Below are 230686 nucleotides of genomic sequence, written 5' to 3'. Positions count from 1 at the left end.
CTTTTCCTTTAATGGCCGTAAAAAAATCAAGTTTCCCACCTTCCTTACTTTCTTTTAGGACTATAATTTTTAGGTCTTCTTTTGAAAGTACTTTGAGGTTTGAAATATCGCCACCAGTTAAGTTTCGTTTTTCAATCAGGTCCAAGATACTGCCCATAATATCTCGATTTGAGATTACTTTTAGATTTCGTCCGTTGAAATATAAGTTGTCACCTTCAAGTTTTGCCTTAGGATCGTAATTTTCTTTGATAATTTCTTTGGCTCTATTTTCTGTTAGGTCTCCCTCTAGCGAACACTCAAATTCAGTTTGATTTCTATTGTTAGGGTCTATTACAATAAATTTTCTTGATGGTTTATTGATAATAATTACCATGTTGATCATATTTTGGCCCTTAGTTATAAGAAAAAAATCTGAGGGTAAAACAGTAGCAAAGTTTAGAATCTGGTCGAGTGTAGGAGTAGTTGAAATGTAAACCGATGAGCCACTATTTTCGATGTTGTTTTTTATAGTGTAATAATTAGAATGGATTTTAAAATCTTTTAAGGTTACGTCTCCTGTCGATATTGAATTAAAGATAGGATTTCCATTCTTATCGGTTTGTGAAAAACATGGTATGGTAAATAGTAAAAAAAATAGTGTAGTGATTCTTTTCATTTCGCTTTTTTTAAAATAAATTAATTATTAGCAAATATTAATGATGAGTAAACTAGTGCTTCCTTCCATTTCTCCATATCCAAATTCAACATTTCGCCTTTACTTTCCAAAAAACTGATCAGGTCTTCGGTAGCCAAATTGCCGGTTAAATCGTCTGCTGCCATTGGGCAACCTCCAAAACCTTTTAACGCACTATCAAACCGGGTACATCCTGCATTGTAAGCTGCTTCGATTTTTTCGAAACGCGTAGAAGGTGTGCTGTGCAAATGAATCCCTATTTCGGTGGAATTAAATTTCTTAATTAGGGGAGGAAGAATGCTGCTTATTTTTTCTGGGGTTGAAACGCCAGTTGTATCGGCTAGAGAAAGAATTTTTACTCCACGACTAATTAAAGCATCAGCCCATTGTTCTACTATTTCAACATTCCATTCATCCCCATAGGGATTTCCAAAACCCATTGATAGGTAAACTACCGCTGTTTTTTGATGCTGATCGCATAAATTTAACATATCTTCAACGGTGTTGAGCGATTGCGCAATGCTTGAATTGGTATTTCTTTGCTGGAAAGTTTCAGAGATCGAAAATGGAAAACCAAGGTACCTTATGGGTTTATGGATTACAGCCTCCTGAACCCCCCTTAAATTAGCTACAATGGCGAGTAATTTCGTATTCGTCCCGTCGAGGTTAAGTTGAGCTAACACTTCGCCAGTATCACGCAATTGGGGAATTGCCTTAGGCGACACAAAACTTCCGAAATCTAAGGTATCAAAACCAACCTTTAATAATAAATTAATGTAAGTTGCTTTCACATCAGTTGGCACAAAGTGATGTAAGCCTTGCATGGCATCTCGAGGGCATTCGGTTAAGTGATAGTGGGTTTGATTGTTGGAATTTGGCATGGGGTTAAATTTAATGAAAAATTATTTCATTAGAATAACCACATAGAAACATAGCATAACCTGCTGGAGGAAAAGGCTGTTGAGGTTAATTTGCAACATCCTAACTAAGGCCGGGACCATGAACCAAACTGAACTGTGAACTGAAAACTTTTTCACCATCCCTGCCGGCAGGTTAGACATCTTAGAACGGCTAAGTCCTTTTAGTAATCCCAAGACCGTGAACGCCCCGAAAAATTTTAACTGTCTTTGCGTTCTCTGCGTAATCTTTGCGGCCTTTGCGTTCAACTTGAAAAAGCTAACTGTGCCAAAGGCACCACTTCGGGAAAAATTGTAACGGCTTAAACTTCGGTTCCCTTAAACTCTTCCGTTAGCTCTGGAGGAGCTGAGACTTTTAGAAAGGGTCTAATGATCAATCGTGTTCCTCTATCGTAACTAAAATAGCTCCATACCCAGTTTACAAATACAACTAATTTATTTCTGAATCCTACTAAAGTCATGAGATGGACAAACATCCAGGTAAACCAGGCAAAAATCCCTTGAAAATGGATTTTATTGATATCAACAACGGCTCTATTCCTACCTACTGTTGCCATTGATCCTTTGTCAAAATACCTGAAATCTTTGGTAGGTTTGCCAGTGATAATATTAATCAGGTTTTCGGCCAACAATTTCCCTTGTTGTATGGCAGCAGGAGCAACCCCAGGATGACCATTTGGCGTTTCCTCCGTAATCATTGCCGCGACATCGCCAATGGCATAAATGTTATCATAACACTCAACCCTGTTTATTTTATTCACTTTTAGTCTATTACCTCTTACCGTACATTCTGGTTCTAAACCCTCCAATACCACGCCTTTCACCCCCGCGCTCCAAATCACTGTTGAAGACCTGATGGTTCTTCCATCGCCAAGCGACAATAATTTTCCATCATAAGATTTCACCCGTGTTTCTGTATAAATGGTTACACCTAGTTCTTCCAAAAATTGTTGTGATTTTTGTTGCGATTGTTTAGACATTGGTCCTAATAGTTCAGGCGATCCTTCGATTAAGTAGATATTCATTTTATGGATATCTAATTCTGGATAATCGTTTTTGAGCACATGCTTTTTGAGCTCGGCAATCGCTCCAGCGGTTTCCACTCCGGTTGGACCGCCCCCTACAATTACAAAATTTAAAAGTTCGGCTGTACTTTCGGGATCTCTAGCAATTAAAGCGGCTTCCAGGTTCTGTAAAATCAAACTTCTTAAATTCAAAGCCTCTGGGATAGATTTCATAGGCATTGCATTTTTCTCAATAGCAGTGTCGCCAAAGAAGTTGCTTGTTGAACCTGTAGCAATAATCAGGTAATCATAAGAAATCTCGCCAATGGTTGTTATTAATTTATTTTCTTCTGGAATAACCTTTTCAACTTCTGTGACCCTAAACGTAAGATTTTTTTGTCCTTTGAATATTTTCCTGATAGGGAATGCAATGGAATCAGCTTCTAAGCCACCTGTTGCCACTTGATAAAGTAGGGGCTGGAAGGTATGATAATTGTGTTTATCTAAGATAACTACATCTACCTCTTCATTTTTCAATTTTTTAGCTAACTCTATCCCACCAAAACCACCTCCAACAATAACAATTTTTCGTTTTTGATTATCCATATATGGTAAACTAAATAATAATGTATTTAGTTTTTCAAATATAGGTGTTCAATGGCTAATCGAGGTTAAACTGGTTTAAATTCAATGCTCATTTGATGATTCACCGGGTGACTCATCGGATGAGCACAATTAAAAAAAGGCATCCAATACTGAATGCCTTATGTTATGTCATAGTTCGTGAGGACACGAACCAAGGCACCTAAATAGTTACTTTTTTAAATTTTTCTTTTTCTCCAGATAAATCGATTACGATTGGCGTAGAGATACACAATGATGAGTAGGTACCAATGATACGACCAATTAGCAAAGCGAAAATAAATCCTCTAATGCTATCTCCACCAAAGATGAAAATTACAATTAGTACAAAGAATACGGTCAATGAAGTTAAAATAGTACGACTTAAAGTACTGTTTAAAGCAAAGTTAATTAATGTATTACGCTCTTCACCGTAAACATCAGTTTTACCTGCTTCGCCTAATTTCTCACGAATACGGTCAAACACAACTACAGTTTCTGTCATTGTATAACCCATAACCGTTAAGATAGCAGCGATAAAATCTTGTCCAATTTCTAATGGGAAAGGCAATACACCATCTAAAATGGTATAAAATGACAATACCAAAAGTACATCATGGAACAGGGCGATAACCGCACCTAAACCATACTGCCATTTTCTGAAACGGATCAGAATGTAAAGGAACATAAACACACATGAGATCAAAATCGCATAATAGGCTTTTACAATAATATCACTAGCTATTGTAGGGGTAACTTTCTGAGAACCATCTATAATATATTTAGTTCCCATTGCATCTAAACCTTTTTTCAACGCAGTTTCAACCACTTTATCAGCAGATGCATCTTGATCCTCGATATGGTAAGAAGTTGTGATTTTTAAGGTATTATCGGTTCCTGCAGTTTTAACCAGGGCTTCTTTGCCTTCAAAACTGGCAGTTAACTTATGGCTAACTTCCTCGGTGTTCATTTTCTTATCAAACTTCACCAAATAGGTTCTGCCACCTTTAAAATCTACACCTAGGTTAAGTCCACCATTTTTGAAATAAAATCCGATACCCACAATAATAATCAACGAAGAAATGATATAATATAATTTTCTTCTACCTACAAAGTTAAAACCTATATGTTTAAAGGCATTTCTGGTAACCGAGTTATCAAATGGAATATTTGTTTTTCTGTTCAGCATTCCTTCAAAAATCACTCGTGAGATTAATACCGCGGCGAAGAATGAGGTAAGTACGCCTATACATAAAGTAACCGCAAAACCTTTTACCGGACCAACTCCGAAAATCGCCAGGATAATACCTAAGATCAATAGGGTAGCATTTGAGTCGATGATAGATGACATGGCATGTTTGAAACCTTCTTTGATGGCAACTCCAGTATTCTTGCCCTGTGCTAATTCTTCTCGGACCCTTTCAAAGATAAGGATGTTTGCATCCACAGATAAACCAATGGTTAATATAATACCAGCAATGCCCGGAAGTGTTAACACGGCATGGAACGCGGCAAGAACACCAAGGATAAAGAATAGGTTTATAACCAAAGCTAAATTAGCAACCCATCCAGCTTTGCTGTAGTACATTGCCATAAATGCCAAGATCACGGCAAAGGCGAGTACAAATGAAAACAGACCACTATTAATTGCCTGTTGCCCTAATGATGGACCTACAATGAAATCTGAAACAATTTTTGCAGGAGCAGGAAGTTTACCAGCTTTTAAGATGTTGGCCAAATCTTTGGTATCCTCTTGGGTAAAGCTTCCAGAAATTACGGAGTTACCACCTGGAATTTCACCACTTACTACTGGAGCGGTATATACTGTATTGTCTAAAACGATAGCAATAGCTTTATCATCAGAAGCATCACCGGGTCTGCCTGCAGCTTCAGCGGTAATTTTTCTCCATTTTGCCGCACCATCGCTGTTCATGCTCATTGTTACCTGAGGCTTATTGCCTTCGCCGAAATCATCCCTAGCATTTGCAATTGCATCACCACTTAATGCAGGTTTTCCATCTGGAGAGGTAACCTTGATTGCATAAAGTTGAAATCTTTTGGTTTTTTCAATGGGTTTTAAGCTCCACATAAATTTAAGGGAAGCAGGAATAAGAGGCTTAACTTCTGGTCTGTTAAGCAATGCCATAACCTTAGCTGTATCTTTTTGCATGGCCGATCCAACAATTGATCCCGGCATTAATGCAGGTTGACCATTCTGTCCAGCGCCAACAGATGGAGGCAAGAGGGCAAATAATGGATCTGTTTTAGCAACATCAGCCGTTTTAGCTTTAGCTGAAGTATCTTTCGCAACAGTTTTATTAGTTAAACCAGCTAATTTACCTCCTTTATTCGCTGTATCAGCAGCTTTAGAAGTGCTAGTGGTATCTTTAATAGAAACCGCTAAGGTTTTGTTAATATTTTGAAGAATTGGATATACTTCTTGATTTTCGTATACCTGCCAAAATTGTAGCTCTGCAGATCCTTGTAATAATTTGCGAACACGTTCTTTATCCTGAACTCCTGGCATTTCAATAAAGATCCGATTGGTACCTTCTTGTTTTTGCATGTTTGGACTTACCATTCCGAAACCGTCTATACGGCTACGTAAGATGATAAATGAACGATCTATCGCGCTAGTAGCCTCTTTAGAAAGGAAACTTTTAACCTCACTATTGCTTGCATTAGGTTTTAACTGGCTAGAATTATCTTGATTTGAGAAAAAATCAGCCAATTTACCATTAGGCGAAAGTTTCTCATATTCGTTAACAAATAGCGAAATAAAATCTTTTCCACCTGCGTTAAGCTGGGCTTGTGCAGTACGCAATGCCTGATTAAAGTTAGCGTCAGAAGTATTGTTGGCCAAAGATTTGGTTAACTCTGCTAATGAAATCTCCATGGTAACATTCATCCCACCTTTTAAGTCGAGACCAAGATTGATCTCATTACCTTTTACTTTTTGGTAGGTTAAGCCTAAAAATACCGGCTGGGTGGCCATTGAATCCAGATAAGCTTTTTCTTTAATCGTATCGCCTTTGGCAAAAGCTTTGGCGTCTTTTTCTACATTATATGTAACTAGATTAAACGAGAGTGAATACAGACAGACAACACCTAATAGTATTGCCATAAATTTAATAAAACCTTTACCTTGCATTTTTTGTTATTATGTTATTTTTCTATAGCGTACTTGTTTTTTAAACAAGTCGGCAAATCTAACTATTTTTTTAAATAATAGGACTGCTAATTGTAATTTTATTCTTGAGCTTCTTTATTTACGCTCCAATATGGAAAAAGTGTAAGCTACACTATTTTTTTCATCGGCTGGGTGATATTCTTGAGAGATTGTTTCCCATTCCTCATTGGATAGGGCGGGAAAAAAAGCATCTGCTTCATATTCTTGATGAACTGTAGTTAAATATATCCGATTAGTGAACGCAATGGCACTTTTGTAGATTTCCGCACCGCCGATAATAAATACTTCATTCTCTGTTTTGCAAAGAGATAACGCATCAGCTACGCTATGTACCACTTCTGCTCCTTCTAGCCTTAAATCCTGTTGATGCGTAATAATTATATTTCTGCGATTTGGAAGAGCCTTACCGATAGAATCGAAGGTTTTGCGGCCCATAATAATAGGGTGCCCTGTAGTAACGGCTTTAAAGTGCTTTAAATCAGCGGGTAGGTGCCATAGTAATTGATTGTTTTTACCAATGGCATTGTTGGAGGAGACCGCTACGATGATAGATATGTTCATTAATATCATTGGTTCATTAGTATTAGTCATTAGTTCATTTGTGCCATTATTGTCATTAGTTCATTAGTCGTTGGTATCATTGGTTCATTAGTCATAATTTACATTTATAGTTTAAAGACCTCTTTTACCAATGTATTTAATGTAAGAGTTTAACTTTAAATGTATCATTTCTAGTTTTTCGAAAAGTTTTAAATATTCTTGTTCGTTCACTAATTTTCTATGTCTAGTTTTTCTTAAAAATGACTTTACTTCTAAAATTGATCCTCTACTATAATAACAAAAATTCTTATTCTCTTTGAAATGGTATCTGCCATAACCCTCTGCAATATTTGCGCCTATTGAGTCTGCGGCCTTACATATTTGTTTGCCCACTGTATCTTTCGCAAAGAAGTCCCACTTCGTCACTATGTCCCAGATTTCATTGGAAAAATCTTCAGCCAGGTTATAAACTTCTAAATCCTCTATTCTGTTGTAACTCATAATAAATTTGTTTAATGGTTATCAACAGGGATGTTGTAATATGGTAAAATACTAGGTCTGGGTCTAGATAGGGCCTTATGTCCTAATGAACAAATGAACCAGTTGCCAACACTGGTTATACCGCCACTACCCCCTTAATATGAGGATGCGGATCGTAATTTTCTAAGGTAAAATCTTCGAACTTGAAATCGAAAATATTTTTCACTTCGGGATTAATGTGCATTTTCGGCAATACCTTTGTATCTCTGCTCAACTGAAGGCGGGCCTGCTCGATGTGGTTGTTGTATAAATGAGCATCTCCTAAGGTATGCACAAAATCGCCATAGTCTAAGTCGCACACCTGCGCAACCATCATTGTAAGTAAAGCATAAGATGCGATGTTGAATGGAACACCTAAAAATATATCCGCGCTTCGTTGGTACAATTGGCAGCTTAAACGCCCCCTTCCGGCCTCCCCAGGTTGGGCAGGAGAAACATAAAACTGAAAAAATGCGTGACATGGCGGTAAAGCCATGTTTTCTATTTCGGCCACGTTCCAAGCAGAGACGATAATCCGCCTTGAATCAGGATTGTTTTTAATGGTATTAATGATTTGGGTAATCTGATCGATACTATTTCCGTCAGGTTTTGGCCAAGAGCGCCATTGCGAACCATATACCGGCCCTAGATTTCCCTCTTCGTCTGCCCACTCATCCCATATCTTAACTCCATTTTCTTTTAGATATTTGATATTGGTATCCCCACTTAAAAACCAGATTAACTCATGGATAATAGATTTAAGATGCAACTTTTTTGTAGTTACCATCGGAAAACCCTCTTGAAGGTTAAATCTCATCTGATAACCAAACACACTAATGGTTCCCGTGCCAGTACGGTCGTGCTTTTGTGCGCCGTGGTCAAGCACGTGCTGCATTAAATCTAAATATTGTTTCATATCACTGCCCTAAAAGCTTTTAATCGAATTCTATACAAAACTAAAAATTTTACCGTCGTCATGCTTTAGGTTTTTTCCACATTGTGACTTTTTCCAATCCGCGAAAATTAAATTATCTTTGAGAGGAGAAAATTAACCTATCCAATGCCCTATGGAAAAAAAAATAGTAACGTTTCTAATCTTATGGTTGGTGTGCATAAGTTCATTCGCTCAGTCGCCAGCCATCAAGTTATCCGACGCAGCAATTAATTTAACCAAACAGAAAGTAGTATATGATCCTGCCTATTTTAAAATCCCTTATCCAAATGGGGATATACCATCAGGAAAGGGGGTTTGTACGGATGTATTGATTAGAGCTTTTCGTGTTTTAGGTATTGATCTTCAGAAAGATGTTCACGAAGATATGGCCCGCAATTTCAACTTATATCCCAAAGATTGGGGAAGGAAAACACCTGACGCCAACATAGATCATCGACGGGTATACAATCTCATGGTTTTCTTTGCACGAAAAGGAAGGGAGAAAACGAAAAGTACAAATGCAGCCGATTATCAACCCGGAGATATTGTGTGCTGGAATTTGAGTGGCAATATTTCGCACATTGGCTTAGTGATTAACCAACGATCTGCAGATAATAAACGTTATTTAATTGTGCATAACATTGGCAGGGGACAAGAAATATCCGATTGCTTATTTGCCTATAAGATAATTGGTCACTACCAATACAAAGTTTAGTTATAAATTGCACCAGAATATAAACTTTCTTGATCGCTATCGGAGTAAATCGTATATCGTGTACCGATGGTTCCATAGGCACTCCTTTGGAGCTATCAAGACCAAAATCGTAAATCAACATGCTTGCCTTTGCAAATGCTAAGATCAATTTAGGACTATTCCTTACCGAGAAGCGGCCAGATGGCTATCACAATTTGCAAACGATTTTCTATCCAGTGAAACTATTTGATGTGATAGAGATTAATGATGCGAAGGTAACGGAATGTAAAATAGAAGGACTTGAAATCCCTGGAAATATCCATGAAAATACCTGTTTAAGTGCTTTTGAGCGCCTTCAAGCCGATTTTGATTTACCGAATCAACAGCTCACCTTGTTAAAAAATATCCCAATTGGTGCAGGATTAGGGGGAGGGTCGTCAGATGCAGCTTTCTTAATCAAACTTGTTAATGCAAAGTTTAACTTGCAATTAACAAACGATAAAATGGAAGACTATGCCCGTGGGCTTGGCGCAGATTGTGCTTTTTTTATTCAAAACAAGCCAGTATATGCCTTTGCCAAGGGCGATGAATTTGAAGACCTTAATCTTGATTTATCAGCTTACTTTCTGGTGCTCGTTAAATCACCTATACATGTATCTACGGCCGAAGCCTATCAAAAGGTGAAAGTGGCCCAACCGAATAGATCGTTAAAGGAATTAATAAACTTACCTTTAACTGATTGGAAAGCAACTATTTTTAATGATTTTGAAGAATCGATTTTTCCGGCACATCCACAACTTGACGAAATAAAAACAAAGCTTTATGCCGCAGGTGCTACATTTGCATTGATGAGTGGAAGCGGTTCTTCGGTATATGCCATCTTCGAAAAACCAGTTACCTTACCAGAACTCGAAAAGGATAATTTGGTTTTTTATGATATATAATTGAACTTATTTAAAATGCCTATCGCTTACCGCCCATCTCGTTAAACCAAACGCTTATCGCCTCACGCCAAACGCCATGCATATACAACTTAAACGCAAAAACGAGAAATTTAACTTCGAAGCCACAAATGAAGATGGCCAAGTAGTTGAAATTGATGCCAATCCAGCCATTGGAGGCGAAGGAAAGGGTTTTAGACCAATGGAAATGCTGTTGGTAGGACTGGGCGGCTGTAGTGGTATCGACATGGTGAATATATTAACTAAACAAAAGGTAGAACTAACCGACATCCAAATAGACATCAATGCCACAAGAAGATCAGAAGAACCCCCAATATTTGAAATTATTGATATAAATTTCAATCTTTATGGCAAGTTAAACGAACAAAAAATACAAAGAGCACTGGCTCTTACCTTTGATAAATACTGCTCTGTAGCGAATATTTTAAGTCGCTCGGCTAAAATAAATTTTACATACACGATAAATAAGTAGCCCTTACGCCAAACGCTTATCGCCAAACGCAATACCCACCATGTCCGAAAATTTTGAAACCATTGCCATCCGTCTCCAAGCCGAAAGAAGTGCCTTTAAAGAGCATTCAGTGCCCTTGTATTTAACATCTAGTTACAAATTTGATGACGCAGAAGAAATGCGAGCCCTTTTTGCAAACGAAAAGGAAGGTAATGTGTACAGTAGATATGCCAACCCTAACACTACAGAGCTAATCGATAAAATGGCTGCTCTAGAAGGTTCGGAAGCAGGTTGGGTAACAGCAACGGGAATGGCGGCTATTTTTACCACTTTTGGTGCCTTCCTTAAAAGTGGCGACCATGTTCTTTCGAGCAGATCAGTTTTTGGCTCGACACACCAATTGCTCACCAACGTTTTTTCTAAATGGGGAATTACGTATACCTATGCAGATTTAGACAAGCCTGATACGTGGGAAGAACTCATCCAGCCCAATACAAAATTGATTTTTATCGAGACACCATCAAATCCTGGGATTGATATTATTGATCTGGAATTTATTGCAAAAATTGCCAAAAAACATGGGGTACTTTTTGTAGTAGACAACTGTTTTGCTACCCCATATCTGCAACAGCCAATTAAATTAGGCGCGGATATCTCCATTCACTCTGCTACAAAATATATAGATGGACAAGGGAGGACATTAGGAGGGATCATTTTAGGATCAAAACAACACATGTTAGAAATTGAAGGATTTGCACGCCACAGCGGACCTTCTTTGTCGCCATTTAATGCGTGGATTTTATCCAAAAGTTTAGAAACATTAGCCGTGAGAATGGATAGGCATTGTGAGAACGCTCTCAAAGTGGCTGAATTTTTAGAAGGCCATCCACAAGTAAAACTAGTAAAATATCCTTTCTTGAAATCCCATCCTCAATATGAAATTGCCAAAAAGCAGATGAAACAGGGGGGCGGAATTGTTACCGTTGTGGTTAAAAATGGGGTAGAGGGGGCAAGTAAATTTATGGACGGCCTTAAAATGTTCTCTATCTCGGCAAACTTGGCCGACACCCGATCTATCGCTACACATCCGGCTACGAGCACGCACAGCAAATTAACCGAAGAGCAACGCTTAGAGGTAGGAATTGAGCAGGGAACCGTGCGCCTGTCAATTGGATTAGAGCATATTGATGATATTTTGAAGGATATTGAAGAAGCATTAGGTAATTAGTCACAAAGTGATTGCCTTTGGCACTATTTTCCATTCGTAATTTGCTAATTATGAACGATCTCGAATTTGTAATAAATGAATTAAAATCCTTAGCCCAGCCCGCATATCAACAAAAAATGCAGCATTTTGGAATTGATAACCAAAAAGCACTGGGAGTAAGTTTACCCAAAATTAGAACACTAGCTAAACAGATTGGCAAAAACCAAACACTTTCCCTAGAATTATGGGAAACCGAAATTCATGAGGCCCGGATTTTAGCAACGATTATTGGCGATTATAAAGAGGTAAGAGAGGCACAGATAGACAAGTGGACCAACGATTTCAGTTCATGGGATATATGCGATCAAGCCTGTGGCAATCTGTTTGTAAAGACTCCCTTTTTTATTCCTAAAGTATTACAGTACACTAAAGAAGAATCAGAATTTGTAAAACGATGTGGTTTCGTGTTAATGGCTGAGGCTGCGGTGCATCTCAAAAAAGAACGAGACCAAACGTTTATTGATTTCTTACCAATTATAGAAAGGGAAGCTGCAGATCAAAGAAATTTTGTAAAAAAAGCCATTAATTGGGCATTAAGGCAGATTGGTAAAAGAAACCTTACGCTACATCAAAAAGCTATAGAAACAGCCAATGCTATTTTAGCCAAAGGGAATAAAAAGGCAAATTGGGTTGCGCTTGACGCACTAAGGGAATTGCGAGGGGAAAAAGTGCTTAAGAAATTAGCCAATTAGCTAATCATTGAATTAACTAATATAATCCCTATCCTCGTCGCTCAGTGTAGATTTGCTGTCGGAAGAATTTACACCCCGTTCAATCTCATCATCATAGCTGCTTAGGGTTTTTCTTGGTCGGCCGGCAATAAAGCCTAAAATAAAACCAACCAATACACAAATTCCAATAACAATCAATTTAGAAACGGCAACAGGTTCTCCAATAATAAAGTCAAAATCAACAGGATCACTGTTAACTGTTAAAAATATCGTTAAAAGAGCGGTTAGAATGATGATGATTATCGTTTTTGTTTTCATGATTAATAAGATTAATATAAACGCAAGTTCTTTTTAGGGGTTAGAAGCTATAGTTAAACGTAAATTCAACAATTGGGTTTTGATTATAAATCCGGTTTACAAAGATCAGCCTTGCGCCCAAATCTACCACTGGTTGATAACGTAACAGGTTCATACTACTACGTAATTCGAGCCCAAATGTTTTAGGTTGGAAAAACATTGTTTCGCCAATATTCTCATAGTGACTAAAAAATCCGCCTCTAATATTCCTAACATAGGCAAAGCTACCAAGCTCTAAGTCTGGAAAGGCAATCGGAAAACGGTAGTTTAACAACAAGGTGTTTTTTAATAAATTGATATCTCTAATCTGGTTATATCCCCAAACCGTATTAATTTCGTTATTAAAACTTAACACACCACTACTTCGTTGATAGTTAAAACTTGCTACAAACGAATGGTTTCTAGCTATTCCTGGAAAGTAAAAGGCACTTTCGAAGGCTAACAGATCTCCGTTTAAATTTTTATCAAAAGGTTGATTGAAATAACTAAAACTTATTGACTGGGCCCATTTTGGAGCTACATCACGCTCTGCGGCACGGATACTGTGCCCGAAAGCAATTTTATAGCTCATAGGAAATCGTAAGGTGTTGGTAAAAAAGACAGCTTCTTTGGGCGCGAAATTCCGTTGTGTATAACTGGTGCCCACTTCTGCCAATGCGCTATAATTATCGTTAAAACGATTAATGCTCAATGGCAAGCTTGCTTTAATGTTTACATAATTCTCTCGCCAATCTGCTTGTTCAACCGCTGTTCCTATTCGATAAAATGCCCTTTTTGGTCTATTTTTAAACGTAGCACTGAGCACGGGGTATAAACTTTTAAAAACAAAACCAGCGTTGTACTCTATTTTTCTGAGCTCATTATCATAATTTATGCCTCCATAGAGATCAAAAGTATTGAGCAGGTTGTTAGACTTGAGTTGGATCCCTACTTTTTCGTCCTCATCTTCTGCAAAGCTAATGCTATGGAAATTGATAAGGTGCGACAATTGACTATACTTTTTACTCTGATAAACACTATCGGGAATCTTCTCAAAGATATTTCCAGTATTCTCCTGTTTTTCGGTAGCTGCTCCGAAGTAAACAAACTTATTTTCTTGAACGGGCTGAGGGTCAATTTCAGTTCTGGCAATTTCATAACCCATCAATTGGTAATTATTAAATACCATTCCTTTTCTATCGCTAGTGGGTGCCGCATTAAAAGCGCCGTACTTAGAGGCCGTGAGAGCCATTATTTTCTTGGATGAAGGGTTGACACCGTAAATATTATCAACTCCGTTAAAATGTGCGTTAAAAGCAATAAGCTCATTGATAAATATCGGCTTACTTAATTGCTGATTAGTTTCTGGAATTAACTGCAGATTTCTTCCGGTTCTATCTTGGAGCCAAAGTGCTTTTCCCCTTTCGCTTACACTTATCCAAGTTAATCTTTCAGCCTTCTCATCAAGAGCAGGCATTTGGAGGATTAAATTTCCAGGATTTTCAAAGGTTTTTAAAAGCTCCCCACTATTAAGATCAATTTCTACAAGATTACAGGTATTGCTTAGATCAATCTGTACCGCAACTAGTTTTTTTCCATCGCCAGAAATGGCAGGAGAGAAGAGCCTGGTTTTAAACGTAAGCTGACGTTTTCTTTTACTTGCAAAATCATAAACGCAGATTACGCTATAACTTCTTTGTTTGTACCTGGGATCGGTTCTTATTTCGTCCCATACCAATGTATTATTGCCGTAACTGAACCATACATTTTCTTGAAAGCCGATCTTAAACAAAGGTTCTTCGGTTTTATCTTCGTTGAGAAGGATAAATTGGGAGGCTTCCCCCTTCGTTTGCTTTAAGGTTAAGATCTGCGTGCTATTTATCGGGGTTGGTAAAAAATAGTTACTCGCGTATTTGGCCCGTCGATTTAAACTTGGATAATTTACGCTGTTAGTGGATGCGTCTTGTTTTTGCCACTCACTCTTAACCTGCTCAACTGTTTTTAAATAATAATCTTTTGTTCCTATGCCTGTAATTTTTTTTAAACTATTAGAAAAAGGGTAAAAGCGAATAGGCCTTTTATGAATATCGGTGAGTAAACTATCCATAATGCTTTTACCGAACGATGTTCTCAGGTTAGAAGCCATTAAGTAGCCCAACTGATAATAGCCTGGGGTTTGATCTTTGTTGGATCCAAAATAGGACTTAGAGTACGAAAAAGTTTTGCCGTTTAACAGCGATGTCCTGAATGGCATGATCCACGATGGCTGTCTTCCGCGACCGGCATTGGTAAGGCAAGTTTCTATGCTTACCGCATCACCTTCGAAGAACCAGGTAGGGATGCTAAGGCCAAGATAGGCGAAGTAGATCTCTTCGGTTAAAAAGTACTTTTCATGGCCTGTAATTTTACCGAATTGAGCTACGTGTCTTAACTCATGAACAGCAAGATTATTTAACCAATCCTGACTATCAAATTGCTGAGGAGGGGTGGTATAAAATTGCGACTTTTTCGGGGCCAGTTGTACAAAGCCATTGGCGGTGGTTCCTCTGTTTTGGAGAACAATTGGCAAGGTTGTTTTGTTACGGTTTAAGCTTCGACCAACATAAGGGTAAATGAATGGGATGGTGTTGGCCATTCGTTGTGCTTCTTTCTCGAGCTCGGTAGGGTAGAGGAGGGTAAAGCCATTGGTGTAAATTTGCTTCCATTTTACACTAAGTGGATTTTGTTCGCTATCAAAAATCTGCCCAAAACCCTTGAGAAAAGATATACTTAATATGAATATCATTAAAATTCTGATTATCAATTTTTTATAGGTCATATTAAGTAGTGTAAAAATGGTTTGCTAAATTTATTAGTTTTTTAAAATTATAAAACTTCGTTTTATTTTCACTATTACATTAAGTTAAAACAGTTAATATAATGATTTTCAATATTATAAGATAGTAGTTTAATTGGAAGTTTATTCGCATTTTTAGTTGTTTTTTTGATTAAAATCCGCCTTTTAAACCTATTTTGGCTCCCTTTTAGAATACCTCAAAATCTGCACTTAAGATACACTATTTAAGTTGAATTTTTAGCAAATTGTTGCGCCATACTTTTGAGATGTATACGAATTGTACGAAAGTTTACTCCTGATTTTTTGAATAAATTATTTTTGAACAAGGTATTTATGGGCGGATATCGAGTCTTATTTATCCTCTAATTCGGGTAAATACAGGAGCAGTTAATCGGAGAATATGAATAAATTAGCTTTCATTTTAGGAAAGATCTGATAGGTAGTTAACCGCTGCAAACTAAAACCGCTAACTGAAAATTGCAAGCTAAAAACTGCAGATTAATAGGTATCCCCTACCCCATGGGGGATGACGAAAATTAGCTTTTATTCTTCCGTTTTTTATAAACTTTATCCACAAGAAATGGCCAAATAAACACCCTTATTTTTACCTTAATAATTGTAGGTTATTTTACAATTTTGTTCTACCACATAGGAACATAGAGCACATATATATTCATTTTGTTCCTTTAAAGTTAACTCCTTTTACCTTCTCTAAACACAATTTGCTATATAAGATAATTGTAAAAAATCCTCTTAATTCTTTCTTTTATTGTTATATATTGATCCTGTCATTCCTTTAAAATAGGGGAAATATGGTTACAAAAAAGTATCTAGATGAACTTACATTTAGAGTTATTGGTGCGGCAATAAAGGTCCACAAAGCTCTAGGTCCAGGGTTAATTGAAAGTGTTTACCACAAGTGTCTTGTTTATGAATTATCAGAGCAAGGAATAGCGTTTATATCTCAAAAGACTGTGCCTGTTTATTATGGTAATATTAAAATTGAAACTGGTTTGAGATGCGATCTATTGGTAGAAGATTGTTTGGTTGTAGAATTAAAGTCGGTAGAAGAAGTAAAGCCTATATTTAAAGCTCAACTGTTAACGTATATGAAATTATTGGAGGCACCTAAAGGCGTTTTAATAAATTTTAATTGTGTTAATATATTTAGCGATGGTCAAAAGACTTTCGTTAATGATTTATTTAGATTTTTACTAGATGAATAAAACCACTATGTGAGCTATGTTTAAATGTGATGCTTAAAGTTGGTTTTAATTTTTTTTACCACATAGAAACATAGTACACATAGTATTTTAATTTATAACAATCTATGTGCTCTATGTTCCTATGTGGTGTTTTAGAGTAGTAGAGAAGCAAAATTAGCTTTTATTCTTACGTTTTTTATAGATTGGATACACGAAAACGGCGGCTAAAATTAACAGCGATCCGAGGTAAAATCCGCCCGTCATCTGCTCTTTATTTCCAAACAAAATAAAGGCAAGTATGATACCGTACACAGGTTCGAGATTGGTAATTAGTGCAACCCTAAAAGCGGATAAGGTTCGCATTACACCCACACCTGCGACGTAGGCAAGTGCTGTACAAATTGTCCCTAAAACCCCTAAATAAAACCAATCAGATAAGCTTAGGTTAAACGTTTCAGTTAGCAGGCTATTATCAGCCAATCTATAAATGGTAATCCAAAAAAAGGCACCAGTAAGCTCATAAAAGCCAATTATGCTCGGATTGTTTTTCTGAACCAATGTAGAATTAATGGTCGAAAAAAAACTTGCTGCAACCGCCGAAAGTAATCCGAAAATAATGCCTGTAGTATATTTTGTTTCGAACTTGAAAATGAGATAAATCCCTAAAATGATAATCAGGCCTATAAAAATATCTCCTTTTGAGATCTTTTGTTTTTTGATCAAAGGTTCTAAAATGGAAATAAAGAGGGTTACAGACGATAAACAGATTAAGCTTACCGATACATTAGCGACCTTAATGGCATGAAAAAAGAAAATCCAATGAAGAGCAACAATACTTCCTGTAAAGAAAAATTTAATGAACTGTAAGCGGGTAATCTTAATATTGGTTTTGCTCAGCATAAAATAAGCAAATAAGGTGATAGAGGCAATTAAGACCCTATACCAGACCAATTGTACTGCGCTAATAGAAATGAGTGCACCTAGAATGCCAGTAAAACCCCATACGAAAACAGTGAGATGTAAAATCAACAGGTTTCTGTTTACATTGGGTTTTTGATCAGCGATCATCCTATTTTGGGGCTTTTTTGATTAGATAGAGGCCCAAAATACCAAAAAATAATGTGGGCAGCAATACAGCCATTAACGGCGGTAGCCCTCCTTTGGTAGAAAACATTTTGGCAAATTGGTTAAATACAATGTAAGCAAAGCTTAAAATGATTCCCATTCCTAAGGGAAGGCCTACACCTCCGCGCACTTTGCGTGATGAGAGCGCAACTCCTATCAGGGTTAAGATAAAAGCTGATAAGGGCTGGAACCATCGTTTATATTGCTCAAAGAGCAGATCATTCATTACTCCCGATCCGCGAACATTTTCTTTTTTGATTTTGTCTGAAAGTTCCCTTCCGCTCAAACTTTCAACAACATTTTGATAGGCCGAAAAATCATCAGGCTTCATATCCAAAACCGTATCTTTTTGTAAGGTATTTCCGTATACCATTTTCTCTTTTAGTCCGTCGATATCCCTTACCGAATAATTGATCAGTTTCCATACCCTTTTTACAGAATCCCATTTGATCTGATCGGCAATCAATTTTTTCTTCAGCTCGTCGCCCTTAAATTTATCTAGGGAGAAACGAATGCCAATATTTGTTTTATTATCAAACTGATCGATATAGATGTAGGTATTGCTATCCACTTTCATGTGGATATTTGTTTTGATAAATGGATCGCCTTTATTTACAACTTCATTCTCGAACTTATTTTTGATCCGGTTGGTATAAGGTAGAATGTAAAGATTAGAGGCCAAATTGGCAGAAAAAATGATAAAAGCAGAGATAAAATATGGTCTTAAAAATCGATTAAAACTTACGCCTCCACTTAAAATCGGCACAATTTCGGTTTGATCGGCCATTTTTGCCGTAAAGAAGATAACCGCAATGAAATTGATGAGCGGCGAAAGCATATTCACGTAATAGGGGATAGATCCGGCATAATATTTAGTGATAATCTGCCAAATGCTCAGATCATTTTCCAAAAAATCATCTAATTTTTCGGATAAATCGAAAATGATAATAATAACTACAAATAACACCAAGGTATACACAAATGTGCCCAGGTATTTACCTATTATAAAACTGTCTACAATCTTTAAGCGGCGCTTGATGTAATTCATCTGTAGATTTTATTTTTTTAGTGTTCAGATGGGGCTTACCATCTTAAAATAATCATATTATATGCATGTCTGATTATTTTAACATGGACAGCTCATTTACAATTTATTGCCTAATATAGTTACCATTTTGTTTTTCCAAGCGTAAAATTCTCCAGAGATAATTTTTTCTCTCGCTTCATTTACCAGCCATAGATAAAAATGAAGATTGTGTAAGGTGGCTATTTGTGCTCCGAGCATTTCTTTGGAGTGTGTAAGGTGCCTCAAATATGCCTTAGAATAAACCTGATCGGCGTGTAGATCGCTTTCGGCATCAATTGGAGAAAAATCATTTTCCCATTTCTTGTTTCCAATATTTATAATCCCGTTTCGGGTAAAGAGCATTCCGTTTCTAGCATTTCTGGTGGGCATTACACAATCAAACATATCTATTCCTAACGCAATATTCTCTAAAATATTTATCGGTGTACCTACACCCATTAAATAGCGGGGTTTATCAGAAGGTAAAATATCGCACACAATTTCGGTCATTGCATACATCTCTTCTGCAGGCTCACCAACAGATAATCCACCAATTGCGTTGCCATCTCTGCCCATTGAAGCAATAAATTCGGCCGATTTTACCCTTAGATCTTTGTAAACAGATCCTTGCACGATAGGGAAAAGTGTTTGCTCAAAACCATATTTTGGTTCGGTTGTATCTACTCGCTCGCAGCAGCGTTTTAGCCAGCGGTGCGTCATGTTGATAGAATTGGCCGCGTAATTATAATCGCAAGGGTAGGGCGTACACTCATCAAAAGCCATAATGATATCCGCGCCAATGGTCCGTTGAATATCCATCGCATATTCTGGAGTAAAAAGGTGCTTCGAACCATCTATATGTGATCTAAAAGTAACCCCTTCCTCTTTAATTTTACGGACCTTACTTAAAGAATAAACCTGATATCCACCACTATCAGTTAAAATAGGCTTATCCCATCCTATAAATTTATGCAGGCCTCCAGCAGGTTCTATGATGTCAAGTCCAGGTCTGAGGTATAAATGATAGGTATTGCCTAAAATAATCTGTGCCTTAACATCGTCCTTTAACTCTCTTTGATGTACCGCTTTAACTGTTCCGGCAGTACCAACAGGCATAAATATTGGGGTTTGGATATCGCCATGCGCAGTTGTAACCGTTCCTGCCCTAGCTTTAGATAGTGCATCATTTGCCTGTAAAGTAAATTTCATATGTATTTATCGCTTCGAAAGAATCTGTCAAAAATAGCCAAAATATATTGGTTTTTGGGAATTGGGACGGGAAATGGGGAAATTGCTGCCGGGCGATGGAAAATAGGAATAGGGAATAGGAATAGTGAATGTGGAATAGGGCATATGATACGTGGATTAGTATATCCTTATTGTTACCTTTTTGCTTCTATCCATTTCCCCTTCCCTGTCCTTTATTTTTTCTGAATTATTTTTTTATCAACATAAAGCCTCTTTTACAGATTAAAAATGAGAGATTTGCATGCTTTTAAACTACCACTGTGGAATTAAATTTAGTAGAAATCTGCCTCTTGGGCGCCTTTGTTTTTTGTTTGTTAATCCAGCTATATTTTAGCCTGTTTGTGCATTTAAAATTAGCTTTAATTAAAATTGATGAACTCCCGGTACAAGCAGAAAATCCTATCAGTGTGATTATCTGTGCTAGAAATGAACAAGAAAACCTTAGAAAGTACCTTCCTGAAGTGCTTAACCAACAGTATCCAACTTTTGAGGTAATTGTGGTAAACGATAGATCATGGGATGGAACAGCAGACTTGCTTGAAGAGTGGGATGCCCTATACCCACACCTAAAAGTTGTTACTGTTACCGAGGGCGATAAATTTATCGCTGGAAAAAAATTCGCGGTCACCATGGGAATCAAGGCGGCAAGTTACGAGTGGTTGGTGTTTACAGATGCCGATTGCCAACCGGCATCAAATCAGTGGTTAATGGGGATGCAAAAGCCCCAGGATGAAAGGACCGAAATTATTTTAGGCTACTCTCCCTATTTTAAGAAAACAGGGTTGTTAAATAGTCTGATCCGTTTCGAAACTTTTTTCACAGCTGTAAATTATCTTTCATTTGCGTTAAAAGGCAATCCCTATATGGGCGTAGGAAGAAACATGGCCTACCAAAAATCCTTATTTTTCAAGTCAAAAGGATTTGCCGCCCACATGCATATCCCCTCGGGAGATGATGATCTTTTTATCAATGCTAATGCGACTAAGCACAATACCCAGATCAGAATTAATAAGGATACGCACGTTTGGAGCGAACCCAAAACCTCTTTTATCGCTTATTTGCGGCAAAAGAAAAGACATTTCGGCGCTGGTAGATTATATAAGTCAAAACACCAGTTTGTTTTAACCATGCAGATAATCGTCCAGTTCTTATTTTATGGTTTTGGCATTGCCTTATTGTGCATGCCCGCCACATTATATGTAGCAGCGGCAATCTTTTTAGGAAGCATCCTAATCCGGAGCTTTGTGTACCCTAGATTATTAAAGCGACTAAATTATGGCGAATTAAGGTGGTGGTTTCCTATATTGGATCTCATTTTGTTTATATTTTTAGTGGTTAATGCCATTCTCTCTATATTTGTTAAAAAAGTGCAGTGGAAGTAAAGACAGTCGGAAGTCCGGAGAACTAAGACAGGTTCTTACCCCATGCCCTAAACGCCAAACCCCATTATGCCTGAAGTTAAACCTGATCTTATTTTAAAATACTTTGAAGATTTAAATGAGCTGCAGTTGAAGCAGTTTGCCCAATTGTACGAATTATATAGCTTTTGGAACGCTCAGATCAATGTAATATCGAGAAAAGATATTGATGAGCTCTATGAACGCCACATTTTGCATTCATTAGGAATTGCTAAATTTTGCAGCTTTAAAGCTGGAGAGCGGGTACTAGATGTAGGTACAGGCGGTGGCTTTCCCGGAATTCCTTTAGCTATACTGTTCCCCGAAACCCACTTTCATTTGGTTGATTCGATCGGGAAAAAAATAAAAGTGGTTACAGAAGTAGCTAATGCCTTAGCTTTAACCAATGTAACCGCCACCCATGCCCGAGCCGAACAGCTTACAGATAAGTATAATTTTATTGTATCTAGGGCAGTAACAAAGTTGATTGATTTTTATCCTTGGATTAAAGGAAAATTTGCCAAAGAAAATAAAAACGCCATTCCAAATGGTATCCTTTATTTAAAAGGAGGGGACTTGACAGAAGAAATTAAGGAATCAAAACTGAAAGCGGAACTATATCCGCTCTCAGCTTATTTTGATGAAGAATTTTTTGAAACAAAATATGTAGTCTATATTCCACAGTAAAAGGTTAGTTATAGGACTTTAGCCCCATAATTACTGTTTGATCTCTTTTTTGGGACCAGTATCCTTTTTTATCTCTACCTGGGTAGCTTTTCGTACATTAATTCTTACCACAGAATCTACTGTTCGAGTAACCTGTCTGTTTACCGCTCGATTAGCGGATCTGTTCAGGTTCACTCGGTTTAAATTCAATGACGAATCACGTTTTATTTGAAGATTACGTGTTCTTTCTGGTTTAACTTTAACTTCATTGTATAAAGTTAATTTAACCGTATCCATCTTACGTGTAACGGGATTAAGTTTAAGCGATGTAATCGGCTTTACCTTTACAGCGGTTAACTGGACTTCGCTTACTACGTTTAATTTAAGTTGGGTTTCTGGTATTAATTTAACTGATTTAATCGGCTTAACATCTACAGGTGCAATAGCATTTAATTTTAGTGGTTTAACCTGTTTAAGTTCAATGGTATTAAGCGGTTTTAACTTAATGTTTATGACTTCTGGGGTATCATTTAATGCTTTTATATTAACTATTCGGATTGAATCCTTTTTCACGGGCCCTACTTTAGGGGGGCGGCTTGCTTTTTTTACATTTTTAACTTTTACGGGATCCTGTTTTTTTATGTTTTCTGCTTTTACAGGGGCCAGCTTTTTAACATCTTGTGCTTTTACAGGGTCTTGGATCATCGAAAGTGTAGGGATGCTTTTCTCCGGAAGCAAATCTACATAGCCATAATCCTTGGTAAATGCCATTGTAGACATACAGAGCATTCCGCCAGTAAGTGGAAGTGCCACCAGCAACTTGAGCCTAGCCCAACCTACCGTTCTTTTTTTGTTTAACATGTTGATTCTCTTTTTTAATATTGATTGATTGAAGATTTGATTTGTAAGATTGGTAGGCGTTAATCCAAAAGAGTTTTCTATCAGGAACATGGCGTATTCGTGCTTTTGCATGCCAGAGGTGGTGCTCAATTCGTCTGCAATGTATTCGTGTAAGAGCTTAATATCTTTCTTGATAAAGTAAATGATGGGGTTAAACCAACAAACGATCTGTAAGAGTTCGAAAAATAGAATATCGAAACTGTGTTTTTGCTTAATATGTACCATTTCATGATTCAGTACAGTTTGTTTTTCGGCCAAATGAGGATGAATAAACAACAGATTAAAAAATGAAAAAGCAGTCTGATCCTGGAGCTCTACCAAGGTAATTGCTCCGGTACGTAATTTTTTTGCTTTCAGCCATAAACGGACAATCTTTGATAAATCGATACTAAGCTTTATGCCAAAGCCCAAAGCAATGTACAAGTAAAGAGGATAGAGATACGCCATAAAATTAAAAGCTTCGGGAACGGCCGCTACCAAAACCTCCTCCTGAACTTGAGCAAGAGGCAATTCCAGAGCAAGATGATCTGGTATCAGTGCTGGTTTTAGCAGCCCCAATTGCAAGATGGGCAATAAAAAAGCGATTAAACTGGCAACTAATAGATAATATCGATTGCTGTTATAGAATGTTTCGTTCTGTAAAAACAAGCGATAAAAACCATAAAAAATAAGCAAATAGAGATTTGCCTCGAGCAAATAATATAACCACTCCATTATTTCTTGTTTTTAAGTTTTTCTGCCAAAGCAATCAATTCGTCAAGTTCTTCCATATCCATGTTCTTTTCCTTAACCAAAAAAGAAACCAAACTCTGATAGTTATTTTCAAAGTAATTGTTCATCACTTTATCAAAGGCAAAATGCTTGTATTGCTCTTCACTTACCAGTGGAAAATAGATGTGCGTGTTGCCAATTGCCTTGTGGGATAGAAAACCCTTTCCCTCAAGTACTCTTATTACTGTTGAGACGGTATTATAGGCCGGTTTGGGAGATTCCATTTTATCGATCACGTCTTTTACCAGTCCTTCTTTCATTTCCCATAAAATCAACATGACCTGTTCTTCTGCTTTTGTTAACTCTCTCATAAAGTTCCTTTCTTGATTGTAAAATAAATTTACTACTATTTTTATAGTTAGCAAACTATTTTTATAGTTTATATTTTAAATCCCTGATTATTAGTTGATTAAAATTTTATAAAATCTATAAATACGGCTTTTCCCTACTTTTGTCCCATGAGTTTAGTGCATAAAATAGCTTTAACTTTGATTAAAGGAGTGGGTCCAATGCTCTCAAAAAACCTATTAATCCACTTTGGAAGTGCCGAAGCAGTTTTCGCCGCAAGTAAGAGTAGAATATTAATGATTGAGGGAATTGGAGAGAAAACTGCCAATGCGGTTTTACATACGGATGCGATTGGACAGGCAACATTGCATCTCGAGTTTATAAAAAAGCACAAGATCAATGTATTGTTCTATACGGACGACGCTTATCCAAAACGTTTGAGGAATTGCTATGATGCACCATTGATACTCTATTATAAAGGTACCGCAGATTTAAATCATCGTAGGATTGTAAGTGTTGTTGGTACCCGAAATGCTACCTCTTATGGAAAACAGCTCTGCAAACAGCTTGCGGCCGAACTACAATCTTTTGATGTGCTTGTATTAAGTGGTTTAGCACATGGAATTGATGCGGCCATACATAAAGAGAGTTTAAACTATAATGTTCCTACGGTGGGAGTGCTCGGGCATGGTTTGGATCGGATATATCCTGCCATACATCGAGAATTGACCCAAAAAATGGTTCAACATGGTGGATTATTAACAGAATTCTTGCCTGGCACCAATCCAGATAAAGAGAACTTCCCGAAAAGAAACCGAATTATAGCTGGCATAGCCGATGTTACTGTTGTTGTTGAGGCATCGCTGAAGGGAGGGGCATTAATTACGGCCGAAATTGCGAATTCGTACAGTAGAGATGTGTATGCTTTCCCAGGAAGAACAACGGATGAATTTTCTGAGGGATGTAACTTTTTAATTAAAACCAATAGGGCAGGGTTAATTAACCACGCAAAAGACCTCATCTACTATTTAGGCTGGAATGAAGAAAAGCCAAAAAAAATTGAAATTCAATCGGCCTTGCCACTCCAATTATCCAGTACTGAACAACTTATTCTAACAGCTATAGGAAACCAATCTATCAGTATAGATGATTTGGGCTTGCACACCAATTTATCACAGAGTAAGCTAGCTGTCTCTTTACTAACCTTAGAAATGCAGGGAATCCTTATTTCATTACCGGGCAAAATGTTTAAGCTTGCCTAATTTAAAGTATATAATGTATACTAATTCTGTAGTTTATGGAATTATATTTTTAATTATTTATCTATTCGGAATTTTGTTTCGAATTTATTTTAATCTATAAAATACTATTGTCATTTTGTATTTTTGTTACATGTGGTATAACAATATTTTAGAAACAATTGGCAACACGCCGCTGGTTAAATTAAACACTATAACTAAGGATATCGAGGCAACGGTTTTGGCCAAAATTGAAACTACCAACCCCGGTAATTCGATTAAAGACCGTATGGCCGTTAAAATGATCGAAGACGCAGAGAAGAGTGGTAAATTACAGCCAGGAGGTACAATTGTAGAAGGTACATCCGGTAACACCGGCATGGGTTTGGCAATGGCTGCGATTGTTAAGGGCTATAAATGTATATTTACTACAACCGATAAGCAATCAAAAGAAAAGGCTGATGCCCTTCGTGCTTTTGGCGCTGAAGTTATTGTTTGTCCAACAAATGTAGATCCAGAAGATCCAAGATCCTATTATTCTGTATCCTCGCGTTTAGAGCGCGAAGTTCCGAATTCATGGAAACCTAACCAATATGATAACTTATCCAATAGTCAGGCCCATTATGAACAAACAGGACCTGAAATATGGGCACAAACTGAAGGTAAAATTACTCATTTGGTTGTAGGGGTAGGCACAGGTGGTACCATCTCAGGAGCTGGAAAATACCTAAAGGAGCAAAATCCAAATATTAAGGTATGGGGAATCGATACCTATGGTTCGGTATTTAAAAAATATAAGGAAACTGGGATTTTGGATAAGGACGAAATTTATCCTTACATCACCGAAGGTATCGGAGAGGATTTTTTGCCTCAAAATGTAAACTTTGATGTTATTGATCTTTTTGAAAAGGTTACAGACAAGGATGCTGCGTTAATGACACGCGAAATAGCTCGTAAAGAAGGAATTTTTGCTGGCAATTCTGCGGGTTCTGCCATTGCCGGATTGTTGCAGCTTAAAGATAAATTAAAGCCTGAAGATGTGGTTGTTGTAATATTCCATGATCACGGAAGTAGATACATGGGCAAGATGTATAACGAAGATTGGTTGCGCGAACGAGGATTCTTAAAGGATGAAAAATTAACTGCTAGCTCTATTTTAGCTAAACGCTCTAATCAGGAAGTAGTAACATTAGATTGTGAGAAAACTATTATTGAGGCAATTAATGTGATGAAAACATTGAGCATTTCTCAGCTTCCTGTTACCCAGCAGGGGATGGTAATCGGAAAAGTAACAGAAAGCAATGTGCTGGATTCGTTGTTGGAGAACCCATCTTTAAAGTCGAGCCCTGTAAAAGAAATCATGACGGCTTCTCTTCCTTTCGTAGATCTTAACACTTCTATCGATAAAATTTCGGCAATGATAAACAAAGATAACAGTGCCGTTTTGGTTGAGGATGAGCATGGTAAATTTAAAATCATCACGCAGTACGATATCATAGAGGCTATATCGGGATAAGCGCTTAGCGCGTGGCGTTTGGCGATAGGCGTTCAGCACGCTTAGCGCTCAGCGCCAAACGCTATTCATCAGTGGCTTGGCCCACTGCCTTCTACGCGTTTGATCTGTGCGCCTAACGCTCTTAATCGGGTGTCAATATCCTGATATCCACGTTCAATTTGCTCAATATTATATATCGTTGAAGTTCCTTCAGCGGATAAAGCCGCAATTAACAGCGAAACACCTGCCCTAATATCGGGAGAGGTCATGCTGATACCTCGAAGCTTATATTTTTTATCAATTCCGTTTACAGTAGCACGATGTGGATCACATAGAATGATTTGCGCTCCCATTTCAATCAATTTATCAACAAAAAACAATCTGCTTTCGAACATTTTTTGGTGGATAAGCACCGAACCTCTTGCTTGGGTAGCAATAACCAGTACGATACTTAATAGATCCGGGGTAAATCCTGGCCATGGCGCATCGGCTACGGTTAAAATTGAACCATCGATAAATGTATCTATCGTATAATTTTTTTGGGAAGGGATATAAATATCGTCGCCTCTTCTTTCTAAGTTAATACCTAATTTCTTAAATACCTCTGGAATAATACCTAACTCGTCGTAACACACATTTTTAATGGTGATTTCGGACTCGGTCATGGCAGCTAAGCCAATAAATGAGCCAATTTCAATCATATCAGGTAACATTCTATGCTCGGTACCACCTAATTTTTTAACTCCTTCAATAGTTAATAGATTGGAACCGATCCCAGTGATATTGGCTCCCATTCTGTTTAACATTTTGCACAGTTGTTGTAAGTACGGCTCGCAAGCTGCATTGTATATGGTTGTAGTTCCCTTTGCCAATACGGCGGCCATCACAATATTAGCCGTTCCGGTAACGGATGCTTCATCCAATAAAATATATGCACCTTTTAAATCGGTAGCGTCTACATTAAAGAAAGCCTTTTTCGAGTCGTAAATAAATTTTGCGCCTAGTTTTTCGAAACCCAAAAAGTGGGTGTCCAAGCGTCTTCTGCCAATCTTATCACCCCCTGGTTTAGGGATTGCTGCCTTGCCAAAACGGGCCAACAACGGACCAACAATCATAATAGAGCCACGCAGGCTTCCGCCTTTGGCTTTAAAAACGTCTGATTGGAAAAATTCTAAGTTAATATTTTTAGCTTCGAACGTATATGTGTCTTTGTTAATTCTCCCCACTTTAACCCCCAGATCTCCTAAAAGTTCGATGAGCTTATTTACATCTTTTATGTCTGGAATATTACTGATGGTTATTTTTTGATCGGTCAATAAGACAGCCGATAAAATCTGTAAAGCTTCATTTTTAGCCCCTTGCGGAGTTATTTCGCCTTTTAATTTCTTGCCACCTATAATTTCGAATGCGTTCATTTGGTTGTGTTTATAATCGTCATATCGGAGACTGAGGCTCCGAATGATTATTTAATGTCTTTGTTTAGGATTGTTATTTCGCTGGCGCCCGTTATTATTGTTGTTATTGTTATTTTGGCGGCCTTTATTGTTATTATTTCTACCTCGATTGTTGTTGTTATTTGGGCGGTTAACTGGCGGTCTGAATTCTACCTTTTGTAGGTTTACATTTTCTTCGAGCATTAGATTACCCCCAGAAAGTTCCCTTAGGTTTTTGAGAATCGTTTCATCGGCAACATTGTCTTTATTCCATTGCACATAGGCCATTTTCATAAAGTTTGCAATACCTTGAACCATTCCTGCTTTACGTTCGGGGTTTTCCTCCTCCATTGTTTTTGCAATCAGTTTCTCCACCGTTTTACCATAATGTTTATAGGTAATTTTTTGTTGGGGATAGCCGATATGATCAGGCTTAAACTGGGCTGCCTCGGGCAAAGGTTTTGGATAAGGGCTATCTACATCAATCTTATAATCAGAAATAATATGTAAATGATCCCATAATTTATGCTTAAAATCAGCAACATCGCGCAGGTGCGGATTTAAAAATCCCATCAGGTCTATTACTGCTTGTGCATACTTATTGCGCTCTTCTTTGGTTGGCAAATCAATAATGTACTTCACCATGTTCTGTACATTACGGCCATATTCTGCCAAAATTAAATCGCTACGCGTGGTATTATAATCGAAATTCATTATGGTTTGCTTATATAAAACTAAAAAATTTATTGCAAAAGCCTTATGAAATAACCGAAAATAGAAAAATAAATTTCATGGAATTGAAATTAGGTTTTTCCGAGAATTTTACGATTATGAGTTCATCGAAATGAACAATTGCATCCAAATATAGAGAATTTATCATTAGTGAGCAAATGGATAAGCGATTAGCGTTTGGTGCACCCGCACGCTTATCGCTCAGCGCCTATCGCACAATTCGCAGTTTAGCAAATTTTAGTAACAACTGTTTATTACCCAAGCCAGTGAAAAATACGGTTGCTTTCACATCGGGTAACGATCCTTCGAGATTTACAATTTTTCCAAAACCAAATTTTTCATGTTCAACATCCATTCCGGTTTGGAATTCGTTTGCCATATTGGGCGTAAAACCTACCGTAGGAATATGTGCTTTTGGTAAAATTGAGGTGGTTTTTGGTCTAATAGTGGTGGTACTAGTGCTTGGTTTTGGTGTAAATTCGCGCTGTTGGCTCCAAGTTTTTCGCTCTTGATCAAAGCTATTGTCTCCAAAACTACTTTTTGCATGTTTTACTACTTCAAGCTCCAAATAAGAAGGATTAATTTCATTGATAAACCTGCTCGGCTCACAAGATGTTAATGTGCCCCAGCGATATCGGGAAGTGGCATAGGTAATAGTTAATTTCTTTTCGGCTCTGGTAATGGCTACATAAAATAAACGGCGTTCCTCTTCGAGATCTATTCTTGAAGTAAGGGACATTTGCGATGGGAAGAGATTTTCTTCTAAGCCCACAATAAACACATTTTTAAATTCCAGACCTTTAGCAGAGTGGATTGTCATTAGTGAAACCGTATCTCTGTTTTTATCGTCAGAACGGTCATCATTTGTTAAAAGCGCAATATCCTGCATAAAAATTGCCAAACTCCGATCTTCAATGTCTTCGCGTTCGGCAAATTCCTTAATCCCGTTCATCAGCTCTTGGATATTTTCATATCTACTTCTTCCTTCAACACTATCATCGGTATGCAGTTCTTTTAAAATTCCTGAATGTTGGGCAATGAATAAGGCCGTTTCATAAGCATCTAATTTTTTAGATTCAGCAGCAAAACTTTGGATCATTACTGCAAAATCATTCAACTGATTAGGTACACGTCCTTCTAGGTAATGTTGTGCATTGCAAATTACTTCCCACATGGTGATGTTATGCTTGTCTGCAGCGACCGAGATCTTTTCGATAGTTGTATCGCCTAAACCTCTTCTGGGGTAATTAATTACACGTTTTATGGCCTCTTCATCTGCGGGATTGAAGGTTAACCTAAAATAAGCGATCAAATCTTTTATCTCTTTGCGTTGATAAAAAGAAAGACCTCCATAAATTTTATAGGGAACATTCAGTTTCCGGAGTGCCTCTTCCATTGCTCTACTCTGGGCATTGGTACGGTACAAAATGGCGAAATCTTTATAGCTTAAACCAGCATTTGCCCGATCCTGAACAATAGCTTCGGCAACGAGCTTACCTTCTTCATTATCAGAAAAAGCTCTCGAAACCTTAATTCGATCGCCTTTTTCGTTATCAGAGAAGACATTTTTTTCGAGCTGGTGCTTATTATTGGCGATGATACTATTAGCAACCTCTACAATATTTTGCGTAGAACGATAATTTTGCTCCAGTTTATAAACTTTCAGGTCGGGATAATCACGTTCGAAATTTAAGATATTCTGAATATTGGCCCCACGAAAGGCATAGATACTCTGCGCATCATCGCCAACAACACAGATATTCTGATGGGCTGCCGCCAATTTTTTAACGATTGTGTATTGAGAAAAATTAGTATCCTGATACTCATCAACCATAATGTATTTAAACTTATGCTGATATTTATTTAGAACATCAGGATGGTCTTTAAGCAAAACATTAGTCTTAAATAAAAGATCATCAAAATCCATCGCGCCAGCTTTATAACATCGTTTTGCATAAGCTTCGTAGATCAAACCAAGGAAAGGACGTTTATTACCTGCATCTTCGGCCTGATAAATATCGTTCTCTAAATATTCGGTATAGGATATAAGGTTATTTTTTGCCGCAGAAATACGGTTAAATACGATATTGGCGGCATATAGCTTATCATCTAACTGCATCTCTCGTACAATGGTTCTGATCAAACTTTTGCTATCATCAGTATCATATATCGTGAAATTAGAAGGATAACCGATTTTATCCGCTTCATAACGCAGAATTTTAGCAAAAACCGAGTGGAAAGTGCCCATCCAAATATTTTTTGCCTCGCCACCAACTACTTTGGCGATCCGTTCTCGCATATCCTTGCTGGCTTTATTGGTAAAAGTAAGTACTAGAATATTGAATGCGTCGACCCCTTTTTCTACCAAATAAGCAACCCTGTAGGTAATTACCCTCGTTTTGCCCGACCCTGCGCCAGCAACTATCATTACCGGCCCTTGGGTGTTTTCTACTGCTGCTCTTTGCTGTGGGTTTAATCCTGCTAAATAATCCAAATCTGTCCTCTCTTTTGAGGTTCAAAAATAACAAATTATGTCTTGGTATAGAACTGTGTTAGTAAAAAATTAAAGTGCTTGGTGTAGAGCGCTCGTTAGTTGATACCACACGCTTATCGCTATGCGCTTATCGCCCAACGCCTACCGCTCAACGCCTAACGCCCAACGCCTAACGCCGTGCGCTCACATCCATTCCTCACTACCGCTTTCGATCTGATAAAGCCAATAGTTTACCAAATGTTTGATCTCTGTATAATTGCCATATTTGAAATGGATTATCCCCGCTGCAGTATGTAAATTTACGTGTCCAACATCAACGCCTTTATGCCACGGGTATTGGAAAGTGGTAATTGCCTGGATCTTGTGGGGCAAAATGATTTCATGTGTGATGTCCCAAATCCCACTCCGTTTTACAATAAAATCCTGATCAACGCTGATGCGATGTTTCTTATAGCTCAGGTAAATAAATGTAACTGCCAATACAAAATAGGCAATTGCTAGGGGATAAAAAGCTTTAAAATCAGGAATATTGATCCAGAAAATAAGGAAGATAGCAACCGGTAAAACGCCCTTAAAAAAAATGGGAAGGTTCAGAAATCGCCAATTTGGGTAAAAACTGCCGCTTTTTGGGGGAACGGATTCAAGGATCATTTTCACTAGTTGATCTCGTTCCGAGGGATTGCAACCAGGTACCAATAAATTTGAACTTTGTAACTCCTCTCCATGATGAGAGTGGCCCGAAGTAGCCTGCTTCAGTTCCATATTGAGCAGATTCATTTTCTTCTGAAAGTAATTCTGGCTGTAGGCAGTAATCTGTACTTTATTTGGACTTAGCAAGGTGTTTTTGCGAGCAAACAAACCTGCCGAAATTAAAAGGGAGTGTTTGTGCTTGCTGATGGTAAAGTCGAAATACTTTACAAAGGTTCTGACAATATTTATGACAAGAATGAGGAAGAGAATTATCCCAATAAAAATACTGATCGAAAAGAAAGTAAAAGCAGCTTCGAAAACTTTTTCAACCTGCCCTTCATCCATATTAAAAGCAGCTAATAATTCTTTTGCATTGTGATACAAAGGATAGATAAAAGCGAGCAATAGGGCAATGCTGCTTCCATAATTAGAGGTTAAACCAACCTTAAATAAAGTGCTGGCGCTCACCTTTAAAAAAGGTATATCTTGGCCATCAGTGCTCTTTGTAGCAATACTTTGATGCGAGATACTTTTTCTGCTTAATAAGTGCTCCCTTAAACTTACCGCAAGAGGTTCGCTTATTGCTTTAATGCTCACTTCTTGCCCATCACTGCCTGGGGTATCTATTTTTAGTCCGTAGATGCCTATAATTTTCTGAAGCAGGTTTTGATTGATGTTTACCTGTTGAATTTTATCCAATTGCACCGTAAGTTGTGTTTTATTGAAAATTCCTTTATTGATTACAAATTCCTGTTTTTCATCATCCAAAAAGAAGGTAAATTTAAGGTAGCTGAAGTACGAAAAAACAAGAATACCAGTTAGCAGTATGGCCACTCCCAGGCCACTATAGGCGAGCGCTGTCTTATCAGCCTTTGCTACGAATATAATTATAGGAATTGCCAATGCCTTTACGAAATGACGTAAGTTATTAAACGCCATAATTACGATCCCTACAATGGATTGCCTTTGAGGCTTGCTGAAATCGTAATTCATGATTGGTCTTCGGTTTGAGTATCTATTTGAACCAATTTCTTCAACAATAGCTCTTTTATATTTTTGGCTTTTTCTATTTCGATCCCGGATACTTTTAAATGTCCTGTTTGTCCGCCGGCAGTATAAATTTGGAGTTTTCCAAGTTTAAAGATCCTCGAAAACACTCCTTCATCAAGTGCAACATGTTGGATTCGGTTTAAAGGTACAATGGTTGTAGTTTCAGCGATAATACCACTTTTATAGATAATATCTTTTTCTCTTAATGCATAACCTCTCTTTTTAAAGCTCGCACTATAGATAACAAAAAGTAGTACCGAAAAAACTAAATACCCTCCAGTAATTAAATAAGCTTGTGCCTTAAATTCGGGCACATTAAAAATTAATGCGGCTAGCGCGCCACCCAATAGAAGTAGTAAAATAACGATATTGATGATAATTACTTTCCAATAACTAGGATGGGGCTTAAATAGCTGAACCGATTGATAGGTGGGAAGTTGGTTAAGATCAATGGGCTCATTGGTGAAGTGTTGCATAGTAGATTATTTATTGTCCTAAGATAATAATGATGATTGATTTTTGGTGCTGATTTCAGAATTTTTAGTCGGCTTTTACCGAAAAGTCTATATTTGTTTAAAATCTATACCTTATGCAAGAAATCAAAAAATATGTAGAAGAAAATAAACAGCGCTTTTTAGATGAGCTGTTTGAACTGTTGCGTTTTCCATCGGTTAGTGCCGATCCAAAATATAAGAATGACGTATTAAAAACTGCCGATTTTGTAGCCCAAAAACTAAAAGATGCAGGTGCTGAAAATGTGGAGATCTGTGAAACCGCGGGCTATCCCATTGTGTATGGAGAAAAAATTATTGATGCTAACCTACCAACGGTTTTGATCTACGGCCATTATGATGTACAGCCAGCTGATCCGCTCGAACTTTGGAAAACCCCTCCATTTGAGCCCACTGTACGTGATGGGAAAATTTATGCAAGAGGAGCTTGTGACGATAAAGGGCAATTCTATATGCATGTGAAAGCGTTTGAACTAATGATGAAAACGGATACATTGGCTTGTAATGTTAAATTTATGATCGAGGGCGAGGAAGAAGTAGGCTCTGCAAACCTTGGTATTTTTGTTAATGCCAACGCAGAGCGATTAAAAGCCGATGTGGTATTAATTTCTGATACTTCTATGATCAGCATGGAAAACCCTTCTATCGAAACCGGATTGCGAGGATTGGCTTATATGGAAGTTGAGGTTGTTGGTCCAAACCGAGATTTACATTCGGGGGTTTACGGAGGCGCTGTGGCCAATCCGGCTACGATTTTATGCAAAATGATTGCTTCACTACATGATGAGAATAATCATATCACTATACCTGAGTTTTACGATAAAGTGATCGAGCTAACAGATTCAGAAAAGAAAGCCCTAAATGAAGCTCCATTTGATTTGAGCGAATACAAAGAAGATCTAGCAATTGATGAAGATTGGGGAGAAAAAGGCTATAGTACTTTAGAACGTACCGGTACCCGACCAACACTTGAAGTAAATGGGATTTGGAGCGGATATACTGGTGAAGGCGCAAAAACCGTATTGCCGAGCAAAGCGAATGCTAAGATTTCGATGCGCTTGGTGCCTAATCAAACTTCTGATGAAATTGCTGAAATCTTTACCAAACATTTCAAAAGTATTGCTCCTAAAAATGTAAAGGTTAAGGTAACAACGCATCATGGGGGCGAACCAGTGGTTACGCCAACTGATAGCGTAGCCTATCGCGCTGCAGAACAAGCGATTATCGAAAGTTTTGGTAAAAAACCGATTCCTACACGTGGTGGAGGTAGTATTCCTATCGTGGCCCTATTTGAAAGCGCACTTGGGATCAAGTCAGTGTTATTTGGTTTCGGACTGGATAGTGATGCACTGCATTCGCCCAACGAGAAGTACGATATCTATAATTACTATAAAGGGATCGAGACTTTGCCCTTGTTTCATAAATATTACGCAGAATTGAGTAAAGATTAATTATTTCACCACCTTAGACACCTCAGATGCCTAAGATAATTTGCCAAATTATCTATAGGATATGCTCCTTAGGGGTCTAAGGCGCCTTAGGTGGTAAAAAAATATGCCAACCCGAAAACGTAAAACTTCCCGCAGAAAAACAAAAAAGCTTCCCTTACAGCTAAAATTCGCAATTGTAGTTGTCCTGCTTATTGTATTGTCGCCTTTCTATTATGGCTATATTTTAAAATTTGCAGCTTCTACGTGGTTTTGGATCAGGCACCCCAATGAGGATAAAAACTATCGAACCTACGAAAGCTTTAACATCAAGATCCCAAAAAAATATACCATCCATGGGATTGATGTATCCTATTATCAAGGGAAAATAGATTGGCAACAGGTAAAATCAATGAAAGATGACGATGTTCAGGTCAGTTTTGCATTTATCAAGGCTACCGAAGGACTTTTAGTAGTTGATCCCTACTTTCAGCGAAATTGGCGCGAAGCTCCTAAAGCGGGAATAAAAGTGGGCGCCTACCATTTTTTTAGGCCAAAAAGATCTGGATTATGGCAAGCCAATTTCTTTCTTCAGACCATCAGCGTAGAAAAAGGGGATCTTCCACCCGTAGTTGATATTGAAAGTTTAGATGGTGTTTCGCCAGAACAAATGCGAAAAGAACTCAATGCGTTTATTGTTCAGGTGGAAGAGAAAACAAAGGTCAAACCTATTATTTACTCAGGATTAAAGTTTTATAAATCCTATCTGATGGGATTTTATAACGATTATCCTTTTTGGGTTGCACATTACCATCAGCCTAAGCTTAATTTAGAAAGCAAAAACTATAAATTTTGGCAACATTCTGACAAGGCTAAAATTAATGGGATTAACCATAATGTAGATTTTAACGCCTTTAATGGTGATAGTGTTCAGTTTGCTAAAATCCTAATTCCATAAAAAAACCTCTCGTGTGTGTGCGACAGGTTTTTATAACTAATTGTGGGCGCTCCCTGCGCCATGCTCCATGCTATCTTCTGGCAGCAACATAAACATCTGATGCGCTCATGTCGGTTTTTTTAGATAGGAAACTGTCTAAGGTAATTTTTGATGATTTATCCATTTCAATTTGATAGGAATCTGTAGCGCCTTTTAGCGTTAATGCTGAAGTTTTTTGAATGGTTGTATATAAACTTTCAGTTTTTGTGTTCAATTCAACTTTAGCATTGTCTTTCAAAAATACTTGAAGATATTTTAAAGTTAAAACAGCATTAGTTTGTACGATTGCATTTCCAGATGCTTCAATTCTATAGATGTCATCTACAAAAATGGTGATTTTACCGCCACTTGTGTACGATTTTGCATTTACATATAAGGCATTGCCCACTTTTTTTACGGATACATCCCCGCTGCCTTCATTGGTATATAATACTTTTGATTTGGGAGATTGTGAAATAATTACTTCAACATTTCCGGTGATAACCAACCTTTTAATTGAGGATACATTTACTTCATTTGCTGATACAGTTTTAACTGTTTCGTTAGCATAAACTGTTGATGTTGAGATAGCTAATGCCATAAGACCAGTAGCTACTAATGTTTTGATTGAGGTTTTCATAATGTTTTTAATTTGTGTGATTTTGATAATAAGACGACATCGCATAAAAAAGGTTGCAGGCACTTTATCTTTTTTATACGAGATTATCGTAATTATCGACGAACGGGAGATTTGACTAGACGAAAGAGGAAGTGCGAAAGTCGGTAAGTCTGAGAGTCCGATATTTTAGCCTTATAATAAACTATTTATGATTCCTGTAGGAAGACTTGGTTGTCTTCGGCTCGCTAAGACTGACAATTTGAAATAATTTTACTCCTATGTGTGCTATCTTTTTATGTTGTTGATTCTGTTTTACAGCAAGGCGATTGCCCCAAAGGGGCTCCTGTAGAGCTTCGAGAAAAGCTCGCAATGACGATAGCAGAATCTCTAGGGTTTAAGACCAGAAACTTAGCTGTTCTTAGACGTCTAACCTGCCTGCCCGCAGGGATGGTGAAAATATGTAATAGTAGATGTTTAGTTTCAGAAACTAAAGAGCCTGAGGCGTCTTAGGTGGTTACGCAATTAAATTACCCAGCTTTCGCAATTCTTCAGGAACACTGGATCGGCATCTGCGCCAATGCCCGGGGTTTCGGGTACATCTAGAAAATATCCATCATAGGATAGTCCACCAACTACCGGATCAACCAAATGACCAAGTAAGCAGGTATCAAGGTCGAAAAAGGTCACATTCGGACTAGCCAATGCAAAATGGAGATTTGCACTTAGGGCAATCCTGCTTTCCAGCATACTCCCGATCATACACTTTACGCCATGCTGCAATGCCTCTTCATGTATTTTTTGAGCTTCTAAAATGCCCCCTGATTTGGCAAACTTGATATTTAAATATTCGCATGCCTGGGTATTAATCAGCTTTCGGGCATCGTGATGGTTGTAGCAACTTTCGTCGGCCATGATTTTAATCGGAGAGTTTAGTGCAAGTTCAGGTAATTTATCATCGTACCATGTGCGCATCGGCTGTTCGCAAAACTCAATATCTTGCGATTCCAGCGCCCCTAATGCAAACAATGCGTCATCAAAGCTCCATCCTTGGTTGGCATCTAAGCGGAAGGTCATTTCATCGCCTACGGCTGCCCTAATCTGTTTTACTCTTTCAATATCTTCATTGACTTTTTTACCTAGTTTGATTTTTATGATCCTGCAGCCATTTTGTTGATATTTCCTTGCGGTTAATGCCATTCCCTCTGGAGTATCAATGCCTATTGTCATATCGGTTTCGATAGTTCGTTTATGCCCACCTAAAAATAAATAAAGAGGTAATTTGGCATTTTTGGCAGCAATATCAAACAAAGCCATATCAAATGCACTTTTTATCGTAGCATTATGATCTGCATAGGCCAATAAGTCTTGCATCCTTTCTGGAATTTCTAATGGATCTTTGCCCTTCCAAATTTTCGCAAAATCTTTTGCCATGGCTAAACAGGTGTCTTGGGTTTCGCCAACAATCATTGGGAATGCCGAACATTCGCCCACCCCATAGATTCCCCGATCAGTAAAAACTCTCACCAATACATTCTGTGCAAAATGCATCGTGCCTGTTGCAATTACAAATGGTTCCATTGGGATGCTAAAGCGGTAGATTTCGGTATGGGTGATCGTCATGTTCGTTAAGCGTAGGGCGATTAGCGTTAAGCGTTAGTTCTTATCTGTAAAGTTAATTATAAAATGCAAAAACTAAATTTAAATAGGTTTGTATATTTATAGCTTTCCATATTCCATATTCCGTCTTCCAAGCCTGACCGGCAGGCATGCATCTTACATTTTTCAATATGACCGAACCCAACTCCCTCATTCACGCCTCATCTCCCTACCTCTTGCAACATGCCTATAATCCAGTTCATTGGCATGAGTGGGGGCCAGCGGCGCTTGAAAAGGCTAAACTAGAAAATAAACTGATTTTGGTAAGTATTGGCTATTCTGCCTGCCATTGGTGCCATGTGATGGAACACGAAAGTTTTGAAAATTATGAAGTTGCCGAAGTGATGAACCATAATTTCGTTTGTATTAAGGTTGATCGGGAGGAGAGACCGGATATAGACCAGATTTACATGTTGGCCGTACAGTTGATGAATGGAAACGGAGGTTGGCCACTTAATGCCATTTGTTTGCCTGATCAGCGCCCAGTGTATGGCGGGACTTATTTTAGAAAAAACGACTGGATCAATATTTTGCAAAATGTAGCTGATTTATGGGAAAATGAGCCAGAAAAGGCCAAAAATTATGCAGAGCGATTAACACAGGGAATCAACGAGGCAGAACTAATTTCAGCACCAACTAATGATGTTGAATTTACTTTAGCACAGCTTGATGAGATTATCGAACCTTGGAAACGACATTTCGACATAGATCAGGGTGGTTACAATAGATCGCCCAAATTTCCTTTGCCCAATAATTGGATGTTCTTGCTACGCTACAGTTTTTTGAAACCGGATGAAGCCTCTTTTGCAGCAGTTTGTGGTACTTTGGAGGCAATGGCCATGGGTGGGATTTACGACCAAATAGGAGGGGGATTTTCCCGTTACTCAGTCGATGATAAATGGCACGTGCCCCATTTTGAAAAGATGTTGTATGACAATGCCCAACTGATTGGATTATACGCCGAAGCATATCAATGTCTCAAATATGAACCCTTAATGCAGATTGTAGTTGATACCATCGATTGGGTATTTAGAGAAATGAGCGACGAAAACGGTTTGTTTTATGCTGCGTTGGATGCGGATAGTGAAGGCGTAGAAGGTAAATTTTATGTGTGGGACAGAAAAACATTTGATCGGGTTGTAGAGGATGATGCGGCCTTGATGGCTGAATATTTTAATGTAACTGAAGAAGGTAATTGGGAAGAGGAAAAAACGAATATTTTAAGGAAACTGGTGGGCGATGCCGAGTTTGCCGAAAAACATAAAATCAGCGAGGGCGAACTATACGATAAGGTATGTTTAGCAAAAGCGAAACTTTTAGATGAACGTAGCCATAGAATAAGACCGGGCTTGGATGACAAATGTTTAACTGCCTGGAACGCCATGATGATTAAAGCCTTAGCCGATACATCTCAAATTGTAGGATCTAAAATCTACTACGAAAGGGCAAAGGATGCGGCCAGTTTTATTTTAAATCATATGGTTACACCAGATGGAGGTTTATACCGTAATTATAAAAATGGAAAAGCAAGTATTGTTGGGTTTTTGGATGATTATGCCTTTATGATCGAAGCATTAATTGCTTTATATGAGGCAGATTTTGATGAAAATTGGTTGGAGGAAGCTCAAGCTTTAACCAACTATGTTCTTCACAATTTCCAAGATCCTTCTAGTGAAATGTTGTTCTATACTGCCAGAAATGGAGAAGCGCTCATTGCCCGCAAACACGAAGTGATGGATAATGTAATTCCGGCTGCCAATTCGGTAATGGCACAAAACCTTCAAAAACTTGGGTTATTTTTTGACTTGGAACATTACAGAGATAAATCTTCGGCAATGCTAAAATCCGTGCTGCCTAGAATCAAAGCGTATGGATCTGCCTACTCTAACTGGTGCATACAGTTATTAAATGAAGTTTATGGCATAAATGAGATCGCAATGGTGGGTTCTAACCTAGTTGAAGTAAAAAAAGGGCTCAGTAATTTCTACATTCCCAATAAAATTACATTAGGCGGAACAAAAAGTGAACTCCCTTTGTTAAAAGATAAGCAAAGCGAAGAAACAAAAATTTATATTTGCCGAAATAAAACCTGCCAGCTGCCCGTAAATACGGTTGGCGAAGCAATAAAAATTATAAAACTAAATAGGAATGAACATTAATTCGAACACAGTGGTGTCTATCACTTATGAACTCCACACCACCACTCCAGAAGGTCAGCAAGTTTTTGTTGAGAAAGCAAACGAAGAACAACCCTTAGTGTTCTTGTATGGCGTAGGCATGATGCTACCTAAATTTGAAGAACATTTACAAGGCTTACAAGCCGGGGATGAATATAGTTTCGAACTTTCTCCAGCAGACGGTTACGGAGAAATTGATGCAACTGCACATGTAGATTTGCCTTTGGATATGTTTAAAGAGGCTGGTGGCGAACTGCCTCAAGTAGGTGATGTTATTCCATTACAAGATAACCAGGGAAACCAATTTCGTGCTGGAGTTACCGGTGTTCACGAAGCTCATATTTCGGTCGATTTAAATCATCCAATGGCTGGTAAAAATCTAATTTTTGCCGGTAAAGTGCTAACGGTTCGTGAAGCAACGGCTGATGAGTTAAATCATGGTCACGCACATGGTGCTGATGGACATTCAGGACATTAACATAAGTCTCTAATAACATTACCAAAATCCTCATTGCTTACACGATGGGGATTTTTTGTTATGGAATTTCAGATGAGAACATTTGGCAGGGTGAGCTATAGAAGCAAATTTTGCCGGCATGACGCTTTAATTAGCCATCTCGCACAGTAATGAAAACTTAGGTGATCTTACAACGTGTTCAAGACCTGATTACGATTCTCTATCAAAAACTGTGTTTAATTGAATATTAAACCCGGGTAAAATGGTGGAGGTAACTATACCATCAATTCCTATTGGATCAAAGCCTTCAAATTTACCATTATCATTTAAAAGATATTTTAAACATTCTTTTTTATCTGGGTTAATGATCCAATATTCTTTTATTCTTTTTTCTTCATAAACATCAAACTTAAATATCCTGTCTTTTTTACTGTTGCCAGGCGATAAAATTTCAACTATCAAGTCTGGTGCACCAATACAGCCACGGGCATCTAATTTTTTCGGATCACAAACTACCACAATATCGGGCTGAACAACTGTAAAGATATCCTTGTCCTTTTTGCTGTTTATAGGAAGCCTTACGTCAAATGGTGCGCCATATACTTCACACTTATGACCTTCAAGAAAGTTGTAGAATCGATTAAAGATTTTGCCAAATATTTTTTGGTGCACCCTAAATGGCGCATCCATCAAAAAGATTTTGCCTTTAATGATTTCTAAGCGGTCTTCAAACTTGAAGCGTAGGTAATCTGCATAGCTATAAGTAGCAGAGTAATCTATTTCCTTTACTGTACTGGGTATCGATAGCTCTTCTGCGGTTGGATAGGGTTTCGGTTTTTTCATATGCCTTTGTTTATGTAAACCTAACGAGATTAAGGCGAAAAAACGAAAAAATTTTCAATTAACTATCAGTAAATCAATTACTTAAATAATTAAATTTATTTCTTAATTGTATAAGATTTTAATGGGATATTTAAACCTAACCAAATCATTACGTATTAAAAAAGCCTTTCAAAATAATTGAAAGGCTTTATATGATATATTATGTACACTCTCAACCCCCAACTCAAGCTCTCCGCTCCATGCGCTCCACCTACTTGTACATCTCCGCCCTTAGCTTTGCTACATCTTCATTATTGATGTAATCATCATAGCTCATCATTCTGTCTATGCTGCCTTTTGGGGTTAATTCGATAATCCTTGTGGCTACCGTTTCGGTTAGTGCATGATCTCGGGAAGTAAACAAGATTGTTCCTTTAAAATCTTTCATCCCGTTGTTTAATGCGGTAATTGATTCGAGGTCGAGGTGATTAGTAGGCTCGTCAAACATCAGTAAATTAGCCAATTGAAGCATCATCCTTGAGAACATACAACGCATTTTTTCGCCTCCAGAAAGTACTTTAACATTTTTAAGCACTTCATCGCCCGAGAAAAGCATTCTGCCCAAAAAACTTCTCACAAATTGTTCATCAGCGTCTGTTCCCGAATATTCGCGCAACCAATCTACCAGGTTCTCGTCCTTTCCTTCAAAGTAAGCTGAATTATCATTCGGGATATCAGCTGTGCTAATGGTTACGCCAAACTTAAACTCGCCTTTATAGCTTTGATCTCTTCCCGAAAGGATATCATAAAATGCAGTAGTTGCTAAACTATTTTGTGAAAGGATGGCAATCTTATCGCCTTTGTTAACCATGAAGTTTACATTAGTAAATAGGGTTTCGCCATTGGAAACCTTACTTAATCCTTCTACCTGTAAGATCTGATCTCCCGCTTCGCGACCTAAATTATTGAACAGAATTGCAGGATATTTTCTGCTTGAAGCTTTAATTTCCGATATATCGATCTTATCTAAGGCTTTTTTACGTGAAGTTGCCTGTTTTGATTTTGAGGCATTTGCACTAAAACGCTGGATAAATTCTTGGAGTTCCTTTACTTTTTCTTCCAGTTTTTTATTTTGATCGCTTCGTTGTTTTAGCGCCAGCTGACTAGATTCGTACCAGAAGGTGTAGTTTCCGGTATAGATATTCATCTTGCTGAAATCGATATCTACAATATGTGTACAAACCGCATCCAAAAAGTGCCTATCGTGTGATACAACCAATACAATGCTTTGATAATCGGCCAAGAAATTTTCTAACCAGGCAATGGTGTCTATATCCAAATCGTTTGTAGGCTCATCCAATAATAAAATATCAGGATTACCAAATAAGGCCTGAGCTAATAATACCCTAACTTTCTGGTTACCATCTAATTCTTTTAATTGTTTATAGTGATGCTCTTCCTTAATACCAAGATTACTTAATAAGGTTGCTGCGTTGCTTTCCATATTCCAACCATCTTTTTCTGCGAATATATTTTCTAGCTCGCCTGCTCTTTCACCATCTTTATCGGTAAAATCTTCTTTAAGGTAAATGGCATCTTTTTCTTTCATGATGTCGTACAATTCCTTATGGCCGATCATTACCGTTTCTAGCACAGAAAATTCATCAAATTCGTAGTGGTTCTGCTTTAGCACGGCCATCCGCTCGCCAGGAGTAAATGCCACCGAACCAGAGGTCTGGTTTACTTCGCCGCTTAAAATTTTTAAAAAGGTAGATTTTCCTGCGCCATTGGCACCAATTACCCCATAGCAATTTCCTGGCGTAAATTTAAGGTTAACATCTTCAAATAGGGTTCGTTTGCCGTAACGGAGGGAAAGATTAGAAACTGAAATCATGTTTTTGAAATAAAATGCAAAGGTACGAAAAAAGTCGGGATTTATGAGTGTCAAGTATGGATTCTGGATGTCTATCGCGAATTTTTTTCCATATTTTTACGGTATGAAATCCGGTAGTTTACTTAGCGATATTTCCCAAAAATTGCATAAAACGAAAATTCTTGCTTTGGCGAATATTGCTTCAAAAAGTAACTATTCGGTAAAAGAGCTTATTGATCTTACCTTTTATCACGATCACAAAATTGGATTTCGTGCATCATGGATCCTAGAATATATCTACACCCTTGATATAGAAAGATTTTTACCTTTTGCTCCTTATTTTTTGCAGCAATTTTGTTTACAAGAAAACCCCTCTTGCAGACGCCATTTTAGCAAGATTCTGGCATTAATGACAGATAAAAAAGCCCATTCCCAAATCAAATCCCTTATTCATAGCTATAATAGCGATGAGATTATTGAAACTTTATTTAGCTGGTTAATTACAGAAAATCAACCCGTGGCCATTAAGGTACACAGTTTAACCGCCTTATCTAATTTTTGTGAAAAACACGATTGGGTAAGGGACGAACTCATCCAAACCATAAATTTCTTGTCTGATAAAGAAAGCATAGCCTTTTATAGTAGAGCAAAACAGATTAAGAAGAAGTTGAGTCCGTAGTCCGTAGTCAAAGAAATTTATCCAGTCAGGTTACGTAAAAATCCCTTCCTGCTTGGCAGGCAGGGGGTGTAATCTTTTCATCTGTGTAATCATCCGCGAAGCGCATTTAGCTTATCATCCTAAAAATCGGTGTAATCATCTTCAATCTGTGAAATCATATTCCTACTTTTACAAGATGAGTAATTACGACATTTTAACTACAATCATTAAACAAAGACGAAGCGTTTTTCCAGCTAGTTATATCCAAAAGCCCATTCCAACAGCGGTAATACATCAACTATTAGACAATGCGAATTATGCCCCAACACATAAACTCACACAGCCGTGGCGCTTTGTGGTGATGGCCAATGAAGCTAAAGCACGATTAGGGGAAGAGTTAGGTAGGATTTACCAGCAAAGCGTTCCGCCAGAAAAATTCCTGCCAAAAAAATATGCTAGTTTTGCCGAAAAAACTGCCCAGGCGGCTTGTATCTTAGCAGTAAATATCCAATTTCATCCGGATCAGTTACCAGCCTGGGAAGAAATTGCTGCTACTGCCTGTGCCGTACAAAACATTGCCCTTACGGCCCAATCATTAAATATTGGGGCCTATTGGAGTTCGCCTCCACTAATTGAGTCGCTAGATGAGTTTCTGGGATTGGCAGAAAACGAAAAGTGCTATGGTCTATTCTATATGGGTTATCACAACGAACAACCAAGAGAAGCAAATAGGACGCCGATGACAGATAAGGTTAGGTGGTTATAAGTAGCTAATCAGCTAATTCACCAAATTCACTAATTTTTCTTTATATTTAAATTAGTTCAACCCAGTCTTTATGCAAGAAATCAAATCCGCATTATACCAACTTTGTTTAGATTTTATTGAGGAGCGCATCCAAACGGCCGAAACGGCGCTTAGTCGTGCCCGTGAAGCAAGTAGCGAAGATACCAAAAGTAGCGCTGGAGATAAATATGAAACAAGCCGAGAAATGATGCAGCAAGATATCGATCGCAACAAAAGATTGCTCATAGATGCTGAAGAAAACCACAGAGTTCTAGGTTCACTAAAAGACGCTCCCTTCTCAGAAACTGCCCGTAACGGCAGTTTAGTACATACCAACCAAGGTAATTTTTACCTCAGTATCAGTGCAGGGCAACTTCATGTAGGCAAAGAAACCATATTTGCCATTTCAGCGGTTTCGCCTATCGGTAAACTCCTTTTGGGTAAGAAAGAAGGGGATAAGTTTGATTTTAACGGGAAAAAGTACGAGATAAAACTCATCGGATAAAACTCATCGGATGACTCGAAGTCATCCGATGAGTTATCTAAAAACTATTCCTAATACTATTACTCAATGTTTTTGGCGACCAATAGCCGCTAGCTATAATCCTTCTAATGGTAAATAGCGGATCTTTTTCATCACGTTTGGTTGATAATTGGAAAGCCATTTTAAATCCACGTTTTTTCAATTCTGGAATTCCTTCGGCGTTCCATAAACCAAATGGATAGGCAAACTCGGTCATTTTCTTGCCTGTAATATCTTCTAATTTCTTGGTTGGTTTATCTAATTGCTCTTCCCAATCTTTACCGGCATATTTTTTAAAGTTTTTATGATCGTAGGTATGGCTTCCAATTATATTTCCCTCATCAGAAAGTTGTTTAATCTGCGCAGAGGACATATAGTCTACAAATTTCCCTTTTCTGCCTATCGATACCGTCATGATAAAATAAACGGCCTTGTAGCCTAGTTTTTTTAAGGCCGGGTTTACAATGGTAAACTGATCTAAATCTGTATCATCAAAGGTTAACATAATTGGCTTTGAAGGTAATTTGGCCCCATTATTTAGGTAGGCATAGAGTTGGTCCGGTAAAATGGTATGATAACCACTATCGGCCAGCATTTTCATCTGATCTTTAAAGTTCTGGATTTCAACAATATAATCCTTGCCCACTTTTCCATCGCTAGCCTTCCAATTACGTACTTGATGGTAACATAAAATGGGTACTTGTTTACGGGCTAAAATCGTTTTGGCATCTGCTACTTTGATTTTGGAGATGTCAACTTTTTCAGTTGAAGTGCCATCTGCATTTGCTACCTGTGAGGTACTGTCATTAGAAGAAGCGTCAGTTGATTGTGATTTGGATTGACAACTAGCCATTAAAATTAGGCCTGCTGCTAGTAAGGATAGAAAATTTTTGTTCATGGATAAATATTTTGCCACAAAACTATAAAAAGTTTTCAAATGTCTTGCGTTTGGCGTAAAGCGTTTTGCGACGTTTATCGCTCAACGCTTTACGCCTGCCTATCTAACTTCATTATTACAAATTAAAATACCGATACGTTAACATTTTAAATAAATTAGACTTTTATTTATCATTTAATCACCATCAATGAAGAAACTTTACTTTCTCTTATCAATTATTTGTTTGCTGGTAGCTAATGCAATTGCCCAAACTAAAACAATTTCTTTAACTGAAACTACAACAAGTACCGAAAAAGCAAATTATCAGGCAGCCGCCCGGTTTTCGCCAACAAAATTAAGAAAGATTATTTTTTCAACTGCTGTTGATCCACATTGGCTAAAATTATCGAACCGGTTTTGGTACCAATATGAAACCCCAAACGGAAAACAATGGTGGATAGTTGAACCAGCCCTAAAAACCAAAAGATTATTATTCGATACCGATAAACTGGCTGCAGAAATTACTTTGGTAATTCTTGATCCCTTTGATGCGCAACATCTGCCCATCGAAAACCTTAAATTCGCGAAAGACGAAAAAAGCATCAATTTCGAAATCAAAAGCACAATTGATGAACTTAAAAAAGACAGAAAGGATAAGAAAGCTGCAGATTCGATGCAAAAAAAGATTTTCTTCTTCAATTATGAGCTTGCTACCAACAAATTAACAGAGGTAAAGAACTACGATAAACCAAAAGCCAAACCATCTTGGGGATCTGTTGCACCAGATTCATCAGCTGTAATTTTTGCCAGAAATTATAACTTATATTGGATGGATAAGGCGAACTATAAAAAAGCGGTTAAAAATGAAGATGACAGCACGATTGTAGAACATCAGTTAACTAAGGATGGGGTAAAGTTTTATTCTTACGGAAATGATGGTGATGGCGAAAATAATGAAGAAGTAGTTAAAAATGATAAGAAAAGGAGAGGGGCCTATGTGCTCTGGTCGCCTGATTCGAAGCATTTTGTGCTCGATAGAACAGATTCTAGAAAGGTTAAGGATCTATGGGTAATTAATAGTGTAACTGCCGGCAGGCCCACATTAGAAACCTACAAATATCAAATGCCCGGCGAAAAGGAAGCACCAATAGATGAGTTTGTGCTTTTTAATTTTGCGGCAAAAACTCAAAAAACAATAAATACTACTGCGTTTAAAGATCAAAGTATCTCTTCATGGGGGAAGGAGCAATTAAATAAGGATAGGGACAACGAATTTAGACCTTCGATCTGGTTGGGCGATAATGATAAGTTCTATTTTTCTAGAACTAGCAGAGATCTAAAACGAATAGATATCTGTACTATAGATATCAATACGGGGGTTGTTAAACAACTTATAGACGAGCGTTTTAATACCTATGTAGAAGTACAGCGCCCAGGACTAATTAATGGGGGAAAAGAAATTATCCACTGGAGCGAACGCGATGGTTGGGGACATTTTTACCTGTTCGACGAAAATGGGAAACTTAAAAATCAGATTACTTCAGGATCCTTCCATTGTGAAGGAATCGTAAATATCGATCAAAAAAACAGGGTGCTTTATTTTACGGCAAATGGACGTGAAGCTAAAGAAGACCCTTATTTCTTGCATTTGTACCGAATTAATTTCGACGGAACAGGAATGAAACTGCTTAATAACGGAGATTTTGATCATGCCATTAACATGAATGATGAATCGCAATTTTTTATCGATAATTTCTCGAGAGTTAATACGGTTCCCAAATCAGTTTTACTGGATAATCTTGGTAATAAGGTGATGGATTTGGAAACTGCAGATTTATCGCTCTTAATGACTACAGGTTATAAATTTCCTGAGCCTTTTAAAGTCAAAGCAGATGATGGAGTTACCGATATTTATGGTGTAATGTACAAGCCGTTTAACTTTGACCCGAATAAGAAATATCCCATCATTGAGTATGTTTACCCAGGACCACAAACCGAAGCGGTAAATAAGTCATTTGGCAGAAGCATGGATAGAACTGATCGGTTAGCCCAATTTGGCTATATCGTAATTACAGTTGGCAATAGGGGTGGAAACCCTGCCCGCTCTAAATGGTATCACACCTATGGCTATGGGAATTTACGAGATTATGGGTTGGCCGACAAAAAAGCAGCAATAGAACAACTAGCAGATAGATATAGTTATATTGATGCAAATAGAGTAGGTATTACGGGTCACTCGGGTGGCGGATTTATGTCTACTGCCGCATTATTAGTTTATCCAGATTTCTTTAAAGTTGCCGTTTCGGCAGCAGGAAACCACGATAATAGCATATATAACCGTTGGTGGAGCGAAAAACATCATGGCGTAAAAGAAATCGTTTCGGCAAAGGGCGATACCACTTTTAAATATGCAATTGATAAAAACCCTGATCTAGCAAAAAATTTAAAAGGACATCTATTGTTGATGCATGGTGATGTAGATAATAACGTAAACCCAGCAAACTCTATTCGGGTTGCAAATGCATTGATTAAAGCGGGTAAACGATTTGATTATATGATTGTTCCTGGTCAACGCCATGGTTTTGGAGATATGACAGAATATATGTTCTGGCGTTTGGCCGATTACTTTAACAATTATCTCCTGGGCGATTTTTCTCAATCCGGCAACGTCAATATCATGGAAATGGATCGGGAAATCGAACGAAAGCAGTGATGAGGTTAGTCTTGAGTCGGAAGTCCTGAGTCATGGTCGGTTTAACGTAATTAGTTTAACTTAGGGAAAGAAATGAGAGCTGGCGTGTAGCGGTTTGTTGTCTTAGCTGTTCTAAGAGGTCTGAGATGGTGAAAAAACGTTATGCGTTCCAGGAAAGAGCCAGGATGCAACTTAGGTCTCTAAGGTGTCTTAGGTGGTGAAAAGAAAAGCGCTAGGCGTATGGCGCACAGCGATTGGTTTAACTTAGGTCCCTAAGGTGTCTTAGGTGGTGAAAAAAATAATAAACATGAAAAAACGATTTCTACTGTTCGCGGTTGCCGCTATAAGTTTAGCCGCCTGCCAGTCTAATAAAAGCGATGATTCTGCGCAAACAGATTCTGTATCGTTAAAAGCAATTAATGCTAGCGTTTTAGCTAAGCATATTGCAGTTTTGGCCTCTGATGAATATGAAGGACGGAAGCCCTTTACCATTGGAGAAACCAAGACCATCGCTTACCTTAAAGGAGAGTTTGAGAAATTAGGACTAAAACCAGGTAATGGGGATAGTTATTTTCAAGAAGTGCCTATGGTTGATATCAAATCAACCCCAACAGCATTAACCATCAAGACTGCTGCAGGCAATGTAGGTACAACACTAACCTATTTGGATGATTTTGTGGCGGCAACCCGTCATGTTATTGATAAGGTTGAAATAAAAAATTGCGATATGGTTTTTGCGGGCTACGGGATTGTAGCACCGGAGTATAAATGGAATGATTATGCTGGGTTGGATGTAAAAGGTAAAACTGTTGTAGTAATGGTAAACGATCCTGGATTTCTGGATTCGACTTTATTTAAGGGAAAAACAATGACCTATTATGGCCGTTGGACCTACAAGTTCGAGGAAGCTGCCCGTCAAGGCGCAAGTGGGGTAATTATTATCCATGATACGGATGCAGCAAGTTACCCTTGGGCTGTCGTTAGAAGCGGATGGTCTAAATCGAAACTGTATCTCGCAGCGGCGGATAATAACAGTTCTAGAGCTTTTATGGAAGGTTGGATAACCCAAGATGCAGCTAAGGCGATGTTTAAAATGGCCGGAAAGAGCGCTGATTTAATGAAACAAGCGGGCAGACCAGGATTTAGGCCTGTTGATCTAGGTTTACAGTTATCCACTACAATTACCAATACCATCAAAAAATCCAATTCGAATAATGTGGTTGCTGTATTACCCGGGACCAAAAGAGCAAATGAATATATTATCTATTCTGGACATTGGGATCACTTGGGTACAGGCGAAGCTATCAATGGTGATTCCATTTACAACGGTGCTGTAGATAATGCAACAGGAACAGCCGCTCTATTGGCATTGGCCGATGCATTTAAAAAGGCCAAACATCAGCCAGAACGTTCGGTCATGTTTATAGCCTTAACCGGAGAGGAACAAGGCTTATTGGGTTCAGAATATTATGCTACACATCCATTGGTGCCCGTAAACAAAACCGTTGCAAATATTAATATTGATGCCATGCAACCTATTGGAAAGACAAAGGATATTGTGGCGGTTGGATATGGCCAATCAGAATTGGAAGATTACTTAACCGAAGCCGCCAAAAAACAGGGAAGGGTGGTAGTAAAAGATCAAAATCCATCTGCGGGGTATTATTTTAGATCAGATCATTTTAATTTTGCAAAGGTGGGAATCCCATCACTATATACCGAAACCGGTGAAGAAATTATTGGCAATGAAACCTTAAATGCAGGAAAAATGCTAAAAGAAGACTATACCAAAAATCGGTACCATGCTCCTGGAGATAATTTTGAACCTAATAAATGGAATTTTGAAGGTATAGTTACCGATCTAAGATTGTTATTTGATGTTGGTTACCGATTAAGTAACGAAAGTACTTTCCCAGGCTGGAAAACAGGATCAGAATTTAAAGCGATACGCGATAAGTCGATGAAGTAATTAAAATTAGCTAATTAGCAAATGCGCTAATTAGCTAACCTATCTTTTACTAAAAGTGGAAATTAACTCCAACAACTGGCCTGAAAGAATTTAAACCAAAGTTAACCTTCTGGATGCGCTCGTTAGAAGCATCTTTATAATCGGCTGTACTGTTTGTATAAGAAACCACATTAAATCCTAGCTCAACTGAAATCCTCTTGGTAGGGTAGTAGGCAAGCCCTGCATTTAGGGCCGCAGTATAATTGGTGTAATTTCCCGAATAGGTTTTTCTGTTAGGTGAGATGTATTCGTTACTCTGTGTGCCCAAACCAATGTTAGCGGTAAATTCACTATAAAATTTAAATTTGTTCGAAATGTCAATGTAGTATCGTAAGTAAGGGCCTAAGGCTATGTACTTGGTTTTTGTATCTGAATAAGCATGACTGAGGGCATAAAAAGTAACCAGGTCAAGGAGGTAATCGGATTGGATAAAAGTCTTTTTAGAATTATAACTAGCAGTTATGCCCAAGGCTAAATTTTTATGGATAAAGTGCCCATAATTAATGCTGATTTGGGTCTCTGTCTTTTTGTCGAGGGCAAGGAGTGTATTTGTCCTCTCCCAAGTATGTAAGCCAGATATACCAATTAAATTTTGCCCCTTTTCAGTTTGGGCGTTTGCGTTAAAAGCTACTGCTACTAACACCAATAGGCATGATAATTTTAATTTCATTTAATGATTAGTTTTAAGTTTAGCCGAAATTAGAGAGAAAAAAATACTCAGAAATACCGGTTTAGTTAAAGTTTGTGAAAAGATGTGAAGGGATGTTAAAGGTGAATCGGCAATTAACCAATTAGTCAGTTAACCAACTAACCAGTTAACCAATTAACTAATGGCTAACCTAAAACAATAGGTAGATCTTAAAACCTAAATTATTAATAAAGCCCTCTGTTTTAAGGTTAAAGGAAGTATCCTTGTTCGAAGTAAAAAATCCACTTGAATTATTAGTTGCCCTCGCGGTACTGTAGTTCATATTTGCAGATAGTAGTTTAGTCTCCAGTGCAAATCTCTTTGATGGGAACCAGGTAACACCGCCATAAGCGCCTAATGAATAGTTATTTCCGAGATAGGTAACTTCATCTGTATACAAAGTGGAAGTTTGTTTACTATGAAAATAACCTCCCGTTCCACCCGCATAAGCAAATAGTTTTTTCACAATTGGATAGTATTTTTGATAGTCCAGATTCCCTCCATAGCCACTTATCTCTGATTGGTTGCTTACATAATCCTTTTGATTAGAAATCATATAGGATAAATCCAATCCAATCTTTGTATTGTCAGTAATAAAATGGCCATAACCTAATGAAAAAGAATTCTGTTTGGTTTTTACTACTTCGCCATTATTTGACGTAGTTGTGTTTTCGCTTACATTCAGACCAAAGCCGATAACATTTGTTCCTTTTGTTTGTGCAAACCCGCTCAGGGATAAGCAAACTGCAATAGCAGTTAAAATTAATTTTGATTTCATTTATGTGTTTTTTGATGTGTTTATTCAATATTAAAAAGAAAAAATGAAATTATAACTATTTTTTTAGTTAAACAACTGATTTTGCAGTTAATGAATTGATTTTCAGGAAAAAAAAATTGAATAGAAGATATGAGAAGTGGGAACACTCCAACCTTCCAACAAGTAAAACTTCCAACAACTCAACTTTCCAACATCTCCATTCTTCAACCTTTGAACAAATTTGTTAACTTCAAAAAAATTAAAATTATATTCAGATTATTTGACCAACAATGCAAAAAAATATCTTTTCCTGCTATAAACTATTCTTAACGGCCTCATTACTATTAATTTCTTTTGGATGTAAAATGTCGTCTTATAGAACTTCTAATCCAGATGCTAATTATGGGGTAGAGGCGGGTGATGAATATTTTTCTATAGCCGTACTTCCGGATACACAATATTATACAGCCATTAAAAATGGGGGCAACATGCAAATGTTCGATAATCAAATCGAATGGATTAGGAGTAACCGTAAAGACCAGCATATTGAGTACGTGATCCATTTGGGTGATATTACTGATCATAATGCTTCGATAGAATGGGATAGGGCCAAAAGTGTGCTTTACAAGTTGGATGCAGACAATATTGCCTATGGATTAAGCGTGGGCAACCATGACGAAACGCCCAATGGAAATCCTTCAAAGGGAGACCAATCAACAGATTATACCAAGTACTTCGGAAAAAGTCATTTCAAGGATAAAAAATGGTACGGCGGGGGTATGGGCGGAAACGACAATAGTGATAATCATTTTGACATTTTTACAGCCAATGGCGAAAAGTTCATAGCCATATATTTTGTATACAATGAGCCGGGCAATAAAAGCTATAGCGAAGAATACGAAACCAAGACATTAAAGTGGGCAGACAGTGTGTTATCTGCAAATGCCGATCGCAGGGCGATTTTGGTAACACATAGCATGCTCGGAAAACCCAAAGGAAGCGAAAGCAACCAAAAAGATGGAACTGGCAATAACAATGTACCCTCTGAATATACGAAACAGGGAAAGCAGATCTACAACATGGCGAAGCACCATAAAAATGTATTTTTAACCCTTGGCGGACATATTTCTGGCGAAGGATTTAGACGTGATGTATATCAGGGATCAACCATAAAAGGGTATCTAACTGACTATCAGTTTAGGGAAAACGCTCCCTATGGCGGCATACCAGACAGAAACGGGGGCAATGGCCTATTAAGGCTGATGAAGTTCAATAAAACGAAGCAAACTTTGAGTGTTACTACTTTTAGTCCGAAAACAAATGGACAAGTAGTTTACGAGACCGACGGTGATAGCCAATTTACGGAACCTTTGTATCAGTAAGCATGGAGCAAAGAGCATGGAGCAAGGAGCATGGAGCATGGAGCATGAAGTAAAGAGCATGGAGTAAGAGCTTAACGTTCTTACTCCATGCTCTTCGCTTAATTGTTCAAGAATACAAACTGATGATCAAACATATCCAACTTGATGTTGCTGTCTTTATCTACTTTTCCAGCTAAAATAGACTTAGAAAGTTCATTTAAAATTCGTTTTTGGATCACTCTTTTTAACGGTCTTGCTCCAAATTGAGGATCATAACCCAGTTCTGCCAGCCAATCTAGCGCTTCCGGACTGGCCTCCATGGTAATACCCATTTCGGCCAAGGTTTGCTGTACCTGTTTAAATTGCAGACTAACAATATCACGAATTTCATTTCTGTTAAGAGGGGTAAACATGATCAGTTCGTCAATTCTATTCAAAAACTCTGGACGGATCGTTTGTTTTAATAGTTCAAACAGTTCATTTTTTGTTTTGGCAATCAGTTCATCACGGTTTTCATCGTCTAAATTTTTAAAATTATCCTGGATCAAATGCGATCCAATATTTGAAGTCATGATGATGATGGTATTTTTAAAGTTTACCATTCTGCCTTTATTGTCGGTTAATCGACCATCATCCAGTACCTGCAATAAAATGTTAAACACATCAGGATGGGCTTTTTCGATTTCATCCAATAGCACTACCGAATAGGGTTTACGCCTCACCGCTTCTGTTAATTGTCCACCCTCATCGTAACCCACGTATCCTGGAGGCGCACCGATTAATCTAGAAACCGCATGCCGTTCCTGGTATTCGCTCATATCTATCCTGGTCATGGCGTTCTCATCATTGAATAAAAATTCGGCCAATGCTTTTGCCAATTCCGTTTTTCCCACCCCTGTGGTACCTAAAAAGATAAAAGAGCCAATTGGTTTACGCTTGTCTTGCAAGCCTGCACGAGACCTACGGATGGCATCTGAAATCGCTTCGATAGCTTCATCTTGTCCCGCTACGCGTTGATGCAGTTCATCTTCCAGGTGTAACAGTTTTTCGCGTTCGCTGGCGATAAGTTTGGTAACCGGAATACCCGTCCACCTGCCCACTACTCCGGCAATATCATCAGCGGTTACTTCCTCTTTGAGCATTCTGCTTTCGCTCTGCTGACTTTCGAGGTCGGTTTTAAGTTTAGCGACTTTATCTTGTGCTTCTTTGATTTTGCCATAGCGGATTTCGGCCACTTTTCCATAATCGCCCGCACGTTCGGCCTGTTCGGCTTCCAATTTATATTGTTCTATCTGTTCAAGTTGATTGTTAACCGAGTCGACCAGGTCTTTTTCTCCCTGCCATTTTGCTTTCAGTTCATCACGCTCTGCGGATAAATTGGCTATTTCTTCAGAAAGTTCTTTTACTTTTTTATCGTCTTTTTCGCGTTTGATTGCCTCACGCTCGATTTCGAGACGCATAATTTCACGATCAAGGGCATCTACATTTTCGGGAACGCTATCCATCTCCATACGTAATTTCGAGGCGGCTTCATCCATTAAATCGATGGCCTTATCCGGTAAAAACCGATCAGCAATATAGCGCTGGCTCATTTCTACTGCGGCGATAATAGCTTCGTCCTTGATCGTAACTTTATGGTGGGTTTCGTATCGCTCTTTTAAACCGCGTAAGATCGAGATAGCGTCTTGAGTGTCGGGTTCATTAACCATAACCTTTTGAAATCGGCGTTCTAAGGCTTTGTCTTTTTCGAGGTACTTTTGATATTCATCTAATGTTGTAGCTCCAATTGCACGCAATTCGCCTCTGGCCAATGCTGGTTTTAAGATATTCGCCGCATCCATGGCACCTTCGCCACCACCTGCACCTACCAAGGTATGAATCTCATCAATAAACAGAATAATATCTCCATCGCTTTGCGTAACCTCTTTTACTACAGCTTTTAAGCGTTCCTCAAATTCTCCTTTGTATTTGGCACCTGCAATTAGTGCTCCCATATCCAAAGAAAATACCGTTTTGGTTTTAAGGTTTTCAGGCACGTCGCCTTTAATGATCCTAAAGGCAATTCCCTCAGCGATAGCTGTTTTTCCTACCCCAGGTTCACCAATTAGAATGGGATTGTTCTTCGTTCTACGCGATAAAATCTGGATTACCCTACGGATTTCTTCATCACGACCGATTACTGGGTCTAATTTTCCGCTTTCCGCATATTCATTGAGGTTGCGAGCATATTTGCTTAAGGCCTGATAGGTAGCTTCAGCATTTTGATCGGTTACATGATTATCTCCACGGAGGGAAACAATGGCTTTTTTTAGGTCTTTTTCGTTAACGCCCTGTTCTTTCAATAATTTGGAGGTAGCATCATTTACAGCCAATATACCTAATAACAGATGCTCTACAGAAACGAAATCATCCTTAAATTCTTTAAGATAAGACTGTGCTTTTTGGATCGCAGAATTTGCGCTCGACGATAAATAAACATCGCCTCCGGTAACTTTTGGTAATTTATCTATCGCTGCGGTTAAATGTTGTTCAACCGAGTTTAAGTTTACATTTAGTTTCTTTAGCACATAAGAAACTACATTTTCATCAACGGTAAGCAGACCTTTTAAAAGGTGAGCGGTTTCGATAGCCTGTTGTTGGTTGCCCTGTGCTATTTCAGAAGCCTTTTGAATTGCTTCTTGGGCTTTAATTGTAAAGTTGTTGAAGTTCATATTTCCTTTAAATCAAAACAAATGCCACCTTAATTTGCTTCATGTAATCGGAAATTTTGTCGGTAAGATATAAATCTGACAGACTAAATGTCTGTAAAAGAGGAGGTTGAACTGAAATTTTGTCTGTAGTTTGATAAATATATGTTCCAAAAATTTAAACAACTCGCATAAATTAACTAATCTGGATACAAAAGGTACTTTGCTCTTATTGTCTTAAATTTTTGTAATCCAGGCTCCCAGCTTTTTCTGATTTCAGCTTCAGAAACTCCGGCAATGATCTGCTTTCTCAATTGATCCGTGCCTATACGCAAGTCGAAAGGAGATACACCTGTACTAGCTCTTTCCTGCCCAAAGAAATGCGCCTTATCTGGATAGGAATTATAGAGCTCGACTACCCAAGAAAGATTGATCTGACGGCTCTTGCGTAATTGATTGATATCATAGTTGCGAAGGTCGAGACCATAACAAACAGAATCCTTTTGGTTTGGCCGCTCACTCATCCCAGGAATACTTACTGGTTTGTACGAAAATGAATACTTACCTTTTAATGCGGGCGCACCCAAAATAGTAAATGGCATGTAGGTTCCCCGGCCTTCATTGATAGCTGTTCCTTCAAACATACATAAGCTCGGAAAAAGCATCACAGCTTGCTGCGTATTTAAATTAGGTGAAGGGTTGATCGGTAATACATAGGACATGTCATGATCGTAGTTGGCAACTTTTATTATCCTAATTTTACATTGCTCCTTAAGGTAACCTTCGCCGTTAAGGTATTGTGCAAATTCTCCAATTGTCATGCCATGGGTCATGGGTGTATAATGGATTCCGATGCCCGATTTAAATTTATCATCCGTCATTACAGGTCCGTCTACTACGTATGCATTTGGATTTGGCCTGTCTAGAATCAGCAGTTCTTTGTTGTTTGCTGCGCAGGCTTCCATCACATACTGCAGCGTATTGATATTGGTATAGTAGCGACAACCTACATCCTGTATGTCAAAAACCATAAGATCGATATCTGCTAGCTGTTCTTTTGTTGGTTTCTCATTTTTACCATATAAAGAAATGATCGGAATGCCGGTTTTAGCATCTATCTCATTGCCAACCACCGCGCCATTGCTCGCATTGCCCCTAAAGCCATGCTCAGGTCCAAACACTTTTACAATTTTAATTCCGAGGCTAAGCAAACTGTCTACGCTGCTTTTCTTGCCTATTATTGAACTCTGATTAGCAACTAGGCCAACCCGTTTTCCTTTTAGATAAGGCAAGTATTTTTCGGTCTGGTCTGCACCGGTAATAATACCCCGCTTGCTCGTTGCAGTTTGGCTTGAGGAGGCAAGCTGTGCGGTACAATTGATGTTGCTGATCGCCAGAAGCATTAAAAAAAGGATAGCAGTTGATCTCATTAGTTATAACTTTTATATTTTTTTCCATTCATCGCTATGTGGGATGTTCCCGAAGCAACAATAGCTAAATTAGTAAATTTGACTAAAGTATCAGGTATATTATAGGTTTTATCAAATACAAAAGATTTGCAATATGAAGGATGCCCAGGTTACCACCAACGTTCTGGATCTATTGCTACGAATATCCAGAGTTAATTTACTAAGATTTTAATCAAAGAAGAGGCTCCACCAATTTAGAAACCCTGTGAGGGGAAGGGTGCTACCATTGTTGAATCACAATTCCGAGTTGTTTATCCATCAAGGCAAATTCTTTGGCGCCCCAAGGACGAAGTGTAATTTGTTTAAGATTTGGATGAAGAAATTCAGGATACGACCCGGCAACTTTTGTATAAACTTCTTCGATATTCTTAGTTACTAATCTAAACTCGGGATGATGTTCTTTTGCAAGTTTTGCATTCTCAAATAGATTAATTCGTAGCCCATCCTTCTCCACAACACAAAACGGTTCTCGTGAGTTTAATTCTTCGTGTCCAATCGTAAATTCAAGGCAGTCAACAAACAGTTTCAAACCCTGCCTAATGTCTCTATAAAAAATATTTGGGACTAGCTTTTCAAAATTCATCGGTCGTGGTTTATTCGTTTCTTAGACGATATTATTACTTCATTTAAGTTCTGAAAGTATTAACTTTTTCTGTTTAAATGTATTTTTCATGGCCTTTTCTCTAACTTTAGGATCATCGCTATGAATAAGGTCAAAATATTCAACGGGAACAACCTGCCACGATAAACCATATTTGTCTTTACACCACCCACACGATCCTTCCTGTCCGCCGTTTGCTGTCAAAGCCTCCCAATAATAATCTACTTCTGCTTGGTCTTTGCAATTAATAACAAATGAAACAGATTCATTAAACTTGAAGTATGGGCCTGCAGCTAAAATACTAAATTCTATATCACCAATTTCCATAACTGCTGTTTCGAAGGTGTCTTGGCCACCTTGCTCTTTTCCTTGTGGTGGGTTCTTATATTGGCGATAATCTTTCATTTTACCATTTTTGAAAATAGAAAGGTAATAATCTACTACTGCTTTTGCATCTTTATCAACCCAAAGGCAAGGTGTTATTTTTTGAGTAATCATATCGGTCTTTTTTGTTAAAGTTTGAATGGAAATGGTATCGGTGTTATTGTTTTTGTGAGTATTCTGCTGAGAATCTCCACAACCCATTAGACTACCTATCACCAAGGCGGTCAACAATTTAAAATTATACTTTTTCATTTGAAAATAATTTGTTTTTTAATGGTAATGAAGCTATCATGTACCGCCAGATTTTAGTAGTCAGGGTTTGTACTGGGCACATGATGGTTTCATTACCTTAGTTATTTAATGTTGATAATAAATTTTCTAACTCGTTTAATGTCATGATGACGCCTTCTTTGAAGCCCATTTTGATAATCATTTCAATATCGGCAAGTGTTTTGTTTTTTATGGCAATACTTACTTTCGTACCCCGATGCCTATCGGGATGTTCACTAAAATTCAATTCCCATTCTGAAGTTGGCAATTCGCGATTTATGTTTTCGTCTTTATCGGTAAAGGAAGACAACCATTTTATGGTGATTTTGGGATTTATTAACGTGTATTTTTTCAGTCCCCAATGTTCTTGTCCGTTAGGCCACACCATAGCATAAAATCTTCGACCACCTACTTCAAAGTTCATTACTTTGGTTTTCGAAACCAAGGGTTTGGGTGCCCACCATTGGTCTAGAATCTCTGGTTTGGTAAACGCATTCCAAACTAATGAAAGCTCTGCATCAAATTCTCTCGTTATTAAAACCGAGTTTGTTGATTTATCCACCGTAAAGTCATTCCGATAGCTATCGGAAAGCAAATTGTTCATTTTTGATGCTTTTTTAGTGTTGATAGGACCTGGTCTAATTGATTAAACCGGGTTTCCCAAATCTTTCGGTATTGTTCTAACCATTTGTCTATTTCTTTCATCTTTTCAATTTCAAGAGAGTAGTAAATCTCTCTGCCTTGATGTTCTTGCTTTACCAGTTCGCATTCTGTTAAAATGCGTAAGTGTTTTGAAACCGCTTGCCGTGTTGTGTTAAAGTTATCGGCAATAGCGTTAGGTGTCATTGCTTGCAACGCAATTAAGGCTATTATGGCTCGTCTTGTTGGATCCGCAATTGCTTGAAAAATGTCTCTTCTCATTTGTTTGTTGGTGTAATCGTGAAACCAATCAGTTGCTAATATATGTGCAACTTTTCGGTTTCGCAAATTTTTTTTAGCATTTTTTCTTTAGCTTGTTTTAAATTCAGGGAGAAGCAAGTTTTTCATAGATTATTCCTGTGCAATTGTCACCGTCGCCAATGGTAATTTGTATAGCTAATTTTCCATTTTTGGTATTTAAAGGTTCAACGCCAATTCCTTCTAATTCTAGCAAACATGCATAGGAGGGATTACAACTAACAGACCATCTTCCTGTTTTAACGTTGCTGGCATTAATAAAGGTGTAATAGCCGTCATTAGTTAATTCCAATTTTAAGGGCCATTCGGTATAGATTTCATTTATAAATTCTTTAGACTTATTGTTAAGTTGGTAAAAGCCAACTATATTACTTCTTGCTGGTTCTTTATCAAGTTGTTTATACCCTAGATTCCATCCACAAAAAACAGGATGACAACTTGAAAATAATAAAATTAGGATCACATAAACTAGTCTTTTCATAACATAATTTCTTTCGCCTTTGCGAGGCTGTCCTTCACAGCTGAAGCTCCGCAGGAGTGCCTTTGGCACAATCGCCTGGCCGCAAGGGGATTGCTTCGCCCCGATGAAGAATCGGGACTCGCAAGCCGACCTGCATAAACCCCACTCTCATCCCAATAGTTATCGGCATCCAACTCCCCACTCCATTCACCTTTGCTCAATAACATAATGTCCAGCTTCAAGATTAATCTTACCAGATGCACTTGTTTTACCATTGATAAATGTTTGTTGATCACGAACTATAGCCAAATTAACAGTGGCACTAGAATTGGCCGGAATGGTAATTTCATATCTAATGCCATGCGCTAATTTCTTCCAAGCTGATTTGATCTTACCGTAAGGACCATCGTGCTCTGCCTCGAAATAATCAAGTCCATCAACTAGTTGTGGATCTAGGATAATGTGCTTAAATCCGGGCTGTTTTTCATCCGGCTTGATGCCGCCTAAAGCTTTATAAAACCAGGCGCCAATTTCTCCAAACATGATATGGTTCATCGAAATATCTGATTTAGCATCAATTGGCCAGTTTTCGTACAGGGTTGTAGCGCCGTTAGCAATCCACCAGCCCCAACTGGGAAAGGTTTTTTGGGAAGCTACTTTGTAGGCCACGTCAGCATATCCATTGCTGCTCAATGCATTTAAAATGGCTTTGGTACCCAATAAACCTACGTCCAAGTGAAACCCATCGGCCTCAACTCGCTTCGCTAAATTTTCTGCTACCCTGTTCTGATAAGCTTCGGGCACGATGCCCCAAAATAAGGGTACACTTAATTCGGTCTGAATACCAGTGTTATAAATGGCAGTCGTTTTATTTAAATACTTATCGTTAAACGCATTTTTTATTTTTATCGCCAAAGCATTATATTTTTGATAATCATCGGTTTTACCTAAAATTTTAGCTGCTTTGGCCAATATTACTGCATCTGCGTAGTAATAACATGTGGAGGTAAGTTCTACTGGAGTGGTTGATTTTACCGGAACCCAATCACCCAAACCCCAGGTGGTTAATCCGGTAGGGTAGGTGTCGTCGATATGGTTTATATACCTTCGGATATTATCATAACAATCTTCAAGCAATTTTTTATCGCCATAAAAAAGATAGATGTTCCATGGGATGATGGCGATCGTGCTTGTCCAATCTGGGCCATTTCCCCACTCGTATCCCCATCCATCCGTAGGAATAATTGAAGGCAATACTCCATTTGGCTGTTGTTCATCACGGTGATCGGCTAACCACTTTTCGTAAACGGTAATCCCGTCAAAGCTGTATAGGCCGGTTTCAACGGCTATTTGCGCATCACCGGTCCATCCATTTTTTTCGCGCTGCGGACAATCGGTTGGATAGCCAAATAAGTTCGATAGATAGGAGTTATTGGTAGCATACCAAATTTTATTAATCAATGGGTCTGACGCATTGACCTTTCCTGCCACAGGCACATCGCTATGCATAAAAAAGCCAACAAGATCTTCCTTCTTTAATTGAATCGGATTACTACTGCTCACTTCCACATATTGAAAGCCTTTGTAATTGAAATGGGGCATAAAACTTTCTTCGCCCTTGCCACTTAAAATAACAATGTCTGTTTGAAAGGGATCTGTATCATCAGTTGGCCTATAATGTACATCGATATTTGAAAGATCAGCATGCCCATTAGGATAGAGCCTTTCGGCGTGTTTTATCTTTACCACTGTTCCCGCAGGACCTTTTAACCCTATTTTGCTCACTCCTGAGATATTTCGGCCAAGATCAAAGATGTAAGAGGTGTCGTTAAATTTTTTAATGTTTTTGGCTGCAATTTCCTCAACGTTGCGAACGGGGTGCATTGCCTGGGCAACTATATGTGTTGAAGGTGCAGTGCGTAAAATTACCATTTTCCATTTGCTATCGTCAAATTCTTTGGTGTTCCAACCCATTTGCTCCAATCGGGCATCATAATGCTCGGCAGTGTAGATACTGTTAAAAATAATTGGACTGAGAGATGTTTTCCAATCTTTACCAGAGGTGATGGTTGTGCTCGTACCATCCGTATAGGTAATCTTAAGATCTAAGCAAAACGTAGGACGGTTTCTCCAAGGTGCTCTTTCGAAGTTCCAAACAGCGGTTGATTGATGATTGTACCATCCATTGCCCAATAAAATTCCGATTGCATTCTTTCCTGATCTAAGCAGATTGGTTACATCATAAGTAACATAGAGGGTTCGCCTATCAAAGCGGGTGTACATGGGGTCGAGCCTATGGTTTCCCACTTTTTCTCCGTTCAAATAAAGCTCATATAAACCCGCAGCAGCGATATATGCTCTCGCTGATTTGATTTTCTTCGGAGTTTCAAATGTCTTTCTAAAATAGGGTGCAGGCTTTAGCTTAATATTTTCGCTATCGGAAATCCACGAACCCTGCCAATTTTTTATATCCATCATGCCCATTTCAAAACTGGAGATGTTGATCTTCGTCGACTTTATATTTGCTTGATTGGTGAGGTCTACCCTCCAAAAGTATTTGGTAAACGGTTTTAGGGCTTCTCCATTGTAGGTCTTGAGTGACGAACTCATTTTTACCCATCCCGTGTTCCATTGTTTGGCTTTCCCTTGCGCCAAGCTTATCGAATCGGTACTTACCATTAATCTAAAGGCAATTTGTTTAGCACCCATTCTCGAATCGTCCATTTGCCAAGTAAACCTGGGGTTTGGGTTATCCAATCCTATAGGATTTACTAGATATTCTGTCTTAAGTTGTACTGGCGATTGTCCTAAAACATTAGAAAAAGCAAAAAAAGAAAGGATCAACAAATAAGTTTTAGGCCACTTAAAAAGTATCATTTTTGATAGGTTTATATTGTACTAAGGTATAAAAATGTGGCGAGAGGCAAAAAGAACGAATGCATTGTAAAATTATGGCTTTTTGATGTTTTTCTGGGGGAAATTTAATTTAAGATGGCAAAGTTTTTGATGCTTTCGAAAAATTAATTAATACTGTTAAATTTTTATTAATAGTTAAACTTTCATCCCTAACTACAATCTAAATTCCATGTTTAAAGCACTAACTCTCATTTTTCAAAGCCTGGTGGCGATGTTTATTTTTGTGTTTTTATTTTTGGGTTCCTTTACAAAAGAAGATAGCCCAGACTAAATTCCCAAGTATTGTTATGCCGGCCTTTTGGTTAGCATAACAATACTTTTTTTGGTATATTGGTATATATTTTATTCCTATGAAAAAATATACCTCTCTCATTGTGATTGCACTACTTATTGGTGTATCCACAGCTTTTGTCATAGACGATAACAATCTGGACAATTTTTTAGAAAAGTTTGAAAAGTACACCGCCGAGCGCCCCCAAGAGAAACTCCATCTCCACTTTGATAAACCTTATTACAGCATAGGTGATGATATTTGGTTTAAATCCTATCTAGTAAATGCCGAAGAAAATAAACTCTCTCTTTTAAGCAAAGTTTTATACGTTGACTTAATCGATGATAGAGATTCGATCAAAACGTTTATCCTCCCTATAGAAAATGGCTTGGCATCTGGGAATATAAAGTTAATAGATTCTTTATTCGCCCCTGGTAACTACCAGCTAAGAGCCTATACAAAATGGATGGAAAATTACGACCCAGATTATTTTTTTACCAAAACCATCGCTATTGGTGATGCACTAAATGGAACGGTTGCTGCAAATGCTAATTTTGGAGTTCAAGAAAACAGCGAGGGCACATTACTCAGCGCCGGAATAACCTATAAGAATTTTGAAGGAAATCCAGAAAGCCTAAAACAGGTAAATTATCAATTCCTTTATAAGGATAAAAGCCTGTTTGAAGGGAAAGCGAAAACAGATCAAAATGGGATCGTAAAGATTTCCTACCAATTAAAAAAGGGGTATTTTCCCCAGCAGATTATCCTTAAAACACAACTTGTCAAAAGCGAAAGCAACTACATTTTCAGACAGTTCAAAGTCGAAACCCAGGAAGATAAAACTGACCTTCAATTTTTTCCGGAAGGAGGGAGCTTGGTTGTAGGATTGCGGTCTAAAATTGCTTTTAAGGCTATAGGAGGGGATGGACGAGGGGTTGATGTTAAGGGGTACATCGAAGATCAACAAAAAACAAAAATTGCCGAATTAAACACAGAACATGCGGGAATGGGGTTATTTGCGCTTACACCAACCAACGGGAAGGTTTACACTGCAGTAATCAGTTTAAAAAACGGACTGGAAAAAAGATTTAGCTTGCCCGTTGCTCTCGAACAAGGTATGGTTTTGGGCCTAAATCATTTGGATGATAGCGAACTACTAATGAAGATAGAATCGTCAGACAAAAACCTTGCAAAGGAAGTGATCTTAGTAGCGCAAAATAATGGGGTAGTAGTTTATACCACAAGGATTAAAATGGATAAGCCCTCACTATTAAGCAAGCTTTCTAAAAATTTATTGGCAGAAGGAATTGTACAAATTACCCTGTTTTCAGCAGATCTAATGCCGCTTGCAGAGCGATTGATCTTTGTACAACCTAAAATGAAATTAACGCATGCCACGATTGAAACAAAAGAAAGGTATACCAAACGAGAAAAAGTGAATGTGAACATCAACGTATCCGACCAAAATGCCCATGGACAGATTGGAAGCTATTCTATTGCGGTTATCAATCAGGATAAGGTAAACGCTAAGGAGGAGAAAGAAACTTCCATTGCCTCCAATTTATTGCTTACTTCAGACTTAAAGGGCTATATCGAGAATCCTAATTATTATTTCACGTCAGTTAATCCCGAAAAAATAAGGGCCTTAGACCTTTTGATGCTAACCCAAGGTTGGAGAAGGTTTAAATGGGAGGATGTAAAAGAGGCCAAAAAAACAGAATTTAAATTTTTGCCAGAAAAAGGGTTAAAAATTAGTGGAATGCTAACAACGATAGGTAATAAACCTATCCCATTTGGAAAAGTAAATCTTTTAGTACCTTCTATGATGACATTGATCGATACTGTGGCTGATGCCAATGGGCGATTTGTGTTTGATGAACTGAGTTTTACCGATAGTACGAAGTTTATTGTTCGCGCTAAAAATGCAAAAGACCGCAACAATGTAAAAATTATTTTGGATGAAAATAAGCCCATTCCGTTTAAAACTCCCTGGATCCGCAGCACTGATCAAACTTCATTTGTAAATTACTTGGCTGCCACAGAGAAGATGTATAACGAACTCAATAAATATGGGCTGGTTAACAAAGGCACTACACTTAAAACTGTAGAGATTAGGCAAAGCAAAAGTAAACAGCCCGAAATCTATAAATCGGAAATTCCTCCTTTGGTAAGGGCTGATCATACGCTTACTCCCGATAAACTTCAATCAGCCGGACACCTTACCAACTTATTAAGGGGACTAATAAATGTTTATATCCGTGACAATGTTATTATAGGACATTGTAAGGGTAAAGAAGGTCCGATGTTGATTTTGCTAGATGGTATGCCCTTAGATGATATAGATGGCATAAATCCTATGGCTTTAGCAGGAGTTCAAATTATTACGGGCGGCGATTATGCCGCTGGCGTGGGTGTGGGCTTAAACAGTTTTGGGGTTAAGGGCAGCCCTTGTTTCGGGATAGTGTTTCTTACCACAGAAACCCGTGCCACTAAATACAATACCTATACTCCAACAGGGTTGAGTAGGATTGGACCAGTGGGATATGCCGTAACCAAAGAATTTTACTCGCCCGCTTACGATGTGGTGAATAAAAATGATAAAATGACTGATCTTAGATCGACACTCTATTGGAACCCTAATTTAATTACTGATAAGGATGGAAATGTGAACGTTAGTTTTTTTACGGCTGATGAACCTGGAAAGTACTTGATAACGGTAGAAGGAGTATCCCTAAATGGGCTATTAACAAGGAAAACCCAGGAGTTTAGGGTGAGGTGATCTCTTCGGCTTTTCGAGCGCAGCAATCTCCTTGTTGCTAAGATGTGATTTATAACCGGAAAGGGGATTGTACCATCGGCACTCCTTTGGAGCTTCGGCCATGAAGAATGGCCTCGCAAAGGTGGCAGCCTAAGACAAAACCTCTTTCAGCTTTGCGGTCTGGTAATCAGCTAACTTTTGAAGCGGACCAGAGGCCAACATTTTCATCATCATATTTAAATCAGCAGAAATAATGTGTTTAGCTATGGTTCCTCCATTTTCTGATGGCGTAACTGTCCATTTTAATTCAACATCAAATGGCGGCTTTTCTGTAGGAATGGCAATAATTTCACTATTAGGAACCCTGCTCGAAATTTTAATAGCCAATTTTGCCATGTTCTGTATGGTAAAACTCGCTTCATCCTGTGTTGATGACCAATTGTAAATATTTTCGGGCATTAAATGTTGATGATTATTAAGATCTTCAAGGTAATTATAAACTTTATCTATAGGTAAATTAAGTTCAACAGCACTTTCTATAATGGTCATATTAGCGTTATTAAATGGTAGGATAATGAGATTAAATGTAAGTTAGCTTTTATTTTGCACTTACAGCTACACTTTCGCCCCATGCGGCAGGGTTTTCACGCCACTTGTTCAATAAATTAATGTCATTTTGGGCAATAAAACTATGTTCTGCAGCATAATTAATTAGTGCAGGATAATTAGATAACGTAGAATAGCGACATTTAGCGCTTGCGAAATTTTCTTCGGCTTGATCAAATCCGTAAGTGAAGATGGCTACTAGGCCTGCCACAGATAAACCTGCCGCACGTAGCGCCTCAACTGCCTGTAAACTGCTTTTGCCAGTAGAAATTAGATCTTCGATTACAACAACACGTTGACCTTCAATTAGCTCCCCCTCGATTAAACTTCCTGTACCATGCTCTTTAGCCTTAGATCTTACATAAATAAAAGGTAAGCCAAGTTCCTGGGCTACTAATACGCCCTGTGGAATTCCAGCTGTAGCGACGCCAGCAATTACATCAACTGCTCCAAATTCTTCTTGGATAAGCTGGGCTAATTTTTGACGGATATAGGTTCTAACTGGAGGATGCGACAACGTAATGCGATTATCGCAATAGATTGGAGATTTCCAGCCTGATGCCCAAGTAAATGGATTGTTAGGTTGTAGTTTAACGGCCTTAATCTGTAATAAAAACTCTGCTACCTTTAATTCAATATCACTTTTATTGTACATGCTCCAAAATTAATGATTTATATTTAGGAAAGTGGCTTCTTTGTAGGTTTAAGCACATTAAAAAAATCTCCAAGTTTCAACCTATTGATAATGAACAGATTGATTTGCTAACATTTTACCAAAACAGTTTAAATCTATTATAAAGGTATTATAAACCTAATTTTATAACCAGTTGAGGTATGGATTTCATGTTTTTTTTGATACTTTTAAAATCTATGGTTGAAAAAAAAACCAAACAAAAAAGATAGCGGACTTATTTTACTAATGCCAGCTATTTGCAACCAACCTAATATGAAAAACTATCGAATTTATATCCATAACCAAACCTTGCTCATAACCAAAAGTTTACCCAAGCAAACTGATAAGGTATATCAGCTGGATTCTGCTGATTTCGATTTTCTTGAATTTTATAAAAACTTAAAGAAAGGAAACAAAAAAGAATATGTATTAACCACAAAAACACCTAAAGAGCTGTTTAAAGCAATTAAAAAGAAGTTAACCATAATTAAAGCGGCAGGTGGATTGGTGGAGAATGCCAGGGGCGAGTTTCTGTTTATTTTTAGGAATAAAAAATGGGATCTACCAAAAGGAAAAGTAGAAAAAGATGAGCGCTTAAAAGATACTGCGATAAGAGAAGTGGAAGAGGAGTGTGGCGTTAAAATTGAAAAACGAGATAAATGCCTTTGCAAGACCTATCATATTTACGAGCTTAATGGAAAGATTATCCTTAAAAAAACCAACTGGTATAAGATGTTTGTAAAAGGTGTTCCAAAACTCATCCCTCAGAAGGAAGAGGGCATTACCACCGCATCATGGGTTGGCCCATCGAGGATTAAAGCCAAAATCAAAAATACCTATCCCTTGATTTTAGATGTGTTGGAGGCTGAAGAGTTGATGTGATAATCAGGGAATTAGCTAGTTACAGAAACTGAATCACTTCTTTCGGTACAAACGGACTAACATCTCCATTATTTCTTAAAATATCACGAACAATAGTAGAACTGATGGCCGAATATTCTGGTTTGCTTAACAATAGAATGGTTTCTACATCGGGCATCATGGTTTGATTAATCTGTGCGATTGCCCTTTCATACTCAAAATCCGACGCAGAGCGGATGCCGCGAACCATATACTTTGCATTTATCTTTCTACAAAAATCCACTGTCAACCCTTCATATAATTGAACATCAACGTTTGAAAATGACGCAAAAATGGTTTGTACAATTTCTTCTCTTTTATCGGCAGAAAGAAAATTTTGCTTCGAACTGTTTAACCCAATTCCTACTATAACCTGATCAAATAAAGGTAATGCCCGTTTCAAAATATCAACGTGGGCAATGGTGATCGGATCAAATGAACCAGGAAATAGAGCAATCTTCATAGTCAAATGTAGTTAATTTATATTTTACCACCTAAGAGTGCTAAGAAACCTAAGTCTCTGCTTTAGGTGTGTTCCTTAGATGCCTTAGCAATCTAAGGTGGTTAAACCTTCTCGAAGAAACTAAAAGACGAGTTCCCATACTTTCGCACCTCGGTAAATCCTGGCAATTGATTTAGCTTTAACATGGGTGGATGTTCTACAATTAAAGTTCCATTATCACTTAAGAGGTTATTTTGCATCACCAGTTGGGGAATTAACGGAATATTAGGCAAATCATAGGGCGGATCTGCAAAAATGAGCTGATACTGATTGGTATCTTGGGCCAAAAACTTAAAAGTATCTGCTTTCTGAGGATCAATTTGGGTTAAATCGTACTGTTCTACTACAGATTTAAGCCAAAAAACGCAGCCTGCATGTTTATCAACCGAAGTAACGTGTTTAATTCCGCGTGATGCAAATTCGATGCTAATGCTTCCAGTTCCACTGAAAAGATCTAGAACGTTGCAATTTTCAAAATCGTAGGTATTGTAAAGAATGTTAAACAACGCTTCTTTCGCCATATCAGTTGTGGGTCTGACCGGTAGGCGGGCAGGTGCATTAAATACTTTTCCCTTTAATTTTCCGCCGATTATACGCATTGATTAAGTGCTAGTAAGCTGCTATAATAATGCGCGGGCATATCATTTAAAACTTCTTGGTTAAGTTTATCATCGATAACGGTGAATGTGATTTCGTTAAAATACTTCTTCAGGCACTGGTATTTTTCATCACCTTCGTGAATAATTCCGCTCAAAAACACCTTCGTTTCGTTTGAGTTTATGTCTAATTGGCTTATGGCCAACAAAATGTAATAATTAAATTCTTCAGTAGTTGTAATTTCAAAGACCTGTTGAAATTGAATTTTATTGCTTTTTACATAAAGGATATTCAAGGCGCTAACCGTAAGATCTAAAATCAGTGCATCTCCTTTAGTATTTTCTGCAAAAGAAAGTAGCCCCGCTAATTCTTGATATTTTTTGCTCTCTGGTAGTTGGGCTTCAAGAATTTCTTCAGTTGATTTTGGCAAAGAAAATACAGTTGTAAAACCAAAATGGTCTTGTACTTGGGCATATACATTCTCATTTTCTAAGGCCGTAAAATATTGGGCATGGGCCGATAAATCATTCTCGCTGTAGAAATCATTAGGGATAGCGATGGTATTTGAGGTATTTAAAGCAATTTTTACTTCCCGATAGGGTAGGTTAAGATAAGGATCAAATTTTAATCTTTCGGCAAATTTTTGGGCAACATCTTTGCATTCCTGCTCATCAAAAACAGCGGTTACTTTTTTTGCTTCATGATTAATAATGGCGTATGATAAACTATCCAGACCAACTTTGATCAATAAATTACAAGAGAATGCGGTATCTGGATCAAATGTAGGATCTATAAGTAAAATAGCGTTGCTGTTGTTCATGTGTTAGCAAAAATAACTTTTTTCTATAACATTACCATCGCATCTTTGCTAAATGGATAAAACCAACCTGATTGCCCAATCCTATCCCTTCGAACCTACAGCAGAACAACTGGTTTTTTGCAAGCAAGCAACAACCTTTTTACGACAGCAGGATACCAAAAAATGTTTCGTTTTAAGAGGATATGCGGGTACCGGTAAAACTACATCCATAGCAGCTCTGGTTAAAGCGCTTCCCCACTTTAGGTTAAGAGTTGCTTTGTTAGCACCAACAGGAAGAGCGGCAAAGGTGATCAGTAACTATACCAATAAAAGAGCACTAACTATCCACAAGAAAATTTATAGAAGAAAAAGTGCGGTGGCTACAGAGATGGCTTTTCAATTGGCGCCCAACCTGGCAGAACATACCTTATTTATCGTTGATGAGGCCTCGATGATAGCCGATGAATGGAATCCCCAGAGTGGCTCTTCTTTTTTAAAAGATCTGATCGAATTTGTATATCAGCTTGCACCAAATGGAATGGACAAAAATTGTTCCTTATTGTTTGTTGGGGATACCGCTCAATTGCCCCCGGTTGGCAGTACGGAAAGTCCGGCGCTGAACGAAAAATACTTAACAGACAACTTCGGATTAAAAGTAACAGCCGTTGAGTTAAAAGAAGTAGTCAGGCAAGAAAAAAAATCAGGAATTTTAGCTAATGCAACGATATTGCGGAACTTGATTAATACCTACGAAGACCAACAAAAGGTGATGCCAAAGTTTATCACCAAAAGCTACAAAGATATTTTTAGCATGACGGGCGTTAAATTGGTTGAGGGGCTGGAATATGCCTATAGTAAATTTGGAATAGAGAATGCGTTGGTAGTTTGTAGGTCTAATAAATCAGCCAATGTGTACAACAATCAAATCAGGGCTAGATTACTGTATCGGGATGAAGAGTTGAGTGGCGGAGATCAGATCATGGTGGTTCGGAACAATTATTTTTGGTTGCCTGATCATCCGGAGGCAGCATTTATAGCCAATGGCGATATGGCAAAGGTGGTGCGCGTGCGTAAAGAAGAAGAAAGATACGGACTGCGATTTGCAGAAGTTCAACTTGAGTTTCTAGATTTTTTAGATGCGGGAACGATTTCTTGTAAAATTATATTGGATACCTTGCAGGCCGAAACACCAAATCTCTCCTATGAAAAAAATAAACAGCTTTTCGATGGGTTAATGGAAGATTATAATCACCTGCCCAGTAAGCGCGAAAAAATGCAGGCGATAAAAGAAGACCCTTATTACAATGCACTTCAAATCAAATTTGCATATGCTGTAACCTGCCATAAAGCACAAGGTGGACAATGGGATGCTGTTTTTGTAGATCAGGGCTATTTAACCGATGATATGGTGGATCTTGATTTTTTAAGATGGCTATATACCGCATTAACCAGGGCCAAAAAAGTGTTATTTCTAGTTAACTTTTCTCAAAATTTGTTTGCTACGCAGCAAGACTTAACCTAAACTTACGAAGTCTTAACACGCAAAAAAAAAATGTCTCAACAACTGTCGAGACATTTTCTGCATCAAATAAATAAATAAAAAAAATACTTACTTATCCAACAACTCTTACGTTTTCCGCTTCTGGACCTTTTTTTCCTTCTTTCACTTCATACTCAACTGTTTGTCCTTCTTGCAAAGATCTTACAGAACCACCCAATGCTGAGTGATGGCAGAATATATCTTTACCGCCTTCTTCCGGGGTTATAAAACCAAATCCTTTAGAATCATTGAACCATTTTACTGTACCTGTCATAACTTCTTTTTTATTAAATTAAAAAGTGAAGATAACAATTTCAATACAAAAGCTTAAATTATTTTTATACAATTACAAATTTTAACCAAAAAACCCGCAATAAAGTATGCTTTGGGCATTTATCGAGAAGAAATTTTTTACATTTAGCTTATAAAAACGCAAAAAGGTGTAGCCCTTACAAGCTACACCTCACAAAAAAACTCCCTTAAGTAGATTCTACTCATCTATAAATACGTTTGAAAAGACAAAAGGTTTGCTAAATTTTAAAATATTTTTACACTATTAATTAATCCGCTAAGTGATCAACAACAATTTTAATGTCCTGATGCCCAATGGTAATAGCGCGTTCTTTGTAAAGGCCGCCGATTGCTTTTTTGAAAGCGCTCTTGCTGATCTGGAAGCGCTCATAAATTTCTTCTGGTGTACTTTTGTCGCCAAGTGAAATTTGCCCCCCATTTTCTCTAAGTTCTTTTAAGATCACCTCTTTGGTATCCAAGATATGGCTGTATCCCAATGGCTGTAAACTCAAATCGATTTTACCTTCTATTCGTACTTTTTTAATCCATCCCTTTCTCTTTTCGCCGGCCTGTAAATTAGAAAATAGCTCATTATGGTAAAGTAAGCCGATATATCTATTGTTAATGATAGCGTTAAAACCAAGATCTGTTTTTTCACTGATCAATAAACCCACTTCATCGCCCTCATCAAAATCAAAATCATCTTCTTCTATGAATCTATCCAGTCTGGATGAAGCCAACATCCGTTGATTGCTTTCGTCTAAATAAACATAAACCACATAGCTTTCTCCCTTGTGCATTGGTCTTTTTTGCTCGCGAGTGGGTACGTAAACGTCCTTTCCAATCCCAAGATCCAGATAGGCACCATCATCTGTAGCATCAACTACTGTTAAAAATGCAAAATCACCTACTTCGGCACGGGCATGTTGCGTGGTTGCAATGGTGTTTCCATCCTTATTAACAAAAACGAAAACACGAATATCATCACCTAGTTCAAGGCCCTGTGGAACATCCATATAAGGCAATAAAATCTCTCTATCCCCATCTGATAAACTTAAACCATCACTGTTTTTAGCCGCAACCCTCAGCTCGTTATATTTTCCTACTGTTATCATTTTTTTTTAGCTACAAGCTAAAAGCCGAGAGACCAAAGCTGCTTTAAGCTTTAATCTTTAACCTTTAGTTTAATACGTTAAGCTATTTTCTCCAATAGCTGTTATTGGTGCAAAGATAGGTATAAGTTTGGAGTTTGGAGTTTTGAGTAAACCCAACTCCCAACTCCTAACTCCGTCCCGGTTCGTAATGTAGTCCTGGAGAAAGCCAATACAATAAAACTATTCTCGAATAACGATAATTGAAAGGAGAAAACAATAAGCTGGCCCCAAATAAGATGCTCACAAAATACCATAGGTTCTCGTATTCCAATGTAAGCCCACAAATATAGGCTGCTATACTTACGGCAATCATTTCCACTATATTCATAGCATAGCTAACAAACATGGCAACGTAAAAATAGCCAGGTTCACGTTCAAATTTAAGATTGCAATGTGGACAATATTCGTTCATTTTCTGGATTTTAAGTCCGTAGGTGGCACCGACAAATACTTTTCCTACTCGGCAACGTGGGCATTTGGCATTGGTAAACGCATGCCACTGCGAAATATGTAAGGCGTTATTCTCTTTAGTTGATTGCATGTGTATTAGTGTTTAATTTTCTGAATTTTTCTGGTGTTACCCCTGCATATTTTTTAAAGAATTTGATAAAATAAGATTGATCATCAAAGTTTAATTGAGCACCAATTTCGGATACTAGTAAATCTACATTGATCAGCAGGCGTTTGGCTTCTAAAATTACCCTATCTCTAATTAAAGAACCCGCAGAGGCACCCAAAAAATCATTGCAAAGTGCATTTAAATGGTTTGGGGTAATGTACAATAACTCCGCATACTGTTTTGGTAACCTTAAATGCATGTAATTTGTTTCTATTAAATTTTGAAAACTCCTTAACAGGGTACGGTTGTATGAATTTTTGATAGGGATTTGGGCTTCGTCTGAAATCCTACTTATTTCTATGAACAATTTTAACAATAAGGTTTTAACCAGATCATCATTGATCAATGGATTGCGTTGGCCCTCATGAAGCATTTCTTCGAAAATTGCACTAATTTTTTGCTGCAAGGAAGATGGAAGGTCAATCACTTGTTGGTCTGGTTGCCCACTAAAAAAACTGAAACGCTCCAGATAGTCGGCCTTCAATAGAAAGGAATGTAAATAATCTATAGAAAAGTTGATCAGATAACCATCTGGCTCAGTAGTAAAGTTCCAACTATGTACCTGGCCAGGCACCATGAAATAAATGAGCCCCGGTTTAACCTCAAATTTTTTAAAATCGATGTGCTGGTTTCCACTACCGGCCGTAAAAAACACCAAATGGTAAAAAGAATGCCTATGTGCCGAATGTAAGTGGTGATGTTGTTGTGCATAAGACCCAAATCTGCTTACCAAAATACCTTCATTTTTATAAGAAGCAAGGTTTTCTATGGCATAAACGGGAATGTTCGTTTTCATATTACAAAGGTACAGGAAAGCTTCCTAATCCAATGGTATTATGTTGGGATTAAATGGTACTTTTTACTGATGTTCTGGTCCCGATAGCTATCGGGATTTAATCTGGCCCAAGAGATCCTGGCCAGGAGATCCTGTACCCAAGGAAGATAATATGTAAGACAAGATTACATCCCGATTTTATCGGAACTCGACTAACCATTAAATAGCAATCATTTTTTGCGGAAATTGATTACTGTGCGATAAAATCATGTTCATGATATAATCGTTAGAAGGATAGGGGGTAATGGTAGATTTTAAGGTTTCCAAATCGTTGATATCCGTATAGTGAGAAATATATCCCATGCCATAAAATTTACCTTTTTCTACCCATAGACAACTTTTTTCATCATCGACCCTGCCATTATCTAATAAAGCAAATGATGGCAATAAACTTTCTAGTTGTTTAATCGCTTGGTGTACACGATAATTATAATCTTCGGCACTTTCCTCGCCAATGCAGGCCCCAAGGCAACTTGAGGATTCATGGCCTGTGCAAGCTGCTGGTGTTGACTGGATAAAACATAATTTTTCGCACAGCTGATGTTGGGCTATAAGATCCCTCAATAGTTGATGCCCATCCAACAAATGATTGAAACTATAAAGAACTGCACCATTTTTCCGGTATTTATCAATTCCCAATCGGATATAGCCTTTCTGGTCTTCAAAATGGTATAGGGAATATTTCTGTTCAAAGCGTTTCATGGCCCTATTGTTTTCTGGCCAAAGTTTTTTAATTTCTGTGGCTTCCAAAATAAAGGCCATCAACTCTGTTCCGCACAGCTCGAAATCTATACTATGGATACTTTTTAAGAAATTTTGACGCTGTTGGCTAACGTTATGTCCACTAAAGTGAGTGCTTACCCTTTTTTTAAGCTCTTTAGCTTTGCCTACATAAATTACCTTTCCTTTTTCGTTCTTAAAGTAGTAAACACCGGTTGAATTGGGTAACTTATCTATTTCTGAGCGATGTAAATTGGGCGGCAAGGTCTGTTCTTTCGAAGTTTTTTGAAAGGTACCCGGAATTAAACCATCTGTATCTTTCTCGATTAATAGACCCAAAATAACGGCAGTTGCGGCAGCATCGCCTCCGGCCCGGTGCCTATTGTTTATTGGGACAGACAATGCCGTACAAAGTTTACCTAAGCTGTAGGAAGCCAAACCTGGGAACAATTTTCTGCTCAAACGCACGGTACATAGTTTTTTGCAGGATAAGGAATAGCCACAGGCTTCTAAATGATGCCTGATAAAAGAATGGTCGAAATTAACATTATGAGCTACAAATACCTTATCGTGTAACAACTGGTAGATTTTATCGGCAACCTCATTAAAAGAAGGGGCTCCGGCTACAAGCTCATCGTTTATACCAGTTAAAGCCTGAATATGAAAAGGGATAGGTTGTTGAGGATTAATTAATGTTTCATACCGCTCAATCACGTTCACTCCATCATGAACATGAATGGCTACTTCTGTAATACCATGCGCAGCGGCATAGCCTCCAGTGGTTTCGATATCAACAACAGCATATAACATAAGCAAATATATACTAAAAAAATTAGTAAAGAAAAAAAGTTTAGCGATAAGCGTTTTGCGATAAGCGAACCCACCGCTTTACGCTTAACCCCAAACGCTCCACTTAAAAAATATTTCTTCGAATGTAATAAACATACCATTCTAACGTCTATATATATGAGAGCGTTAATTTAGATGACGGGGATAGGGCTTAGGCTTTATCCCCGTCTCTTTTTTAAGGGGATTACACAGATTATGTAGATTACACAGATCTAGGCGATAAGCGAACCAAACCGCCTTTGCCACCTGCTATTCGCAAAACGCCAAAATGCTCCAGGCCCTTAGCTAAGCCTTCTTTCTAAAATAGAAATAGCAAAGTGCCATTAAGCAGCAAACACCCAATAGAAATCCTCCTAGCGTATCTGTAAACCAATGTGCCCCTAGATAAATTCTGGAGAATGGAATGGTAACGATATAAAATGCAGAAATGTAAGTTACTATATTTTTGGTGCGTTTTGGAATGCCTTTTATTGTTTGCATCAACACAATCATAAACCCAAAAAATAGGATATAGGATAGCACATGCCCACTGGGAAAGCTATTGTATCTATTGATTTCTACTAACCGTACATAAAATTGTGTAGGTCGGGGCCTATTAATCATGTTTTTAATGGCCAGAATAAGTAGTCCGGACAATAAGATGGAGGTAATAAAATACGCTTCACGTTTTAATTTATACTTAAAGAATATAAATGCAACTATAACTACCATGAGCAGCGAGTAGGGCAGTTCGCCGAAAAAGCTGATCCCCAACATGATCTTATCCAAAAAATCTGAATGGTAGGTCTGCACCAACAATGAAATTTTATGGTCGAGTACCGGAATAGGATGATAAACTACAAAAATGCCAAGGGCTAAAAAGCAGATTGCAAACGCAATGAAAATAAGGACGAGGAATTGATTTCTTTTGAGCATTTATCTTTATATTCATCGGATGACGTATATTCATCTGATGACTTATAGTCATCAGATGAATAAAGATAAACAATTTTAAAACGTTCCTACATGACAAAAAAATTATACCCCATTTTAAGTTTATTAGCTATCATCATCTTATTCTTGTCTTGTTCTCCTAAAATGAGTAGTACTGATGTTGCTAGCAGCGGTTTAAAAGTGATGACGTATAATATTCATCATGCCAACCCACCTTCAAAGCCAGGTCTTATTGATTTGGATGCCGTAGCCGAAGTAATCAAGAAACAACATCCCGACCTGGTTGGACTTCAGGAAGTGGATCGTTTTACGAAAAGATCTGGAAATATCGATGAAGCAAAGCTCTTAGCAGAAAAAACGGGCATGCATTTCGAGTTTTTTAAAGCCATAGACTATGATGGGGGCGATTATGGTGTAGCGATCTTAAGTAAATACCCAATTTCGAAGGCCACCCATTTGGCATTGCCCCAAGTAGCTAAAGGAGAGCCGAGAGTGCTTTCTTATGCTAGCATCCTACTCCCAAACAAAAGAACCATACTTTTTGCCAACACACATTTGGATGCCACAAGGCCAGATAGCAATCGCGTGGCGCAGATGCAAGCCATCCTTAGGGAATTGGAAACTACTACACAACCCATACTCTTAGTAGGCGATTTAAACTGCGAATCTAAGTCGAAACCTATTGATTTATTGGATAAGGAATTTAAACGTAGCTGTACAGCAAGTTGTGCCTATACCATCCCGCAAGATTTCCCAAAAAAGACTATCGACTATATCGCCCTAAAAAATGCAAACTGGAGGGTAACCGCCCATAATGTGATTGAAGAGACCTATGCGTCAGATCACAGGCCTGTGGTATCTACGTACCAATATAAGTAGGACTATCGGTTGATAATTTTCCGATTAACAAAAAATTGTTAGATTTAGTTAACCGTATCTAAAAAATTAAAACAACATATCAATAAGTATTAAAACAGTATTATGAACCGTAGAAGTCTGATCAAAAATTTAGGGGTTACTTTGGGTGCAGCAATTCTTGCACCAGAAGCCATTGCAAAGATTAGCGATGACACCTTTAGTTATAGCATTCCATCCAACCCAAAACACCTGCCATTTGCTAAAGCCGTAACTGCTATTACCTGTGGTGCGGGTAACAGGGGAAATGTGTATGGAGGTTTTGCTGCGGCAAATCCAGATCAGTTGGATATTATAGGAGTTGCAGAACCCATCCCTTTTCGGAACGATAAATACAGTAAAATACACAACATCCCTACAGAAAATCGATTTAATACTTGGGAAGATGTGTTTAAACGTCCAAAATTCGCAGATGCCGTAATCATTTCTATGCCAGATAACCTGCATTATCTGCCCTGCATGAAAGCGCTAGAAATGGGATACGATGTGTTATTAGAAAAACCTATTGCGCCAACCGAGAAAGAATGTCGAGCTATTTTAGCCATGGCAAAAAAGACAGGCCGAATAGTTGCCGTATGCCACGTATTGAGGTATGCCCCATATTTTGTTAAGATGAAACAATTGATAGCTGCAGGCGCAATTGGTCCGGTAATGAGCGTGCAGCATCTAGAGCCAATAGAGCATACCCATATGGCACATTCATATGTGAGAGGTAATTGGCATAATTCTAAAGAAACTACTCCCATACTTTTAGCTAAATCATGTCATGATCTGGATATTATCAAATGGGTAATTGATAAACCTAGCGAAGAAATAATTGCCATGGGCGATTTAAAATGGTTTAAGTTGGCGAATGCACCCGAAGGAAGCACAAATCGTTGCACCGATGGATGTAAAGTGGAAAGAGAATGTCCTTATTCGGCAATTAAAGAATATGTAGAACGAGGAAATAGAAATTCCGTTCTCGACATTCCTGCAGATGCGCCTGATAAGAAAGCCGTAATTATGGATCGCCTTAAAACCACTAATTATGGCCGGTGTGTGTATCGCATGGATAACGACCAACCTGATCATTACATTACGAGCATCCGTTTTAAAGATGGCATTACCGCAAATTTTTCAATGGAAGCCTTTGCTTCTTATGCCGGTAGGCGAACTCGGGTATTTGGTGCCATGGGCGATATGGTTGGTGATATGACCGAACTGGTGGTAAATAATTTTAAAACGGGTAAATCTGTGACGCTAAAACCCATTGCTGAAGATGTAGATGGTTATAAAAATAGTGGGCACGGAGGTGGAGATTGGTTATTGGCTAAAGATTTTGTTCAGGCGGTTGCACATCAGGATGCAAAAATGCTCACTTCTACAATCGATGAATCTATAGAAAGCCATTTGATGGGTTTTATGGCCGAGAAAAGTAGGAAGACCAAAAAAGTTACATCCATTATTGTATAATTTAGATATGTTTATAACCTTGAACAAGTTTAATCTAATTATCCCGTATTAAATGAATCTACAACCCGAAACTTTCCACAATAAATATATCATTGGAATTTCTTTTATATCAGCATTGGGTGGGTATCTGTTCGGGTTCGACTTTGCCGTAATTTCTGGGGCCCTCCCTTTTTTAAAAACTGCCTATCAGTTAACTGCAATTGGAGAAGGCTTTTTAACAGCCTCATTGGCCTTAGGCTGTATTATAGGTTGTTTAATGGCAGGACGATTAACGGATAAATATGGCAGAAGGCCCGGATTGATGTTAGCGGCAATTATCTTTGCCATATCTTCTCTTGGGATTGCCTTGTCGCCAAATTTTAGTTTCTTTATTGTGATGCGCCTGGCTGCTGGTATCGGTGTTGGCATGGCCTCCATGGTGTGTCCGATGTATATTGCCGAAATCTCTCCATCAAAAGTAAGAGGGCGTAATGTTGCCATTAACCAGCTAACCGTTGTAATTGGAATTTTGGTTACCAATTTGGTTAATTATTCATTAGCTGATCATGGGCCCGAAGCATGGCGATGGATGTTTGGTTTAGGCACTATCCCTTCCCTTGTATTTTTAATTGGAGTAGTTTTTTTGCCAGAAAGTCCGCGGTGGTTATTAAAAGAAGGAAAAACAGAGAAAGCCCAGGCTGTTTTAACCAAAATTGGTTCTATAACATTTGTAGAAAATACGATGTCGGCCATCAATAAATCTTTGGTCGGCATTCAAAAGCAAAGCTATAAAGCAGTATTTGCCAAGGGCGTAAGGCCAGCAGTAGTGGTAGGCATTACATTAGCTGTATTTCAGCAGTTCTGTGGGATGAATGTGATTTTTAATTATACCTCCAGTATCTTCGAATCGGTTGGAGCAAACTTGGATCGCCAGTTGTTCGAAACCGTTTCAATTGGGATAGTTAATTTATTTTTTACCATCCTGGCTATGTTTATCGTTGATAAACTAGGCCGTCGCCCATTAATGCTTATTGGATCTTTGGGTTTGGCCATATTGCATATCACGTTGGCATTTATGTTGCAAAAAAGTTATCCAGCAGAGCTGATTTCTATTTGTGTATTGTTGGCAATTAGTGTTTATGCACTATCATTAGCACCTGTAACATGGGTATTGATCTCAGAAATTTTTCCCAACAAAATTCGTGGGGCCGCTTCTTCAGTAGCAGTGGTTTCGCTATGGATAGCCTATGCGATCCTTACCTTCACTTTCCCCATTTTAAAAGGAATGATGGGAACTTTTGGTCCGTTTTATCTATACTCGGGCATTTGCTTTTTAGGCTTCCTGTTTGTGTTAATGAAAGTAAAAGAAACAAAGGGCCAAACCTTAGAAGAATTAGAAGATAATTTAATCAGACACTAATCGTCAATAAAAAAAAATAAGCATTTCGAATGGAAAAGTCGTACGTAAACGTTTGGGAAGAACAGGTAATGATTCCTACCTATCAGATTGGTAAACCGGATCAAAATCCGATGTTCTTCGAGAAACGTATTTATCAGGGAAGTAGTGGTGCGGTTTATCCAAATCCAATTGTCGAAAAAATAGCAGATGAAAAGGAAGACAAAGCGTATAAAGGACTTTTCTTAGAAAACGAATACCTTAAAATTATGATCCTTCCCGAGCTTGGAGGCAGGGTTCAAATGGCTTATGATAAGATAAAGCAACGTCATTTTATCTATTACAACCAGGTGATCAAGCCTGCATTAGTAGGCTTAACCGGACCCTGGATTTCTGGAGGAATAGAATTTAATTGGCCCCAACACCATAGACCAAGTACTTTTAATGCGATCGATTATAAGATCGAGGAAAATGCAGATGGAAGTAAAACCGTATGGGTAAATGAGATAGAACAAATGTTTCATACTAAAGGGATGGCGGGTTTTACGCTGCATCCAGGAAAGGCCTACCTAGAAATTAAGGCTAAATTATACAACAGATCATTACTGCCACAAACCTTTTTGTGGTGGGCAAATCCGGCAGTTAAAGTAAACGATCATTACCAATCTGTATTTCCACCAGATGTTAATGCCGTTTTTGATCACGGGAAACGCGATGTCTCTACATTCCCCATCGCCACTGGCACCTATTATAAAGTTGATTATGCGCCTGGAACCGATATTTCTTGGTACAAAAATATCCCCGTTCCAACCTCTTATATGGCCATTAATTCTGAATATGATTTTGTTGGTGGATATGAGCATGATACACAGGGTGGAGTGCTGCATGTGGCCAATCACCATGTGTCGCCAGGTAAAAAGCAGTGGACTTGGGGGCATAGTGATTTCGGACAGGCCTGGGATCGCAATCTTACAGACGAAGATGGCCCTTATATTGAACTGATGACCGGTATGTTCACCGATAATCAGCCAGATTTTACGTGGTTATTGCCGAACGAGGAAAAATCTTTCACGCAATATTTTTTACCTTACAAAGAACTTGGGGTAGTAAAAAATGCCACAAAAGATATCTTATTAACCATTAATAAAATTGGCAACCAGATTATCCTTAAAATTTACGGAACATCTATCCAGTCAGACGTTAAAATTGAACTGAGCCATCAGGGAAAATTAATATTTAGTGATGTTGTTGAACTGGATCCTAAAGTAGTGTACGATAAAAATATAGCCGTAGACCTATCTTTAACTGAGGAAGAATTAGTGTTAACATTAAAGGATTCTAAGGGTAAAGAACTGATCAGCTATGCTCCGGCCTTAAATAAAAAGAATGCAATTCCAGAAGCTGCGAAACCGGCATTATCGCCCTCGGCAATTAAAAATAACGAACAATTATTTCTTACTGGGCAACATTTAGAACAATATCGTCATGCTACCTATAATCCTGTGCCTTATTATGAGCAGGCGTTGATAAATGATCCTGGCGATTTTCGTTGTAATAATGCATTAGGATTATGGTATTTAAGACGAGGACAATTTGCTAAGAGCGAGGCTTATTTTAGAACGGCGATCACTACAGGAACAGGTAGAAATCCAAATCCCTACGATACAGAACCTTATTATAATCTGGGTCTTTGCTGCAAATTTTTGGCTAAGGATGATGAGGCATATCAGGCCTTTTATAAGGCAACCTGGGGGAAGAGTTGGCAGGATAGTGGTTTTTTAGCAATTGCAGAAATAGACCTGTCGCGAGGCGATAACCAACTTGCCTTAGAACATTTAAATTTATCATTGGATAGGAACGCCAATAATAGCAAGGCCCACGCTCTAAAAGTTATTGCGCTCTATAAATTGGGCGAAGGTGAACAGGCTATAGAAGCTGCAAAGTTAGCTTTAACGAAAGATCCATTTAACTTGGGTGTACTTTTTGCATTGGCAAATTGCTATCGCCTACTGGGGGAAGAAAAATTAAGCGAAACTTCCCTTAAAGAAATGTTGGATCTATCTAGGGGCGACGCACAAAATTTTATTGCTTATGCGATAGATTTTGCCAACGCTGGATTGTACGAAGAGGCTATAGACCTGTTAAGTTGGGCCGTACAGCCCAAGGGCACAAATCCTATCGTATTTTATTGCTTAGCATCATTTTATGATAAATTGGGAGATAAAGACCAAGCCAAATCACAACTAAGCAACGCACAATTTGCCGATCCCTATCTGTGTTTTCCAAATCGACTAGAAGAAATTAATATATTGAAATGGGCAATTAGTGCAAATCCCACAGATGCGAAAGCACCCTATTATTTAGGGAATCTGTTTTACGATAAGCGCCAATATGAGGATGCCATTCAGTATTGGGAGCAGTCGGCCAATTTAGATAGTAATTTCCCAACATCTTTAAGAAACTTGGGCATTGCCTATTTTAATAAGTTAAATGAGCCACAAAAAGCATTGAAACACTTTGAGAATGCCTTTAGATTAGACCCAAGTGATGCACGGGTGTTGATGGAGCTGCACCAACTTTACAAACGATTAAACAAAACCCCCGAAGAGCGAAATCAGTTTCTTTTAAAGTATCTAAAAACGGCCTATCAGAGGGATGACGTGTACTTAGAGCACGTATCCATTGTCAATTTTTTGGGCAATTATGAAGATGCATTGGCTTTATTAACCAATCGCCAGTTTCACCCCTGGGAGGGAGGCGAAGGTAAGGCCTCCGGACAGTATGTGTACAGTTTGGTTCAATTGGCCAAACAGGCCATCAAACGCGGTGATTTTATGAAAGCCATTTATATCCTAGAAAGAGCCCAGCAATATCCACACAATCTTGGAGAAGGAAAACTATATGGCGCCCAAGAAAATGATATCTTTTATTGGCTAGGATGCGCCTATGAAGGCCTTAAGGACGAAGCAAATAAGCAATCCTACTTTGAAAAAGCTACGATCGGGTCGAGCGAGCCCTCAGCCGCTATGTTCTATAATGACCAACAGCCTGATCAGATTTTTTATCAAGGATTGGCCTGGAAAAAGCTGAACGAAAGCGAAAGAGCAAAAGAGATTTTCAATAATTTGCTTCAATATGGCAATGAGCACTTAAACGATGATATCAAGGTTGATTATTTTGCTGTTTCCCTACCCAATCTTTTGATATTTGAAGATGATCTAAACATTAGAAACCAGATCCACTGTTACTTTATGCAAGGATTGGGCTATTTGGGTTTAGAAAAAACCGAGAAAGCGAAAGAAGCGTTTCAACAGGTGCTAGCCTTAGATGCCGAACATCAAGGGGCGAAAAGCCACTTGGAGATGGTAACTGACTAGGATGCTAGGATCGACTAGAATTATCAGGATTATAGGATTGCCAGGATTATTGGGTTTTGATAAGCTAAAATTGAAACATATAAGAAATATAAGAGCATATAAGTTAACACGGCACTTTCTTATATGTCCTTATATGTCTTATATGTTTAAAAATAGCCACCATATAAGACTTATAAGTTAGGGCGGGCACCCTTACGTGTTAAAAAAATAGCTACCACTAAAATGATTAAAAAATATTGTGTTATACTGATACTTTTATTGTTGGTTAATGTTTCTAAACTTCAGGCACAATCAACTGTTGCTGCGAAGTTCGACACGGTTAGCATGCAATTTAAGGGAACCAAATATCAACAGGCCACCTATCTGTTGCGCTACGTTAAAAAATATGCCAATTTAGGAGATAGCTTAACTTCATTACCACCATTTTTGGATTCATTGTTAACGGGAAAAGTTAAACTCTTTCGTAAAAAGAAATTGCAAAGATATTTAAGCAAGGAGCATATCATGGATGAAGAAATCGGAGGGTCCATCGATTCTCCATTATCTGCAGTGGCTGATAAAAGAGCGAGTTATTTTGTAATACATGATACGAGTAATTTCTTAACGGGTGCTACCGATTTCCCAAACAACATTGATTCGGTTTCGTGGACGGGAAACAGACTTGATAACAAAAAGGATTTCAAATACACGCACATCTTCATTAACAGACTGGGTGCATCCATCACTTCCAATAATTTGAGCAAGCCTGTTCATGCTACCAAGTTCGAAAGCCCAGTTAAAAATCTATTGATCACAACAAATATAGTGGGCAGCTTTATTCATGTTGAGGTAATCCAGCCTCGGATTGCCGATCCGGGCAAGAAAAACGATGCCATATCTATTATTCCAGGGTTTAGCGAAGCACAGTATAAAAGATTAGCATTAATCTACATGATCGCAAGCTTTAGAAAAGGCGATTGGTTGGTTCCTACATTTCATGCTGTAATTGATAATGGCATTCCTGATGGACATGATGACCCGCAGAATTTTGAAATCGAAAGGTTTGATCGATTTTTACGATTAATCTATCAGGATATTAATAAATAGGAATTCTTGAGGTGTAAGTGTGAGCCTGTGGAAAGCCGAATTGAATTTATGTTGTGCTTCGACAGGCATCACATTTTTAGATTACTGTTTTACCCATTGTTGTCACACTGAGCGTAGTCGAAGTGCAAAAAATGCATTTTAATGGTAACCATGGCTTCGACTACGCTCAGCCTGACAATGTGGGACTCACTTGATATATCTTTTGAGTGTTCGACCCCCACTATACACGCAAGGCTCAGCGCTTTAACGCTCTACGCCCCAAGCCCCATGACTTACTCTTTATCCAGGCTCGAGCTCGCCTTTGTATCTTTCATCAATACATAAACGCAGAGTGAAATAAAAATACACCCAGTGATATACCAATAATAATATTCTTCATGGTGGATACCTTTTAACCATAAAGCAATATATTCTGCAGTGCCCCCAAAAATTGCTACAGTTAGTGCATACGGTAAACTCACCCCTAGGGCTCTAATTTGGGCAGGAAAAAGCTCAGCTTTAACGATGGCATTGATGCTCGTATATCCGCTAACAATAATTAATGCGATCATTAATAATATAAAGGCCTGCCATTGAGAAGTAGTTTCGCTCAACAGGGTGAGAAGGGGTACAGTGCAGATCGTGCCCAGAATACCAAAGCCAACCAACAAGGGTTTTCGGCCTATCTTATCCGATAAAGCGCCAAATAGAGGCTGTAAGCAAGCGAAAAGGAATAGGGTTGAGAAAGAGATTAGTGTAGCCTGTTCCTTATCTAGATGCATGGTATTGATCAAAAATTTTTGCATGTAAGTGGTATAGGTGTAAAAAGCCAGGGTTCCTCCCATGGTTAAACCTATTACCTTAATGATTGCAGAGGGATGCTTTAGTAATTCTTTGATCGTCCCTTTTTTGCTTGAGGTATGATTTTTCTGACTTTCAAAAGCTTGTGTTTCTGATAAACTCTTTCTTAAATAAAGTGCTACCAATGATAGGATGGCACCGAAAACAAAAGGAATTCTCCATCCCCAATCTAATAACTGAGCTTCATTTAAAAACACTTTTTGCAATACCAATTGGATACCTAGGGCCAATAATTGTCCGCCAATTAAGGTTACATATTGAAAACTTGAATAAAATCCACGTCTATTCTTTGTTGCCATTTCGCTCAGATAGGTAGCTGAAACGCCATACTCGCCTCCTACACTTAATCCTTGGATCAAGCGGGCGGTTAATAAAAGAATAGGAGCAACGATTCCAATGGTTTTATAAGTTGGGGTTAAAGCGATTAACATGGAACCAAAGGACATTAATAATACTGAAAGTGTCATGGAGCGTTTGCGACCAATTCTATCTGCAAGGCGACCGAAGATGTATCCCCCCAGCGGACGCATCAGAAATCCTAAAGCAAAAATTCCAGCTGTATTTAGGAGCTGAGCAGTTACATCGCCCTTTGGGAAAAAAGAAGCAGAAAAGTAAATGGCAAAAGCCGAGTAGGCATACCAATCATACCATTCTACCAGATTACCGATAGAGCCGCCGAAGATTGCCCTTAAACGTTTGGCAGAGATGTTATTGGTCTCTTGAATTAGATTTTTAACCATAATTTACGGGCAGGGGGCAAAGGGCATGGAGCAAGCTTATGCTAAAATTACGTTATTTTATGGTAATCATATTATCTTAAATTCTAACAGTTTTCATATCCGCCAGTTCAAAAGTAAGATTAACAGATCTATCGCCTTTTGGTCGTGTGCAATGCCTCACGTTAGCTGGTATGGTAAATAATTGTCCGGGTGATAATTCTACCGTTTGATCTTCAAGTTCGATGAACAAAATTCCCTCAACCCCTAGAAATGTTTCATCGCTATTAGGGTGATAATGCCAGTAGAAGGGCTCGGTCATTATGCCAAGCCTCACCACATGATCATTTATTAGAGATAGGGGAACGTTTTTATACCTTTCGGTTGTTAGTGCCTCTTTTTGGAGATCGATTAGACTGAGAGGAGAGATCATGATGAATTTATTTAAGATGCATTAACAACCTATCATTTAGTTTATCAAACATGCTGAACCAGCTTTGGTAAGCTCCGGTTTTTTTGGCTTCCAGTTCATCCACAGTTTGGTGCAAGGTAACTTTTGTTTGATTGCCGATAGGAGCGAAAGTAACCGTTGTGAGGATCGCCTCTGGCCATTCATCTGATTTTCCGGCAGCATTGGCACTAACCATATCTCCTTGTTCATTAGATAGGATCATCGAAAAAACCAGTTTTTCTGGAACGATCACTTCCTGATAAGTGCCTATAATCCAGCACTCGCCATGCACAGGATCTTTTATTACTGAATGAAATTGTCCTCCTTCTTTTACCTCAATAGATTTAAATTCAATACTGCATCCGGCAGGGGCATACCAGTGTTTTAATTGCTCCGGGTCTGTCCAAGCATTAAACACAAGTTCGGGTGAGGCATCAAAAAGATGCGAGATGAAGAGTTCTTTGCTATTTTCCATTTTTTTTTGTTTTTAAGTCTACTAAATAGTGATCTAATTTTTCAAATCGTTTGGCCCAGTGTTGCTTAGATTGTGTAACCCAAGAGGCTACTTCATCCAGTTGATCTAATTTGGCTTCACAATACCTATCTCTTCCGGATTGTTTTATGGTGATAAGCCCACATTCTGCTAAAATGCCAACATGAAGGGAAATGGCCTGCCTGCTCATGTCAAATCGTTGCGCAATCGAGTTTACGTTATGTGTTTCGGTTGCCACTAAATCTATAATGGCTCTTCTCGTTGGATCGGCTATGGCCTGGTATACATCTCTTCTGGCTTTCATTTTATGCAAGTAAGTGCTTGCAAATATAAATGCAAGTATTTACTTGCGCAAATTTATTTTCGTCATTGCGAGCTTTTAGCGAAGCTCCGCGGGAGCCCCTTTGGGGCAATCTCCTTGCAGCAAAACAGAATTAACCACATAGAAACATAGCACGCATAGGAGCAAATCATTTTCACCATCCCTGCCTGCCGGCAGGCAGTAAGGCGCCTAAGAACAGCTAAGTTATTAGAGACTCCGCTGCCCCTTTTAATGGAAGGCCTAACTCTATTTTTAGTTTTTATAGAAAAAAGGTTAACTTTAGTTGATATCCAATATTGTAATCGGATTGCTAAACAAATTAGAAAGAAGTTAAAATGAAAAGATCCATTGTAATTTGCTGTTTGATCTTGCTGGTGCTCTCAGCATGCAAAGTAAAAAGATTAAAAGCAACTTATCCGATTCAGGGTAAGGATATGCCACGCCCAGGTAATGTTCCGCCTCCTAGGGGGCTATAAATTAGATTCCCCTTTCTGCAAAACAGAATTAACCACATAGAAACATAGTACACATAGATTTATCATCCCTGCCTACCGACAGGTCAGACATTTAAGAACCGAAAGTTTCTTCTGCTGGCACAATGAACCTCAACGTTTCAACCTTCAAACTTATAGCTCAAAGCGCAGTATGCCTCTGGGTTTTAAAAATCCGCTTTTACTTTTTTGTCTACACGTAATACAGACTGTTGCTGAAACATGGTCTTATACCAAGACCTGAGGCTATCAATCTGTTGTGATAGTTGAGGGGATTTTTTGTGAAAATATACTACAACATAGGAGGGTTCAGTTATGAGCTTATGACTTACAGGATCATACCAGTTCCCTTGGGCATTAATTACTGTACTCCCTTCTTTATAAATTTTTTTGATCTGATTTTCCTTGAAATTTTTCCACTCCGCTTCTGTAATCATGCTCCCATCAGGTCTTGTTTGTCCAAAATATAAATCAGTTTCTACCATTCGAGGAGCCGAACAGGAACAAAGAAAAAAACAAGCAAGCAAAATTTTGTAAGACATAATCATGGATGTAATTATGAGAACTAATTGACTAGCAATTAAATATACGAAAGGATTTTATTTTGTCAAATTCAAAATGGTCTCTTAGACTTTAAAGCAATAGTATCTAGGCATGGGCCGCAGATTCGCAGATTAAAATCTATTAACAAATACCCATAACGGCATAAATTTTGTATATTTGTAACCTCAATAGCAGCCAACTGAAAACTGTTAACTGCAAACTGAGACCTTACAAATGGGGCCGTTTTGGATTTGACAGGGTGGAGCTAAGTATGTTAGCATGCAGTGCGTTGTACGGAGAGCACTTAAAAGAGAACGTTCACACTATATCTGGCGAAAATACTTACGCCTTAGCTGCCTAGTTTAGAACTTCGTAAGCTTTTGTCTCGCTAACTGCTGCAATGTTAGGTTAGTACTAGAGGCATCATAATAACACTGCTAGCTGTTGTAAAGGTATGGTACAATAGCGAAACAAAATACCTAAGGTGAAAGTTAAGGTCGGTTTCCAGCCCGACTGATCCCGAAAACTAATTGGAAAATAAGCATGAAGAAGGCATAATTTATCACACAACTGGACAAGGGTTCGAACCCCTTCGGCTCCACTCACAAAAGCAGAAATGCCCATTCCTAAAGGATGGGCATTTCGCTTTGTGATTAGTGGAGCCGACCCACAGCGATGGAGGAACGACATCTGCTGTAAAGCAATCTTAATAAATTAGAATACATTTCGTAAGAAAACCTAATTGCTCGTGTCGCATTCATCTCATAATTTTTTTGAATGAATCAACCATTACCATTCTGCACCTATGTACTTTTTAGCGAAAAAGATAAAATGCTTTATGTTGGCTATTCTTCGAATCTGTCTAATCGTATCATAAAACATAATTCTGGAGGAGTAAAAAGCACAGCTTATCGAAGACCATTGAAATTGATTTTCTGCGAGTTTTATCTATTTGAAAAAGACGCCAGAAATCGTGAAAATTATTTCAAGACTACTGCTGGAAAAAAGGCGATTAAATTGATGTTACGATCAACTCTTCATACCTTAGGATACGCAGAAAAAGTTGTATTCATTTTTGCTGACAACGATGAAGAAAATTAGCTAAAAAGCAAGCAATCTTTCGGTTTTAAAATATTAAACTCATTAATAAGTTCAATTATTGGACTGATCTGGGTTGTATTGATAGCTCCTCAAATAAATAACTATTCGGATATACTTGCTGTTTTGATTTATTTTCTTCCATTCTTCTTTGCGTTCTTTGCGAAATTCTTTGCGACCTTTGCGTTTAAATATATTTAATTCCTAATAAACCAACTTATACCCACGCCCTCTAATATTGATGATAAAAACAGAAGCATCCTCTTTTAGGTATTTTCTTAGTTTGGCAATAAACACGTCGAGGCTTCGTCCAGAAAAATAATCATTATTGTTCCACAGGGTATTTAAGATGATGTTGCGATCTAACATATTCCCTTTATTTAATAACAAAAGCTGCAAGATTTCTGCTTCGCGATGGGTAAGCATTCTGTGTTGACCTGCATGCACCAATCTTCCCTCTGGGTAATAGAATTGATAACTCCCAATATTGATACATTGCTTTTGTTGATCATCTGTTTTTACTACCAATCGGTTCTGGCTTAGGAGGGCCCTGATTCTGATTACCAGTTCTTCTATACTGAAAGGTTTTTTAAGGTAATCGTTACCACCACTTTCGAAACCAGTTACCACATCATTGGGTAGAGATTTTGAGGTGAGGAACAGGATAGGAGTTGAGGTATCCATCTCCCTGATTTGTTTGGCAATAGAAAAGCCATCCCCATCTGGGAGCATCACATCCAAAACCATAATGTCGGGCTTTAGCGCATGATACTGATCTATGGTCTGCCTTGCACTAATGGCGTGGAAAACATCAAATCCTTTCATAATCAGCGTTTCCTTCACGATTTCGGCCAATGCAGGCTCGTCTTCGGTAAAAAGAATTTTGGTTAAATTGGCCATCCGAGGGTGATTGTTGTTCCTATAGTTAATTTACTTTCGATCTTGTACCAGCCGTGATGCTGCTCCATAATCTGTTTCACATAATTTAATCCTAATCCGTAGCCTTTTACAGGGTGACTGTTCCCCGTACCAACGCGATAAAATTTCTCAACTACCATATTCACATCCTTTTCGGCAATCCCAATCCCGTTATCCTCGATTTTTATCACCAAAAAACCATCCTTCCGCTGTGCGGTAATAGTAATAATGGATTCGTCTCCCGAATATTTGATGGCATTATCGATGATATTACTTAAGGCATGCCTAAATTGGGTGGGATCTGCTTTGATTGTGGTTAGATTACTAGTGTTCTGATAGTTGATTCGTACTTTTTTCTCGGCAGAGAGCTGATGTAGCACTATTAATTCTTCGATCTTTTCATCAAAAGACATCACTTCCTTTAATAGCTTAGACTTGCCGTTTTCGTAAATAGCAATATTTAATACTTTATCAACCAAGAGATTTAGCCGCTCGATTTCGTTTTTTGCATGTTGGAGATAGCGTAGCTGTTTCTCGTTATCGTGTCTAATTTCTGGATTGCTTAAGGTTTCTATCGCAACAGCAACAGTGGCAATTGGCGTTTTAAATTCATGGGTGATGTTACTGATAAAATCGTTCTTGATGAGCGATAATCTTTTTTCTTTAAAGAGACTTTTTAAAATAAAGATCATACATCCCGAAACGATGATCATCATTGATAACGATGACAAAAGCATTAACCACATGCGTGATAGCACATAGGGGAAAGGACTTTGAAATGATGCCCTCACGTATCGCTGATCATCGGTAAATCGATAGGTAGAGAAAGCCTTGGTTACAATAGCTTGGCTTTTTCCTATTGGCCTATGGTTGAGTGTGCTATCTTTTTTCTTTACAATGAAACTATAGGGAACATGGATATTTCTTTGGTTAAGATAGCTATTGAAAGCTGGCCTGAGCCGGACCGTATCAAACTGGTACTTTTTGGTCTGGTCGCTCATAAATGTGCCGAGTAGTTGCGTTCTGTAATAAATAACATGCGATTCGAGATCTTCATCCCTCATTAACAATGCAAGTGCGGCTGCAATATGGCGGCGAACACTGGTATCTGACTTATCTTTTGGTATCGCTTTATTGTAATCGCTCAGCGAAAAAGAGGAAGAAAATTTATCCTTCGCATTTCCTTTTGCGCTAATGGTGTACACGTACTTTTTGTCTTTTTTATCAAAACGTGCGCTAATCACAAAGGAATTGGTATCGAGGATCTTTTTCTCGATAATTTGCTGAATAGTATCACAGCGCAGGCTTAACTCCTTTTTAATCCCATCTTCGAAAGCGAGATTTACTTCCTTCTCAAAATTTGCAGCTGTACTCTTGTAATATTTCACTATCCAGTACACCTGCAACATCAACAGCCCAGCCATTGCTACAAAACAGATCAGAACAAGCAGATTAGTACTTTTTCTCATATTCAAATGTATACTAAATCCCTCAACCAAAAATTGGCATTAACATAATATAACCTAAAATAACAAAGTTGATAACGGATTTTAATATTCTGGTTTCCCAATTTTGAAGAAACAAACAACAAATATGAAAACTATTATCATCAATCTTTTTTTAGCGTTTATAGCTCTAGGAGTTGCTGCTCAGGGGCTGCAAATTAAAACTGGCGACCAATTTCCCTCTATTCCAATTCAAAATGTGATCAACGCACCACTTAAGTCGTTCGAGCTTGAAAAGCAAAAAGACAAGAAATTTTATATCTTAAATTTTTGGGGAACCTGGTGCAGCCCCTGTATCCCTGAAATGGACAACCTAGCCAAATTACAGGTGCATAATCCCACAACTATCCAAGTAATTGCCATTTCTAATGAAGAACCTGGCAGGTTAATTAATTATTTAAAAAAGAAACCCTCAAAGGTGTGGCTAGCAAGCGATACGGCGGCGATTTTCTATCAACTTTTCAATCTTTCTTATGTTGGACAAAGCGCTCTAGTAAATGCTAAGGGAAAGGTGGTAGCCTTGGTAAGGACTGACTCTATTAATCAGAAGATGATCGATAGGCTGATTAAAGGACAATTAATCCCATCCAATGCTCAGTTCAAGGAAAAACCTGTAAACACAGATAACGACATTTTTGGGGTAGATACTACACTTATGGAAAGTTTCACCGTAAGAGGTTATATGATTGGACAACGAAGTATGGGTAAGCGATATGGCGGAAAAAGTGTTTACAAAGACAGAAGGATATCATATGTGAATAGTAGTGCGGCAACGATGTATAAAGATGCCTATGGAATTGTTTCTCTTCAACAGCTTATTTATGAAATCCCAGAGAAAGAAGTTTCTAATTTCGAGGATAAACAGAGCCTATATTGTTTGGATCTGTTAGTTAAACCTAGTCAGAAAGACAGTTTGTATACCATTCTCCAACAAAAACTACAGCAGGTGATGCGGGTGAAAGCAAGGGTCGAATTTCGCAAAATGCCTGTATATGCGTTGGTTAATAAAGGCTTCACTCAAAAAGAGTCGAATAAAGCCGCGCTAAGTTATGGCTTTAGCGGAACGGGTTATGATGGTGAGGGCGCTACTCTGGCTAATTTTGCCAATGATTATTTGAGCAATGAGTTTGAATTGCCTGTTATTGATGAAACGGGCCTGAGCAAAAGATATGACATTAAAACAAACGTAGAGATGCGAACCCGGGCGGGTGTGCTAAAATCAATAAATGATATCGGACTGGATTTGGTGAAGAAGGATATGATGATGAAAGTGATTGTTTTTTATAAATAAGTTAAGATTTGCCGAACAGTTTCACCTTGAGCATAGTTGAAGGGCGATGGTTGAGTTATACTGGCTTCGACTACGCTCAGCCTGACAATTTATTAGATCATTGTTTTTCAAGAATGTCACCCTGAGCATAGTCGAAGGGTTATGGTTAAGCTTATACTGGCTTCGACTACGCTCAGCCTGACAATTTATTAGATCATTGTTTTCAAGAATGTCACCCTGAGCGTAGTCGAAGGGTTGTGGTTAAGCTTATACTGGCTTCGACTACGCTCAGCCTGACAATTTATTAGATCATTGTTTTCAAGAATGTCACCCTGAGCGTAGTCGACGGGTTGTGGTTAAGCTTATACTGGCTTCAACTACGCTCAGCCTGACAATTTATTAGATCATTGTTTTTCAAGAATGTCACCCTGAGCGTAGTCGAAGGGTTATGGTTAAGCTTATATTGGCTTCGACTACGCTCAGCCTGACAATTTATTAGATCATTGTTTTTCAAGAATGTCACCCTGAGCGTAGTCGAAGGGTTATGGTTAAGCTTATACTGGCTTCGACTACGCTCAGCCTGACAATTTATTAGATCATTGTTTTCAAGAATGTCACCCTGAGCGTAGTCGAAGGGTTGTGGTTAAGCTTATACTGGCTTCGACTACGCTCAGCCTGACAATTTATTAGATCATTGTTTTCAAGAATGTCACCCTGAGCGTAGTCGACGGGTTGTGGTTAAGCTTATATTGGCTTCGACTACGCTCAGCCTGACAATTTATTAGATCATTGTTTTTCAAGAATGTCACCCTGAGCGTAGTCGAAGGGTTATGGTTAAGCTTATATTGGCTTCGACTACGCTCAGCCTGACAATTTATTAGATCATTGTTTTTCAAGAATGTCACCCTGAGCGTAGTCGAAGGGTTGTGGTTAAGCTTATACTGGCTTCGACTACGCTCAGCCTGACAATTTATTAGATCATTGTTTTTCAAGAATGTCACCCTGAGCGTAGTCGAAGGGTTATGGTTAAGCTTATATTGGCTTCGACTACGCTCAGCCTGACAATTTATTAGATCATTGTTTTTCAAGAATGTCACCCTGAGCGTAGTCGAAGGGTTGTGGTTAAGCTTATACTGGCTTCGACTACGCTCAGCCTGACAACCTATTAGCTATCATTGGTTCTCCAGAGTGTCACCCTGAGCGTAGTGGAAGGGTTGTGGTTAAGCTTATACTGGCTTCGACTACGCTCAGCCTGACAATTTATTAGATCATTGTTTTTCAAGAATGTCACCCTGAGCGTAGTCGAAGGGTTGTGGTTAAGCTTATACTGGCTTCAACTACGCTCAGCCTGACAATTTATTAGATCATTGTTTTTCAAGATGTCACCCTGAGCGTAGTCGAAGGGTTATGGTTAAGCTTATACTGGCTTCGACTACGCTCAGCCTGACAACTTTGGGTTAAAAGTTGGAGAAGCACCTAGCCTAGATCATCCTCTTTCAATTCTTTAAGCGAATAAAAATGATCCCGCCAGTAGATGCCTTTATTTTTTAACGTTAAAAAGGTTGCTTTTAAGATGATAAAAGCCATTAGCAAGCCAGCAAAAGAAATGGTTAAACTGTACCACCACTTTTGGGCTGGAGCAGTTCTTACTAAACAAAAAATCAATTGGACAGCAAGGATGAGTAAGGCTGTAATTATCGTCTTAAAATCTCCAAATATCAAGCCCAAGGGGATAGGTAGCGCAAAGAAGACTAAGGTTCCTATGATTGCCCCTACAGCCTTATATAATTGATAATCGAATGCAGCAAAGCTATTTTTCATCAATCCATTGATAAATTCATTGAGATTACTGTACCATTCTAACTCTACTTGGTTTTGCCCATAGAGCACATCTTGTTTAAACCCTGCCATTTTAATCGCCTTCCCTAATTGTAAATCATCATCTGGCCTAAGGCGAATTCGCTCATGGGTGCCGATCTGCTCATAGGCTCTTTTGCGCACCAGATTAAAGGCCCCAACTCCAATAGATGCCTTAGATTTAGGATTTCTTGCCAGCCAAGGGCGAAGGTTTATCTCCAACATCAGCTGAAAAGTGACAAGCACACTATTCAATTCTTCAGAACGGGATTTGATACTAGGGAGAATAGTAAGATGATCCAACTTATGGCTAATGGCATAAAACATCGCTTTTTTTAGCGCATCAGGATGAAACAACACATCAGCATCTGTAAAAAGAATCCACTCTTCAGTAACCTGTTCAGATCCTTTATATAATGCGTGTGTTTTCCCTAGCCATTTAGGTGGAAGCTCCGTTATTTTTTCTAAAACGAGCTGCGGATGGATAATCGACAACTCTTTGAGTATTGAACTGGTTTGGTCTGTAGATCGATCATCCACTACTATAATTCGAAGAGCTGCATAATTGATGGCACATACACTAGACAGGGCCTCCCGTAAGTGTTTTTCTTCATTGCGAACAGCTATAACAACAGCCAGCGAAGGCTCAACGTTAGCCAAGGGCTGGTCTTTTAAGAATGCGATCTTGCTAGTGTTTATCGTTAGGTATAACGATATACAACTCCATAATACCAGGTTTAAGAGCAAAAAGTAAAATAGCATACCAATTTTTATTTACTATTACTTAGTTTGGGGCTTTCTAGTGAAAATCCTTAAAGATTTTAGTAAATCTTCATGCTCTGCATATAAGATTAAACTGTCTTTTGTAAGGAGCTTAATTTTTGTTTTATATCTGCCGCATGTTAAAATACTGTCTGGTGATATACTGAAAGCCGCAGATTGGTTTAGTGGACTATTTATATCACCCCCTTTATCTTCCATTTTGAGTGTACCATTATTTTGGAATATAAAATTTACAGATTCAAAATTCGGCCTGTTTTCCTTAATTTCACGCAGCATTTTGTTTCTTGCTTCCTCATAAGTATTCCCAATAGTCTGTCTTTGTCCGTACCATTTTCCTGACAAAAGAACATTCAAATTGGGATTTGAGTTTCTACAAGAAACAAAAGTAACAGCAACAAGGAGTAATAAAGTATATCTCATAATTATATCAGCTAGGAATATAATGGAATTAAATTTTCCTGCCCGGATACTGGCTTAGCGCCACCTCCAAACAATCCATTGCTGCATTAAGATCTATGATATTTAAAACATAGGCCATTCTCACTTCGTTCTTACCACTTCCGGCACTCGAGTAAAACCCGGTTGCAGGAGCCATCATTACGGTAGCACCATTATGGTCAAAACTTTCGAGCATCCACTGGCAGAAGGCATCAGCGTCATCTATCGGAAATTTGGCCACCACATAAAAAGCGCCACCAGGATTAGGACAAAATACACCTTCAATTTTATTTAAGCGGCCTACTAATGTATCGCGACGTAAGGTATATTCTTTGTTTACTTCTTCAAAATAACTATCAGGTGTATCAACAGCGGCTGTACCGGCGATTTGCTCAACCATACCGGGGCTTAACCTAGCCTGTGCAAATTTTAATCCTGAAGCAATTACTGCTGCGTTTTTGGTAATTAAGCAACCCAAACGGGCACCGCAGGCACTGTAACGTTTAGAAACGGTATCCATAATCACCACATTTTCTTCTAGTCCGTCCAAGTGCATTGGGGAGATAAATTCTCTTCCATCATAGCAAAACTCACGGTAAGCTTCGTCGGAGAACAAAAATAGGTCGTATTTTAGGCATAAAGCCTTTAATGCTTCTAATTCTTCTCTTGAGTATAAATATCCAGTAGGGTTATTAGGATTGCAAATGATAATTGCCTTTGTTTTTTCTGTAATCAGTTTTTCGAACTCTGCAATAGGAGGGAGTGCAAATCCATTTTCGATATAAGAAAGAATGGGTTTAACCACAACATTGCTCATGCAGGCAAATCCGTTATAATTGGCATAAAAAGGCTCTGGAATAATAATTTCATCACCTTCGTTAACACAGGTTTGCATGGCGATGGTGATGGCTTCAGACCCACCCACCGTTACCAAAATGTTTTCTGGCTGAATGTTGTAGCCTAGTTTATTATAATATTCTGTGAGTTTTGTTCTATAGGCCAAGGTTCCTTCAGAAGGAGTATAGGCCCACACGTCGAACTCTATATTTTTGATTGCGTTTAACATCCCCTCTGGGGTAGCAATATCGGGCTGACCAATATTTAAGTGGTATACCTTTTTCCCTGCGGCTTTTGCTTTATCGGCAAATGGAGTTAGTTTTCGGATAGGTGAAGCGGGCATGTGCACCCCTTTTTCTGATATTCTTGGCATGCTGCAAAATTAAAAAACCCCGTGATATAAACGGGGTTTTTGTGTATTTTTTTGTTAAGCGTTGAGCGTCCTGCGTTTGGCGCCTTGGTTTTCGCCTGACGCCTAACGCTTAGCGCCAAGCGCCTACTTCGTTCCCTCGGTATATTCGCCTTTAATAATCAACACCTTTGTTGTAGTTCTGGCATTTGATGTTAATGTAATGCCCTTATTGAAAGGTAAAGCCGGTCCGGATGGAGTTAACGTAACTTTTACAAAACCTTTTTCTCCACTTTTAATGGGAGTTTTGGTGTAATCAGGAACCGTGCATCCACAGGTAGTTTCAACTTTGGAAATTATTAAGGGAGCATCTCCGGTATTGGTGAAATTAAAAGTATATACAACGGGTTTATTCAATGGAATTTTCCCAAAATCGTGAACCTCGGATTCAAACTTGAATTCTGCCGGTTTAGTCTGTGCATTTGCTACAAATCCAAGTCCTACAATCATGGTAAATAATACTATTAGCTTTTTCATCGTGTCTTAATGGTTATCTTGTGTTTTATTTAAACAAACTTAATGTATTATATTCAATGCAAAAAGCATTCCAAATATTATTTGCCGTATAAGATTCAAACCCAATTAGAAAGAATTGTATCTTTGCGTCCTAACCAATTTCGCTTATGCCGATAGATAGCAATTTGACCACAAACCAGATTGACGCTTCAGAATTAAGTTTCGACGATTTTAAGTTGATCGTAATTAACGATTACAAATTAGCCTTTGAGAGCCGTCAGGCAAGTATCTTAGGCAGAAGAGAAGTATTAACTGGTAAGGCCAAGTTTGGTATTTTTGGTGATGGTAAAGAAATACCGCAAATTGCCATGGCAAAAGCATTCAAGAAAGGCGACTGGCGTTCAGGTTATTACAGGGACCAAACTTTTGCATTCGCCACTGGAATTTCTACAATTAAAGAGTTTTTCGCACAATTATACGCCAATCCGAGCGTAGAAGCAGACCCTTCATCGGCTGGTAGGCAAATGAACTGTCATTTCGCTACCCGATCAATAAATGATGATGGTTCGTGGAAAGATCTGACAGAAATAAAAAACTGTTCATCAGATATAGCGCCAACAGGCGGACAAATGGCCCGATTAGTAGGTTTAGCCTACGCTTCGAAACTCTTTAAGCAGAATAAAAACCTCGACGAGTTGACCAATTTCTCTGTAAAGGGAAATGAGGTGGCTTTTGGAACAATTGGCAATGCTTCAACTTCTGAGGGAGTATTTTTTGAAGCCATAAATGCAGCGGGGGTTTTGCAGGTTCCTATGGCAATTTCGATTTGGGACGATGGTTATGGTATCTCGGTTCCGGCTAAATATCAAACTACAAAAGAAGATATTTCCGAAGTACTAAAAGGATTTCAGCGTGAAGAAGGGACCAATGGTCACGAAATTTTTAAAGTTAAAGGTTGGGACTATCCCGCTTTATGCGAGACCTACCAAAAAGCAATAGACGTTTGTAGGGAGGAGCACGTGCCGGTTATGATCCATGTAACCGAGGTAACGCAGCCTCAAGGGCATTCTACATCAGGATCGCATGAGCGCTATAAACTAAAAGATAGGCTTGATTGGGAGAAAGAATACGACTGTATCACGCAAATGCGGAAGTGGATGATCGAATCGGCCATTGCCACCGATGTACAATTAACAAACCTTGAAGAAGAGGCCAAGAAATTTGTTCGCGATACCCAAAAAGAGGCCTGGAATGATTTTCTCGCCATTATTAAACAAGAGCAAAGCGAGGTGATAAATATGATCACCGCCGGTGCACAAGGAAATCCAGTACTTACTAAAATTGCTGCCCAATTGGCATCTACTCCAGATGCCTTGAGAAGGGAAGTGATGTCAAGCGCCCGTAAAGCTATCAGGCAAAGTGTAAGCCAGCCTTCAGCAGAGCGTGAAATATTGGTGAAATGGTATCTCGAAAAAGCGGCGATATACGAAGAAAAATACAGCTCAAAATTGTTTACCGATGGAAAAGAAAGTCCATTTTTAGTAGACACCGTTGCTGCAACATATAGCGAAGACAGTAAAATGCTTGATGGTAGGGAGCTCCTAAATGCGTGTTTCGATTCGAACTTTGAACGAGATCAGCGTTTATTGGCCTTTGGCGAAGATTTAGGAAATATAGGCGACGTAAATCAGGGTTTTGCTGGTTTGCAGACCAAATTTGGAGATTTACGTGTCACAGATACGGGTATCAGAGAAGCTACCATTATTGGACAAGGGATTGGGTTGGCAATGAGAGGCCTAAAACCAATAGCCGAAATCCAGTATTTGGATTATCTCTTATATGCTTTAAATATACTAAGTGATGATTTGGCAAGCTTGTCTTATCGCACTAAGGCAGGTCAGAAAGCGCCAGTAATTGTCCGTACCCGTGGGCATCGCCTAGAAGGTGTGTGGCATTCGGGCTCGCCAATGGGTATGATCTTAGGCTCTCTAAGAGGGATGCACATCTGTGTTCCGAGAAATATGACCCAAGCTGCAGGGATGTACAATACCTTATTTAGATCGGATGAACCTGCATTGGTAATCGAGTGCCTGAATGGCTATCGTTTAAAAGAAAAATTACCAGATAATGTAGGCGAATTTACCGTTCCATTGGGAAAAGCCGAACTGATAAAAGAAGGTACTGACCTTACGGTGGTTACTTATGGGTCTACACTTCGGATTGTAGAAGAAGCAGCAGAAGAATTGGAAGAACTGGGCATTTCTATTGAGATTATCGACCCTCAGACCTTGTTGCCTTTTGATATTGATCAGCTTTGCAAGAAATCTCTGCAAAAAACAAATAAGCTATTGGTAATAGACGAGGATGTACCAGGAGGCGGATCTGCATTTATTTTACAACAATTATTAGAAGAACAACAGGGTTATTACTTGTTAGATGCACAGCCAAAAACGCTAACCGCAAAAGCCCATAGGCCTCCTTATGGCTCTGATGGCGATTATTTTAGCAAACCTTCGGTTGATGATGTATTGGAAACGGTATATGCAATGATGAACGAAAGTAATCCTAATAAGTTTCCGAAATTGTTTTAAAGAGTCCGGAAGTTCGAGAGTCGGGGAGTCCGAAAGCTCCGGCAACATTTAAAAATTGTTTAAAAGAGTTCGCAAGTCTAATGTCTAAGGTTCATGCTATAACGCCATATTCTTCGGACTCTCGGACTTTCCGACTCGTTCAATTACCTTGAAATTTAAATTTAACTCTTCTTTAAAGCGTAAAGAAATTAAGCTATCTTGAGCTTATCATCCTTAAGACTCTTTTGCTATGAGATTGCTCACTTCCAGGCCTTTCATCATTTACGAAATTTTTATCTTTTTTACTGGCAGTGGGAATCTTATTAAGGGTATTTTCCTTACTTCTCAAACTTTATAAAATGAGAAGAAAGCTATCAAAATTGTGTGTTTCTAATTGGCTGCGGCTCTTATGTGTTAGCTTACTTTTATTTTTAGGAAATAAGACCATTGCCCAAGTTAAAACACCACAGCAAAAGCTAGATAGTATTTTAACCGTTGATCAGGCCCATCCTAAAGAAGATTCGGTAAAACTAGTAATCTATAAGGCACTTTACAGACAGTATATGCGCATGAAAAATGAGCCTAAAATTGTGGAATACATGGATAAGAGCGTTCATTTAGCTAGAAATCTTAATTTACGCGTATTCGAAGCGGATGCCTATTACCGAAGAGCTTTAAGTTACCATGGAGTGGCAAATTATCAGAAAGCTGAGGAATTCTACAAAAAAGCAATTACTGTTTATACCGCTATTAATGAGATGGACATGGCTGCAGGTACCTATCTCAATATGGGCGCTTTATATCAGGGCATTCCCGATTATGCAAAATCCTTGGAAGTGAGCCAAAAAGCAATAGCAATCTTTCTAAAAAACGGGAATATTGGTGATCTGGCAAGCGTTTATGCAAATATTTCCGAAATATATCAACAACTGGGGCAATCTGCTAATGCATTAAATTATTTGAATAAGGCCTTAAAGGTTTTCACGGCCGGCGATGCCGCTAGGGGTATAGCTGTGGTATACACTAGTATCGGAAGCACCTATTTAAACGCATCGCCAGAAGAACTTATAAAAATGGGGATTAAACCCGAACAACAGAATGAAAAGGCATTAGAAAATCTGAATAAAGGTCTAAAGGTTGCTATGGAGATAAATGACCAAGGTATTCTCGGTACCTTATATAAATATATAGGAACTGTTAACGAACGACTAGGAAAAAGAGACTTGGCTTTGACGTCTTATTTAAAAGCAATTAATTATGGGAGGAATTCGGATAACGAAACGGATTACGGAAGTTCACTGCTAGCTCTGGCTAATTTTTATGTCCAAGATGGAGAATATAGCAAGGCCGTTACAGCTTTAACTGAGGCATTAAAAATTGGAGAGCGGGACGAAACATTAGATCTGCAAAAAAATGCCTACCAAATACTCAGTGTAATAGAAGAGAAAAGAGGAAATTATAGTGCATCACTCGAAAATTATAGAAAATTTATCCGCGTGAGGGATTTGATCTTTAATGAGGAAAAGGAAAAAGAAATTACACGTAAACAATTACAGATAGATTTTGCCGTAAAAGAAAACGACTATCAGTTAAAGCAACAGATAACCGATGGCGAATTACAGCGACAGGTTCTTCTGGCAAAGCAACAGCAACAACAGTTAGCATTACGACAACAAGAATTAGAGCTTATAGACAAGGAAAAAACATTACAACGACTTACTTTTCTAAAAACGCAGGCCGATTTAGAACGTGATAAAAGCTTTCAGGCCAATCTTTTGAAACAGCAAGAGCTGAAAGCCAGACTAGATAAGGAGATTAAGGATAAAGAAATTAATTTACAACGATCAGCTCTAAAATTTAATAGGAACGTAAATATCTTTTTGGGCGCATTGGCTACACTATTATTCGGCGCCGCATTGTTTGTTTATTATAGCCATCGCAAAACGGCAAGACTTAATAAATTGGTATCTGAACAAAAATTGGAGCTAGAAAAATTAGGGAGGGTTAAAGACCGGATTTTTAGCGTTGTTAGTCATGATATGCGTACCCCTGTTAACTCTTTAATTTCTTTTATTCAATTGCTCGAAGGTGGAAATATCAATCAGGAGAAGTTAAATCGCTATGCGGCAAATCTGAAAAACACTTTGGGTTATACCTCTGCAATGATGGAAAATCTGCTCAATTGGGCCTCCAGTCAGATGCAGGGCTTTAAACCCATTAAAGAAAAATTTGATGTTAATTTCTGCGCACAGGAAGTGATCAACTCGATGGAAGCCGTTGCTAGTCAAAAAAACATCAAGATTAAAAACGAAATAAGATCGGGCATACTGTGCATGGCTGATATGAATATGAGCTCCTTGGTTTTGCGCAACCTGATTAGTAATGCGATTAAATTTACACCCAGTGATGGTGAGGTAAAAATTAGCGCAGAAGTTAATCAAGCACAAGTTTTGATCCACGTAATCGATAATGGAATAGGATTATCAGCTCCGCAATTGAGAGAATTTAACCAATCTGGATTCCAAGAAACCGGTAACACTACATTAGGAACAAACAATGAAAAGGGAACGGGTATCGGACTAGTTTTATGTAAAACGTTTACTGCTCTGATGGACGGCGAGATAAAGGCCAAAAGCGAATCCAATAAAGGCACTACATTTACACTGAGCCTGCCAAGAACAGGAAACTAAATCTACCTTTTTAATAGTTTCATCGACTATTTAACCAACGTTGTCGATAAAGGTAAAATGGCAGCTTATTATTAGTGATATTCATGTCAGTTATCCCTAATAAAGTTACTATGAGCATTGAAAAATTTAAGGAAGTAGGAAAACTAGCGATTAATTTTATGGTTTATCTTTTTAACCAAGGATTAAATAAAGACAAATTAATCAAAAGACTAAAATAATTAATGTTTAGTGCTTCTAGACAATGTTTTAGCCGTTATTTTTTCCATTAACTCCTGCCGATTAGTTAAGCTTATCGGAACTGAGTAATTATGGGTTAATATAATTTCCGAATTAGCAATTGTTGCAATGTGATTGAGGTTGATAATATATTGCTTATGTACCCTTTGGAATGAACCGGGCAATTGGCGCTCTAAATTTTTGAGATTAATGAGCGTAATATGCATTTCAGTTGGCGTATAAATTTTTGAAAAATCTCCCATGCTCTCGATGTAGATTACCTCATCAAAATTTAACTTGGTGAAGCCTTTTGTTTCTTTTATAAAAAAATAGTCATCAGTTTCTGGAATTGGATAAGGATTGGTATTGGCCACCGCAGATTTTTTAAGATCTAAATAGGCAATGGCTTTCGAGCTGGCTTTTAATAAACGATCAAAACTTGCGGGTTTAACAATAAAATCCAAAGCGTCGAGATTAAAACCTTCGGCAGCATACTCTGCAAACGATGTGATAAAAATAAAAACCGGCGGAATACTTATACTTTTAAGTAATTCCATTCCAGAAAGCTCGGGCATATCAATATCAGAAAAAACGATATCAATCTGCTCATTCATTAATACCGCTGCGGCCTCGATTCCACTGGTACAAATAGCGCTAATTTCTAGGCGAGCAATTTTACGCAGGTGCATTTCAATAGCATCACGTTCAATCTCGTTGTCATCAACAATTAGGCATTTATAGTTATTCATTAAGGATAAAGGTATATTTTAAAACGGTTTAAAAAAATATATTAACAGAAAGGAGAATGGTAAAGCCTATGGCGCTAAGCGTTTGCGATTGTTTAACTTAGGTTTTCAAACGTCTCGACTACGCTCAGACTTACACTTAAGGAGTGCAGCTTAGGTGCCACGGCTGGTAAAAAACTTACTTTTCAGGCAAATGAACTTCAGCCAGCATGCATCTTGCACTACCTCCACCATGAGTTTCAATCGTATATAAGGGAGCATAGATCAGTTTTGCATATTTTTCGAGCAATGCGATCTGTTCTTGATCCAGGGTTAAAAAAGCTTGCTCAGACATTACCAATAGACTTTCACCAGCAGTATTGTTAACTTGAAGCATGTTCCCGGCGAAATGGTTCATCTGATCAAAACTGATTGCCATAATTTCTTTGTGGGTAGCTTTTAAACTTTTGATTAAGTTTTCTCGTTCACCTTCGTGTTTGATGGAATCAAGACAAACTACCGCAAACTTATCTCCAATGCACATCATCACATTGGTATGGTAAATAGGGAAATCGGTTTCATCTACTGCGTTAAAAACCACAGCGGTGTATCCCGTTGCCTCACAAAATTTTTCAAGTGCAATTTCGTTGGTGCGAAAGGATAAGCAAGCATAGGCAATCCTATTGTCTCTATCCAGAACCAAGCTTCCCGTACCTTCTAAAAAAATATCCTGCGCTTCGTGGGTGCTAAGATCAGTTACTTTATTTACCAAAAAATGCTCTTCCAAAGTAGTAAGGATATCCGCCCTGCGTTCGGCACGTCTATTTTCTGAAAACATAGGATAAAGTACGATTTCTCCATTATCATGGAAAGAGACCCAATTGTTCGGAAAAATAGAGTCGGGAGTTTCAGGTTGTAACGTATCATCAATTACCGTAACGTCTACGCCATTTGATCTTAGCATCGCTACAAAGCCATCAAATTCCTGTAAAGCCTGGGTATGCACATCGCTCTGCGTAGTTGCCTGCTGAAATTTATTGTTATCGGCCGTTTGCGTATTGAATTTAAAATCAACCGGGCGGATCATGAGGATATGGTGGGTAGACTGCATGCTTGGAAGTTTAACTTGTAATTAAATTCTTTTATCGTATTCGTAGAGCGTATTGCGTATTGGGATTGGGTGGCTAAGTTAACGTGTAAGGAGTTCTAATTATAACGTAGTGTGTATTGAGCATTTAGACGTGGTGCCTAAGCCTATCCAGTAATTAAACAATGAGATAATGAACCTTTAAATTTGTGACCCTGAGTGTAGTCGAAGGGCCAACTTGTCTTCGACTACGCTCAGACTGACATTTTCTACGGACTCTCTGACTCCGGACTCTTTATAGTTCCTCTTTATCTAGTTATACCTTCGGACTCTCTGACTCCCGACTTCCGGACCCTCTATAATTCATCCCGTAATATAGGCAAACTCATACAATGAAATCCGCCTCTTGCCCTTGATAATTCTGCAGATGGCATTAAGATCAATGTATCAGTAATTGTATCTGCATTTACTTTTCCACTTTCAAGATCATTGATCAGGTCTTTTACCTTAACAATCGTAAATCCATGTTGTTTAAAAGCTTCTACTGTTTTATCATTCCTGTCGTACCCTAAAACCACACCTTCCGTAATCGCAAGCAGGTTACAAGAATCTGTCCACTGCTCACGGGCATCAAATGGGAAAACGCCGCTACCACTGTAGATAAACTGCGTAGGTTCCTTACTTTTTAAATCGTTCTTACTTATATCTTCAAACAATTGTTCCATGCTATCGAAGTGTTTTGGGGCACTTTTATCTTTATAGAACTGGATAATCTCTGTTTGTTCTTTGGGTTCTGGCTGCACTAAAAAATCAATAGGCGTTGCCTGTTTATTTTCTTCTACATGGGCAATAGAATGGAGCAAAACCCACATGTTTCGTTTAACCTGTGTAAACACGGTGTCTAAATGCATAAAATCCCGCTTGTTCGGAATCCGTACTACCGTTACCTTATCAACCACATCGTTTTCAAACAACAGTTTCATCGCTTCGTTGGCGCCATAGGGCGATGTGCGTTCACTGCAACCAATCAGCACATGGTTTTTACTTACAGTCATTACATCACCACCTTCTAATGTAGTTCTGTTTTCAAGCTCTTCACCGGGGCGTAAAAAATGATGTTCGCCATCAGGGATCTCCAAAATATGACCTCTATAATTTTCGAACATTTCGTGATTGAAGAAAATGTATCGCATTAATAAACTTTCTCTCACTCTCGCTTTTTTTGCGGGCTTATTTAGTAAAATAAAATCATTGATGGTGGTGCCCACATCACGCGTGAAAATTAAATTCGGAATGGGCGAAAATATCATCCTACCATCTGGAAGTGAGCCGGAGATAAGCGTTTTTGCCAGTTCTTTAGGATCGGTATCAATCAATTGCAACTGCAGTTTGTAGGTACAGCCTTCGATTGCACATACAGAAGCACTTAATTTCTTTTTTATAGAAGTTTGGGTCAAGATATCGCCCAACAATTGTTGAAGTTCTATTACATTTTCAGACGCATGGAAAGAAGCGCTATCTGGTTTAAAGAAATCCCTATTAGCCGCTTCCGAATCAATATGGGCCAATTTCCCTTTGATTTTTGCCGGATCCAAGAAATACATCAACAATTTAATGTAGTAATCGTACTCGTCTTTACGGATCGTATCCAAATGCACAATATCTTCAAATAGCCAATCTTGGGCCTTCGACGGGACAACTTTACCTAATCCACTATCCGGACTGTGAATTAGCAATCTACGCAATCGTCCAATTTCTGAAGTTACACTTACATTAAAATTTCCTTGTTCTAGGCTCATATAGTTGGTTTGTTTGCAAAGTTATTCAAAAAGTCCGAAAGTCGGAGAGTTTGAAAGTCCGAGGGCTGTGTGTTTAGTTAAAAGCCAAGTAAATGAATAAAAAATTCCCCTATTTTGAATGTGAACACGTATGCTAATACATGATTATCGTGGGGCTTATTCGGACTCTCGGACTTTCGGACTTTCGGACTCCAAATTCTTTAACTATTTTTACCCCATGAATTTTATCGTTACCGAAACACTTAATGCAATTAAAGCCCTCTATAATGAAGAAGTTGCCGAAAGTGCCATTAACATACAAGACACACGTAAAGAATTTGAGGGACAGTTAACCCTTGTTGTATTCCCAATTGTTCGTTATTCTAAAAAATCTCCTGAAGAAACAGCCAATGCCATTGGTAATTACTTGGTGCAACATGTAAGTGAAGTTACTGGTTTTAATGTGGTTAAAGGCTTCTTAAACCTGAGCATTGCTGATAGTTATTGGTTAAACTTATTTAACTCTGAGTTATTGGATGATGATTTCGGTAAAATTAAACCCAATGGACAAAAAGTAATGGTCGAATATTCTTCGCCCAACACCAATAAACCTTTGCACTTAGGCCATGTACGTAACAACTTATTGGGTTATGCAGTTGCCGAATTGCTAAAAGCAGATGGTTACGAAGTATTTAAAGTGAATTTGGTGAATGATAGAGGTATCCATATCTGTAAATCGATGTTAGCCTGGCAAATTTGGGGCAATGGCGAAACTCCAGAAAGCTCGGGTTTAAAAGGAGATCATTTGGTAGGAAAATACTATGTAATTTTTGATAAAGAATACAAAAAACAAATAGATGCCTTGGTGGCTGAAGGGCAAAGCCCAGAAAACGCTAAGAAAGATGCACAGCTCATTAAAGAGGCACAACAGATGCTTTTAGCTTGGGAAGCTGGCGATGCCGATGTAATTGCGCTTTGGGAAAAGATGAACAGTTGGGTTTATGCAGGTTTTGATATCAGCTATAAAAACTTAGGTGTTGATTTTGATAAATATTACTACGAAAGCAATACTTATCTTTTAGGGAAAGACACGGTTGATGAAGGCTTGGCAAAAGGAGTTTTCTTTAAAAAGGAAGATGGTTCGGTATGGATAGATCTCACCGCAGAAGGGTTAGACCAAAAATTGGTTTTACGTGCTGATGGAACTTCGGTTTACATTACCCAAGATTTAGGTACTGCCCAAATGAAATACGATGATTTTAAAATGGACCAGTCGATCTATGTTGTTGGTAACGAACAAGACTATCATTTTAAGGTACTGTTTTTAATTCTAGAGAAATTAGGAAAAAGCTGGGCCAAAGGATTGCACCATCTTTCTTATGGCATGGTAGATTTACCTAGTGGAAAGATGAAGAGTAGGGAAGGAACAGTGGTTGATGCCGACGATCTAGTAGCAGAAATGATTTTAACCGCACGACAAAAAACAGAAGCTTTAGGTAAAACCAACGATTTTTCTGATGAAGAGAAAGAGACCTTGTATTATAACATTGGTTTAGGTGCACTAAAATATTTCTTGCTTAAAGTTGAGCCAAAAAAACGTTTGTTGTTCGATCCCTCAGAATCCATCGATTTTCAAGGTCATACGGGGCCGTTTATCCAATATACCCATGCGAGGATAAAGTCGCTACTTTCTAAAGCTGGTTTCAAGTCTGGTGAAGGACATTTATTGGAAGGCGAGCTACAGCCTACTGAGCTCGAGATGATCATGTTATTGAGCAAGTATCCAGAAGAAATTTCGGCTGCAGCTAAAGCGTATAGTCCGGCATTTTTAGCCAATTATTTATATGAAGTGGCTAAGCTTTTCAATAAGTTTTACCATGAGGTACCACCGATTGTTAAGGAAGAAAATGAAGCCCTTAAACAGCATCGCTTAAATATTTGTAAGGTAACTGGAGATGTGCTTAAAGCTGGGATGAAAATACTGGGGATCAATGTGCCGGAGAGAATGTAGAATGAAGAATTGTTTTATTGCTGTATTGTTTTATAGCTATTTTGCCTAGGCATCATACCAAACAATTTAACAATATAACAATTCAACAATAACGATATGGTGCAAGAAACTCTCTTACTCTGCCTAGCAGCTTTCGCAGCGGGTTTTATCGACGCCATCGTGGGCGGCGGAGGATTATTGCAAACACCTGCTACCTTCCTTATTTTGCCTCATTACCCTGCCGCCACCTTGTTTGGAACCGTAAAGATCCCATCCTTAATGGGCACCTCGGTTGCCGCTTTCAAGTATTCGAAACAGGTAAAATTTAATTTCAAAATTCTTGCGGCCTGTGTAATTACAGCGTTTTTTGCCTCGCTATTAGGTGCATATTCGGTAAGTAAGATTAATAATGAGGTAATTAAGCCAATTATTTTGTGCGTTTTAATTGCAGTTGCGCTATATACCTATTTCAATAAATCATTCGGGATCCAAAAGCACAAAGTCCATTCGGCCTTAAAACAAATTCTGTTGGCAGGAACATTTGGATTGGTTATTGGGTTTTACGATGGATTAATTGGCTCGGGCACAGGATCTTTCCTGATCTTAGTATTTATTGCAGTATTAGGTTTCGATTTTATTGGTGGAAGTGCACATGCTAAGATTGTAAATATCGCTACCAATTTAGCTGCGTTGATCTATTTTACTTCAACTGGTCATGTCTTGTTTCAATATGCCATACCCATGGCGATATTTAACGTTGCAGGCTCCTTTCTTGGCGCAAGATTAGCTTTATTAAAAGGAAATAGATTTATCAGAATTTTTTTCTTGATCGTAGTCTTTGGAACGATTTTAAGATTTGCGTGGGATGTTCTAAGATAAATCCCCCTTAGTAAGTTCTATGCGACATGCTGTCGCCGTTTGTCCCAAAGGGACTCCTTTGGAGGAGGGGGGCGCGGGGCAAATTGTGGTGGCAGGGGGAGGATTAACATGTCAACCAAATTGATTAAATTAGTTAAACCAATGGACCCAATTAATCAAAAAAACATTTACTACAATAAAAGGCTTCAAAACTTTGCAAGCATCAACAGAAAAGACATGACCAAAGCTGAGGCCTGCTTATGGAAATATGTTTTGGGCGGGAGGAAAATGTTAGGCTATCAGTTTAGGAGGCAAAGACCTGTATTAAATTTTATTGCAGATTTTATGTGTAAGGAACTGATGCTTATAATCGAAGTTGATGGGCTGACCCATCAATGGGATGAGGTATATAAAAAGGACCTGATCAGGCAGAAACAGTTAGAAGAAATAGGATTTACGGTACTGAGATTTGATGATGAAGAGGTGCTGAAAAACATTGGAAATGTTTATGATTATATTTCAGATTTTATAAAAGAACATGTTAAAATCCACCCCCTTTGATTCCCCCGCCAGCGGGGGACAGCAGTATGCCTAGCGTGAATCGTAAGGTGATTACAACTCTAGCTGGCAACAATATAGCAATACAACAATTTAACAATTCTACCACCATAATTTACGTCTTCTCAATCGTTCCGCTCTTGGTTTCAATGGCTTTCTTATAACGAAATCGTTTAAAGGTTAATGGACTTTTTTCAGGTCTTTCATCGCCCAATAGTACTCCCCAGTGTTTAAACTGCTCTGTTCTGTCGAAAATAATTTTCAGCACTGCGATAATGGGCATGGAGAGGAACATACCAGAAATTCCCGCTATTGCCCCTCCTAATAAAACACCGATAATGGAGAACAAGGCATTGATCTTTATTTTTGAACCTACTATTCTAGGCATCAAAATATTGTTATCAAGAAACTGAACAACCGCTATGACACCTAGAACGGTAATTACTGGCCATAATTGAGTGGATGAAGTTAGCGTTATCAATACGCCAATCAAATTGCCGATGAGGGCACCAACGTAGGGGATGAGATTTAAAATCGCAAAGATAACGCCGATCAATAAGGCGTGTTTAATTCCAAGCAAGAGTAAAAGACCACCTAGAAGAACAGTCATGTAGGTAACCTGTATAAGCAACCCCACTAAATAACTTTTGATGATTGATTCTGTTTCGTAAACCACTTCTTTCACCTTTGCATGATCGTCTGTTTTAAACCACATAAAGGTAAAACGCAACAAAATGTCTTTGTAAAACAAGATAAGATAGATATAAATGGGAAGGAGACCAACAAAAACAAAGATCCCGGTTAAGGTTACTGCAGCTCCTCCGGCAGCCTTTCCGCCCATAGCAAGGAGATCATCGCTTTTTTCCCTCAGAAAAGTTTCTTGTTTGGAAATACTCATTTTAGTAAAGCTGCTCACCCATTCCTTAAGTGATTGGAGGTGCTTTGCTACATTTTGTTTGATCTGTGGAAAATCATCGACCAAAATACCGATCTGCGCAGAAAAAAACCAAATAATTAACCCAATAAAAATAAGTACACAAAGAATAGGAAGAACAATTGCCAATGATTCGGGAACCTTGCGTTTCCTTAAAAAACGATAGATTGGTAATAGCATGATGCTTACGAAAAATGCCATGATAATAGGCATAATAATATCTCTGCCCACCACTAAAATGGCAGCAATAAGCACAATGCCCAATAATTCTAATGATCGTTTTGCGGTTAGTGGAAGATCTTTCATGATTTGTTTTAGTTCTCGAGGTTAACAGCAAGATAGGTAATTTGTTTGAAATAGCCCGACCTCAACCCTCCGCTCATCGGATGGCTCATCGGATGAGGACTACTTTAAACTCTACACTCCCCACTACATTGAATTTACTCAAGACTACCGACTACAGACTAAGCCTTAAAGTCCTGCAGAAACTGCGTAGGGGTTTTTCCAAATTCCTTTTTAAATGCTTTTGTAAAATAGGATTGGGTTTGGATGCCTACTCGGTACATCACTTCTGTAAGGAGCACATCTTCACGCGTCATAATTTCTACTGCTTTTCTTAAGCGTATCGAGCGAATAAATTCTCCTATAGACTGACCAGAGATGGTTTTGATTTTTTGATAGAGCTTGGTTCGGCTCATACCGATTTCACTGCACAGGTAATCGATATCTAGCTCAGGATTTATCAATTGCTCGTTGATGATGGATAATAGCCTAGCCATAAAGTCCCTGTCCTTGGTAGAATGAACAAGATCAATAAGGTCTGTATGGTGATCTTTGGCGTAATGGTCTTTTAGCTTTTGTCTTTGTTCGAAAATATTCTTAATGGTAGTTTGTAGCAGGTTAATGTTTATTGGCTTCGTAAAGTAATGATCTGCACCCGATTCTACACCTTCGATCTCGGCCGAAACACTGTTTTTTGCCGTCAACATCAGAAATGGGATATGGCTTGTTTCTAAATCTCCTTTTAACAGTTTACAGAATTCGGTCCCATCCATGCCAGGCATCATTACATCGCTGATCACAAGGTCCGGAAATTCTTCCTTCGCCTTTTCGAAACCCGATTTTCCATCTCCGGCTTCAGAAATATGATAGTCGCCAATTAACGTTTCTTTTAAAAAAGCTCTTAGTTCTTCATTATCATCTACAATTAAAATATGTTTAGTAATGGCATTTGCGGTTAACTGTTTGGTATTGCTAGGGAGGAAGTGCTGATCTGATTTGTAGCTAATGCTTTCCAATCGGGTGCCTCCCTGTTCGGTGTATTGCCCCCAAAGTTCATCGGCGGCATAATCATTTTTATTGCAGGGCAGCCCGATGATAATTTCGGTTCCTTCATATTTTTCGCTAGAAACCTTGATCAAGCCCTTATGTAACAGCGTTAAGCTTTTTACAAAGGCCAAACCTATCGCCGACCCCAAGTGCGATTCGGTAATCCGATAGTAGCGCTCAAATAAATGGTGGATAGAATCTTTCGAAATGCCAATTCCATTATCAACCACCCTAATATAAACATATTGCTGGGCTGAATAATTACTGGTAATGAAAAGCTGGTTTTCAAAACATGGCTCTACATTGTCTAGCGAAGATAGAATTTCGAGTGTAACTGCTCCACCATTTTTGGTATATTTAAGGGAGTTATTAATTAGGTTGAGAATAATTTTTTCAAGTACATGCCGATCAAACCAAACATCGTTAAAGGTCCCCATTTTTTTTACCTTAAAATCGATGTTCTTGTCTAAGGCCATATCGGTAAATTCTTCGGCAACCTCATCGATAAATAAACTCAGGTTTCCTTGTATAACCTTTAGTTTTAGGGCCCCTGCTTCAACTTTTCTAAAGTCCATAAGCTCGTTAATTAAGCCCAATAACCTATTGGCATTGCGATGGATCGTTCTGTAGTAGTTCTGGAAAGCGCCTTTTGAGTCCTCTTTCAATAAGCGATCTATCGGACCGAGGATCAACGACAATGGGGTTCGAAACTCATGCGAAATATTAGTGAAAAACTGAAACTGGATCTCGTGCATTTCTTCACGCTTCTGCTCTTCTAAGGTTCTGAGTTCTAACTTCCGCTTAAAGCTTAATATCGCATAGGCGATGGAGCACAACAACAGCGTTATCAGCAGCCTAAACCACAGGGTTGCCCAAAATGGGGGAGATATTACAATTTTTACTGCTGTACCGACATTGTTCCACACATTATCGTTGTTAGAAGCCTTAACCCTAAATGTGTACGTTCCTGGATCTAAATTCGTATAAAAGGGCCTCCTCGAGTTGCTAGCCTCAATCCAAGTTTTATCAAATCCTTCCAATCTAAATGCATATCGGTTATTTTCTGAAGAGGTATAGTTTAAAGCAGCGAAGTTGAAATAGAATGTAGACTGGCGATGCGAGATTGCAATTTCCTTAGTTAGGCTTATATCTTTCTGCAAGGGCGAATTTTTAGCTCCGGGCATCATTTTATTGTTAAAGATGTAGAACTCGGTGAGGTAAACCGGCGGAACGTATTTGTTTGTTCTAATATCGTCTGGGAAGAAGGAGTTAAAACCATTAATTCCCCCGAAAAACATTTCGCCTTTCTTGGTTTTCAGATAGGCATTAGCCTCAAATTCTAGTCCTTGGAGCCCGTCTGCAGTATTATACCGCATAAAACTTAAGGTTTCGGGATTAAATTTGGTTAATCCTTTAGAGGTTGAGATCCAGAAATTTCCTTTTTCATCTTCGGTAATCCCTTTAATGAAATCGGTAGCCAAACCTGCCTTTCGCGTATAAAGTGCAAAGGTTTTTTTCGATTGATTAAAAAGGTATAATCCTGCCTGACCAATCCAGAGCCTATTTTTGCTGTCGATAAAAATAACCCGGAGGTCAGGTTTTTTTTCTTCGTTCAAGAAAAAGTGCGAAAAGCTTTTTGTTTTTAGGTTGTAGCAGTTCAGCCCGCCATCATCGGTACCTATCCATAGGTTCTTGTTTTTGTCTTCATTAATGGCAATGATATTATTGCCAATTAGCCTCGTTCCATCACCACCATATACAACCCGCTTGAATTTCTGCGTGCTGCGGTCAAACAGATTTAATCCGCCATAATAGGTTCCTATCCAGAGTTGGTTTTCGCTATCCTCAAAAGATTGTTGTACATAGTTAGAAGAAATTGAGCTAGGCTCGGAACTCGAGTAAACAAATTTGGTAAATGTTCCGGTTTTCTTGTTTAGCAGGTTTAGTCCGCCACCCCAGGTACCTACCCAAATATTGTGGCTTTGATCTTCCATTATGGAGAGAACTGCATCAGAGCCAATGGTTTGGGCATTAAACGGATTATTTTTATAACTGGTAAACCAATTTGTTTTCCGATTAAAGAAGTTTAGTCCACCTCCATCTGTGCCTATCCAAATGTTTCCATCCTCATCTTCATAAAATGCCTTTACATCATTATAGCTTAAGCTGTTTTTTAAGGGTTCTTGCTTAAAGAGTTTAAATTTCTCTGAACCTGGACTATACAGGTTAATACCTCCGCGATGCGTACCGATCCATAAATTGCCCTGTTTATCTTCGTATAGAGCAGATACAGTTCTTTGCGAAAGGCTAGATGGATTTCCTGGTTCATTCTGATAGTGCTTAAAAGTGCCCATCTCGGTATTAAAAAGGTCGAGTCCGCCGTTGATCCCGCCAAGCCAGATGTTATTTTTTTTATCGAAAACAATTGCTCTTACCAAATCGCTACCAATGCTATTGGTATTTTTGTCCTGATGGCGGTATGTTTTGAAGCTTTTTGTAGCGGGATCAAAATGGATCAGGCCTTTATCTTCGGTGCCTAGCCATAAGCTCCCATCGCCAGCTTCGGATATAATTCGAATAACATAATTTTCTAGACCATGGACGCGATTAAAAGTATGGGTCTGTTGATCATATAAGTCCAGCCCTGCAGCTGTGGCTACCCATAGATTTTTATTTTTGTCGGTATGAAGGGCATTTACATTATCGTTTCCTATACGATGTTGCAGGCTTTGTTGTCTATAGTGTTCAAATTTTCTTTTTTTTAGATCTAAAAGATTTAATCCGCCGCCGGTTGTACCCACCCATAAACCCCTATTATTTTCCTCTATTGAAGTAATGGTATTATTGCTAAGGGAGTTGATGTTGTTTTCTACCGATTTATACCGTGTAAAATTATTTTGTTCGGGATTAAACCTGTTCAGGCCGTTTGATGTGCCAATCCACAGGGTTTTGTCTTTGCCCTCATAGATGCAACGGATATAATTGTCGCTAAGGCTTGTGGTAGCCTTGCTACTTTTGTAAACAGTAATCTGAATGCCGTCGTATTTGTTGAGACCATCTCTCGTGCCAAACCAAATAAAGCCCCGATGATCCTGAAAGATGCATTCGATGGTACTGTTGGATAGACCATCTTCAATGCTGATGTGCTTAAATTTAAGATTTTGGGCCCTTGCCATCCCAAAGCAACAGCAGAAAAATAACAGACAGAAACTCTTGAGTATTGATGTCATCAGGAATGGTTCAGGATTAAAGCATAGGTTGGCTCAATTTACGAATTAAAATGAATGATAAATTCTTCCGCAAAAAAAGAAAGAAAGGGGATGGATATGGTTTTATCTTTTCAACCACATAGAGACATAGTCAACATAGTTTGTTTAATCCTTTACGGCTATGTGGCCTATGTTGCTGCGTAATAAAATATGTTGGATAGCACAAAAAAAAAGAACAATAAGACAAACCTAACTTCACTTATCTACCGTTTCTGTTGGTGCGTTCGCGGCCTTTGCGGTTAGAAACATAACCGCAAAGAACGCCAAGCGCAAAGTGGGGTGCCATTGCGTTCTCTGCGGCCTTTGCGGTTAGAAAATTAACCGACAAGCTTTTGCATTAAGAATAACCGCCAAGAACGCCAAGAGCGCAAAGTGGGGTGCCATTGCGTTCTCTGCGAAACCTTTGCGTTCTCTGCGTTAAAAAAATAACCGACAAGCCTTTACGTTCTTCGAGGCCTTTGCGGTTAGAAAATTAACCGCCAAGCCTTTGCGTTAAGAATAACCGCCAAGAACCCAAGAGCGCGAAGTGGGGTGCCTTTGCGTTCTCCGCGGCCTTTGCGGTTACAACAAATATGTCGATTAGCACAAAAAAAATGAACAATAGCACAAGTATAAAATAGAGATAAAGTTTTCTTTTGTATATAGTAAACCTAACCAAATACTGTATGCTAAATTTTACTCTTAATTTGAGGCACAAAAGACTGCTGCTCTTGCTTTTTTTGTTTGCTTTTTCCGTTCCTCTTCATGCACAAACCAAAACCATTACAGGTACCGTTAAGTCGGGCACTGATAATTTAGGGCTTCCTGGTGTAAGTGTTAGATTAAAAGGAACAACTATTGCCACCGTAACAGATGCTAACGGAAAATTTACCATTGGGGTGCCCAATAATCAAGGTGTATTAGAATTTACCTTTATAGGATATACAAAACAGGAAATAACCTTAGGAGCCGCTAGCAACATCAACGTTACCCTGCAGGAAGATTCATCATCTCTGGGCCAAGTAGTTGTGGTGGGTTATGGAACTACGAGAAAACAGGACCTTACCGGATCTGTAGCTGTAGTTACTTCTAAAGATTTTCAAAAAGGAAATTTCACTACACCCGAGCAACTCTTTGCAGGGAAAGTTCCTGGGGTAGCCATTACTTCCAATAGTGGTCAGCCCGGGAGTGGCAGTACTATCCGTATTCGTGGCGGCTCATCTCTGAGTGCCAGTAACGATCCATTGATTGTAATAGACGGGGTACCTCTAGAAACAGGAAACGTATCTGGAGCTTCTAATGCGCTTAGTTTTATCAATCCGAATGATATCGAATCGTTTACGGTATTAAAAGATGCTTCCGCCGCTGCGATCTATGGAGCTAGGGCATCAAATGGTGTAATTATTATTACCACTAAGAAAGGTGTAAGCGGCGATTTAAATATTGCCTTCACTACCACCAATTCTATTACTAAAAATATACAACAGGCCGATGTGTTAAGTGCCGAGCAGATTCGCGCTATTGTAAACACCAGTGGTACACAGGCCCAAAAAGATCAATTAGGTACATTTGAGACCAATTGGCAAGATATGATTTATCAGGATGGTTTGGCCACAGATAACAACCTCAGTTTTAGCGGAGGGATCAAGAACTTGCCGTATAGGTTATCTGTGGGCTATCAAAACCAACAGGGGATTTTAAGAACCGACCAATTGCAAAGGAGTTCGTTAGCTTTTGTACTCAATCCTACTTTTTTTAAAAACCACTTAAAAGTAGACCTTAATCTAAAAGGAAGCATACAAAAAACCAGGTTTGCCAATCAGGCCGCAATTGGAGGAGCAGTTAGTTTCGATCCTACCAAAGCGGTTTACACCAATCGCAGCGACTTCAATAATTATTATGAATGGCTCAATACCGCTAATCCGAGCGGTCTTGAAAACCTAGTGGGTCGAAATCCGTTGGGCCTACTCGAGCAAAGGTTAGACGAATCAGATCCATACAGAAGCATTGGGAACCTTCAATTAGATTACAAGCTTCATTTTTTGCCCGATCTTCACATTAATCTTAACGCAGGCTACGATATTGCTTCAGGCAAGGGTACGGTTTATGTTGATCCATCAGCCGCAGAAACCATCGATAGGAAAGGGATCAACAATCAGTACAAACAAAACAGACGTAATACCCTTTTCGATTTCTATCTCAACTATGTTAAAGAAATTACAGGAATTAAAAGCAGGATTGATGCTACGGTAGGCTACTCGTATAACGATTACCTAAGTACAAGTTTTAATTTTGCGGATTTTGATGCCAATGGAAACAAAATCACGGGATCTGATCCCGATTTTCCCTTTAATAAACCACAAAATAGGCTTATTTCTTATTTCGGCCGCTTAAATTATAGTTTTGACAATCGGTTTTTAGTAACGGCCACGTTGAGGAGAGATGGTTCATCACGTTTCGGCCCTGCCTATAAGTACGGTATGTTCCCATCTGTTGCAGTAGCTTGGACGCTTAAAAATGAATCTTTTCTTAAAGATGTACAACAGGTCTCAGCACTTAAATTGAGGGTAAGTTACGGTATTACCGGTCAACAAGAAGGTATTGGTAACTACGGATACATGTCTACTTATGGTTTGAGCACACCAAATGCATCTTACCAATTTGGAAGCACCTTTTATCAGATGTACAGGCCGAGCGCTTACATCGCAAATATCAAATGGGAAGAAACAGCTACCACCAATGTAGGATTGGATGTTGGATTTTTAAATAACCGCATTACGGGTAGCTTGGATCTATATCTGCGAAAAACCAGCGATCTACTCAATAGGATTCCCCAGCCTGCCGGAACAAACTATTCAGCAACTGCTGTGGTAAATGTGGGCGATATGGAAAACAAGGGGGTTGAGCTCGTTATGGGTTTTAATCCGATCAAAAAAGAAAATTTTAATTGGGATTTCGGTTTTAACGTTACCTATAACAAAAATACCATCACCAATTTAACCGTGGTTCCTGATGATAAGAATTACATCGGTTTACAAGTAGGAACAATTGCTGGTGGAGTAAGTGGACAATATGCATTGATCAATGCAGTAGGCGGAAGCAAAAACACCTTTTATTTATTTGAGCAGGTTTATGATGCGAACGGAAATCCGGTAGAGGGGGTTTATGTAGATCAAAATGGCGATGGGATTATCAGTCCTAATGATTTTAACAAAAGCAAATCAGCTGATCCGAGGCTCTTTCTTGGATTTACCAACAATCTTAACTATAAAAACTGGAACCTGAACTTTACTCTTCGCTCTAATTTGGGCAATTATGTGTATAACAATTCGGCGAGCCAACGAGGAAACTTGGCACAGATTACCGGCACAGCAGTGCTTTTAAACGGCTCGCCAAGCTATCTCACCACCAATTTTAAAACCCAACAGGTAATGAGCGATTATTACATCGAAAATGCGTCTTTCCTAAAAATGGACAACATTAACCTGGGCTATAATTTTGGGAAGATATGGAAGAACAAATTAAATCTCCAGCTTAATGCTAGTGTACAAAATGTGTTCACCATTACCAAGTATACAGGGTTGGATCCCGAAGTATCTTCTGGTGTAGACAATAACATTTACCCTCGCCCTAGGGTAGTGTCGTTAGGATTAAATGTTAACTTTTAACTGCAAATGATGAATAGTTTCAAAATTATAGATATGAAAACCAGAACTTTACGATTACGTGCTTTGGCCTTGGCCGCAGTGCTGATCATGGCATCGTGTAACAAGTTGGATCTGGTACCCACCAATGATCTCACCGCCGATAAGGTATATGCTACCCCTGGGGGATATAAGCAGGCCTTGGCCAAAGTTTATGGCGCCTTTGCCCTAACAGGAAATGCCACTACTGGCCAACAGGATATCCCCGCAGAAATTATTAAAGATGAAGGAAATTCTGATTTCTTGCGGTTATATTGGAACCTGCAAGAACTTACTACCGACGAAGCCGTTTGGTCTTGGCAAAGCGATGGCGGCATTCAAGGATTGCATGAAATGACTTGGTCGTCTATTAATTCGATTATTAATGGCCTTTATTATCGTTCATATTTTCAGATTACCTTATGTAACGATTTTATCAATCAGGCTACAGACGAGAAACTTTCAGAGCGCGGTATTAGCGGTGCTGATGCAGATAATATCAGGAAATATAGAGCTGAAGCACGTTTTCTTAGGGCGTTCCAGTATTGGGTGCTCATGGATCTGTACGCCAACCCAGTGATGGTTACCGAAAGCACGATAATTGGCGCAAAGGATTTGCCAAAACAAATACAGCGCAAAGAACTTTTTGCGTATGTAGAATCTGAGCTAAAAGCATTGGAGCCACTATTAGCAGCTCCGAAAAGCAATGAATATGGCAGGGCCGATCAGGCTGCAGCTTGGGCTTTATTGTCGCGCCTCTATTTAAACGCCGAAATATATACCGGTACGCCCAAATATACCGAAGCCATTACCTATTGCAATAAGATTATCCAAGCCGGTTATACCTTACATGGCAACTATAGAGAACTGACCATAGCCGATAACCACCTCAACACTGATGAATTTATTTTGGCTATCAATTACGATGGAACCTATACCCAGAATTACGGAGGTACCACCTATTTGATGCATGGCCCCGCAAACGTACCGGCAACTGTCTCTGGATCTAGCGGCGATTGGGGCGGACTAAGATTTACGCAGCAGTTTGTTAATCTTTTTGCGGATAAAACAGGTAATACCGATACCCGTGCACAGTTTTACATGACCGGCCAAAGTTTAGATATGAACGATTTGTATGTTTCTACAGAAGGCTATTCGAGTACCAAATTTAGAAATAAAACCAGATCTGGAGGGGCAGCCCCACACCAAGACGCGGCCAAAGATTTTTCTGATATCGATTTTCCTCTGTTCCGTTTGGGTGAGACTTATCTTGTGTATGCAGAAGCCGTATTGCGTGGAGGTACGGGCGGTAGTTTAACCACTGCACTTGGCTATGTTAACGCCTTACGTACCCGGGCCTACAATGGAAGTACTGCAGGTAATATTGCATCAAGCGCCCTATCGCTAGATTTTATTCTTGATGAAAGGGGGAGGGAGCTTTATTACGAGGCATTCAGGAGAACAGACCTCATTAGATTTAACAAATTTACAACGAGTACCTATGTATGGGCGTGGAAGGGCGGCGTAAAAGCGGGCACTGGCGTAGCGAGCAAATATAATATTTTCCCCTTGCCTCCATCAGATATTTCTGCCAACCCAAACATAATCCAAAACACTGGCTATTAACTTTAATTGATAATGAAGATGAAAAATTTATTTAACGTACTTGGTATCCTTTTGCTATTATCCAGCCTAGGTGCCTGTAAAAAAGATATGGAGCAAAATACAATCACTCCACCCACCAACGGAATTCCTGGATTTAAGAGTTCGGTAAGCAGTGTAGCGCTATCTGCTGCTACTGACGCCAAAAATGTGGTTACCTTTAGCTTTACTGCGCCGAGTTATGGAGCAAGCGTAGTACCAACCTATACCCTTCAATTTGATGTGCCTTCTGATACGTCTGGAGCAAATGCTTGGGGCAATGCCATTAATGTTAAGATTGCCGCGGATAGCTTAAGAAAAACATTCTCGGGAGCTGATTTTAATGCCATGCTCTCCGTGCAGATGCTCTTGCCAGTAGGCGTAAACAGCATCTTGGCCGTTCGCCTTAAATCGGAAGTGAAACAAAATACCGGAGTTGCCTCTACCATTAAACCAATTTACTCAGTGTTAACCCTTACGGTAAATCCTTACAAATCTACAGTAGAATATCCGGCTTTATTAGTTAAGGGAGGTAATTCTTGGAAAACTCCAACGGATAGAACAAAGGGCTTTATCCTTACCTCATCAAAGTTTAATTCGAAATACGAAGGTTACCTTGATCTGCCAAATTCCGACGGCTGGGGAGGTGAAGCCTTTCAGCTCATCGCTACCAAAGATGGAAAAACCTATGGTTGGGGAACGAGCGATAAAACGCTTAGTGTTGGTGGTGGAAATCTATGGCTCACCCCATCGCCAGCTTACATGAAAGTTAATGTAGATCTTGACGCCCTCACCATTAGCTATACTCCAGTTAAATTCTTTATTTCTGGCGATGATAACAGCTGGAGTACCTCATCAACCCCCATGGTATATAATCCAACTACCAAAGTTTGGGTGGCATCAAACGTAAGTCTTACAGCCGGTAAAGCTTTTGTTTTTACCACTAACGGCAGTTATGATATCAGTTATAAGGTGGATAAACCCGATAATGGGGTATTAATGTTTGCAGGAGCGCCAACTTGGGGCGGGGTTAACATTCCGGTTACCAAAACAGGAGTGTTTACAGTAACCCTTGATCTTAGCGCAGGCGATGGAAATTATACCTATAGTGTAAAATAAAAAATATAAACCGAAAGAAATGAACAAACTCAAATGGTTGGGGATCCTTACCCTCCTTATCATAATTGTTGCCTGTAAAAAGAATCCCAAGGGGGCTACCCTTTTATATCCCGAACCGGAACCTCCAGGCACTTATGCCCGTGGCGCCGATGTGAGCTGGCTAACCGAAATGGAAGCAGCTGGTAAAAAGTTTTATAACAATGCTGGCGTAGAGCAGGACCTGCTAAAAATTCTAAGCACTAAAGGTATCAATGCTATTCGGTTAAGAGTTTGGGTAAATCCAGCAAACGGATGGTGCAATACTGCCGATGTATTGGCCAAAGCTAAACGCGCTAAGGCTATGAATATGAGAGTGCTGCTCGATTTTCACTATAGCGATTCGTGGGCCGATCCAGGAAAGCAGACCAAACCCGCATCATGGGCCACACAAAATATAGCTGCACTTAAAACGTCGGTTTTTGATCATACAGTGGCAGTACTAACTACGCTTAAAGACAATAAGATTGTTCCAGAATGGGTACAGGTAGGCAATGAAACCAATAACGGGATGCTGTGGGAAGAGGGAAAAGCTTCAATTAACATGAAAAATTTTGCCGACTTGGTGCTTTCTGGTTACAACGCGGTAAAGTCGGTAAATCCTTCATCTAAAGTAGTGGTACACATCTCTAATGGGTATGACAATGCACTGTTCAGGTGGATGTTTGATGGTCTCAAAAATAATGGGGCCAAATGGGACGTGATTGGTATGTCTCTTTACCCTTCGGCTACCGATTGGAGTGCAAAAAATACAGCTTGCTTAGCCAATATGAACGATATGATTAGCCGATATGGATCAGAAATAATGATGTGCGAAATAGGAATGCCAGTAGCAGAAGCCGCCGCATCGAAGGCATTTATCACCGATCTGATCGCAAAAAATAAATCTTTGCCCAATAATAAAGGTCTAGGTGTTTTTTACTGGGAGCCTGAATCTTATAACAGTTGGAGCAACTATAAATTGGGCGCCTTTGATGATACCGGTAAACCAACCATTGCTATGGATGCTTTTTTACCTTAATTTGTTTTATGGGAATTAGAAAAAGCGTGCTGTTGCCGATTGTAGTCTTATTAATGTCTGTTAATTATGTCTATGGGCAGATCAAAGTTAATACCAAGCAAGGAATTTATGTTGATAAAGATGGGGTAATCCGTTGGGAGAAGAATGGAACAGAAGCGGCCTTTTTTGGTGTTAACTACACGGTGCCTTTCGCCTATGGGTACCGCTCTGTAAAACGAACAGGGATTACGGTAGAACAAGCCATTAAGGATGATGTGTACCATTTTTCTCGCCTAGGACTAGATGCTTTTCGTGTTCACGTATGGGATACCGAAATCTCTGATTCGGTGGGAAATCTGAAAAACAATGACCATCTGCGGCTGTTCGATTTTCTGATTGCCGAATTAAAGAAAAGGAAAATTAAGACGATTGTTACACCAATAGCCTTCTGGGGAAACGGTTATCCGGAAAAGGACCAGGACCTGGGTGGTTTTTCAAGTAAATATGGTAAGAGGAATGCACTAGTTTCTGAAGCGGCCTTTGCGGCCCAAGAAAATTACCTTAAGCAATTTTTTAGGCACAAAAATCAATATACCGGGCTAACTTATCAGCAGGATCCCGATGTGCTTGCTGCCGAAATAAACAACGAACCACAGCATAGTGGAGCTAAAGAACGTGCCACCGAATACATCAACCGTATGGTAAGAGCGGTAAGGGCAACAGGATTTACAAAACCTATTTTTTACAACATCAGCGAATCGCCATGGTACGCCGATGCTATTGTAAAGGCTGATGTGCAGGGCCATAGCTTTCAGTGGTACCCCACTGGACTAGTTGCTGGACATATGTTAAATGGTAATTTTTTGCCCAACGTGGCTAAGTATACCATCCCTTTCGATAGTATTCCGGGCTTTAAAAACCGAGCAAAAATGGTATATGAATTTGATGCGGGCGATGTGTTAAGTGCCTATATGTACCCTGCAATAGCAAGAAGCTTCCGCACTGCCGGATTTCAATGGGCTACCCAGTTTGCTTATGATCCTATGGCAACCGCCTTTGAAAATACGGAATATCAAACCCATTATCTAAATCTGGCCTACACGCCAGCAAAGGCGATCAGTTTACTCATCGCTTCTAAAGCTTTTCATCGCTTACCAAGGCTTAAAACCTATGAAAGCGACACCGCTTTTAGTACTTTTAAAGTGAGCTACCAACACTCGCTGAGTGAAATGAATACCGCCGAAGAGTTTTATTACTCTAATTCCACCGTTTCCGCGCCAGTTAACCCCGCTACATTAAAGCATATTGCAGGGGTAGGAAGGTCGGGAATTGTAAATTACCAGGGTTCTGGCGCCTACTTTATCGACCAAATTTCTACGGGGATATGGCGGCTCGAGGTAATGCCCGATGCTACCCATATAAAAGATCCATTTGAACGCACTGCTGCAAATAGAGAGGTAACCGCCATCTCTTGGTCGGCTCAAAAAATGCATATCGCACTGCCAGATCTGGGTAAAGATTTTAAGATCACAGGACTTAACATCGGCAACAATTTTTCTGGTCTAGCCATCCTGCAGTCGTTCAGCATTAAACCTGGCGTTTATTTGCTCAGGAACCCGGCGCAACATGTGCTTATAAAAGGAGATCAATTGTTCGGAACAATTAGACTGAATGAGTTTGTAGCCCCCAGAGCATCATCTTCCCCGGTTTCGGAAATAGCTGATTTCAGGATGGGAAACAACCCACCGAGAGCGAACCAATCGCCACTAGAGATCTTTAATGCGCAAATAGATGGAAGGCAGCTTATGATCTATAATCCCAATTGGGGTCATAAAGCGGTTGATTTTATAGCTAGCGAACAAAATGGGCAAATGTTAAAGCTCAGTCCGGATACTGGCAGCAATAACCCAATGGTAGGATTTCAATACTACTTTGCCAACAAATTAAATAAACCCGCGGTGCCCAGCTTTCGTACCTTGGTAATTCGCGGAAAGGCAGTAAAAAGCGGGGATGGAAAAATGAAGGTCGGACTAATTACCGCTAACGGCGATTATTTTGCCGCTGAGGCTTGGCTAACTAACCAATTAAGCTCCATCGAGATTCCGCTGAGCAGTTTAATGCCAAGTTCGCAGGTACTTCTTCCGCGGCCTTATCCGGGCTTTTTACCTCTTTATCGCGCAGCAACCGCCCGGCAATCGTTTAGCCTTGGCGAGGTAGAGAGTTTACAGTTAACCACTAGCGCGAGTCTAGAGATCCAATCCATTTACTTCAAATAGAAAATACAGCATATATGCATCAATTAAAAGGATTACTTTTCCTGGCATTGGGTTTCCAGCTCTTTTCCGTTTCTTCACTATGTGCCCAGACCAATGGTAGAAAAAAAATCTCCTTCGACGAAGACTGGAAGTTTAGTCTAGGGCATGCCTCCGATCCCAAAAAGGATTTTAATTATAAAATTGTAAATCTCTTTGCAAAATCCGGCAAGGCCGAAGGAACAGCGATTGAGCCTAAATTTAACGATAAAGAGTGGCGAACCTTAAACGTTCCGCATGATTGGGCCGTAGAGCTTCCGTTCGTAAAATCATCGAATGCCGATGTAATGGCCCATGGATACAAACCTATCGGGGGCTTTTTCGCCGAAACAAGCATCGGTTGGTACCGTAAACATTTTAGTGTGGCAAAGGCCGATTCAGGACAGCGTTTTCAGCTCCAGTTTGATGGTATTTTTAGAGACGCACAGATCTGGATCAATGGTTTTTATTTAGGAAACAATCAGAGCGGTTATCTCGGCGTAAATTATGATGTTACCGATTACCTAAATTTTAACAAAGAAAATGTGGTAGTGGTACGAGCGGATGCTACACAATACGAAGGATGGTTTTACGAAGGTGCCGGAATGTACAGGCATGTATGGCTAAATCAGTTCTCTAACACTCACATTACTTCTGATGGTGTATTTGTACATGCTGCGGTATCAGGAAAGGCGGCTACAGTTACCGTAGAAACTACCATCGAAAATCAAGGTCTAAAAACAGATCAGGTATCGGTGCTAGCCTATATTACCGATCGGAATGGGAAAAATATAAGCCAGTCCCAAGCCCATCCTGCAGTGCTTAGCGTTAATAAACAACAAACGATAACGCATAACATTATACTCGCCAGTCCCAGAGTGTGGTCTTTAGAAGATCCCTACCTGTATAAAATAGTTACGTTGGTTAAAGCTGGGAACAAAGTAATAGATAGTCTTACTACCCGATATGGCATAAGAACCTTTACCATAGATCCTGCGCAGGGATTATTCTTAAATGGTAAACACGTAAAGATCAAAGGCACCAATAACCACCACGATCACGCAGGTTTAGGTAGTGCATTACCCGATTACCTTCAATATTATAGAATCGCACTGCTAAAAGAAATGGGCTCAAACGCCTATCGTACCAGTCATAATGCACCAACACCTGAACTGTTAGATGCCTGCGACAGTTTGGGTATGTTGGTAATGGACGAGCAAAGGCTGTTAAATAGCAGTCCAGAATATATTTCTCAGTTAGAACGCCTGTTAAAACGCGATCGAAACCATCCCAGTATTTTTATGTGGTCTATCGGTAACGAGGAAGGCTATGTGCAAACCACCTCTGTTGGTAAGCGGATTGCACAAAGTTTATTGGCTAAACAAAACGAACTGGATCCTTACCGAACCAGCACGTATGCGGCCGATTTGCCTAATACTTTTAAAGGTATCAACGAAATAATTCCGGTAAGAGGCTTCAACTATCGCCAATTTGCTGTGGCCGATTACCATCGCGAACATCCCACTCAGCCTTTAATTGGCACAGAAATGGGAAGTACAGTTACCACAAGAGGGATTTATGTTAAGGATTCTATTGCCGGCTATGTACCCGATCAGGACATTACCGCGCCATGGTGGGCCAGCAAGGCAGAAACATGGTGGAAATTAGCTGCAGAAAATCCGTATTGGATGGGTGGTTTTGTGTGGACCGGTTTCGATTACCGGGGCGAGCCCACTCCTTACGAATGGCCAAATATCAACTCGCATTTTGGAATAATGGATATGTGCGGCTTTCCAAAGAACATTTATTACTACTACCAATCGTGGTGGACAGATAAAGAGGTACTGCATATCTCTCCGCATTGGAATATGCCCGTTGGAGGCAAAGAGGGCCAACCTGTTGACGTATGGGTAAATAGCAATGCTGATGACGTAGAACTTTTCTTAAATGGAAAAAGTTTGGGTAAACAAGCAATGCCAAGGAACAGTCATTTAAAATGGACTGTTCCCTATCAAAAGGGTACGTTAAAAGCAGTAGCAACCAAGAATAAACGGACCTTTCAAACGGAGATGGTAACTACGGGGATTGCCCAGAAAATTGTATTAACTCCAAGTAAAAATTTGGTTAGGGCTGATGGCCGTGATGCAGTGGTGGTAAATGTAACTGTGGTAGATGAGCAGGGAAGGGCGGTGCCTGATGCAAACGATTTAATCGAATTCTCGCTTACTGGCGGATTAAAAATTATTGGTGTAGGTAATGGCGATCCAAGTAGTCATGAGCCAGATCAGTACCAGAGTGGCCGATGGAAAAGAAAATTGTTCAACGGAAAATGCCAACTCATTTTGCAATCAGGAAAAGAGAAAGGCTTCGCAACTTTAGAAGCAAAGGGAAAAGACTTGCAGGGTGGTAATGTTAGGATTGAATTGAAGGGGATTTAGTTCATTGGTCTCTCTCGCATTGTCAGGCTGAGCGTAGTCGAAGCTAATAAATTCTGAGATTTTTCTCAGCTTCAATCTCACTTCGACTACGCTCAGTGTGACAAACTTTAAGGTTCATGAGTAGTAAATTAACCTAAAAAGTTTATTTTGTCTTCGACTACGCTCAGACTGACAATTAAGTGAGTAATACTTACATTTTTAATGATGCGCTTTTAGCTTGCCATCAAGTGTTGTTAATGCATTCTTTAATTTCGACAAGGCACCTGCGATAGCTAAATCGTAGGTTGCTGCAAAGGTACTTCCTACAATAGCTGGCCTACCTTCTAAACGTGCTTCTAACACACACTTTTTGTCGTTTAGCCCATCTTTACTTCCATTCTCGTCCGATAGATGAACCTGTACACTCGAAATATGATCTGAAAACCTATCGAGTCCCTTTTTTAATAGATCCGAAATTTGGCTCTCGTACTCTGCATGGATTGTTAAATTTTTATCGGCATTTAGTTGAATCGTCATAAGTTTTTGTTTTGTAAGATTAACAAGGAACTTTGGTAGTTGTTTTAAAATAACTTTAGTCTCACCCCAGCCATCCCCAGAAATGAGGGAGTGCTACATACATACAGCAAGCAGCCCTTTGCATAGTTAAAAATAGTTGGTTACACGTTTGAAGGATTTAGTACAGTTTGTATGGCGTCGGCTTTGCGAGCTTTTCGCGAAGCCTGCCTGCAGCAGGCAGGCAATCGCCTTGCCGCTGTTATGCATGTTGACCGGAAAGGAGATTGCTTAGCCCGATGAAGGATCGTGGCTCGCAAAGCTGGAACTGCGAGTTATGGTTACCTATAAAAAAATCCCTTATCTTTGCATATAAATCCGCTTTACCCTTAGCCAAACGCCAATCGCATTATGTACACTTCCGATACCATCATCGCCCTTTCAACTCCACCCGGCAGCGGAGCCATTGGCGTAATCCGTTTATCTGGGCCTGAGGCGATTTCGCTGGCAAATGAGGTTTTTGCAGGTAAAGATCTCACCAAACAGGAATCCCATACGCTGCATTTTGGTCTAATCAAAGAAGGAGAAATAATTGTTGATGAGGTAGTTGCAGGATTATTTGTAGCGCCAAAATCGTACACTAAGGAAAACGTGGTAGAGATTTCTTGTCATGGTTCTAATTACATTATCCAGCAGATAATTAATCTATTAATTAAAAAAGGAGCAAGGGCCGCTAAACCTGGCGAATTTACCTTACGTGCTTTTTTAAATGGGGCATTTGATTTAAGCCAGGCAGAGGCCGTTGCCGATCTGATAGCTTCTGATAGCAAAGCATCTCACGATGTTGCCCTGCAACAAATGCGTGGGGGATTTAGTAATGAACTTAAAGACCTCCGCGAACAGTTGATCCACTTTGCCTCGATGATAGAGCTGGAACTTGACTTTGCCGAAGAGGATGTTGAGTTTGCTAATCGCGAAGAACTTAGGCGTCTTGTCTCACTACTCAATACGCATATCGCACTACTAATATCTTCTTTCGAAGTTGGAAACGTCCTAAAAAATGGTGTTCCCATTGTAATAGCCGGTAAACCGAACGTAGGCAAGTCTACCTTGTTAAACGCCCTCTTAAACGAAGAAAGAGCAATTGTTTCTGATATTGCGGGAACCACGCGAGATACGATCGAAGATGAGCTGAACATCAATGGCATTATTTTTCGTTTCATAGACACCGCTGGCATCCGCGAAACCGCCGACATTATCGAAGCCCAAGGCGTAGCTAGAACATTAGAACGCATGAAACAGGCCAAGCTGATCATCTACATGGCCGATGCTGCCCAGACTTCAGAAGAACTAGAAAAACAGCTAACCGATCTTAAGAAACTAGAAATCCCTTACCTAGCATTGATCAATAAGGCCGATCTATTAACTGAAACTCAAAGAGCAAGCTTTGCACAACAAGATGTTCTTTTCCTATCGGCACGAGATAGGATAGGGGTTGATGAGCTTAAAACGAGCTTATTGGATAAAGTTAACCTCCACCACATCAATACCAGCGAAACGATTGTAAGCAACATCCGCCACGTAGAAGCACTAAAAAATACCGAAACTGCTTTGGTTAACGTGCTTAACAACATAGACAATCCTGTAACCAGCGATTTCTTAGCCATGGATATCAAACAGGCGCTTCATTATCTAGGAGAGATCACCGGTATGGTTACAACTGATGATTTATTGGAGAATATATTTAGTAAGTTTTGCATCGGCAAGTGATATTGTAACTTATTGATAATCAGTATTTTGTGTAGGTGTAGGAAAATGAAGAATTTCAATTTTAGGAAATTAAGTTGTTGTAAATCAATAGATTAAAAAATACTTTGCGTGTGTTTGTTCCCCTCGCAAAGTAATTCGTACTAAAATCTTCTTCTTGCCGATCTTTTTTCAATGTATTTATCGGCTATGTGTCCAATTTCTCTATATGTTAAAATTGGATCTTTTACCAGCCATTTTTTAAGTTCATCTTTTTTGAAGTATAATCTTCGACCCGCCTTATATCCAGGTAGTTCGCCTCTACAAACCTTGGAATAAATAGTTGGCTTGGATAGTCGTAGGAATTCAGCAGCTTTCTCAACATCTAAAAGTTCAAATTGATCGGTTTCTTCAGTAGTTGAAAGCAATTTTTCAATTCTATCAATTTTTTCTATCAAAATTGAAATTGCTTCGGGGAGTTGCTCGAAGGTTAATTTTTGCATATTACTAGCTATTTATAATTCGTAATAATGCAATTTACTATATAAAATAACATTCAATTTTTTCACAACTGTATTTTAGCCATTCATTTTCTATATTTTAGTGACAGTAATTTTTTAATTCTGTAGAAGCGCTCTCAATAATTTCCTGCTTTGAAGAATTGATTATAATATTAATCAAATATGAAAAGATGGCGGAAATAACTACTAAAAGATATTTAACAAAAAGTAGATTTAAGTTGGCGCTTGAATGTCCAACAAAACTATTTTACACAAAGAAAGAGGAGTATCCTGATCAGAAATTGTCTAATGATTTTTTGAAGAATCTAGCTAATGGAGGTTTTCAAGTGGGCGAATTAGCTAAATGCTATTTTTCAGGAGGTCATAATGTCGATGAACTTGATTACGAAACTTCATTATCCAAAACTAATGAATTACTTAGTTTTGATAATGTAATTATATACGAAGCGGCATTCTTATTTGAAAACTTATTTATAAGAGCTGATATAGTTGTAAAACAAGGCAATAAAATTTCCTTATATGAAGTAAAAGCAAAGTCCATTGACGGGAGAACTCCTTCTTTTTTAACAAAAAAGGATACCATCGAATCTAAATGGAAACCATATTTATATGATGTTGCTTTCCAGAAACATGTTGTTCAAAAAGCATTGCCAGACTCTAATGTTGAAAGCTACCTAATATTAGCCGATAAAAGCTCTATCGCTACTGTTGATGGATTAAATCAAAAATTTTTCATAAGTAAAGATGACCAAGGTAGAACACAAGTTGAGATTATTGGAGATGTTTCAAAGTCTTCATTGGGAGGGCCAATATTGTGTATAGTTCCTGTGGACCACATAATTGACCCACTATTGCAGAATATACCATTTCCAGATATTCCAGAAAAATCATTTATAGAATGGGTAAATTTTTACGCGGATAATTATGGTACTGATAGTTTAATTAGGTCTCCTATTAAATCCTCATGTAGAGATTGTGAATTTAAATTAGTGGTGGACGCTAAGGATAGCTTTTTAAGTGGTTTCAAGGAATGTTGGAAAAGAGAGGTGGGTTTTACAGACGATGATTTTTCAAAGCCATCTATTTTGAATATATGGGATTTGAGGACAAAGGATAAATTTTTATCTGAAAAAAAATACTTTCAAAATGAATTAACTGAAGAAGATTTAAGACCCAAAAAAAGTATTTCTAAGGAAGGGCATGGATTGAGCAGATTAGAAAGACAACTTATTCAAGTAACAAAATCTAGAAATTCTGATGATACAGATTATTTAGATGCTGAAGGGTTAGCAGAAGTATTTAAATCCTTTGTATATCCTTTGCATTTTATAGATTTTGAAACATCTGCAGTTGCAATCCCATTTTCAAAAGATAGAAGGCCCTATGAGCAAACTGCTTTTCAATTTTCACACCATATAATTCTTGAGAATGGCACTATAGGTCATAAAGGACAATGGTTGGATTATAATGTTGGTGTTTTCCCAAATTTTGATTTTATAAGGGCATTGAAAGCTGAATTAAGTTCAGATTTAGGAACTATTTTCAGATATGCTTCACATGAGAATTCAATACTTAATGCTATTTATCGACAACTTCAAGAATCTAATGAAGCGGATAAAGACGAATTATGCTTTTGGATACAAACAATCACATCCTCTACTACTAACAGTACTGAAAACTGGGTTGGTGAACGAAATATGATTGATCTTAGACAATTAGTACTTAAATATTATTATTCCCCATCTACTAATGGATCAAATTCTATTAAAGATATTCTACCTGCAATTCTGAATTCAAGTAATTATTTGAAAAACAGATATAGTAAGCCCATTTACGGTAATGATATTACAAGTTTGAATTTTAAAAATCAAACTTGGATCAGTTATGACGATTTAGGGAAGGTAATTAATCCTTATAAGAAATTAGAACCACTATTTAAAGACATTGAACAGGACCTTTTAGATTCTTTAATATCAGAAGATGATGTTGAAATTGCTGATGGGGGAGCTGCAATGGCTGCTTATGCTCGAATGCAGTTTACTCGAATGAGTGGTGAAGAACGTCTGTTAATACAAAAATCACTTTTGAAGTATTGTGAGTTAGACACGTTAGCGATGGTTATGATTTATGAACATTGGAAAAACAAATTATTATAACATGGATTGGAAAAAACTCTTAAACAGCGGTAGGTTAAGAAAATCTACAAGATTAGAAGATGCAAGAAATGAATTTGAAAGTGATTATGGAAGAGTATTATTTAGTCCTGCATTAAGAAGGATGCATGATAAAACACAAGTATTTCCATTAACAGCAGATGACAACATACATTCTAGGCTTACTCATTCTATGGAAGTAATGTCTATAGGATACTCCCTTGGTATGGATATTCTTAAAAATGAGCAATTCGTAAGTACTACAAACTATAATAAAACGGAATTAGAAAGAATTATACCGATAATTCTTCAAAGTGCATGTTTAGTTCATGATATAGGAAATCCGCCTTTTGGTCATTTTGGTGAGACTGTTATCAAAGATTTTTTTAAAAAACTCTTTGATAAAGATGATAAATTGGGTGAAAAGAAGAAATTCAATTTAACTCCAGCAGAGAAAGGTGATTTCACAATGTTTGATGGAAATGCACAAGGATTTAGAATACTCACTAAACTCCAGGTGCTAAATGATCCATATGGACTTAATCTTACTCTCTCAACACTTGCTTCTTACATTAAGTACCCAAATTTTGGTGATACAGATGACAATTGCTTAAGTAAACATAAGAGAGGTATTTTTCAATCAGAAATTGAATATTTTAAAGAAATCGTAGATGGATGTAAATTAAAAAAAGATAATGAAGTTATTCGGCACCCATTGGCTTTTTTAATGGAGGCGGCAGATTCGATTTGTTATCTAGTTATGGATATGGAAGATGGATTTAATAAAAAATGGTATAGATATTCTGGTTTAAGGACTTTTTTTGGTGGAACAGATAACTTGGAAACATTTTTTGATTTTTTAGACAAGGAATATCCTGGTGATGATCTTGAGGTAACTCGAGTTGTTAAGTTTAGAATTGAAGTTATTAGACGTCTTGTATCATTAGCCTCTAAGAATTTTATCGATAATGTAGATTTGATATATGAAGGAAAATATAATGAAGAATTAATTTTTGATAGTGAATATGCGTTAGCAAAAAGATTTCAAGACTTTTGCAACAAACACATATTACCAAACAGAGAAATCCTTTCGTTAGAAATGACTGGTCATTCTGTTTTGACAGGCTTGCTAAACTTTTACACAGATTTCTTGTTTCATGATGATAAAAAGTATCGAAAAAAAGCAAAAGGAATGCTGTCAAATAGTATTGTACGTGCAGCGTTGCTAGAAAATAATGTAAACGATTTTGATGAATTAAGCGTTTATTATAAACTTAGAATAATTGTTGATTATATTAGTGGTATGACTGATCAGTTTGCCTTAAACCAATTTCAAAAATTAAGTGGACAGAAAATTAACTGATATTAAAAATAATGTGGATGCTTCCTCTGAGGCTTTTTTCTCATATCTTGATAGTATATTCAAGGATGATGTTAAGAAGGCACTTAATGATTTGCAAGAGTATACTAACGTATATTTATTCAGTGGATTGATTAGGAATTATTTTTTGGGTATATATGAGCACAGAGATATAGATATTGTCCTTGAGAAAGAGGTAAACATTGAAGTTCTATTTAATAAATGGCAAATAAAACGAAACAGTTTTGGTGGGTATAAAGTATTTTTTAACTCTGGTCCAATGGACGTTTGGTTTATGAAAGACACTTGGGCATTTCAGAATAGCTTAAACACATTGAAATTTCAGATTGAAGAAAATATTCCTAATACAGCTTTTTTTAATTTTTCGTCTGTTATCTTTTGTATCAACAGAAAAAAATTTCATTATACGAAACACTTCTTAAAATTTTTGAGTAATAGGGAAATCGATTACGTTGAGAAAGCAAATGCTAATTACGGTTTATGTGTTATCAATACTTTTTATTATTCAGATAAATTTAACCTAAAAATTGCTAAACGATTATTAGAATTGATTAAGTATTTTGATGGAAAATACAAATTTGACTATAATGCTATACAAATTAAGCATTTTGGAAAAATATTGTATAGCGACTTTGATATTTCTAGTAGGCTTAAAAATATTTCTCTACCTCAATTAGCTTAGTTATACTGGATTCAAATTTTCGTTATCATTCAGTATTGATCTGCCAGCATCAGATTGTGAAAATTCATGAGTATTTCTTAATATTTCATCAAGAATAATTTCTTGCTGATTTTCACTTGGCTTTGGCAAAGATTCAATTTCCTTAATTCTATTCAAAAAGAAATTCCCCATTCCATCATCCTTAATTTGTTGCGGAATTTTAAAAACTCCATTAATAGGATTAATAAGTAAAGATGGATTGATTATATTATTCTTGGTTTTAATAGTTACCCAGAAGATGAATCTAAGAAATTTACCATATACCACTATATAATCATTGTTGTTGTTAGAAACTATTGTTGAATCCATAGTTCTTGTAAAATAATAATCCACTCCTGGAATATTCAATGTATGTGATTTTATCCTATCTGTGAACATTAAATTAACATTTTGATAGTCTTAAGGGAATTTATAATTAGATAGGAAATTTCTCCATTCTCCTTCTACACTTTTTAATGTTTCGAAATAAGGAAGTATCTTTATTGATGGTAATTCCAATTGAAATATGAGTACTCTCCATAAAAATGATATAGCGAAATAATATAGATTTTCATCGTAACTAAACTGTTTTTTTTCTTCAATCAAATAAGGCCTAAAGATTTTTTCTGCAAACCATTTTTCCCTCTTACTAAATTCTAATTCAGCTCTATCTGATAAATAATATTTTTTTAAGCCATCTTGCATACGTTTATTTGGCATATCAAAAGGTCTCATAAATCTCGATCCTGTTTTCTTAAAGTAGTCTATAACAAACTTTGGATAAATATGGCTTTCCTTTAAATCACATTCAAAATTATAAAGTTTACAAATCCCTATCATTTATTTTTCAGTTATTAAATTATCCATTTGTTCTATGACTAGTTATAAATCACTTTCCCTGAGCAAGATCCTCTGCTTGATTAATCGATCTTAAAATATGACTTCTTGCTTTTGCCCTATTGTTTATTTTTTTAACTTCATCATTAGCTGTTGCCCAATTTTGAAATAGTAAATATTTTGTTGAAATCGCTGCCTGAGTATTGCAGTCAGTAAGAATTACAAATTGGATGTGCATGTGCTGTTCCCACACATAAAAACCAAAGTCATCTTTTATGACAGATATATCAGGATATCCAATCATTGATTTTATTTGGGTTTCCGTTGCTCCGCTAAAAACTGCGATAAAATGTAGAGGGCCTGTCGCAGTTGCAGATAAACCTGTTTTTATAATTGTATCTTGATCGCTTAGAAAGGGACGCCCTGTAAAAGCTTTGGCATCAGATACAGACATTTTATCCGGAATGGTGTGAGAAAGCTTTATTACTTCTGGAAAAAGTATATCTTTATCTGCTAAATCTGCGAGAGCCTGTTTCATCTGAATAGAGCGAGGTTCATAATTAAGTTGCATCCAATCCTTAGCAACCGCATTTGCTGCCGACATTGCATAATACATATTCGAATGAGCTACTCTTTCAGACAAATGACGACTAATTATGTTTTTTATACTCATTAACAAACCTTTGCGAAATCCATCTGGTGTATGATCTATGGCCTTGAGCTTAAGTGGGTTATTAAAACGGTTAAGTTTTGTTTGATAAGTAGCGAATGACGAATTTCTGATTCCCGCGTCTCCTGTCTTATCTGGCGATTTTGAAAACTTTTGAATATCAATTATTGCTAGCTTTTTTGCAGAAGATTGAAGTGCTGCTTCTATCTCAGCATGGCAAATGCCAACTGTATTACCAACTGGAGCCCAACCAGCCTCTCCATTTATTAGCCCAATAACAAGATCGGCATCTCTAGAATGTTGCATGCAAATATTGTAACTATCAACAGTAGCATCCATTCCGAAGGTTTCATTTATTTCCACAGTTAGGAATTTCTCACCCAAGAAAAGTTCCTTTTCAAGCTCTTCTTTTAAATAAAGACGGACTTCAGTAAGAGTATCGCCTGCTATTCCGTTAATAATAATCTGGTCAAGATTTCTACTAGAAATGAATAAAGTAAATTGCAAGGATTTAGTTGGCATAGTTAACAATTTTTTTAAAGTTAAATTTTTAAAAGGATAAAACTTGTTAATTGATTTGGACAATTAAACATGAAATTTAATCCAATATCTTCATTAAAAGATTTTTACGCCATACAAATTAGTCATTTAAAAATTGAGCTCTCTTATCAGGTTGTGCAATGTTATATTATGTTAACGATTAAAAATATTATATTCATAATTTTTACTTTAAACTAATATGTTAAAATATTAGTTAGCTTTAAGTTAAATAGAAATTATAAATTTTTCTTTTAACAACTATAGCTCTCAAATGTCTTCAAGTACCATCAGTCCTATACAAAATATTTCGATAAAGGATTTAGGAAACGACAATCAACTCTTTCTGATTGATTTTGAATCTTTATCCCAAGATTTAATTGATTCAATGGACAAGCAATTAGTTAAAATCTGTGAAGGAAATTCTGGAAGCAATCTTCAATACGTAAAGAAAAGAATAATCAGCTTTTTAACTACCAAAAAGGGTTCTGATATAGAACTTGGTGCAATAGCAGAGTACATGCTCCATCACCATTTGAATATACTCGGTTTCGAACCAAAGTTTTTATATTTCAATCTAGAAGAAAACTCTATGAAGAAAGGATTTGATGGTTATTATTTATTGAATGGCGAAAGGTGGATTTTAGAGAGTAAATCTGGAAGTATCTCAACTAAGAATATTTCCCATCCTTCAAAAGTACAAGAATCTTATACGGATTTGAGAGACAAGCTTGCTGGAAAGGCAAAAAATAACCCATGGAATAATGCATTGAGCCACGCATCAAATTATTGGGTTGGGGTTGAATTAGATCTGGTCTCTGATATTAGAACATTGGCTCAGAGATATGATCTTAAGGATTTTGAAGATATTAAAGATTATAATATCATTCCTGGTTCAACAATATTTTTAGATGGTTTATGGCAAAAACTGGATCATGATCAAATCGAGATTGAAATTCGTAATCTCATTGCTAATCTTAATTTCAAGAAGATCAAGATTATATGCCTCAATAAAAAATCGATTGATTTATTTTGGGATTATCTTAAAATATAACGACCTCTTAGCATGCAAACAAGTGAAAAAAGAACACTCAAGCAGTTAGTAAAAATACCGCGTTTTAGCGAGTGTATTACAAAATTTACGTGTGGTGATGTGCTGTCAGAAGACCAACTCACCTATTTATTGCATTGTGCTATCATTTTTTTAATGAATTATGAAAGCGATAAGAGATTTAAGAGTTTTGCAGACTTTTCTTATTATATTATTTTAAAATACTCGCTTAAGTATAACGATTATCAACCCCTCTATGATTTTGCACTAAATTTTGGTTATTATCCGATAGTGAAATCAATTTTATCCAATAAGCTTTTAGATAAATTTTCAATACAAGGTATTTGTGACGACATAGAATTGGATCGATATAAAAATGAAACATATATAGAAACTCTTCATCAATTCGTAGAGAAAAAAAGTTTATTGAATAATAGCGCTGCCGAAATCAGTTACATCGCACCTACATCCTATGGAAAAAGCTCAGTGATTGTTGAGTGCATAAAGAGCTACGCAAGCGATGAATCAAAGATTTTAATTATCGTACCAACCAAGTCTTTGCTTATGCAGACCTATCGAATGATCAGGGAAGCAGATCTGAAACGTAAAATCATCATACATGATGAAATGTTTCAAGGAGAAAAGACATTCATCGCAGTTTTTACTCAAGAACGTGCACTTAGACTTTTGAATAAAACTTCATTATCTTTTAATTTGATTTTTTTGGATGAGGCTCATAATATTATGAAAAGCGATTTTAGGAGTATTCTCATATCTAGAACGCTAAGACTGAATAAAAGTCGAAATCCACAACAAAAAGTGATTTATCTCTCTCCGCTCATAGATGATATCCAGAATATCAAATTTGAAGCAGGGCAGATGATCGAACAACACAAGGTTGAATTTAATATTAAGGAACCTGAAATCTACGAGTATCGATTGGACCATAGCATACATCAGTATAATCGATTTATAGGCGAGTTTTACAAGTTAGGAACATCGATCAGTAAGTTTAGTTATTTAATATCTGCGTCTGGCGAAAGAAATTTCATTTATGCAAATTCCCCTAGGAAAATCGAGCGATTGTCGAAGGAACTTTCTTCCTTTATAGGCGCACGTGAACCTAGCTCACAAATCACTGAATTAATCCGAATATTAAAGCAGGAGGTTCATGAACGGTTCTATATGGTGCAGTATGTAACTTCAGGAATAGTTTATCTGCATGGAAAGCTACCTGATCTAATTAAGGAATATCTGGAAAGTAAATATCGAGAACTTCCTGAGCTGAAGTATCTTATTGCAAACTCTGTTGTCCTTGAAGGTATGAACCTCCCAATTGATACACTTTTTATTTTCAATGCCTTAGGTCTGGAAGGAAAGGAATTAACTAATCTTATCGGACGTGTCAATCGGTTGAATACGATTTTCAACGATAATCAAAATAACTTATACAAACTCTTGCCCAAAGTACATTTTGTAAACAGTGAGGATTATAATAGGTCACAAAGTAATATGGCCAACAAAATTATACTTTTAAGAAGTAATACTTTTAAGGACACAGTTAAAAATCCGACCCTAGAAGCGTTCGATGTAAGTACTGTTACAAAAGATAGAACTACAGCAGAAGCAACGATAGAAAAAATTTCCATAACCAAAGCCAATGAAACATTCTTGACAAGTATACCCAGCTCGGATTTCGACCGTATGAAAATATACTTAATACAGACTGGCATAACCGAATTCTATAGAAATGTTGATCAAATAGCTTCAATACTTTTTGAAAGAATTAATATCATCAAATCAAGTAATTATACAGAATGGAACTCGTTGGGGATGCTTGATAAAATATTTAGATTATTTGTGAATAACTTGGAAGACGAGAGGCTTGTAAAAGATTTAGAGTTTAAGCGAATATCTTTTGTTGAAACAAGGAAACATTATGAGGCATATATTACCATTAGTCAACGTAAATCCTTGCACGAAAATGTTAACGACTTAGTTACCTATTTCAAATCCAGAATTGAAAAGAAAAATGTGATGTTCTACTTCGGCGAAAGTTATGGAGAGGAAGTATTTGTATCCGACGAATATAAGGGTACAAAACGTGTTTATGTGGACCTTTCTACGAAGACTAATGATGAACTAGTAAATTTGGCTATTGTGAAATTGAAGTTGGAGGATGATTTTATTAGCTTTAAACTGAACAAGTTTATCGTCATGATGTATGACTTCGAAATAATTTCAGCTGATGAATATCATGAATACATATATGGAACCAAAGATTCTAAAAAAATAGCACTATCCAAAATCGGTCTTAATGTAAGTCTAATTACAAGATTGGAAAGGGATCAACAAATTGGTAATCTTAATATTGATGAATATAACAATTTGCGAAGTACTCCGGCATTCGATGAATTTAAAATGAAAATAAATGATTTCTATCGTTTTGAAATTGAAAGATTCATCAATTGATTATTTTAGATAACTATAAGTTATTTTAAAACTATATGTTGAAAAATTTATGGAAATAAGTCTGATTTGCTTAAAATTTATTTCGAATGAAAAGTCAATCTATTGATTATCAATTTCATTTGTTTATTTTATATATAATTTTTTATGGTTGATAAGTAATTCATTGAAAAGAAAAATACAATGATTATATTATCTTTTGTTTCTCATTTGTTACTTTGTGTATTCAAACATCTGATTTTTAATAAGATATATATGCTGCATCGGTAAATAGATACACAAAACAAGTCATAAAACTGCCCGAACTGTGTCTGCAGATTGGGAACAAGTTGATGGGGCTTGAAGGGCCTTCCAGAGGCTAAAGACCTTTCCACTGATATTATGTAATTTGATTAAATATTGGCGTGATTTCAGTTACAATGACAAATATAGTTGAAGTCTAAAATAAAACTTTTCCAACGCTCGGGATGTTCTATGTCAAGATTATCACCTGGGTATATGTTGATTAAAGCTATTTTCCTCAATCTTTTGCTGCTTGCTGTATACTGCGCGCTGATCGTAACGGGTTCCACTGACGCGAATAGGGGGTTTAACATTGCAATTGCGGCTGGGGTCTGCATGACCGCGCATGTGGCACTTAATATCATTACAGGTTTGGTCTTGCTTGTGATGGGCAAACAGGAACTTGCGAAGTCACTTTTGATCAGTGGGGCCGTACTTGCGCCGGTCGGTTTCTGTAGCTGGTTAATCTTGCTTAGTATTTACGGGTAGCCTACATCGACAAATAAACCGTTGGAAACTTCCCTAACACGAACTTTCCTTTAACAGGTTTTTGTTAACTGAAGGACAGCCCCCGCGACGTTCCAAGCGAAATTAAATCCATCCTTTATGACGATACCTTGCATGATGCGATCTATTATTTATTTTTGCGCCTCAACCGATCAGATGAAAATAACACGAGCTACTACTGAAGACATCAAGGCACTGAACAGACTGGTGAACTCCGCCTACCGGGGCGAGGAGTCCAAAAACGGTTGGACGACTGAGGCCGAAATCCTCGACGGCATCCGGATCGATGAACAGGCTTTGGAGGCCCTGTTGCAGCGTTCGGATGCGACGATCCTCAAAAGCGCCGATGGGAATGATGAAATTATGGGCACGGTTTGCCTGGAAGTGAGATCGCAGGACCTCTACCTCGGAATGTTCGCCGTCTCACCGTTTTCCTAAGGAAATGGCATTGGCAAGTCGCTTCTAAACGCGGCAGAACAATTTGCACTTCAAAACAACTGCCGGAGGATTGTCATTTCTGTGATCAGTACCAGGATTGAGCTGATTGACTGGTACAAGCGACATGGATACGCCTCTACCGGAGGCTCTATTGCGTTCGAAGAGATCGAGGGAAGGTTCGGCGATCCCAAAGTGCCGGTAATTAGTCTTATCGAAATGGAAAAGGTGCCCAGGGCAGACTAAGCCGATCGGGCTAAACTGATCCCTTCATTTATTTTATCTGCGCTGCATTCCATCCATTTTCCTCTCCCTTAAAAAACTTTCCAAAATCACTATTGACTTTTCGTCAACTTCAACTTAGGTTTGATAAACGTAATTACTCGGGTATATCCGTTTAAATTCCGACTGCAGGTTTTCGTATTTGCATTTTACTTTGCAAATGTCTCTGAAGTAGTTCAGTTATTAATTTTATTTATCACATCCAGGCGAGTAGTTGAAAGTACTACACATTTCCGTACTTCGGCGACGTTTGCAGCGACCTGGTCTTTTTAATATCTACTTATGCAAACGTCGAAAATTAATCTCATCCCACCCCAAATCAAACTCAGCTACCAACCTCCAACTAACCCCATTAAAATCAACAACCCTTTAGCTGCTGAGCAATTTTTTCTTTCTGTATGGGATAAAGAATTAAAACATCTACAAGAACAATTTTATGTAGCTTTTGTAAACGCCAATTATGAGGTAATCTGTTGGCGGTGTATCAATACAGGTACCATCTGCAATACCAGTGTAGATGTTAAACTTATTTTTAGTTTAGCGCTTTCCTGTTTCGCTAGGGCAATAGTAGTGGCGCATAATCATCCCTCTGGAAATGTCTATCCTTCTAAAAAAGATATCGCTTTAACAAAGCAAATAAAGGAGGGAGCAAACATTTTAGGGCTAGAATTGGCAGATCATTTAATTATGGGTAACGGTTTCTTTTCTTTTAAACAAGAAGCCTTGTTATCGTAGTTTCTACTCGAGGAGTGTTTGTAGGATGCTAGGAAACGTTTTCGAAGTTTGGGCAAGTTTGATAATGCCGATATTAGAGGGTGTAATTTGTTGGTCCAATAGTTTTTACCACCCCTGCCTACCGGCAGGCAGGTTAGAAGCCTGAGAAACCTAAGCAATATTGTTGACCACCTCCTTTGCGTTCTTTGTCCCAAAGGGACTCCCTTGGAGCGAAATCCTTTGCGTTCTTTGCGTTAAAATATTCAGAGGCTTTTTTGCGGCGAATAGTTGGATTATTCACCGCATTTTTGCGGTAAATAAGCACCCTCAATTTATTTTGCGGATAAATAAGCCTTTAAATACGGCGCTGTTTTACTGACCTGGTTTTCAGAAATCTCGGAAGGAGTTCCTTTAGCCACCACTTTGCCGCCATCTGATCCAGCTTCGGGCCCGATATCGATGATGTAATCGCTTCCGGCAACTACATGCATGTCGTGTTCTACTAGCACTACCGTATTCTCGGCATCTACAAGCCTATTGAGCTGGGCCATCAATCGCTCTACATCACTGGGATGAAGACCGGTAGTTGGTTCATCCAAAACGTAAAGGGTACAACCATACTGCACGCGCTGTAGTTCGGTGGCCAGTTTGATCCGCTGGGCCTCGCCTCCAGAAAGTTCCGTGGCCGATTGGCCGAGCCTCAAATAGCCCAGACCAACTTCCCTTACTGTTTCCAGGGCCCTAGCTATGGTTGGTTCTTCGTCAAAAAACTCGCAGGCCTCATCAACCGTAAGCCGTAACACTTCAGCTATGTTCTTGTTCTTGTAGGTAACTTGCAGCGTGTCGGCATTGTAACGTGTACCGTTGCAGACCGGGCAGGGGGTATATACGCTGGGCAGAAATAGTAGCTCTACCATTACTTGGCCCTCGCCCTGACAGTTGGCACATCTTCCTTTGGCCACATTGAAGGAGAACCTTCCCGCATCGTAGCGCTTTTTTTTGGCTGTAGGCGTGCCTGCGAACAGTTTTCTAACGGGGTCGAAAAGTCCTGTATAAGTGGCGAGGTTGCTTCTTGGGGTGCGGCCGATAGGTTTTTGGTCTACAGCAACCAATCGTTTGATTCCTTTTAGCCCCCCAATAAGCTGGCCACGTGCTGTCTCTTGGGTCTGCATCTCGAGCAGATCCGTTCCACTTTCAGGTTCGCTTACTTCTGCTTTTTGTCCGAGTGCTGCGCTAACAAGTTCTACCAGTACTTGCGAAATAAGGCTGCTTTTCCCGGATCCGGAAATACCGGTAACGCTGGTCATCACTCCTAAGGGAATTTGTACGCTGAGGTTTTTCAGGTTGTTCTTATAGATCCCCTCCAGCTCCAGCCAGTCTTTTGCTCTCCTTTCGCTCCCTCGACCTGCAACAACCGTTGTTCTATCGGGGTAGAGGTATTTCGCAGTAATAGACTCTTTGCATTTCCTGATACCTGCAGCTATGCCATTGTAGATCACCTTCCCGCCATTTTCTCCCGCACCTGGTCCAACGTCCACTATCCAGTCGGCGTGGCGGATCACTTCGATCTCGTGCTCTATCACAAAGATAGAATTGCCGTCAAGCTTTAGGCGGTCGAGGATGTTCAGCAGTGCCTTGGTATCCGCGGGATGCAGTCCGGCCGATGGTTCGTCTAGGACGTACACCACCCCAAATAGATTGGAGTGGACCTGAGTAGCAAGCCGTAACCTTTGCAGTTCCCCGGGTGAAAGTGTTGGCGTACTTCTTTCTAAGCTTAGGTATCCCAATCCCAGTTCGAGCATAACCTCGATCCGTGCGCAAAGGTCGGCAGCAATCCGATGGGAAACCAGCTGCTTTTCCAGATGCCCGGGATGGGATGAGTTTTTTGATATAGGAGGTTGCGCATAGGGGCCGAATATTTTTTGAAGGTCTTTGAGGGGCTTTCCGCTGATCTCGGCGATATCCAAGCCTTCGAATGTTACCGAGAGTGCTTGCTTTTTTAACCTTTTGCCCTTACATACAGGGCATTCGCTGCCCGTCATGAACGAGAGTGCCCTCTTTTTCATCAATTGGCTCTGGCTGTTGGCAAAGGTCTGCAGCACATATTTTTTGGCGCCGATAAAAGTGCCCATATAGTCGAATTGTCTTTTTGCTTTGATGGCCCGCTGTACTTCATCTTTGTTATATCCGGGATAGACTGGAACAGATGGGGATTCTTCGGTATATAAGATCCAGTCGCGATCTTTTTTTGGGAGTTCTTTCCAGGGAACGTCAACATCTATGCCCATGGTGGTCAAAATATCCCGCTGGTTCTGCCCCTGCCATGCCGTTGGCCAGCTGGCAACCGCCCGTTCACGGATGGTTTTGGTGTCATCGGGCACCATACTTTTTTCGGTCACCTCGTACACTTTTCCCAGTCCATGGCAATTTTCGCAGGCGCCTTCAGGAGTATTCGGAGAAAAGCCTTCGGCATAGATAATACCTTGGCCTTTTGGATAATCGCCGGCGCGTGAATAGAGCATCCGCAAAAGATTGGACAGGGTGGTAACACTGCCTACTGTCGACCTTGTTGAAGCACCCCCACGCTGCTGCTGCAGGGCTACCGCTGGAGGCAGGCCCGTAATACTGTCCACTTCGGGGATAGACATCTGATTAAAAAGCCTTCTGGCATAGGGTGAAACCGATTCCAGGTACCGCCTTTGCGCCTCGGCATAGAGCGTTCCAAAAGCCAGCGAGGATTTTCCGGATCCGGATACCCCGGTGAAGACTACTAGCTGATCCCTTGGGATTTCAAGATCGATGTTTTTCAGGTTATGTTCTCTGGCTCCCTTGATGGTGATGTTGGATGAGTTTTTCTGGACTGGCATATCCGTAGGAACAAACGAGTTGACGAGGTGTTTTATATCTATGAAAAAAGGAATTAGAGGCGTTGAAAATCTAGGTTTGTTCGATTGCTGTTCGGGTACCATTCGAAGAGTGTTCGGTAAAAGGGGTGTTTTTCCGAACAACAATCGAAGAAAGACCGAATTCTCCCCGAACAGAGTGCCATGGCTTCCATTATTGAATGCATAGAAAACCTAAGAATTTGCCGTAGCATTTCTTACGAAAAACTAAACAGGTTTTTAAAAATTAATACTTGTTTTGCTTATGATGCATCCTTAAATAAACTTTATACTGTTATTGGATTTGTAATGAAAAACTTGAGGGGGCTATGTGGCTCGAGGGCTATGCCGTTATGACCATATCGTGACCCGTCTATCTTGGGCATATCTTTACCTTTGGGGAAATGAACAGGTAATGAAGAAAATAGGATTTTTATCTTTCGGGCATTGGTCTAACCATCCCTCATACCACACACGCACTGCGGGCGATACACTGTTGCAGTCCATAGACCTTGCGGTTGCTGCAGAAGAAATCGGTTTGGATGGAGCTTATTTTAGGGTGCACCACTTTGCCCGGCAACTGGCTTCCCCATTTCCGCTCCTTTCTGCCATAGGGGCGAAGACGAGTAAGATCGAGATAGGGACGGGCGTTATCGATATGCGCTATGAAAATCCTTTATATATGGTAGAAGATGCTGGTGCCGCTGATCTGATCTCTGGTGGTCGTTTGCAATTGGGCATTAGTAGGGGTTCTCCCGAGCAGGTAATTGAAGGCTGGCGTTACTTTGGCTATCAGCCTGCAGATGGAGAAAACGATGCAGAAATGGGCCGAAAGAAAGCATTGGAATTTTTGGAGCGGCTAGAAGGTAAAGGTTTTGCACAGCCCAATCCAAATCCGATGTTTCCCAATCCCCCTGGTTTGTTGAGGTTGGAACCGCATTCAGAGGGTTTGCGAGAGCGAATTTGGTGGGGAGCGGCTTCCAATGCAACCGCGGTATGGGCGGCAGAAAATGGAATGTACCTACAGAGCTCAACACTTAAGTTTGATGAGAGCGGTAAGCCATTTCATATCCAGCAGGCCGAACAGATCCGATTGTATAAAGAGGCCTGGAGAAAAGCAGGGCATGATCGCGAGCCCAGGATTTCGGTAAGCCGTTCGATCTTTGCATTGGTAAATGATCAGGACAAGTACTACTTTGGGCAGCAGGGCAAGGGATCTGATAGCTTTGGTTATATAGAACCTACCCAGAGGGCTGTATTTGGAAAAAGCTATGCTGCAGAGCCTGATCAGCTGATCAAAGAACTGGCAGAGGATGAGGCCATACAGGAAGCGGATACGGTACTTTTGACGATTCCTAACACGTTGGGTGTTGATTATAATATCCATGTACTGTCTGCCATTTTGGAACATGTTGCACCTGGGCTTGGATGGAAATAAATTACCGAGTCCCTACCATTAGCTGCTCTGAATTGAAATATCTAATCAAGAACAAAAAGTTTGAATATTTGCTTTAAGTTTTGGTCTGTAACATCAAGCGTAGAAAATACGTGTGCATAATCTTCCAATTGACCTCCCTGTTTAATGGCATTAATATTTGGTTCGAAGGTTTCCCTATAGTAATATTTAGAAAGACTATCGGTAAAACCACCTTTTTTCATAAAATAGGATATCGAGGTATTCAGGATTGCATTCTCTTCTGCCAGGTTAAAGTTTGTCATTCCTCTTTTGGCTACAATTTTGTTGGTCAGATCATCATAAGAAAACGAAAGATCAATATAGTTATGTCCCATCTCATGATTAATAGATTCGATAAGGCCCTCTTTCATGTAAGCTTCGTAATTTTCCCCATTTTGAGCCTTGTTATAAATAGGTCTGCTACCGATTGTGGGTAAATCGCCCAAAATATTTCTTGAGTTAATATTTACCAAGGCAATATTTTTATATTTTGAGACTGTATTATTCGGAGCGGGGAAATTACCTGCAGCCTGAAGAATGGTTCGGTTAGAGGCTATGTAGGATGGATTGGTGTTAAATGCGATCCAAAAGGCCTTGTTGGCATTTACCCAGGGATTATATCTTGGGGTCTGGGTAGCGAAATCAAGCGTTGAGGAGAACAGTTTTTTGTAGGTCTCCGGATATCGAACTTTTAATATGTGTATTGCTCTAATGGCATAGTATACATTTTGTTGATCTACTGCGCCATCTGATTCTGTGGAGATGTAAAAATCTCCATATTTATAGATATGGAGCATTTTGTTTAGCTCCGGCGCATTTCCACTGCTGATGTTGTTATTGTCAAAAAGACCAGTACTATTTGGGTGTAGGTATCCTAAATAGTTTAATTTTGCGGTATTGATAGGAATTTGAATGTCCATTGTAAGAGTTCCAGTATTGGTTGCTCTATTTATTCTGCCTGCCATTGCCGTATCAATGCGTTCGTTGGTCCATCCCGTTTGATCAAAGTCTCCGTTTGACGTGATCCATCTAAGATTATGTTTGCTAAGTTCCTCAGAACTAGCGCTTCGCTGTGCATAAATTGCGCATGGGATAGCGCATATAAGAAGTTGAAAAATGATAGGGAATAATTTTTTCATAACAATGCCTCCGAATGGTTAAATTGAAATCTTCCTAAAAATAAAAAATTTAAGACATTAGAAAAAGGATGTTTTAGCCCAAAAGAATAAGGTAAAATTACCCTGCCCTATGCCTGAACCACAATAGCGTGGTAAGAGGGGGTTTGGCTAATAACTTACGGCAAAAATGTATCCAACCTGTTATGTGCCAACCTTAATTCTTGTTGTAATCCTTCTATCTGTTTTAATAGTTGGGCAATAGCGTCTATTCCTTCTAAGTTTATGCCTAGGTCATAATGCAAGCGCATCATTTTTTCTACTACGGTTATTTCATCGGCAGAGAGGTAGCGTTCGTTTGCCATTTCTATTACGGTAACTAACCCGAATTGATGGAGCGAAACAATAAAGGATGGCTCAACCTCGTAGTGGGTACAGAATTTTGCAATCAATATTAAATTTTCATTATCCATGTTTGCTATTTCTTAACTCGGTGAACAGTTCTTTTTCTTTTGCTGAAAGATTTGTGGGTAATTTCACTTGATAGGTGATGTATAGGTCGCCGAAATCATTTTCTTTTTTATAGGCAGGAAACCCTTTGCCCTTCAGTTTTACTTTTGTGCCCGATTGTGTTTCTGGTGCTACCTTAAGCTTTACCTTTCCATCAAAGGTATCAACCACTACTTCACCACCAAGTAAGGCGGTATACAAATCAATGTCTACATCGCTGTATAGGTTTTTACCGTCTCTTTTAAATTTGGTATTATTGGCAATGGAGAAAGTGATGTACAAATCCCCATTTGGGCCACCATTAGCTCCAGGAGATCCATGATCTTTGATCTTAATAGTTTGTCCGTTTTCTATTCCTGCCGGAAAGGTTAACCTTATCTTTTTGCCATTAATAGTGAGGGTTTGCTGCTGGCTTTTGTACACATCGCTTAAGTTAAGCTGTAATTCTGCGTTGAGGTCCTGTCCCCTAAATTTAGTTTGCCTGCCTTGACCTCCCGCACCGCCAAACATTGAACTGAAAAAATCCGAATAATCTTCCCCCGAAAACTGTTCGCTACCGCCAAATGGCTGCCCATTACCAAAGGGTTGCCCACCGGGACGTGATTGCTGTTGTTGCCTGGCCTTTTTAATCTCGTCTGCGTGTTTCCAATCCTTTCCGTACTCGTCGTATTTCTTTCTATTCTCGGCATTGCTCAATACCTCATTGGCTTCATTAATTTCCTTGAAACGTTTCTCCGCCTCTTTGTTATTGGGGTTAAGGTCGGGATGGTATTTCCGGGCCAATTTGCGGTAGGCCGATTTGATCTCGGCCGCGCTTGCAGTTTTGGGTATCTCCAGTGCCTGGTAATAATCGATGTGGTCCATTTAGAACGTTTTAGTCAGCTGCTTCCTAAGGTACGAAGTAATCTACAAGATAGGAAATCCGCTTGGTGTGGTAGAAACCTTCACCTGTTCTTTCCCAAATGTTAAAAGCTCCCTGTCTTTGCTCGGAAGCTTTTATTCTACGTTGCTAAGGGATAATGGTAAGATTGGCATTGAAACCGGTGGCCATCTGCGCTGTTACACCCTTTACCTTAACAGCGATCATGCCCGTAACTGCTGTCGCTGGTACGTCAACGGTAATGGTTGAGGAGGTTGCTGTTTTGGCCGCTACACTAATAGCAGAATTCTGGGTTGTAAAAACGACCAGGTTTTCACTGAGTGTAGTGCTGAAGTTTGTTCCGGTAAGAGTAAGGGTTTGTCCGGTTTTGGCACTGCTTGGTGTTAGAGCCGAGAAGGTAGCGGTGATACCCTGCACAGGTCCTTCTGGTAGTATAGGTTCAACAACTGGATCGGTATCTTTGCAGCTGGAGATCAATATGGTAATCAATAAAAGGAAAAAGTTTATTTTTTTCATGGATATTTTATTTCTGCAAAGCTATATGTTTTTGTGATATTGTGGATGGACGCTCCTGTTTTTTTACATATTTTCCTGCTTCGCTTTACTCTTATTTAAATCCACTTACTCTGTCAGATATTCTTTTCATTAAAACTTTATGCCTGAAATGGGGTTGGTAGTATAGTACAAAAACTCAACAACCATGGAAAACAACAACGAGCAAAACAAGGAAAACAAGCCCGAAAAGGAAACCAGCCCGTACCAGGAACTTTACGGAAAGAAAGAAGGAGATGCAAAAGAGGATGCAGATACTAAGAAACCTCTTGATAGCGCAGGTGCCTTTGGAAGTGCAACAAGAAAACCAGGACCAGAGAGCGGTTCAACCGAATCTGTGCCGGATAAAAATGAAGAAAGTAGACAGAAGGAATAGTTTAGAGAAGCTTCCGAGACCTTATCGATTGCTGCACATGCTGCTGCGATCGATAAGTTCGCTCGAGCTTAAAATCGGTTGCGTTAGCCCTGGGTATCTCGTTTTAATAGTATAAGGTTAACACTTGCTGAAGCCGATGTGGCTTAGTGCAAGGAGAAACGATTCCGGCATATAAAAAACTAACACTTATTGTTCGAAAATCGCCTCAATTAAAATTCTTGTAGGTGTATAGAAAAATAGCCGTTTTCTCTTCAGTTCAGGTGTATGGTTGCGCTGAAATGGAATATTTAGTAGCTGAAGTTTTTCTTTAAATTCGTGATAATCGAGTTCTAATATAAATGCAAAATTGTCTATCGCTTCTGCCTGTTCCTCTAGTTCGGGGTTGGGCTCAATGGAGCTTTTTATGAGGTGAATTAAGGGCAAATCATTATAATACAACCAAAAACCATCAATTGCAGCAATAATACTGGCGGGCCGCGGGCCTTCTACCAGTGGTAGAGCATTTATCAAAAAGTCTTTATTTAGGGTTAATTGATGGGTTCGGATGGTTACATGATCAAGTTTCATTAATATTTACTGATTAGCTGAGTGAATATACAAAAATTACAGCTGGTAAAACCTTAATTGATGCTTGTTTCAGTCTTGGCACAAGATAGAGCATTGGGACATTAGGACATAAATACTTACACCGTTCTGGTTTGGTTTTTGGAAAAAAATCTTTCATCTTAGCTGATACAATTAAATCTCCCCTGATGAAAAAATTAATCATTTTAGCTTGTTTCTTTTGTTGTTCTTTAGCCGTTAATGCACAAGATACCACCGAGGTAGCAGATCACATTAAATTTGATCTGGGTACCTTACTCGGTACTTCAACCCGTTCTGCAGGACAAGGATATTCGAGTTCGGCAAATAATAGTTATCATCTTGGGCTCGGATACACAGTCAACTTCCACAATCGTTTATATACCACCATCGGCACACGGCTGGATTATTATAGCGGGCTATTATATGATGACCAAAATGCCTATCAAGGCTCCATTTTTCTGCAGGAGCAATTCAACTTTAACGAAATTCCAAAAACCTTTTTTCTATTTGGGAATTACGGCCTAGCCCCAAATTTGGGGGGTAGTTTTTACGCAGGCAATATCTTTGAGTTTGGTATAGGTTGGCAGTATCAGCCTCAATTTATTGGTAAGAACACCATCAGCTTTGCTGTAGGATACAATAGCACAAACTTAAAGAATGTATATGCCGAAAGACATACGAGCACCGATGGCATAAATGTTACTACCACCTCTGGCTATTATCGCTTTAGCTTAAAATCGGTTGCGTTAACCGTGGGTGTAGCCTTTTAACGAATAGGATATGATGATAAGCGCAGGTATACTAGCCTATAGAAAAAATAATAATCAACTTCAGTTTTTTCTGGTTCATCCTGGGGGTCCATTCTTTTTGAAAAAAGACGAGGGCTTTTGGACAATACCGAAGGGCTTGGTAGAAGAGGGAGAAGATTTGTTAACTGCCGCAAAACGCGAATTCTTAGAGGAGACAGGAATAACTGTTTCGGGCGAGTTTTCTGATCTTGGCCATATCGTTCAAAAGGGAGGAAAGAAAGTCCATTGTTTTGCGGTTAGGTTCGATTGCGATCCCACGGGAATAGTGAGCAATACGTTTGAGATCCAATGGCCGCCCAATTCCGGCCGCATCCAGTCGTTTCCCGAGGTGGATAGAGCAGAGTGGTTCGATTTAACCGCTGCCTCAATAAAGATCAATCAACAGCAAGCAGAACTATTGGGTAAGCTTATCGAACTTATCGGTGGCTGATTCTTTTTGATTTTATCAATAATTTCCATAAAACTCTTTTTATCTAAAATTGTAGTTATATGGCCAAAGCCTTGATACCCCAAGGCTTTATTATTAATCGTTTAGAGAAATGCCAAGTCTACTGCAAGAAAATAAAAACCCCTTATTGGAGGGCCCCATCCTCCAATCTCTTTTAAAATTAACTGTTCCGATTATATTGCTTCAGTTGTTGCAGGCAGCCTATCAGCTTATAGATGCGTTTTGGGTGGGCCGACTTGGTGGCAATGCTGTAGCGGCGGTTTCAGTTACCACGCCGTTTGTTTTCCTTTCTATTGCCATCGGTGCGGGATTGGCTATTGCAGGTTCTGTACTAATTGCACAGTATGTTGGGGCTAAAAACCAGCCTATGGTAGACCATGTTGCCGGGCAGACCCTACTTCTGGTACTGCTGATTTCGGTTTGCCTGGGTGCTTTGGGTTTTGTTTTTGCTCCTGATCTTTTGCGGCTAATGAAAGTATCACCTGTGGTATATGATGGGGCATTGGGCTTCATGCGATTTTCGTTTATTGGGCTGGTATTTAATTTCCAGTTCATTATGTTTACCGCCTTTATGCGCGGCGTTGGTAATCCTACGGTTCCAATTTATATCATTGTGGGCAGCGTGGCACTTAATTTTATGTTGGATCCCCTGTTCATCTTTGGATGGGGACCCATCCCAGCGTCTGGAGTTATGGGTGCTGCCATCGCCACTTTGAGTACTCAAGCGTTAGCAACAGTAATCAGTTTTATTATTCTTTTTAGGGGTAAGAGAGGCATTGTGTTAAAGCTCAAAGATTTTGTGCCCGACTTTCCTTATATAAAAAAGGCATTCTTTTTAGGGCTGCCTTCATCTATTGAACAATCTGTACGTGGCCTTGGGGTAACGTTAATGACCTTTTTAATCGCAGCCCATGGTACCCTTTCGCTCGCTTCGTACGGAGTGGGATCCAATATCCTTCAGGTGGTGATGATTATTGGCTTAGGATTTTCTCAGGCAATTTCTACACTGGTGGCACAGAACATTGGGGCAGGCAAAATTACCAGAGCGGCCAGAATCGGGCGGCTGGGTGCTATCGTATCTTTTTGGAGTCTCTCCGGGATCGGGATTATCGTATTCTTTTCATCCCGTCAGTTGGTTTCATTTTTTGTGCCAGAAGATCCAAACGTGATTGCGGGCGCGGCAAAATTCCTAAAAACCATTGCATTAACATGGGGATGCCTTGGCGTGCAGTTGGCCATTACGGGTGTGTTAAAAGGTTCAGGAAACATGGTTACATCAATGATTTTGGCACTTGTTTCGCAATTTGTATTTCAGTTCCCCTTGGCCTACGTGCTTTCACATCATGGAAATATGGGCGTAAATGGAATCTGGTGGGCTTTTCCAATCTCCAATGTTCTCATGTCTCTGATTGCTATGGGCGTGTTTGCCAATGGCGATTGGAAGAAAAAAAGGCTCATCGAAGAACCAGAAGAAAATGATGAACTGATTAGGCTGGTAAACAAAGAAACTATAGTGGAAGAAGGCATAAAGTAATTGTTGGCAATAGCATTTTCCTGTTCCTGTTAATATAAGATATCCCACAGGAATCATTCTAAAATAGCGATGGAGAGAACTAATTTTGAGAATTATATTTTCCCTAGAATCAAAAAAGTCTCGACAATTGCCGAGACTTTTTTGTAAGAGTAACTATTGACTAGTTAGCTTTTTTAGTCGAATCTACTGCTGCTTTAGCTGAATCTACTGCTGCTTTAGCTGTATCTACTGCTGCTTTAGCTGAATCTACAGCTGCGTTAGCTGAATCTAAAGCTGCTGAATCAGTAGCATCTGCTTTTTTCTCAGAGTTACAAGCTGCAACTGATAAAGATAATGCTAAAGCTACAAAGCCTAATTTGAAGAAATTTTTCATTTGATTTTCTGTTTAAATAATTAATTAATTTTACATGTTAATACTGCAAAGTTAAAAAGGTAACCCGCAAATGTGAAAAAAAGTTAAATTAAATTAAATTACTTTGCCTGTGGCACAGAATCGACCTTTATTTTTGTAGAATCTATAGCATTGGTATCGATTTTACTAGAATCTACACTAGTTGAGTCAACGATTTTGGGATCTACTGATTCTTTTGGATTGTTTCCTCCACAAGAGTTGCAAGAAGTTATCAAAAGGGTTAAGCCTAAGGCAAATACGCTGAGTTTTAAGGAATTTTTCATGACTGGTTTTTTAATTGTTATTGTTTTTGGGTTTTGATTCTTAATGCATAAAAATTAAAAAGGTGACCTCTAGAAATGAAAAAAATAGTGGATTAATTATAGATAAAATTTCTTAAGCTATTTTAATTTTTTGTTGGGTTACCAATCCTTCTTTTAGGGTATTAACAGCAAAATAGAATTGATCGAATGTTTAGTGCGCAACGCTTAGGGCCAATGCTTACCGACCAACGTTAACCGCCATGCGCTCTGCTTTGAAAATCTTAATTGAAATGTCATGTTTCGAGTAAAAAATATTTTTTTTAACTATCATTGGGTTACCATTCACGTTTAAATGTATTAATTGGTGAGTTTAAAGTTAAGCAGTTCAGTTCCAACAGATAGAGAGGTAGTATTAGGTATACTTAACAACTCGGAAGAAGCAATGAATAAGCTGTATGCGGGATATTATCCGATGGTTTTGCAGTTTATTCTTAACAATAATGGCGACGAAGACGATGCGAAAGATGTGTATCAAGAAGCAATTATTGTTTTATACAATAAGATCAAAACCGGAAATTTTGAGTTAAGCAGTAAACTAAAAACCTATTTGTATTCTGTAAGTAGACGAATTTGGTTAAAAAAGCTGGCTCAACAAAGTAGGAAAACGAATAATATCGCCGATTTTGAAGATGTATTAGTGGTGGATGATGATATAGAGCAGCATGAACTAAAAGACTTGCAGTTTGCTCAAATGAAAACCGCCTTGGATAGTTTAGGCGAACCTTGTAAAACGATAATACAAGATTTTTATATCCACAGCTTATCGATGCAAGATATTTGTGAGAAGTTTGGTTATACGAATACAGATAATGCCAAAACACAGAAGTACAAGTGTTTACAACGACTAAAGAAGTTATTTTTTCAATCATAAAATGAAGAACGAGATAGAATTAGAAGCGATTATTGAAGATTACTTGAATGGTAAGCTTACTGCAGGAGAGCACGCAGCTTTTGAGCAGTTGAGAAATAATGATCCTATTATTGATCATAAAGTAGTAGCCCATAAGGTTTTTTTAGAATCAATGAAGCAGTATGCTGATATTTTGGTTTTAAAACAGCAAATGGATGCAGCTCATGATCAGATTGATGTGGCCTCGATTAGTGCGAAAGTGAGACCTCATTCATCGAGGATCGTAAGAATTTTCAGGAACAATAAGGCAGCGATCGCGGTGGCGGCTTCATTCCTTATTTTGGCTAGCGTTGTTTTTCTAGGCCAAACTAAGCAAGAAGACCATATGAAACTTTTGGATCGTAAAGTTTCTACAGCATTAAGCGCATATAATGATGATAAGAGAGTAATTACTAATGTAAGACCTAAGGCTGAAAATATAAGTCCCGCTAAATTTGGTGGTACTGGTTTTGCCATCTCCAGTAACGGCTATATTCTAACTAATTATCATATTATTAAAGGCGCAGATTCTGTTTATATTCAAAATAGCAAAGGAGCTTCTTATAAAGCAAAAGCATATTACACTGATCCAGTTAATGATATCGCTATTTTAAAAATTAGCGATTCCTCATTTGAGAACTTAGGGACATTACCATATACACTGAAAAAAGCTGCAGCTGGCATTGGAGAACTGGTTTATACATTAGGCTATCCGAAAGATGATGTGGTTTTGGGCGATGGATACGTTAGTTCAAAAACCGGTTTGAATGGTGATACACTTGCTTATCAAATAGCTATTCCGCTAAATCCAGGTAACAGTGGAGGTCCGTTATTAGATAACAGCGGTAACATTGTAGGCGTAATCAAAGGAAAGCAAGATAAGGTTGATGGCGCGGCATTCGCTGTAAAATCTAAATATATTATGGAAGCATTAAATGCGATTCCTTCAGATTCACTACGGAGAAGAATTGCTTACGGTAAAAGAAGTTCATTACAAGGTTTAAAACGTAAAGATCAAGTTGCCAAAATGCAGGATTATGTATTTATGATCAAGGTTTACTAAGATTACTGAGATTACTAGGATTATAGGATTTTAATTATCAAGGTTATAACTAGTAGGTTTTGTAAGTGCTAAATAAAACTTTTAATATTCCCAAATATTAACACTCTGGAACCCGAAGCTTTTATAGTTTCGGGTTTTTTGTTTTATATGTAAAGTATAAAAATAACTCATCCTAAAAATATTAAATTTACAGCACAGATTTTCAATTTGTGATACCAAAAATGATTTGATATGGAATTTGGAAGAGTTACTGAACACGAAGTACACACCATTGATTTTACCTTGCCCGCAGATGGCGAGCAGACCCTGCTAACGCTACAAAACCTTCATCCTGTGCCAAAGCCCCAATTCTTTGTTGGTTGTGCAAAGTGGGGTCGCAAGGAATGGAAAGACTTGATCTATCCAAAGAAAACAAAAGAAGCAGATTTTTTAGGAGAATACGCAAAACACTTCAACTCTATAGAACTCAATGCAGTTTTTTATAATATCCCCAAAGAAGAACAAATCTCAAAATGGAAGGAAATGGTAGATAATAATGGCACAGGTGAGTTTATATTCTGTCCTAAATTTTCTAGAACCATTACCCATATTAAACGCTTAAAAGATGCAGATTTTGTAACCGACGAATATATTAAGGCCATTTCTGCTTTTGGCAACTCGCTTGGTCCCTGTTTTTTGCAGGTAAGCGATAATTTTGGACCGGCCAATATTGATATTTTAGCCAACTACTTACAGAAATTACCTCGTGATTTAAAGGTTTTTGTAGAAGTTCGCCATAAGGAATGGTTTGTTGAAGGAGCAAAAAAAGAGCTGTTTACCATGCTAGCTAACTTGAACAAAGGTGCTGCGATAACCGATGCGAGTGGACGTAGAGATTGTTTACACATGCAATTGCCTACTCCAGAAGCTTTTATCAGGTTTGTGGGCAATGGTGGTAAATTGTTGGATTCTGATAAAGCAAGAGTAGACGAATGGGTAATTAGGATTAAACAATGGCTTAACCACGGATTAGAAAAAGTATATTTCTTTTTGCACCAGCATGATGAAGCCGATACACCTTTAATTGCTGATTATACAATAGAGCAATTTAATAAACATCTGGGCAGCAATTTGTCAAGGATAAATTTTATTAACCAAAATAATCTACTATTTTAATAGACTTTTTGTAGCTTTATGCGTCGCGCGATGAATCGGAATGCGTTTGGAGTTTAGAACGCTTAGCGCCAAACGCTTAACGCAAGACAACCATTTATTTTTCACCATTAACCATTACAATCATGAGTTTAAGAATAGGAGATACCGCACCAAACTTTAAGGCAAAAACATCTATTGGAGAAATAGATTTTTACGACTATTTAGGAGATAGTTGGGGTGTTTTGTTTTCACATCCCGCAGATTATACCCCTGTTTGTACTACAGAACTAGGGCGCACCGCATCTTTGAAGCCAGAATTTGATAAAAGAAATGTAAAAGTATTGGCATTAAGCGTTGACTCTGCCGAGTCGCACAAAGGTTGGATCAATGATATTAATGAGACACAAAATACCAACGTCGAATTTCCGATCATTGCGGATGAAGATAAGCAGATCGCCGACGCCTATGATATGATCCATCCCAATGCTTCAGAAACGATGACGGTTCGTTCGTTATTTGTGATATCGCCTGACAAAAAAGTAAAGTTAATGATCACCTATCCAGCTTCTACCGGAAGAAATTTTACAGAGGTTTTGAGGGTGATTGATTCATTACAGCTTACTGCAAAATACAGTGTAGCTACACCTGCCGATTGGAAGGATGGTGAAGATGTAATTGTAATGAACAGCATTAAAACTGAAGATATCCCAGACAAATTCCCTAAAGGACACAAAGTTATTAAACCTTATTTAAGAACAACCCCGCAACCAAATAAGTAAGGGTTAGGCGTTTGGCGACGTTGATCGCCAAACGCTTATCGCTTATCTCTTACCGCTCAACGCCTTCCACTTAGCCCAAGCTCTTCATAAAAGCATTTTGATACGCTGTTAGCTCGGCTTTTAGTGTTTTGCTTTGCTCGCCCTGTTTGAAATAAGCATTCATTTTATCCAGGGTCTCTAGCACATATAAACCCCGATGGATGTCGTTAATAAATGCCCGTTGTTCTATTGGCTTTAAAGAAAGTATATAATCCAATTCCTGAGCAATATATTTTCCTGTAGCGCCAGTTATCTGCCTGCCATTAACCGTATCGTTTAAAAAGTATAGGTTTTGCACTAAAGGAAGTTTATTTAATGTGTCAGTAATAGAGCTATTTGTTAAAGGTAATTTCTTTAAACTTTTTGAAACCACATTTCTTGCCAATTGCACTTCCCCTTCTTTAATGAGATTAGTGCTTAGCGTATTGGAATATTCCCAGGTATTTTGTAGCACCCTTCTGCTTTCTTCGTCTAGGTAGGAGGCATTTTTAAATCCATCCAGCTCAAATTTTTGAAAATGGGTATAAGCAAGACTGTTATTGGTTTGCTCCGATTTATCTGTCTTATCACCTTCGCCAGGCTTTAGTGGCATTAATCGATACGCAAATCCTTCTAGGTATAGATACTTGTCCAATCCGATATAGGTATCGTTTGAAACACCAGCCGAGAAATAAATAGGTCTTTTCCAATTGTTGTGCGCAATGATATCAAACATTGCCAAATCACTTTTGAAAAGATACTGCTTACTGAAATTCCACTCCAATTGATCGGTTATTTTGTCTTTATCTTTAGCATCAACTGTTTGTGTTGCAAGAACCTGTTTTGAATCTACAGTTAACTTTATTTTTCTTGTAGGCATAAAATTTTCGAAACTACCATCGTTCATTTGAATTTTATCCTCCTTGTTCTCAGAAGTGAGTACGGCTAGTAAATCCCCTAATTCTACGCTATCTGTAATTCCATAGTCAACGTAGGGCATATAATCTCTCACCCCTTCCTTATATTGATCATGTTTGAGGGTTATTGGTAGTGCGGCCGATTGGTTTTGTTGCTTTTTTAAATGGTCGATGTACGAATCAGTGGCAAGGAACTGAAGACAAATTACTCTCACATCAGTGCGGATACCTTCCACTTCTTGCGCATACCATAAGGGATAAGTATCATTATCTGCATTGGTAAACAGGATGGCATTGGGTTCGCAACTGTTTAAATAGTTCTTTGCCATATCCAACGCGGTGGTTTTATGGCTTCGATCATGATCATTCCAACCTTGCACAGCCATTAATACCGGTACGGCCAATAAGCAGCTTGTTGTAGCAAGTACTAAACTCAATTTTTGCGAGGCAATTTTAGTTAATAATTCTTTTATAGCCAAAACCCCAATTCCAATTACGATTGAGAAGGCATAAAATGAGCCAACATACGCATAATCGCGCTCCCTAACCTGCAATGGATCTTGGTTGATATAAAATATAATTGCTAAGCCAGTACATACGAACAGACAGGCAACAACTATGCTTTTAGCTCTGTTTTTTCTATATAGATAGCCTATACCTAAAATACCTAACATCAGCGGAAGGCCGTAAAACAAATTATAACCTGCATTATCTTTAATGCTTGATGGGAGCTGATCCTGATTTCCCAAGTGGAGCGCATCAATAGGTTTAATGCCGCTTAGCCAATTTCCATGATTAATTTCACCTTGGCCCTGATGATCATTTTGCCTGCCAATGAAATTCCACGAAAAGTATCTCCAATACATAAATCCCATCTGATAGGTGTTTAGGAAACCTACATTCTGCCAGAAACTAGGGGTCTCGTTTTCTCCCAAACCTATCCAATTTTGATAAAAATTTACATGTTCGGGCTTACTACTGTATGTTCTGGGCAGCAATGTGTTTTTATCATAGACACTCTTAAACGTTTTTCCACTTACTTCATATGCTTTTTCGCCTTTCCGGTAAGTTACACCAGTTTCTTCCGCATCAATCGCTTTCGAATTGTAAAATTGCCCATAAAGTAAGGGTTTGTCCTCATATTGTTGCCTGCTTAAATAGCCTAAAAGTGATATTGGTGTATCAGGATTTGACAAATTGATATTTGGTTTAGCATTTGCCCTGATAATAATCATAAAATAAGAGCTGAAGCCGAAAAGCACAAATGTTAACGACAACAAGGCCAAGTTTAACCTATACTTCTTTTTTTTAATACTATAATAGATCAAATATGCTAGCGCGATGCTAATGGTTAAAACAAAAACGAGTGCACCTGTACCAAAATCACTGCCGAAGGAATTAACAAAAAGATAGTCTGTTTTTGCGGCAAACGATACCACATATTGAATAACCCCGAATTGGACCATTCCTAAAATTATACAGCCCACTAAAAATGCTTTGATAGAGCCAAAAACTGTTGGATTGTTAGATTTTTTAAAATAATAAACCAAACTGATTGCTGGAATGGCTAATAAACTTAATAAATGAATGCCTATAGATAGTCCGATGATAAAGGAAATGAATAAAATCCATTTATCGTTCATCTGATGTTCCCATTTTAGAATTGCCCAAAATACAATAGCAGTACACATAGTGGAGATGGCATAAACTTCGGCTTCTACTGCCGAGAACCAAAACGTATCAGAAAAAGTATAGGCTAATGCTCCTACAGTGCCTGCTGCAAAAATTGCCCAAAGGTTAGAGATCGAAAGTGTTTTTTCTTCTTGATTAAAGAGTTTCAACGCAATAGCATTGATCGTCCAAAACAAGAACATCACTGTTGCTGCACTAGACACAACGGAAACGAAATTTACCCAGTAAGCAACTTTTGAGGGATTAGATCCTGCTAAGAGCGAAAATAACTTTCCTATCATCAAAAATAGGGGCGCACCAGGTTGATGCCCTACTTCCATCTTAAAAGAAGCCGCAATAAACTCGCCGCAGTCCCAAAAACTAAGGGTAGGCTCCATGCAGCTCCAGTATACCAGTGCGGCTATGGCAAAAATTACAAAACCAAGAAGGGTGTTAATGCGGTCAAATTTTTTCATGTGATTAGGGTTCGGTCTAATCAAAAATACCTCATTATGTAACCGTTAGCTGTTAAAAGATGTTAAAGAATGTTAAAGCGTTGGGCGAAGAGCTTAACCTCGCTCCAAGCTCCAAGCTCCATCCTCCATCCTCCATGCTCCATGCTGGATGCTCCACGCCCTATGCTAGTAATGTTGAACGATCGTTGCTTTTATAGCAATATATCCATGCAAGGCCTGAGTAAATACGATAAATTCATCATGACTTGGTTTGATCTTATACTTCTTCACCAGATTTTCGGCCCTTTCTGGAAAGTTTCGCACAATAACATTACCGATTAGGTTCTTTTCCTTTTTAAGTTCATTTAAATTAAGTACAGCGTTGATCTTAAATATGCGCCCTAAAAATGTGGAATCAATTGTACCACTCACATATAGTTGACTTTGTTGATGCAATTTCTCTAAACCGAATTTTTCTCCAATCCAATTAAAAGCTCCACTTTTTAGCAGCGCTACATCGGGTTCGTACAAATATCCGGTCGGAATTTCTTTGGCGAATGTGGGTTTTGTTAAGGTTTGATCGAATGGGATATTTAGTGATTTTAAATCATCATTTAAGGTTGCGCAAATAAGTTGGGGTAGATTAGTATAATCTTTGTCGATAATCCATAGCAATTCTTTGCATTCGTTCTTAACGCTCACAATGTGGATCTCACTCACATTTTTAAGTTCGCTTAAACCTGCAGCGATATCCAATAATGGGGCCGTTTTAATGATAATGCGACTGGCTTTTGACAGCAGTAGGTTTAGGTGCAGGGTAACATCCGGGCTGCAATCCTTAAGTTTAAAAACCTTCTGATTCTCATTTCTCCTGGCGGGATCGATATAGATTGTACCAAAAGTTAAATTGGTATGTTTTAAAAATTCTACGCCATCAGTAGCTTCGCATTGAATGTTAATTGCACCTAAAAGCTTACCATTATGTTCAGAGATTACTGATAGATCGGGATTGATCTCACAGCTAATCACGGTTTTTATTTTTTTAGAAAAGAAGTAGCTATCAACACCGAAGCCAGCAGTAAGGTCGAGCAGGGCTTCGCCAATAGCCAAATCAGCTTTATAGGCTGCAGTAGGTTCTGAAGAGCATTGCTCTATGGATAATAATGCAGGATAATAGATAAAGGGATGTTTAAACCATGTAGGAAGTTTGTTTATAGATTTCTTCTTGGCTGCAATCTGACCTGCTAATTCTGCCGAACTGATCGTTTCGCTGATGGGTTTACTTAACGCAATCTTGTTTACATCGGCATTTATATGCTCGTTAATGTAAGCCTGGACTTGAGGGGTTAAGATTTCTTTATTCATATTGTAATTAGCTAATTTATAAATTTGCTAATTAGCTAATCTGTTTATCTTTCATCACAATCTGACAGGTATGTCTACTTTTCACTTCTAATAATACGTCTTTATTTACAATCACACGATCTATTGTTTGTTGATTGTAGTATCTAATGGTTACCAGTTCTAAATCAGTATTGTATTTAACCTTAAAGGTTTGGCCTAGATCTGTAATCAACTGTTCAATTTTTTCTTTATCATAATCTACACTCACAGAAAAGCTGATGGCAGAATTTAGCATCGTATTAACCTTAACTTTATTTTTATGTAGGATATTGAAAATGTGGCTTAGGTTTTCTTCAATGATAAAAGAAAAGTCCTTTGGGAAAATAGAGATTAAGGCTTGGTTAACCTTAAAGATAAAAGAGGGCACTGGCAAAGGTGTTTCAATATTTGTTATTGCGGTTCCTTCTTGCTCAGGTTGCAAAAAAGAACGTACATACAATGGTATTCCCTTATTTTGGATTGGTTTTATCGTTTTTGGATGGATTACTGTCGCCCCATAATAAGTGAGTTCGATCGCATCGTGATAGGAGAGCTGTGGGATTTTTTCGGTTTGATCAAACCACTTCGGATCGGCGTTTAATACACCAGGAACGTCTTTCCAGATCGTCATTGATTGTGCATTTAAGCAAGCACAAAAGATAGCTGCCGAATAATCAGAGCCTTCTCTACCTAAAGTACTGGTAAAATTCTCGCTTGTACCGCCGATAAACCCTTGAGTTACTACTATGCCCTTATCCAGATAGGAAGGAAGATGTTTTTGTATTTCGAGTTCGGTCTTATCCCAGATTACATTCGCTTCGCGATAATTATTATCGGTTTTAATGTAACTTCTGGCATCGGCCCAAATGGTAAAACATCCCGCTAGGTTCAAATAAGCAGCAACAATTTTAGTTGACACCAGTTCTCCAATAGATACGATCTGATCATATAAATAATCGGGACTATCACTGGCTTCTTCTTCCAAGAGCCATTCTATCTCAACAAACGTGTTGGCCACATCATCATATATCGGATTTTGGGGATCTTCGAACAATGAATGGATAATTTCGAAATGAAAAGCCTTAATTTCCTCAAATAAACTATATGCGCTATCCTCGCCCTTAATATATGCCCAAGTCAATTCTTCTAACCTATTGGTCATTTTCCCCATTGCAGAAATAACAATAAGGATCCCTTTGGCAGGATAATTTTGAACAATTTTAGTTAGATTTTTAACTCCTGCAGCGTCTTTTACAGAGGCACCCCCAAACTTGAATACTTGCATTAATTATGAGTTAAAAGAGTTTTGGTTTTATCTTTCGAGAAAGATGCATTAAGCCAGCCACTTTCTATATCTGCGGCATACTTGCTATAAAAATTGAGTGCAGGTTCATTCCAGTCCAATACTTGCCAAACCATGCCGTTATAATTATTGTCTCTTGCTTCTTCAATTACTTTATCGAATAATAATTTTCCTAGCCCTTTGCCACGAGCAGCTTCGGTAACGATAAAATCTTCGAGGTATAAGCGCCTTCCTTTCCAAGTAGAATACCGGGTGTAAAATATAGCAAAGCCTAAAATAAACCCATTCTCTTCAGCCACAAAAGCTTTCCATACCGGTGAGGCGCCAAAACCCGCATCAATAAATTCGGCTAGAGTTACGGTAACTTCTTCGGGAGCTTTTTCGTAAATGGCTAACTCGTTAACCAATTCTAGTAAACGTGGGCAATCTGCTTCAATAGCTAATCGTATAGTTGTGTTCATAATCTTTAGTTTTAGCATGGAGCGTGGGGCATGGAGCAGGGGGCTTCATAACTCATGACTTCTTTGCTAGTCTCTAGTTTAATGTTATTTTAGCATGGGGCGTGGTGCATGGGGTGTGAGCAACCTTATGCGCTATGCCCCGTGCTCTATGCTTTGTAATGTTTAATGACTCTTTTTCCAAATATATTACTGCCAATCCTTACCATAGTACTACCTTGTTCTATGGCCAATTTATAATCGGCAGACATACCCATCGAAATTACATTGAAGCTCTCCTCTTTTCTAAAAAAACTCAGTTTAATGCCGTCAAAAAGCACTTTTAATTCTTGGAATTCTGCTCTGGTCTGCCCTTCTAAGGCTGTATTTGTTGCGATACCCATTAAGCCTACAATCCTAATATTTTTTAACGATGCAAATTCTTCATCGCGCAACAGCTCGATAGCCTCGTCAAAACCCAATCCGTATTTGGTATCCTCATCTGCAATATAAATCTGAAGTAAACAATCAATCACCCTATTGTTTTTTAATGCCTGTTTATTGATTTCCTTCAACAACTTTAAACTGTCTACCGATTCGATCAATTTCACAAAAGGAGCAATGTATTTTACTTTGTTGGTTTGTAGATGACCAATTAAATGCCATTCGATGTCATTGGGCAATTGCGTCTGTTTCTCCACCATTTCCTGGACTAGATTCTCCCCAAAAACCCGCTGACCTGCGGCATACGCTTCAAGAACAGCACCCGCTGGATTGTTTTTTGAGACAGCAACTAATTTAACGCCCTGAGCCTCCAATTCATTTTTATATTTTAATAAGTTATCTGCAATGCTCATTTATCAGTATTTTTGGTAAAATTAACAACCTTAGTTTAAATTGACTAAGAATAAGAAAGGTTTTATTAATAATGAACAAATTTTTAAGTGTAATCATAGCTTGTGTTCTTTTATTTGCATGCAAACCCGGGATTCCAAAAAATATTATTCAACCAGATCAAATGGAAAAGGTATTATATGATATCCATTTGGTTGATGGATATTCGGTAGGATTGAATTTCCCAAAACCGGATAGTATAAAAATGGTGATATCACCGTATTATCAAGGAGTTTATAAGAAGTTTGGTATCGACTCTGCTTTGTTTAACCAAAGTTTAGACTATTATTATAAAAACCCCAAACTATTGAACGTAATGTATGATCATATTACAGAGAAACTTACCAAAGCGAGAGATAAAGCTAATAAAGCTGCACAGAAAACTGTTGTCCCTGAAGAGGTGCTACAACCCGCTGTTGTAGCTAAACCTATAGAACGTATCTCTAGTATTAAACCAATAGATAGTATTAAGAAAATAGATCGCATTAAACCATTTGATTTTATAAAATCGCAACAACTAATTCTCTATCCTGCTACAGTAAAACGGGATACATTAAAAACATTTACACCAATAAGGGTAAATTAATATGTTATACCCAGAAAACTGTCAGGAAAGGTTAGGCTTTAACGAGATTAGGCAAATGGTGCATCAACATTGTTTAAGTACAATGGGCCAGACATTGGTGGCTAAAATGCAGGTGATGACCAAATTTGACCAGATTAACAAATTCCTCCGTCAAACTAGTGAATTTAAAGCCATTCTCGAAAATCAGGAACCTTTGCAGATCAGTACATTTTTCGATATTAAGGTGTTAGCCGATAAAATTAGGGTCGAAGGTACATACTTAATGGAAGATGAACTCTTTCAGATTTATGCCTCCCTGCAGACCGTATTTTCAGTACTCAGGTTTTTTGACGAAAGAAAAGATATCTATCCCAACCTTGAGGCTTTGTTTGAGCATTTGCCCATCGAAAAAGATATCCTCAAAAAAATAGAAACCGTTTTAGATCCCAAAGGGAAAATGAAACCAAATGCTTCGCCTGCATTACAGGAAATTACTGCCTCAATTGCAAAAGGCGAGCAGGAGGTACGTAAAAGAATGGATTCGATCTATAAAATGGCGGTCGGTAAAAACTGGGTAGCCGATGGAAGTTTAACCATTCGTGATGGAAGAATCTGTATTCCCATTCTGGCCGAAAATAAGCGTAAGCTGAAAGGATTTATTCACGATGAATCAGCGAGCGGACAAACCGTTTACCTTGAGCCCGAAGAGGTTTTTACCCTAAATAATCAGTTGCGCGATCTTGAATTCGACAAAAGGAGGGAAATTATAAAGATTTTGATTGCACTTACAACTGCATTACGACCGTATACCCCTTTGCTTTTATCTTATCATGGCTTTTTAACAAAGTTGGATTTTGTAAGGGCAAAGGCACTCTTCGCGATAGACATTGAAGCACATATGCCGATTTTGTTAAAGGAGCCAAAAACAAAGTTGATTAATGCCAAACACCCTTTGTTGCTATTGTCTTTCGCTTCGGAAAGGAAAATGGTTGTTCCTTTAAATATCCATATCAATGAAAATTTAAGGATTGTTCTAGTTTCGGGCCCAAATGCTGGAGGGAAATCAGTATGCATGAAAACAGTAGGATTATTGCAAATGATGCTCCAAACAGGATTACTCGTTCCGGTGGATGAGCGGAGTGAAATGGGAATCTTTGATCAGATTTTTGCTGATATCGGCGATGACCAGTCGATCGAATCAGATTTGAGTACTTACAGCGCGCACTTAACCAAGATGCGTTATTTTGTAGCCCATGCCTCTGCAAAAACATTGGTTCTGATTGATGAATTTGGTACAGGAACCGATCCACAGTTTGGTGGACCTATGGCCGAAGCTGTCTTAGAAGTGTTAAACAAGAAAAAAGTTCGAGGTGTAATTACCACCCATTATTCTAACTTGAAATTATTTGCTGGCCATACCGAGGGACTTGAAAATGCTTCTATGTTATTTGATAATAGCAAAATGAAGCCTTTATATATTTTGGATCTTGGCAAACCTGGAAGTTCTTATGCCTTTGAAATTGCACAAAACATCGGCCTCCAGCCTGAGGTTTTAGCCCTTGCCAAACAGAAGACCGGAACCAACCAAAATAGCATAGATAGTTTGCTTGTAGATTTAGAAAAAGAAAAAAGGCAAATCCATGAAACTAAGATCTTGCTTGCCAATCAACAGAATAAAGCCAAAAACCTGGTTGCCGAAAATGAAAAGCTGAAAATATTTTTAGAAGAAAATAAAAAAGTACTGATTAAAGAAGCCAAACTTGAAGCCCAAAACATTATTAGGGACGCTAATAAATTAGTTGAAAATACAATTGCTACTATCAAAGAGAAACAGGCTGATAAGTTGGTAACCAAAGAACTGAGAAAGGATTTACAGCAAAGTTTAGCAAAGAACGAAGTAAAGGAAGAACGTAAGCCCCTAGTTAAAATTGATGACTCGGCGATCGAAGTGGGAGATTGGGTGCAGTTGACTAATACCGAAACCAGTGGACAGGTCTTAGAAATCAATCGTGATAATCTAGTATTGGCCTTAGGCGATCTTCGCTCTGTAGTGAAAAGAAATAGGGTGCAGAAAATCAGTAACCGCCAAGCCAAAAAAGTAGTGCAAAGCAATTCCTTTTCCGGACGGATTTCTGAAGCGATCAGCAATTTTAAACCCGAATTAGACCTAAGAGGGATGCGGGGAGAAAATGCACTCCAAGAAGTAGAAAATTATTTGGATAAGGCCATTATGCTCGGTTTTCCATCCATTAAGCTTATTCATGGTAAAGGTGATGGGATTTTAAGAAAGCTCATTAGAGATTACCTAAAAAAATATACCGAAGTTACCAAGGTTGAAGACGAGCACGCAGATAGAGGTGGTGATGGGATTACGTATGTTTATTTGAAGTAATTAGTCATCGGATGAATATAGCCATCATGCATATATTCATCCGATGACTATGGTAGAAAATTGTTATATTGCTAAGCATAATCTCTAAACCGTTTGCTAACAATTCAACAATTTAGCAATTCAACCATTAACCAATTACCAATACATTGCTCTATTGTTATATTGCTTAGATGATTGCTATACCGTTTGTAAAACAATTCAACAATTCAACAATTTAACAATTCAACAATCACCTCATTCATTTGTATTACGCGTAATTCTTCCTAATTTAGTCCCAAACCAAAACATCGTGTATGATTAATAAAGTAGTTGCAGGAGCCGATGAGGCAATAAGTGACATTAAAGACGGACAGACCTTAATGTTGGGCGGATTTGGATTGTGCGGCATTCCCGAAAACTGCATTTCGGCACTTGTGAAAAAGGGGGTAAAGGAACTCACCTGTATCGCTAATAATGCTGGTGTCGATGATTTTGGCATTGGTTTGATGTTGCAGACCCGCCAGGTAAAAAAGATGATTTCGTCTTATGTGGGCGAAAATCAGGAATTTGAACGTCAATTATTAAGTGGCGAACTCGAAGTAGAATTGATTCCACAAGGCACACTAGCAACGCGCTGTTTAGCAGCTGGATACGGGATGCCAGCGATATTTACTCCCGCCGGTGTGGGTACCGAAATAGCCGAAGGAAAAGAAATCAGAAACTTTAATGGAAAGGATTACCTAATGGAATATGCTTTTGAAGCCGATTTTGCATTGGTAAAAGCGTGGAAAGGAGATACTGCGGGGAACTTGATATTTAGATCAACCAGTAGAAACTTTAATCCAGTAATGGCTATGGCCGGAAAAACCACTATCGCTGAAGTAGAAGAATTGGTAGAAGCCGGGGAGCTCGACCCAGATCAGGTTCATACTCCTGGCGTGTATGTTCACCGTATTTTTCAAGGCAAGAATTACGAAAAGCGGATTGAGCAGCGAACTACTCGCGTTAAACCCTAATTAATTAATCCAAATCACACATTCACTTTGTGCCTCCGTGCCTTTGTGGTTAAAAATTCAAAGAGATGCTAAGTAAAGAAGGAATAGCGAGACGAATAGCAAAAGAAATTAAAGACGGATATTATGTAAACCTTGGCATTGGCATTCCCACGCTTGTGGCAAATTATATTCCCCAAGGCATAAACGTAGTTTTACAATCTGAAAATGGGTTGTTAGGCATGGGCCCCTTTCCTTTTGAAGGTGAAGAGGATGCTGATGTAATTAATGCGGGTAAACAAACCATTACCACGCTCCCGGGCTCGTCGATTTTTGATTCAGCGATGAGTTTTGGAATGATCCGGGCGCAAAAAATTGACCTTACTATCCTCGGAGCGATGGAAGTTTCTGAAAATGGCGATATCGCTAATTGGAAGATCCCAGGGAAAATGGTAAAAGGAATGGGCGGGGCTATGGATTTAGTAGCGTCGGCGAAGAATATTATTGTAGCCATGCAGCATGTAAATAAGGCGGGAGAGAGCAAGTTGCTTCCTAACTGTACCTTGCCTTTAACGGGTGTAAGATGCATAAAGAAAATTGTAACCGAATTGGCGGTACTAGATGTGCTGCCAGAAGGCGGATTTAAATTAATCGAGAGAGCGCCAGGAGTAAGCGTAGAATTTATCAGAAACGCCACCTTAGGAAAGCTCTATGCAGATGAAGAAGTGCCAGAGATGAGTGTGGAGTAAGGAGGAGTTTGGAGTCTGAAAGTCCGAGAGTCCGAGATTCCGAGATTCCGAGAAAACTTAAGCCAGTAAAGTTAGTAATACCAATCGGTGTAATCTTAATCCCGATAGCTATCGGGACGGTGTAATCATCCGCGAAGCGAAATAATCAGTGTAATCATTTTCTACAAAATTTCTCTTTTAACTCTAACGATATCTCCTCGGTAATCCTAATGATATCATCTGGAGTATCATTATTGTTGATGATTATTTTGTTGCAGGCTTCGCGATAAGGCAACAAGAACTCTTTATACGCAGGGACAACATGATTATCCCATTTGTAGAGCACGTCTTCTTCTGGGTAACCGCGTTCCATTCCATCCCGTTTGATACGGCGTTGTAAGGCCACAGTTTCATCCGCTTCGATAAAGATCCGAAGATCCAACAAATCTGATATCGCTTTAAAATGTAAGATGAATAACCCTTCAACGATGAGAATCGGAGCAGGGTTGATCTCTAAAATCTTAACTACTGCCAAAGGGTTGTTAAAATTGTATTCTTTTTTGTAAACCACATCGCCTTTAATTAGTTTCTTGATGTCTATCAGAAACTGTTCATCATCTATCGTTGATGGAAGATCGAAATTATAAAGCTTATTTTCTTCTTGCGACATTTCTCCTGCCGGGATGTAGTAATCATCCTGTGAAAGCAAGGTCACCTCATCATTTTTGAAATGATGTAAAAAACTGTTTAGAAAAAAGGTTTTTCCAGATCCACTACCACCTGCAATTCCGATAATTAATGGTTTTTTATTGTTCATTCTCTTGAGCGCCGTAGGTTAAATTACAAAAAAATCTTTTATCTAAAGCGCCAACCGCATCGGCTACCGCTTTTGTCATTACAATAATAACATCTTTTGTGGATTCGTTCTCTGTAAATTTACCAACAACCTTTGCAAATGCCGAACGGTTGCTCATTGGATTGGTAACCTTAATGATGGTTCCAACAGGTGCAGTGCGGTGTAAAACCAACATTTTAGTAGGATCTAAGTCCTGATCAGCAATCCAAACTGCCGTTCCTTTTTCTTCCATTTGGATTAGGCCATAGGAACTTGCAGCATAACGCAAAGACGGATCCTTAATGGTGTTCCCATTTGCCGGCTCTTCATCGCCACTGGCTGCAGCTACAGATCTCGGTCCTTTGATTATTAATTTTTGTCCAACCGTAACCTCATTTTCTGTGATATTGTTAGCTGATTTTAACTGGAAAGTAGTTAGGTTATATTTTTTTGCAATAGAGTAGATCGTCTCTCCTGCCATTACAATATGCTCAAAATTCCCCTCATTGGCAGCTGAAGGGGTTACTTCTTGCTTAACAGGAGCCTTTTGCACCGGTGCCGTAACAATGGGAGCCACAGGAGCTTCTGTTGGATTGTTGTTGCCAGCTCTAACTTTTAATACTTGGCCAATCCTGAGATTATTAGAGGTTAAGCCATTTAGTCTTTTGATTTCTTCTACGGTAGTGCCGTATTTCTCGGCTATGAGATTTAAGTTTTCTTTAGCTTTAATGGTATGTTCTGTTGTAGTCTCATCAACAGCATTGGTTTTTTCTGCTGCAGAACTGTTGGGTATGTTTCGAACAATTTCGGGAGGTGTAAATTTAGTATTTGCCGCGTTTTCGCTCGTCGGAATTTTTAAAACCTGTCCGATTTGGAGATTGATGGATTTTAAACCGTTTAAATTTTTAATCGCATCAACCGTGGTTCCATACCTCTCCGCAAGCAAATTTAGATTGTCTTTGGGCTTAATGGTATATTCGATTACTGCTGCATCAACCGTTTCAGGAGTATTTTCTATAAAAGGCCGTAGCGTAGGAACTTTTATGATTACCCCAACTTGTAAAAACTTATTGTCGTTAAACGTAATTATTTCCTTATAGTTGACATTGTATTTTTTTGCAATTGAATAATAGGTTTCTTTAGCTTCTACACGGTGAACAATTAACTTTTTGCCCTTATTGTTTTCAACACCAATAGAATCAATGGTGTTACTGGCATATGAAACAGTAATGTTTGCAAGAAATGAAGCCAGGATTAGGATATATAGTTTATGCATTAATTTTTCTTCAAATATTTGGAAGGACAATTATACGAATAATATGCTTTACGTTAAATTTAGTGTAAGTAAAACGATTGTATGACAATTGTATTGTTGCATGGAGCTATTTTTGAAAACCATTTTTATTCTTAATTGTTGTAAGAATTGCATTTAAACCCTCAAAAAATATCATGGACGCAAAAGAAATAAGTTTAAACGAGAAGAAAGTTAAGCCTGTAGTTGATCTATTAAATGATTACTTGGCCAACTATCATATCCACTATCAAAAATTAAGAGGCTGTCATTGGAACATCAAAGGGCAGAATTTTTTTACGCTACACATTAAGTTCGAAGAATTATATACAAATGCGCAACTTACCATCGATGAGATTGCCGAACGGGTATTAACTTTAGGAAAAGCTCCCCATAGTAGGTTTGCCGACTATATCAAAGTATCCCAGATCAAAGAGGTAGATACCATCGGAATGAAAGATTCTGCAATGGTTGAAGCTATCTTAGACGACATGTCAAAGCTGATCGAGATAGAGCGCGAAGTAATGGAAGCCGCAGACGACGCCGGAGATGATGGCACCAACGACATGGTAAATAAATTTATGCAGTTTAAGGAAAAAACGACCTGGATGTTAAGGTCTTTTGCCGGAAAGAAATAATAAGCTAATTAGTTAATTTGCGAATTAGCTAATTATCTTTGCATAAATGGGATACAAAAATTTAGCAGAATGCATCGTAGATCTTGAAAAGCATGGGCACCTCATTCGGATTAAAGAAGAAGTAGATCCCTATTTGGAAATGGCTGCCATCCACCTTAGGGTTTACGAAAAACAAGGTCCAGCTTTATTGTTCGAGAAAGTGAAAGGGAGCCAATTTATGGCCGTTTCCAACCTTTTTGGTACTATAGAAAGGGCTAAATTTATGTTTCGCGATAGCTTACCCAATGTAGAGCAACTGGTTGCCTTGCGATCAGATCCCATGAAAGCACTAAAAAATCCCCTAAAAAATGCCGGTGCAGCTTTAACTGCTCTTTCTGCTCTGCCTTTAAAACAGTCGCTTTTTAAGAATACCTTTCAAAAAACGACCATTAGCAGTTTGCCCCAAATTGTAAACTGGCCCATGGATGGCGGTCCTTTTATTACTATGCCGCAGGTTTTTACCGAAGATATCGACAAACCGGGGGTGATGAATGGCAATTTAGGCATGTACAGGATCCAGTTAGCCGGAAATGATTACATTATAGATAAAGAGATAGGCCTACATTATCAAATTCACCGTGGGATTGGGGTGCATCAAACCAAAGCAAATGCAAAGGGACAACCGTTAAAGGTGAGCATTTTTGTTGGCGGACCTCCATCGCACCCTTTAGCGGCAGTGATGCCATTGCCTGAAGGATTATCGGAACTAACTTTCGCGGGAGCCTTAGGTAATAGAAGGTTTCGGTATTTTTATGACGACGAAGGTTTCTGCATTTCGGCTGATGCTGATTTTGTGATTACTGGAACGGTATATCCCCAAGAAAATAAACCCGAAGGCCCATTTGGCGATCACCTTGGTTATTATAGCTTAACACATCCTTTTCCCCTGATGAAGGTGAGCAATGTATACCATAAAAAAGATGCAATTTGGTCGTTTACAGTTGTTGGTAGGCCACCACAAGAGGATACAAGTTTTGGAGCACTCATCCATGAGATCACCGGTACGGCTATTCCACAAGAGATAGCTGGACTAAAAGAAGTGAACGCCGTTGATGCGGCAGGGGTACATCCACTCTTATTTGCTATTGGAAGCGAAAGGTATACCCCGTATTTGAAAGAGCGGAAACCTCAAGAAATTTTAACCATTGCCAACCATATTTTAGGCAAAAATCAGCTAAGCCTAGCTAAATACCTATTTATTGCTGCCAGAGAAGATAATGAGGAGTTAAGCACAACCACTATTGCTGCTTTTTTTACACATATGCTAGAGCGAATTGATCTGCGCACAGATCTACATTTCTATACCAACACCACCATAGATACGCTTGATTATTCTGGAGAAGGATTAAACGCGGGATCTAAAGTTGTTTTTGCTGCAGCAGGTGCCAAAAGAAGAACATTACTTGAGGTGCTACCAACCTCGTTTAGTTTACCTGAAGGATTTGAACAACCTAAAATTGCCATTCCAGGGATATTGGTTATTCAGGGAAAACCTTATCAGCCAAATTTAGTAAAACAAGAACTTGCAGAATTAAAAGCGCATCTTGCAACAACTGATCTTAGTGGTTTTCCCTTGATTGTATATTGCGACGATGCCGAATTCACGGCCGCAACTATTAATAATCTGGTTTGGGTTACTTTTACCAGAAGTAATCCGGCAGTTGATATTGATGGTGTAAACGATTCAATTAGTAACAAACATTGGGGCTGTGCTGGGCCTTTAATTATCGACGCCCGTAAAAAACCGCACCATGCGCCCGAATTGATAAAAGATCCAGCTGTTGAAAAAAGAGTTGATGAACTTGGAAAAGAGGGCAGGAGTTTGTTTGGAGTAATATAAGAGTCGGAAAGTCCGGAAGTCCGAGGTTATATTAAATTAAACCTCCGACTTTCAGACTCCTCTAAGTTAATTTCTCTCTCGAATTTAAACAAACGGACTTTCCGACTTTATTTAATTTCTTTCTTGAGATAACCTTAAGGCACCTTTGCCAACACCGCCTTTTGTTTATCCGCCTGAAAAATCTTTTTATAAAAATCTACGAGTTCGTTATATTTTTCAGGGGGAAATTTTTTAGCAGTCATCATTTTTGTACGGGTGTAGATAATTGTATTATCTTTTGCTGAAAATTTTGCCGAATAGCTTCCAAATTCTGAACTGAGATTAATGTCTTTTGGTAAGAACTCTATAGTATAGCCTTTTGGTAGGGCATAACTGATTTCATCATCATCTTGATAACTAAAGGGAACTGCAAACGGTGTTTTGCGGTTTTCCATTTTAGCCGGGACACTCTCTTGACGGTTAGTTAGATTTAGTGTCAAAAATGCTTTATCACCCCCGGTGGTTAGCAATTGGGGGGTTTTTAGCATAATTTCCTCCGTTAATATAGGTAAGGCTTTATTTGATTGTTCGTATTTAAAAGAAACCACTTCTGCACCTGGAATATCTATGTTTTCGTTAATTATCTTTCGTTGTTCGGTAGGTTCGGTAAATAACATCTCATAATTATCTTCAAATTGAGCATTACCGTACGTACATTTCATCCCAATATCGGCTATGCCATTATCCTGAAAACTAATTTTCGTTTTACGGAGCTGATAATTATCTTTCGCAGTATAGATGGGGGTATGAATAATTTTTCCACCATCTTCGGTAATCATCAAAACGTTTCTATCTGCATTATCATAGCCAATAAATCCCATTGGGGTATGCTGACTTGTACATTCTAAAAAAGTAGTATCATTGGCCAGGGGCACTACAACAATCATATGATTTGCTTGGCCCATGCTCGAGTAATTTGGATTTAAACTTGGCATTCCGTTTCCGATTACAATAAGATTGGCCTTTATCCCGGCTTCATTTAATAGCGCTTTCATGTAATTTGATAATGCTTTACAATCACCATAGTTTACTTGGGCAACTTTCTCAGCTAAGATGGGCTTAAATCCCCCGATCCCTAACTGTACACTAACATAACGCGTATTTTGTTGTAAATAATTATAGAGTACCCTGATCTTTTCCTTAGGTGTTTTTACGTCCTTGATCAAGTTCTGAACCTTGAGCTTAGTTTCTGGCGGTAAATTTCCGCCATTTTCATTCAGTTTATAAATCCACGCACCGAAATTTTTCCAATTGTTAAAATTACCGGTAGTATTATCGTATTCAAATTGATTTGGGGAAACTTTAACCCAGTCGGTAATAGTTTCGTATCCGGTACTCATTGGTTCCCTAACAATGGCTGCTACATTTGAGGCCGACCATTTGTATTTAATCCGATCACCATTTTGAACCGAATCTGTTTTTAGCCCAGTGTTAGTTAAGTATTTAATGGATAGTGCTTGAGGTTTTTGGAGCGTATAGGATGATTTTTCAGTAGAAATGCCATATCCCTGTACCGACTGCCATGCGGGAAATGATAAAATGCCCTTATAATCTTTTGTATAGCTATATTCAATCGTATATGGATAGTCGATACTATAAAATTTTATTCCTTTTACTCTGTTATCTTCATAAATAGAATAATCAGAAATCATGCTTTGATCCTTGATATCTGAAGATTTATATTCCTTAACTTTTTTACCTGCAGCATCATAAAGTGTGGCTTTAATGTTAGAAATGCTCGAGAACTTATCATAATATTCTCCCATTTGTGCAAATTCATCACCTGCTTTACTTAAAATAGTAATGGCTATCTTATAATCTACCTGTCCTACACTTGGGCTCTTAAAATCATAAACCTGCTCTTCATTACGTACTACGGCAACGGCATCTTTAAGTAAGGCTTCAGGAATCTTGCTGCTATCGTAGTTTTGGGCTTTGCCACAAAAGGTTATCACCGATAAAACGGTAAAAAGGATTATTTTTTTCATTATTCCGCTTTCTTCTTAAATACAATTTGTTCTGCTTGTTTTTTTACAATCGCTTTAAACAGTTCTTTCAGATCGAAATATTCTTCTGGTTCGTACACTGTTTTCGGGATATCAATTACACTTTTTACCATAACGGTTTTATCCTGAGTTAAAAAAGTAATGGTAAACGTGCCCTTATTATCTGGGATTTTAAAGGATGTGCCTGTAGGAAGTTTATCAATTTCATAATCGTCAGGGAAAGTAACGGTTATGCGGTAACTCTCCTTAATTGGGTATGCAAAATCTACCGGAAAGTTTCTCGTATCTTGTTTGAATATATTTTCTTTTGTTCTTTCAAATAATAAAGGGGTGAAATAAACCAGGTTTCCTGCTTCCTCCACATTATCTTCGATTACCACATCCATTGATTCGCTTAGCAGTTCATCCAAGTTGTCTAAATTGCTTATTTTGTAGTTGGAGAGTTCAAGACCTGCTTTGTTTTTCTTAAAATCTTTTAAGAATTCGGCCTCATTATTTTTGGTTCTGTATCTATCTCTCAAGTTTAACGCAGAATACCCTTTTGCATACTGACTTATAGTGCCTTTTAGTTTATTTTCCTTATCTAGCGTTAAATTGTAGTTAAAAATACGCTCACCACTAAATTCGGGTTCGGTAAGGATCCATCTGGATGCGGTATTCTTGAGGTCAACCAATAAGGCTTGGTGATTTAAGTTCTCATAAGAAATCATTCCCACAACTAAATCTTTGTCTGTGGCATCCAATAGTACATCCTTATTACCTATAAAAGCATGGGCAAATACATTATTAAATTTGGTAATCACTGGATACCCAGGATGAATGCCATTTTCCCGGGTACTAACCAAAACGGGATTGGCATCAATTTTTGCTTCCCTTAACAAACTAACTAAGCTCAAGTTGATATCTGCAGCATTTCCAGATTTCTTTTCGAATACCGCCTTAGGGTTTGTTCCAGAAGAGTATACGTTATAATCTTCATTCCATTTGATATTATCTTTGACATAGTTGAAAATAAGTGTTACCATCTTTAGGGTATCTTTTTCGCCCTTTAAAATGCTTTGGATTACTGATTTCGCATACCCATTCTTATTTATAAAAAGGCCAAAGTTTTCATCCTGTGCTAAAGTGGATACGATTTTTGGCCAGGTACCCGAATAATCTTTATAAGGGGATTCAGGAAAGTGCGTTGCGCTCAGTTCAAAATCCACAGAGGGTCTATAATCATCCAAAGTGGTGATGTAGGCTTCATCTTTAAGCGCAGGCACATTAGACATAGCATATTGATCCAGTGTGCCGTTAGCGCTCAGGGAACCAAAGGTTAGATTTACCGCTTCATGCTTGGTTCGGTTGATGGCTAAAATTCCGGAGAAATTATTCTTATAGGTAAAATACTCTGGTATGGTTACGTTATATTCGGTATAAAGCGTTGGTACATCGGCCTGGAAATTCCATCCGCGAAGATTAAAGAGAAAATCAGATTTTATCGTGTATTTAAATTCGATGATCGAACCCTCCTTTACATTTGGCAGGGCGAACTTCTTAAACGAATATTGTTTATTAAATTCTTCGGTAAACTTGGCGTCTTTATTGATCTTGCTAACTACAGGTTTGCCATCAACCATGTTGTAAGTTGCTGCTTCCATTCGATAGAGTTCTTCTTTGCCGCCACTTGTACTTCGGTACAATCCGATTTTGTAATTGGCATAATCGTAGCCATTTTTATTTAGGATCTTATACCGGAAGTGACGTTCGAAAATGTAAACGAATGAGCCATTAACCAGCTCGAAATAACAATTTCCAACATCAAAAATTTTAACCGCCGCTGCCGAAGAATCTTGTCCTGGAGCTTTAATTTGAAATTCTTCAGGATCAATTTTGCCAAACTTAAATTCCTTTTTTTGAGCAAAACCGCTTAAATAAGACATAGAAATGCCTAAGAGGATGAGGAGCGTTTTAGTTTTCATAAGAGAGTGATTTTCTTATCCCAAGATAAAAAATAATTTTAATGTGTTGGGTAATTAATGCAAATATATTTTAATGTAAGATGGGAGATGTAAGATGGGAGATGGGAGATGGAAAATTAACAGTTAACCAATTAACCAGTTTGAACAATTAACCATTAGGCAAATCGGTGCAATCTTTCTAATCGGTGTAATCATATTACAAAACAATTTTATCATCATTTCGTTTGATACACATGAATCTGACCGAAAATCCATCGTATACTTATAAAATCAATCCAGACCTTTCACTTATAGATTGGGATTATGTAACCTCTCTGTTTTATAAAATCAATTGGAAACATCGTGTGGCTGATGAAATTGCTGCTGCGTTTAAAAATAGTACCACAACCATTTTTATTTTCAGTGGAGAACAGGTCATTGCCTTTGGAAGGGTAGTGGGCGATGGCAGATACTACGCCATGTTGGCTGATATTGTTGTTGATCCAGACTTTCAGGGCCAAGGATTAGGGAAGTACCTAGTTACTGCACTTAATAACCAATTGGTTAATTATCACTTTGTGAACTTGAGCGCTGCTCCCGGAGCCGATAAGTTTTATAAAAGCTTAGGCTGGAAAAAACAAACTACCGCATTTATCTGGCCACAGGGCCCCAAACAATTAAGGCAGCATTGCGAAAAAGAGCCCGAGAGTAGGGTTGTTTAATGCTAGAGAGAATCTAGTTTTAGGAGTCCGAGAGTCCGTTCGTTTAACGCGAGAGAGGGTCCAGCTTTAGGAGTCCGAGAGTCCGTGGGGTTAAGCGCTAGAGAGAATCTAGTTTTAGGAGTCCGGGAGTCCGTGGGTTTAAATCAAGGGAGAATCTAGCTTTAGGAGTCCGAGAGTCAATTGGTTTATCGCTAGAGAGAAATTTAATCTCCAAAGCTCGCAGTAAGCAAATCGGCTTCTGGACTATTTGGCTTCTGGACTTTTAAGCTCAGCTAACCTCCAAAGCTCGCATTTAACAAACGGACTCTCTGACTCCCGGACTCTTCAAGAAATATCTCCCTCTAGCACCAAACAAACGGACTCTCGGACGCCTGACCTCCCTCTAGCACTAACCCCTTTACCTCACCTTCAACAGCTCCACCTTACCATCCATCGTACTTACAATAATATTTTTGGAATCTATTGGATTTACTGTATTGATCATAGAATTATCTATCTTATGTGCCCAGAGATTTTGATGGGAGCTAGCATCAAAGGTGTACACAACTCCACTTTTAGTGCCATAAAAAACAATACCATCTCTTTCGATTAAATCTGAGGGTGTATGTTCGTAACCAAATCCAGCGTTCAGTTTCCATGAAATGTCGGGGTCTGTGTCTTGCGTTTTTACACCAACTACAATGTCTTGCATGGTTTTGCCATAAATCGTAGAACTATCGGTCGATAAACCAATAGATTCCCTCACCATCGCTTCCTTGCTTCTCCAAAGGGTTAGGCCAGTTGTTGTATTTATTGCAGTTAGAAATCGATCAGGAGCAGCGATGTAAACTACGCCTTTGGTGGCCACTGGAGTACACATTGCTGGAGAGAACATCCTATTTCCATTTCCATTGTTCCATTTCCATGCTAGACTTCCGGTTTTCATATCCAATGCATATAAATGCCTCCCCCACGAACCAAATATCACCTTGCCCTGATAAATGAGGGGTTTGCCAACAATCGACCCTTCAACTCCGTTAAAAGTCCAGATTAGTTTTCCGGATAATGCATCTAGTGCCCTGAAATTGTGATCGCTTCCGCCGATAAATACAACCTTCCCATCCGTTACGGGCGAACCTAAAACTGCTTGTTCGGTTTTAAAATTCCAGACTAACTTACCACTCTCTGCATTTAAGGCGTAAATATTCCCATCTCCCGATCCTAAAATTACCAGATCAGCAATAACTATTGGCGATGAATAAATTGAGCCCTGCGTAGTAAAGGTCCACACTTTTTTACCTGTATTTCTGTCTAGCGCCTCTACTAACCCTAAACTATTGCCGAAAATAACCTTTGTATTGGTATAAGTGGGGGTGTTCACCACATTGGCATTAGAATGGTAGGCCCAGGTTGCAGTTACTTCGGGGTATTGCTGATTGATGTTAAAGACCGGTCTTTCATAAGTTTTTCCATCGTTAACAAATGTTTTGAGCCCAATTTTTCGCCAAGTAGGCAGTAAGGCCTGCGCCGGTTTTTTGGTGGCAAAATACACTGAATCATCATGCATACTTACAATGTTATATCCTCCTATGCTGTCTTTTGCGCGGAGATTTGACCTTCCCATCGTGCCGGGAATCCCCTCAAAATTTAACTTGTTATTGTTGTGTCCATGACCACAAATGATATATTGGATATTTCTTTTTTTCAACTGATCAACTACCTCGTACCAATTATCCAGCCCGTTGTCTATAGGATAATGGTTCACGAAAATTATGGGCATTCTTTTAGGTGTTTTTTTAATCAGCTCTGCTAACCAAACTGTGGCATCCCTCGGAATATGACCATCAGACATGCGCACATATGGTCCTGAGGCGCAACCAATAAAACGATAACCTTTATGGTCGAACGTGAATTTATCATATCCAAATTCTTTGATAAAACTTACACCTCCCGATTCAGACCAGCCTGTATCGTGGTTGCCAGGTACAATATAATAGGGAATTTTTAAGGTAGAAAAAATGGATTTCGCTAATCTAAGCTCTTCATTGGTGCCCATTTCTGTAATATCGCCAGTGATAACAACAAAATCTAAATCGCTCTGCCCATTAATGTCTGCAACCGTTTTTCGAAGATCTTCTTCACCACTGGTGGCACCCACATGGGTATCGCTAATAAAAGCATATTTAAAATTCTGGGCTGAGAGCGTAAAGCTTAAGAAAAGGGCAAAAAGCAGAAATAGGAATTTTTTCATAAAGCTAATCTACACATTGAATTTGTATCCCGATAGCTATCGGGAAGCAAATTTGATAATTAGCTAATTAAGGTGTACCTTTGCCTTGCAAATAAGAACTCCTAATTTATTTGCTATGCAACTCGATCCCCAAAAATTTATTGCCACTGGTTTAACATACGATGATGTATTGTTAGTGCCCGCATATTCTGAGATTTTGCCCCGCGAAGTCAATACATCCACTTATCTAACGAGAAAAATAAAGTTAAATGTGCCATTGGTTTCGGCGGCAATGGATACGGTAACCGAAGCGGGATTGGCCATCGCCATTGCTCAAAATGGTGGATTGGGAATGTTGCACAAGAATATGACGATTGAAAGACAAGCTGATGAAGTACGCAAGGTTAAGCGTTCTGAAAGCGGAATGATCCAGGATCCAGTTACCTTATTAGAAAATTCGATTGTTGCTGATGCCTTTAAAATCATGAAAGAACACCAGATTGGAGGTATTCCGGTAGTGAGTGCCGACAATAAACTGGTAGGTATTATTACCAATCGCGATCTTCGTTTTCAAAAAAATATGAATAGGCCCATTAGTGAGGTCATGACCAAAGACAACCTCATTATTGCTCCAGAAGGAACAAATTTAATTCAAGCTGAAGAGATTTTACAAAATTATAAAATTGAAAAATTGCCGGTGGTTAACGGAGAGGGTTATTTATGCGGATTAATAACATTTAAAGATATTCAAAAAGTAAAAAACCATCCTGACGCCTGTAAAGACGAAAAAGGTAGACTACGCGTTGGTGCAGCAGTTGGCGTTACTGCCGATACCATGCAACGTGTAGATGCACTGGTGAAGGCAGGAGTGGATGTGATTACCATCGACACTGCCCATGGCCACTCGAGAGGCGTAGTGGAGAAATTAAAGGAAGTTAAGGCAAAATATCCCGATCTACAGGTAATTGTAGGCAATATCGCCACTGGTGCAGCGGCCAAATTCTTGGCTGATGCAGGTGCTGACGCTGTTAAAGTGGGTATCGGACCAGGATCAATTTGTACCACCAGAATTATTGCGGGTGTAGGTGTTCCTCAATTATATGCGGTGTACGAATGCGCTAAAGCATTAAAGGGTACAGGCGTTCCAGTTATTGCAGATGGAGGAATTAAACATACCGGCGATATTTCTAAGGCAATTGCTGCGGGAGCAAGTACGGTAATGGCGGGATCATTGTTTGCAGGGGTAGAAGAATCTCCAGGTGAAACCATCATTTATGAAGGGCGAAAATTTAAATCCTACCGTGGTATGGGCTCGATAGAGGCTATGGAACAGGGTTCAAAAGATCGTTATTTCCAAGATGTAGAAGACGATATCAAAAAATTGGTGCCAGAAGGCATTGTTGGTCGCGTGCCGTTCAAAGGAACCTTAGCCGAAGTAATGTATCAATATATCGGTGGTTTACGTGCAAGCATGGGCTATTGTGGTGCCGCTAACATCGAAAAATTACAGGAAGCACAGTTTGTACAGATAACCGCTGCCGGTATGCGAGAAAGTCATCCGCATGATATTACTATAACTAAAGAAGCGCCTAATTACAGTCGGTAGTCGGTAAATCTAAGAAGTTGTCATGCTGAGGGCTCTCGAAGCAATCGGGAATCATGGGAGAAATCATCACTGTTAACCTTTAAAGATCATATTGCCTTCGAGAGCCTCAGGCTGACATCACTGGAGGTGTACATTTGAAAAGAAATCTAGAAAGGCTGTCATGAGGCTCTCGAAGCAATCGGGAATCATGGGAGAAATCATCACTGTTAACCTTTAAAGATCATATTGCCTTCGAGAGCCTCAGGCTGACATCACTGGAGGTGCACATTTGAAAAGAAATCTAGAAAGGCTGTCATGCTGAGGCTCTCGAAGCAATCGGGAATCATGGGAGAAATCATCACTGTTAACCTTTAAAGATCATATTGCCTTCGAGAGCCTCAGGCTGACATCACTGGAGGTGCACATTTGAAAAGAAATCTAGAAAGGCTGTCATGCTGAGGCTCTCGAAGCACATCGGGAATCATGGGAGAAATCATCACTGTTAATCTTAAAGATAGTACTGCCTTCGATAGCTTAAGGCTGACATCACTGGAGGTGTACATTTAGTAAGAAAATCTAGAAAGGTTGTCGTGCTTCACCGAGGAAGGTTCGGGTTCGCAAAGCCGAAAAAGAATCCAAATTAAATTTGGTAATCAAATTTTTTAAAATATATTTGTCTACTTAATCTATAGACTTTATATATTATTTAATTTGAACTCCATTTTTTACTTAAACCTTCCTTCATGAAACCTAAATTTTACGCAGCTTACTCTACCTTTAGCATTTCGTTTTTTACTTCAAAACACGTACTCATCCTCTTTTCATTTATGTTATTAACAAACCTTACCTATGCTCAAAACCAAGTAACTGGGGTGGTTAAGCGTACCAATGGCACACCGGTACCCCGTGCAACGGTTAAGATAAGGGGAACAAATATTGCTGTAAGTGCAGATGATAATGGAGTATTTAGTATCAACGCCAAGCTAGAACCCCCATTTTATATCCAGGTTAGTTCTGTAGGGTATAAACCACAGGATTTCCAGATCTTAAAATTTCAAGATACACCCTTAGAATTGGTATTGGTAGAAAATGCCTTGTTGGATGAAATCGTGGTAACTTCAAGAAGACGTTCGGAAGTGCTACAGGATGTACCGATTGCCATTACAGTTATTGGCGGACAAGCGGCAGAAAATGCTGGAGCGTTTAATGTAAATCGGTTAAAAGAACTGGTTCCATCAGTACAATTATACGCCTCGAATGCGCGCAATACTACGCTTAATATTAGGGGACTGGGTTCAACATTTGGTTTAACCAATGATGGAATCGACCCTGGGGTGGGCTTTTATGTAGACGGGGTTTATCATGCCCGTCCGGCCTCAACTTCAACAGATTTTCTCGACATCGAACAAATAGAGATTATCCGCGGTCCACAGGGAACACTTTTCGGTAAAAATACAACCGCGGGTGCATTTAATATTACCACTACAAAACCATCACAGATCCCCAATGCCAAGGTAGAATTGGGTTTTGGAAATTATAACTTTATCCAAGCAAAAACATCAGTTTCTGGTGGTGTGGCAAAAAATATCGCCGCAAAATTATCGATTTCGGGCACCCAACGTGATGGTACAATTTGGAATACTAGAGAGGAACGTAAATATAGCGGTCAGAATAATCTTGGGTTTAAAGGTCAACTCTATTTTACACCATCAGACAAATTACAAGTGTTGTTGAGTGGTGATGTGAGCATTCAACATCCAGCAGGTTATCCTTTGGTTATTGCAGGCGTTACCACAACAGAAAGAAGCGCCTACCGCCAGTATGCAAGAATTGTTACCGATCTAGGTTACCAACAACCCGTGATTAATCCCTTTTCTAGAGAAATTAATACCAATACCCCTTGGAGGCATAATCAATCTATTGGTGGCATCTCCCTAAACGTGGATTATAAAATAGGGAATGGAACCCTCACTTCTACTACAGCTTGGAGATTCTGGAATTGGGATCCTACAAATGACAGGGATTTTTCAGAATTGTCTGCGCTTACTAAATCCCAAGGAAACTCTCGCCATGATCAATATTCGCAAGAAGTGAGATATGCAGGTAAGATAACCGAGAAGTTAAGCGGTGTAGTTGGTGTATTTGCACTCGGTCAAAATCTGAAAGGATTAAGTCAAACCGAAGAAGTGGGCAAAGATCAGTGGCGTTTTGTACAAACAGGTAACACGGGTACTCAGGCATTGTATTCTACCCCTGGCTTGTTAGATGGATTTGGGATCAAAACCAATTCCACCATTAAATCATTAAGTACTGCAGTATTTGCTCAGGTAGATTGGGAGTTTTTGAACCACCTGCATGTTTTACCTGGTTTAAGATACACCTACGATAAAAAAGACGTGGATTATAACAGGGTAACTTATGGCGGCTTACAAACCACCGATGCCAATTTACTTGCCCTTAAAGCAGCCGTGTATGCCAATCAGCAATTCAATATAAATACAGATAACAACAATTTGTCTGGTAACATCACCCTATCCTATAGACCTACAGATAGGTTAAATGCTTATGGTACTTTCTCTACCGCATATAAACCTGTTGGTGTTAACGTTGGAGGCTTACCAACTACATCCACCGGGGAGGCAGACCTATCCGTAGCCATAGTAAAACCAGAATTTGTTAAACACTATGAATTCGGTATTAAAAGTAAACCTACAAAAGGGGCATTGGTAAATATAACCGCCTTTAATACAGATATTAAAGATTATCAAACAAATGTTCAATCGCCGCAACTAGGGGTAAACAGGGGCTATCTTGCCAATGCAGAGAAAGTTAATGTTAACGGATTGGAGGTTGATGGAAGTTATCAACTGGAAAGATCTCTAACTTTAAATGCAGCTGTAGCCTATTTAGATGGTAAATATGTGAAATTTACAAATGCTCCTTTGCCTCTAGAAGAAACGGGACATACAGAAATAATTAACGGCACCGCTACACAAGTTGCTTTCAAAGATGCCTCAGGGGGCAGATTACCAGGTATCTCAAAATGGAATATTTCTGGGGGTGCAGAATTTAGTTTTCCCGGTAATTTGGCCACAAGAACTGGAAGGTATTTTGTTGCAGGGGATGCAAGCCATCGTTCAGGGTATTCATCCAACCCAACGCCTTCAAGTGTGCTAAATATTGATGGTTATTCCTTGTTTAACGCCCGACTAGGATTTAAATCAGAAAAGATTTCCATTTTTGCTTGGAGCAGAAATATAGCCAATAAAAATTACTACGAACAATTGCAGGCCGCTGCGGGTAACTCTGGTTTGTATGCCGGTGTTCTTGGCGATCCAAGGTCTTATGGTTTGACTTTGCGTTACATATTTTAGTCCATCGGTCCATTAGTTCACTCGTTCATTTGGTTAGATGCTTGTGCGCGATGTCTATGCATCATGACTAATGAACGAGTGAACCAATGACTAGTGAACTAATGAACCGATGATTTTATTACATTTGTTGCAATAAAACATCAAAATGAAATCAATCTGTGTGTACTGCGGCTCTAACTTTAATGGAGATCCTATTTTAAAAAAAGCAATTCAAGATTTGGCCGATACCATGGCTAAGCAAGGTATCACGCTTGTTTATGGCGGTGGAAGCGTGGGGGTAATGGGGGTAATTGCTGATGAAATGCTTCAACGTGGGGGAAAAGTAACGGGTGTTATTCCACAGTTTTTGATGGATAAAGAAGTTGGCCATAAGGGTTTAACAGAAATGGTTATTACCGAAAATATGCACCAGCGTAAACAGAAAATGGCCGATCTTGCTGATGGCTTTATCATTCTGCCCGGCGGATTTGGCACCCTCGAAGAATTTTTTGAAGTGCTAACATGGCTTCAATTGGGTTTGCATGCCAAACCCATCGGAGTATTAAATGTAAATGGTTTTTACGATCCATTGTTTCAACAAATGGATGTTATGGTGCAACACCGATTTTTAAAACAGAATAACAGGGATCTTGTGTTTAATGAAACCGACGCAACAAACTTGGTTGAAAAAATGAAAAACTTTAGCGCCGTACCCGATGATGTTTGGTTTAGAGATCGTAATTTGAGCTAAAGCTCTAAGCTCCATGCTCCCTGCTTAGCTACAAAAACTCATCCTTACTTATCTCCCAAGTCCAAGGTTTTTTAAAGTTTTTGAAGGTTCTTAGTTCCGGAATGCTCAGTTTTTTTTCAGTTACTTGATTCTTAACGTCCGAACCAAACATGTTGCCTATAGTTTCGGTTAATTTCTTACTGATAAAATTATACTCCTTATTGTTCATTTCACCAGAACTAACTTGAAAAGAACTGTTGGTAGCTTTAACCAATAGCCAGTTCTGATCAGCATATTTAAATTGGTAGTTTAATTTCCAGCGCCAAGCACTTCCTCCCATAAAATCGAGAATTAACCGGTTATTGGCAATACTTACTTGCTGATAAGGCTCTCCGAAAGCCCCTCCTTCTTCAGAACGAAGAATAAAATTGTTATTCTGTAATCCGAAAACATATTGATGGTGTGAATTTTGAAAATAGATAGCCAATACCCTAGGCTTTTGGAATTCTTTTATAATCTCCGTATCTGCATCACCATAGGCCCTAACTTCATTTATGGGCTGATTAAATTCGAGCACTAAAACTAAATCTTCCTGCTTATCATTATTTAAATCGCCATATGCGGTATCAATAGCCTTCCAGTTCTGAGGTATAATTGCAGCAATAGAACTGCTTTGCATAATCAATTTCGGGAATACAAATGATTGTCCGAAAGCAACTTGCGAGCATAGCAGTAAAACCAAGGTTAAATATCTCATGTGGGAATAACGTAAGAAGGAGGATAATGTTGTAGGGCATGGGGCATAGAGCGCGGAGCGTAGAGTTACCTACCCCCACGCTCCATGCCCCATGCTAAACTAAATACCATTCCAGGTTTTAGTTTTAAAGATTTATCCTTTAACTTGCTAACATGAACATAGAATTCAATAAAAATGAAGACGTAAATAAACAATTGGTTTACGAGTTAAAAACCAGATTGAAGAAAATAGCGCAAGGTGGGGGCGAAAAGAATGCTGCAAAACAAAAAGAAAAAGGTAAACTTTTAGCCAGAGAACGCATAAATTATCTAATAGATGAAGGCTCTGCATTTTTGGAAATTGCTGCCTTTGCTGCCGAGGGGATGTACGCTGAGCAGGGTGGTTGCCCCAGTGCAGGTGTAGTTACTGGCATTGGTTATGTATCGGGCCGACAGTGTTTAATTGTGGCAAACGACGCTACGGTTAAGGCGGGGGCATGGTTTCCTATGACCGCAAAAAAGAATTTACGTGCACAAGAAATCGCAATGGAAAATCGCTTGCCTGTTATCTATTTAGTTGATAGTGCAGGGGTATATTTACCTATGCAGGATGAAATTTTTCCTGATAAGGAACATTTCGGCAGAATGTTCAGAAATAATGCATTGATGAGTGCCGATGGGATTGTGCAAATTTCAGCTATCATGGGTTCTTGTGTAGCTGGAGGAGCTTATTTGCCAATTATGAGTGATGAAGCCATGATCGTTGAAGGTACAGGCTCAGTTTTTTTAGCGGGATCTTATCTGGTAAAATCGGCCATAGGCGAAGAGATAGATAATGAGACCCTCGGCGGGGCAACTACACATTGTGAAATTTCTGGAGTTACCGATTATAAGCATCCCAATGATGAAGCTTGTTTAACAAGTATCCGCAAAATAATGAGCATGTTGGGTGCCCCTCAAAATGCAGGTTTTGATAGAATAACATCGGCATTGCCAAAATTAAATGAACAAGAAATCTATGGTATCCTACCAGAGAATAGGGAGAACCAGTATGATATGAGAGAGATCATCCTCCGTTTGGTGGATAATTCTGAATTTGAAGAATATAAGCAACTGTTTGGACAAAGTATAATCTGTGGATTGGCCCGAATTGACGGTTGGGCCGTTGGCATAGTGGCAAATCAACGAAAAGTAATAAAGTCTAAAAAAGGTGAAATGCAATTCGGGGGAGTTATTTATTCTGATAGCGCCGATAAGGCGAGCAGATTTATCATGAACTGCAACCAAAAGAAAATCCCTCTGGTTTTTCTACAGGATGTAACTGGATTTATGGTAGGCAGCAGATCAGAACAAGGTGGAATTATCAAAGATGGCGCTAAGATGGTAAATGCCGTGGCAAATTCTGTAGTGCCTAAATTCACCATCATAATTGGTAATTCGTACGGTGCCGGAAATTATGCAATGTGTGGAAAAGCCTACGACCCCCGGTTAATATATGCATGGCCAACAGCAAAAATTGCGGTAATGGGTGGTGCACAAGCTGCAAAAGTATTGCTTCAGATAAAGGAATCTTCCCTAAAAGCAAAAGGCGAGACCATTACTCCAGAAAAAGAAGCCCAATTGCTCAAAGAAATTACAGATCGATATAACAGCCAAACTACACCCTACTATGCTGCATCACGCTTATGGGTAGACGGCATTATCGATCCCCTCGAAACTAGAAAGGTCGTTTCTATGGGTATTGAGGCCGCTAATCAATCTCCAATTATTAAAAAATTTAACGTTGGTGTAATCCAAACTTGATGGAAATTTGTATTTTAGCTTAACAGTTATCAGTTCACAGTTAACCTCCCGATAGCTATCGGGATAAACAGTTAACCAATTCAAACAACTAACCTCCCTACCAAAGATGAAGTTTATCATTTCTCTTTTCCTTTTACTTTCTTTTTATCTTAATACCCGTGCCCAAGTAACGCCTGTTTATTTCTATGGTGATCAGATTACTACGGATAAAAGCAGGGCTACATCTTACGCAATTTACGGAAAACTGAGTACTGAAGACCTGTGGATGTTTAAAAGGTATGATCTGGATAATAATTTAATCCAAACAGGCTCCTATAGCGATGCCGCATTATCTACGCCCCATGGAAAGTTTATTTTTTATATGGACATCGGAACATTCAACAGACTGCATGAGACCAATTTTAAACTCAATGGTAAAGCAAGATTTATTAGTCAGCAAGGAAACTTTGTAAACGGCGTAGAGCATGGCAGATGGCTACTCTTTTACCCGGATGGAAATGTACTTAGTTCTCAGGATTATGTAAATGGAAAATTGCATGGAGAGTTTGTGACGTACAATAAATTTGGAAAAATTGAATTGCAGGGAAACTATGTAAATGGCGAAAAAGATGGCGAATGGCTAATTGAGGGGGGGAAAAGAAAACAGATCTATGAAAAAGGGGTGTTAAAGTCAACAACCTATGTAGAGAAAGCTAAAAAAGTAAAAAATTAATGGCTGGCGCTCAAATGAATAAAATTTTACTAGCAGCTTTATTAGGCACTATTTCGTTTTCGGGATTTGCTCAAAACTCAAAAAGTATTCACCAAAAAGCTATTGTTGTAGATACGCATGGCGATATTTTGTTTAACCAGATCAAATCTGGAATAGACATCGGCAAACTCCAGTCTACCGGAAATTTCGATTTAATACGGGCAAAGCAAGGTGGATTGGATGTGCAGGTATTTTCGATCTGGTGTGATGAAAAAGGAGGTTTCGCCGTTGCTAACCAAGAAATAGATTCGTTGTATAGCTTAATTAAGCGATATCCAACAAAAATCATGTTGGTTAAAAATGCTGCTGATCTAGAAAAAGCGGTTAACGAAAAGAAGTTAGCAGCAATGATAGGGGTAGAGGGTGGCCACATGATCGAAAATAGCTTAGAAAAACTAGAAGACCTTGCTAAAAGAGGAATGATTTATCTCACCCTAACTTGGAACAACAGTACTTCTTGGGCAAGCTCGGCGGCAGAAGAAACCTCAGGTAAAGTGAAAAAGGAAAATGCCGGACTGAATGATTTCGGAAAACAAGTGGTTCATAAATTGAACGACCTGGGTGTTTTGGTAGACCTTTCACATGTTGGTGTACGTACTTTTTTTGATGCGATCAACGAATCAAAGAAACCTATCTTGGTTTCACACAGCTGTGTATATGCATTAAATCCGGTGCCACGAAATCTTAACGACGAACAGATCAAAGCTGTGGGTAAAAACGGCGGACTAATCTCACTCAACTTTTATTCGGGCTTTTTAGATTCGACATTTAGCGCTAAGCAAAAAGTATTCTTTGCCAAATATGATACAGAATTGAAGGCTTTAACTGCCAAGTATGGGCGGAGCAATGCCATCGATACGCTGATTTCGCTACATCAGGCAGATGCCGAAGCTACCAAGCCATCCATCGAAAAGCTAATTGATCATGTAGATTATATCGTTAAAATGATTGGAGTAGACCATGTAGGCTTTGGAGCCGATTTTGATGGTGCCGAATCATTTCCCAGTGGAATGAACAGCGTAGCAGATTACCCGAAAATTACCTCAGCACTTCTTAAAAGAGGCTATACACCCGAAGAAGTAACCAAAATGCTGGGAGGAAACTTTTTGAGAGTGCTGAGAGCGAATAGACCTTAGATTGATTTAAGATGTAAGATGTAAGAGGTAAGAGGTAAGAGGTAAGATGTAAGAGGTAAGATGGAAAATGTAACTTAACCTTCCATCTTCCATTTCCCATTTTACATCTTCCGTAACAAATTACTTTCCCGTTGCTAATTGCCCTTTGCACTGTGCAAATAAAGCCTTAAATTTGTAGAATATTATTCAATAAGATGGCTGAAGCACAAGAAATAGAGCACGTAAAATGTTTAATCATTGGATCTGGTCCTGCGGGTTATACAGCTGCAATTTATGCCGCAAGGGCGGATATGAAACCAGTAATGTATACCGGAATGGAAATGGGTGGTCAACTTACCCAAACCACGGATGTAGATAATTTCCCGGGATATCCTGATGGAATTATGGGTCCAGAAATGATGGAAGATTTTAAAAAGCAGGCCGAGCGTTTTGGTACACAAATTCGCTTCGGTTACGTAAGTTCGGTTGATTTTTCTTCCCTTCCCCATAAAGTTGTAGTAGACGAGATCAAAACTATTACTGCAGATACCGTAATTATCGCTACGGGTGCAACAGCTAAGTGGTTAGGTTTACCAAGTGAACAACAGTATAATGGTTTTGGTGTTTCTGCTTGTGCGGTATGCGATGGCTTCTTTTTTAAAGGCCAGGATGTAGCAATAGTTGGAGCCGGAGATACAGCTGCCGAAGAAGCTACTTACTTGGCTAAATTATGTAAAAAAGTTTACATGTTAGTTCGTAGAGACGAGTTTCGTGCTTCAAAAGCAATGGTACATCGTGTATTGAACACCCCAAATATTGAAGTAATTTACGATACACAGGCAACTGAAATTATAGGTAATGGCAAAAATGTAACTGGCGTTAAGATCCTAAATGTGAAAACGGAAGAATCTAAAGTACTTGATGTTGAAGGATTTTTTGTAGCAATTGGCCATAAGCCCAATACGGATATCTTCAAAGGTTGGATTGACATGGATGAAACGGGTTACCTTAAAACCATCCCTGGTACATCTAAAACAAATATTGAAGGCGTATTTGCCAGTGGCGATGTTCAAGATCATTACTACCGGCAGGCCGTAACTGCTGCGGGTTCTGGTTGTATGGCCGCTTTAGATGCAGAGCGATACTTAGCTGCCAAAGGCGATACGGTAAACGTGCTGTCTTCTACATACCCTTAATTTTCTTCTATTTTTACCACCTTAGACACCTAAGACGCCTTAGTGCTGTCCCTGGGATTGTCAGTCTGAACGTAATTTTCAAATTTGCTCATCGGATGATTTATCGGATGAGCAATTGAGATTGTCAGTCTGAGCGTAGTCGAAGACTATTTGGGCCCTTCGATCAGCCTACGGTAATACGCTTTTAACATGCTTGCTTTTTCTGCGCTATTTTTTACCACCTTAGACACGCTAGACACCTTAGTGCTATCCCAGGGATTGTCTGTCTGAGCGTAATTTTGAAATTTGCTCATCGGATGACTCATCGGATGAGCAATAGAGATTGTCAGTCTGAGCGTAGTCGAAGACTATTTGAAACCTTCGATAAGCTTACAGTGATACGCTTTAAATGCTTTGCGTTCTTTGCGACCTTTGCGGTGTAGTTGAGATTAGCCAACTGTTAAGCCCAAACTGTTAACCGTAAACTGACTCCACTTCTTTCTTACTCCAAATTTCCATATCTTGGGCATATCAAATACTATTGCACATGAAAAGAATTTCCTTCATTTTATTACTAACCTTTCTTGCAAACCAAACCTTTGCCCAAACCGACGAAAATCTGGGGATTATCCCGGTTCCAGTTTCTATTAAAAAAATGAATGGAAGCTTTCAGCTAGACAAAACAGTAGCCATTGTAAGTAATGAAAGTGCAAATGCGAGGACCGCGGATCTGCTTAACGCATTTATCGTTACAAAGGGAGGCTTTGCTTTAAGAGAGGTCAAAGTGCTTGCGGCGGGGCAAAAAGCAGTAGTTCTAACTTCGGCTGGTGCCGAAAAACTGCCGGCAGAAGGTTATTCTATTCAGGTAACCGCCAATCAAATCAAACTCACAGGTTCTGAAGTTGGATTATTCTATGCCATCCAATCCCTAATGCAAATGATGCCTGGTAAAGCTAAAGATAAGATCAGCATTCCGGCAGTCGAAATAATTGATTATCCCCGCTTTAAATACAGGGGACTGCACTTGGATGTTAGTCGCCATTTTTTCCCTGTCTCTTTCATCAAAAAATACATCGACCTGATCGCCCAATACAAACTCAATACTTTCCATTGGCACTTAACAGATGATCAAGGTTGGAGGATTGAAATTAAAAAATATCCTAAGTTAACTACTGTAGGTTCCAAAAGAAACGGCACCATTGTAGGGAATTATCCGGGTACTGGTGGTACAGATAATCAGCCCCATAGTGGTTTTTACACCCAAGAAGAAGTGAAACAGGTAGTTGCTTATGCAGGTTTAAAATACATCACAGTAGTGCCTGAGATAGAAATGCCCGGTCACGCATCCGCTGCTATTGCTGCCTATCCAGAATTGAGCTGCTTTCCGGATAGAGATACCCCAATCAAAGAAAATGCTCCCTGGAGCGGAGACAGAAAAGGGAAGCAAGTACAACAGACCTGGGGGGTTTTTGATGATGTCTTTGTGCCAACCGACAACACCTTCAAATTTTTAGAGAACATATTAGATGAAGTTTTGGCATTGTTCCCGTCAAAATATATCCACATTGGTGGAGATGAATGTCCTAAAACCTATTGGAAAGAATCCCCGTTTTGCCAACAATTTATTAAGGATAACAACTTGGTGGATGAGCATGGACTTCAAAGTTATTTCATTCAACGGATAGAAAAACACATCAACAGTAAAGGCAGATCAATTATCGGATGGGATGAGATCCTTGAGGGTGGACTTGCACCAAACGCTACCGTTATGTCTTGGCGAGGAGAAAAGGGAGGTATTGAGGCGGCTAAGCAAAACCATGATGTAATTATGACTCCAGGTTCTGCTGGGTTATACCTCGATCACAAGCAATCAACCTCTACAGATGAACCCTTAACTATTGGAGGGCTATCAACCTATGTTAAGATTTATGGCTATGATCCTGTTCCTAAAGAATTGAGTGACGAACAAAGAAAATATATAATTGGTGTGCAAGCGAATATGTGGGCAGAATATTTAGAAACCCCCGCTAAAGTAGAATACATGCTCCTTCCCAGATTGTATGCCCTATCAGAAATTGCGTGGAGTCCGGTAACTAGAAAAGATCTGAAAAATTTTACCGAAGAAAGGGTGCCCCTACATTTGGGACGATTAGATCAAACCAACACCAATTATTGGGTGCCAACTCCAATTGGTCAGCCAGAAAAGGAAGTTAAGGGCGAAAATATTACGATAAGCTTAAAATCGCCAAGCTTAGGTGCTAAAATATTCTACACGCTTAATGGTTACCGCCCATCAGAAAATGCTACAGAGTATACGTCAGACATCAAAGTAATTGTTCCACAAGGGCAAAAGAAAATACTTAAGACCATTGTAATCATGCCTAGCGGGAGAAGAAGTGTGGTAACTGAAACGATCCTTAATAATGGAGCCCCAGAAGTGAAAACTAAATAACGAAATTTAATTAGAGAATTAGTAAATTCGATGATTAGCTTCCCGATATCTGTCGGGATATCACATTATTACATCAAAAATGAAATTAAGAAAAGTTATCAAAATTGGCTTATTTATCCTAACAGGTCTTTCTATAGGCTCTTGTACCAATGATAAACCTGTTCCAGTAAAAACGGCCCAAACCACTGCCAAACCTTCTAACCCGTTTCCTTTTTATAAAAATATAGAAATCAAACCGGGGTACCATTTTGAAGTGGTTAGTTGGGGAAAGGGCATCGATACCCTTGGGGGATACCTTTTGTTAATGTCTGATTCGATCAAAAATAATTATAAATCTCTGGCTGGCGAGCGAAAAGGAATAATTACTGATGCATGGAACATGGATCTCGATAATGATGGAAATCCAGAACTGTACATCCAATATGTAGTTCGAAAAAACGTAACCGATCTTAATGTGTACGAATTTTCAAACAGTAACTTTGATAAAATCAGTTTTCCGGGATTAAACAGTAACCTAAAAAAGGGATATAAAGGAAATGACAAATTCTTTGTTAAAAACGGAGATTTATTTCGCTCTGTGCCAGTGATAAGCACTGATAGTGGCAAAACAACAACGCTAATAAAAACGCTCAAATATCGCTTAAGCGGAAATAGCTTTAGCACAAGTGAGGTGAAAGAAGATTAGTTGGGAGTTGGGAGTCCAAAGTCAAAAGTCCAACAGTCCAAAAAAATGCACCAACTACAATTGGTGTAATCTATTAATCGGTGTAATCATCCGCGAAGCGTACAGGAACTTCCTTCAGAAGAGATGAGGTAATCAGTGTAATCAGCCGCGACGCGATATAATCGGTGTAATCAATTAAACTTGTTCATCTCATCCCTTAAGAAAGCATCCCATTTACTTTGTGAATCCAAATTAGAACCGTGGTTGGTTTCAACATCGTATCTATCTTGCATGTCACTGTAATATTTGCCCACCTTGTTTCCGGTGGCTGTGATCAATTTTTTGTAATTACTAGGCGTATATTTTTGGTTCCTTATTTGAACTTCACCGTTTTTAAGCAATAAAAAATTAATGTAGACATGACCTTGTTCATGATTTAAGAGTTGTCTGCTTACCTTTCGGTTGCTAATTCTCTCGGGCTTAACCCATGATTTTTCGGGAACTACACTTCCAGAAAACTTAAAATCAATATGTAAATTATTATTTCTAACCGTAGCGCTATAGCTGTAATGCCAATTGGTAACGGTTAATGCGGCAAAGGCTGAATTACGATCAGGTGGCGCCAAAAAATGCGTATCCCAATCTATTTGCTCTGGTATAACTTCTTGTTGGGTTTTAAATCCACTAAAAAGAAATAGCATAGCAAATGCTACAATAATATAATATTTAACCCTAACGTTATGCATTGGGGTGTATAGAACTAAAGCCGTGCCAGACTTACGAAGTTTTTAAAACTTCGTAAGTCTGTCTCAATGAAACTGTGCGCTGATGCGCTCAAATTTTTCGATTAATAGTGAAATTCGTTCCCGATCACGTTTTATTACGGCTTTTCGCACCAATGTAGAGCAAAAGATCATCCAGCCAAAACTTAATGTTACTGTAGTTATTTGGACCCAAGGCTGCAGGTGTGCTAACATTTCGAAAAAATAAAGAACCATTCCCAAAGACAATGCTAGGGCGTAAAACCAATATAAGCGGTTATGAAGGTTAAATCGATTGATCTGATATATTTTTAAAGCTTTAATAAATTCGTTAGGATTTGCAGTAAAATCATTTTTCGAAATTATCCTATAATTATTATATAAAATAACGATATAAACAGCAACAACTATGATGATGATACTGATCCCCACATAGGTTGTTGGCGATTGGAAATCAAAAAATACCCATAAAGAAGCGAAAGCCAAAAAAGAAACGATCATCCCTGCTATATTTAATAGCGATTTAGTGCGCATTCCGTTCACGTCTTTTTTAGCCTGCTTCAGCATTTCATCGGCAGAAATGCTTACATCAACAGTATGCTTTGCCCAAAGTGCTTCTATGTGATCAAATTCTTGCATGTTGATTGTATAATTCGGTCAGTTTTTGTTTAATACGATGAATTTTAACTCTAAGATTTCCTTCGCTTATCCCAGAAATATCAGCAATTTCATGGTATGGTAATTCATCCAAAACCATGGTGATAATCAAACGATCGTTCTCTTCCAATTTTGAAATTGATTTATACAGCAAGGCTACCTGCTCATTTTTTTCGGAGAATTCCTCTACGCTATTCTCAATAATATTCTCTGTTAGTTCGTCTTTCGACTGTCTTTTTTCGGAGCGTAAATAAGTTAAACAGGTGTTAACAGCGATGCGATAGATCCAAGTAGAAATCAGTGATTTGTTTCTAAACTTGTCCAGGTTTTGCCAAACTTTTAAGAATGTTTCTTGTAAAAGATCATTGGCCGAATCCTTATCTCCAGTATAGCCATAGCATAAGTGAAAAATCTTCTTGGAGTTTTTATCGAATATTTCCTTAAATAGTATGTCTTTTTGACTCAAGAGCTACGCTGTTAATTTAGGATTAGATAAAGATAACCAGGTTTTGTTACGGTCAAATATGTAAAATATTAAGGGTTTATCAACATTGTTTAGAGAATAATTTTATTATTGTAGTTTTACACTTTGTTTTAAACCTAAACCTCAGAAATGTCGAATAAGAACAGACTTACACTTTTTATTTTTATCGCACTCATACTCGGTGTGGCTGTTGGTTATTACTTAAATGTAAATAATTTCAATAAAAATAATGATGCCATTGTAGGTGCAGATGCACAGGTTAAAAAGATTGAACTGCAAATGAGCAGTTTACCGGATACCACAGTTGCACAATATGCGGTATTAAAGAGCCAAAAAGCTGATCAGGTTAAGATTAGGAAAGAAAACGAAACAAAAAGAGAAAAGGGACTAGAGCCTTTTACACTATTGAGCGACATTTTTTTACGTTTAATAAAAATGATTGTCGCACCATTGGTATTTACTACGCTAGTAGTTGGAGTTGCCAAAGTAGGTGATATAAAGGCTGTTGGCCGTATTGGCGGAAAGACCATGCTTTGGTTTGTCAGTGCTTCATTAATGTCGTTGCTCTTGGGAATGTTCTTAGTAAATGTATTTAAACCAGGCGAAGCCATGCATTTGACTCTGCCCAGTAGTCATACCGATACCGGAATTAAAGCTACCGCACTTTCTGTAAAGGATTTTATTTCCCATATCGTACCTAAAAGCTTTGCCGAAGCTATGGCTACCAATGAAATTTTACAGATCGTAATCTTCTCCTTGTTCTTTGGGGTAGCTACTGCTGCCATTGGCGAAAAAGGAAAAGTGGTGATAGAATTCTTTGACTCTGTAGCTCATATCATTCTAAAAGTTACGGGTTATGTAATGAATTTTGCCCCTTTTGCAGTATTTGGTGCAATGGCCGCTATTGTGGCTAAACAAGGGATCAGTGTATTATCAACCTATGCCCTGTTTATTGGCGAATTTTACTCCGCCATGCTCATTTTATGGATCTTACTGATATTTATTGGTTTTCTCATCTTAAAAAATCGGGTGTTTAACCTGATGAATAGAATGAAAGAACCTGTAATGCTTGCCTTTAGTACGGCCAGTAGCGAAGCCGCTTATCCTAGAACAATGTTACAACTGGAACGATTTGGCTGTAAAGACAAAATTGTAAGCTTTGTACTGCCTCTCGGGTACTCTTTCAACCTTGATGGTTCGATGTTGTACATGACCTTTGCCTCGATCTTTATAGCTCAATGCTATGGTATCCATCTTCCGTTCGATAAACAGATTACCATGTTATTAATCCTCATGCTTACCAGTAAAGGCATTGCTGGCGTTCCAAGGGCATCATTGGTGGTTATTGCTGGTACAATTGCAACATTTAATATACCGGAGGCAGGATTAGCGCTTTTAATCGGGATAGATCCTCTATTGGACATGGGAAGGTCGGCTACCAATGTAATTGGAAATAGTATTGCTACCGCTGTAGTAAGTAAGTGGGAAGGTGAACTAACAGGTCCAACAGACTAATTTAAAAAATATGACGAGTAGGGGAAAAATGATTTTCATCGGTTTAACGGTTGTTCTTCCTTTGGTAATTTATAGTGTAATTTATTATCAGGAGAAATTTAGGTATGCCAACTTTAAAGCCAAGGATTTTATCTCTGTTGAATACAAATGGGGTGCCGGTCCGAACCTAGAAAATTCATATAACTCGGCCACAGGCGAATATAGATACATTGACGATAAAGATTCATTGATTATTAAGCACATCGACCTAAGCGCTAAAGACAAGAAATTTTTAGACAGCAATGCTGATCTACAGGGTTTTTGGAATTTGCCTAATGTAGTGGCCAACAGCGAAAGTGATCTTAAAAATCCAAAGATCCTGCGTTACTTTATGAAGTTCAATTACCGTAAGGGCTCTAAAGAAGTAACTTATTTCCCCAATTTTGAGGGCAACCCAAAAATGAAAGATGCTGCGGCGCTGATGCAGAAGGTAATGGAGCAACAATTGATCGATGCGGAGCAAAAAGACAGTAAATTGGCTAATTAGTAATTTAACTAACTATGGCTCAGCTCAAGAAAAATTTATCATTAATCGCAACAATCGCAGCAACCTTAATTGCTGGCGTTGGAGGTTATTACCTAATTAATCTTAAGCAAGGCCCGTATCCTGCTTCAGATTTGTTGTCTATTAGCTACAAATGGGGGGTAGGTGATACACTTATCAACTCCTATAACTCGCTTACAGGCCAATATCAATATTTAGATAGTAGAGATTCGCTTATTAAAACCAAGCTAAGATTGAAAGCAAACAATTTCATTTTCTTGCATGGTAAGGCAGCAGAAGCAAATTTATGGAACTTACCAGAGGTGATAGCTAACCCAAATGCCAACCTCATAAGTGATCAGGTGTTGAGATATGAGATTATCTTTAACTACCAGGAAAAAACCAAGAAGATCATATTCATGACAGATTATAATGGAGATCCTGCCATTGCACAATCCGCCGCAAAGATTCAGTTGGCCATAGATCAAATTTTGAGAGAACGCGAAGCTGGCGATTAACAAACGCTTAACGCTTATCGCTCAACGCTTAACGCCCACCGCCTATCACCTTGTAAAATTTTAGTGAATAAAAGATAATTTCGTATATTTACGATATATTCGTAATTATGGAGAAGTTAACATTACAGGAAGAAGAAGCGATGCTAGCGGTTTGGCAAGTAGGAGCTGGTTTTATTAAAGATTTTATGGATGCTATGCCCGAACCAAAACCACCTTACACCACGTTGGCATCAACTATAAAAAATCTAGAGCGTAAAGGATTTTTAAAGAGCGAGCGTTATGCAAATGCTAATCGCTACAGTGCTAAAGTAAAGGAAGTTGAATACAAAAAACGTTTCATGAACGGTTTTGTGAATAGCTACTTTCAAAGTTCATATAAAGAATTGGTGGCTTTTTTTGCTAAGGATAAAAAAATCAGCACCGAAGAATTAAAAGAGATTATTAACCTGATCGAAAACCCTGATCAAAAATGACATGCCTCAATTTTTTATCATTCTGTTAAAGATAAATCTGGTTCTCCTACTTTTTGCAGCAGCCTATTATCTGATTTTACGCCGATTGACCTTTTATACCATTAATAGGTTATTTTTAGTATTTGGAATATTGTTTTCTACGGTATATCCATTTATTAATCTAACCGATTTTTTCCATAGCCAACAACAGCTTAACCAAGAAGTGGTGGCTTTTGTTCCAAAGTTGAACCAACAGGTTAATTCATTGGTTCCTTCTCATTTTATAGCGGTAAATTGGCCGCTGCTTAGCCTCTTGTTTTATGTTGGAGTGGCATTTATGGCATTTAGATTATTGATCCAGTTTGTTTCTTTATATCGAATGCATAAAAAATCGGCTCCTGGAGCGGTTTCCAATTATCCGGTTCGTATTTTGGATGAACCTGTTAGTCCATTTTCTTTTTGGCAAACAGTATACATTAACCCATCATTGCATCCTGAAAATGAATTACAGACCATTCTGGCGCATGAACAGATCCATGTTAAGGAATGGCATTCGCTAGATATTATCTTGGCCGAATTAAGCGTGGTTTTTTACTGGTTTAATCCTGGTGTTTGGTTAATGAAAAAGGCAGTAAAAGAAAATCTTGAATTTATAACTGATCAAAAAATCCTAAATAAAGGGATTGATAAGAAAACATATCAATACAGTTTGCTGGATGTGGGTAATTTAACGCCCGCTGTGGCAATCGTAAATAATTTTAACCTATCTGATCTAAAGAAAAGGATCAAAATGATGAATCTTAAACGATCATCGAAATTGACATTAAGTCGCTATTTGTTGGTTACACCAATCTTATTGCTTACAACCTTAGCCTTTACAATATCCAAAAAGGATTTCAAGAAGCACTTGATCCCATTACAGCAAGCGTTAGTTAGCCACCACATTATGGATGTTCCTATCCCTCAAAAGACGGTTAAAAAAACGATTAAAAAACTAAAAGTACCTACCGGCCTAAAAGCGAAAAGGGATACCACTAAATTTACCTTCTTTATTAAAAGTTTGTTTATAACCGGTGATAGCACACATAAACCCACATTGGAGCTAAGACAATTTAATCAGAATGTGAAAATTCGCGGCACGGTAAGCGGCGCTAAAGGTAGCGCAGGTGAGAAATTTTTCATGATTAGTACTGATTCTCTATCAAAAGAAGGAACAATTAGACACGTTGAAAATTTAAGATTGCAATTAAAAGAGGGCGTGCCCTTCCCTAATGCAGATCATACTACCGCCAAGATGATTGTAGTAAAAGGCTTTCCGATGGCTAAATCTATCGATTCCCTTTCAAATGGTAAGGTAGCCTATTTCCTGAATGGAAAGGAAATATCGGCTGAGGAATTTCGCGCATCACTTATTAAACCAGACGATATAAAAAATGTAAGCATCGATAAAAAAACCGATAAAGTTACAGGGGTTCGGGTTGTGACGAGGGATAATTAGTTTTTCATCACTTAAGACACCCTTAGATGCTTTAGTTTTACTCCCATAGTTGTCAGTCTGAGCGTAGTCGAAGACAGGTTCAGCCTTTCACCAACTGTAAACTGCCTTTGCGTTCTTTGCGAAATCCTTTGCGACTTTTGCGTTAAAATCTCACCACCTTAGACCCCTTAGATACCTAAGTTTTCATCAGGTTAAACCCTCGCTCCGCGCTTACCGCCAAACGCTCTATTTTTTCACCATCTTAGACATCTAAGAACAGCTAAGTTTGAGCCAACACTTTAATTATTCCCCCATCGTCAGTCTGAGCGTAGTCGAAGACAGGTTAAACCTTTCACCAACTGTAAACTGCCTTTGCGTTCTCTGCGAAATCCTTTGCGCCCTTTGCGTTAAAATCTCACCACCTAAGGCACCTTAGATACCTAAGCGCTATTTCTCTAAATTGTCAGTCGGAGCGTAGTCGAAGACAGGTTATGCCTTTCACCAACTGTAAACTGCCTTTGCGTTCTTTGCGAAATCCTTTGCGCTCTTTGCGTTAAAACCTCACCACCTAAGACTCCTTAGTTACCTGAGCGTCTAGAGTTAACCCCTCGCTTAACGCTTACCGCCAAACGCTCTATTTTTTCACCATCTTAGACATCTAAGAACAGCTAAGTTGAGCCAACACTTTAATTATTCCCCCATTGTCAGTTTAAGCGTAGTCGAAGACAAGTTATACCCTTCGACAGGCTCAGAGTGACAGCAATTAGGAATAGTTTTTTCACCAGCCCTGCCTGCCGGCAGGTAAGACCCCTAAGTTTTCATCAGGTTAAACTCTCGCTCCACGCTTACCGCCAAACGCTCTACTACTTCACCACCTTAGGCGCCTTAGATACCTAAGCGCTATTTCTCTAATTGTCAGTCTGAGCGTAGTCGAAGACAGGTTAAGCCTTTCACCAACTGTAAACTGCCTTTGCGTTCTTTGCGAAATCCTCTGCGCCCTTTGCGTTTAAATCTCACCACCTTAGACGCCTTAGACACCTAAGTTTTCATCAGGTTAAACTCTCGCTCCGCGCTTACCGCCAAACGCTCTACTACTTCACCACTTAAAAAGCCCTTCAACTTTTAAGTATCAGGGCTTAGGTTTCAGTGTTTGTTTATTAATTATTAACTATCCTCCCATCCGGGAAAGGGTCTTGCGCTGAGTGCTTGGCGATTAGCGCTAAGTGTGGGATTCGCCCATAGTTTAACGCCAATCGCTCAGCGTTTAAAAGCTAAATGTGGCCTTTAACATTGCCACCCTACCGGGAATAAAGTAGGTGCCAGATGTTAATGAATTGGCCGCTAAGTTTATAGCTTCGAATTTCTTAACGTTTGCCAAATTAGTAAGGCCAAATTCTAAATCCGTTTTAAGTTTCACTAATCTATACCTCATGTTAAAATCGGCAAACAAGTAGTTTAGGTTTGGCTGACTGGATTGCTGAGTAAAAATGTGTTCGGCAGAAAGGGTTAGGTACAAGCTTTTAAATGCTGTTGCAGTTATACCGGATCCTTGCCTAAGTTGTTGAAACCTTGTAATCGGTGTACCTCCGTTTTTCGCTTTATTTTCGCTTTCAGTGTAATTTGCGCTGTAAGACCAATTGATAAAGTTGTTTAATTTAGCATCCATGCCTGCCTTATAAGTAATTACTTCAGAAGCGTAAGGCAGCAAGTTATTGTTCTGCAATTGATCAAAAGTAGAAATACTGTAACTCATTCCAACATTTACGGTACTTCTTAGTTTGAACAGGTATTTGCTTGCGTTGGCACTAAAATTTAAGCTGGTTACCTCGTTAGCTAATGGCAATACCACACGTTGTTGGATGCTATTAGTTAACGTGTACGATGAAATGGTATTTAACTCGGTATTCGTATAGCTCGCATTTAAGTTAAGAAAGAACATTTGCATCGCTTTGCGGAAATTAAAGCTCGCACCCGCATAGTGTGTTTTACGTTCAGAAATAGGCGCATCATTTGCAAATAATGAGCGGTAGTTTTTTAAAACCGTACCCCGATATACATCATCAATGCCTCCCAAATCATTTCTATAGCTATAATTTGCAGTGACATAGTTTTCAGGACTTGTTTGGTACTTTGCATTAAACGAAGGGTTCAAAAAGAACTTATCTAAACGTTTATCTAATCCCTTGGTGGGATCTTCATAGCTGATCGTGTTGTAACTAAAAGGCAAAAATAAGCCAAGTTTTAGTTTGTCATTTGAGTATTCGTAAGATGCTTCACTGTAGACTTTATTTTTAGACCAATCCAGGTCATTTGTCATACTTGCCGAAACCAGTTCGGTAATCTGGTTATTTTGTACCCTGTACAATTCAGAATTAAGTTCCTGTTGTTGTACGTTGAAGCCAGTTTTATAGGTTTGAACAAATTTTCCATGGACCAAAGCAAACGAGAAGTAGTTGTTGGTAAACCATGTGGGCAGTTTGATGTATTGATTTAGTCCAGCATAGGGTGTTCCATTATTTAAAATCGCCTCGTTTAAGCCCGGTCTGATCGTAAGGCGCTCTGGCTGGGTGGTACGGTTTAAGTACGAATAGAAATTAATAGTGTTTTCTGACTTCAATTTTTTCCGATAGCTGAATTCATTGGAAAGATCAAAAGTTTCCTGACCCAATATCTGACTTGCACCAATACCATTAATTACAACATTCGAGTTGGTTTTGAACGGGGTATATTCAGCCTGTAAGGTGTTATTTAGGTAGTATTTATCGGCATTGCCATTTAGGTTTAACTTTGCCTGAAGCTTCTGTGGATTAATCTGATTATCCTGAAATTCGTTATATACGATAGTTTGACCAGGGAGGTATGTTTCTGATAATTTGCTGTATTCTTGACTTCTTTGATCATACAGATAAGAGATATTTGCTTTGATCTGCAGGTCTTGATTAAATTTATAAAGATTATTAAGGTTGATTAATCCCGCTTTATTAAACAGCGAACGGTTTTGTGGGAGGGTAGGAACACCAGCTGCACCAGCCGAAAGAAAGCTGTTCGGCTTATCATTTTCCAGCCTCTTTTGGTAATCTGCAAGATTAAATGAGGTGAGATCTATTCCAGGATCGATCCCGATGTTGTTTCCTTTGATATTATTGATAAACTTTATATTTTTCTTAAACATCATTGCATTAGCATTGCCATCAAACCTGGTTGGGGTGCCTATCCCAGCTTTGATATCGCCCATCACCTTAAGTTTCGCTTCATCTTTGATTACCAGATTTAGTGCTACATCTTCGCTCATGTTGTTTTTGCGCATCATTTTAATAGGCTGGTCATTTTCTATCACTTGAACTTTGTCTACGGCACCATGGGGGATGCTTTTTGTTCCGATACTATATTTATCGTCCAATACATTATCACCATCAATATATAGGGCTGATATGGGTTTTCCATTGTAAGAAACCCTACCATTTTCGGCAACTTCAATTCCTGGCATTTTCCGGAGCACATCGCCTATGCTGCGGTCTTGTTTATCGGCAAAATCTGAAGTTTTGTAATTTAAAGTATCTCCTTTAACTGTTAAAGTTGGCTGGTTTTTAACCACCACTGTTTTGAGGCTAATTTCTGAAGCAACTAGAGTTACCTCATAATTTTTGCTCAATTCTGTAACGGAAACCATTTGTTTGGTATAGCCTATCATTGTAGCTTCTATGCTTAGACCCTTGTTTTCTTCACTAAAGGATAGCGTATATGTCCCTTTATCATCTGTTCTGGTGAAGCTTATAATGTTTCCCTCGTTGTCTTTTAGGTTAACACTTGCGGCGGCGACGGGAGCACCCTTTGCATCTTTTACTTTTCCCTTGAGCTGTTTCTGCGCAAAGGCGGAAATGGTTCCAAGCATTAAGAACAGCAGGATCGTGATTAGTAGCCTTTTCATCTGTATAAGTTGGTTGAGTTCTCAGCTTGTTTATTTTGTTTCTGGTAATTCTATAGGATTATTGATCACGTTCGAGAATATGGTAAGACTGCCAGACGGAGGCGGACCAGTTCTAACAGTAGCTCTTTGTCCCACAGCCATTTGTACTCCGCTTCCTGCAAGTTGTGCATTCATGAAGCCTTGTGGATCTTTATCCCTTGCCTCTTTTAATTTATCGAGTTCTTTTCTTGTGGTTTTAATGGCATCCGCTGGTAATTTAATTTCTGGGCCTAAATAAGCGGTACTGCTATCCATGCCGAACATCCTTACTGTCCCCGTTCCACTTGGGGTTTGGATGGTTGGGGCTTTTTCTTCGGCTGCTTTGGTTTCTGATTCGTTAACATTTTCGAGGCCTGCAAAGGTAAAAACGACTTCCTTTTTCTCGTCGTACGCTTCAACAATTAACCCAGGTAGACCATTCAATTTCCACGGTCCGCTTTGAAATGGCAATTCTTGTGCGTACCAGGCAATCCAGTTTCTGCCCTTAAAATAAACGGTTGCTTTTTGGCATTTCACTCCGGAGAAACTGGCCGTATCTTTAGTAATCTTCCAATTGATTTTAGGAGCATCTTCTTCGATGAGGTAACTATTAAATACACGTTCTTTAGTGAAGAATTTATTTTCGTTTGCAAAAAAGAAATAGTCGATGTCCGACGTTGGTCTTACTGAAGTTCCGTTTATCCTGATATTAACTGGGCCTCCACCAGCTTGATTTTTAACCTGCTCTGCAACTTGTTTCTGCATCTCTATGTTTCGGTTAAGCCGATCATAACTGGTATATACCGATGCGTTTTTGCCAATAACCAATAACATATTTTCTGTGTATGGTTTATCTTTGGCAGTAGTATCCCTGATGTGTGTAAATGAATATCTTACTCTAGCTAAAGATTTGTCTGGAGCTTGTGCAATTGCTACAGCGCTTATTGCAATAGCTAGAATTGTTGTTAAAATAGCTTTCATGATGGGTTTTTTTAATATGTTGTAATTAACTTTTCGTAAATCTACGAATTATTCGTAAAGTGTAAAATATTTTAACATTTTTTAACCAATTCATTTACAATTGGCTAATTAGTTAATATAATTAGTTAATGATGGCATGATGTTCAGCTGTTCGATCATTATCAAATTCGCTAATAAGTTTACTAGCTAATTAATATCATTGCCCCAGAAGCTGGGCCTTACTAAATCCTTTTGGATCTTTTCGTTGCGCTAATTTTAATTTGTCTAGTTCAGATCTAGTGGTTTTTACAGTTCTGTAGGTGGGTAACGTAATAAGATGATTAAAATAAGCACTGGCAACATCTGTACCCATTGCTACATCAAGGCTACTGATTACACCTTCTTGGTTGTTGGATTTGCCTTTGATCCTATCTTCCTTTACGTTTTCAAAACCGGCCAACTGAAACTGTATGGTTTTGGATTCTTCATAAGCTTCGATAATTAAGCCAGGTAAACCGTTTAGTTTCCACGGACCAGATTGAAAGGGTAGGCTGGGAGCGTACCATGCTATCCAATTTTGGCCCTCAAAGTTTGCTGTGGCTTTTTTACAAAGCAGACCTGAAAAACTGAGCGTATCTTTGCTAATTTTCCAACTGATTACGGGGATAGCTTCGTCCATTAGGTAGGCACGATAGAAGAAGAGCTCCTTAACCAGCATCTTATTTTCTTTAACGAAAAGAAAATAATCTGTTTTCGACATCCAATCACTTCCTGAATTATCAATTTTTATAACCCGAGGTGCACTACTATTTCCAGCCTGCATCATCACTTGTGTCTTCCTTTTTTGGTCTTGGCCGATTTCATAGTTCAGTTTATCATAACTGGTATACAATGATGCATTTTTGCCTATAAACAGTAACATGTTCTCTGAACGGGGCTTATCTTTTGTAGAAGAGTTGCTTGATTGGATATAAGTGTACCTTACTCTGGCCAGCACCTCATCCGGAGCTTGTGCAAATGCTGTTGCTGATACGAATAATACTATCCATGTGCCTAAAAAAGTTTTCATATACGTAAATATAAATTAAATTTTCGTAAATCTACGAATAATTCGTAATATATTTCATGATTTAACATTTTTAACAGTTTAGGTTTATGATGCACTTAATTTGGTTAGGATAACCTCCCTGCAATCTTTACTACTAGCACTGTTGTTTCTTAATTAAACCTGATCGAAATGTAAAACCCCATCATATTTTAGTGTAAACAGGTTTGGAATGGAGAGCGGGACTGAAGATGCCATGAAATGCTGGCATTCATTTACTTGATATGGAGTGGATTCTTAGGCATCCAGACTATAGACTATGGACTATCGACTAATTTTTTTTCCTATCCATTTGTGTTTGAATAGTATTTATTCTATATTTGCACCTCGATAAAAAAATAAACAATTTAATAAATAATTATTTAACAATGTACGCAATAGTAAATATAGCAGGACAGCAATTCAAAGTTGCAAAAGACCAGCACCTTTTTGTACACCGTTTACAAGGAGATGAGGGCGCTAGTATTGAATTTGACAATGTATTGTTGGTTGATAATGAGGGTGCGATTACAGTAGGGGTTCCTGCAGTAAAGGGTGCATCGGTTACAGCTAAAATCGTGTCTCATTTAAAAGGTGATAAAGTAATCGTTTTCAAAAAGAAACGTAGAAAAGGTTATAAAAAGAAAAATGGTCACCGCCAGTATTTCACTAAAATCCAGATTGAGAGTATCACTCTGTAGTTTAATTAATTAGCAAATTAACTAATTAGCTTCCGATAGCTATCGGGATAACTAATTATCAAAAGATAAAATAAAATGGCACATAAAAAAGGAGCCGGTAGTTCTAGAAACGGACGTGAATCGCATAGCAAGCGTTTAGGTATTAAGATCTTCGGTGGTCAAGAAGCTATCGCTGGTAACATTATCGTTCGTCAACGCGGAACAAAACACCATCCGGACAAAGGAGTAGGTATTGGTAAAGACCATACTTTATTCGCTTTAGTACCTGGTATTGTAACTTTCAAAAAGAAACAAGATAACAAATCTTACGTTTCGGTATTACCTCTAACAGTAGAAGATGCTGCGCCTGCAACTGCAGCGGCACCTAAAGCTGCCGTAGCAGCGAAGAAAGTTGTAGCTGAGAAAGCTGTTAAAGCAGAACCAGTAGCAGCAACTGAAACAACTGAAACTGAGAGTGTAGCAAAAGAAGCACCTGCTGATAAAAGCACCTCGGAGGTTAAAAAAGAAGCAGCGCCGAAAGCAGCAAAAGCACCAGCAGCTAAAAAAGCAGCTAAGTAATTGATTTGTCTCGAGACAAAAAAGTCCTGATCAATTGATCAGGACTTTTTTTATGCCTAGTCATCGGATGACTTAAGTCATCCGATGACTACTTTAACGTTCACGCTCAAGTATTTGCTGCACCAATTCTCTGAAATATGTTTTTTTCTCGTCGGCCACCGCTAGGTTAGCTAATGCCTGATTGGCTTTTGCCAGGTATTTTTCCATCTCTTCGGTTGCCAGCTCTTTAATTTCATATTTATTGTAAAGCTGTGTCACGTGATCAATCTTTTCTACTTGATTTGTAGTTAAGCTAGTTAAATGATCAGCCTCTTCAACTGTAACCAGTGTTAGTGTTTTTAGGTGCATGAAGGTTTTTTTGTTAGCAATAATATCACCACCCACTTGTTTGCCAAATAACTCCGGGTTGCCATATACGTCTAAAATATCGTCTTGTAACTGAAAAGCAACTCCAAGATTTTCGCCAAACTGATAGAGTAATTCGGCATTGGCAGTGCTAGAGCCACCTACAATGGCACCTAGTTTCATGGCACCTCCCAATAAGACTGCAGTTTTTAAGCGAATCATTTCTAAGTATTCTCCTATACTTACATCGTTTCTCTGCTCAAATTCCATATCTAACTGCTGACCTTCACATACACCCTGTGCAATGGCATTAAATGTATCTAAAACTGGTTTAAGTACATTTACATTTACTTTTGACAGGTGTTTGTTCGATTCTACCATCATTACATCGCCACTTAGAATGGCATTGTTTGTTCCCCATTTTTCGTGTACCGTTTGTTTACCACGACGAAGTGGCGCATTGTCCATAATATCATCGTGTACAAGGGTAAAATTATGAAAGGTTTCTATTGCCAGTGCAACATCCATGGCCTTTTCGATTTCTGTTGAAAATAATTCGGTAGCCATCAAAACCATCACAGGCCTAATGCGTTTGCCCCCAAGGCTCATTATGTAACGAATAGGGGCATATAAATCTGCCGGATGCTTAGGATATGATATTTGTGGTATCGCTTTTTCTATGAGAGCTTGTAATTCTGTTGGGCTGTGCATTGTTTAAGGGTTAGTCATGGTACCGAAAGCCGATTTGCTTTCCATCATTTTTATAAAAGAATCTTCTAAGGTGGTTTGTTTTACGATTGGGTTATCTTTCCAAAAGGCCGCATCATATTTTAGAGATTCGATAATTGTTCTATCTTTTGTTTTTCTATCCAATACATTGTACTGTTGATTACTGGAAAGACCATCAATTTTATACACAATCAATAAAGAACTTAGATTTGCTTCCATTTCTTTTCCGCCTGCATTCAGTTTTATGAAAAACTTCGTCGATACGCTTTCTAGAACCGGAATAGGGTTGTCATTTCCATTAAATGTTGCGACGGTAGTAGTGATAGGAGGAAATTTTGGAGCGCTTCCTATAATAGCTAACCGGATATTGAATAAGCTATTTTCTACCCTGTATATCTTAAAGTCTTCTAGACCAATATAATAAGTTGTATTTACATAGTAAACGTTTCTTTTTGGATTTTTATACTTGCAACTTATTACGGCAATTTTCTGGTCGGATTGCTCTATGTATTTTTCTATCGTGATCTGATAGCTGGGGAGCGAGGTTAGATTTACAAATTTACCTCCATTTTCTGGGAATAAATAACCGCCGTTTTTAAAGGTGAGAAAGGAGAGGTTGTCTAATGAGAACATTGTTTCCTGACTATTTTGGGCATATCTACTTTTTTTTGCTATCCAGCCTTGCACACGTCTGGTATTCCATTTCAAATCGTAGAACAATTCGTAAATCTGACTTGGTTTTCCGTTAATAGTAGTCAATTGCCTGTAGAAAGCACTGACGTAAAAATTTAAAGCTGCAGCAGTTTTAGCTTTTTCCAGGGCTTCTTTCACAATTTTTTGCCCTTTAAAAGGATCAATAGTTACTTCACTTAAGCTAATTGTAGCAGGTTTTAATGGTATGGTTAGTTTTTCTTGGGCGGAAGTTAAGGTGATCTCTGTTAGTAGATAACTTACATGACTAACCCTTAATTTAGCAGGATAAGCTGCCACTTTCAATACAAAATCGCCATTCTCATTGCTTACAGTAGCATCATTGGTCCCTATAATCCCTACGGATACAAATGGAATCCCGGCGCCTGTAACTTCATCAACTACCTTCCCCTGCAGATTCTGGGCCTCAGCTTTCAGCAAAAATGACAACAGTATAATGCAGAGTGTATATTTCATTCACTTAATCTTGGATCAATGAAAAGTCTATCTGGCGTTTGGAAAGATCAACTTTTTTAACCTTTACCTGAACTTCATCACCAAGTTGATATTTTTTGTTCTTCCGTTGTCCTACGATGCAATAATTTTTCTCGTCGAGCACATAAAAATCGTCGGTAATGTCTCTCAATCGAATCATCCCCTCGCATTTGTTCTCTATAATTTCTACATACATTCCCCATTCTGTAACGCCCGAAATGATGCCAGTGTATATGTTCCCGATATTATCTTCTAAATACTCGGCCTGTTTGTATTTAATGGAAGCCCTTTCGGCATCAGCAGCGCGTTTTTCCATAGCCGACGAATGGGAACTGGCGGTTTCGTACTCTTCTTCATTGGCTGATTTTCCTCCATCAAGATATATAGCCAATAGGCGATGCACCATCACGTCAGGATATCTACGGATAGGAGAAGTGAAATGGGTATAATGGTCAAATGCCAATCCGTAGTGACTGGTTTTTTTGGTAGTATAAATGGCCTTTGCCATAGAGCGAATGGCCAATTGCGTTAACATATTCTGTTCTTTCTTACCTTCAACATCTTCCATTAAGTAATTTAACGACTTGGCAATTTCCCGATCGCTTTTCATGTTGATTTTATATCCAAAGCGCGCTGCAAAAGTGGCAAAGTTATTCAGGTTTTCGAGGTTTGGAGAATCATGGGAGCGGTATACAAAGGTGTATTTCTGCTTTCCACTCCCTTTTTTTGCGATAAACTCGGCGACCTTACGATTTGCCAATAGCATAAAATCTTCGATCAGTTTGTGTGCATCTTTTCGTTCTTTTACGTAAACACCTATTGGTTTGCCCTGCTCATCCAGTTTAAACTTAACCTCAGTACCCTCAAAACTTATGGCGCCATTTTTAAATTTCCGATCCCTTAGTTTGTAGGCTAGTTCATTTAATTTAAGGATCTCCTCGGCACAATCTCCTGCTTTGGTTTCGATTACATCTTGGGCCTCTTCATAACTAAATCGTCTATTAGAGTGAATGGCTGTTCTACCGAACCATTGGTTTTGGATATTAGCTTCTTCATCTAATTCGAAAACTGCAGCAAAACAAAGTTTATCCTCGTTAGGGCGTAAAGAACATACTCCATTACTAAGGCGTTCTGGCAACATTGGGATTACACGATCAACCAAATATACCGATGTGGCACGTTCATAGGCCTCTTTATCAAGGCTGCTGTTGGGCAACACATAGTGAGAAACATCGGCAATATGAACTCCAATTTCATAATTGCCGTTCGGTAATTTTTTAAAGGAGATGGCATCGTCAAAATCCTTGGCATCGGCCGGATCGATGGTAAAGGTGGTGGTTTCCCTAAAATCTTTACGCCCTTTAATATCAGCCTCGCTTACTGTTTCTGGAATGGCATTGGCTTCTTTTTCTACTGCCTCCGGAAAACTCAATGGGAAACCATATTGTGCCAGGATCGCATTCATCTCGGTATCGTTTTCGCCCTGCGTACCTAAAACATTGATGATTTTTCCAATGGGATTTTTAGCTCCTTCCGGCCAATCGGTAATGCTAGCCTGTACCTTTTGCCCATTTTTTGCCCCATTTAAATCGTTTAATGGCACAAAAATATCATGGTGCATTTTACGGTCATCAGGAATGATGAAAGCAAAACGTTCTGAAACTTTGGCAACGCCTATAAAATCTGTTTTTAAACGCGTAATTATCTCGACAACCTCACCTTCGTTTTTTCTTCCGCTTGTTTTTTTGGCAAATACATAAACCTTTACCTTATCACCATTTAATGCATTTTTAAGTTTGCGTGGAGCAACAAAAATATCTTTCTCAAACTCATCATCGGGAACGATAAATGCAGAACCATCAGCGGTCATGTCTACTGTACCAATTATAAAAGTCTTCAGCTCTTTTAGACGAAATTTCCCTCTTTCAGGCTGAATAAATATGCCTTTATTAACTTGATCTTTCAGTATTTCTAAAATAGTTTCTATTGCAGCGCCCTCTTTTAAATTCAATTTGGCGGCAACTTGCTTATAGTTTAAGGCAACATTTTTGTTTTTGTCAAAAATATCGCTAATCATTTGCGTTAAAACGAGTTTTATATCAGAATGTTTGTGTTTTGCCATTGGTATTCTTGTATGTATCGAAGATAGCAATTGTATGTTTAGGTAGCGGTATTTTTTGTTAGAAATAACGATAGGATAACAATTCGAAAGCGATTTCGAAAGTCCGGAAGTCGGGAAGTCTGAGAGTCCGAAAGAGTTTAGCAAGACAAGGTTTACAAAATCTATAATCCTTTAATCCGTGTAATCCTTTAATCAGTGAAATCAATCGCGAAGCGTAAGGGAGTTGGCAGTTATCAGTTTGAAGTTGCCAGTTTTGGATGCCTAAAGAATCGGTGAAATCATCTTCATCTGTGAAATCAACCGCGAAGCGTAAAAACCGTTTCCCTAGTAAAAACGTTACTATTAAATGTTCTCCATGAGAAAAATCTTTTTCGCCTTAATTTACCTATCCAATGCTATGGTTGTGCTTGCACAAAGTGATGAAATGGATTCTAGTAAAGTAAACCATTCGATTAACCTAGCCTATAATTCGTTGTACAAAGAGAACAGTCAACTTTCCTATACTTCGCCATTGGGCGAAATAGGGGCTCCTTCTGGCTATGTAATCAATGGGAAATTAACTACCACTTACATGCTTTTCGGCCCTCGAACATTACCAATTGCTTTTTCTGTTAATCCAGATTTTACCGTTAGGGTTCGTACGGATAGATCTGCTGGGGTACGTACGCCAAGTTTTAGGCTGGGTGGCAGCTTGTATCTGCGTTTAGCGAAGAGCGTTGAGCGCTATAAGTATGCTGAGTTAAGTTTTACCCATCATTCTAATGGACAAGATGGGGATGCATTTTTACCTGATGGGAGTATCAACACATTGACAGGTAATTTTAATACCAACTATTTAACAGCCGCCTACCGGTTTGGCTCTTTTACAGGTAAAAATTTGCTTAAAGGGAGTTATTATTCGTACAATCATAGTGTAGCACTCGAATGGCATAAATGGTTCAATTACGAGCCTGCACTAGAGGATAATTATGGTTTTACACGATTAAATTATGACTTTTCGTTTAGGATCTACCAAATTTATGCTGGCGAAAAAAGTGGATGGAAAAAATCAGATTTAGATCAAAGTACTAAGAAAAGTAGATTAGAAAAGGAAAAGTGGCGCTTAAATGGACAGTTTTCTTATGCCATTAACAAACTTTCGAACGATAATTTTTTATCACCAAAGAAAAGATTAAACATTGAAGCTTCTGCAAATTATAGCCTCCCATTTATGCAGAATGTTTTTATCATGGCAACTTTGGGCTACTATGGTGAAGATCCCTATAATATCTATTTTCAAGATAAGTATGCTTACATGAGGTTTGGACTTTCGAGTACGTTTACTAGGTATCGCGTAAAGAATTAACCGCGAAGGTCGCAAAGAACGCGAAGACGGTTATCAGTTACAGTTAGCAGATCTTCGCATTTGTCACCCCTGACAACCTAAAAGATGTAATTCTTGTACATAGGGGCTAAACAATAGCGTTCCCCGGTATAGCCGAAATCAATTTCTTAGTGTACTCGGCTTGTGGATCGTTATAAATGCGTTCAGGAAATCCTTCTTCTTCTACCTTCCCTTTGTTCATTACAATCATTCTGTCTGAGATGTGTTTTACCACGGCTAGATCGTGGGAGATGAAAATATAGGTGAGTTTGAATTCCTGCTGCAGTTCTCTTAGCAGGTTAAGAACCTGGGCTTGAACAGAAACATCGAGGGCCGAAACAGATTCGTCGCAAATGATAAATTTGGGCTGAAGCGCTAGAGCTCTTGCAATTACGATTCGCTGTCTTTGTCCACCAGAAAATTCATGGGGGTACCGATCAAAATGTTCTGGCAATAAATTTACCTTTTCTAGCAATCTCAAAACATGTGCTCTTCGTTCTTGATCTGTTTTAAATACATGATGAACCTGTAAAGGCTCCATAATCGCATTTCCAACCGTTATTTTTGGATTTAATGAAGAGTAGGGATCCTGAAAAATAAGCTGCACATCACGTCTCATTTTTCGCATTGCGGATTTATTTAATTTTGTTAGGTCGGCACCATCAAATAAAACTTCACCTGAGGTTGGTTCTACTAAGCGTAAGATACTCCTCCCTAACGTCGTTTTCCCACATCCCGATTCGCCTACCAAACCTAGCGTTTCTCCGGGAAAAACATCAAAAGTAATATCATCAACTGCTTTTACGTAGGATGTTGTTTTACCGAATAATCCTTTTTTTATCGGATACCATGTGCATAAATTCTTAACCTGAAGCAAAGGTTTCTGCGTGTAGAGGTCGTGCCTCCGCTGATCAATTTCTTTGTCGGTGTAACTGTTGATCTCTAGCAGGTGCTGCACACCAACAGATTGGTCTTCGTTTAGAAAATCGGCAACCACAGGCAATTTTTTTAACCTGCGTTGTGGTGCAGGCCGGCAGGCTAAGAGACCTTTGGTATACGGATGCTGTGGATTTTCAAACAATTGTTTAGCGGGCCCCTGTTCTACAATGTTGCCTTTATACATCACCAATAGCTCGTCGGCGATTTCATTGATTACGGCTAGATCATGGGAAATAAAGATCAAACCCATATTTCTTTCGTCTTTTAAGCGAAGTAACAGATCAAGGATTGTTTTTTGTACGGTAACGTCTAAGGCGGTGGTGGGCTCATCGGCTATCAGTAACTCAGGATTACAGCTAAGCGCCATGGCAATCATTACCCGTTGTTTCTGCCCGCCAGAAAGTTGGTGGGGGTAACTTGAAAAAATATTTTCTGGGCGGGGAAGCTGTACTTCTTTGAAAAGATTGATAGTTTGGGTCTTTGCTGTAACTTTATCCACCTTTTGATGCAGCATTATCGCTTCTTGCACCTGAAATCCACAGGTAAATACCGGATTTAACGATGTCATTGGTTCTTGGAAGATCATCGAAATTTTGTTGCCTCGAAAGCTTCTAATCTCCTGTTCTGATAAACCTAACAAACTTATATCGTCAAAATCTATGGTGCCCGTAATATTGGTGTTTTGAGAGTCGTGCAGGCGCATAATCGAAAAAGAAGTAACTGATTTTCCAGAACCTGATTCTCCTACAATACCTAAAACCTTGCCTTTTTCTAGGGTGAAACTAACTTTATGTACAGCTTCCGACCAAGTTTTTTCTTCCCGGTTATAAAATTCTATGGCGAGGTCTTTTACGTTTAGCATTAGGATACTAAGGTAATATAATCTTCCGAAATACTTTCCAATCCTTTAAAACGGAGTAAAATTTGTGCAGTAGTGATCACATCTTTCTGACAGTACTTAACAATCCGTTGGATATCATTTTCTTCGTAGTAAACCTTTTTAACCATACTGCCATCAATATCATCTTTTGAGGTAGGGATATTTAACACAGCGGCCAACAGATTTAAAGAGGTATAGTTTTTATAATCGCCAAACTTCCACAATTCCATGGTGTCTAAATGGTTAACTTCCCATGGTCTTTTCCCAGCTAGTTGAAGTTGCCTTGGAATTTCGAGGCCATTAATGAGCATACGGCGACATAAATAGGGGAAATCAAATTCTTTACCGTTATGTGCACAAAGTATGAGATCAGCTTTTTGCTCATTTATGAGTTTGTTAAAGCTGGTAAGGATTTCCTTTTCATCGTGACCAAAATGTGACCCGACCCTTAGATGTTGTTTGCCCTCGTGAGGATAGAAAAAACCAACACTGATGCAGATAATTTTTCCAAACTCGGCCCAAATACCCGCACGTTCGTAAAACTCGGCCGCAGAAAATTCGTCTTTCCTTGTTAAGCGGGTTTTGAGCTCCCATAATTCTTGAAATGGGAAAGGCATTTCTTCAAAATTTTTGTATTGCGGAACAGTTTCTATATCGATAACAAAAACCTTATTTAAGTTAACTTCTTTAAGCATAAATTAATGTTTTAGAGCTGTTTAAATAGGGAAATGGAAGATAGGAAAATAAGGGTATAAGTAGTAAAAATTTTAATTTTTAGTGTGGCGTTTCGCGAATGGCGTAAAGCTTTTTGACCCCCGAATTGTACTAATTTGTCCTTGACTTCGCTCTGGAGACAACTCAAGAGGCGATCACAAAGAATGTCACCCTGAGCGAAGTCGAAGGACTATCACTATTCGCTCAGCGCATACAAAATCCTTATCTCTCTCGGGAAGGATAATCTGTTAACCCCTCGCTTTTCGCCAAACGCTCTAAGCCCTCCGCCAACGCAAAAATCCCTCTCTCTCAAGAAGGATCTTTGAAAATTGAAAACTGCCAATTGAAAACTGGCTAGGTGTAACCTAGAATCTTCAGCACTTGCTTACTATTTTGTTCCTCACCAAATACGTCAAAATTGAAGGTTTCATCGCGGTTTCTGCGAATAAGTACGTGTTTAGGACTAGGCAATAGACAATGATGAATCCCGCCATAGCCACTTAGAACTTCCTGGTAAGCTCCGGTATTAAAAAAACCTAGATATTGAACTTTACGTGTCTTTGGCATAAAAACACTGTTCATATGTGCTTCTTGATTGTAATAATCCTGTCCATCGCAGGTAATGCCGCCTAAGTTAACTCGTTCATATTCGGCATCCCAATTGTTAATGGGCAAGAGGATGTATTTTTGGTTTAATGCCCAAACATCCGGTAGGTTGGTAATAAAGGACCCATCTAACATCAACCATTTCTCACGGTCGTTCTGTTGTTTTCTTCCCAATACCTTATATAAAATTCCTGAAGCTTCAGCAACGGTATATTTTCCAAATTCGGTAATGATATCAGGTTCTACCACATCGTGTTCTGAACAGATTTCTTTAATCCGTTTTACAATTTCGTTAACCATATATTCATAGTCGAAATCGAATACTAAACTATCCTTGAAAGGCATTCCGCCGCCAATATCCAGCGTATCAAGCTCTGGGTTTATCTTTTTAAACTTGCAATATAAGGTTACATATTTCTCTAATTCGTTCCAATAATAGGGCGAATCTGTAATACCGGAATTAATGAAAAAGTGCAATAATTTAACCCTGAAATTAGGGTTACCGGCAACTTTATTATTGTAAAAATCAATAACATCTTCCATTCTTACGCCCAAGCGTGAAGTATAGAACTGAGAATCTGGCTGCTCTTCTGCTGCAATCCTGATACCTAGATTGCAAGGGGTGTCCATTTCAACCTCATCATCGTAAAGGTTAAACTCTTCTTTATTATCTAATACGGGGATAATGTTTTTATACCCATCGTGCAACATATCAATTATATATTGCTTGTACTGATAGGTTTTAAAACCATTACAGATTACTGTAATATCTTTGGTTAATGCCCCTTTTTTCTCTAAGGCTTCGATCATTGGCATATCAAATGCCGAAGAAGTTTCTAAGTGGATACCATTTTTTAAGGCCTCTTCTACAATATGCCTAAAGTGCGAACTCTTAGTACAATAGCAATATTTATAATCGCCACGATAATTATTCTTGATTATAGCGGTTTGAAACAACAATTTGGCTTGTTGGATTTTCTTGCTTACCAAAGGTAAATAGGTAAACCTAAGCGGTGTGCCGTAGGTTTCTATCATTTCCATCAGGTTTAGGTCCTGGAAATACAATTCATCATCTATTACATCAAATCCCTCTTGTGGAAATCCAACGCTTAGATCAAGAAATTCGGAGTAACTCTGCATTTATATTCAACTAATTTCTGCAAAAATGTAATTTTAAATTGAGAAAAGTGGCAAATTATCAATTTTTTACTGTGGGGCGAGAAAGTTCATGATTAATGGGGGATGGCATATAGATTAGATGCATAGGCATCATCTCCATGAACCATGAACCATCAATCATCAACCATTATCTACGAAGGCCAACTTGTTGCTCCTTTGCCTTAGTAAATGATCGGCAAGCACCAGCGCTGCCATGGCTTCAACAATAATTACTGCTCTGGGAACCACACAGGGATCGTGCCGGCCTTTACCTTTGATTTCTGCAGAATCGCCTGCTGCATTAATGGTTTGTTGGTTATGCATTATGGTAGCTACAGGTTTAAAGGCGGTAATAAAAGTAATATCCATTCCATTAGAAATTCCACCTTGGATCCCGCCCGAAAAATTGGTTAATGTTACCATTCCCTTTCCTGATGAGTTGGGGATGGGGAGATCATTATGTGCTGATCCTCTCATTTCGCTACCGGCAAAGCCTGAGCCGTATTCGAAACCGTGTACCGCATTGATGCTGAGCATCGCTTTACCCAAATCAGCATGAAGCTTATCAAAAACAGGCTCGCCTAATCCCACTGGACAATTTTTAATGATACACGCAATTTTTCCGCCAATGGTATCCCCATCTTTGCGCACCGAATCAATCAAATTTATCATTTCATTTGCCGCTTGTGGATCTGCACAACGCACTATATTTTCTTCCCTTATTCGTAATGCTTCGGCTAAATTAATTGAATCAAAACTCGGAGCATTAAGCTGCCCTACTGCGCTAACATGAGCAAAAATCTCTATACCCGCTGTTTTTAACAGAAGCTTGGCGATGGCACCTGCAGCAACACGGGCCGCAGTTTCTCGAGCTGACGACCGTCCGCCGCCTCGATGGTCCCGAATGCCATACTTTACATCATAGGTATAGTCTGCATGTGATGGACGATATATATCTTTGTTATGCTCATAGTCTTTTGAGCGATGATCTTCGTTAGGTATTAACAAACTTATAGGAGTGCCCGTACTTTTTCCTTCGAAAATTCCCGACAAGACTTGAACAGTATCACTTTCTTTGCGTTGGGTGGTAATTTTTGACTGGCCAGGTCTACGTTTATCCAATTCTGACTGGATAAAATCGATATCGATTGCCAATCCGGCCGGACAGCCATCGATAATTACACCTATTGCCACACCATGTGATTCGCCAAAAGTGCTGATTTTAAATATGTTGCCGAAAGAGTTACCTGCCATTTTTTAAGTATTGAGTAGTGAGTATTGCATATTGCGATTCGTTTGTTCAAGGTAGAAATTTGTTGTTTTAAAGTTGAATGTTTTAAAGATGTAATGTTATGCGATATTCCTTTTGAACTCTGTCTCACTACGCTATACGCTATACTCATTACTAATTTCAAATCCCGCCTTCTCCAAATCATCCCAAAAATAGGGATAAGATTTTTCAACTACTTGTTTTTCTTCGATTTCAACTTTGTTAATTTTTAATGCTAGGGGGGCAAATGCCATTGCCATTCGATGATCTTCGTAGGTATGCACGGTAAGTTTATCCGGAAAATACAATCCAGAGCAATCCAGTTTATAGCTTAGATTTTTCTCGATAAATTTAACGCCAATTTTTGCTAGTTCAGTTTGTAAAGCCAACACCCGATTGGTTTCTTTGATTTTAAGTGTTTCGAGACCAGTAAACGTAGCGTTATGCCCCAAAGCTGCACAAATCACAACAATTGTTTGGGCCAGATCAGGACATTCTTTTAAATCGAAAATTTTCCTCTCCACCTTCTTTGCTTCTTTTTTTAGATAAACACCACCATTTTTGAACTGTGATGTAATTCCGAAATTAGCCATGATTTCTGTAATCACACTATCTCCCTGTAAACTATAGCCATTAAGCCCTGGTAAAAAGATAGTAGCCTCATCAGCCAATGCTGCAATCGCATACCAATAGGAGGCCGCACTCCAGTCGGGTTCTACATATAAAGTAGCCGTATTAAAATCCTGCGCTTCGATTGTAATCGTGTTTTCATCCCATTGATGTCTAATTCCGACCTGCTCTAACATTGCTAAGGTCATATCAACATAGGGCTTTGAAGTTAATTCGCCTTCAATTTGTAAGGTTAATCCGAGGGGTAGGTTAGGAGCAATCATCAGCAATGCTGAAATATACTGACTGCTGATATCTCCCTTAATCCTTACATTTTTTGAAGTCTGTTGCAAAGGTCCCAAAATCTGCAAAGGAGGAAAACCATCATTTTCTTTATACAAAATGTTGGCTCCAATACTCTTTAGTGCCTCGGCCAAAATCCCAATAGGCCGCTGCTTCATTCTTTCGGTTCCTGTTAAGGTAAAATTTCCTTCTTGTATAGCTAAAAATGCAGTCAAAAATCGCATCGCAGTACCAGCGGGACCTATGTCGATTAGTCTTGAGTCGGAAGTCTTGAGTCGGTAGTCGGTTTTACTTTGGTCTATAGACTTCAGACTTTGGACTAATAAGGCCGTGTCTGCTGCTACAGATAAATTTTCGACGCTTACTAATCCTTTGCTCAATGCGCTTATTATGAGCGCACGGTTACATTCGCTTTTAGAGCCGGTTAATTTTATTTCGGTATCAATTTGTTTGTTTCCCTTAAAAGAAAGCAAGGCATTATCGTTCATATATGGAATAATTAGCTAATTAGCAAATTAGTTAATTAGCTAATTATTTTACCTCGTGTGCTTCGGCTGCAATCCCAGCTTCAACTTTTCCTGCATTCATGATTTCGGTCTGTCTTCTGATGGATTCGGCGTGTACCAATTCTAAGAATTTTTCTGTAAAGTTTACATCAAGCTTTAAAGCTTTGGCAAATGCAGTACGTTTTTGCATAATTTCATCCCAACGGTTAACCTGTAAGATGGTTACTTTATTATCTCTTTTAAATTCACCAATTTTTTGGGTAATACTCATCCGCTCTGCCAATTTCTGAATTACAAGGTCATCTATTTTATCGATTTCCTTTCTTAGATCAGCCAATTTATCTGTAAATTCTTCATTTTTTGATTCGGGTTGGCGTAAAGTGAATTTGTTCACCATTTCGGCCAATGCTGTTGGGGTAACTTGTTGCTTTGCATCTGTCCATGCAATAGAAGGGTCCATATGTGATTCGATCATTAGGCCTTGCATATCCAAATCCAGTGCCTTTTGGGCGATGTAAGGAATGAGCTCGCGGTTACCACAGATATGGCTTGGATCATTGATTATTGGCAATTCGGGACATAAGGTTTTTAGTTGGATGGCTAATTCCCACATGGGTTCATTGCGGAAAGCACTTTTCTCGAATGAAGAAAAACCACGATGGATAGCGCCTAATTTTGTGATCCCCGCTTTATTGATCCGTTCTAATGCACCTACCCATAATTGTAGGTCAGGATTTACAGGATTTTTAACCAATACCGGAATATCTACGCCTTGAAGCGCATCAGCAATTTCTTGTACCGTAAATGGATTTACGGTAGAACGTGCTCCAATCCATAAAATATCTACACCCGCGGCAAGGGCTTCTTCCACGTGTTTTGCATTGGCTACTTCTACTGCAGTTGGTAATCCTGTTTCTGCTTTGGCTCGTTTTAACCATTCTAGACCGATGCTTCCTATACCCTCAAATTCTCCTGGCCGTGTGCGGGGTTTCCAGATTCCAGCTCTTAATACACTTACTTTTTCGGTTGCGGCCAATAAGTGGGCTGTTGATAACAATTGATCTTCTGTTTCTGCGCTACAGGGCCCCGAAATGATTAAAGGCTCGTTCTTGATGTTGATCCAACTATTTAATGGTTGAATGTTTAATTGTAGTTTCATGATGGGATTTTTATAGTATGAATATTTTCTTGTTAACTAGTGCATATAGGGTTCTGCGTGTCGCGATTTGTTTATTTTAGGGGTTATCTGAATCAAACTAACTTCTATCTTCTATTTTTAGAATTTTATCTTCGTTAAAGTAGAAAATGGATTTACCCTCCAAATTCATTTCATCGCCTTTCTTTAAATCTTCAGTTAAATCTTTAGCTAGGATTGCCGTATATCGGATCAAAGCTATTGCCTTATCTTCTTTAATTTCTAACTGTAGTATTTCCTGATGCCTTACCGTAAAGTAGGAGGCTGCAAGTTCTGCTTGGGTCTTAAAATCGGCTATGCCGTTTAGTATTAAATTTGTTTCACCATTGTTGCTATTTTCGAAAACAATACTCTCATCTAAATCTTTTAGCATCCCCTCTATATTGAAATTATTATAGGCCTCAATGTAATTTTTAATAGCTTGTTTCATGGTAATTCTTGTTTTGGATTAACGTTGGAATGTTGGAAAGTGCGCTCACATCCTCCATCTTACATATTCCCTCTTACATCTCTATACATTATCATTCTTCTCATATTCGCCCAAAATGTTAAAGTTAACGGTATATTTTAGTGCCTTTCTAATGGCAGTATCATAGTTTTCCATGTTGGTCCACTCCATATCAACATAGAAGTAATAATCGTTTCTCTTGCCTAAAACAGGCATAGACTGGATTTTGGTTAGGTTTACGTTTAATTCTGCAAATAGGTTTAACACTTTAGAAAGGGCACCAACATGGTTTCCAACCTGAAAACAGATAGACGCTTTATTGATGAGCGTAGCATCTTCTGTTTTATCTTTTTGCAGGATCAAAAACCGGGTATAGTTCTTTTTATTTGATTCTATTCTTCGCTCAATAATATCCAATCCATACAGTTCGGCAGCTAAGGTATTCGCGATGGCCACGGTGTCGGTTAATTGCTCGTCTCTGATTTTTTTGGCACAAGCTGCGGTATCATTACTTTCGATTACTTGAATTTGAGGAAAGTCATCGAAAAAGTCAACACACTGCCTAATGGCAATAGGATGGGAGGTAGCAAACTTTATATCTTTAAATTTAACTCCTGGTAAAGCCATTAAGTGCAACTGAATAGGGAGATAAACTTCGCCGCTTACAGCAAAATTGTATTCTCTGATTAAGGTGTAATTAGGCAATAAACTGCCTGCAATAGAGTTTTCGATGGCCATGATTACAAAATCGCAATCTCCATTTACCAAAGTATCACAAGTTTGTTTGAAAGAATTACACTCTATTGTTTCGATATCCCTACCAAAAAACTTGAATGCTGCCTCTTCGTGAAACGATGCCTTAATGCCCTGTATGGCTACTCTTAATTTGTTTTTTTTCATCCTGGTAATCCTATAATCTTGGTAATCCTAGTAAACAAAAAAAGTTCCAGCTTTTGGCCGGAACTTTTATATACTTTTAATATTGTTATCTATTTTTTTGCATACTAGCTCCGGCCCTTACTAAAATAGTAAAAGTAACCAAAGTAATATGTGTTTGTTAATTGCATTTTTATTGTTGGTGTCAAATGTACACTTCAAAATTTAATTTGTCAATAGGGAAATGAAAATAAATTAAACAAAATTAAATATTGTACTAAAGAAGACTAGGATTATAGGATGGTAGGATTTTTTACCTCAAGTTAAGAAGGACTAGGATTGTATGATATTTAAATCAATTTTATGGCCAAACTCTTGTTTCTAAACTGCATGTCTCATTATTCTCTATTAAATTTTTAACTGCGTATGATATGCAAGATTAAACTAGTGGTTAATCATAGTGAAATCGACATTGGATAATGGTGCATTTTTGATCTTTATTCTTTGTTCCAGAAATGTAATACACTAATCGATGCTCAGCGGTAATCCTTCTCGACCAAAATCCTTTTAGTCCGAATTTTAAAGGTTCAGGCTTTCCAATTCCTTTGAATGGTTCCTTCGAAATGCTCTTAATAAGCTCTTTGATTTTGATAAGCACCTCCGTGTCGGTTTCTACCCAGTAATTGAAGTCCTCCCAACCTTTAACCGTAAATTCGATAGTCATATAAACAGTTAATCTAGATCATATGGTATGGTTTTACCTGCACTAATCTGATCAATTGACTCTTGAAGCCTTTTACTGTTATTTTTGGAAGATAATAAATATTCGGTTTCTTTTAAAGAGTTGTATTCGCTAATTGACATGATTACAATTGCTTCTTCTTCTTTATGCCTTGGCACAATAATCACCTCTGATGATTTGGACACCTGATCGAAATAAGTTTTCATATCTTTTCTTAAGGTAGAAATAGTTATTGCCTTCATAATTATAGGGATAATCAAAGGTACATAATTACGTACGTAAACTTGTACAAAATATGAAAATATTTTTCTTTATATATATTCAAAACGCTAGCAAATAAGCCGCAACGTAACACCCCAAGGTAATTAAAACGCCCATAAAAGGAACCCTAAACCAATAAACTTTAGCAAGCCATGCGTAGAAAACTAGGGTTGCTATATTGAAAATAAAAAAGAAATGATCATGTTGTAAGAGGTTAAAATAGCGGCTAGCTAAGTATATATTAATTAGCCCGATAAACATCGCTCCGCTGCTATGACTGGCGTTGAAACCTATCCAAGCCTTCCACATTGTAGTTTCTTTGGTTAGATGAGGGAAAGAAGTTTTCATTTCCTCGATCATTTTTTCGTTTTTTGACGAAAATTTATTCGAAAAGAAAGTATAATATAAATGCAAACACCCTAGCAGGAAGATTATTGCCGAACCGAAATTCCAAAGGTATTGTGATGCCATATAATAAAATTTAATATTAAACTTAATCTCCTCCACAGTCTCCACAACTTCCACAAGAGCTTCCGCAAGACGAACCACATGAAGCACCGCTATTGTCATTCGTATTAGATTGTCCAGCTTTGCTTATAATTGGGGTAAAAAGGGGTGATAAAGCTGATGTTCCTAAAATAAAATATTGCCATCCCCAATCATCTAGATTAGGCATTGATGGAATTAAATTTTGCCTATATAATTGCGGAATAGTAACAATGCAAACTAATTTCGTAAGTCGATTAAGATAAAAATAGATACACGCTGCCAATATTAACATGGAAATTGAGATTAGTGTTACTGGCCTATCTCTCAGAAGACCAGTTATTAATCGAATAAACCCTAACATAAATAATAAATGAAGCACACAAAAATTGAAATAAAATATTTTACCGAACACCGCAGATTTACTAAAATACTTTTTAAAAGCATCCATGCAATTTGCAATGTTTAAGAAAATTGGTTTAATGCTAAGTTCATATAGGACATTTTCATAAGTTGCGGCCCCTAATTCATGAAGTGTATCAAAAGTTTGGTACTCTTCAATAGTATCCGGTATTCCAAAACTTGTCCGTTCAAATGAACCATCCTTATTTATGGTTACCTTTTTTTCTTCGATTGCCCTATTTACTACTCCATGAATAACTGATGAAAGTTTTTGTGTTTGGAGGTAAACAAGTTCTAAAGGATTTAGATGGAATATAAACGCATCGCTTTCAATCTTTTTAATGATGCTTTTCAAGTAATACCGATTATAGAATTCAAGCACAATAAATGTAAAAATCGTAATTAAAGCATAACCAATGAGGAAATCGGGATTATTAATTTGCGCATAGATGGGATATAAGAAAAGTGTACTAGGTATGGTTAATAGGGCTAACGTAAGAAGTCCGATTATAATGAATGACCTAATCTTGAAAGAGGATTTTTTGAGTTTTAGACTATTGTACATTCCGTCATACTCCCAAATTGATCTCGGTTGTTCTCCAAAATTTGAGAAATATAATTTTTGAGTTCTATGTTTAGCCTTATTAAATCTTGCATGATCTCCCTTGTTATGAATTGAAGGTACGTGCTGAATTTGCTTGCCCAAAAGCTTACAAAAAGATTGATAGGATTGTGTAAAAATAAGATGTTGATGCCATACAGTATCAACTGTCTCACAAGGTGATACCATCAGCTCAGTATTTGCCGCCAAATACATGAATTTTTTATATTCTAGTATCGCTTTTTCGGTGAAATCTTTTGTCCAATAATTTTCATCGGCCAATCTGATAGAAAAATTATATTCACTTTGGGGATAGTCCAAATTGAAACTTACAATCTTATCCCAAAGTTCGTTATCAACCATATTTATTTCAGAACTACAGAGCTATATAATTTCGTATTCACCTTAAATAGTTGCTCTATTGGCATTTTGATTACTTTTCGATCGTAGGTAATCAATCCGTTAATTTCTACTTCCACGTCTGTAGTTTGCGTATAAACCGCGGCCGATAGGCCCAAAGCGATCAGTTCATTTAAGCGTTCGGTAAAGAAGGCATATTTCTTGAACAGTTCTTCCGGGGTTTTGAAACTTTGATATCCCCAATTATTTTTTTGTTGCCAGGTATGTTCTTCAACGGGCAAACCCAAACCACCATATTCTCCCAACACCAAGATCCTGTCTTTGCCAAATAGATCTGGCCTGGGCATGGATGGGTGGGGATAGCTATGGATATCTGTAAAATGACCGGTGTTATAGAAATTTCCACCACTTGCACTGTTCACTAGTCGGGAAGGATCTTTTTTTATGGTCCACTCCGTAATCTCAACAGTTTTAAATTGCCCCCAAGCTTCATTAAAAGGTACCCAAACTACAATAGATGGAAAATTGTGCAAGGCATCCATAATTGCCGACCATTCTTTGCGGTAATAACCTTCTGATTCTGGCGTACGCTTTTGATCTGATTCGTTGCCAATTATTCCTGGATTTGAATTCCAAGCATTACCTAAATCGCCACTTGGCATATCCTGCCACAGCAGCATTCCCACCTTATCACAATAGTTGTAATACCGAGCAGACTCTACCTTAATATGCTTTCTTATCATGTTAAAGCCCATTTTCTTTAACTGATCTACATCAAATTTCATCGCATCTTCTGTTGGTGGGGTGTATAGACCATCGGGCCACCATCCCTGATCTAGCGGCCCGAATTGAAACAGAAACTGATTATTTAATAGCATTCGTTTAATCCCA

Annotated in this window: 190 protein-coding genes and 1 other RNA gene (2 of these 191 only partly in view); 84 read left to right on the top strand and 107 right to left on the bottom strand. The window is 38.6% G+C overall.

Annotation, left to right across the window (positions count from 1 at the left end):
- The 7 genes from AC6H0V_RS08830 to AC6H0V_RS08800 form a co-directional block, all read right to left on the bottom strand.
- On the bottom strand, positions 1 to 655 hold the 5' portion of the coding sequence (locus tag AC6H0V_RS08830; RefSeq protein ID WP_497559825.1) for a hypothetical protein. It extends 206 nt beyond the left edge of the window; the window shows 655 of its 861 coding nt (coding positions 1–655); it begins with the start codon at positions 653 to 655; the stop codon falls past the left edge of the window.
- Positions 656 to 675: 20 nt separating this feature from the next.
- Positions 676 to 1554 (bottom strand): hydroxymethylglutaryl-CoA lyase, encoded by an 879-nt coding sequence (locus AC6H0V_RS08825; RefSeq protein ID WP_497559824.1) that lies wholly within the window; start codon positions 1552 to 1554, stop codon positions 676 to 678.
- 338 nt (positions 1555 to 1892) lie between these two features.
- Positions 1893 to 3200, bottom strand: coding sequence for an NAD(P)/FAD-dependent oxidoreductase (locus AC6H0V_RS08820; protein WP_497559823.1), 1308 nt, complete (start codon positions 3198 to 3200; stop codon positions 1893 to 1895).
- Positions 3201 to 3399: 199 nt separating this feature from the next.
- Positions 3400 to 6366, bottom strand: a complete 2967-nt coding sequence (gene secDF, locus AC6H0V_RS08815; protein ID WP_497559822.1) for a protein translocase subunit SecDF — start codon at positions 6364 to 6366, stop codon at positions 3400 to 3402.
- Positions 6367 to 6480: 114 nt separating this feature from the next.
- Positions 6481 to 6966: a dihydrofolate reductase gene (locus AC6H0V_RS08810; RefSeq protein WP_497559821.1), complete on the bottom strand. Its 486-nt coding sequence runs from the start codon at positions 6964 to 6966 to the stop codon at positions 6481 to 6483.
- Between the two features lie 111 nt (positions 6967 to 7077).
- A complete protein-coding gene (locus tag AC6H0V_RS08805) occupies positions 7078 to 7446 on the bottom strand; it encodes a four helix bundle protein (protein WP_497559820.1) in 369 nt (122 codons plus the stop codon).
- A 115-nt stretch (positions 7447 to 7561) separates the two neighbouring features.
- A complete protein-coding gene (locus AC6H0V_RS08800) occupies positions 7562 to 8380 on the bottom strand; it encodes a thymidylate synthase (protein ID WP_497559819.1) in 819 nt (272 codons plus the stop codon).
- A 151-nt stretch (positions 8381 to 8531) separates the two neighbouring features.
- Here AC6H0V_RS08800 and AC6H0V_RS08795 point away from each other — a divergent pair, with 151 nt between their 5' ends.
- From AC6H0V_RS08795 to AC6H0V_RS08775, 5 genes are all read left to right on the top strand, one after another.
- Entirely contained in the window at positions 8532 to 9113 is a 582-nt protein-coding gene (locus AC6H0V_RS08795) for a DUF1287 domain-containing protein (RefSeq protein WP_497559818.1), read from the top strand.
- Positions 9114 to 9232: 119 nt separating this feature from the next.
- Positions 9233 to 10036, top strand: coding sequence for a 4-(cytidine 5'-diphospho)-2-C-methyl-D-erythritol kinase (gene ispE / locus AC6H0V_RS08790; RefSeq protein WP_497559817.1), 804 nt, complete (start codon positions 9233 to 9235; stop codon positions 10034 to 10036).
- Positions 10037 to 10112: 76 nt separating this feature from the next.
- Complete coding sequence (locus tag AC6H0V_RS08785) at positions 10113 to 10526, top strand: OsmC family protein (RefSeq protein ID WP_497559816.1); 414 nt, start codon at positions 10113 to 10115, stop codon at positions 10524 to 10526.
- A gap of 40 nt (positions 10527 to 10566) precedes the next feature.
- Positions 10567 to 11733 carry a trans-sulfuration enzyme family protein gene (locus tag AC6H0V_RS08780; RefSeq protein ID WP_497559815.1) on the top strand — a complete coding sequence of 389 codons (1167 nt, stop codon included), beginning with the start codon at positions 10567 to 10569 and terminating at the stop codon, positions 11731 to 11733.
- 50 nt (positions 11734 to 11783) lie between these two features.
- A complete protein-coding gene (locus tag AC6H0V_RS08775) occupies positions 11784 to 12464 on the top strand; it encodes a DNA alkylation repair protein (protein WP_497559814.1) in 681 nt (226 codons plus the stop codon).
- A 12-nt stretch (positions 12465 to 12476) separates the two neighbouring features.
- Here the strand turns inward: AC6H0V_RS08775 and AC6H0V_RS08770 are convergent, their stop codons facing one another.
- Together AC6H0V_RS08770 and AC6H0V_RS08765 are read right to left on the bottom strand one after the other, a co-directional pair.
- On the bottom strand, positions 12477 to 12761 hold the full coding sequence (locus AC6H0V_RS08770; protein ID WP_497559813.1) for a LapA family protein: 285 nt from the start codon (positions 12759 to 12761) through the stop codon (positions 12477 to 12479).
- Between the two features lie 40 nt (positions 12762 to 12801).
- Positions 12802 to 15564 (bottom strand): TolB-like translocation protein, encoded by a 2763-nt coding sequence (locus tag AC6H0V_RS08765; RefSeq protein ID WP_497563352.1) that lies wholly within the window; start codon positions 15562 to 15564, stop codon positions 12802 to 12804.
- Positions 15565 to 16427: 863 nt separating this feature from the next.
- On the opposite strand from AC6H0V_RS08765, the gene AC6H0V_RS08760 reads away from it, so the two are divergent.
- Positions 16428 to 16841, top strand: a complete 414-nt coding sequence (locus AC6H0V_RS08760; protein WP_497563351.1) for a GxxExxY protein — start codon at positions 16428 to 16430, stop codon at positions 16839 to 16841.
- Between the two features lie 153 nt (positions 16842 to 16994).
- Here AC6H0V_RS08760 and AC6H0V_RS08755 read toward each other — a convergent pair whose 3' ends face one another.
- From AC6H0V_RS08755 to tgt, 3 genes are all read right to left on the bottom strand, one after another.
- On the bottom strand, positions 16995 to 17888 hold the full coding sequence (locus AC6H0V_RS08755; RefSeq protein WP_497563350.1) for a DMT family transporter: 894 nt from the start codon (positions 17886 to 17888) through the stop codon (positions 16995 to 16997).
- A gap of 1 nt (position 17889) precedes the next feature.
- Positions 17890 to 18993: an LptF/LptG family permease gene (locus AC6H0V_RS08750; protein ID WP_497563349.1), complete on the bottom strand. Its 1104-nt coding sequence runs from the start codon at positions 18991 to 18993 to the stop codon at positions 17890 to 17892.
- 96 nt (positions 18994 to 19089) lie between these two features.
- Positions 19090 to 20220 (bottom strand): tRNA guanosine(34) transglycosylase Tgt, encoded by a 1131-nt coding sequence (tgt, locus tag AC6H0V_RS08745; RefSeq protein WP_497563348.1) that lies wholly within the window; start codon positions 20218 to 20220, stop codon positions 19090 to 19092.
- 299 nt (positions 20221 to 20519) lie between these two features.
- Between tgt and AC6H0V_RS08740 the strand changes: the two genes are divergently transcribed.
- The gene (locus tag AC6H0V_RS08740) at positions 20520 to 21641 is read left to right on the top strand and encodes a glycosyltransferase (RefSeq protein ID WP_497563347.1); all 1122 of its coding nucleotides are present in this window, start codon (positions 20520 to 20522) and stop codon (positions 21639 to 21641) included.
- Positions 21642 to 21707: 66 nt separating this feature from the next.
- A complete protein-coding gene (gene rsmG / locus AC6H0V_RS08735; RefSeq protein WP_497563346.1) occupies positions 21708 to 22343 on the top strand; it encodes a 16S rRNA (guanine(527)-N(7))-methyltransferase RsmG in 636 nt (211 codons plus the stop codon).
- Positions 22344 to 22373: 30 nt separating this feature from the next.
- Here the strand turns inward: rsmG and AC6H0V_RS08730 are convergent, their stop codons facing one another.
- Both AC6H0V_RS08730 and AC6H0V_RS08725 read right to left on the bottom strand, forming a co-directional pair.
- Positions 22374 to 23936, bottom strand: a complete 1563-nt coding sequence (locus tag AC6H0V_RS08730; protein ID WP_497563345.1) for a M56 family metallopeptidase — start codon at positions 23934 to 23936, stop codon at positions 22374 to 22376.
- Positions 23936 to 24304, bottom strand: coding sequence for a BlaI/MecI/CopY family transcriptional regulator (locus tag AC6H0V_RS08725; RefSeq protein WP_497563344.1), 369 nt, complete (start codon positions 24302 to 24304; stop codon positions 23936 to 23938). The genes AC6H0V_RS08730 and AC6H0V_RS08725 overlap by 1 nt, the downstream gene beginning before the upstream one ends.
- A gap of 147 nt (positions 24305 to 24451) precedes the next feature.
- Here AC6H0V_RS08725 and dprA point away from each other — a divergent pair, with 147 nt between their 5' ends.
- Positions 24452 to 25543, top strand: a complete 1092-nt coding sequence (dprA, locus tag AC6H0V_RS08720) for a DNA-processing protein DprA (protein ID WP_497563343.1) — start codon at positions 24452 to 24454, stop codon at positions 25541 to 25543.
- A 130-nt stretch (positions 25544 to 25673) separates the two neighbouring features.
- Positions 25674 to 27035 (top strand): pyridoxal-phosphate dependent enzyme, encoded by a 1362-nt coding sequence (locus AC6H0V_RS08715; protein ID WP_497563342.1) that lies wholly within the window; start codon positions 25674 to 25676, stop codon positions 27033 to 27035.
- A 68-nt stretch (positions 27036 to 27103) separates the two neighbouring features.
- Here AC6H0V_RS08715 and murA read toward each other — a convergent pair whose 3' ends face one another.
- The 5 genes from murA to AC6H0V_RS08690 all read right to left on the bottom strand — a co-directional run bounded on the left by murA (position 27104) and on the right by AC6H0V_RS08690 (position 33889).
- A complete protein-coding gene (gene murA, locus AC6H0V_RS08710) occupies positions 27104 to 28429 on the bottom strand; it encodes a UDP-N-acetylglucosamine 1-carboxyvinyltransferase (protein ID WP_497563341.1) in 1326 nt (441 codons plus the stop codon).
- A gap of 51 nt (positions 28430 to 28480) precedes the next feature.
- Positions 28481 to 29161 carry a DUF4290 domain-containing protein gene (locus AC6H0V_RS08705; protein WP_497563340.1) on the bottom strand — a complete coding sequence of 227 codons (681 nt, stop codon included), beginning with the start codon at positions 29159 to 29161 and terminating at the stop codon, positions 28481 to 28483.
- A 226-nt stretch (positions 29162 to 29387) separates the two neighbouring features.
- Entirely contained in the window at positions 29388 to 31673 is a 2286-nt protein-coding gene (locus tag AC6H0V_RS08700; RefSeq protein ID WP_497563339.1) for an ATP-dependent helicase, read from the bottom strand.
- 183 nt (positions 31674 to 31856) lie between these two features.
- Positions 31857 to 33356: a PH domain-containing protein gene (locus tag AC6H0V_RS08695; protein ID WP_497563338.1), complete on the bottom strand. Its 1500-nt coding sequence runs from the start codon at positions 33354 to 33356 to the stop codon at positions 31857 to 31859.
- A complete protein-coding gene (locus AC6H0V_RS08690; RefSeq protein WP_497563337.1) occupies positions 33353 to 33889 on the bottom strand; it encodes a PH domain-containing protein in 537 nt (178 codons plus the stop codon). Before AC6H0V_RS08690 ends, AC6H0V_RS08695 begins: the two co-directional genes overlap by 4 nt.
- Positions 33890 to 34002: 113 nt before the next feature.
- On the opposite strand from AC6H0V_RS08690, the gene AC6H0V_RS08685 reads away from it, so the two are divergent.
- Entirely contained in the window at positions 34003 to 35376 is a 1374-nt protein-coding gene (locus AC6H0V_RS08685; RefSeq protein ID WP_497563336.1) for a dipeptidase, read from the top strand.
- Positions 35377 to 35479: 103 nt separating this feature from the next.
- Entirely contained in the window at positions 35480 to 36310 is an 831-nt protein-coding gene (locus tag AC6H0V_RS08680) for a glycoside hydrolase family 25 protein (RefSeq protein WP_497563335.1), read from the top strand.
- 70 nt (positions 36311 to 36380) lie between these two features.
- Here the strand turns inward: AC6H0V_RS08680 and AC6H0V_RS08675 are convergent, their stop codons facing one another.
- Positions 36381 to 36968, bottom strand: a complete 588-nt coding sequence (locus AC6H0V_RS08675; RefSeq protein ID WP_497563334.1) for a GIN domain-containing protein — start codon at positions 36966 to 36968, stop codon at positions 36381 to 36383.
- 501 nt (positions 36969 to 37469) lie between these two features.
- On the bottom strand, positions 37470 to 38567 hold the full coding sequence (locus tag AC6H0V_RS08670) for a mandelate racemase/muconate lactonizing enzyme family protein (protein ID WP_497563333.1): 1098 nt from the start codon (positions 38565 to 38567) through the stop codon (positions 37470 to 37472).
- A 167-nt stretch (positions 38568 to 38734) separates the two neighbouring features.
- On the opposite strand from AC6H0V_RS08670, the gene AC6H0V_RS08665 reads away from it, so the two are divergent.
- Together AC6H0V_RS08665 and AC6H0V_RS08660 are read left to right on the top strand one after the other, a co-directional pair.
- Positions 38735 to 40762 (top strand): thioredoxin domain-containing protein, encoded by a 2028-nt coding sequence (locus AC6H0V_RS08665; RefSeq protein ID WP_497563332.1) that lies wholly within the window; start codon positions 38735 to 38737, stop codon positions 40760 to 40762.
- Positions 40752 to 41258: an FKBP-type peptidyl-prolyl cis-trans isomerase gene (locus AC6H0V_RS08660; RefSeq protein ID WP_497563331.1), complete on the top strand. Its 507-nt coding sequence runs from the start codon at positions 40752 to 40754 to the stop codon at positions 41256 to 41258. The genes AC6H0V_RS08665 and AC6H0V_RS08660 overlap by 11 nt, the downstream gene beginning before the upstream one ends.
- 189 nt (positions 41259 to 41447) lie before the next feature.
- Here AC6H0V_RS08660 and AC6H0V_RS08655 read toward each other — a convergent pair whose 3' ends face one another.
- Both AC6H0V_RS08655 and AC6H0V_RS08650 read right to left on the bottom strand, forming a co-directional pair.
- Positions 41448 to 42080, bottom strand: a complete 633-nt coding sequence (locus AC6H0V_RS08655) for a Uma2 family endonuclease (protein WP_497563330.1) — start codon at positions 42078 to 42080, stop codon at positions 41448 to 41450.
- A gap of 250 nt (positions 42081 to 42330) precedes the next feature.
- A complete protein-coding gene (locus tag AC6H0V_RS08650; protein WP_497563329.1) occupies positions 42331 to 43953 on the bottom strand; it encodes an ABC-F family ATP-binding cassette domain-containing protein in 1623 nt (540 codons plus the stop codon).
- Between the two features lie 103 nt (positions 43954 to 44056).
- On the opposite strand from AC6H0V_RS08650, the gene AC6H0V_RS08645 reads away from it, so the two are divergent.
- The 3 genes from AC6H0V_RS08645 (at position 44057) to AC6H0V_RS08635 (ending at position 45879) form a co-directional block, all read left to right on the top strand.
- The gene (locus AC6H0V_RS08645; RefSeq protein WP_497563328.1) at positions 44057 to 44611 is read left to right on the top strand and encodes a HEAT-like fold family protein; all 555 of its coding nucleotides are present in this window, start codon (positions 44057 to 44059) and stop codon (positions 44609 to 44611) included.
- 175 nt (positions 44612 to 44786) lie between these two features.
- Positions 44787 to 45356 (top strand): nitroreductase family protein, encoded by a 570-nt coding sequence (locus AC6H0V_RS08640; RefSeq protein ID WP_497563327.1) that lies wholly within the window; start codon positions 44787 to 44789, stop codon positions 45354 to 45356.
- A 70-nt stretch (positions 45357 to 45426) separates the two neighbouring features.
- On the top strand, positions 45427 to 45879 hold the full coding sequence (locus AC6H0V_RS08635) for a 3-oxoacyl-ACP synthase (protein WP_497563326.1): 453 nt from the start codon (positions 45427 to 45429) through the stop codon (positions 45877 to 45879).
- Positions 45880 to 45916: 37 nt separating this feature from the next.
- On the opposite strand, the gene AC6H0V_RS08630 is transcribed toward AC6H0V_RS08635, so the two are convergent.
- Positions 45917 to 46795 (bottom strand): polysaccharide deacetylase family protein, encoded by an 879-nt coding sequence (locus tag AC6H0V_RS08630; RefSeq protein WP_497563325.1) that lies wholly within the window; start codon positions 46793 to 46795, stop codon positions 45917 to 45919.
- A gap of 187 nt (positions 46796 to 46982) precedes the next feature.
- Between AC6H0V_RS08630 and AC6H0V_RS08625 the strand changes: the two genes are divergently transcribed.
- Both AC6H0V_RS08625 and AC6H0V_RS08620 read left to right on the top strand, forming a co-directional pair.
- Positions 46983 to 49487: a S9 family peptidase gene (locus AC6H0V_RS08625; RefSeq protein WP_497563324.1), complete on the top strand. Its 2505-nt coding sequence runs from the start codon at positions 46983 to 46985 to the stop codon at positions 49485 to 49487.
- Positions 49488 to 49773: 286 nt separating this feature from the next.
- On the top strand, positions 49774 to 51435 hold the full coding sequence (locus AC6H0V_RS08620) for a M28 family metallopeptidase (protein ID WP_497563323.1): 1662 nt from the start codon (positions 49774 to 49776) through the stop codon (positions 51433 to 51435).
- A gap of 49 nt (positions 51436 to 51484) precedes the next feature.
- Here AC6H0V_RS08620 and AC6H0V_RS08615 read toward each other — a convergent pair whose 3' ends face one another.
- Together AC6H0V_RS08615 and AC6H0V_RS08610 are read right to left on the bottom strand one after the other, a co-directional pair.
- Positions 51485 to 52144, bottom strand: a complete 660-nt coding sequence (locus AC6H0V_RS08615; protein ID WP_497563321.1) for an outer membrane beta-barrel protein — start codon at positions 52142 to 52144, stop codon at positions 51485 to 51487.
- 169 nt (positions 52145 to 52313) lie between these two features.
- Entirely contained in the window at positions 52314 to 52940 is a 627-nt protein-coding gene (locus AC6H0V_RS08610; protein WP_497563320.1) for a hypothetical protein, read from the bottom strand.
- Between the two features lie 269 nt (positions 52941 to 53209).
- Here AC6H0V_RS08610 and AC6H0V_RS08605 point away from each other — a divergent pair, with 269 nt between their 5' ends.
- On the top strand, positions 53210 to 54301 hold the full coding sequence (locus AC6H0V_RS08605) for a metallophosphoesterase (protein ID WP_497563319.1): 1092 nt from the start codon (positions 53210 to 53212) through the stop codon (positions 54299 to 54301).
- Between the two features lie 98 nt (positions 54302 to 54399).
- Here AC6H0V_RS08605 and clpB read toward each other — a convergent pair whose 3' ends face one another.
- The 8 genes from clpB to AC6H0V_RS08565 all read right to left on the bottom strand — a co-directional run bounded on the left by clpB (position 54400) and on the right by AC6H0V_RS08565 (position 63985).
- Positions 54400 to 56991 carry an ATP-dependent chaperone ClpB gene (gene clpB, locus AC6H0V_RS08600; protein ID WP_497563318.1) on the bottom strand — a complete coding sequence of 864 codons (2592 nt, stop codon included), beginning with the start codon at positions 56989 to 56991 and terminating at the stop codon, positions 54400 to 54402.
- A gap of 176 nt (positions 56992 to 57167) precedes the next feature.
- A complete protein-coding gene (locus AC6H0V_RS08595) occupies positions 57168 to 58397 on the bottom strand; it encodes an exo-beta-N-acetylmuramidase NamZ family protein (RefSeq protein ID WP_497563317.1) in 1230 nt (409 codons plus the stop codon).
- Positions 58398 to 58656: 259 nt separating this feature from the next.
- Positions 58657 to 59019, bottom strand: a complete 363-nt coding sequence (locus AC6H0V_RS08590) for a VOC family protein (protein WP_497563316.1) — start codon at positions 59017 to 59019, stop codon at positions 58657 to 58659.
- 39 nt (positions 59020 to 59058) lie between these two features.
- Positions 59059 to 59673 (bottom strand): VOC family protein, encoded by a 615-nt coding sequence (locus AC6H0V_RS08585; protein ID WP_497563315.1) that lies wholly within the window; start codon positions 59671 to 59673, stop codon positions 59059 to 59061.
- A gap of 97 nt (positions 59674 to 59770) precedes the next feature.
- A complete protein-coding gene (locus tag AC6H0V_RS08580; RefSeq protein ID WP_497563314.1) occupies positions 59771 to 60295 on the bottom strand; it encodes an SRPBCC family protein in 525 nt (174 codons plus the stop codon).
- Positions 60292 to 60612, bottom strand: coding sequence for an ArsR/SmtB family transcription factor (locus tag AC6H0V_RS08575; RefSeq protein ID WP_497563313.1), 321 nt, complete (start codon positions 60610 to 60612; stop codon positions 60292 to 60294). The genes AC6H0V_RS08580 and AC6H0V_RS08575 overlap by 4 nt, the downstream gene beginning before the upstream one ends.
- Before the next feature lie 103 nt (positions 60613 to 60715).
- Positions 60716 to 61129, bottom strand: a complete 414-nt coding sequence (locus AC6H0V_RS08570; RefSeq protein WP_497563312.1) for a hypothetical protein — start codon at positions 61127 to 61129, stop codon at positions 60716 to 60718.
- A 186-nt stretch (positions 61130 to 61315) separates the two neighbouring features.
- Positions 61316 to 63985: an alpha-L-rhamnosidase gene (locus tag AC6H0V_RS08565; protein ID WP_497563311.1), complete on the bottom strand. Its 2670-nt coding sequence runs from the start codon at positions 63983 to 63985 to the stop codon at positions 61316 to 61318.
- A gap of 389 nt (positions 63986 to 64374) precedes the next feature.
- Here AC6H0V_RS08565 and AC6H0V_RS08560 point away from each other — a divergent pair, with 389 nt between their 5' ends.
- Positions 64375 to 67074, top strand: coding sequence for a hypothetical protein (locus AC6H0V_RS08560; protein WP_497563310.1), 2700 nt, complete (start codon positions 64375 to 64377; stop codon positions 67072 to 67074).
- A gap of 129 nt (positions 67075 to 67203) precedes the next feature.
- On the opposite strand, the gene AC6H0V_RS08555 is transcribed toward AC6H0V_RS08560, so the two are convergent.
- Both AC6H0V_RS08555 and pyrE read right to left on the bottom strand, forming a co-directional pair.
- Positions 67204 to 67602: an SRPBCC family protein gene (locus AC6H0V_RS08555; RefSeq protein WP_497563309.1), complete on the bottom strand. Its 399-nt coding sequence runs from the start codon at positions 67600 to 67602 to the stop codon at positions 67204 to 67206.
- A gap of 49 nt (positions 67603 to 67651) precedes the next feature.
- Positions 67652 to 68314 (bottom strand): orotate phosphoribosyltransferase, encoded by a 663-nt coding sequence (pyrE, locus tag AC6H0V_RS08550; RefSeq protein ID WP_497563308.1) that lies wholly within the window; start codon positions 68312 to 68314, stop codon positions 67652 to 67654.
- Positions 68315 to 68605: 291 nt separating this feature from the next.
- Between pyrE and AC6H0V_RS08545 the strand changes: the two genes are divergently transcribed.
- The gene (locus AC6H0V_RS08545; RefSeq protein ID WP_497563307.1) at positions 68606 to 69214 is read left to right on the top strand and encodes an NUDIX hydrolase; all 609 of its coding nucleotides are present in this window, start codon (positions 68606 to 68608) and stop codon (positions 69212 to 69214) included.
- 19 nt (positions 69215 to 69233) lie between these two features.
- Here the strand turns inward: AC6H0V_RS08545 and coaD are convergent, their stop codons facing one another.
- The 3 genes from coaD to AC6H0V_RS08530 form a co-directional block, all read right to left on the bottom strand.
- Positions 69234 to 69695, bottom strand: a complete 462-nt coding sequence (coaD, locus tag AC6H0V_RS08540; RefSeq protein WP_497563306.1) for a pantetheine-phosphate adenylyltransferase — start codon at positions 69693 to 69695, stop codon at positions 69234 to 69236.
- Positions 69696 to 69796: 101 nt separating this feature from the next.
- Positions 69797 to 70333 (bottom strand): RsmD family RNA methyltransferase, encoded by a 537-nt coding sequence (locus AC6H0V_RS08535; RefSeq protein WP_497563305.1) that lies wholly within the window; start codon positions 70331 to 70333, stop codon positions 69797 to 69799.
- Positions 70324 to 71151 carry a DUF3822 family protein gene (locus tag AC6H0V_RS08530; RefSeq protein ID WP_497563304.1) on the bottom strand — a complete coding sequence of 276 codons (828 nt, stop codon included), beginning with the start codon at positions 71149 to 71151 and terminating at the stop codon, positions 70324 to 70326. Before AC6H0V_RS08530 ends, AC6H0V_RS08535 begins: the two co-directional genes overlap by 10 nt.
- A 52-nt stretch (positions 71152 to 71203) precedes the next feature.
- Between AC6H0V_RS08530 and AC6H0V_RS08525 the strand changes: the two genes are divergently transcribed.
- Positions 71204 to 72652, top strand: coding sequence for an ATP-dependent DNA helicase (locus tag AC6H0V_RS08525; protein ID WP_497563303.1), 1449 nt, complete (start codon positions 71204 to 71206; stop codon positions 72650 to 72652).
- 91 nt (positions 72653 to 72743) lie between these two features.
- Here the strand turns inward: AC6H0V_RS08525 and AC6H0V_RS08520 are convergent, their stop codons facing one another.
- The 6 genes from AC6H0V_RS08520 to AC6H0V_RS08495 form a co-directional block, all read right to left on the bottom strand.
- Positions 72744 to 72944 carry a cold-shock protein gene (locus tag AC6H0V_RS08520; RefSeq protein WP_497563302.1) on the bottom strand — a complete coding sequence of 67 codons (201 nt, stop codon included), beginning with the start codon at positions 72942 to 72944 and terminating at the stop codon, positions 72744 to 72746.
- A 286-nt stretch (positions 72945 to 73230) separates the two neighbouring features.
- The gene (locus AC6H0V_RS08515; protein ID WP_497563301.1) at positions 73231 to 74076 is read right to left on the bottom strand and encodes a CvfB family protein; all 846 of its coding nucleotides are present in this window, start codon (positions 74074 to 74076) and stop codon (positions 73231 to 73233) included.
- A 166-nt stretch (positions 74077 to 74242) separates the two neighbouring features.
- Entirely contained in the window at positions 74243 to 74656 is a 414-nt protein-coding gene (locus AC6H0V_RS08510) for a DUF983 domain-containing protein (RefSeq protein WP_497563300.1), read from the bottom strand.
- A complete protein-coding gene (locus tag AC6H0V_RS08505; RefSeq protein ID WP_497563299.1) occupies positions 74643 to 75530 on the bottom strand; it encodes a helix-turn-helix domain-containing protein in 888 nt (295 codons plus the stop codon). Before AC6H0V_RS08505 ends, AC6H0V_RS08510 begins: the two co-directional genes overlap by 14 nt.
- A 198-nt stretch (positions 75531 to 75728) precedes the next feature.
- A complete protein-coding gene (locus AC6H0V_RS08500) occupies positions 75729 to 77099 on the bottom strand; it encodes an exonuclease domain-containing protein (RefSeq protein ID WP_497563298.1) in 1371 nt (456 codons plus the stop codon).
- Between the two features lie 324 nt (positions 77100 to 77423).
- Positions 77424 to 78053, bottom strand: coding sequence for a phosphatase PAP2 family protein (locus AC6H0V_RS08495; protein WP_497563297.1), 630 nt, complete (start codon positions 78051 to 78053; stop codon positions 77424 to 77426).
- Positions 78054 to 78143: 90 nt separating this feature from the next.
- Here AC6H0V_RS08495 and AC6H0V_RS08490 point away from each other — a divergent pair, with 90 nt between their 5' ends.
- From AC6H0V_RS08490 to AC6H0V_RS08470, 5 genes are all read left to right on the top strand, one after another.
- Positions 78144 to 78950, top strand: coding sequence for an endonuclease/exonuclease/phosphatase family protein (locus AC6H0V_RS08490; RefSeq protein WP_497563296.1), 807 nt, complete (start codon positions 78144 to 78146; stop codon positions 78948 to 78950).
- 102 nt (positions 78951 to 79052) lie between these two features.
- Positions 79053 to 80441, top strand: coding sequence for a Gfo/Idh/MocA family protein (locus AC6H0V_RS08485; RefSeq protein ID WP_497563295.1), 1389 nt, complete (start codon positions 79053 to 79055; stop codon positions 80439 to 80441).
- 52 nt (positions 80442 to 80493) lie between these two features.
- Complete coding sequence (locus tag AC6H0V_RS08480) at positions 80494 to 81840, top strand: sugar porter family MFS transporter (protein WP_497563294.1); 1347 nt, start codon at positions 80494 to 80496, stop codon at positions 81838 to 81840.
- Positions 81841 to 81869: 29 nt separating this feature from the next.
- A complete protein-coding gene (locus AC6H0V_RS08475) occupies positions 81870 to 85193 on the top strand; it encodes a tetratricopeptide repeat protein (RefSeq protein ID WP_497563293.1) in 3324 nt (1107 codons plus the stop codon).
- A gap of 222 nt (positions 85194 to 85415) precedes the next feature.
- Complete coding sequence (locus tag AC6H0V_RS08470; RefSeq protein WP_497563292.1) at positions 85416 to 86279, top strand: hypothetical protein; 864 nt, start codon at positions 85416 to 85418, stop codon at positions 86277 to 86279.
- 272 nt (positions 86280 to 86551) lie between these two features.
- Here the strand turns inward: AC6H0V_RS08470 and AC6H0V_RS08465 are convergent, their stop codons facing one another.
- From AC6H0V_RS08465 to AC6H0V_RS08445, 5 genes are all read right to left on the bottom strand, one after another.
- Positions 86552 to 87859, bottom strand: coding sequence for an MFS transporter (locus AC6H0V_RS08465; RefSeq protein ID WP_497563291.1), 1308 nt, complete (start codon positions 87857 to 87859; stop codon positions 86552 to 86554).
- A gap of 76 nt (positions 87860 to 87935) precedes the next feature.
- Entirely contained in the window at positions 87936 to 88268 is a 333-nt protein-coding gene (locus AC6H0V_RS08460; RefSeq protein ID WP_497563290.1) for a cupin domain-containing protein, read from the bottom strand.
- 7 nt (positions 88269 to 88275) lie between these two features.
- The gene (locus tag AC6H0V_RS08455; protein WP_497563289.1) at positions 88276 to 88761 is read right to left on the bottom strand and encodes an SRPBCC family protein; all 486 of its coding nucleotides are present in this window, start codon (positions 88759 to 88761) and stop codon (positions 88276 to 88278) included.
- Entirely contained in the window at positions 88751 to 89083 is a 333-nt protein-coding gene (locus AC6H0V_RS08450) for an ArsR/SmtB family transcription factor (protein WP_497563288.1), read from the bottom strand. Before AC6H0V_RS08450 ends, AC6H0V_RS08455 begins: the two co-directional genes overlap by 11 nt.
- 676 nt (positions 89084 to 89759) lie before the next feature.
- A complete protein-coding gene (locus AC6H0V_RS08445) occupies positions 89760 to 90134 on the bottom strand; it encodes a DUF3574 domain-containing protein (RefSeq protein WP_497563287.1) in 375 nt (124 codons plus the stop codon).
- Positions 90135 to 90371: 237 nt separating this feature from the next.
- Here AC6H0V_RS08445 and ssrA point away from each other — a divergent pair.
- Positions 90372 to 90739, top strand: a transfer-messenger RNA (tmRNA) gene (ssrA, locus tag AC6H0V_RS08440).
- A gap of 173 nt (positions 90740 to 90912) precedes the next feature.
- Positions 90913 to 91236, top strand: a complete 324-nt coding sequence (locus AC6H0V_RS08435; RefSeq protein ID WP_497563286.1) for a GIY-YIG nuclease family protein — start codon at positions 90913 to 90915, stop codon at positions 91234 to 91236.
- 201 nt (positions 91237 to 91437) lie between these two features.
- On the opposite strand, the gene AC6H0V_RS08430 is transcribed toward AC6H0V_RS08435, so the two are convergent.
- Both AC6H0V_RS08430 and AC6H0V_RS08425 read right to left on the bottom strand, forming a co-directional pair.
- Positions 91438 to 92133: a response regulator transcription factor gene (locus AC6H0V_RS08430; protein WP_497563285.1), complete on the bottom strand. Its 696-nt coding sequence runs from the start codon at positions 92131 to 92133 to the stop codon at positions 91438 to 91440.
- On the bottom strand, positions 92121 to 93620 hold the full coding sequence (locus AC6H0V_RS08425; protein ID WP_497563284.1) for a sensor histidine kinase: 1500 nt from the start codon (positions 93618 to 93620) through the stop codon (positions 92121 to 92123). The genes AC6H0V_RS08430 and AC6H0V_RS08425 overlap by 13 nt, the downstream gene beginning before the upstream one ends.
- Before the next feature lie 124 nt (positions 93621 to 93744).
- Here AC6H0V_RS08425 and AC6H0V_RS08420 point away from each other — a divergent pair, with 124 nt between their 5' ends.
- Positions 93745 to 94947, top strand: a complete 1203-nt coding sequence (locus AC6H0V_RS08420) for a redoxin family protein (protein ID WP_497563283.1) — start codon at positions 93745 to 93747, stop codon at positions 94945 to 94947.
- Positions 94948 to 96402: 1455 nt separating this feature from the next.
- On the opposite strand, the gene AC6H0V_RS08415 is transcribed toward AC6H0V_RS08420, so the two are convergent.
- The 4 genes from AC6H0V_RS08415 to AC6H0V_RS08400 form a co-directional block, all read right to left on the bottom strand.
- Positions 96403 to 97545: a glycosyltransferase family 2 protein gene (locus AC6H0V_RS08415; RefSeq protein WP_497563282.1), complete on the bottom strand. Its 1143-nt coding sequence runs from the start codon at positions 97543 to 97545 to the stop codon at positions 96403 to 96405.
- Between the two features lie 18 nt (positions 97546 to 97563).
- A complete protein-coding gene (locus AC6H0V_RS08410) occupies positions 97564 to 97986 on the bottom strand; it encodes a hypothetical protein (protein WP_497563281.1) in 423 nt (140 codons plus the stop codon).
- Between the two features lie 28 nt (positions 97987 to 98014).
- Complete coding sequence (locus tag AC6H0V_RS08405; RefSeq protein WP_497563280.1) at positions 98015 to 99214, bottom strand: pyridoxal phosphate-dependent aminotransferase; 1200 nt, start codon at positions 99212 to 99214, stop codon at positions 98015 to 98017.
- A 123-nt stretch (positions 99215 to 99337) separates the two neighbouring features.
- The gene (locus AC6H0V_RS08400; RefSeq protein WP_497563279.1) at positions 99338 to 99727 is read right to left on the bottom strand and encodes a DUF1573 domain-containing protein; all 390 of its coding nucleotides are present in this window, start codon (positions 99725 to 99727) and stop codon (positions 99338 to 99340) included.
- A 146-nt stretch (positions 99728 to 99873) separates the two neighbouring features.
- Here AC6H0V_RS08400 and AC6H0V_RS08395 point away from each other — a divergent pair, with 146 nt between their 5' ends.
- Both AC6H0V_RS08395 and AC6H0V_RS08390 read left to right on the top strand, forming a co-directional pair.
- The gene (locus AC6H0V_RS08395; RefSeq protein ID WP_497563278.1) at positions 99874 to 102297 is read left to right on the top strand and encodes an alpha-ketoacid dehydrogenase subunit alpha/beta; all 2424 of its coding nucleotides are present in this window, start codon (positions 99874 to 99876) and stop codon (positions 102295 to 102297) included.
- Between the two features lie 338 nt (positions 102298 to 102635).
- Positions 102636 to 104966 (top strand): tetratricopeptide repeat-containing sensor histidine kinase, encoded by a 2331-nt coding sequence (locus AC6H0V_RS08390; protein WP_497563277.1) that lies wholly within the window; start codon positions 102636 to 102638, stop codon positions 104964 to 104966.
- A gap of 218 nt (positions 104967 to 105184) precedes the next feature.
- Here AC6H0V_RS08390 and AC6H0V_RS08385 read toward each other — a convergent pair whose 3' ends face one another.
- From AC6H0V_RS08385 to AC6H0V_RS08375, 3 genes are all read right to left on the bottom strand, one after another.
- Positions 105185 to 105931 carry a LytR/AlgR family response regulator transcription factor gene (locus AC6H0V_RS08385; protein ID WP_497563276.1) on the bottom strand — a complete coding sequence of 249 codons (747 nt, stop codon included), beginning with the start codon at positions 105929 to 105931 and terminating at the stop codon, positions 105185 to 105187.
- A gap of 175 nt (positions 105932 to 106106) precedes the next feature.
- Positions 106107 to 107018 carry a citrulline utilization hydrolase CtlX gene (gene ctlX / locus AC6H0V_RS08380; protein WP_497563275.1) on the bottom strand — a complete coding sequence of 304 codons (912 nt, stop codon included), beginning with the start codon at positions 107016 to 107018 and terminating at the stop codon, positions 106107 to 106109.
- Positions 107019 to 107350: 332 nt separating this feature from the next.
- Positions 107351 to 108793 (bottom strand): arginine deiminase family protein, encoded by a 1443-nt coding sequence (locus AC6H0V_RS08375; protein ID WP_497563274.1) that lies wholly within the window; start codon positions 108791 to 108793, stop codon positions 107351 to 107353.
- 217 nt (positions 108794 to 109010) lie between these two features.
- On the opposite strand from AC6H0V_RS08375, the gene argS reads away from it, so the two are divergent.
- The 3 genes from argS (at position 109011) to AC6H0V_RS08360 (ending at position 112181) form a co-directional block, all read left to right on the top strand.
- A complete protein-coding gene (gene argS, locus AC6H0V_RS08370; RefSeq protein ID WP_497563273.1) occupies positions 109011 to 110783 on the top strand; it encodes an arginine--tRNA ligase in 1773 nt (590 codons plus the stop codon).
- Positions 110784 to 110879: 96 nt separating this feature from the next.
- The gene (locus tag AC6H0V_RS08365) at positions 110880 to 111641 is read left to right on the top strand and encodes a sulfite exporter TauE/SafE family protein (protein WP_497563272.1); all 762 of its coding nucleotides are present in this window, start codon (positions 110880 to 110882) and stop codon (positions 111639 to 111641) included.
- Positions 111642 to 111782: 141 nt separating this feature from the next.
- The gene (locus tag AC6H0V_RS08360; RefSeq protein WP_497563271.1) at positions 111783 to 112181 is read left to right on the top strand and encodes an endonuclease domain-containing protein; all 399 of its coding nucleotides are present in this window, start codon (positions 111783 to 111785) and stop codon (positions 112179 to 112181) included.
- A 112-nt stretch (positions 112182 to 112293) separates the two neighbouring features.
- Here AC6H0V_RS08360 and AC6H0V_RS08355 read toward each other — a convergent pair whose 3' ends face one another.
- A complete protein-coding gene (locus tag AC6H0V_RS08355) occupies positions 112294 to 113418 on the bottom strand; it encodes an AI-2E family transporter (protein WP_497563270.1) in 1125 nt (374 codons plus the stop codon).
- 158 nt (positions 113419 to 113576) lie between these two features.
- Positions 113577 to 117671, bottom strand: coding sequence for a hybrid sensor histidine kinase/response regulator transcription factor (locus AC6H0V_RS08350; protein ID WP_497563269.1), 4095 nt, complete (start codon positions 117669 to 117671; stop codon positions 113577 to 113579).
- A 704-nt stretch (positions 117672 to 118375) separates the two neighbouring features.
- Here AC6H0V_RS08350 and AC6H0V_RS08345 point away from each other — a divergent pair.
- Genes AC6H0V_RS08345 through galA form a run of 6 tightly spaced genes read left to right on the top strand, consistent with a single transcriptional unit; the run spans position 118376 to position 129897 of the window.
- Positions 118376 to 121357, top strand: coding sequence for a SusC/RagA family TonB-linked outer membrane protein (locus AC6H0V_RS08345; RefSeq protein ID WP_497563268.1), 2982 nt, complete (start codon positions 118376 to 118378; stop codon positions 121355 to 121357).
- Between the two features lie 33 nt (positions 121358 to 121390).
- The gene (locus AC6H0V_RS08340; RefSeq protein WP_497563267.1) at positions 121391 to 122998 is read left to right on the top strand and encodes a RagB/SusD family nutrient uptake outer membrane protein; all 1608 of its coding nucleotides are present in this window, start codon (positions 121391 to 121393) and stop codon (positions 122996 to 122998) included.
- An 18-nt stretch (positions 122999 to 123016) separates the two neighbouring features.
- Entirely contained in the window at positions 123017 to 124132 is a 1116-nt protein-coding gene (locus tag AC6H0V_RS08335; RefSeq protein ID WP_497563266.1) for a SusE domain-containing protein, read from the top strand.
- Between the two features lie 19 nt (positions 124133 to 124151).
- The gene (locus AC6H0V_RS08330; protein WP_497563265.1) at positions 124152 to 125189 is read left to right on the top strand and encodes a glycoside hydrolase family 53 protein; all 1038 of its coding nucleotides are present in this window, start codon (positions 124152 to 124154) and stop codon (positions 125187 to 125189) included.
- An 8-nt stretch (positions 125190 to 125197) separates the two neighbouring features.
- Entirely contained in the window at positions 125198 to 127444 is a 2247-nt protein-coding gene (locus AC6H0V_RS08325) for a cellulase family glycosylhydrolase (RefSeq protein ID WP_497563264.1), read from the top strand.
- Between the two features lie 14 nt (positions 127445 to 127458).
- Positions 127459 to 129897, top strand: a complete 2439-nt coding sequence (gene galA, locus AC6H0V_RS08320; RefSeq protein WP_497563263.1) for a beta-galactosidase GalA — start codon at positions 127459 to 127461, stop codon at positions 129895 to 129897.
- A gap of 198 nt (positions 129898 to 130095) precedes the next feature.
- Here galA and AC6H0V_RS08315 read toward each other — a convergent pair whose 3' ends face one another.
- On the bottom strand, positions 130096 to 130413 hold the full coding sequence (locus AC6H0V_RS08315; RefSeq protein ID WP_497563262.1) for an HPF/RaiA family ribosome-associated protein: 318 nt from the start codon (positions 130411 to 130413) through the stop codon (positions 130096 to 130098).
- A 387-nt stretch (positions 130414 to 130800) separates the two neighbouring features.
- Between AC6H0V_RS08315 and mnmE the strand changes: the two genes are divergently transcribed.
- Positions 130801 to 132159 (top strand): tRNA uridine-5-carboxymethylaminomethyl(34) synthesis GTPase MnmE, encoded by a 1359-nt coding sequence (gene mnmE / locus AC6H0V_RS08310; RefSeq protein ID WP_497563261.1) that lies wholly within the window; start codon positions 130801 to 130803, stop codon positions 132157 to 132159.
- Between the two features lie 140 nt (positions 132160 to 132299).
- Here mnmE and AC6H0V_RS08305 read toward each other — a convergent pair whose 3' ends face one another.
- The gene (locus tag AC6H0V_RS08305; protein WP_497563260.1) at positions 132300 to 132638 is read right to left on the bottom strand and encodes a helix-turn-helix domain-containing protein; all 339 of its coding nucleotides are present in this window, start codon (positions 132636 to 132638) and stop codon (positions 132300 to 132302) included.
- 188 nt (positions 132639 to 132826) lie between these two features.
- Between AC6H0V_RS08305 and AC6H0V_RS08300 the strand changes: the two genes are divergently transcribed.
- From AC6H0V_RS08300 to AC6H0V_RS08290, 3 genes are read left to right on the top strand one after another with little or no spacing between them, the layout of a single operon-like run.
- Complete coding sequence (locus tag AC6H0V_RS08300; protein ID WP_497563259.1) at positions 132827 to 134812, top strand: DUF2779 domain-containing protein; 1986 nt, start codon at positions 132827 to 132829, stop codon at positions 134810 to 134812.
- Between the two features lies 1 nt (position 134813).
- Positions 134814 to 136172 (top strand): dGTP triphosphohydrolase, encoded by a 1359-nt coding sequence (gene dgt, locus AC6H0V_RS08295; RefSeq protein ID WP_497563258.1) that lies wholly within the window; start codon positions 134814 to 134816, stop codon positions 136170 to 136172.
- The gene (locus AC6H0V_RS08290) at positions 136153 to 136872 is read left to right on the top strand and encodes a hypothetical protein (protein WP_497563257.1); all 720 of its coding nucleotides are present in this window, start codon (positions 136153 to 136155) and stop codon (positions 136870 to 136872) included. The genes dgt and AC6H0V_RS08290 overlap by 20 nt, the downstream gene beginning before the upstream one ends.
- Here the strand turns inward: AC6H0V_RS08290 and AC6H0V_RS08285 are convergent, their stop codons facing one another.
- From AC6H0V_RS08285 to AC6H0V_RS08275, 3 genes are read right to left on the bottom strand one after another with little or no spacing between them, the layout of a single operon-like run.
- Positions 136873 to 137289: a hypothetical protein gene (locus AC6H0V_RS08285; RefSeq protein ID WP_497563256.1), complete on the bottom strand. Its 417-nt coding sequence runs from the start codon at positions 137287 to 137289 to the stop codon at positions 136873 to 136875.
- 21 nt (positions 137290 to 137310) lie between these two features.
- The gene (locus AC6H0V_RS08280) at positions 137311 to 137730 is read right to left on the bottom strand and encodes a hypothetical protein (protein WP_497563255.1); all 420 of its coding nucleotides are present in this window, start codon (positions 137728 to 137730) and stop codon (positions 137311 to 137313) included.
- Between the two features lie 49 nt (positions 137731 to 137779).
- A complete protein-coding gene (locus AC6H0V_RS08275; protein ID WP_497563254.1) occupies positions 137780 to 138982 on the bottom strand; it encodes a hypothetical protein in 1203 nt (400 codons plus the stop codon).
- Between the two features lie 226 nt (positions 138983 to 139208).
- Here AC6H0V_RS08275 and AC6H0V_RS08270 point away from each other — a divergent pair, with 226 nt between their 5' ends.
- From AC6H0V_RS08270 to AC6H0V_RS08250, 5 genes are all read left to right on the top strand, one after another.
- Positions 139209 to 139988 carry a hypothetical protein gene (locus tag AC6H0V_RS08270; RefSeq protein ID WP_497563253.1) on the top strand — a complete coding sequence of 260 codons (780 nt, stop codon included), beginning with the start codon at positions 139209 to 139211 and terminating at the stop codon, positions 139986 to 139988.
- Between the two features lie 12 nt (positions 139989 to 140000).
- The gene (locus AC6H0V_RS08265) at positions 140001 to 142457 is read left to right on the top strand and encodes a DEAD/DEAH box helicase (protein WP_497563252.1); all 2457 of its coding nucleotides are present in this window, start codon (positions 140001 to 140003) and stop codon (positions 142455 to 142457) included.
- Positions 142458 to 143399: 942 nt separating this feature from the next.
- Positions 143400 to 143681 (top strand): GNAT family N-acetyltransferase, encoded by a 282-nt coding sequence (locus tag AC6H0V_RS08260; protein ID WP_497563251.1) that lies wholly within the window; start codon positions 143400 to 143402, stop codon positions 143679 to 143681.
- A gap of 9 nt (positions 143682 to 143690) precedes the next feature.
- Positions 143691 to 143924: a GNAT family N-acetyltransferase gene (locus tag AC6H0V_RS08255; RefSeq protein ID WP_497563369.1), complete on the top strand. Its 234-nt coding sequence runs from the start codon at positions 143691 to 143693 to the stop codon at positions 143922 to 143924.
- A gap of 318 nt (positions 143925 to 144242) precedes the next feature.
- Positions 144243 to 144695 (top strand): JAB domain-containing protein, encoded by a 453-nt coding sequence (locus AC6H0V_RS08250; RefSeq protein ID WP_497563250.1) that lies wholly within the window; start codon positions 144243 to 144245, stop codon positions 144693 to 144695.
- 311 nt (positions 144696 to 145006) lie between these two features.
- On the opposite strand, the gene uvrA is transcribed toward AC6H0V_RS08250, so the two are convergent.
- Positions 145007 to 147643, bottom strand: a complete 2637-nt coding sequence (uvrA, locus tag AC6H0V_RS08245; protein ID WP_497563249.1) for an excinuclease ABC subunit UvrA — start codon at positions 147641 to 147643, stop codon at positions 145007 to 145009.
- 328 nt (positions 147644 to 147971) lie between these two features.
- Here uvrA and AC6H0V_RS08240 point away from each other — a divergent pair, with 328 nt between their 5' ends.
- Positions 147972 to 148994, top strand: coding sequence for an LLM class flavin-dependent oxidoreductase (locus tag AC6H0V_RS08240; RefSeq protein WP_497563248.1), 1023 nt, complete (start codon positions 147972 to 147974; stop codon positions 148992 to 148994).
- 41 nt (positions 148995 to 149035) lie between these two features.
- On the opposite strand, the gene AC6H0V_RS08235 is transcribed toward AC6H0V_RS08240, so the two are convergent.
- The 4 genes from AC6H0V_RS08235 to AC6H0V_RS08220 all read right to left on the bottom strand — a co-directional run bounded on the left by AC6H0V_RS08235 (position 149036) and on the right by AC6H0V_RS08220 (position 152033).
- Positions 149036 to 150151 (bottom strand): hypothetical protein, encoded by a 1116-nt coding sequence (locus AC6H0V_RS08235; RefSeq protein WP_497563247.1) that lies wholly within the window; start codon positions 150149 to 150151, stop codon positions 149036 to 149038.
- 155 nt (positions 150152 to 150306) lie between these two features.
- Positions 150307 to 150600 (bottom strand): chaperone modulator CbpM, encoded by a 294-nt coding sequence (locus AC6H0V_RS08230; RefSeq protein ID WP_497563246.1) that lies wholly within the window; start codon positions 150598 to 150600, stop codon positions 150307 to 150309.
- Positions 150593 to 151501, bottom strand: a complete 909-nt coding sequence (locus AC6H0V_RS08225; protein WP_497563245.1) for a DnaJ C-terminal domain-containing protein — start codon at positions 151499 to 151501, stop codon at positions 150593 to 150595. The genes AC6H0V_RS08230 and AC6H0V_RS08225 overlap by 8 nt, the downstream gene beginning before the upstream one ends.
- A 145-nt stretch (positions 151502 to 151646) precedes the next feature.
- Entirely contained in the window at positions 151647 to 152033 is a 387-nt protein-coding gene (locus AC6H0V_RS08220) for an IPT/TIG domain-containing protein (protein WP_497563244.1), read from the bottom strand.
- A gap of 184 nt (positions 152034 to 152217) precedes the next feature.
- Here AC6H0V_RS08220 and AC6H0V_RS08215 point away from each other — a divergent pair, with 184 nt between their 5' ends.
- The gene (locus AC6H0V_RS08215) at positions 152218 to 152445 is read left to right on the top strand and encodes a hypothetical protein (protein WP_497563243.1); all 228 of its coding nucleotides are present in this window, start codon (positions 152218 to 152220) and stop codon (positions 152443 to 152445) included.
- 186 nt (positions 152446 to 152631) lie between these two features.
- Here the strand turns inward: AC6H0V_RS08215 and AC6H0V_RS08210 are convergent, their stop codons facing one another.
- The gene (locus AC6H0V_RS08210; RefSeq protein ID WP_497563242.1) at positions 152632 to 153012 is read right to left on the bottom strand and encodes a VOC family protein; all 381 of its coding nucleotides are present in this window, start codon (positions 153010 to 153012) and stop codon (positions 152632 to 152634) included.
- A 185-nt stretch (positions 153013 to 153197) separates the two neighbouring features.
- Here AC6H0V_RS08210 and AC6H0V_RS08205 point away from each other — a divergent pair, with 185 nt between their 5' ends.
- The 3 genes from AC6H0V_RS08205 (at position 153198) to AC6H0V_RS08195 (ending at position 155821) form a co-directional block, all read left to right on the top strand.
- Positions 153198 to 153800: a hypothetical protein gene (locus tag AC6H0V_RS08205; protein WP_497563241.1), complete on the top strand. Its 603-nt coding sequence runs from the start codon at positions 153198 to 153200 to the stop codon at positions 153798 to 153800.
- Between the two features lie 10 nt (positions 153801 to 153810).
- Positions 153811 to 154269: an NUDIX hydrolase gene (locus tag AC6H0V_RS08200; RefSeq protein WP_497563240.1), complete on the top strand. Its 459-nt coding sequence runs from the start codon at positions 153811 to 153813 to the stop codon at positions 154267 to 154269.
- A 109-nt stretch (positions 154270 to 154378) separates the two neighbouring features.
- Positions 154379 to 155821: an MATE family efflux transporter gene (locus tag AC6H0V_RS08195; protein ID WP_497563239.1), complete on the top strand. Its 1443-nt coding sequence runs from the start codon at positions 154379 to 154381 to the stop codon at positions 155819 to 155821.
- Positions 155822 to 155981: 160 nt separating this feature from the next.
- Here the strand turns inward: AC6H0V_RS08195 and AC6H0V_RS08190 are convergent, their stop codons facing one another.
- Together AC6H0V_RS08190 and AC6H0V_RS08185 are read right to left on the bottom strand one after the other, a co-directional pair.
- Complete coding sequence (locus tag AC6H0V_RS08190) at positions 155982 to 156194, bottom strand: hypothetical protein (RefSeq protein ID WP_497563238.1); 213 nt, start codon at positions 156192 to 156194, stop codon at positions 155982 to 155984.
- A 98-nt stretch (positions 156195 to 156292) separates the two neighbouring features.
- The gene (locus tag AC6H0V_RS08185; protein WP_497563237.1) at positions 156293 to 156496 is read right to left on the bottom strand and encodes a hypothetical protein; all 204 of its coding nucleotides are present in this window, start codon (positions 156494 to 156496) and stop codon (positions 156293 to 156295) included.
- A 343-nt stretch (positions 156497 to 156839) separates the two neighbouring features.
- On the opposite strand from AC6H0V_RS08185, the gene AC6H0V_RS08180 reads away from it, so the two are divergent.
- The 4 genes from AC6H0V_RS08180 (at position 156840) to AC6H0V_RS08165 (ending at position 160400) form a co-directional block, all read left to right on the top strand.
- Positions 156840 to 157406 (top strand): RNA polymerase sigma factor, encoded by a 567-nt coding sequence (locus AC6H0V_RS08180; RefSeq protein WP_497563236.1) that lies wholly within the window; start codon positions 156840 to 156842, stop codon positions 157404 to 157406.
- Between the two features lies 1 nt (position 157407).
- Positions 157408 to 158487: a S1C family serine protease gene (locus AC6H0V_RS08175; protein WP_497563235.1), complete on the top strand. Its 1080-nt coding sequence runs from the start codon at positions 157408 to 157410 to the stop codon at positions 158485 to 158487.
- Between the two features lie 231 nt (positions 158488 to 158718).
- Positions 158719 to 159642, top strand: coding sequence for a DUF72 domain-containing protein (locus AC6H0V_RS08170; RefSeq protein ID WP_497563234.1), 924 nt, complete (start codon positions 158719 to 158721; stop codon positions 159640 to 159642).
- Between the two features lie 122 nt (positions 159643 to 159764).
- Positions 159765 to 160400: a peroxiredoxin gene (locus AC6H0V_RS08165; RefSeq protein WP_497563233.1), complete on the top strand. Its 636-nt coding sequence runs from the start codon at positions 159765 to 159767 to the stop codon at positions 160398 to 160400.
- Positions 160401 to 160470: 70 nt separating this feature from the next.
- Here the strand turns inward: AC6H0V_RS08165 and AC6H0V_RS08160 are convergent, their stop codons facing one another.
- The 5 genes from AC6H0V_RS08160 to AC6H0V_RS08140 all read right to left on the bottom strand — a co-directional run bounded on the left by AC6H0V_RS08160 (position 160471) and on the right by AC6H0V_RS08140 (position 167441).
- Entirely contained in the window at positions 160471 to 163482 is a 3012-nt protein-coding gene (locus tag AC6H0V_RS08160) for a glycosyltransferase family 117 protein (protein ID WP_497563232.1), read from the bottom strand.
- Positions 163483 to 163647: 165 nt separating this feature from the next.
- Complete coding sequence (locus tag AC6H0V_RS08155) at positions 163648 to 164826, bottom strand: THUMP-like domain-containing protein (protein ID WP_497563231.1); 1179 nt, start codon at positions 164824 to 164826, stop codon at positions 163648 to 163650.
- A gap of 31 nt (positions 164827 to 164857) precedes the next feature.
- Positions 164858 to 166129: an aspartate kinase gene (locus AC6H0V_RS08150; protein WP_497563230.1), complete on the bottom strand. Its 1272-nt coding sequence runs from the start codon at positions 166127 to 166129 to the stop codon at positions 164858 to 164860.
- The gene (locus AC6H0V_RS08145; RefSeq protein ID WP_497563229.1) at positions 166129 to 166608 is read right to left on the bottom strand and encodes a GNAT family N-acetyltransferase; all 480 of its coding nucleotides are present in this window, start codon (positions 166606 to 166608) and stop codon (positions 166129 to 166131) included. Before AC6H0V_RS08145 ends, AC6H0V_RS08150 begins: the two co-directional genes overlap by 1 nt.
- Before the next feature lie 146 nt (positions 166609 to 166754).
- A complete protein-coding gene (locus AC6H0V_RS08140; RefSeq protein WP_497563228.1) occupies positions 166755 to 167441 on the bottom strand; it encodes a YggS family pyridoxal phosphate-dependent enzyme in 687 nt (228 codons plus the stop codon).
- 71 nt (positions 167442 to 167512) lie between these two features.
- On the opposite strand from AC6H0V_RS08140, the gene AC6H0V_RS08135 reads away from it, so the two are divergent.
- The 4 genes from AC6H0V_RS08135 to AC6H0V_RS08120 all read left to right on the top strand — a co-directional run bounded on the left by AC6H0V_RS08135 (position 167513) and on the right by AC6H0V_RS08120 (position 172155).
- The gene (locus AC6H0V_RS08135) at positions 167513 to 168064 is read left to right on the top strand and encodes a DUF4296 domain-containing protein (RefSeq protein WP_497563227.1); all 552 of its coding nucleotides are present in this window, start codon (positions 167513 to 167515) and stop codon (positions 168062 to 168064) included.
- 1 nt (position 168065) lies between these two features.
- Positions 168066 to 170435 (top strand): endonuclease MutS2, encoded by a 2370-nt coding sequence (locus AC6H0V_RS08130; RefSeq protein WP_497563226.1) that lies wholly within the window; start codon positions 168066 to 168068, stop codon positions 170433 to 170435.
- A gap of 293 nt (positions 170436 to 170728) precedes the next feature.
- On the top strand, positions 170729 to 171430 hold the full coding sequence (locus AC6H0V_RS08125; protein WP_497563225.1) for a CoA transferase subunit A: 702 nt from the start codon (positions 170729 to 170731) through the stop codon (positions 171428 to 171430).
- 65 nt (positions 171431 to 171495) lie between these two features.
- Entirely contained in the window at positions 171496 to 172155 is a 660-nt protein-coding gene (locus AC6H0V_RS08120) for a 3-oxoacid CoA-transferase subunit B (protein WP_497563224.1), read from the top strand.
- Between the two features lie 154 nt (positions 172156 to 172309).
- On the opposite strand, the gene AC6H0V_RS08115 is transcribed toward AC6H0V_RS08120, so the two are convergent.
- Together AC6H0V_RS08115 and AC6H0V_RS08110 are read right to left on the bottom strand one after the other, a co-directional pair.
- A complete protein-coding gene (locus tag AC6H0V_RS08115; RefSeq protein WP_497563223.1) occupies positions 172310 to 172951 on the bottom strand; it encodes a uridine kinase family protein in 642 nt (213 codons plus the stop codon).
- On the bottom strand, positions 172941 to 174245 hold the full coding sequence (locus AC6H0V_RS08110; RefSeq protein WP_497563222.1) for a LysM peptidoglycan-binding domain-containing protein: 1305 nt from the start codon (positions 174243 to 174245) through the stop codon (positions 172941 to 172943). The genes AC6H0V_RS08115 and AC6H0V_RS08110 overlap by 11 nt, the downstream gene beginning before the upstream one ends.
- Positions 174246 to 174418: 173 nt before the next feature.
- On the opposite strand from AC6H0V_RS08110, the gene AC6H0V_RS08105 reads away from it, so the two are divergent.
- Both AC6H0V_RS08105 and AC6H0V_RS08100 read left to right on the top strand, forming a co-directional pair.
- Positions 174419 to 174898, top strand: coding sequence for a Dps family protein (locus tag AC6H0V_RS08105; RefSeq protein WP_497563221.1), 480 nt, complete (start codon positions 174419 to 174421; stop codon positions 174896 to 174898).
- Between the two features lie 46 nt (positions 174899 to 174944).
- A complete protein-coding gene (locus tag AC6H0V_RS08100) occupies positions 174945 to 176777 on the top strand; it encodes a UbiD family decarboxylase (RefSeq protein ID WP_497563220.1) in 1833 nt (610 codons plus the stop codon).
- A 134-nt stretch (positions 176778 to 176911) separates the two neighbouring features.
- Here the strand turns inward: AC6H0V_RS08100 and AC6H0V_RS08095 are convergent, their stop codons facing one another.
- Together AC6H0V_RS08095 and AC6H0V_RS08090 are read right to left on the bottom strand one after the other, a co-directional pair.
- The gene (locus AC6H0V_RS08095) at positions 176912 to 178804 is read right to left on the bottom strand and encodes a DUF3858 domain-containing protein (protein WP_497563219.1); all 1893 of its coding nucleotides are present in this window, start codon (positions 178802 to 178804) and stop codon (positions 176912 to 176914) included.
- A complete protein-coding gene (locus tag AC6H0V_RS08090) occupies positions 178804 to 180786 on the bottom strand; it encodes a DUF3858 domain-containing protein (protein ID WP_497563218.1) in 1983 nt (660 codons plus the stop codon). Before AC6H0V_RS08090 ends, AC6H0V_RS08095 begins: the two co-directional genes overlap by 1 nt.
- 233 nt (positions 180787 to 181019) lie before the next feature.
- Here AC6H0V_RS08090 and AC6H0V_RS08085 point away from each other — a divergent pair, with 233 nt between their 5' ends.
- Entirely contained in the window at positions 181020 to 181487 is a 468-nt protein-coding gene (locus AC6H0V_RS08085) for a GNAT family N-acetyltransferase (protein WP_497563217.1), read from the top strand.
- Between the two features lie 397 nt (positions 181488 to 181884).
- Here the strand turns inward: AC6H0V_RS08085 and AC6H0V_RS08080 are convergent, their stop codons facing one another.
- Positions 181885 to 183717, bottom strand: coding sequence for an outer membrane protein assembly factor BamB family protein (locus AC6H0V_RS08080; RefSeq protein WP_497563216.1), 1833 nt, complete (start codon positions 183715 to 183717; stop codon positions 181885 to 181887).
- Positions 183718 to 183832: 115 nt separating this feature from the next.
- On the opposite strand from AC6H0V_RS08080, the gene guaB reads away from it, so the two are divergent.
- The 3 genes from guaB (at position 183833) to AC6H0V_RS08065 (ending at position 189385) form a co-directional block, all read left to right on the top strand.
- Positions 183833 to 185302: an IMP dehydrogenase gene (gene guaB / locus AC6H0V_RS08075; protein ID WP_497563215.1), complete on the top strand. Its 1470-nt coding sequence runs from the start codon at positions 183833 to 183835 to the stop codon at positions 185300 to 185302.
- A 722-nt stretch (positions 185303 to 186024) separates the two neighbouring features.
- On the top strand, positions 186025 to 188655 hold the full coding sequence (locus AC6H0V_RS08070; RefSeq protein ID WP_497563214.1) for a TonB-dependent receptor: 2631 nt from the start codon (positions 186025 to 186027) through the stop codon (positions 188653 to 188655).
- 145 nt (positions 188656 to 188800) lie between these two features.
- Positions 188801 to 189385 (top strand): LOG family protein, encoded by a 585-nt coding sequence (locus AC6H0V_RS08065; RefSeq protein ID WP_497563213.1) that lies wholly within the window; start codon positions 188801 to 188803, stop codon positions 189383 to 189385.
- 28 nt (positions 189386 to 189413) lie between these two features.
- Here AC6H0V_RS08065 and AC6H0V_RS08060 read toward each other — a convergent pair whose 3' ends face one another.
- A complete protein-coding gene (locus AC6H0V_RS08060; RefSeq protein ID WP_497563212.1) occupies positions 189414 to 190121 on the bottom strand; it encodes a hypothetical protein in 708 nt (235 codons plus the stop codon).
- A 152-nt stretch (positions 190122 to 190273) separates the two neighbouring features.
- Between AC6H0V_RS08060 and AC6H0V_RS08055 the strand changes: the two genes are divergently transcribed.
- The 6 genes from AC6H0V_RS08055 (at position 190274) to AC6H0V_RS08030 (ending at position 198080) form a co-directional block, all read left to right on the top strand.
- Complete coding sequence (locus AC6H0V_RS08055; RefSeq protein ID WP_497563211.1) at positions 190274 to 191902, top strand: acyl-CoA carboxylase subunit beta; 1629 nt, start codon at positions 190274 to 190276, stop codon at positions 191900 to 191902.
- A gap of 106 nt (positions 191903 to 192008) precedes the next feature.
- The gene (locus AC6H0V_RS08050; RefSeq protein ID WP_497563210.1) at positions 192009 to 192614 is read left to right on the top strand and encodes a toxin-antitoxin system YwqK family antitoxin; all 606 of its coding nucleotides are present in this window, start codon (positions 192009 to 192011) and stop codon (positions 192612 to 192614) included.
- Positions 192615 to 192628: 14 nt separating this feature from the next.
- The gene (locus AC6H0V_RS08045) at positions 192629 to 193789 is read left to right on the top strand and encodes a dipeptidase (protein ID WP_497563209.1); all 1161 of its coding nucleotides are present in this window, start codon (positions 192629 to 192631) and stop codon (positions 193787 to 193789) included.
- 194 nt (positions 193790 to 193983) lie between these two features.
- Positions 193984 to 194964, top strand: coding sequence for a thioredoxin-disulfide reductase (gene trxB / locus AC6H0V_RS08040; RefSeq protein WP_497563208.1), 981 nt, complete (start codon positions 193984 to 193986; stop codon positions 194962 to 194964).
- Positions 194965 to 195490: 526 nt separating this feature from the next.
- Positions 195491 to 197395: a beta-N-acetylhexosaminidase gene (locus tag AC6H0V_RS08035; protein ID WP_497563207.1), complete on the top strand. Its 1905-nt coding sequence runs from the start codon at positions 195491 to 195493 to the stop codon at positions 197393 to 197395.
- 79 nt (positions 197396 to 197474) lie between these two features.
- Complete coding sequence (locus tag AC6H0V_RS08030) at positions 197475 to 198080, top strand: hypothetical protein (protein WP_497563206.1); 606 nt, start codon at positions 197475 to 197477, stop codon at positions 198078 to 198080.
- 170 nt (positions 198081 to 198250) lie between these two features.
- On the opposite strand, the gene AC6H0V_RS08025 is transcribed toward AC6H0V_RS08030, so the two are convergent.
- The 3 genes from AC6H0V_RS08025 to AC6H0V_RS08015 all read right to left on the bottom strand — a co-directional run bounded on the left by AC6H0V_RS08025 (position 198251) and on the right by AC6H0V_RS08015 (position 199943).
- Complete coding sequence (locus tag AC6H0V_RS08025; RefSeq protein ID WP_497563205.1) at positions 198251 to 198805, bottom strand: DUF922 domain-containing protein; 555 nt, start codon at positions 198803 to 198805, stop codon at positions 198251 to 198253.
- 63 nt (positions 198806 to 198868) lie between these two features.
- Positions 198869 to 199459 carry a hypothetical protein gene (locus AC6H0V_RS08020; protein ID WP_497563204.1) on the bottom strand — a complete coding sequence of 197 codons (591 nt, stop codon included), beginning with the start codon at positions 199457 to 199459 and terminating at the stop codon, positions 198869 to 198871.
- Positions 199446 to 199943, bottom strand: a complete 498-nt coding sequence (locus tag AC6H0V_RS08015) for an RNA polymerase sigma factor (protein ID WP_497563203.1) — start codon at positions 199941 to 199943, stop codon at positions 199446 to 199448. The genes AC6H0V_RS08020 and AC6H0V_RS08015 overlap by 14 nt, the downstream gene beginning before the upstream one ends.
- A 147-nt stretch (positions 199944 to 200090) precedes the next feature.
- Here AC6H0V_RS08015 and AC6H0V_RS08010 point away from each other — a divergent pair, with 147 nt between their 5' ends.
- The 5 genes from AC6H0V_RS08010 to AC6H0V_RS07990 all read left to right on the top strand — a co-directional run bounded on the left by AC6H0V_RS08010 (position 200091) and on the right by AC6H0V_RS07990 (position 204467).
- A complete protein-coding gene (locus AC6H0V_RS08010; RefSeq protein WP_497563202.1) occupies positions 200091 to 201476 on the top strand; it encodes a dicarboxylate/amino acid:cation symporter in 1386 nt (461 codons plus the stop codon).
- Between the two features lie 10 nt (positions 201477 to 201486).
- Complete coding sequence (locus AC6H0V_RS08005) at positions 201487 to 202002, top strand: hypothetical protein (RefSeq protein ID WP_497563201.1); 516 nt, start codon at positions 201487 to 201489, stop codon at positions 202000 to 202002.
- Between the two features lie 14 nt (positions 202003 to 202016).
- A complete protein-coding gene (locus tag AC6H0V_RS08000; RefSeq protein ID WP_497563200.1) occupies positions 202017 to 202517 on the top strand; it encodes a hypothetical protein in 501 nt (166 codons plus the stop codon).
- A 107-nt stretch (positions 202518 to 202624) separates the two neighbouring features.
- A complete protein-coding gene (locus AC6H0V_RS07995) occupies positions 202625 to 202990 on the top strand; it encodes a BlaI/MecI/CopY family transcriptional regulator (RefSeq protein WP_497563199.1) in 366 nt (121 codons plus the stop codon).
- Between the two features lies 1 nt (position 202991).
- A complete protein-coding gene (locus AC6H0V_RS07990; protein WP_497563198.1) occupies positions 202992 to 204467 on the top strand; it encodes a M56 family metallopeptidase in 1476 nt (491 codons plus the stop codon).
- Between the two features lie 1243 nt (positions 204468 to 205710).
- Here AC6H0V_RS07990 and AC6H0V_RS07985 read toward each other — a convergent pair.
- The 3 genes from AC6H0V_RS07985 to AC6H0V_RS07975 all read right to left on the bottom strand — a co-directional run bounded on the left by AC6H0V_RS07985 (position 205711) and on the right by AC6H0V_RS07975 (position 210421).
- Positions 205711 to 208374, bottom strand: a complete 2664-nt coding sequence (locus AC6H0V_RS07985) for a TonB-dependent receptor (RefSeq protein WP_497563197.1) — start codon at positions 208372 to 208374, stop codon at positions 205711 to 205713.
- A 30-nt stretch (positions 208375 to 208404) separates the two neighbouring features.
- Positions 208405 to 209373 carry a GLPGLI family protein gene (locus AC6H0V_RS07980; RefSeq protein WP_497563196.1) on the bottom strand — a complete coding sequence of 323 codons (969 nt, stop codon included), beginning with the start codon at positions 209371 to 209373 and terminating at the stop codon, positions 208405 to 208407.
- A gap of 196 nt (positions 209374 to 209569) precedes the next feature.
- Positions 209570 to 210421: a GLPGLI family protein gene (locus AC6H0V_RS07975; RefSeq protein WP_497563195.1), complete on the bottom strand. Its 852-nt coding sequence runs from the start codon at positions 210419 to 210421 to the stop codon at positions 209570 to 209572.
- A gap of 404 nt (positions 210422 to 210825) precedes the next feature.
- Between AC6H0V_RS07975 and rplU the strand changes: the two genes are divergently transcribed.
- Together rplU and rpmA are read left to right on the top strand one after the other, a co-directional pair.
- Entirely contained in the window at positions 210826 to 211137 is a 312-nt protein-coding gene (gene rplU, locus AC6H0V_RS07970) for a 50S ribosomal protein L21 (RefSeq protein WP_497563194.1), read from the top strand.
- Between the two features lie 75 nt (positions 211138 to 211212).
- Complete coding sequence (gene rpmA / locus AC6H0V_RS07965) at positions 211213 to 211695, top strand: 50S ribosomal protein L27 (protein WP_497563193.1); 483 nt, start codon at positions 211213 to 211215, stop codon at positions 211693 to 211695.
- Positions 211696 to 211788: 93 nt separating this feature from the next.
- Here the strand turns inward: rpmA and AC6H0V_RS07960 are convergent, their stop codons facing one another.
- Genes AC6H0V_RS07960 through rnr form a run of 3 tightly spaced genes read right to left on the bottom strand, consistent with a single transcriptional unit; the run spans position 211789 to position 216076 of the window.
- Entirely contained in the window at positions 211789 to 212751 is a 963-nt protein-coding gene (locus AC6H0V_RS07960; RefSeq protein ID WP_497563192.1) for a polyprenyl synthetase family protein, read from the bottom strand.
- Positions 212752 to 212754: 3 nt separating this feature from the next.
- Positions 212755 to 213936 (bottom strand): carboxypeptidase-like regulatory domain-containing protein, encoded by a 1182-nt coding sequence (locus AC6H0V_RS07955; RefSeq protein ID WP_497563191.1) that lies wholly within the window; start codon positions 213934 to 213936, stop codon positions 212755 to 212757.
- A gap of 4 nt (positions 213937 to 213940) precedes the next feature.
- Entirely contained in the window at positions 213941 to 216076 is a 2136-nt protein-coding gene (gene rnr / locus AC6H0V_RS07950) for a ribonuclease R (protein WP_497563190.1), read from the bottom strand.
- A 355-nt stretch (positions 216077 to 216431) separates the two neighbouring features.
- Between rnr and AC6H0V_RS07945 the strand changes: the two genes are divergently transcribed.
- A complete protein-coding gene (locus AC6H0V_RS07945; protein ID WP_497563189.1) occupies positions 216432 to 217421 on the top strand; it encodes a hypothetical protein in 990 nt (329 codons plus the stop codon).
- Between the two features lie 106 nt (positions 217422 to 217527).
- Here AC6H0V_RS07945 and AC6H0V_RS07940 read toward each other — a convergent pair whose 3' ends face one another.
- The 13 genes from AC6H0V_RS07940 to AC6H0V_RS07880 all read right to left on the bottom strand — a co-directional run.
- Positions 217528 to 219240 carry an ABC transporter ATP-binding protein gene (locus AC6H0V_RS07940; protein WP_497563188.1) on the bottom strand — a complete coding sequence of 571 codons (1713 nt, stop codon included), beginning with the start codon at positions 219238 to 219240 and terminating at the stop codon, positions 217528 to 217530.
- Complete coding sequence (locus AC6H0V_RS07935; RefSeq protein WP_497563187.1) at positions 219240 to 219953, bottom strand: 3'-5' exonuclease; 714 nt, start codon at positions 219951 to 219953, stop codon at positions 219240 to 219242. The genes AC6H0V_RS07940 and AC6H0V_RS07935 overlap by 1 nt, the downstream gene beginning before the upstream one ends.
- A 373-nt stretch (positions 219954 to 220326) precedes the next feature.
- Positions 220327 to 221718, bottom strand: a complete 1392-nt coding sequence (locus AC6H0V_RS07930; protein ID WP_497563186.1) for an arginine decarboxylase — start codon at positions 221716 to 221718, stop codon at positions 220327 to 220329.
- 159 nt (positions 221719 to 221877) lie between these two features.
- On the bottom strand, positions 221878 to 222990 hold the full coding sequence (gene aroC / locus AC6H0V_RS07925) for a chorismate synthase (protein WP_497563185.1): 1113 nt from the start codon (positions 222988 to 222990) through the stop codon (positions 221878 to 221880).
- 132 nt (positions 222991 to 223122) lie between these two features.
- Positions 223123 to 224406: a 3-phosphoshikimate 1-carboxyvinyltransferase gene (aroA, locus tag AC6H0V_RS07920; RefSeq protein WP_497563184.1), complete on the bottom strand. Its 1284-nt coding sequence runs from the start codon at positions 224404 to 224406 to the stop codon at positions 223123 to 223125.
- Between the two features lie 43 nt (positions 224407 to 224449).
- Positions 224450 to 225583 (bottom strand): chorismate mutase, encoded by a 1134-nt coding sequence (locus AC6H0V_RS07915; RefSeq protein WP_497563183.1) that lies wholly within the window; start codon positions 225581 to 225583, stop codon positions 224450 to 224452.
- A 97-nt stretch (positions 225584 to 225680) separates the two neighbouring features.
- The gene (locus AC6H0V_RS07910; protein WP_497563182.1) at positions 225681 to 226049 is read right to left on the bottom strand and encodes a nuclear transport factor 2 family protein; all 369 of its coding nucleotides are present in this window, start codon (positions 226047 to 226049) and stop codon (positions 225681 to 225683) included.
- 81 nt (positions 226050 to 226130) lie between these two features.
- A complete protein-coding gene (locus tag AC6H0V_RS07905; protein ID WP_497563181.1) occupies positions 226131 to 226967 on the bottom strand; it encodes a prephenate dehydratase in 837 nt (278 codons plus the stop codon).
- A gap of 427 nt (positions 226968 to 227394) precedes the next feature.
- Positions 227395 to 227667 (bottom strand): Txe/YoeB family addiction module toxin, encoded by a 273-nt coding sequence (locus AC6H0V_RS07900; protein WP_497563180.1) that lies wholly within the window; start codon positions 227665 to 227667, stop codon positions 227395 to 227397.
- Between the two features lie 8 nt (positions 227668 to 227675).
- A complete protein-coding gene (locus tag AC6H0V_RS07895) occupies positions 227676 to 227927 on the bottom strand; it encodes a type II toxin-antitoxin system Phd/YefM family antitoxin (protein ID WP_497563179.1) in 252 nt (83 codons plus the stop codon).
- A 79-nt stretch (positions 227928 to 228006) separates the two neighbouring features.
- Positions 228007 to 228417 (bottom strand): LIC_13387 family protein, encoded by a 411-nt coding sequence (locus tag AC6H0V_RS07890; protein ID WP_497563178.1) that lies wholly within the window; start codon positions 228415 to 228417, stop codon positions 228007 to 228009.
- A gap of 22 nt (positions 228418 to 228439) precedes the next feature.
- Positions 228440 to 229798, bottom strand: coding sequence for a glycine-rich domain-containing protein (locus AC6H0V_RS07885; protein ID WP_497563177.1), 1359 nt, complete (start codon positions 229796 to 229798; stop codon positions 228440 to 228442).
- A gap of 2 nt (positions 229799 to 229800) precedes the next feature.
- Positions 229801 to 230686: the 3' end of a glycoside hydrolase family 2 protein gene (locus AC6H0V_RS07880; protein WP_497563176.1), read on the bottom strand. The gene runs 950 nt beyond the window's last position; only the last 886 of its 1836 coding nucleotides appear in the window; its start codon lies beyond the right edge, outside the window; it ends in the stop codon at positions 229801 to 229803.

The sequence above is a fragment of the Pedobacter sp. NO84 genome, assembly GCF_059703915.1.
This window is presented reverse-complemented; position numbering and strand designations above follow the sequence as displayed.

What these genes read in the sequence shown, in the direction of transcription:
- AC6H0V_RS08825 (WP_497559824.1), bottom strand. Translation starts at nt 1,554, where the DNA reads ATGCCAAATTCCAACAATCAAACCCACTATCACTTAACCGAATGCCCT.
- AC6H0V_RS08820 (WP_497559823.1), bottom strand. Translation starts at nt 3,200, where the DNA reads ATGGATAATCAAAAACGAAAAATTGTTATTGTTGGAGGTGGTTTTGGT.
- secDF (WP_497559822.1), bottom strand. Translation starts at nt 6,366, where the DNA reads ATGCAAGGTAAAGGTTTTATTAAATTTATGGCAATACTATTAGGTGTT.
- AC6H0V_RS08810 (WP_497559821.1), bottom strand. Translation starts at nt 6,966, where the DNA reads ATGAACATATCTATCATCGTAGCGGTCTCCTCCAACAATGCCATTGGT.
- AC6H0V_RS08805 (WP_497559820.1), bottom strand. Translation starts at nt 7,446, where the DNA reads ATGAGTTACAACAGAATAGAGGATTTAGAAGTTTATAACCTGGCTGAA.
- AC6H0V_RS08800 (WP_497559819.1), bottom strand. Translation starts at nt 8,380, where the DNA reads ATGAAACAATATTTAGATTTAATGCAGCACGTGCTTGACCACGGCGCA.
- AC6H0V_RS08795 (WP_497559818.1), top strand. Translation starts at nt 8,532, where the DNA reads ATGGAAAAAAAAATAGTAACGTTTCTAATCTTATGGTTGGTGTGCATA.
- ispE (WP_497559817.1), top strand. Translation starts at nt 9,233, where the DNA reads ATGCTTGCCTTTGCAAATGCTAAGATCAATTTAGGACTATTCCTTACC.
- AC6H0V_RS08785 (WP_497559816.1), top strand. Translation starts at nt 10,113, where the DNA reads ATGCATATACAACTTAAACGCAAAAACGAGAAATTTAACTTCGAAGCC.
- AC6H0V_RS08780 (WP_497559815.1), top strand. Translation starts at nt 10,567, where the DNA reads ATGTCCGAAAATTTTGAAACCATTGCCATCCGTCTCCAAGCCGAAAGA.
- AC6H0V_RS08775 (WP_497559814.1), top strand. Translation starts at nt 11,784, where the DNA reads ATGAACGATCTCGAATTTGTAATAAATGAATTAAAATCCTTAGCCCAG.
- AC6H0V_RS08770 (WP_497559813.1), bottom strand. Translation starts at nt 12,761, where the DNA reads ATGAAAACAAAAACGATAATCATCATCATTCTAACCGCTCTTTTAACG.
- AC6H0V_RS08765 (WP_497563352.1), bottom strand. Translation starts at nt 15,564, where the DNA reads ATGATATTCATATTAAGTATATCTTTTCTCAAGGGTTTTGGGCAGATT.
- AC6H0V_RS08760 (WP_497563351.1), top strand. Translation starts at nt 16,428, where the DNA reads ATGGTTACAAAAAAGTATCTAGATGAACTTACATTTAGAGTTATTGGT.
- AC6H0V_RS08755 (WP_497563350.1), bottom strand. Translation starts at nt 17,888, where the DNA reads ATGATCGCTGATCAAAAACCCAATGTAAACAGAAACCTGTTGATTTTA.
- AC6H0V_RS08750 (WP_497563349.1), bottom strand. Translation starts at nt 18,993, where the DNA reads ATGAATTACATCAAGCGCCGCTTAAAGATTGTAGACAGTTTTATAATA.
- tgt (WP_497563348.1), bottom strand. Translation starts at nt 20,220, where the DNA reads ATGAAATTTACTTTACAGGCAAATGATGCACTATCTAAAGCTAGGGCA.
- rsmG (WP_497563346.1), top strand. Translation starts at nt 21,708, where the DNA reads ATGCCTGAAGTTAAACCTGATCTTATTTTAAAATACTTTGAAGATTTA.
- AC6H0V_RS08730 (WP_497563345.1), bottom strand. Translation starts at nt 23,936, where the DNA reads ATGGAGTGGTTATATTATTTGCTCGAGGCAAATCTCTATTTGCTTATT.
- AC6H0V_RS08725 (WP_497563344.1), bottom strand. Translation starts at nt 24,304, where the DNA reads ATGAGAGAGTTAACAAAAGCAGAAGAACAGGTCATGTTGATTTTATGG.
- dprA (WP_497563343.1), top strand. Translation starts at nt 24,452, where the DNA reads ATGAGTTTAGTGCATAAAATAGCTTTAACTTTGATTAAAGGAGTGGGT.
- AC6H0V_RS08715 (WP_497563342.1), top strand. Translation starts at nt 25,674, where the DNA reads ATGTGGTATAACAATATTTTAGAAACAATTGGCAACACGCCGCTGGTT.
- murA (WP_497563341.1), bottom strand. Translation starts at nt 28,429, where the DNA reads ATGAACGCATTCGAAATTATAGGTGGCAAGAAATTAAAAGGCGAAATA.
- AC6H0V_RS08705 (WP_497563340.1), bottom strand. Translation starts at nt 29,161, where the DNA reads ATGAATTTCGATTATAATACCACGCGTAGCGATTTAATTTTGGCAGAA.
- AC6H0V_RS08695 (WP_497563338.1), bottom strand. Translation starts at nt 33,356, where the DNA reads ATGAATTACGATTTCAGCAAGCCTCAAAGGCAATCCATTGTAGGGATC.
- AC6H0V_RS08690 (WP_497563337.1), bottom strand. Translation starts at nt 33,889, where the DNA reads ATGCAACACTTCACCAATGAGCCCATTGATCTTAACCAACTTCCCACC.
- AC6H0V_RS08685 (WP_497563336.1), top strand. Translation starts at nt 34,003, where the DNA reads ATGCAAGAAATCAAAAAATATGTAGAAGAAAATAAACAGCGCTTTTTA.
- AC6H0V_RS08680 (WP_497563335.1), top strand. Translation starts at nt 35,480, where the DNA reads ATGCCAACCCGAAAACGTAAAACTTCCCGCAGAAAAACAAAAAAGCTT.
- AC6H0V_RS08675 (WP_497563334.1), bottom strand. Translation starts at nt 36,968, where the DNA reads ATGAAAACCTCAATCAAAACATTAGTAGCTACTGGTCTTATGGCATTA.
- AC6H0V_RS08670 (WP_497563333.1), bottom strand. Translation starts at nt 38,567, where the DNA reads ATGACGATCACCCATACCGAAATCTACCGCTTTAGCATCCCAATGGAA.
- AC6H0V_RS08665 (WP_497563332.1), top strand. Translation starts at nt 38,735, where the DNA reads ATGACCGAACCCAACTCCCTCATTCACGCCTCATCTCCCTACCTCTTG.
- AC6H0V_RS08660 (WP_497563331.1), top strand. Translation starts at nt 40,752, where the DNA reads ATGAACATTAATTCGAACACAGTGGTGTCTATCACTTATGAACTCCAC.
- AC6H0V_RS08655 (WP_497563330.1), bottom strand. Translation starts at nt 42,080, where the DNA reads ATGAAAAAACCGAAACCCTATCCAACCGCAGAAGAGCTATCGATACCC.
- AC6H0V_RS08650 (WP_497563329.1), bottom strand. Translation starts at nt 43,953, where the DNA reads ATGATTTCAGTTTCTAATCTTTCCCTCCGTTACGGCAAACGAACCCTA.
- AC6H0V_RS08645 (WP_497563328.1), top strand. Translation starts at nt 44,057, where the DNA reads ATGAAATCCGGTAGTTTACTTAGCGATATTTCCCAAAAATTGCATAAA.
- AC6H0V_RS08640 (WP_497563327.1), top strand. Translation starts at nt 44,787, where the DNA reads ATGAGTAATTACGACATTTTAACTACAATCATTAAACAAAGACGAAGC.
- AC6H0V_RS08635 (WP_497563326.1), top strand. Translation starts at nt 45,427, where the DNA reads ATGCAAGAAATCAAATCCGCATTATACCAACTTTGTTTAGATTTTATT.
- AC6H0V_RS08630 (WP_497563325.1), bottom strand. Translation starts at nt 46,795, where the DNA reads ATGAACAAAAATTTTCTATCCTTACTAGCAGCAGGCCTAATTTTAATG.
- AC6H0V_RS08625 (WP_497563324.1), top strand. Translation starts at nt 46,983, where the DNA reads ATGAAGAAACTTTACTTTCTCTTATCAATTATTTGTTTGCTGGTAGCT.
- AC6H0V_RS08620 (WP_497563323.1), top strand. Translation starts at nt 49,774, where the DNA reads ATGAAAAAACGATTTCTACTGTTCGCGGTTGCCGCTATAAGTTTAGCC.
- AC6H0V_RS08615 (WP_497563321.1), bottom strand. Translation starts at nt 52,144, where the DNA reads ATGAAATTAAAATTATCATGCCTATTGGTGTTAGTAGCAGTAGCTTTT.
- AC6H0V_RS08610 (WP_497563320.1), bottom strand. Translation starts at nt 52,940, where the DNA reads ATGAAATCAAAATTAATTTTAACTGCTATTGCAGTTTGCTTATCCCTG.
- AC6H0V_RS08605 (WP_497563319.1), top strand. Translation starts at nt 53,210, where the DNA reads ATGCAAAAAAATATCTTTTCCTGCTATAAACTATTCTTAACGGCCTCA.
- clpB (WP_497563318.1), bottom strand. Translation starts at nt 56,991, where the DNA reads ATGAACTTCAACAACTTTACAATTAAAGCCCAAGAAGCAATTCAAAAG.
- AC6H0V_RS08595 (WP_497563317.1), bottom strand. Translation starts at nt 58,397, where the DNA reads ATGAGATCAACTGCTATCCTTTTTTTAATGCTTCTGGCGATCAGCAAC.
- AC6H0V_RS08590 (WP_497563316.1), bottom strand. Translation starts at nt 59,019, where the DNA reads ATGAATTTTGAAAAGCTAGTCCCAAATATTTTTTATAGAGACATTAGG.
- AC6H0V_RS08585 (WP_497563315.1), bottom strand. Translation starts at nt 59,673, where the DNA reads ATGAAAAAGTATAATTTTAAATTGTTGACCGCCTTGGTGATAGGTAGT.
- AC6H0V_RS08580 (WP_497563314.1), bottom strand. Translation starts at nt 60,295, where the DNA reads ATGAACAATTTGCTTTCCGATAGCTATCGGAATGACTTTACGGTGGAT.
- AC6H0V_RS08575 (WP_497563313.1), bottom strand. Translation starts at nt 60,612, where the DNA reads ATGAGAAGAGACATTTTTCAAGCAATTGCGGATCCAACAAGACGAGCC.
- AC6H0V_RS08570 (WP_497563312.1), bottom strand. Translation starts at nt 61,129, where the DNA reads ATGAAAAGACTAGTTTATGTGATCCTAATTTTATTATTTTCAAGTTGT.
- AC6H0V_RS08565 (WP_497563311.1), bottom strand. Translation starts at nt 63,985, where the DNA reads ATGATACTTTTTAAGTGGCCTAAAACTTATTTGTTGATCCTTTCTTTT.
- AC6H0V_RS08560 (WP_497563310.1), top strand. Translation starts at nt 64,375, where the DNA reads ATGAAAAAATATACCTCTCTCATTGTGATTGCACTACTTATTGGTGTA.
- AC6H0V_RS08555 (WP_497563309.1), bottom strand. Translation starts at nt 67,602, where the DNA reads ATGACCATTATAGAAAGTGCTGTTGAACTTAATTTACCTATAGATAAA.
- pyrE (WP_497563308.1), bottom strand. Translation starts at nt 68,314, where the DNA reads ATGTACAATAAAAGTGATATTGAATTAAAGGTAGCAGAGTTTTTATTA.
- AC6H0V_RS08545 (WP_497563307.1), top strand. Translation starts at nt 68,606, where the DNA reads ATGAAAAACTATCGAATTTATATCCATAACCAAACCTTGCTCATAACC.
- coaD (WP_497563306.1), bottom strand. Translation starts at nt 69,695, where the DNA reads ATGAAGATTGCTCTATTTCCTGGTTCATTTGATCCGATCACCATTGCC.
- AC6H0V_RS08535 (WP_497563305.1), bottom strand. Translation starts at nt 70,333, where the DNA reads ATGCGTATAATCGGCGGAAAATTAAAGGGAAAAGTATTTAATGCACCT.
- AC6H0V_RS08530 (WP_497563304.1), bottom strand. Translation starts at nt 71,151, where the DNA reads ATGAACAACAGCAACGCTATTTTACTTATAGATCCTACATTTGATCCA.
- AC6H0V_RS08525 (WP_497563303.1), top strand. Translation starts at nt 71,204, where the DNA reads ATGGATAAAACCAACCTGATTGCCCAATCCTATCCCTTCGAACCTACA.
- AC6H0V_RS08520 (WP_497563302.1), bottom strand. Translation starts at nt 72,944, where the DNA reads ATGACAGGTACAGTAAAATGGTTCAATGATTCTAAAGGATTTGGTTTT.
- AC6H0V_RS08515 (WP_497563301.1), bottom strand. Translation starts at nt 74,076, where the DNA reads ATGATAACAGTAGGAAAATATAACGAGCTGAGGGTTGCGGCTAAAAAC.
- AC6H0V_RS08510 (WP_497563300.1), bottom strand. Translation starts at nt 74,656, where the DNA reads ATGCAATCAACTAAAGAGAATAACGCCTTACATATTTCGCAGTGGCAT.
- AC6H0V_RS08505 (WP_497563299.1), bottom strand. Translation starts at nt 75,530, where the DNA reads ATGAAAACGAACATTCCCGTTTATGCCATAGAAAACCTTGCTTCTTAT.
- AC6H0V_RS08500 (WP_497563298.1), bottom strand. Translation starts at nt 77,099, where the DNA reads ATGTTATATGCTGTTGTTGATATCGAAACCACTGGAGGCTATGCCGCT.
- AC6H0V_RS08495 (WP_497563297.1), bottom strand. Translation starts at nt 78,053, where the DNA reads ATGCTCAAAAGAAATCAATTCCTCGTCCTTATTTTCATTGCGTTTGCA.
- AC6H0V_RS08490 (WP_497563296.1), top strand. Translation starts at nt 78,144, where the DNA reads ATGACAAAAAAATTATACCCCATTTTAAGTTTATTAGCTATCATCATC.
- AC6H0V_RS08485 (WP_497563295.1), top strand. Translation starts at nt 79,053, where the DNA reads ATGAACCGTAGAAGTCTGATCAAAAATTTAGGGGTTACTTTGGGTGCA.
- AC6H0V_RS08480 (WP_497563294.1), top strand. Translation starts at nt 80,494, where the DNA reads ATGAATCTACAACCCGAAACTTTCCACAATAAATATATCATTGGAATT.
- AC6H0V_RS08475 (WP_497563293.1), top strand. Translation starts at nt 81,870, where the DNA reads ATGGAAAAGTCGTACGTAAACGTTTGGGAAGAACAGGTAATGATTCCT.
- AC6H0V_RS08470 (WP_497563292.1), top strand. Translation starts at nt 85,416, where the DNA reads ATGATTAAAAAATATTGTGTTATACTGATACTTTTATTGTTGGTTAAT.
- AC6H0V_RS08465 (WP_497563291.1), bottom strand. Translation starts at nt 87,859, where the DNA reads ATGGTTAAAAATCTAATTCAAGAGACCAATAACATCTCTGCCAAACGT.
- AC6H0V_RS08460 (WP_497563290.1), bottom strand. Translation starts at nt 88,268, where the DNA reads ATGATCTCTCCTCTCAGTCTAATCGATCTCCAAAAAGAGGCACTAACA.
- AC6H0V_RS08455 (WP_497563289.1), bottom strand. Translation starts at nt 88,761, where the DNA reads ATGGAAAATAGCAAAGAACTCTTCATCTCGCATCTTTTTGATGCCTCA.
- AC6H0V_RS08450 (WP_497563288.1), bottom strand. Translation starts at nt 89,083, where the DNA reads ATGAAAGCCAGAAGAGATGTATACCAGGCCATAGCCGATCCAACGAGA.
- AC6H0V_RS08445 (WP_497563287.1), bottom strand. Translation starts at nt 90,134, where the DNA reads ATGTCTTACAAAATTTTGCTTGCTTGTTTTTTTCTTTGTTCCTGTTCG.
- AC6H0V_RS08435 (WP_497563286.1), top strand. Translation starts at nt 90,913, where the DNA reads ATGAATCAACCATTACCATTCTGCACCTATGTACTTTTTAGCGAAAAA.
- AC6H0V_RS08430 (WP_497563285.1), bottom strand. Translation starts at nt 92,133, where the DNA reads ATGGCCAATTTAACCAAAATTCTTTTTACCGAAGACGAGCCTGCATTG.
- AC6H0V_RS08425 (WP_497563284.1), bottom strand. Translation starts at nt 93,620, where the DNA reads ATGAGAAAAAGTACTAATCTGCTTGTTCTGATCTGTTTTGTAGCAATG.
- AC6H0V_RS08420 (WP_497563283.1), top strand. Translation starts at nt 93,745, where the DNA reads ATGAAAACTATTATCATCAATCTTTTTTTAGCGTTTATAGCTCTAGGA.
- AC6H0V_RS08415 (WP_497563282.1), bottom strand. Translation starts at nt 97,545, where the DNA reads ATGCTATTTTACTTTTTGCTCTTAAACCTGGTATTATGGAGTTGTATA.
- AC6H0V_RS08410 (WP_497563281.1), bottom strand. Translation starts at nt 97,986, where the DNA reads ATGAGATATACTTTATTACTCCTTGTTGCTGTTACTTTTGTTTCTTGT.
- AC6H0V_RS08405 (WP_497563280.1), bottom strand. Translation starts at nt 99,214, where the DNA reads ATGCCAAGAATATCAGAAAAAGGGGTGCACATGCCCGCTTCACCTATC.
- AC6H0V_RS08400 (WP_497563279.1), bottom strand. Translation starts at nt 99,727, where the DNA reads ATGAAAAAGCTAATAGTATTATTTACCATGATTGTAGGACTTGGATTT.
- AC6H0V_RS08395 (WP_497563278.1), top strand. Translation starts at nt 99,874, where the DNA reads ATGCCGATAGATAGCAATTTGACCACAAACCAGATTGACGCTTCAGAA.
- AC6H0V_RS08390 (WP_497563277.1), top strand. Translation starts at nt 102,636, where the DNA reads ATGAGAAGAAAGCTATCAAAATTGTGTGTTTCTAATTGGCTGCGGCTC.
- AC6H0V_RS08385 (WP_497563276.1), bottom strand. Translation starts at nt 105,931, where the DNA reads ATGAATAACTATAAATGCCTAATTGTTGATGACAACGAGATTGAACGT.
- ctlX (WP_497563275.1), bottom strand. Translation starts at nt 107,018, where the DNA reads ATGCAGTCTACCCACCATATCCTCATGATCCGCCCGGTTGATTTTAAA.
- AC6H0V_RS08375 (WP_497563274.1), bottom strand. Translation starts at nt 108,793, where the DNA reads ATGAGCCTAGAACAAGGAAATTTTAATGTAAGTGTAACTTCAGAAATT.
- argS (WP_497563273.1), top strand. Translation starts at nt 109,011, where the DNA reads ATGAATTTTATCGTTACCGAAACACTTAATGCAATTAAAGCCCTCTAT.
- AC6H0V_RS08365 (WP_497563272.1), top strand. Translation starts at nt 110,880, where the DNA reads ATGGTGCAAGAAACTCTCTTACTCTGCCTAGCAGCTTTCGCAGCGGGT.
- AC6H0V_RS08360 (WP_497563271.1), top strand. Translation starts at nt 111,783, where the DNA reads ATGGACCCAATTAATCAAAAAAACATTTACTACAATAAAAGGCTTCAA.
- AC6H0V_RS08355 (WP_497563270.1), bottom strand. Translation starts at nt 113,418, where the DNA reads ATGAAAGATCTTCCACTAACCGCAAAACGATCATTAGAATTATTGGGC.
- AC6H0V_RS08350 (WP_497563269.1), bottom strand. Translation starts at nt 117,671, where the DNA reads ATGACATCAATACTCAAGAGTTTCTGTCTGTTATTTTTCTGCTGTTGC.
- AC6H0V_RS08345 (WP_497563268.1), top strand. Translation starts at nt 118,376, where the DNA reads ATGCTAAATTTTACTCTTAATTTGAGGCACAAAAGACTGCTGCTCTTG.
- AC6H0V_RS08340 (WP_497563267.1), top strand. Translation starts at nt 121,391, where the DNA reads ATGAAAACCAGAACTTTACGATTACGTGCTTTGGCCTTGGCCGCAGTG.
- AC6H0V_RS08335 (WP_497563266.1), top strand. Translation starts at nt 123,017, where the DNA reads ATGAAAAATTTATTTAACGTACTTGGTATCCTTTTGCTATTATCCAGC.
- AC6H0V_RS08330 (WP_497563265.1), top strand. Translation starts at nt 124,152, where the DNA reads ATGAACAAACTCAAATGGTTGGGGATCCTTACCCTCCTTATCATAATT.
- AC6H0V_RS08325 (WP_497563264.1), top strand. Translation starts at nt 125,198, where the DNA reads ATGGGAATTAGAAAAAGCGTGCTGTTGCCGATTGTAGTCTTATTAATG.
- galA (WP_497563263.1), top strand. Translation starts at nt 127,459, where the DNA reads ATGCATCAATTAAAAGGATTACTTTTCCTGGCATTGGGTTTCCAGCTC.
- AC6H0V_RS08315 (WP_497563262.1), bottom strand. Translation starts at nt 130,413, where the DNA reads ATGACGATTCAACTAAATGCCGATAAAAATTTAACAATCCATGCAGAG.
- mnmE (WP_497563261.1), top strand. Translation starts at nt 130,801, where the DNA reads ATGTACACTTCCGATACCATCATCGCCCTTTCAACTCCACCCGGCAGC.
- AC6H0V_RS08305 (WP_497563260.1), bottom strand. Translation starts at nt 132,638, where the DNA reads ATGCAAAAATTAACCTTCGAGCAACTCCCCGAAGCAATTTCAATTTTG.
- AC6H0V_RS08300 (WP_497563259.1), top strand. Translation starts at nt 132,827, where the DNA reads ATGGCGGAAATAACTACTAAAAGATATTTAACAAAAAGTAGATTTAAG.
- dgt (WP_497563258.1), top strand. Translation starts at nt 134,814, where the DNA reads ATGGATTGGAAAAAACTCTTAAACAGCGGTAGGTTAAGAAAATCTACA.
- AC6H0V_RS08285 (WP_497563256.1), bottom strand. Translation starts at nt 137,289, where the DNA reads ATGTTCACAGATAGGATAAAATCACATACATTGAATATTCCAGGAGTG.
- AC6H0V_RS08280 (WP_497563255.1), bottom strand. Translation starts at nt 137,730, where the DNA reads ATGATAGGGATTTGTAAACTTTATAATTTTGAATGTGATTTAAAGGAA.
- AC6H0V_RS08270 (WP_497563253.1), top strand. Translation starts at nt 139,209, where the DNA reads ATGTCTTCAAGTACCATCAGTCCTATACAAAATATTTCGATAAAGGAT.
- AC6H0V_RS08265 (WP_497563252.1), top strand. Translation starts at nt 140,001, where the DNA reads ATGCAAACAAGTGAAAAAAGAACACTCAAGCAGTTAGTAAAAATACCG.
- AC6H0V_RS08260 (WP_497563251.1), top strand. Translation starts at nt 143,400, where the DNA reads ATGAAAATAACACGAGCTACTACTGAAGACATCAAGGCACTGAACAGA.
- AC6H0V_RS08250 (WP_497563250.1), top strand. Translation starts at nt 144,243, where the DNA reads ATGCAAACGTCGAAAATTAATCTCATCCCACCCCAAATCAAACTCAGC.
- uvrA (WP_497563249.1), bottom strand. Translation starts at nt 147,643, where the DNA reads ATGGTACCCGAACAGCAATCGAACAAACCTAGATTTTCAACGCCTCTA.
- AC6H0V_RS08240 (WP_497563248.1), top strand. Translation starts at nt 147,972, where the DNA reads ATGAAGAAAATAGGATTTTTATCTTTCGGGCATTGGTCTAACCATCCC.
- AC6H0V_RS08235 (WP_497563247.1), bottom strand. Translation starts at nt 150,151, where the DNA reads ATGAAAAAATTATTCCCTATCATTTTTCAACTTCTTATATGCGCTATC.
- AC6H0V_RS08230 (WP_497563246.1), bottom strand. Translation starts at nt 150,600, where the DNA reads ATGGATAATGAAAATTTAATATTGATTGCAAAATTCTGTACCCACTAC.
- AC6H0V_RS08225 (WP_497563245.1), bottom strand. Translation starts at nt 151,501, where the DNA reads ATGGACCACATCGATTATTACCAGGCACTGGAGATACCCAAAACTGCA.
- AC6H0V_RS08220 (WP_497563244.1), bottom strand. Translation starts at nt 152,033, where the DNA reads ATGAAAAAAATAAACTTTTTCCTTTTATTGATTACCATATTGATCTCC.
- AC6H0V_RS08215 (WP_497563243.1), top strand. Translation starts at nt 152,218, where the DNA reads ATGGAAAACAACAACGAGCAAAACAAGGAAAACAAGCCCGAAAAGGAA.
- AC6H0V_RS08210 (WP_497563242.1), bottom strand. Translation starts at nt 153,012, where the DNA reads ATGAAACTTGATCATGTAACCATCCGAACCCATCAATTAACCCTAAAT.
- AC6H0V_RS08205 (WP_497563241.1), top strand. Translation starts at nt 153,198, where the DNA reads ATGAAAAAATTAATCATTTTAGCTTGTTTCTTTTGTTGTTCTTTAGCC.
- AC6H0V_RS08200 (WP_497563240.1), top strand. Translation starts at nt 153,811, where the DNA reads ATGATGATAAGCGCAGGTATACTAGCCTATAGAAAAAATAATAATCAA.
- AC6H0V_RS08195 (WP_497563239.1), top strand. Translation starts at nt 154,379, where the DNA reads ATGCCAAGTCTACTGCAAGAAAATAAAAACCCCTTATTGGAGGGCCCC.
- AC6H0V_RS08190 (WP_497563238.1), bottom strand. Translation starts at nt 156,194, where the DNA reads ATGAAAAATTTCTTCAAATTAGGCTTTGTAGCTTTAGCATTATCTTTA.
- AC6H0V_RS08185 (WP_497563237.1), bottom strand. Translation starts at nt 156,496, where the DNA reads ATGAAAAATTCCTTAAAACTCAGCGTATTTGCCTTAGGCTTAACCCTT.
- AC6H0V_RS08175 (WP_497563235.1), top strand. Translation starts at nt 157,408, where the DNA reads ATGAAGAACGAGATAGAATTAGAAGCGATTATTGAAGATTACTTGAAT.
- AC6H0V_RS08170 (WP_497563234.1), top strand. Translation starts at nt 158,719, where the DNA reads ATGGAATTTGGAAGAGTTACTGAACACGAAGTACACACCATTGATTTT.
- AC6H0V_RS08165 (WP_497563233.1), top strand. Translation starts at nt 159,765, where the DNA reads ATGAGTTTAAGAATAGGAGATACCGCACCAAACTTTAAGGCAAAAACA.
- AC6H0V_RS08160 (WP_497563232.1), bottom strand. Translation starts at nt 163,482, where the DNA reads ATGAAAAAATTTGACCGCATTAACACCCTTCTTGGTTTTGTAATTTTT.
- AC6H0V_RS08155 (WP_497563231.1), bottom strand. Translation starts at nt 164,826, where the DNA reads ATGAATAAAGAAATCTTAACCCCTCAAGTCCAGGCTTACATTAACGAG.
- AC6H0V_RS08150 (WP_497563230.1), bottom strand. Translation starts at nt 166,129, where the DNA reads ATGCAAGTATTCAAGTTTGGGGGTGCCTCTGTAAAAGACGCTGCAGGA.
- AC6H0V_RS08145 (WP_497563229.1), bottom strand. Translation starts at nt 166,608, where the DNA reads ATGAACACAACTATACGATTAGCTATTGAAGCAGATTGCCCACGTTTA.
- AC6H0V_RS08140 (WP_497563228.1), bottom strand. Translation starts at nt 167,441, where the DNA reads ATGAGCATTGCAGATAACTTATTAAAATATAAAAATGAATTGGAGGCT.
- AC6H0V_RS08135 (WP_497563227.1), top strand. Translation starts at nt 167,513, where the DNA reads ATGAACAAATTTTTAAGTGTAATCATAGCTTGTGTTCTTTTATTTGCA.
- AC6H0V_RS08130 (WP_497563226.1), top strand. Translation starts at nt 168,066, where the DNA reads ATGTTATACCCAGAAAACTGTCAGGAAAGGTTAGGCTTTAACGAGATT.
- AC6H0V_RS08125 (WP_497563225.1), top strand. Translation starts at nt 170,729, where the DNA reads ATGATTAATAAAGTAGTTGCAGGAGCCGATGAGGCAATAAGTGACATT.
- AC6H0V_RS08120 (WP_497563224.1), top strand. Translation starts at nt 171,496, where the DNA reads ATGCTAAGTAAAGAAGGAATAGCGAGACGAATAGCAAAAGAAATTAAA.
- AC6H0V_RS08115 (WP_497563223.1), bottom strand. Translation starts at nt 172,951, where the DNA reads ATGAACAATAAAAAACCATTAATTATCGGAATTGCAGGTGGTAGTGGA.
- AC6H0V_RS08110 (WP_497563222.1), bottom strand. Translation starts at nt 174,245, where the DNA reads ATGCATAAACTATATATCCTAATCCTGGCTTCATTTCTTGCAAACATT.
- AC6H0V_RS08105 (WP_497563221.1), top strand. Translation starts at nt 174,419, where the DNA reads ATGGACGCAAAAGAAATAAGTTTAAACGAGAAGAAAGTTAAGCCTGTA.
- AC6H0V_RS08100 (WP_497563220.1), top strand. Translation starts at nt 174,945, where the DNA reads ATGGGATACAAAAATTTAGCAGAATGCATCGTAGATCTTGAAAAGCAT.
- AC6H0V_RS08095 (WP_497563219.1), bottom strand. Translation starts at nt 178,804, where the DNA reads ATGAAAAAAATAATCCTTTTTACCGTTTTATCGGTGATAACCTTTTGT.
- AC6H0V_RS08090 (WP_497563218.1), bottom strand. Translation starts at nt 180,786, where the DNA reads ATGAAAACTAAAACGCTCCTCATCCTCTTAGGCATTTCTATGTCTTAT.
- AC6H0V_RS08085 (WP_497563217.1), top strand. Translation starts at nt 181,020, where the DNA reads ATGAATCTGACCGAAAATCCATCGTATACTTATAAAATCAATCCAGAC.
- AC6H0V_RS08080 (WP_497563216.1), bottom strand. Translation starts at nt 183,717, where the DNA reads ATGAAAAAATTCCTATTTCTGCTTTTTGCCCTTTTCTTAAGCTTTACG.
- guaB (WP_497563215.1), top strand. Translation starts at nt 183,833, where the DNA reads ATGCAACTCGATCCCCAAAAATTTATTGCCACTGGTTTAACATACGAT.
- AC6H0V_RS08070 (WP_497563214.1), top strand. Translation starts at nt 186,025, where the DNA reads ATGAAACCTAAATTTTACGCAGCTTACTCTACCTTTAGCATTTCGTTT.
- AC6H0V_RS08065 (WP_497563213.1), top strand. Translation starts at nt 188,801, where the DNA reads ATGAAATCAATCTGTGTGTACTGCGGCTCTAACTTTAATGGAGATCCT.
- AC6H0V_RS08060 (WP_497563212.1), bottom strand. Translation starts at nt 190,121, where the DNA reads ATGAGATATTTAACCTTGGTTTTACTGCTATGCTCGCAAGTTGCTTTC.
- AC6H0V_RS08055 (WP_497563211.1), top strand. Translation starts at nt 190,274, where the DNA reads ATGAACATAGAATTCAATAAAAATGAAGACGTAAATAAACAATTGGTT.
- AC6H0V_RS08050 (WP_497563210.1), top strand. Translation starts at nt 192,009, where the DNA reads ATGAAGTTTATCATTTCTCTTTTCCTTTTACTTTCTTTTTATCTTAAT.
- AC6H0V_RS08045 (WP_497563209.1), top strand. Translation starts at nt 192,629, where the DNA reads ATGAATAAAATTTTACTAGCAGCTTTATTAGGCACTATTTCGTTTTCG.
- trxB (WP_497563208.1), top strand. Translation starts at nt 193,984, where the DNA reads ATGGCTGAAGCACAAGAAATAGAGCACGTAAAATGTTTAATCATTGGA.
- AC6H0V_RS08035 (WP_497563207.1), top strand. Translation starts at nt 195,491, where the DNA reads ATGAAAAGAATTTCCTTCATTTTATTACTAACCTTTCTTGCAAACCAA.
- AC6H0V_RS08030 (WP_497563206.1), top strand. Translation starts at nt 197,475, where the DNA reads ATGAAATTAAGAAAAGTTATCAAAATTGGCTTATTTATCCTAACAGGT.
- AC6H0V_RS08025 (WP_497563205.1), bottom strand. Translation starts at nt 198,805, where the DNA reads ATGCATAACGTTAGGGTTAAATATTATATTATTGTAGCATTTGCTATG.
- AC6H0V_RS08020 (WP_497563204.1), bottom strand. Translation starts at nt 199,459, where the DNA reads ATGCAAGAATTTGATCACATAGAAGCACTTTGGGCAAAGCATACTGTT.
- AC6H0V_RS08010 (WP_497563202.1), top strand. Translation starts at nt 200,091, where the DNA reads ATGTCGAATAAGAACAGACTTACACTTTTTATTTTTATCGCACTCATA.
- AC6H0V_RS08005 (WP_497563201.1), top strand. Translation starts at nt 201,487, where the DNA reads ATGACGAGTAGGGGAAAAATGATTTTCATCGGTTTAACGGTTGTTCTT.
- AC6H0V_RS08000 (WP_497563200.1), top strand. Translation starts at nt 202,017, where the DNA reads ATGGCTCAGCTCAAGAAAAATTTATCATTAATCGCAACAATCGCAGCA.
- AC6H0V_RS07995 (WP_497563199.1), top strand. Translation starts at nt 202,625, where the DNA reads ATGGAGAAGTTAACATTACAGGAAGAAGAAGCGATGCTAGCGGTTTGG.
- AC6H0V_RS07990 (WP_497563198.1), top strand. Translation starts at nt 202,992, where the DNA reads ATGCCTCAATTTTTTATCATTCTGTTAAAGATAAATCTGGTTCTCCTA.
- AC6H0V_RS07985 (WP_497563197.1), bottom strand. Translation starts at nt 208,374, where the DNA reads ATGAAAAGGCTACTAATCACGATCCTGCTGTTCTTAATGCTTGGAACC.
- AC6H0V_RS07980 (WP_497563196.1), bottom strand. Translation starts at nt 209,373, where the DNA reads ATGAAAGCTATTTTAACAACAATTCTAGCTATTGCAATAAGCGCTGTA.
- AC6H0V_RS07975 (WP_497563195.1), bottom strand. Translation starts at nt 210,421, where the DNA reads ATGAAAACTTTTTTAGGCACATGGATAGTATTATTCGTATCAGCAACA.
- rplU (WP_497563194.1), top strand. Translation starts at nt 210,826, where the DNA reads ATGTACGCAATAGTAAATATAGCAGGACAGCAATTCAAAGTTGCAAAA.
- rpmA (WP_497563193.1), top strand. Translation starts at nt 211,213, where the DNA reads ATGGCACATAAAAAAGGAGCCGGTAGTTCTAGAAACGGACGTGAATCG.
- AC6H0V_RS07960 (WP_497563192.1), bottom strand. Translation starts at nt 212,751, where the DNA reads ATGCACAGCCCAACAGAATTACAAGCTCTCATAGAAAAAGCGATACCA.
- AC6H0V_RS07955 (WP_497563191.1), bottom strand. Translation starts at nt 213,936, where the DNA reads ATGAAATATACACTCTGCATTATACTGTTGTCATTTTTGCTGAAAGCT.
- rnr (WP_497563190.1), bottom strand. Translation starts at nt 216,076, where the DNA reads ATGGCAAAACACAAACATTCTGATATAAAACTCGTTTTAACGCAAATG.
- AC6H0V_RS07945 (WP_497563189.1), top strand. Translation starts at nt 216,432, where the DNA reads ATGAGAAAAATCTTTTTCGCCTTAATTTACCTATCCAATGCTATGGTT.
- AC6H0V_RS07940 (WP_497563188.1), bottom strand. Translation starts at nt 219,240, where the DNA reads ATGCTAAACGTAAAAGACCTCGCCATAGAATTTTATAACCGGGAAGAA.
- AC6H0V_RS07935 (WP_497563187.1), bottom strand. Translation starts at nt 219,953, where the DNA reads ATGCTTAAAGAAGTTAACTTAAATAAGGTTTTTGTTATCGATATAGAA.
- AC6H0V_RS07930 (WP_497563186.1), bottom strand. Translation starts at nt 221,718, where the DNA reads ATGCAGAGTTACTCCGAATTTCTTGATCTAAGCGTTGGATTTCCACAA.
- aroC (WP_497563185.1), bottom strand. Translation starts at nt 222,990, where the DNA reads ATGGCAGGTAACTCTTTCGGCAACATATTTAAAATCAGCACTTTTGGC.
- aroA (WP_497563184.1), bottom strand. Translation starts at nt 224,406, where the DNA reads ATGAACGATAATGCCTTGCTTTCTTTTAAGGGAAACAAACAAATTGAT.
- AC6H0V_RS07915 (WP_497563183.1), bottom strand. Translation starts at nt 225,583, where the DNA reads ATGAAACTACAATTAAACATTCAACCATTAAATAGTTGGATCAACATC.
- AC6H0V_RS07910 (WP_497563182.1), bottom strand. Translation starts at nt 226,049, where the DNA reads ATGAAACAAGCTATTAAAAATTACATTGAGGCCTATAATAATTTCAAT.
- AC6H0V_RS07905 (WP_497563181.1), bottom strand. Translation starts at nt 226,967, where the DNA reads ATGAAAAAAAACAAATTAAGAGTAGCCATACAGGGCATTAAGGCATCG.
- AC6H0V_RS07900 (WP_497563180.1), bottom strand. Translation starts at nt 227,667, where the DNA reads ATGACTATCGAATTTACGGTTAAAGGTTGGGAGGACTTCAATTACTGG.
- AC6H0V_RS07895 (WP_497563179.1), bottom strand. Translation starts at nt 227,927, where the DNA reads ATGAAGGCAATAACTATTTCTACCTTAAGAAAAGATATGAAAACTTAT.
- AC6H0V_RS07890 (WP_497563178.1), bottom strand. Translation starts at nt 228,417, where the DNA reads ATGGCATCACAATACCTTTGGAATTTCGGTTCGGCAATAATCTTCCTG.
- AC6H0V_RS07885 (WP_497563177.1), bottom strand. Translation starts at nt 229,798, where the DNA reads ATGGTTGATAACGAACTTTGGGATAAGATTGTAAGTTTCAATTTGGAC.